The 167,190-nt window shown below is 69.3% G+C and carries 170 protein-coding genes, 1 tRNA gene and 4 pseudogenes (1 of these 175 cut by a window edge); 56 read left to right on the top strand and 119 right to left on the bottom strand.

All coding sequences use genetic code 11. From position 1 onward, the window contains the following. Together ACFYUV_RS39565 and ACFYUV_RS39560 are read right to left on the bottom strand one after the other, a co-directional pair. Nucleotides 1–134, bottom strand: a pseudogene (locus ACFYUV_RS39565) (IS3 family transposase); the annotation flags it as partial. 428 nt (nt 135–562) lie between these two features. Continuing rightward, nucleotides 563–1,021: a hypothetical protein gene (locus ACFYUV_RS39560; protein WP_387678337.1), complete on the bottom strand. Its 459-nt coding sequence runs from the start codon at nt 1,019–1,021 to the stop codon at nt 563–565. Nucleotides 1,022–1,182: 161 nt separating this feature from the next. On the opposite strand from ACFYUV_RS39560, the gene ACFYUV_RS39555 reads away from it, so the two are divergent. Next, the gene (locus ACFYUV_RS39555; RefSeq protein WP_387678334.1) at nt 1,183–1,623 is read left to right on the top strand and encodes a GNAT family N-acetyltransferase; all 441 of its coding nucleotides are present in this window, start codon (nt 1,183–1,185) and stop codon (nt 1,621–1,623) included. 61 nt (nt 1,624–1,684) lie between these two features. Continuing rightward, nucleotides 1,685–2,586 (top strand): IS5 family transposase gene (locus ACFYUV_RS39550; RefSeq protein ID WP_387678357.1). Its coding sequence is split into 2 segments (ribosomal slippage): nt 1,685–2,032 and nt 2,035–2,586, totalling 900 coding nucleotides; the frame shifts between segments, so codons are not numbered across the junction. A gap of 18 nt (nt 2,587–2,604) precedes the next feature. Here the strand turns inward: ACFYUV_RS39550 and ACFYUV_RS39545 are convergent. After that, nucleotides 2,605–3,234 carry a class I SAM-dependent methyltransferase gene (locus ACFYUV_RS39545; protein WP_387678332.1) on the bottom strand — a complete coding sequence of 210 codons (630 nt, stop codon included), beginning with the start codon at nt 3,232–3,234 and terminating at the stop codon, nt 2,605–2,607. Between the two features lie 174 nt (nt 3,235–3,408). On the opposite strand from ACFYUV_RS39545, the pseudogene ACFYUV_RS39540 reads away from it, so the two are divergent. After that, nucleotides 3,409–4,421, top strand: a pseudogene (locus tag ACFYUV_RS39540) (IS5 family transposase). Nucleotides 4,422–5,829: 1,408 nt separating this feature from the next. Then, the gene (locus ACFYUV_RS39535; RefSeq protein ID WP_387678329.1) at nt 5,830–6,219 is read left to right on the top strand and encodes a hypothetical protein; all 390 of its coding nucleotides are present in this window, start codon (nt 5,830–5,832) and stop codon (nt 6,217–6,219) included. 429 nt (nt 6,220–6,648) lie between these two features. On the opposite strand, the gene ACFYUV_RS39530 is transcribed toward ACFYUV_RS39535, so the two are convergent. The 3 genes from ACFYUV_RS39530 to ACFYUV_RS39520 form a co-directional block, all read right to left on the bottom strand. After that, nucleotides 6,649–10,494 (bottom strand): hypothetical protein, encoded by a 3,846-nt coding sequence (locus ACFYUV_RS39530; RefSeq protein ID WP_387678326.1) that lies wholly within the window; start codon nt 10,492–10,494, stop codon nt 6,649–6,651. 300 nt (nt 10,495–10,794) lie between these two features. Then, complete coding sequence (locus ACFYUV_RS39525) at nt 10,795–11,688, bottom strand: phosphorylase (RefSeq protein WP_387678323.1); 894 nt, start codon at nt 11,686–11,688, stop codon at nt 10,795–10,797. A 159-nt stretch (nt 11,689–11,847) separates the two neighbouring features. Beyond that, nucleotides 11,848–12,402, bottom strand: a complete 555-nt coding sequence (locus ACFYUV_RS39520) for a hypothetical protein (protein ID WP_387678320.1) — start codon at nt 12,400–12,402, stop codon at nt 11,848–11,850. A gap of 575 nt (nt 12,403–12,977) precedes the next feature. Between ACFYUV_RS39520 and ACFYUV_RS39515 the strand changes: the two genes are divergently transcribed. Beyond that, on the top strand, nt 12,978–13,508 hold the full coding sequence (locus ACFYUV_RS39515) for an NUDIX hydrolase (RefSeq protein ID WP_387678354.1): 531 nt from the start codon (nt 12,978–12,980) through the stop codon (nt 13,506–13,508). Here the strand turns inward: ACFYUV_RS39515 and ACFYUV_RS39510 are convergent. Beyond that, complete coding sequence (locus ACFYUV_RS39510; RefSeq protein ID WP_387678317.1) at nt 13,486–14,709, bottom strand: XRE family transcriptional regulator; 1,224 nt, start codon at nt 14,707–14,709, stop codon at nt 13,486–13,488. The genes ACFYUV_RS39515 and ACFYUV_RS39510 overlap by 23 nt on opposite strands. 362 nt (nt 14,710–15,071) lie before the next feature. Here ACFYUV_RS39510 and ACFYUV_RS39505 point away from each other — a divergent pair, with 362 nt between their 5' ends. From ACFYUV_RS39505 to ACFYUV_RS39455, 11 genes are all read left to right on the top strand, one after another. Then, nucleotides 15,072–15,248 carry a hypothetical protein gene (locus ACFYUV_RS39505; RefSeq protein WP_387678314.1) on the top strand — a complete coding sequence of 59 codons (177 nt, stop codon included), beginning with the start codon at nt 15,072–15,074 and terminating at the stop codon, nt 15,246–15,248. Continuing rightward, the gene (locus tag ACFYUV_RS39500) at nt 15,245–15,577 is read left to right on the top strand and encodes a hypothetical protein (RefSeq protein WP_387678311.1); all 333 of its coding nucleotides are present in this window, start codon (nt 15,245–15,247) and stop codon (nt 15,575–15,577) included. Before ACFYUV_RS39505 ends, ACFYUV_RS39500 begins: the two co-directional genes overlap by 4 nt. A 287-nt stretch (nt 15,578–15,864) precedes the next feature. Then, complete coding sequence (locus tag ACFYUV_RS39495; RefSeq protein ID WP_387678308.1) at nt 15,865–16,581, top strand: GntR family transcriptional regulator; 717 nt, start codon at nt 15,865–15,867, stop codon at nt 16,579–16,581. 122 nt (nt 16,582–16,703) lie between these two features. Beyond that, complete coding sequence (locus ACFYUV_RS39490) at nt 16,704–17,129, top strand: plasmid replication, integration and excision activator (RefSeq protein WP_387678305.1); 426 nt, start codon at nt 16,704–16,706, stop codon at nt 17,127–17,129. After that, complete coding sequence (locus ACFYUV_RS39485; protein ID WP_387678303.1) at nt 17,129–17,395, top strand: hypothetical protein; 267 nt, start codon at nt 17,129–17,131, stop codon at nt 17,393–17,395. Before ACFYUV_RS39490 ends, ACFYUV_RS39485 begins: the two co-directional genes overlap by 1 nt. Beyond that, nucleotides 17,392–17,715: a hypothetical protein gene (locus ACFYUV_RS39480; protein WP_387678300.1), complete on the top strand. Its 324-nt coding sequence runs from the start codon at nt 17,392–17,394 to the stop codon at nt 17,713–17,715. The genes ACFYUV_RS39485 and ACFYUV_RS39480 overlap by 4 nt, the downstream gene beginning before the upstream one ends. 84 nt (nt 17,716–17,799) lie before the next feature. Beyond that, nucleotides 17,800–19,227, top strand: a complete 1,428-nt coding sequence (locus ACFYUV_RS39475) for an FtsK/SpoIIIE domain-containing protein (protein ID WP_387678298.1) — start codon at nt 17,800–17,802, stop codon at nt 19,225–19,227. Then, a complete protein-coding gene (locus ACFYUV_RS39470) occupies nt 19,224–19,427 on the top strand; it encodes a hypothetical protein (RefSeq protein ID WP_387678295.1) in 204 nt (67 codons plus the stop codon). The genes ACFYUV_RS39475 and ACFYUV_RS39470 overlap by 4 nt, the downstream gene beginning before the upstream one ends. Then, nucleotides 19,424–21,037 (top strand): replication initiator, encoded by a 1,614-nt coding sequence (locus tag ACFYUV_RS39465; RefSeq protein ID WP_387678292.1) that lies wholly within the window; start codon nt 19,424–19,426, stop codon nt 21,035–21,037. The genes ACFYUV_RS39470 and ACFYUV_RS39465 overlap by 4 nt, the downstream gene beginning before the upstream one ends. Next, a complete protein-coding gene (locus tag ACFYUV_RS39460) occupies nt 21,034–21,225 on the top strand; it encodes an AlpA family transcriptional regulator (RefSeq protein WP_185845092.1) in 192 nt (63 codons plus the stop codon). Before ACFYUV_RS39465 ends, ACFYUV_RS39460 begins: the two co-directional genes overlap by 4 nt. Next, a complete protein-coding gene (locus ACFYUV_RS39455) occupies nt 21,222–22,586 on the top strand; it encodes a tyrosine-type recombinase/integrase (RefSeq protein ID WP_387678289.1) in 1,365 nt (454 codons plus the stop codon). The genes ACFYUV_RS39460 and ACFYUV_RS39455 overlap by 4 nt, the downstream gene beginning before the upstream one ends. Before the next feature lie 219 nt (nt 22,587–22,805). Here ACFYUV_RS39455 and ACFYUV_RS39450 read toward each other — a convergent pair. Continuing rightward, nucleotides 22,806–22,890: transfer RNA gene (locus tag ACFYUV_RS39450), tRNA-Tyr, on the bottom strand. 87 nt (nt 22,891–22,977) lie between these two features. Next, nucleotides 22,978–23,658, bottom strand: coding sequence for a sulfotransferase family protein (locus tag ACFYUV_RS39445; protein WP_387678286.1), 681 nt, complete (start codon nt 23,656–23,658; stop codon nt 22,978–22,980). Nucleotides 23,659–23,877: 219 nt separating this feature from the next. Here ACFYUV_RS39445 and ACFYUV_RS39440 point away from each other — a divergent pair, with 219 nt between their 5' ends. Then, a complete protein-coding gene (locus ACFYUV_RS39440; RefSeq protein ID WP_352322494.1) occupies nt 23,878–24,375 on the top strand; it encodes a YajQ family cyclic di-GMP-binding protein in 498 nt (165 codons plus the stop codon). A gap of 102 nt (nt 24,376–24,477) precedes the next feature. Then, nucleotides 24,478–24,948, top strand: coding sequence for an NUDIX hydrolase (locus ACFYUV_RS39435; RefSeq protein WP_387678282.1), 471 nt, complete (start codon nt 24,478–24,480; stop codon nt 24,946–24,948). 156 nt (nt 24,949–25,104) lie between these two features. Here ACFYUV_RS39435 and htpX read toward each other — a convergent pair whose 3' ends face one another. The 7 genes and pseudogenes from htpX to ACFYUV_RS39400 all read right to left on the bottom strand — a co-directional run bounded on the left by htpX (nt 25,105) and on the right by ACFYUV_RS39400 (nt 33,669). Continuing rightward, on the bottom strand, nt 25,105–25,956 hold the full coding sequence (gene htpX / locus ACFYUV_RS39430) for a zinc metalloprotease HtpX (RefSeq protein ID WP_387678279.1): 852 nt from the start codon (nt 25,954–25,956) through the stop codon (nt 25,105–25,107). A gap of 179 nt (nt 25,957–26,135) precedes the next feature. After that, a complete protein-coding gene (locus ACFYUV_RS39425; protein ID WP_387678276.1) occupies nt 26,136–27,695 on the bottom strand; it encodes an NADH-quinone oxidoreductase subunit N in 1,560 nt (519 codons plus the stop codon). Next, the gene (locus ACFYUV_RS39420) at nt 27,692–29,335 is read right to left on the bottom strand and encodes a NuoM family protein (protein WP_387678273.1); all 1,644 of its coding nucleotides are present in this window, start codon (nt 29,333–29,335) and stop codon (nt 27,692–27,694) included. The genes ACFYUV_RS39425 and ACFYUV_RS39420 overlap by 4 nt, the downstream gene beginning before the upstream one ends. Then, on the bottom strand, nt 29,332–31,275 hold the full coding sequence (locus ACFYUV_RS39415; RefSeq protein ID WP_387678270.1) for an NADH-quinone oxidoreductase subunit L: 1,944 nt from the start codon (nt 31,273–31,275) through the stop codon (nt 29,332–29,334). Before ACFYUV_RS39415 ends, ACFYUV_RS39420 begins: the two co-directional genes overlap by 4 nt. A gap of 158 nt (nt 31,276–31,433) precedes the next feature. After that, a pseudogene (gene nuoK, locus ACFYUV_RS39410) lies at nt 31,434–31,736 on the bottom strand (NADH-quinone oxidoreductase subunit NuoK); the annotation flags it as partial. After that, on the bottom strand, nt 31,736–32,296 hold the full coding sequence (locus tag ACFYUV_RS39405) for an NADH-quinone oxidoreductase subunit J (RefSeq protein ID WP_387678268.1): 561 nt from the start codon (nt 32,294–32,296) through the stop codon (nt 31,736–31,738). The gene ACFYUV_RS39405 and the pseudogene nuoK (ACFYUV_RS39410), both read right to left, overlap by 1 nt. Then, nucleotides 32,293–33,669 (bottom strand): 4Fe-4S binding protein, encoded by a 1,377-nt coding sequence (locus tag ACFYUV_RS39400; protein ID WP_387678352.1) that lies wholly within the window; start codon nt 33,667–33,669, stop codon nt 32,293–32,295. The genes ACFYUV_RS39405 and ACFYUV_RS39400 overlap by 4 nt, the downstream gene beginning before the upstream one ends. A gap of 315 nt (nt 33,670–33,984) precedes the next feature. Between ACFYUV_RS39400 and ACFYUV_RS39395 the strand changes: the two genes are divergently transcribed. Continuing rightward, on the top strand, nt 33,985–35,220 hold the full coding sequence (locus tag ACFYUV_RS39395) for a serine/threonine-protein kinase (protein ID WP_387678265.1): 1,236 nt from the start codon (nt 33,985–33,987) through the stop codon (nt 35,218–35,220). Nucleotides 35,221–35,519: 299 nt separating this feature from the next. On the opposite strand, the gene ACFYUV_RS39390 is transcribed toward ACFYUV_RS39395, so the two are convergent. The 6 genes from ACFYUV_RS39390 to ACFYUV_RS39365 all read right to left on the bottom strand — a co-directional run bounded on the left by ACFYUV_RS39390 (nt 35,520) and on the right by ACFYUV_RS39365 (nt 40,286). Next, complete coding sequence (locus ACFYUV_RS39390) at nt 35,520–36,464, bottom strand: hypothetical protein (RefSeq protein ID WP_387678262.1); 945 nt, start codon at nt 36,462–36,464, stop codon at nt 35,520–35,522. 79 nt (nt 36,465–36,543) lie between these two features. Next, the gene (gene nuoH, locus ACFYUV_RS39385; protein WP_387678259.1) at nt 36,544–37,485 is read right to left on the bottom strand and encodes an NADH-quinone oxidoreductase subunit NuoH; all 942 of its coding nucleotides are present in this window, start codon (nt 37,483–37,485) and stop codon (nt 36,544–36,546) included. Continuing rightward, nucleotides 37,478–38,020, bottom strand: coding sequence for an NADH-quinone oxidoreductase subunit C (locus ACFYUV_RS39380; protein WP_387678256.1), 543 nt, complete (start codon nt 38,018–38,020; stop codon nt 37,478–37,480). The genes nuoH (ACFYUV_RS39385) and ACFYUV_RS39380 overlap by 8 nt, the downstream gene beginning before the upstream one ends. Next, the gene (locus tag ACFYUV_RS39375; protein WP_387652039.1) at nt 38,017–38,532 is read right to left on the bottom strand and encodes an NADH-quinone oxidoreductase subunit B; all 516 of its coding nucleotides are present in this window, start codon (nt 38,530–38,532) and stop codon (nt 38,017–38,019) included. Before ACFYUV_RS39375 ends, ACFYUV_RS39380 begins: the two co-directional genes overlap by 4 nt. Nucleotides 38,533–38,580: 48 nt before the next feature. Next, a complete protein-coding gene (locus ACFYUV_RS39370; protein ID WP_387678254.1) occupies nt 38,581–39,675 on the bottom strand; it encodes a M48 family metallopeptidase in 1,095 nt (364 codons plus the stop codon). 239 nt (nt 39,676–39,914) lie between these two features. Further along, complete coding sequence (locus ACFYUV_RS39365) at nt 39,915–40,286, bottom strand: NADH-quinone oxidoreductase subunit A (RefSeq protein WP_387678251.1); 372 nt, start codon at nt 40,284–40,286, stop codon at nt 39,915–39,917. Between the two features lie 85 nt (nt 40,287–40,371). On the opposite strand from ACFYUV_RS39365, the gene ACFYUV_RS39360 reads away from it, so the two are divergent. From ACFYUV_RS39360 to ACFYUV_RS39335, 6 genes are all read left to right on the top strand, one after another. Continuing rightward, a complete protein-coding gene (locus ACFYUV_RS39360) occupies nt 40,372–41,859 on the top strand; it encodes a polysaccharide deacetylase family protein (protein ID WP_387678249.1) in 1,488 nt (495 codons plus the stop codon). A 33-nt stretch (nt 41,860–41,892) separates the two neighbouring features. Then, nucleotides 41,893–41,982, top strand: a complete 90-nt coding sequence (locus ACFYUV_RS39355; protein WP_352322479.1) for a putative leader peptide — start codon at nt 41,893–41,895, stop codon at nt 41,980–41,982. 120 nt (nt 41,983–42,102) lie between these two features. Continuing rightward, a complete protein-coding gene (locus tag ACFYUV_RS39350) occupies nt 42,103–43,947 on the top strand; it encodes a 2-oxoacid:acceptor oxidoreductase subunit alpha (protein ID WP_352322478.1) in 1,845 nt (614 codons plus the stop codon). Next, on the top strand, nt 43,940–44,986 hold the full coding sequence (locus ACFYUV_RS39345) for a 2-oxoacid:ferredoxin oxidoreductase subunit beta (protein WP_358290028.1): 1,047 nt from the start codon (nt 43,940–43,942) through the stop codon (nt 44,984–44,986). The genes ACFYUV_RS39350 and ACFYUV_RS39345 overlap by 8 nt, the downstream gene beginning before the upstream one ends. Before the next feature lie 61 nt (nt 44,987–45,047). Next, complete coding sequence (locus ACFYUV_RS39340; RefSeq protein ID WP_387678245.1) at nt 45,048–45,971, top strand: NAD-dependent epimerase/dehydratase family protein; 924 nt, start codon at nt 45,048–45,050, stop codon at nt 45,969–45,971. Between the two features lie 60 nt (nt 45,972–46,031). After that, nucleotides 46,032–46,688, top strand: a complete 657-nt coding sequence (locus tag ACFYUV_RS39335) for a class I SAM-dependent methyltransferase (RefSeq protein WP_358290033.1) — start codon at nt 46,032–46,034, stop codon at nt 46,686–46,688. A gap of 18 nt (nt 46,689–46,706) precedes the next feature. Here ACFYUV_RS39335 and ACFYUV_RS39330 read toward each other — a convergent pair whose 3' ends face one another. The 3 genes from ACFYUV_RS39330 to ACFYUV_RS39320 form a co-directional block, all read right to left on the bottom strand. After that, nucleotides 46,707–48,140 carry a hypothetical protein gene (locus ACFYUV_RS39330; protein WP_387678242.1) on the bottom strand — a complete coding sequence of 478 codons (1,434 nt, stop codon included), beginning with the start codon at nt 48,138–48,140 and terminating at the stop codon, nt 46,707–46,709. 163 nt (nt 48,141–48,303) lie between these two features. After that, on the bottom strand, nt 48,304–49,224 hold the full coding sequence (locus tag ACFYUV_RS39325; protein ID WP_387678239.1) for a hypothetical protein: 921 nt from the start codon (nt 49,222–49,224) through the stop codon (nt 48,304–48,306). After that, on the bottom strand, nt 49,221–50,036 hold the full coding sequence (locus tag ACFYUV_RS39320; RefSeq protein ID WP_358290041.1) for a 2OG-Fe(II) oxygenase: 816 nt from the start codon (nt 50,034–50,036) through the stop codon (nt 49,221–49,223). The genes ACFYUV_RS39325 and ACFYUV_RS39320 overlap by 4 nt, the downstream gene beginning before the upstream one ends. 106 nt (nt 50,037–50,142) lie before the next feature. Between ACFYUV_RS39320 and ACFYUV_RS39315 the strand changes: the two genes are divergently transcribed. Continuing rightward, nucleotides 50,143–51,066, top strand: a complete 924-nt coding sequence (locus ACFYUV_RS39315) for a glycosyltransferase family 2 protein (protein ID WP_387678236.1) — start codon at nt 50,143–50,145, stop codon at nt 51,064–51,066. 94 nt (nt 51,067–51,160) lie between these two features. Beyond that, complete coding sequence (locus ACFYUV_RS39310; protein ID WP_387678233.1) at nt 51,161–51,709, top strand: dTDP-4-dehydrorhamnose 3,5-epimerase family protein; 549 nt, start codon at nt 51,161–51,163, stop codon at nt 51,707–51,709. Here the strand turns inward: ACFYUV_RS39310 and ACFYUV_RS39305 are convergent. The 3 genes from ACFYUV_RS39305 to ACFYUV_RS39295 are packed head-to-tail and all read right to left on the bottom strand — an operon-like array spanning nt 51,598 to nt 54,602. Beyond that, nucleotides 51,598–52,992, bottom strand: coding sequence for an O-antigen ligase family protein (locus tag ACFYUV_RS39305; protein ID WP_387678230.1), 1,395 nt, complete (start codon nt 52,990–52,992; stop codon nt 51,598–51,600). The genes ACFYUV_RS39310 and ACFYUV_RS39305 overlap by 112 nt on opposite strands. Beyond that, nucleotides 52,989–53,720, bottom strand: coding sequence for a hypothetical protein (locus ACFYUV_RS39300; RefSeq protein ID WP_387678227.1), 732 nt, complete (start codon nt 53,718–53,720; stop codon nt 52,989–52,991). Before ACFYUV_RS39300 ends, ACFYUV_RS39305 begins: the two co-directional genes overlap by 4 nt. Before the next feature lie 9 nt (nt 53,721–53,729). Next, complete coding sequence (locus ACFYUV_RS39295) at nt 53,730–54,602, bottom strand: hypothetical protein (RefSeq protein WP_387678224.1); 873 nt, start codon at nt 54,600–54,602, stop codon at nt 53,730–53,732. 143 nt (nt 54,603–54,745) lie between these two features. Between ACFYUV_RS39295 and ACFYUV_RS39290 the strand changes: the two genes are divergently transcribed. Next, complete coding sequence (locus tag ACFYUV_RS39290; protein WP_387678221.1) at nt 54,746–55,873, top strand: acyltransferase family protein; 1,128 nt, start codon at nt 54,746–54,748, stop codon at nt 55,871–55,873. A gap of 6 nt (nt 55,874–55,879) precedes the next feature. Here the strand turns inward: ACFYUV_RS39290 and ACFYUV_RS39285 are convergent, their stop codons facing one another. The 10 genes from ACFYUV_RS39285 to ACFYUV_RS39240 all read right to left on the bottom strand — a co-directional run bounded on the left by ACFYUV_RS39285 (nt 55,880) and on the right by ACFYUV_RS39240 (nt 65,955). Then, nucleotides 55,880–56,725, bottom strand: a complete 846-nt coding sequence (locus ACFYUV_RS39285; RefSeq protein ID WP_387678218.1) for a hypothetical protein — start codon at nt 56,723–56,725, stop codon at nt 55,880–55,882. Between the two features lie 121 nt (nt 56,726–56,846). Further along, nucleotides 56,847–57,668, bottom strand: coding sequence for a hypothetical protein (locus ACFYUV_RS39280; RefSeq protein ID WP_364327123.1), 822 nt, complete (start codon nt 57,666–57,668; stop codon nt 56,847–56,849). A 7-nt stretch (nt 57,669–57,675) separates the two neighbouring features. Beyond that, nucleotides 57,676–58,554: a glycosyltransferase family 2 protein gene (locus tag ACFYUV_RS39275; RefSeq protein ID WP_387678215.1), complete on the bottom strand. Its 879-nt coding sequence runs from the start codon at nt 58,552–58,554 to the stop codon at nt 57,676–57,678. Nucleotides 58,555–58,569: 15 nt separating this feature from the next. Next, nucleotides 58,570–60,045 carry an oligosaccharide flippase family protein gene (locus ACFYUV_RS39270; protein ID WP_358290067.1) on the bottom strand — a complete coding sequence of 492 codons (1,476 nt, stop codon included), beginning with the start codon at nt 60,043–60,045 and terminating at the stop codon, nt 58,570–58,572. A 29-nt stretch (nt 60,046–60,074) separates the two neighbouring features. Continuing rightward, nucleotides 60,075–61,064 (bottom strand): hypothetical protein, encoded by a 990-nt coding sequence (locus tag ACFYUV_RS39265; RefSeq protein WP_387678212.1) that lies wholly within the window; start codon nt 61,062–61,064, stop codon nt 60,075–60,077. Further along, on the bottom strand, nt 61,052–62,317 hold the full coding sequence (locus ACFYUV_RS39260; protein ID WP_387678209.1) for a DUF4910 domain-containing protein: 1,266 nt from the start codon (nt 62,315–62,317) through the stop codon (nt 61,052–61,054). The genes ACFYUV_RS39265 and ACFYUV_RS39260 overlap by 13 nt, the downstream gene beginning before the upstream one ends. Continuing rightward, a complete protein-coding gene (locus ACFYUV_RS39255; protein ID WP_387678206.1) occupies nt 62,314–63,330 on the bottom strand; it encodes an NAD-dependent epimerase/dehydratase family protein in 1,017 nt (338 codons plus the stop codon). The genes ACFYUV_RS39260 and ACFYUV_RS39255 overlap by 4 nt, the downstream gene beginning before the upstream one ends. After that, nucleotides 63,330–63,977 (bottom strand): PIG-L deacetylase family protein, encoded by a 648-nt coding sequence (locus tag ACFYUV_RS39250; RefSeq protein ID WP_352364726.1) that lies wholly within the window; start codon nt 63,975–63,977, stop codon nt 63,330–63,332. Before ACFYUV_RS39250 ends, ACFYUV_RS39255 begins: the two co-directional genes overlap by 1 nt. Then, nucleotides 63,974–64,753 (bottom strand): sugar phosphate nucleotidyltransferase, encoded by a 780-nt coding sequence (locus tag ACFYUV_RS39245; protein WP_364327144.1) that lies wholly within the window; start codon nt 64,751–64,753, stop codon nt 63,974–63,976. Before ACFYUV_RS39245 ends, ACFYUV_RS39250 begins: the two co-directional genes overlap by 4 nt. Further along, nucleotides 64,750–65,955, bottom strand: coding sequence for a class I SAM-dependent methyltransferase (locus ACFYUV_RS39240; RefSeq protein WP_387678349.1), 1,206 nt, complete (start codon nt 65,953–65,955; stop codon nt 64,750–64,752). The genes ACFYUV_RS39245 and ACFYUV_RS39240 overlap by 4 nt, the downstream gene beginning before the upstream one ends. Before the next feature lie 96 nt (nt 65,956–66,051). On the opposite strand from ACFYUV_RS39240, the gene rfbC reads away from it, so the two are divergent. Together rfbC and ACFYUV_RS39230 are read left to right on the top strand one after the other, a co-directional pair. After that, nucleotides 66,052–66,609 carry a dTDP-4-dehydrorhamnose 3,5-epimerase gene (rfbC, locus tag ACFYUV_RS39235; protein WP_387678202.1) on the top strand — a complete coding sequence of 186 codons (558 nt, stop codon included), beginning with the start codon at nt 66,052–66,054 and terminating at the stop codon, nt 66,607–66,609. Next, nucleotides 66,603–67,433 carry a glycosyltransferase gene (locus tag ACFYUV_RS39230; RefSeq protein WP_387678199.1) on the top strand — a complete coding sequence of 277 codons (831 nt, stop codon included), beginning with the start codon at nt 66,603–66,605 and terminating at the stop codon, nt 67,431–67,433. Before rfbC ends, ACFYUV_RS39230 begins: the two co-directional genes overlap by 7 nt. On the opposite strand, the gene ACFYUV_RS39225 is transcribed toward ACFYUV_RS39230, so the two are convergent. The 15 genes from ACFYUV_RS39225 to ACFYUV_RS39155 form a co-directional block, all read right to left on the bottom strand. After that, nucleotides 67,430–71,242, bottom strand: coding sequence for a LamG-like jellyroll fold domain-containing protein (locus ACFYUV_RS39225; RefSeq protein WP_387678196.1), 3,813 nt, complete (start codon nt 71,240–71,242; stop codon nt 67,430–67,432). The genes ACFYUV_RS39230 and ACFYUV_RS39225 overlap by 4 nt on opposite strands. Nucleotides 71,243–71,311: 69 nt before the next feature. Then, nucleotides 71,312–72,427: a hypothetical protein gene (locus ACFYUV_RS39220; protein ID WP_387678193.1), complete on the bottom strand. Its 1,116-nt coding sequence runs from the start codon at nt 72,425–72,427 to the stop codon at nt 71,312–71,314. Next, nucleotides 72,424–73,194, bottom strand: coding sequence for a WecB/TagA/CpsF family glycosyltransferase (locus ACFYUV_RS39215; protein WP_387678190.1), 771 nt, complete (start codon nt 73,192–73,194; stop codon nt 72,424–72,426). The genes ACFYUV_RS39220 and ACFYUV_RS39215 overlap by 4 nt, the downstream gene beginning before the upstream one ends. A gap of 52 nt (nt 73,195–73,246) precedes the next feature. Next, nucleotides 73,247–74,206: an endonuclease/exonuclease/phosphatase family protein gene (locus ACFYUV_RS39210; protein WP_387678187.1), complete on the bottom strand. Its 960-nt coding sequence runs from the start codon at nt 74,204–74,206 to the stop codon at nt 73,247–73,249. Beyond that, complete coding sequence (gene rfbD, locus ACFYUV_RS39205; protein WP_387678184.1) at nt 74,191–75,042, bottom strand: dTDP-4-dehydrorhamnose reductase; 852 nt, start codon at nt 75,040–75,042, stop codon at nt 74,191–74,193. The genes ACFYUV_RS39210 and rfbD overlap by 16 nt, the downstream gene beginning before the upstream one ends. A 13-nt stretch (nt 75,043–75,055) precedes the next feature. Then, nucleotides 75,056–75,985, bottom strand: coding sequence for a dTDP-glucose 4,6-dehydratase (rfbB, locus tag ACFYUV_RS39200; RefSeq protein ID WP_364327168.1), 930 nt, complete (start codon nt 75,983–75,985; stop codon nt 75,056–75,058). Further along, nucleotides 75,982–77,049, bottom strand: a complete 1,068-nt coding sequence (locus ACFYUV_RS39195) for a glucose-1-phosphate thymidylyltransferase (RefSeq protein ID WP_387678181.1) — start codon at nt 77,047–77,049, stop codon at nt 75,982–75,984. The genes rfbB and ACFYUV_RS39195 overlap by 4 nt, the downstream gene beginning before the upstream one ends. A 2-nt stretch (nt 77,050–77,051) precedes the next feature. Then, nucleotides 77,052–78,506: a sugar transferase gene (locus ACFYUV_RS39190; RefSeq protein ID WP_387678178.1), complete on the bottom strand. Its 1,455-nt coding sequence runs from the start codon at nt 78,504–78,506 to the stop codon at nt 77,052–77,054. Nucleotides 78,507–78,776: 270 nt separating this feature from the next. Beyond that, nucleotides 78,777–79,127, bottom strand: coding sequence for a hypothetical protein (locus tag ACFYUV_RS39185; protein ID WP_358290113.1), 351 nt, complete (start codon nt 79,125–79,127; stop codon nt 78,777–78,779). Nucleotides 79,128–79,199: 72 nt separating this feature from the next. Further along, nucleotides 79,200–79,829 (bottom strand): GntR family transcriptional regulator, encoded by a 630-nt coding sequence (locus ACFYUV_RS39180; RefSeq protein ID WP_358290759.1) that lies wholly within the window; start codon nt 79,827–79,829, stop codon nt 79,200–79,202. Further along, the gene (locus ACFYUV_RS39175; RefSeq protein WP_387678174.1) at nt 79,829–80,749 is read right to left on the bottom strand and encodes a DMT family transporter; all 921 of its coding nucleotides are present in this window, start codon (nt 80,747–80,749) and stop codon (nt 79,829–79,831) included. The genes ACFYUV_RS39180 and ACFYUV_RS39175 overlap by 1 nt, the downstream gene beginning before the upstream one ends. 18 nt (nt 80,750–80,767) lie before the next feature. Then, nucleotides 80,768–81,145 carry a hypothetical protein gene (locus ACFYUV_RS39170; RefSeq protein WP_387678171.1) on the bottom strand — a complete coding sequence of 126 codons (378 nt, stop codon included), beginning with the start codon at nt 81,143–81,145 and terminating at the stop codon, nt 80,768–80,770. Nucleotides 81,146–81,314: 169 nt separating this feature from the next. Further along, complete coding sequence (locus tag ACFYUV_RS39165; protein ID WP_387678168.1) at nt 81,315–81,809, bottom strand: GNAT family N-acetyltransferase; 495 nt, start codon at nt 81,807–81,809, stop codon at nt 81,315–81,317. Nucleotides 81,810–81,831: 22 nt separating this feature from the next. Then, nucleotides 81,832–82,191, bottom strand: coding sequence for an MmcQ/YjbR family DNA-binding protein (locus tag ACFYUV_RS39160; protein ID WP_364327188.1), 360 nt, complete (start codon nt 82,189–82,191; stop codon nt 81,832–81,834). 41 nt (nt 82,192–82,232) lie between these two features. Beyond that, nucleotides 82,233–82,652, bottom strand: a complete 420-nt coding sequence (locus ACFYUV_RS39155; RefSeq protein WP_387678165.1) for a VOC family protein — start codon at nt 82,650–82,652, stop codon at nt 82,233–82,235. Between the two features lie 156 nt (nt 82,653–82,808). Here ACFYUV_RS39155 and ACFYUV_RS39150 point away from each other — a divergent pair, with 156 nt between their 5' ends. The 3 genes from ACFYUV_RS39150 to ACFYUV_RS39140 are packed head-to-tail and all read left to right on the top strand — an operon-like array spanning nt 82,809 to nt 85,075. Then, a complete protein-coding gene (locus ACFYUV_RS39150) occupies nt 82,809–83,231 on the top strand; it encodes a hypothetical protein (RefSeq protein ID WP_387678162.1) in 423 nt (140 codons plus the stop codon). Between the two features lie 32 nt (nt 83,232–83,263). Further along, entirely contained in the window at nt 83,264–84,091 is an 828-nt protein-coding gene (locus ACFYUV_RS39145) for a hypothetical protein (protein WP_387678159.1), read from the top strand. A 30-nt stretch (nt 84,092–84,121) separates the two neighbouring features. Continuing rightward, nucleotides 84,122–85,075: a helix-turn-helix domain-containing protein gene (locus ACFYUV_RS39140; protein ID WP_387678157.1), complete on the top strand. Its 954-nt coding sequence runs from the start codon at nt 84,122–84,124 to the stop codon at nt 85,073–85,075. Nucleotides 85,076–85,110: 35 nt separating this feature from the next. Here the strand turns inward: ACFYUV_RS39140 and ACFYUV_RS39135 are convergent, their stop codons facing one another. The 5 genes from ACFYUV_RS39135 to ACFYUV_RS39115 all read right to left on the bottom strand — a co-directional run bounded on the left by ACFYUV_RS39135 (nt 85,111) and on the right by ACFYUV_RS39115 (nt 92,897). Next, entirely contained in the window at nt 85,111–88,854 is a 3,744-nt protein-coding gene (locus tag ACFYUV_RS39135) for a S8 family serine peptidase (protein ID WP_387678153.1), read from the bottom strand. A gap of 145 nt (nt 88,855–88,999) precedes the next feature. Next, on the bottom strand, nt 89,000–89,917 hold the full coding sequence (locus ACFYUV_RS39130; protein WP_352364769.1) for an RNA polymerase sigma-70 factor: 918 nt from the start codon (nt 89,915–89,917) through the stop codon (nt 89,000–89,002). After that, nucleotides 89,914–91,125: an NAD(P)/FAD-dependent oxidoreductase gene (locus ACFYUV_RS39125; protein WP_387678150.1), complete on the bottom strand. Its 1,212-nt coding sequence runs from the start codon at nt 91,123–91,125 to the stop codon at nt 89,914–89,916. Before ACFYUV_RS39125 ends, ACFYUV_RS39130 begins: the two co-directional genes overlap by 4 nt. 132 nt (nt 91,126–91,257) lie before the next feature. Continuing rightward, nucleotides 91,258–91,803, bottom strand: a complete 546-nt coding sequence (locus ACFYUV_RS39120; RefSeq protein ID WP_387678147.1) for a DUF3368 domain-containing protein — start codon at nt 91,801–91,803, stop codon at nt 91,258–91,260. Further along, nucleotides 91,800–92,897: a helix-turn-helix domain-containing protein gene (locus ACFYUV_RS39115; protein WP_387678145.1), complete on the bottom strand. Its 1,098-nt coding sequence runs from the start codon at nt 92,895–92,897 to the stop codon at nt 91,800–91,802. The genes ACFYUV_RS39120 and ACFYUV_RS39115 overlap by 4 nt, the downstream gene beginning before the upstream one ends. A 111-nt stretch (nt 92,898–93,008) precedes the next feature. On the opposite strand from ACFYUV_RS39115, the gene ACFYUV_RS39110 reads away from it, so the two are divergent. Further along, entirely contained in the window at nt 93,009–93,659 is a 651-nt protein-coding gene (locus tag ACFYUV_RS39110) for a hypothetical protein (protein ID WP_387678142.1), read from the top strand. On the opposite strand, the gene ACFYUV_RS39105 is transcribed toward ACFYUV_RS39110, so the two are convergent. Genes ACFYUV_RS39105 through ACFYUV_RS39095 form a run of 3 tightly spaced genes read right to left on the bottom strand, consistent with a single transcriptional unit; the run spans nt 93,656 to nt 96,187 of the window. Next, entirely contained in the window at nt 93,656–94,849 is a 1,194-nt protein-coding gene (locus ACFYUV_RS39105) for an MFS transporter (protein ID WP_387678139.1), read from the bottom strand. The two genes, ACFYUV_RS39110 and ACFYUV_RS39105, sit on opposite strands and share 4 nt — an antisense overlap. Further along, nucleotides 94,846–95,205: a thioredoxin family protein gene (locus ACFYUV_RS39100; protein ID WP_387678136.1), complete on the bottom strand. Its 360-nt coding sequence runs from the start codon at nt 95,203–95,205 to the stop codon at nt 94,846–94,848. Before ACFYUV_RS39100 ends, ACFYUV_RS39105 begins: the two co-directional genes overlap by 4 nt. Before the next feature lie 28 nt (nt 95,206–95,233). Beyond that, a complete protein-coding gene (locus ACFYUV_RS39095) occupies nt 95,234–96,187 on the bottom strand; it encodes an NAD(P)/FAD-dependent oxidoreductase (RefSeq protein WP_387678133.1) in 954 nt (317 codons plus the stop codon). Nucleotides 96,188–96,279: 92 nt separating this feature from the next. On the opposite strand from ACFYUV_RS39095, the gene ACFYUV_RS39090 reads away from it, so the two are divergent. Beyond that, nucleotides 96,280–96,873 (top strand): helix-turn-helix domain-containing protein, encoded by a 594-nt coding sequence (locus ACFYUV_RS39090; RefSeq protein ID WP_387678130.1) that lies wholly within the window; start codon nt 96,280–96,282, stop codon nt 96,871–96,873. Between the two features lie 10 nt (nt 96,874–96,883). Here ACFYUV_RS39090 and ACFYUV_RS39085 read toward each other — a convergent pair whose 3' ends face one another. Then, nucleotides 96,884–97,273, bottom strand: a complete 390-nt coding sequence (locus ACFYUV_RS39085; protein WP_387678127.1) for a PPOX class F420-dependent oxidoreductase — start codon at nt 97,271–97,273, stop codon at nt 96,884–96,886. 70 nt (nt 97,274–97,343) lie between these two features. Between ACFYUV_RS39085 and ACFYUV_RS39080 the strand changes: the two genes are divergently transcribed. Further along, entirely contained in the window at nt 97,344–97,766 is a 423-nt protein-coding gene (locus tag ACFYUV_RS39080) for a MarR family winged helix-turn-helix transcriptional regulator (protein ID WP_387678124.1), read from the top strand. 20 nt (nt 97,767–97,786) lie between these two features. Here ACFYUV_RS39080 and ACFYUV_RS39075 read toward each other — a convergent pair whose 3' ends face one another. From ACFYUV_RS39075 to ACFYUV_RS39065, 3 genes are all read right to left on the bottom strand, one after another. Beyond that, complete coding sequence (locus ACFYUV_RS39075) at nt 97,787–98,107, bottom strand: hypothetical protein (protein WP_387678121.1); 321 nt, start codon at nt 98,105–98,107, stop codon at nt 97,787–97,789. A gap of 81 nt (nt 98,108–98,188) precedes the next feature. Continuing rightward, the gene (locus ACFYUV_RS39070) at nt 98,189–98,764 is read right to left on the bottom strand and encodes a GNAT family N-acetyltransferase (protein WP_387678118.1); all 576 of its coding nucleotides are present in this window, start codon (nt 98,762–98,764) and stop codon (nt 98,189–98,191) included. 337 nt (nt 98,765–99,101) lie between these two features. Further along, the gene (locus ACFYUV_RS39065) at nt 99,102–99,401 is read right to left on the bottom strand and encodes a hypothetical protein (protein WP_387678115.1); all 300 of its coding nucleotides are present in this window, start codon (nt 99,399–99,401) and stop codon (nt 99,102–99,104) included. Nucleotides 99,402–100,170: 769 nt separating this feature from the next. Here ACFYUV_RS39065 and ACFYUV_RS39060 point away from each other — a divergent pair. The 4 genes and pseudogenes from ACFYUV_RS39060 (at nt 100,171) to ACFYUV_RS39045 (ending at nt 103,666) form a co-directional block, all read left to right on the top strand. After that, complete coding sequence (locus ACFYUV_RS39060) at nt 100,171–100,713, top strand: hypothetical protein (RefSeq protein WP_387678112.1); 543 nt, start codon at nt 100,171–100,173, stop codon at nt 100,711–100,713. A gap of 73 nt (nt 100,714–100,786) precedes the next feature. Beyond that, complete coding sequence (locus tag ACFYUV_RS39055) at nt 100,787–101,383, top strand: hypothetical protein (protein WP_387678109.1); 597 nt, start codon at nt 100,787–100,789, stop codon at nt 101,381–101,383. Between the two features lie 404 nt (nt 101,384–101,787). After that, nucleotides 101,788–102,227: pseudogene (locus ACFYUV_RS39050) on the top strand (SDR family oxidoreductase). 107 nt (nt 102,228–102,334) lie between these two features. Then, the gene (locus tag ACFYUV_RS39045) at nt 102,335–103,666 is read left to right on the top strand and encodes an erythromycin esterase family protein (protein ID WP_387678106.1); all 1,332 of its coding nucleotides are present in this window, start codon (nt 102,335–102,337) and stop codon (nt 103,664–103,666) included. Nucleotides 103,667–103,859: 193 nt separating this feature from the next. On the opposite strand, the gene ACFYUV_RS39040 is transcribed toward ACFYUV_RS39045, so the two are convergent. The 4 genes from ACFYUV_RS39040 to ACFYUV_RS39025 form a co-directional block, all read right to left on the bottom strand. Beyond that, nucleotides 103,860–104,303 (bottom strand): PIN domain-containing protein, encoded by a 444-nt coding sequence (locus ACFYUV_RS39040; RefSeq protein WP_387678346.1) that lies wholly within the window; start codon nt 104,301–104,303, stop codon nt 103,860–103,862. A gap of 114 nt (nt 104,304–104,417) precedes the next feature. Then, a complete protein-coding gene (locus ACFYUV_RS39035; RefSeq protein ID WP_387678103.1) occupies nt 104,418–104,873 on the bottom strand; it encodes a helix-turn-helix domain-containing protein in 456 nt (151 codons plus the stop codon). 295 nt (nt 104,874–105,168) lie between these two features. Further along, complete coding sequence (locus ACFYUV_RS39030; RefSeq protein ID WP_387678100.1) at nt 105,169–106,044, bottom strand: GNAT family N-acetyltransferase; 876 nt, start codon at nt 106,042–106,044, stop codon at nt 105,169–105,171. Nucleotides 106,045–106,712: 668 nt separating this feature from the next. Beyond that, complete coding sequence (locus ACFYUV_RS39025; RefSeq protein WP_387678097.1) at nt 106,713–107,489, bottom strand: hypothetical protein; 777 nt, start codon at nt 107,487–107,489, stop codon at nt 106,713–106,715. Nucleotides 107,490–107,601: 112 nt separating this feature from the next. On the opposite strand from ACFYUV_RS39025, the gene ACFYUV_RS39020 reads away from it, so the two are divergent. Together ACFYUV_RS39020 and ACFYUV_RS39015 are read left to right on the top strand one after the other, a co-directional pair. Next, complete coding sequence (locus tag ACFYUV_RS39020) at nt 107,602–107,817, top strand: hypothetical protein (RefSeq protein ID WP_387678094.1); 216 nt, start codon at nt 107,602–107,604, stop codon at nt 107,815–107,817. Nucleotides 107,818–108,941: 1,124 nt separating this feature from the next. Next, nucleotides 108,942–110,210, top strand: coding sequence for an ATP-binding protein (locus ACFYUV_RS39015; protein ID WP_387678092.1), 1,269 nt, complete (start codon nt 108,942–108,944; stop codon nt 110,208–110,210). Nucleotides 110,211–110,401: 191 nt separating this feature from the next. Here ACFYUV_RS39015 and ACFYUV_RS39010 read toward each other — a convergent pair whose 3' ends face one another. Genes ACFYUV_RS39010 through msrA form a run of 3 tightly spaced genes read right to left on the bottom strand, consistent with a single transcriptional unit; the run spans nt 110,402 to nt 111,950 of the window. Continuing rightward, a complete protein-coding gene (locus tag ACFYUV_RS39010; protein ID WP_387678089.1) occupies nt 110,402–110,920 on the bottom strand; it encodes a type II toxin-antitoxin system RelE/ParE family toxin in 519 nt (172 codons plus the stop codon). Between the two features lie 3 nt (nt 110,921–110,923). Next, nucleotides 110,924–111,232 (bottom strand): type II toxin-antitoxin system prevent-host-death family antitoxin, encoded by a 309-nt coding sequence (locus ACFYUV_RS39005; protein ID WP_237103413.1) that lies wholly within the window; start codon nt 111,230–111,232, stop codon nt 110,924–110,926. A gap of 55 nt (nt 111,233–111,287) precedes the next feature. Beyond that, nucleotides 111,288–111,950: a peptide-methionine (S)-S-oxide reductase MsrA gene (gene msrA / locus ACFYUV_RS39000; RefSeq protein WP_387678086.1), complete on the bottom strand. Its 663-nt coding sequence runs from the start codon at nt 111,948–111,950 to the stop codon at nt 111,288–111,290. 170 nt (nt 111,951–112,120) lie between these two features. Between msrA and rarD the strand changes: the two genes are divergently transcribed. Beyond that, nucleotides 112,121–113,050, top strand: a complete 930-nt coding sequence (rarD, locus tag ACFYUV_RS38995) for an EamA family transporter RarD (protein WP_387678083.1) — start codon at nt 112,121–112,123, stop codon at nt 113,048–113,050. Here rarD and ACFYUV_RS38990 read toward each other — a convergent pair. The 19 genes from ACFYUV_RS38990 to ACFYUV_RS38900 form a co-directional block, all read right to left on the bottom strand. Further along, nucleotides 113,012–114,001: a polyprenyl synthetase family protein gene (locus tag ACFYUV_RS38990; protein WP_387678081.1), complete on the bottom strand. Its 990-nt coding sequence runs from the start codon at nt 113,999–114,001 to the stop codon at nt 113,012–113,014. The two genes, rarD and ACFYUV_RS38990, sit on opposite strands and share 39 nt — an antisense overlap. Nucleotides 114,002–114,012: 11 nt before the next feature. Continuing rightward, nucleotides 114,013–115,602, bottom strand: a complete 1,590-nt coding sequence (gene nuoN / locus ACFYUV_RS38985; protein ID WP_387651829.1) for an NADH-quinone oxidoreductase subunit NuoN — start codon at nt 115,600–115,602, stop codon at nt 114,013–114,015. After that, nucleotides 115,599–117,158, bottom strand: coding sequence for an NADH-quinone oxidoreductase subunit M (locus ACFYUV_RS38980; RefSeq protein WP_352322502.1), 1,560 nt, complete (start codon nt 117,156–117,158; stop codon nt 115,599–115,601). Before ACFYUV_RS38980 ends, nuoN begins: the two co-directional genes overlap by 4 nt. Further along, complete coding sequence (nuoL, locus tag ACFYUV_RS38975) at nt 117,158–119,071, bottom strand: NADH-quinone oxidoreductase subunit L (RefSeq protein WP_387678078.1); 1,914 nt, start codon at nt 119,069–119,071, stop codon at nt 117,158–117,160. The genes ACFYUV_RS38980 and nuoL overlap by 1 nt, the downstream gene beginning before the upstream one ends. Before the next feature lie 12 nt (nt 119,072–119,083). Further along, entirely contained in the window at nt 119,084–119,380 is a 297-nt protein-coding gene (gene nuoK / locus ACFYUV_RS38970) for an NADH-quinone oxidoreductase subunit NuoK (RefSeq protein ID WP_352322504.1), read from the bottom strand. Next, nucleotides 119,377–120,159 (bottom strand): NADH-quinone oxidoreductase subunit J, encoded by a 783-nt coding sequence (locus ACFYUV_RS38965; protein ID WP_352357243.1) that lies wholly within the window; start codon nt 120,157–120,159, stop codon nt 119,377–119,379. The genes nuoK (ACFYUV_RS38970) and ACFYUV_RS38965 overlap by 4 nt, the downstream gene beginning before the upstream one ends. Continuing rightward, the gene (nuoI, locus tag ACFYUV_RS38960; RefSeq protein WP_352357245.1) at nt 120,152–120,667 is read right to left on the bottom strand and encodes an NADH-quinone oxidoreductase subunit NuoI; all 516 of its coding nucleotides are present in this window, start codon (nt 120,665–120,667) and stop codon (nt 120,152–120,154) included. The genes ACFYUV_RS38965 and nuoI overlap by 8 nt, the downstream gene beginning before the upstream one ends. After that, the gene (gene nuoH, locus ACFYUV_RS38955; protein WP_352322507.1) at nt 120,654–121,958 is read right to left on the bottom strand and encodes an NADH-quinone oxidoreductase subunit NuoH; all 1,305 of its coding nucleotides are present in this window, start codon (nt 121,956–121,958) and stop codon (nt 120,654–120,656) included. The genes nuoI and nuoH (ACFYUV_RS38955) overlap by 14 nt, the downstream gene beginning before the upstream one ends. Then, nucleotides 121,955–124,342, bottom strand: coding sequence for an NADH-quinone oxidoreductase subunit G (locus ACFYUV_RS38950; RefSeq protein ID WP_387678074.1), 2,388 nt, complete (start codon nt 124,340–124,342; stop codon nt 121,955–121,957). Before ACFYUV_RS38950 ends, nuoH (ACFYUV_RS38955) begins: the two co-directional genes overlap by 4 nt. Next, nucleotides 124,339–125,631: an NADH-quinone oxidoreductase subunit NuoF gene (gene nuoF / locus ACFYUV_RS38945; protein WP_352322509.1), complete on the bottom strand. Its 1,293-nt coding sequence runs from the start codon at nt 125,629–125,631 to the stop codon at nt 124,339–124,341. The genes ACFYUV_RS38950 and nuoF overlap by 4 nt, the downstream gene beginning before the upstream one ends. After that, entirely contained in the window at nt 125,628–126,284 is a 657-nt protein-coding gene (gene nuoE / locus ACFYUV_RS38940; RefSeq protein ID WP_387678071.1) for an NADH-quinone oxidoreductase subunit NuoE, read from the bottom strand. The genes nuoF and nuoE overlap by 4 nt, the downstream gene beginning before the upstream one ends. Next, nucleotides 126,281–127,606, bottom strand: coding sequence for an NADH-quinone oxidoreductase subunit D (locus ACFYUV_RS38935; RefSeq protein WP_358290248.1), 1,326 nt, complete (start codon nt 127,604–127,606; stop codon nt 126,281–126,283). Before ACFYUV_RS38935 ends, nuoE begins: the two co-directional genes overlap by 4 nt. After that, complete coding sequence (locus ACFYUV_RS38930; protein ID WP_358290768.1) at nt 127,603–128,208, bottom strand: NADH-quinone oxidoreductase subunit C; 606 nt, start codon at nt 128,206–128,208, stop codon at nt 127,603–127,605. The genes ACFYUV_RS38935 and ACFYUV_RS38930 overlap by 4 nt, the downstream gene beginning before the upstream one ends. A gap of 98 nt (nt 128,209–128,306) precedes the next feature. Further along, nucleotides 128,307–128,858: an NADH-quinone oxidoreductase subunit B family protein gene (locus tag ACFYUV_RS38925; protein ID WP_352322512.1), complete on the bottom strand. Its 552-nt coding sequence runs from the start codon at nt 128,856–128,858 to the stop codon at nt 128,307–128,309. Between the two features lie 2 nt (nt 128,859–128,860). Continuing rightward, nucleotides 128,861–129,256 carry an NADH-quinone oxidoreductase subunit A gene (locus ACFYUV_RS38920; RefSeq protein ID WP_352322513.1) on the bottom strand — a complete coding sequence of 132 codons (396 nt, stop codon included), beginning with the start codon at nt 129,254–129,256 and terminating at the stop codon, nt 128,861–128,863. A gap of 64 nt (nt 129,257–129,320) precedes the next feature. After that, nucleotides 129,321–130,574 (bottom strand): geranylgeranyl reductase family protein, encoded by a 1,254-nt coding sequence (locus ACFYUV_RS38915; protein ID WP_352322514.1) that lies wholly within the window; start codon nt 130,572–130,574, stop codon nt 129,321–129,323. Nucleotides 130,575–130,757: 183 nt separating this feature from the next. Beyond that, nucleotides 130,758–130,919 (bottom strand): hypothetical protein, encoded by a 162-nt coding sequence (locus tag ACFYUV_RS38910; RefSeq protein WP_387678068.1) that lies wholly within the window; start codon nt 130,917–130,919, stop codon nt 130,758–130,760. A gap of 98 nt (nt 130,920–131,017) precedes the next feature. Beyond that, on the bottom strand, nt 131,018–131,188 hold the full coding sequence (locus ACFYUV_RS38905; RefSeq protein WP_387678065.1) for a hypothetical protein: 171 nt from the start codon (nt 131,186–131,188) through the stop codon (nt 131,018–131,020). Between the two features lie 162 nt (nt 131,189–131,350). Then, on the bottom strand, nt 131,351–132,067 hold the full coding sequence (locus tag ACFYUV_RS38900) for a demethylmenaquinone methyltransferase (protein WP_364327303.1): 717 nt from the start codon (nt 132,065–132,067) through the stop codon (nt 131,351–131,353). A 150-nt stretch (nt 132,068–132,217) separates the two neighbouring features. On the opposite strand from ACFYUV_RS38900, the gene ACFYUV_RS38895 reads away from it, so the two are divergent. Beyond that, nucleotides 132,218–133,423: a hypothetical protein gene (locus tag ACFYUV_RS38895; protein WP_387678062.1), complete on the top strand. Its 1,206-nt coding sequence runs from the start codon at nt 132,218–132,220 to the stop codon at nt 133,421–133,423. On the opposite strand, the gene ACFYUV_RS38890 is transcribed toward ACFYUV_RS38895, so the two are convergent. Continuing rightward, on the bottom strand, nt 133,420–133,638 hold the full coding sequence (locus tag ACFYUV_RS38890; RefSeq protein ID WP_352357263.1) for a DUF4229 domain-containing protein: 219 nt from the start codon (nt 133,636–133,638) through the stop codon (nt 133,420–133,422). The two genes, ACFYUV_RS38895 and ACFYUV_RS38890, sit on opposite strands and share 4 nt — an antisense overlap. Before the next feature lie 257 nt (nt 133,639–133,895). Here ACFYUV_RS38890 and ACFYUV_RS38885 point away from each other — a divergent pair, with 257 nt between their 5' ends. Further along, nucleotides 133,896–134,117: a BldC family transcriptional regulator gene (locus ACFYUV_RS38885; RefSeq protein ID WP_026214226.1), complete on the top strand. Its 222-nt coding sequence runs from the start codon at nt 133,896–133,898 to the stop codon at nt 134,115–134,117. A gap of 165 nt (nt 134,118–134,282) precedes the next feature. Here ACFYUV_RS38885 and ACFYUV_RS38880 read toward each other — a convergent pair whose 3' ends face one another. Then, entirely contained in the window at nt 134,283–134,525 is a 243-nt protein-coding gene (locus ACFYUV_RS38880) for a hypothetical protein (protein ID WP_357966334.1), read from the bottom strand. Between the two features lie 10 nt (nt 134,526–134,535). Beyond that, complete coding sequence (locus ACFYUV_RS38875) at nt 134,536–135,513, bottom strand: hypothetical protein (RefSeq protein ID WP_387678058.1); 978 nt, start codon at nt 135,511–135,513, stop codon at nt 134,536–134,538. Between the two features lie 123 nt (nt 135,514–135,636). On the opposite strand from ACFYUV_RS38875, the gene ACFYUV_RS38870 reads away from it, so the two are divergent. Beyond that, nucleotides 135,637–135,924 (top strand): PLDc N-terminal domain-containing protein, encoded by a 288-nt coding sequence (locus tag ACFYUV_RS38870; RefSeq protein ID WP_352322521.1) that lies wholly within the window; start codon nt 135,637–135,639, stop codon nt 135,922–135,924. Here the strand turns inward: ACFYUV_RS38870 and ccsA are convergent. From ccsA to ACFYUV_RS38845, 5 genes are all read right to left on the bottom strand, one after another. Further along, complete coding sequence (gene ccsA / locus ACFYUV_RS38865) at nt 135,921–136,880, bottom strand: cytochrome c biogenesis protein CcsA (RefSeq protein WP_387678056.1); 960 nt, start codon at nt 136,878–136,880, stop codon at nt 135,921–135,923. The genes ACFYUV_RS38870 and ccsA overlap by 4 nt on opposite strands. Next, nucleotides 136,870–138,432 (bottom strand): cytochrome c biogenesis protein ResB, encoded by a 1,563-nt coding sequence (locus ACFYUV_RS38860; protein ID WP_387678053.1) that lies wholly within the window; start codon nt 138,430–138,432, stop codon nt 136,870–136,872. The genes ccsA and ACFYUV_RS38860 overlap by 11 nt, the downstream gene beginning before the upstream one ends. Beyond that, nucleotides 138,432–139,154: a cytochrome c biogenesis CcdA family protein gene (locus ACFYUV_RS38855; RefSeq protein WP_387678051.1), complete on the bottom strand. Its 723-nt coding sequence runs from the start codon at nt 139,152–139,154 to the stop codon at nt 138,432–138,434. The genes ACFYUV_RS38860 and ACFYUV_RS38855 overlap by 1 nt, the downstream gene beginning before the upstream one ends. Continuing rightward, a complete protein-coding gene (locus tag ACFYUV_RS38850; protein WP_357966320.1) occupies nt 139,147–139,710 on the bottom strand; it encodes a TlpA disulfide reductase family protein in 564 nt (187 codons plus the stop codon). Before ACFYUV_RS38850 ends, ACFYUV_RS38855 begins: the two co-directional genes overlap by 8 nt. A gap of 71 nt (nt 139,711–139,781) precedes the next feature. Next, nucleotides 139,782–140,420: a histidine phosphatase family protein gene (locus tag ACFYUV_RS38845; protein ID WP_358290273.1), complete on the bottom strand. Its 639-nt coding sequence runs from the start codon at nt 140,418–140,420 to the stop codon at nt 139,782–139,784. A gap of 241 nt (nt 140,421–140,661) precedes the next feature. Between ACFYUV_RS38845 and ACFYUV_RS38840 the strand changes: the two genes are divergently transcribed. Continuing rightward, on the top strand, nt 140,662–141,522 hold the full coding sequence (locus ACFYUV_RS38840; RefSeq protein WP_352357279.1) for a DMT family transporter: 861 nt from the start codon (nt 140,662–140,664) through the stop codon (nt 141,520–141,522). Between the two features lie 43 nt (nt 141,523–141,565). Here ACFYUV_RS38840 and ACFYUV_RS38835 read toward each other — a convergent pair whose 3' ends face one another. Beyond that, nucleotides 141,566–142,486 carry a LysR family transcriptional regulator gene (locus tag ACFYUV_RS38835; RefSeq protein ID WP_352357281.1) on the bottom strand — a complete coding sequence of 307 codons (921 nt, stop codon included), beginning with the start codon at nt 142,484–142,486 and terminating at the stop codon, nt 141,566–141,568. A 183-nt stretch (nt 142,487–142,669) separates the two neighbouring features. On the opposite strand from ACFYUV_RS38835, the gene ACFYUV_RS38830 reads away from it, so the two are divergent. Continuing rightward, on the top strand, nt 142,670–143,569 hold the full coding sequence (locus tag ACFYUV_RS38830; protein WP_387678046.1) for an EamA family transporter: 900 nt from the start codon (nt 142,670–142,672) through the stop codon (nt 143,567–143,569). Here ACFYUV_RS38830 and hemL read toward each other — a convergent pair. From hemL to ACFYUV_RS38795, 7 genes are all read right to left on the bottom strand, one after another. Continuing rightward, nucleotides 143,511–144,800 (bottom strand): glutamate-1-semialdehyde 2,1-aminomutase, encoded by a 1,290-nt coding sequence (hemL, locus tag ACFYUV_RS38825; RefSeq protein WP_364327333.1) that lies wholly within the window; start codon nt 144,798–144,800, stop codon nt 143,511–143,513. The genes ACFYUV_RS38830 and hemL overlap by 59 nt on opposite strands. Before the next feature lie 48 nt (nt 144,801–144,848). Beyond that, a complete protein-coding gene (locus tag ACFYUV_RS38820; protein WP_352357287.1) occupies nt 144,849–145,478 on the bottom strand; it encodes a bifunctional DNA primase/polymerase in 630 nt (209 codons plus the stop codon). 128 nt (nt 145,479–145,606) lie between these two features. Next, nucleotides 145,607–146,590 carry a porphobilinogen synthase gene (gene hemB / locus ACFYUV_RS38815; RefSeq protein WP_387678043.1) on the bottom strand — a complete coding sequence of 328 codons (984 nt, stop codon included), beginning with the start codon at nt 146,588–146,590 and terminating at the stop codon, nt 145,607–145,609. Beyond that, the gene (locus ACFYUV_RS38810) at nt 146,587–148,092 is read right to left on the bottom strand and encodes a bifunctional uroporphyrinogen-III C-methyltransferase/uroporphyrinogen-III synthase (protein ID WP_352322533.1); all 1,506 of its coding nucleotides are present in this window, start codon (nt 148,090–148,092) and stop codon (nt 146,587–146,589) included. Before ACFYUV_RS38810 ends, hemB begins: the two co-directional genes overlap by 4 nt. A gap of 35 nt (nt 148,093–148,127) precedes the next feature. Continuing rightward, nucleotides 148,128–149,033 (bottom strand): hydroxymethylbilane synthase, encoded by a 906-nt coding sequence (gene hemC, locus ACFYUV_RS38805; protein ID WP_387678039.1) that lies wholly within the window; start codon nt 149,031–149,033, stop codon nt 148,128–148,130. Beyond that, the gene (locus tag ACFYUV_RS38800) at nt 149,030–150,286 is read right to left on the bottom strand and encodes a glutamyl-tRNA reductase (protein ID WP_387678036.1); all 1,257 of its coding nucleotides are present in this window, start codon (nt 150,284–150,286) and stop codon (nt 149,030–149,032) included. Before ACFYUV_RS38800 ends, hemC begins: the two co-directional genes overlap by 4 nt. Next, nucleotides 150,283–150,960 carry a redox-sensing transcriptional repressor Rex gene (locus tag ACFYUV_RS38795; RefSeq protein WP_387678033.1) on the bottom strand — a complete coding sequence of 226 codons (678 nt, stop codon included), beginning with the start codon at nt 150,958–150,960 and terminating at the stop codon, nt 150,283–150,285. The genes ACFYUV_RS38800 and ACFYUV_RS38795 overlap by 4 nt, the downstream gene beginning before the upstream one ends. A 113-nt stretch (nt 150,961–151,073) precedes the next feature. Here ACFYUV_RS38795 and ACFYUV_RS38790 point away from each other — a divergent pair, with 113 nt between their 5' ends. Beyond that, nucleotides 151,074–151,307 carry a glutaredoxin family protein gene (locus tag ACFYUV_RS38790; RefSeq protein WP_352322537.1) on the top strand — a complete coding sequence of 78 codons (234 nt, stop codon included), beginning with the start codon at nt 151,074–151,076 and terminating at the stop codon, nt 151,305–151,307. A 10-nt stretch (nt 151,308–151,317) separates the two neighbouring features. Here ACFYUV_RS38790 and ACFYUV_RS38785 read toward each other — a convergent pair whose 3' ends face one another. Further along, nucleotides 151,318–152,706, bottom strand: coding sequence for a putative quinol monooxygenase (locus tag ACFYUV_RS38785; protein ID WP_387678030.1), 1,389 nt, complete (start codon nt 152,704–152,706; stop codon nt 151,318–151,320). 213 nt (nt 152,707–152,919) lie between these two features. Here ACFYUV_RS38785 and ACFYUV_RS38780 point away from each other — a divergent pair, with 213 nt between their 5' ends. The 3 genes from ACFYUV_RS38780 to ACFYUV_RS38770 are packed head-to-tail and all read left to right on the top strand — an operon-like array spanning nt 152,920 to nt 155,161. Continuing rightward, complete coding sequence (locus ACFYUV_RS38780; RefSeq protein ID WP_387678028.1) at nt 152,920–153,558, top strand: sigma-70 family RNA polymerase sigma factor; 639 nt, start codon at nt 152,920–152,922, stop codon at nt 153,556–153,558. Between the two features lie 60 nt (nt 153,559–153,618). Continuing rightward, complete coding sequence (locus ACFYUV_RS38775; RefSeq protein ID WP_387678025.1) at nt 153,619–154,269, top strand: DUF5667 domain-containing protein; 651 nt, start codon at nt 153,619–153,621, stop codon at nt 154,267–154,269. Nucleotides 154,270–154,291: 22 nt separating this feature from the next. Then, on the top strand, nt 154,292–155,161 hold the full coding sequence (locus ACFYUV_RS38770) for an HAD-IB family hydrolase (protein WP_358290304.1): 870 nt from the start codon (nt 154,292–154,294) through the stop codon (nt 155,159–155,161). Nucleotides 155,162–155,244: 83 nt separating this feature from the next. On the opposite strand, the gene ACFYUV_RS38765 is transcribed toward ACFYUV_RS38770, so the two are convergent. The 9 genes from ACFYUV_RS38765 to ACFYUV_RS38725 form a co-directional block, all read right to left on the bottom strand. Beyond that, nucleotides 155,245–156,258: an LCP family protein gene (locus ACFYUV_RS38765; RefSeq protein WP_387678023.1), complete on the bottom strand. Its 1,014-nt coding sequence runs from the start codon at nt 156,256–156,258 to the stop codon at nt 155,245–155,247. 2 nt (nt 156,259–156,260) lie between these two features. Continuing rightward, a complete protein-coding gene (locus ACFYUV_RS38760) occupies nt 156,261–156,842 on the bottom strand; it encodes an RNA polymerase sigma factor (RefSeq protein ID WP_387678020.1) in 582 nt (193 codons plus the stop codon). Between the two features lie 58 nt (nt 156,843–156,900). After that, a complete protein-coding gene (locus ACFYUV_RS38755) occupies nt 156,901–157,686 on the bottom strand; it encodes an SDR family NAD(P)-dependent oxidoreductase (protein ID WP_358290313.1) in 786 nt (261 codons plus the stop codon). Nucleotides 157,687–157,758: 72 nt separating this feature from the next. Next, nucleotides 157,759–158,658: a lysophospholipid acyltransferase family protein gene (locus ACFYUV_RS38750; protein WP_387678017.1), complete on the bottom strand. Its 900-nt coding sequence runs from the start codon at nt 158,656–158,658 to the stop codon at nt 157,759–157,761. Next, complete coding sequence (locus tag ACFYUV_RS38745) at nt 158,655–159,650, bottom strand: NAD-dependent epimerase/dehydratase family protein (protein WP_352325265.1); 996 nt, start codon at nt 159,648–159,650, stop codon at nt 158,655–158,657. Before ACFYUV_RS38745 ends, ACFYUV_RS38750 begins: the two co-directional genes overlap by 4 nt. Nucleotides 159,651–159,672: 22 nt before the next feature. Next, nucleotides 159,673–159,771, bottom strand: coding sequence for a 30S ribosomal protein bS22 (locus ACFYUV_RS38740; protein WP_018654693.1), 99 nt, complete (start codon nt 159,769–159,771; stop codon nt 159,673–159,675). Nucleotides 159,772–159,946: 175 nt separating this feature from the next. Next, complete coding sequence (locus ACFYUV_RS38735; protein WP_026214222.1) at nt 159,947–160,150, bottom strand: helix-turn-helix domain-containing protein; 204 nt, start codon at nt 160,148–160,150, stop codon at nt 159,947–159,949. Between the two features lie 312 nt (nt 160,151–160,462). Next, entirely contained in the window at nt 160,463–161,245 is a 783-nt protein-coding gene (locus tag ACFYUV_RS38730) for a phosphatase (protein ID WP_387678014.1), read from the bottom strand. A gap of 52 nt (nt 161,246–161,297) precedes the next feature. Next, nucleotides 161,298–162,461, bottom strand: coding sequence for an acetoin utilization protein AcuC (locus ACFYUV_RS38725; RefSeq protein WP_387678011.1), 1,164 nt, complete (start codon nt 162,459–162,461; stop codon nt 161,298–161,300). 205 nt (nt 162,462–162,666) lie between these two features. On the opposite strand from ACFYUV_RS38725, the gene ACFYUV_RS38720 reads away from it, so the two are divergent. From ACFYUV_RS38720 to ACFYUV_RS38705, 4 genes are all read left to right on the top strand, one after another. Further along, the gene (locus tag ACFYUV_RS38720) at nt 162,667–163,716 is read left to right on the top strand and encodes a sensor histidine kinase (protein ID WP_387678008.1); all 1,050 of its coding nucleotides are present in this window, start codon (nt 162,667–162,669) and stop codon (nt 163,714–163,716) included. Continuing rightward, a complete protein-coding gene (locus ACFYUV_RS38715; protein WP_387678005.1) occupies nt 163,713–164,372 on the top strand; it encodes a response regulator in 660 nt (219 codons plus the stop codon). The genes ACFYUV_RS38720 and ACFYUV_RS38715 overlap by 4 nt, the downstream gene beginning before the upstream one ends. A gap of 82 nt (nt 164,373–164,454) precedes the next feature. After that, nucleotides 164,455–165,345: an ABC transporter ATP-binding protein gene (locus ACFYUV_RS38710; protein WP_352325260.1), complete on the top strand. Its 891-nt coding sequence runs from the start codon at nt 164,455–164,457 to the stop codon at nt 165,343–165,345. Continuing rightward, a complete protein-coding gene (locus ACFYUV_RS38705) occupies nt 165,342–166,085 on the top strand; it encodes an ABC transporter permease (RefSeq protein ID WP_387678002.1) in 744 nt (247 codons plus the stop codon). Before ACFYUV_RS38710 ends, ACFYUV_RS38705 begins: the two co-directional genes overlap by 4 nt. Before the next feature lie 34 nt (nt 166,086–166,119). Here ACFYUV_RS38705 and proC read toward each other — a convergent pair whose 3' ends face one another. After that, the gene (gene proC, locus ACFYUV_RS38700; protein ID WP_352357328.1) at nt 166,120–166,914 is read right to left on the bottom strand and encodes a pyrroline-5-carboxylate reductase; all 795 of its coding nucleotides are present in this window, start codon (nt 166,912–166,914) and stop codon (nt 166,120–166,122) included. 39 nt (nt 166,915–166,953) lie between these two features. Continuing rightward, nucleotides 166,954–167,190, bottom strand: partial view of a proline dehydrogenase family protein gene (locus tag ACFYUV_RS38695; protein ID WP_387677999.1) — the end only. 645 nt of this gene lie beyond the right edge of the window; the window shows 237 of its 882 coding nt (coding positions 646–882); its start codon lies off the right edge, out of view; it ends in the stop codon at nt 166,954–166,956.

Raw genomic sequence — 167,190 nt, 5'->3', positions numbered from 1 at the left:
GCGGTGCCGATGCCGAGCTTGGTCGCGACCGCGTTGATCGTGGCCCACTCGGTCGGGTAATCCGGCCGTACTTCGGCGACCATCCGCACCGCTCGGCGGCGCAGCTCGGCGGGGTAGGGAGACTTACCTGGCATGGACTCGATCCTCTCAAGAGAGAGAGTCTCCACCGAACCCGGGGCGATTCACGATCAACCGTAGAGCGCCGGTGTCCCCCGTGGACGGCCGGACACAACGCGAAGAGGCCCGTCACCGCGTTTCCCCTGGTGACGGGCCTCTTCCCGCTGGTTTGGCAGGTGCAAGGTTCGAACTTGCGTAGGCTGAGCCGACGGTTACAGTCCCGTCGCAAGCACGCGCTGACCTGGTCATGGACTCATGTGGAGCTCAATCTGGCCGCGCATTGGCCGTGATCAAGCTTCAGGCCGGATCTGAGCAAGGCAAGGACAGAAGTTGGGACCTGCTCAAGACCGCGGATAGTGCCGTTCCCCGATCACTTGAGCTGCCAGGATTGCACGCGCGTGAAGGTCGCGCCCTGAGAAATCGAAGTAGGGTGCCAGGGCCGCGCTCACAACGCGATGGGGCGATAGCTGAGGGCGGCTTCAACAATGTCCTCAGCTGTGGCGTCCTGTAGTTCCTCCGGCGGCCAGAAGAGCAGATTGCTGACGCGTGGATGGAGCACATTGGCCTGCAGCAGGCGTAGGTAGTAGTCCGAGTCCGGGCCGGCCGCCGTGATTCTGCGGACGATTTCGGCGAGTTCTTCCCGGGTGACGTCCGACAGCTTGAGCCGCTCCGGGCGGGCGGCATCCCGGGCGAGTTCCTCCCGATCCTGCGATTCCCAGTACGCGGCGAAATCGGACGGCTCGTAGCTTCGCCCAGTCTGCATGTTGAACGCGGCGACGGCCTCGCGTGCCTCCATCAGCCTGCCGGCTTCTATGAGTTCCGCGATCTGGTCGATCTCGCTGCCCAGCTGCTCCTGGCGCTCTGGGGAGACGGGCGGGGGAAGCAGCTCCGGTCGTAGCTCCATACCAGGCATTCTGCCTTCCCACCATGTCCCGAGGGATCGACTAGGGTTCGCCCCCTCCCCCACTGCTCAGTGTGTCAAGGCCGACGGCCTGGCGCGCTCTCCATTGAATAAGCTCGGATGCGTCGCTCTACGCCGAGAACATGAGGGAGCCCACCTAATTGGTGATTATCAATCAGGAGACGTCGTTCGACGAGGCAGAGGTGTTCGAGCTCTACGACTCGGTCGGCTGGGCCCCGTGGACTCGCGACGTCGCCCGGGTGTGCCGGAGCCTGGCCAACTCGCACCTCGTCATCACCGCCAGGGACGAGTCGGGCCGCTTGCTGGGCCTGGCACGGACGGTGTCCGATGACGAGATCGTCTGCTATGTGCAGGAACTGCTGGTCAACGCCCGACACCACGGCGAGGGCGTCGGTCGTCGGCTGCTGGAGCATCTCAAGGACCGGTACGCGCATTGCCGCTACTTCGTCCTCACCACCGACCACGAATCCACCCTGGAAGGCGCCGCCAACCACGCCTTCTACCGCCGCCTGGGCCTGATCGAGCACCACGAGCAGGGCTTGTCGGCCTTCGGCCTGCGGGTGCGCGACCCGCGGAGCCTCTAGGGCGTGTCCCGTGATCTTTGTTGGCGGTTTGGTGTAGATCATCCGTGTGGATGATGAACGGCTGAAGCGTCATGATCTGACGGATGAGGAGTGGGCGCGGCTGGCGCCGCTGTTGCCGGCGCAGAACGTGCATGGTGCCAGGTGGAGCGATCACCGGACGGTGATTAACGGGGTGTTCTTCCGGACCCGAGCGAGCTGCGCCTGGCGGGACCTGCCGCCGTGTTACGGCAAGTGGAAGACGGTCTACAACCGGCATCGCCGCTGGTCACTGGACGGGACGTGGGAACAGATCCTGGACGGGCTGCGCGCCGGGTGCGACGAAGCAGAGGGCCAGGACTGGACGGTCAGCGTCGATTCCACGATCGTGCGGGCGCACCAACATGCGGCCGGGGCGCGTCGAGCCCCGGCCGTCGACATCACTCAAAAGGGGCCGGTAAAGATCACGAGCGGGTGACGAAAGGCGGTCGGGAAGCGCTCGGACGGTCCCGGGGCGGCCTGACAACGAAGATCCATCTGGTCGCCGACCGGCGGTGCCGTCCGATCGCCCGGCTCACCTCGCCTGGCCAGCACGCCGACTGCCCGAAGTTCCTCGTGCTGATGGAGTCCATCCGCATCCGCCGCCGCGGCGTGGGCCGTCCTCGCAAGAGGCCGGCCCGTGCCCTGGCCGACAAGGCCTATTCCTCCCGCGCCAACCGGCGCTACCTGCGGCGACGCGGCATTAAGGCCGTCATTCCGGTCAAGAAGGACCAGGCCGCCCACCGCGTCAACCGCGGCTCCAAAGGCGGCCGGCCACCGGTCTTTGACCGCGATGCCTACAAGGAACGCAACACCGTCGAGCGCTGCGTCAACAAGCTGCATCAGCACCGTGCCGTCGCTACCCGCTACGACAAGCGAGAACGCATCTACCAGGGCACCATCGACGTCGCTTCGATCCGCATCTGGCTCCGCCATCCCGTCACATGATCACGGGCTACTGTCTCGCTAGGGGAGGCGGGCCAGCAGGTGGGCGTCGAGGAAGCCCCGTTCGGAGGCCGGGTCGTGGAGCAGCCGGGCGAACGGGACGAGCCCGGCCCCGGCCAGCAACTCGGCGAACCGGTCCACCGGCCAGCTATAGGCGGGCGTCACCTTGTGGTCGAAGCGGACCGGCTCCGATTCGTCGGTCGCGAAGAACGAGACCAGGAGCATGCCCCCTGGCGCCAGGACACGCACCTGCTCGGCGAGCAGCGCGGGCAATTCCCCAGGAGGGGTGTGGATCATCGAGTAGTGGGCCAGCACCCCGCCGAGCGCGCCGTCCTCGACCGGCAGGGCCTCCATCCGCGCCTCGTCAAACCGCAGCGCCGGATGGGCCCGCCGGGCGTAGTCGACCATGCCCGGGGAGAGGTCGAGCCCGAAAGCGTCCAGCCCCAGGTCGTGCAGCATGGCCGTCAGATGTCCAGGCCCGCACCCGACGTCGGCTGCCCGCAGATTCCCCGTCTCGCGCACCAGCTCGGCGAAGGTACCGATCATGTTCCGCGAGAACGGCTGCGTCTCCAACCGATTAGCGAACATCGACGCATACAGCTCGACGACCCCTTCGTAGGCCGCCCTGGTCTGGTCCCGGTGCTCCATCATGGGAAGGGAAGCTAGCACCCGCGCACGTCCGCAGCTCCTCCGAGCCCGTGCCGACCCCCGCACCTGAGACCGACCGTCCCGTCACATGATCACGGGACAGGCCCTAGGAGCTGTTTGAAGTTCGGATCTAGATGAGGAGCGGTGGCGGCCTGCCGTGACTGGTAGAACTCGGATGTGGCGCGCTTTGATGTGACCGATGCCGAGTGGGCCTTGATCGAGCCGCAGTTGCCGGTGGCGGCGACCGGGCCGCTGCCGCGGCGGGCGCGCGACCAGTTCAACGGGATCTTGTGGCGGTTTCGTACCGGGTCCAGTTGGCGTGACGTCCCGGAACGCTATGGGCCGTGGTCGACTGTCTACTCCCGGTTCAGCTCCTGGGCCAAAGCCGGCGTGTTCCAGGGGCTGATGGACGCGCTGATCGCCGAGGCCGCATCGCGAGGACAGGTAGGGCTGGAACTGGTGAGTGTGGACTCCACGATCGTGCGGGCGCATCAGGACTCGGCCGGGCTGGCGGTCGCCGGAGAAACCCTGGATGCGCTGGAGCAGGCACTGACCGAGGAAAAGGGGGCTCCACTCCCGGAGCAGCCGCCGGTGCTGCGGGTGACGCGCCGCCGGCCCCACCCGATGCCGGCGCACCACAGGCGGACGATCGCGCGACCGTCCGGCGACGCCGTGAGGCTCGGTCGGAGGCGGCCGCGCTCGGCCGGTCCCGGGGCGGGCTGAGCAGCAAGATCCATGCCGTGGCCGACAGCGCGGGGTTGCCGCTGGTCTTCGTGCTCACGCCTGAGCAGGCCGCCGACTGCCCGCAGTTCACCACCGTCCTGGACAAGATCCGCGTGGCCGGGCCAGTGGGTCGTCCCCGGACTCGCCCTGCCGCGGTGGCCGCGGACAGGGCCTACTCCTCCAAGGCCAACCGGGCCTATCTGCGTCGCCGTGGGATCAGCGCGGTCATCCCGGAGAAGAGTGACCAGCAGGCCAACCGGAAGAAGAAGGGGTCGGCCGGTGGGCGGCCCATCGCCTTCGATCCGAAGCGCTACCGGCAGCGCAACGCCGTTGAACGCTGCTTCCAGAAGATCAAGACCTGGCGTGGCCTGGCGACCCGCTACGACAAAACCTCGGAAAGTTACGAGGCCGGGCTCTACCTCCGAGGCTCGATCATGTGGTTAAGACTCCTCACCTCAACCACATGATCCGAACTTCGAACAGTTCCTAGCGGCTCAGACACAGGCAGCAACCAACGTCGTCCAGTGAGCTGTGCTGAGGAACGAAGCACGGCTCGTCGATCGCCCCAGCCATCTACGGTGGCCCGCCAGGCAGTGGCGATCGTAGGGCTGCATCTGTGTGGCGGCGCGGCAACCCCGGCCGGTGGGGTTCGGTTTGTACGGCGGGGCCGGCGTGCGGTGGCCGGCCCGGTGTCCCGCCGCCGTCCGGGACCGGCCCCCAGGCCGCACGCCCGGACGGCACGCGAGCGGAGGGCCGGGGGTACGGCGGCGCGCCGCGCCGCCGCTTGACGGCCTATACCGAGGTCTGGCAGGAGGCCCGCGCCCTCGCGCTCACACCCGCCCAGATCGCCTCGCCACTCGCCCGCCGACCGTACGACCTGCGGCACGCTGCCGTCTCCCTCTGGCTCAACGGCGGCGTACCGGCCCAGATGTGGCAGCCCGCGCCGACCACGGGGTGGATGTCCTGCTACGCGTTCACGCCAAGTGCATCGACGGCCAAGAGGACGTCGTCAACCAGCGGATAGCGGACGTACTGACCGTATGAGATCACAAATGGCACCGCTCGAAAGGCTCCGGCTTCCCCCGGGGCCTTTCGACGTTGGAGGGCGGCAGCATCCCGCACACATCCCGGTCGGGGGCGCCCACCTGGGGAAACGCGCCGTGATCCATCCCACGCATATCCCGTGACCAGCGACAAACGACCGCTCAGAGATGCCTACGGCTGCATACCCCTGAAACGCAGAAGAGGCCCCGAAGGGCCTCTGACCTGCAGCTACTGCTGGTGGCAGGTGCAAGGTTCGAACTTGCGTAGGCTGAGCCGACGGTTTTACAGCTCGTGACCGTTATGGCGGGCGCATGGTTTCCTACCTGGGGCGGAGCGATCCCGGCGCTCCCCCGCCTTCATGATCATTGCACGTATATTGCATGGCTCCCAGAGACCGCGCTGTGCGTACGCTGCCTTCGTGGATAGAGAGACGCTCGTTCAACTCCTCGACAGCTTAGGAGGGGAAGCAGGTCATGCGTGCCGTCGGGCGCTCGCGGCTGGAGCCTGCTTCGAGATAGGGCCAGACCCGGTCGAGGCGCTTCAACTGACCAGGACTTACCAGCGTCGCGCACGTCTTACCCGTCGGCTAGAGATCCCATCCCTCGGGTTCGAGGAGGCGGTCGCACAGCTCAGCTCCTGCGGCTTGCAGCACCTCATCCTGGGCATCGTCAGAAGCACAGAGCCCGCCTACCACTTTCAGCTCTTTCTAGCTCCCGACGCATCAAGCGTGGTTGCATGCATTGGCATCAGCCGACGGGCCCGCAAGCCTCACCACCCCTGACGGAGATCACCCCAGAGCTGGAGGCCGCGCGCCGGCGACATAGTTGTACGGTGGCCGCCATGGACGCGTCATATGCCGCTGATGCGCGCAGAATCTGGCAGACCCATGTGCCACGCCGAGGTCAGGCGGAAACCGTCCAAGGCGAACTGTTGCGTGCAGTGGAGAAGCTCAGAGACGAGGCGCAGCGCAACGGCATTATCAACTGGGACGAGCACCATGAACGTCTCCTGGCCTACCTGCGCCAGACGCTCACCAGCTCAGGGCTGTTCACCGAGCAGACCTCGGCGGAATTGGCCATGGACTTGGATCGCCTGGCCGACTTCGAACACCCCCTCACCAATGACGCCCCCTTCGACCGCATCACGTACCGCATCGTGGACTGGTGCCGCGCCCAGCCCGAGCCGGTTCGACATGAGCACGATCCGCATCTGAAGCGATAAGCGTCGTCTCGCCAGATCGGCAGAGATCAGCCACATTCTCCGGTGATCCAGGGTGAGGAACGAACCCTGGATCGTCGATCGCCCCCAAGCACCTGTGGCGGCCAGCCAGGCAGTGGCGATCGTAGGGCTGCATCTGTGCGGCGGCGTGGCAACCCCGGTCGGTGCGTTCGGTTGGTAAGGCGGGGCCGGCGTGCGGTGCCCGGCCCGGTGTCCCGCCGCCGTCGGGACCGGCCCCCAGGCCGCACGCCCGGACGGCGGGCGGGCGGAGGGCCGGGGGTACGGCGGCGCGCCGCGCCGCCGCTTGATAGCCATAAGACCAACTCGGCAACGCTCATCCATTGATGCCACCACTTTGCGAATTAGCATCAGCAGTGTTCCTTCACAACCGGGCAACAGCAGCAGCCTTGAACGAGTAGCTAGGAGGACGATTTAATCAACCTGGTCAGTAGCACCGTCGGGGCGAGGCGTAGAAGCATCTATCTGCTTGCCGACGACCGGCCCATAAAACGTACTCCCCCTGAAATCAATGTGGTCCCCAGAGTATGCGGAGCCAGCTGTCCTATCGCTGCTGGGCTCCAACTTGGCCACAATGACCTCGTATGAAGGGCGCGACGCACCTGCTTCGGCATACCTAACTCTCGCCCTCACGAGAGATGCTCTCAGAGCAAGTCTGTTTGGGTACCGAGCTGCCAAATTTCCTAAGCTAGCCACAGCCTCAGCCGTACATCTGCCCGCGACAGCATTGGCTACTCCATCTCGCCATTTAGCTGCTTCGATTTCAGGTCGATTCCAACTAGCTCCTGATTCGAGGACTACGTCGTCATGCGGAAAGAGCGAATCAAGCCAAAGATAGAAACTTTCCAGCTGGTTGACTGTTAACGACGCTTCAAGGTGACGCCTGGCGTCGCTGACCGCACAAGACTCTGCCAGGTCACGCCCAAAACTCGGATTAGAGGATACGACGCCCTTGATGCGCTCCCATCCCGTTGATGCATCCGACCACAGCAGGACACGCGCAACCACAACGGCTAGGCCCCAGTCCGAAAGCTGGTCGACCTCAAGGTAAGCGAGAACAATCTCGGCGGCCGAACTGACGAATGTGCCGCCATAGCTTGCGAGAACGCCAAGGATGTCTGACAGTACACGAAACGCCGATGCGCAAGCTTCAGATGTATCAGGCACTTCTAGCCGGCCATCATGCTCACGACCGTGGGAGCAACAACACCCAAGGCTAGTCTTCTCGCCGATGAGGACGCTAGCAAGCAGGGCTTGAATCAGTTCACATGCGAGACATTCCATTGTCGCGAAGAGTTCGGCCGACCATGCGGGATTGAGTAACTGCACGTCCCAAGTCTGTTCTCCTCGAGAGATCTCACCACGAATCAGCTTGCCCGCATCGCGCGAGAATTCAAGTGGCGCCTTTAGCGCGGCTTCCTTTAATAGAGAGACTTTTATACTGTCGCCCGAATCTCCAGGACTGGTTAGACGAACACCAAGGACAGCAGCAGTCCATCGTCCCCACACCGCCTCAGGGACTGCCTCAAGCATACTTTCTCTACAAAGAAGGCCGAGCGCAAGATAGCCAGCCCAGGCTCGCTTGTCCTGAATTGGCTGCCCCAACCATGTACTACCATGATCGTTTTCACGCTCGAGATAGAGCGAAGCGCTAGCTATAACATCGGCGCGATCAACGACGTCGAAAATTACACTCCCAGGCCATGACAGGAAGTCATCATCGAAACACTCCTTTCCTTCTCCTGTCTCTGGATCAATCTGCAGCTGCCATAACAGGCGCCAAAAGCTATCAGTGTCCCCTCTTTTAGCCTCTTCGAGCCTCTTGCGCAGAGTGAGGACAAAGCTTGCCGACTCCGGCCACTCAGGACGCCGGCTCGACTCGTAGTTGAGTCGCCACGCGTTTGCTAGGTCGCCATCTATATCTATCCCCTGATAGAACCACTCGATGTGCGGCCACACCGGATTCTGCTGGTGACCGTATGCTAGCTCAAACAGATGCCGATCTTCTCCATTGAACAGATGCGACGCAATACGCCCGTAGAGGTCCGCCACCTCCGCATCACCCGCGGCTACGGCTTCAGCAGCCTGACTGATGGCCCACTCAAAGTCAGATGAGTCCGCCAGACATGATCGCCCCAATACATCGACACCTGGATTTCTCCACGACAGCATTGGATCTTTCGCCCACTCATTAATTATGAGCCACGCCATATGCTGCTTGTTATCTTCAAGGCCAGCACTCCCTCGAACGAGAGCGTCCATCAAGGCGTGCCGAAGCTGAACGCCCTTTGCGCCTTCAAAGCCTTCAGAAGACTCCTCCAGCACCCACGGCATATGCATCCGCTCGTACTGTCGAAACCTTCGAATGATTATAGCTGCGATCGAAGGCATATATTCATCCACGTTTCGCGCCATCAGCGCGCGGTTTATAGTCGAGTCCAAGAGCTGCTCTGCGAAACTACCACGTGAGAACATTTCGGCGTTAACACGCTTGCTGCGTTGCTTCTGGACATCCCCAAGCTCGTCATCCGTGGGGGAAAGCCTTACGGATCTGGAAATCGGCTCTCCCTCATAGACTCCACGCAACCAATGTATGACCTCGAGAGTATCGCCATCAGAGCAAGAGTCGGCCATCGTACGAAGGAAGCGAGAATACATTCCTACCATGTGCTCGTTCTGAGGAAAGGCTATCCAGTCGAGCAGACTGTGTACGTCCACGTAACCCGGCCACAGTAGAGAAAGAGCCGTCCCGCGGAGTTCGTCGTTCGGATCAACGCGGGAAGCGTATTCGGTATCATTCAATTCAGTCATAAGCTGCCGGAGCGCCGAAGCGCATGCATCCGGAGCGCTAGCGAATGCTGCAGTAATTGCTAGCCGTCGTTCCGGATAGGGCCACCTATCATCTCCGACAATATTCAGCAGCGATGTGGCTAGCTCGGCGTCGGGGCATTCCTGCGCAAGGCGTAGGGCAACTCGAACACGAGCGTGCTGCTCCCAGTCAGCGACTAGATTGTCCGGATCTATTTCGAAGGCAGCAGCCAGCTGCTGTGCTAGACGAGGGTGCCTGAGATTCCAGTGCCTATAATGCCAAGACGTATCACTAAGCTCGACATCGCCTGCCCGCTCCAGCAATCGAGACACAATCAACTCGCGAATCCGGTCGGATTGCACGAGGGCACTGTGAACAACAAGGCTCTCGGCATCTGCCGAGGCCAGCCATGCGGTGGCATCTGGATCAAGCGCGACTATCCATGCTGCGGTCTCTCGTAGAGGTGTAGGAATTATGTAGTTTTCATCATCTGGAGATTTGACCAGAAACAATGAAGCTAGGCAATCTCCGTCTAGCTTACGCTTGGCAATATAATCGGCGGCAAGGAATGCCGAAATTGAGGAGTGCCTAAACAGTACACGCGAGTCGCCATAGGTAGTGAATAGCCCAGTGCGAAGCAGCTCTTTGACAATGCTCTCTGTTACAGCAAAAGACTGTCCGGGGGCCGTTTCCTCATACCCTCCTGCTATTGTAGCCAGATCTAAGTCCAGATCGTGCTTTCTGCTAATGCCTATTGGCCCCCGCCACAAGGTACGTCGGCCAGCCAACAGCATGCGCGCCGCAATACGCCCGGCTACCATGAGCTGCTGTGCAGGAGAGGCAGTTATATCTACTGCCCTCGCAAGGCTGTGTTCTTGTACTAGAAGCCTGGTTCCTTGTTCAAAGAGTTCACGAGGCGTGCCAGTCAAGATGCCGTTATCTTTATATAAAGCAACCAGCAGTTCCAGAGTCAGTGGAACACTTGCCAACGCGCCGGCTTGCGCAGCTATTGCTGCCTCAACCAAGCTCTCTCCGTCGACGTCTGCGCTATTAGCGAGTGCAATTGCATCTGTCCGGGCTAGGGGTGCAAGGTCCGCCAATGGACAGGTACCAAAATGCTTGAGCAAAACTTCACTCAAGTTGTGTGGATAATCAGCAGTTCGACATGCGATCAGTAATCGGATGCTTGTCGGATCTACGCCTCTGAGTGACCGATTCAACCGTTCGGGCAACTGGCGCGACATTGGACTTTCATCCAGCTGGTCTATTACGACCGTTAGGCGGCCTGCCTGTGTGTCCGAAGCTGCAGCCCTCAAACTGTCGGATTGGCCAGCGAACGCCGCCAGAAAGCGGCCAAGAAAATACTCATACGAGTATTCAGTCAGATCGTAGCCGTTGACCCAGAGGTGATGGTCTTCTGAATATGGCCCGACTTCTTCAGCGAGGGGCAACTCGTGAAGCAGGTTGCGCAGGACAGTAGTCTTTCCGCCGCCGGGCTCTCCCAATAGAACCATAACTCCTGCCTCTACTGCCTCTTCAGGAGTTAGCAGGCCTGACGTTGATCTCTCGGACCTTGCCGCAGAGAATATCCACCCGTCGGCCAAGAATCCATCTGAGTCCAGAGGGAAGATATCTCCCTGCGGGTCGGCCTTTTCCCGAATTCGAAGCATCCGGGGGATGGTGATACCGAAAACGCTGCCCATTGCGGAAACCCCTAGAACGACAAGGCAACTAGAAGGACGGCGCCAGCACTACTCTCTTTTACCTGATACCGGCCCATAAAAAGTGCTGCCTCGAAAGTCGATATAATCCCCGGCACGCGGTTGCTCATTCATTCGCGTAATGGAAGCTTCGGGGGCACCTGTTGCGCCATACTTGCGCGGAATCAGATCAGTAATAACGGCGCTGACTGCCGCAGCCGCGTTCGCGGCAGCACGATACTGAGATCCAGCAGCGTCAGCAGCGCTCTTGCCGCCATCGGCCATATCACTGATGCCTCGAACTACCAGCGTATGCAGCCCACCCGCTATGTGCGCAGCCTTTGCGACGCCAGCGCTCTCCATCTCAATTGCCACTGCATCGTTGTAGATCGTTTTCAGGAGGCGAGCAGTAGAACCTTGAGCAGTCGCTAGTACGATCTCGCCGGAGGCAATAGGCTTATAGTGCACCTTAGGGACTCCCAATGCAGCCTGTTGTGCACGCAGTTCCGGGGGGATGCGATCCATCCATCGGTCGTCGCAGAGAGCTGCACTGGCGGCCTGCTCGAGCCAGTGAGATGCATCCCACGCCTTTGGGCGAGCCAGCTGTCCCTCAGGCGTTTCCTTAGCGCCTTGGTAGTCATAAACTTTTGTAGCAACCACCACGTCGCCGATCTGGACGTCCTCCTTGAGGGAGCCTGCGACCCCTGCAAAGAATAGCGCTTCTGGCGTGAATGTCGTCTGAGCACGCTCGGTGATCACTGCGGCAGGATTGTTGCCTTCTCCTGTTCTAGCCAGGACCACCCGCCACGGGGTGTCAGGTAGCACCCCTAGTTCGAATCGAGTACCGGAAGGATGATCTCGTCTCTGTACATCCTCTAGGTGGGAGCGCATCGCTTGGTACTCCAGAGGCAGTGCTGTTAGCACGACCACAAGCCCGCCTGACATCTCCACACCTCACCCTAGATCGACCGACGTGCTCCCATCCTAGCCGTAGCGGTAATCTACTGGCGCCCGATACGCAACGTTCGACTGCTACGTCTTGTGACGATCCTCACGTCCTTAACATGGAATCGCATAGGCGACACTCGATTGAGTGGGCATACCTCAGTCAACGAAGTGCGCATATGCGTACACCAGTATTTGCCATCCGAGTAGAAGTATTGCGATCAGCTCGATTAAAGAGGCTAGGATCAGCACGCCGAGCGTATTTGGGGAGAACCAATAGCCTATGAGCGCTACGAGTGGTATTGCGCAGAAGCAGGTTAAGTCGATTGCACACTGGAAGATTTTGCGCGACCGTCTACGTTCATCTGCTTGGTGGAATGTCTCCCAGGCAAACATATCCGTCTCTGACGTGTCCGCAGCCATGGAAGCGGCTAACTTAGGCGTCAGATGGCCGCGAATGTACCGTCCTATCGCGGAAATTTTTTCGTCGTTCGTCAGATATGTCCATCCAAGTATTAGGCATATCAAAGGTAGAACGAGAAGCACCGATGCCGCGCGGAACTGCATACCTGCGATCGATGCTGTGACCGCCGCGCCAATTGTCACGTAGAGCAAGTTGTCGCGGAATCCGATTCGCGATTTTTGCTCGTCTTTTAATGCCTGATACTCGGCTAGCAACAACTGCGCCCTGGATATTTCAGGCGTTGATGGCATTCGAACCCCTCATGCGACCTAAGCGTTCTGCTCTGGCTTTTTTATAGCACTGCACACTGCAGCGCCATGCGCAATGCACTGCGGGCATAGTAGCCACATGCTGCCAAACAATCTAGAGATGAGGATGGCGGTATGGCTACTGTAGGCACGGTCACGCTGAGCGGCGATGCTGCTTGTGATTCGACCTGAGCTCTGAATGTCAGTACCAACTGCCCCAGCTGTCTCACGGCGGCATCCGGGGGCTCGACCCTGCCTATCCGGGTTGTACCTGCCGAACCGATGAGGACGTTCAAGCCGATTGTGTGTGCGTCACCTGCTTGGAGAGGTCTCTTACTCGTTGCAGGTACGTCGCTATTTCGCGGCCGGACTCCACCACCGCGCTAAATCCACAGCGTTATCCCGGCATGGCTGCCTCCGGTAGAGCCGCGCTCGGGCGATGGGCGGCGCAAAGAGAACCCTACTGCGGGCCAGTCTGCTGTGGATGCTTCGTCTTTGGGATGGAAACCATGTACCTCGGATTCGCAAGACGGTAGCGTCGCGGTGTGGCTGATGATGCTGAGCTGACGCGCTGGGTGGTGCATGGCGAGCGGTTGATCTATGACAACCGGTGGATCCGGCTCGGCATGGCCGATGTGGAGATCCCGGGTGGGGAGCGGTTCGAGCATCATGTGGTGCATCTGGATCGGGCTGCCATCGCCGTCGTCGTGGATGAGCAGGATCGGGTGTTGCTGATGTGGCGGCATCGGTTCGTGTTCGACCGGTGGGGATGGGAACTGCCCGGCGGGCTGGTCGAGGCTGGCGAGGATCCGATGGCGACCGCCGTGCGGGAGGTGGAGGAGGAGACCGGGTATCGGCCGAAGCGGGTCGAGCATCTGGTGAGCTATCAGCCGATAGCCGGCATGGTGGACTCCGAGCACATCCTGTTCCTGGTGCATGGTGCCGAGCTGGTCGGTAAGCCTGAGGGTGAGGTGGAGGCCGATCGGATCGAGTGGGTTCCGATGGCTGAGATCCCCGAGATGATCGCCCGTGGGGACATCTGGACGTCGGGGACGCTGATCGGATTGCTTCAGGCTCAGCAGCGGCTCAACGGCCGAGAGCGCGGTTGACCGCTCGCGAGAGTTCTTCGATGCGGCGTCGTTGGCGGCGGCAGCCGGTCATGGTGGCCAACTGCTTGGCGCGCTGAATGTGGGGCTGTGCTGCCTCGGGTTCGCCAGCTGCGAGCAGGGCGTGGCCGAGGTCGCAGCGGACGCCTGCTTCGGCGCGGTTGTAGGTGCCGTCCATCCCGGCGAGTGATGAGCGTAGATCCTCGACGGTGCTGGGGTCGCCGAAGCGGAGCAGGCAGCTTCCGCGCCAGCGGGCGAAGTGGTGGACGTTGATGGACAGGTAGGGCATGTCCGGGTCGCCGTCGCCTTCTGGCAGCACGAGGGCGGCTTGATCGAGTGCTCGGCGGCAGGCGTCTTCGTCGCCGAGGATGGCCGCGGCTTCGGCCTCGGCTGCTGCGAGCCATGTTCTGAGGCGGGCGGGGACGCGGTCGCGGTGGGTGGTGTGGATGTGCTGGAGGAGTTCGGCGGCTTCGGCGGGGCGGCCCAGGTCCATGAGGACGTATGCCTGTTCGCCGGAGACGTAGGCCAGGACGGCGGCGTCCTCGGCTTCGCGGGCGGCGGCCTTGGCGCGTTCGTAGTGGTTCCACGCGTCGTTGAGCGCCACGGTGTTGATGGCCTGCCAGCCGGCCAGCGAAGCTGTTTCGGCAAGTAGGTGGGCGAGCTGGGCGCGGATGCGTGGACGGACGGTGTGGCGGTGGGCTCGTTCGATCTGGGCCATCTGGGCGTGCATCTTGTCGGCGATGGCGAGGCTGCCGAGTCTGCGGTCCTGGAGGCGGAGGTTGTTGGTGTCCGTACGCAGGATCATGACCATGGTGTCGTCGACGGCCGCGGCGGCCTCCAGGCGAGCGGTGAGCTCGTCGGTCTGCTCCTGGTGCTCGTTGTCGAGGTCGCCTGTCGGGGACGCGGTGTCGAGCGGGGCCAGGCCCAGGAGCATGCGGGCGTGGTCGGGCAGGCCGAGTCCGGTGGCAATGCGTTCGAAGACGGCCAGTTCTCCGATGGGGCCGGCCGTTCCGTTGAAGATCTTGTTGACGCGGGGCTGGGCGATTTCGGTCGCTGATGCGATGCGGACCTGACTGATTCCGCCGTATTTGGCGACCAGGCGGAACAGTCCCGCGATGTCGCGGTTTTTCAGGCTTTCTCGCATATCGTCGCGTTCCCATACCGATGGCGGGAGCTTGATCGGCTGGAAACCACTCGCGCGCATGCGACCCTCCGGAACTCGTACTCCGAGATTGTGCATTGCTGTGCGGCGGACTCTATATGCCTTGGCGGTATATCGCCGTGGGATATGTATAAACGGTTGGTCCATTCATGCTCTGCCGCATGACAACTCCAGTCAGGTGCGAAGAATGCGAGGGGCGGGGATGGAAGATCGTCACCCGTCGTGGGCATGTGGCGGCATCGAGGTTGGATGCGGCCTCGTCGGTCACCACTGAGTGCCTTCACTGCGATGGGGCCGAGCACGGTCCCGGCGGCGGCGAGGCGTTCGAGTGGGAGGTCCGGGTTCTGTCCGGCCTCGGCGACGAGCTGGGGACCTGCGGGTCGAGTTCGTTCCAGGCGACCGCCATGGATGAGCTGCGTAAGGCCATGCGGGGCATGTCGGACGCCGGCGCGGTGCTGGGGCGGATCGTCCACAGCGTCCACGGGCTCGGAGCCGTGCCGGACGAGACCACCCGGCGCGAGATCTTCCGGGCCTACCTCGACGCGGCGGGCTCGGTGCGGTTCGAGCGGGTGGCCGAATGACGGCCCCCGTCGTGATCTCGATCGACCCGCGTCGTTCCGCCGAACTGCTCCAGGAAGCGCTGGAGCAGAACGGCGTCAGCGCCGATGTCCATGACGGGTACGGGCTCGCCCTGGTGTCTGTCTGGGTCGGGCTGGTGGTGTGGTGCGACGGTCGTCACTACTGGTGGCGAACCGGCTGGAATGTCGCACGTCGTCGCGTCATCTATGCCTGGCATCCGGCGATTGATCCGGTGCGGGCCGCTCGCCGTATCTCCATGCATTATTCGGACCTGCGTAGGACGCAGCCATGTTCGGCGTTGATCGCCGATCTTGTTGACGGGGTCGAGTAATGATCGGCCGGCGAGTGTCGTGCGGGGTGGGGACGGAGCGCCGCAATTTCTCGCTCGTGCAGCACGCGGTTGTGCGTGGCGCTGCCAAGGCGTTGTGCGGCGAGACGATTCAGCTCGTGGTGATCGGTGATTGGCAGGTACCGTTCATGCCGACCGTCGCGAGCGCTTGCGAGGAGTGTGTACGCCTCCTGGCAGGCCGTTCTGAGTCCTAATCATGGCCTGACAAGTCTTGGCTCAGCCGGTACTGTACTTATGCGGACAAGCGCAAGAGTGAACGGACGGCCAACATGAGCATGGACTTCGCCCCGCCGAAATATGCGCAGGTCATGCAGGCGATCCAGGAGCGCATCGAGTCGGGCGAGTACGCCCCCGGCGACATACTGCCGTCCGAGACGCAGCTTGTTCGCGAGCTGGGCGTGGGGCGCACCACCGTGGTGCGGGCGCTTCAGACGCTCGCCATGCAGGGGTGGATCGAGCGCGAGCACGGGCGCGGGTCGTTTGTGAAGGGCCGGCCGGAACGCGAGGCCGAGACCGTTCGTCCGGGCCTTGGCGCTGCTGAGCAGGGAGAGAGCGCCGACAGTCTTGTTGAGGTGGCGCGGGTTCCGGCGCCTCGGCATGTCGCGAAGCTGCTCGGGGTCGCCGAGCGTACGCCGGTGATCGTCCGTAAGCGGGTGGCTCGTCAGACGGATCTCGTCTCGGCGGTGGAGACCGTGTGGGTGCCGCTGGAGATCGCGCTGGGGACCGACCTGGACAAGGCCGAGCCGTTGCGGGGCGGCATCCGCAAGCATCTCCAGGCGGTCAAGCATGTGCGGTTCGATCGCATCACCGAGCGGCTGTCCGCGCGCAAGCCCACGAAGGACGAGGCCGAACTGCTGGGCTCGTCCAATCCGGTGCTCGGCGTGACGGCGACGGTGCACGACCCTGCGGGGAACGTCCTGCTGGCTATGAGTCTGGCGCTGCCTGGCAGCCTGCATGAGCTTGAGGATGTCTACAAGGTGAGGTAATTCTTACCGCGCCACTCCGGCTCAACCACTTGTGCGGACGAGTGGCCACAGCCTACTCTCAACTCATGCGGACAAGTGGACGAGCGAACGAAGGGCTCTCCACCGCTATCGAGAGGAACCACATGGCAATCCAGGGACCCATTCCCGTCAGCTACACCATGGTCTTCCCGCACGGCTGCTACATCGTCGGCGAGGTCGAGCCGGTCAAGGACTTCGACGCCTCGTCCAACGGCCGGTTCGTGCAGGCCCGCGACAAGCAGACCGCAGAGCTGGTCTGGCAGGTCGCGGTCATGGACGGTGACCCGACCCTCAAGCCCGCCCAGAAGACCGTCGCGGTCAAGATCCTCGCGCAGGTCCAGCCGGTGCCCCCGCAACCCATGCCGGGGCTGCCGTTCACGCCGGTCGAGTTCAACGGCATGTCCGTCACGCCGTACGTCAACGCCGCCGGTCGCCTCGCGTACTCGATCAAGGTCCGTGAGATGTACGCGCCTCGCCAGACTACCCAGCCCGCTCAGAACAAGGCTTCGGCCGGAAAGGACGCCGCCTGATGACCCGACGCCGCACCCCGCGCAACAGCGTGATCCGGCTGACCACCGGGCACGCCGCCCGCACCATGAACCACCCGTTCGCCCGCCGTGAGCCCGTTCTGGCGCTCGACTTCGGCGCGACCTCCGTCCTGGTCACCACCAGCGGGCCGGTCACGGTGGAGGACCTGGCGTTCGCCCGCCAGCTCGCCCACGAGGCCAACCGCTTCGCCCGCTCCGTGGAGCGCAGCTTCTACGGCCTGCCCGATGGCAAGGAGGTCACGGCATGAGTCTGCGCCCATACACCTACGTCACCCTGTCTCTGCGACCGGAGTCCACGCCGCACGTCGGCGTCTCCTTCCACACGTCCGACCTCAAGGTTGGCGCCGGGCTGCTGCTCAGTGGCCCGCGCCCGTACCTGGAGCTCTACTCCCACGAGGCGAACGTTCACATCTCCACCACGGGGGCCGGCCCGGTCACCGACGCCGACCTGAGCACCGCCCGCGAGATCTTCCATGCCGCCGCTCGCTACCTGGCCGACTGCGAGCAGTTGCACGCCGAACAGGCCGACAAGGACGCCACCACGGACACCACCGGCCCGGCGACCTGACATGAGGCGGGGCCGCTGGAAGCGGCAACTTCCGGCGGCCCCTCGGTTCTCCCCTGACTCCACATCACGAGAGGTTCCCAGCTTATGTTCAAGCGGCTGCCTGGCGACGAGGCGCGCAACCTCGTCTCCACCACGCCCGACACGGCCGTCGTCTTCCGCCCGGCCGTCGTCAAGACACCCGCAATCCTGACCAGCATCATCCTCATCGGTCGCACGGTCGCCAGACTCGTCCGTACGATCTGGCGTCACCCCATCGCGACCGCCATCCTCGTCGCCCTCGCCGCTCTCTGGTACGTCTACGGCTGGCCCGTAGCGGCGTCCGTGTCCGGGACAGTCGTCATGGCCCTGGCCTCCTGGGCGTTCCTCGACCGGCCTTCGTTCGCCCGTCTCGTCGGCTACCGGCTGCTGGCCTGGTGGCGACTCGTCTGGATCTACCGGCGACACTGGCAGCCCGTCATGATCGTCTCCGGTCTTGGCCGTCACATCCGGGGCCGTGACTACCTGCCCCGGCTGGGCAAGGTCACCTGTACCTCTTGGGCCGACGTGGTCACCGTGCGAATGCTCAAGGGCCAAGCCGTCAAGGACTGGGCCGATCGCACCGACCACCTGGCCCATGGCTTCGGCGCGAAGTCGTGCCGCGTGGGGCTGTCTCACGCCGGCCGGCTGACGCTGACCTTCCCACGCAGCGATCCACTCGCCTCTCCCCTGCCGGCGCTCGCCATACCGCAGGAGCCGACCGTGGGGCCGGTCGAGATCGGCAAGGGCGAGGACGGGCGGCCATGGCGACTCAAGGTGCACGGCACCCATGTCCTCGTCGCGGGCGCGACCGGGGCCGGCAAGGGGTCGATCATCTGGTCCGTCATTCGCTCCCTGCTCCCGGCCGCCGACGCGGGCCTGGTCGAGCTGTGGGCGCTGGATCCCAAACTCATGGAGTTGTCCTACGGCCGTGCCTTGTTCGGCTCCCGATACGCCGCCACGCCGGAGGAGTGTGCCGATCTGCTGGACGAAGCCGTGTGCGTCATGCAGAAGCGGGCGGCTCGGTTCGCCGGGCTCCAGCGCTCCCACACGCCCACCGTCGTTGATCCGTTCGTCCTGGTCGTCGTTGACGAGGTGGCGTTCCTGACCGCCTACCAGTCCGACCGGCAACTTCGGCAACGCATCTCCGCAGCACTGGCCACCCTGACCACTCAAGGGCGAGCGGTCGGCGTGGGCGTCCTGGCCGCGCTCCAGGACCCGCGCAAAGAGGTCATGAACATCCGCAACCTGTTCCCCGACAAGATCGCCCTCCGGCTCGATGAGTCCGAGCAGGTGGACATGGTCCTCGGCGACGGCGCACGCGACCGGGGCGCCCTGGCCGACCGCATCTCACCTGTCCCGGAGCTGGGCGCGGGCGTTGGCTACGTCCGGCTGGAAGCCAGCCCCGAACCTGTCCGGGTCCGCGCCGCCTACGTCTCCGATCACGACATCCGCGCCATGGTCGACGCCTACGCCCAGCGTGGGGAGGCAGCGTGAAGGTCTGCTTCCACGGCACCGCCGACGAAATCAGCCGGGTCGCCGGCCGTCCCCTCCTGGTCCTGCTGACCGCCCGTGATCTGCCCCGCATGCGGGTCTTCGAGCTCTACCAGCCCCACGTCCACGCCTCCCCCTCCCACGAGCACTACCGGCTCTGCGCCGTGATGACCGAGACCCCCGACGAAGGGAGGATCGCGTGACCCATCCGCACGACCGCGCACTGCCCCGGGCCGTCCGCCAAGCCATGCCGATGGCCCGGGACGTACTCGTGGAGGTCGCCAAGCTCCATAGCGTCTGCATCCGGCCTATCCCGCTGCGGCGGCTCGACATCGTCACCGGCAAGTCCGAGATCATCGACGTCCCGTGCGGGGCTGTCCTCGCCAGCAAGTGCCCGCCGTGTGCCAAGCGCAACCGGCAGCTCCGCATGGCCCAATGCCGCGAGGGCTGGCACCTCGACACCGAACCCACGATCACACCCGACGAGCCGAACGAAGAACAGCGCTGGCTGATCGAGTTCCGCGCCGACATGCAGGCCAGACGGGATGCCGCCGAACAGGCCGGCGACGACACCACCGACCTGGACGCCGTCCTGTCCGGCCTCGATGACGAGATCAACACCGCTGGCATGCGTGGCAGCGTCACCGGATCCGCGGTGCCCAAGCGCACCCGATCGACCCGCCGGCGGCAGGACGCCCCCGACTTGCCCAAGCGCAAGATGACCAACACAACCCTTGGACGCACCTTCACCAGCACCGACGGCAAGACCTACCGGCCGTCGCTGTTCGTCACGCTCACCCTGCCCAGCTACGGCAAGGTCCGCGACGGCGTCCCGATCGACCCCGACACTTACGACTACCGGCGCGCCGCTCGGGACGCGCTGCACTTCCCCAAGCTCGTGGATCGCTTCGTGCAGAACCTACGCCGGGTCGCAGGCTATGACGTGCAGTACTTCGCGGCTGTAGAGCCTCAAAAGCGGCTCGCGCCGCACCTGCACATGGCCATTCGCGGAACGCTCCCGCGCGCCGAGATCAAGCAAATAGCTGCGGCCACCTATCACCAGGTGTGGTGGCCATCGACCGACGATGTGCGCTTCGACGGCGACCACCTGCCCATCTGGCAGGACGGGAACGGCTACCTCGACCCGAGCACTGGCGAGCTTTTGCCCACCTGGGACGAGGCCCTTGATGCCCTGGACGAGGACGCAGAACCCCTCCACGTTCTGCGCTTCGGCGATCAGGTGGACGTGCAAGGTGTTCTCGCCGGTACGCCGGACGCCGACCAGTGCATCCGCTACCTGTCCAAGTACCTCACCAAGTCCATTGGCGACAGCCTTGACGGCGGCCAGGCCCAGCGCGAGCACGCCGCCCGCATGGTCGATGCCCTGCGCTACGAACCCTGCTCGCCGACCTGCCCGAACTGGCTGCGCTACGGCGTCCAGCCCAAGAACGCCAAGGCGGGGATGATTCCCGGCCGGTGCCGCTCCAAGGCACACAAGCCCGAACACCTCGGCTACGCCGGACGCCGGGTCCTGGTCTCCCGTAAGTGGTCGAACAAGACGCTCGCCGAGCACAAGCAAGACCGCCGTACCTGGGTCCTGGAAGTCCTCGGCCAGGCCGACGAACCCACCGACCCGCACCGCTACGTCTGGCGTCCCGTCCCGGCCGGAGACGCCAACGTGCCGCCGCTGGCGGTACGCCTCCTGCGGACCGTGGCCGAACGCCAACGATGGCGAGCCCACCTCAGAGAGCTGGAAGCCAGAGCAGCCGGACAAAACCTTTCGGCAACTGAGGACATCGGGAGGGCCGCATGACCAAGCACGACGAACTCCTGACCGTCCGCCAGGTCCTCACCGAGCTCGGCGGAGTCTCCCGCCGCACCTTCTACCGCTGGCGTGAGATCGGCAAGGCACCAGAAGGCATCCGCCTGCCCAACGGCGAACTCCGCATCTACCGCAGCGATCTCAACGCCTGGCTCGAATCCCTCAGGAGCACCGGATGACGACCTCGTACGACGTGAAGTTCTTCGAGATCAGCCGCAACAAGTCCAGCAAGACGCCGTCATACGTCGTTCGCTGGTCGGTCGCCCGCAAGCGCTCCTCCAAGACCTACCGAACCAAGGCCCTGGCCGACAGCTTCCTGTCTGACCTGCGGCAGGCTGCCAAGCGCGGTGAGGCCTTCCATGTGGATTCCGGGCTGCCGACGTCGATGCTCAAGGCCAAGGATGCTCGGAGCATCTTGGAGTTCGCGCAGGCGTTCATAGAGATGAAGTGGACACACGCGGCGGCCAAGAGCCGAGACAGTATGTCCGACGCGCTGGCGACGATCCTGCCTGCCCTGACCAAGGACCGCATGGGGCGCCCGGACGCTCGTGAGCTTCGGACCGTCCTCCGCAAGTGTCTCCTCCTGCCAGGGGACAAGCGTCCGGACGTACCGCCGCAGTACGCCTCCGTCGTGGCCTGGATAAAGGCGGCCTCGCTCGACCTGGCGAGCCTGGAGGAGGCCAAGACGGTACGGCTCGCCCTGCACGCCCTGACCTTGTGCCTCGACGGCAAGGCGGCGGCCTCCACAACGATCGCCCGCAAGCGCGCCGTCTTCCACGCCCTCCTGGAGTACGCAGTGGAGCTGGAGGAGCTTTCGGCAAATCCGCTGCACAAGATCAAATGGAAGCCACCCAAGACCACCGAGACCGTAGACCCTCGGGTCGTCGTCAACCCACGCCAGGCGCAAGAGCTGCTGACAGCCGTGACCTACGTAGGCCGACGCGGGAGAGGCCGGCGCCTGATGGCGCTCTTCGCCTGCATGTACTACGCCGCCCTACGCCCGGCCGAAGCGGTCGGCCTCCGTATCCAGGACTGCCACCTCCCTGCCTCCGGCTGGGGACGCCTCACCATCGACGTCTCCCGCCCGGAGGTGAACACCCAATGGACCGACACCGGCAACGCACACGAGGAGCGCGGCCTCAAGCACCGTGGCAGACAGGACGTCCGCCCCGTGCCCATCCCGCCCGAACTGGTCAAGATCCTTCGTGCCCACATCGCGGAGTACGGGACGGCCAAAGACGGCCGCATCTTCCGCAGTGAGCGGGACGGAGTCGTAGCTTCAACGGCCTACACCGAGGTCTGGCAGGCCGCCCGCCTCCTGGCCCTCACCCCCGCGCAGGTCGCCTCCCCGCTCGCCAAACGCCCGTACGACCTTCGGCACGCGGCAGTGTCCCTCTGGCTCAACGTGGGCGTCTCCGCCCCGGACGTGGCCGAAAGAGCCGGCCACAGCGTCGATGTCCTCCTGCGGGTCTACGCCAAGTGCATCGACGGCCAGAAGGACATCGCCAACCAGCGGATCGGCGACGCCTTCGTCGCATGATGCACAGTCCAACCACACCCAGAGCCCCGGCCACCACCGGAGCTCTTGTTCTTGGCCGCGTATTGGCCGCAGACCAAGGACTGACCAGCGGAAACGCCGCCAAGATCATTGCACGCATATTGGTGGACCAGCGACAACGGGCCGCTCAGAGCGGCATCCGGTTGCACACCCCTGAAACGCAGAAGAGGCCCCGTAGGGCCTCTGAACTGCTGTTACTGCTGGTGGCAGGTGCAAGGTTCGAACTTGCGTAGGCTGAGCCGACGGTTTTACAGACCGCTCCCTTTGGCCACTCGGGCAACCTGCCGTGCCATCCGCTCTCGCGGCGACAGACAGAAGAATAGCGGACTTCCGAGGTGTACGTGACACCAGTTTGTCCCCAGCCGGATCGTGGTCACCGGCTGCGCCGGAACAGCAGGCGTCCCATCCCGCGTGCGTGCTGGTCGAAGCCTGCCGCGTCGTTGGTTCTGGGGAAGGGTTCGTCCGGGACGGGCACGCCGAGGAAGTCGCACAGCGGCTGCCAGCCCTGGGCGACTTCGAACACCAGCAGGCGGTCCTGGGGGATGGTGGCTTTGACCTCCTCCACATGTTCGGTGAAGATCTTGAGGGCGAGTTCGGTGTCGGGGATGCCGCCGCCGAAGACGCGCTCGCTCACGACCAGCCGGGTCATCCGGATGAATGCCGCGAAGTCCGTGTCGAGGAGGCGGGAGAACGTGGCCATCGTCCGGCCCGACCAGGTGCGGGCGCGGGCCGACTGTTTGAAGATGGTGGCGTTCATGCTGGCCAGCCAGCGTTCGGGGTCGCGGACGGTGAGGATGACCTTGGCGTCGGTGTAGTGGTGGGCGAGTTCGCGCCAGTACGCGGCGGCCGGCCAGTCGACGCAGGAGTCGTACCCCGACATGAGGGTTTCCCAGGTGACCGGACGGCCTTCGGCGAGGTCCAGCCAGCGTCGGATGTGGACGGGATTCTGGAGCACCTCCGTCATGTGGTGACATGGGCCGAAGCCCAGACGTTCCAGCGCGGTCTTCGTGGACAAGGTTCCGGTACGGCCGAAGCCGGCTCCGATGACTCGCATGATCCCTACCAATACGATCGGAAACTGCGAAATGTGGGCCCACAGGCATGATCCGTCGCCAAGAGCCCGGCATCAAGCCGCCTCGCGCCCACGTGGACTGCACGGCGCGCCGATGCTGGCTAGGCTCGTTCGCTGGGTCCGCGCATTCGGCGTACGACGGAGCGGTTTCGCGTACGGCGGAGAGGCGGGATCCCTGATAACGCTTTCACAGCCGAGAGGATGGGTGTTTTGGCCGATTCATCTTTCGATATCGTCAGCAAGATCGACCGCCAGGAGGTCGACAACGCGCTGAACCAGACGGCCAAGGAGATCGGACACCGCTTCGACTTCAAGGGCACCGGGGCGAGCATCAGCTGGACCGGTGACAACATCGAGATCAAGGCGAACAGCGAGGAGCGCGCCAATGCCGCACTCGACGCGTTCAAGGACAAGGTGGTCAAGCGCGGGCTCTCGCTGAAGATCCTCGACGCGGGCGAGCCCAGGCTGTCGGGCAAGGAATACCGCATGCTGGTCACCCTCAAGGAGGGCATCGACCAGGAGAACGCCAAGAAGATCTCCAAGCTGATCCGCGACGAGGGTCCCAAGGGCATCAAGGCGCAGATCCAGGGCGAGGAGCTGCGGGTCAGCTCGAAGAAGAAGGACGATCTGCAGGACGTCATTTCTCTGCTCAAGGGCAAGGATCTCGACATCGCTCTGCAATTCGTGAACTACCGCTAACAGGTCGGCATCCGGGGCACATGGCGGCGTACGCGCCTTCTTGTGCCTCGGGCCTGCATTCCCGGTGGAACGGGCGAATCCGGCATCGTAGGCTCGACAATCGTGACAAAGATCCCCCTGCGCCGCTTCACGGCACGCGTCCTGCCCCTTGATGCGAAAGACCGAGTGCTGCTGCTGCACGGCTTTGATCCGCAACTGCCGGACAAGCCGTTCTGGTTCACCATCGGGGGCGCGGCGGAGGCCGGGGAGGAGCTTCGGCAGGCCGCCGCGCGCGAGCTGTACGAGGAGGTCGGGATCCGGCGGGAGGTGGCGGAGTTCACCGGGCCGTACGGGACGAGCACGATCGAGTTCTGCTGGTCCGATTATGCGATCACGCAGGACCAGACCTTCTTCGCGATCCGGGTGCACGACACCGCCGTGTCGTTCGAGCACATGGAGCAGATCGAGAAGGAGACGACGACCGGGCATCGGTGGTGGAGCACGGAGGAACTCGAGAACACCGAGGAGACCTTCTTCCCGGAGGACCTGCCGGTCATCCTGAGGAGGATCGCTGCGGCCGGAGAGCCCGGGTAGCCCTGACGTCGCCGGAAGGCCCTGATCGCCACAGCAGGACCGCCGAAGGGCAAGGTGACGGGTGAGCCCCGTTCGGGGCTCTCGGTCGATTTCGGAGGCCCTGGCGCATTCGGCACGGACGCGTCCCCCGCACACCGTCCTGGCCGGGAAGGTAGGTCAGCGGCGGTAGCCGGCCATGCGCTCCAGCCTCGCCACCCGCTCCGACGTGGGCGGATGCGTCGAAAAGAGGCGGCCGAAGCCGGATCCGCTGAACGGGTTCGCGATCATCATGTGGGACGCCGACGTGAGGCGGCTGTTCTCGGGAAGCGGCAGCCTGCGCGCACCCATCTCGATCTTGCGAAGGGCCGAGGCCAGGGCCAGCGGGTCGCCCGTGAGCCGCGCGCCAGACTCGTCGGCCTGGAACTCTCTGGTGCGGGAGATCGCCATCCGGACCATCCCGGCCGCCACGGGCCCGAGGATCATCATCAGTAGCGCGCCCACGAACCCGGGCCCCTCGTCGTCGTCGGAACCGCCGAAGAAGACGGCGACGTAGCTGAGCCACGTGATCATCGTGGCCAGCGCACCGGCCACGGAGGAGACGAGGATGTCCCGGTTGTACACGTGGGACAGCTCGTGCCCGATCACGCCGCGCAGCTCGGACTCGTCGAGCAGCTGGGTCAGGCCGTACGTGACGCACACGGCGGCCTTCCGCGGGCTGCGGCCGGTCGCGAAGGCGTTGGGCTGGACCGTCGGGGAGATGTACAGCCGCGGCATCGGCTGGCGCGCCTCGGTGGAGAGCTCGCGGACGATCCGGTAGAGCGTGGGGTGCTCCACCTCGCTGACCGGCCTGGCCCGCATGGCCGACAGCGCGATGCGGTCGGAGAAGAAGTAGGCGACGCCGTTGCTCAGCAGGGCCAGCACGAGCGCGATCTGCAGGCCGGTGCCACCCCCCAGCCACGCGCCCATCACGATGATGAACGCGGACAGACCTCCCAGGAGGATGGCGGTACGCAGACCGTTGTGGTGCAAGGTCTCCCCCCTTCGTGGTCCGGGTTTCACCTCGTCCAACGACGATGACCCGGTCTATCGTTCCCCGGCGTGCTCAGCTGCGGGCGGAGCGCGACTTACCCCCGTGTCCGCCGGGGAGCAGGGCGGGGTGCGGCCCGGCTGTCCGCATGGGGACAGCCGGTGTCATGACCTGCCTACGGTCAGCTCGTGGCCGATAAGGACGTCATGTCCAGCACGAGCTGCGGAGCGACCGAGAAGAGGATCGCCACCGCCAGGGCCAGTCCGACGGCGAGCCACGCCGATGGGGACGAACCACGCAGGCGCGTCTCCCCGGGAGGGGCGAAGAGGCGGGCCGCCCAGGCGGCGTAGTAGTAGAGGCCGATCACGGTGTTGACGGCCATGACCAGCGCGAGCCAGCCGAGGCCGCCCTCGACGATCGTCCGGAACACGAAGACCTTGGCGAAGAGGCCGGCCAGCCCCGGCGGCAGCCCTGCCAGGCAGACCAGGCAGAAGGCCAGCGCGATGCCGGCCGCCGGGCTGCGGAGGACCAGGCCGCGATAGTCGTCGAGCTCGTTGCGCGGGGCGGCCCTGGAGACGAGCATGACGACGGCGAAGGCCCCGAGATTCATGGCCGCGTAGATGACCAGGTACGCGACGGATGTGCCGGTCGCGGCCTGGGACGGAGCCTGGGACGGGGCCGCCGTGGCGGCGATCGCCAGCGGGGCCAGGATGTAGCCGGACTGGGCGACCGAGGACCAGGCCAGCATGCGGACGGCCGACCGCTGACGCATGGCGAGCAGGTTGCCCACGGTCATGGTCAGCGCCGAGATGACCGCGATCACCGGCCCCCAGGTGGACGACTGGCCGGCCAGCCCGACGACCAGGACCAGGATGAGCCCCGCGAACCCGGCCGCCTTGGAGATGACCGAGAGCAGGGCCGCCACCGGGACGGGCGCGCCCTGGTAGACGTCCGCCGCCCAGGAGTGGAACGGCACGGCGGCGATCTTGAACGCGAACCCGGCCGCCACGAGGACGACGCCCACCGTGACGACCGCGGGCAGCCCGTGGGCCGTCTCCAGGGCCGAGGAGTGCGTGCCCGCCGCCCCCGGCGCCGGGATCCGCCCGCCCAGGACGGCCGCCACGCGGGACAGGTGGACCGCCCCGGAGACGCCGTACAGGAGGGAGACGCCGAACAGCATGACGGCCGTGGACACGACCGACACGACGAAGAGCTTGACCGCGGCTTCGGAGGCGCGGCCGTCGTAGCGTTTGAGCGCGGTGAGGGCGAACACCGGCAGCGAGACCAGTTCGAGCGCCACCACGAGCATGATCAGGTCGCGGGAGGCGGGCAGGGTCACCGCGCCGACGAGGGTGCACAGCAGCAGGAAGTACCACTCACCGGCCGGGATGCCGCCCCCGGCCAGCTCCGTCATCGACATCAGCACGACCACCAGGGCCGCGACGAGCACCAGCCCGGCGAAGACCGTCGTGAACCGGTCGGCGACGAACGAGCAGAGCGCGCCCGCTCCCCCGGTCGCGAGGTCCGGCGGCACGCAGAACGTCGCCCGGGACGTGCCGCCTGCGGCCTGCGCGATCACGAACCCGAGGGCCACGACGACCCCCGCCAGGGTCACCAGCCCGAGCATGGTGCGGGTACGCGTCGAGGCAGGCAGGAACACGTCGAGCAGCAGCACGAGCCCGGCCACCACCGCCAACGCCAGCGGTGGCGCGATCACGAAGTAGTCGATCTGCTGAGTCATGGCAGGGCTCCCAGCAGGGTCTGCGCCACCGGCGTGGTGAGTGAGAGCAGGAGACCGGGCCAGAGCCCGAAGAGCACGATCAGGACCACCAGCGGGGTCCACGCCGCCACTTCGTAGGACCGGAGGTCGTCGATGCGCTGCGTGGCGTGGCCGGCTTCGAGGGTCGCGGTCGCCGGCTGCCCCGGGAGCGACTCCGCCGAGCCGAGAGGCACAACGGGACGTTCGTCCGGAGTCTCCCCCTCCGGCGGGGTCTCCCGCTGCCCCGCGGCTCCCGACGGACGGCCATGGGTGACGCGGGACAGCATGAGCACGAAGTACGCGGCCGTCAGGACCGCCCCCAGGCCGCCGATCACCATGTACGTGCGGAAGAGCGCACGTGGCAGGCCGCTCGCCGGCTGGAACGCCCCCAGCAGCGCCAGCATCTCCCCCCAGAACCCGGCCAGGCCGGGCAGCCCGAGCGAGGCGATCGCGGCGAACGTGAGCACCGATCCCAGTCGCGGCATCGTGGCCAGCAGGCCGCCGCCGAGGCTCGGCATGTCGGCCGTGTGACAGCGGTCCTTGATCCCACCGGCGAGGAAGAACAGCAGGCCGGTGATCAGGCCATGGGCGACGTTCGCGAACAGGGCGCCGTTGACGCCGACCGGGGTCAGGGTGGCGAAGCCGAGCAGGACGAAGCCCATGTGACCCACGGACGAGTAGGCGATCATGCGTTTGAGGTCACGCTGGGCCAGGCAGGCCAGGGCGCCGTAGACGATGCCGGCCACGGCGAACGCCCCCAGCCACGGCGCCACCGCGGTCGCCCCCTCGGGGAGGACGGGGATGGCGATCCTGGCGAAACCGTACGTGCCCATCTTCAGCAGCACTCCGGCCAGCAGCACCGAGCCGACGGTCGGGGCCTCGGTGTGGGCGTCGGGCAGCCAGGTGTGCAGGGGCCACATCGGCGTCTTGACCGCCAGACCCACACCGATCGCCACGAACGCCAGGATCTGCACGGACCTGGACATTCCTGCGCCGTGGGCGGCGGCCAGCTCGGCCATGTCGAGCGTGCCGGTCCGCGCCCAGACGAGCAGCAGGCCGAGGAGCATCACGACCGAGCCGAGCAGCGTGTACAGGATGAACTTGACCGACGCCGCCCGGCGCCCGGCGCCGCCCCAGATGCCGATCAGGAAGTACATCGGGATCAGCACGATCTCGAAGAAGACGAAGAAGAGCAGCAGGTCGAGGGCGAGGAACGTACCGATCATGCCGACTTCGAGCACCAGCAGCGTGAACACCAGCGCCCTCGGCCTGTTCCCCAGGAACCGGCTCGGCGTGCGGGGCCGGCCCCAGGACAGGTAGCCGAAGCAGAGGAACGTCAGCAGCGCGGTGAGCACGATCAGCGGCAGGGAGATGCCGTCGACGCCCAGATGGAAGCGGAGCCCCAGGCCGGGGATCCACGGCTGGTCGACCGCGAACTGCAAGCTCGTCGGCCGCGCGTGGTCGAACGTGGCCGCCATGACCAGGGCCAGTGCCAGCGTGACCCCCGAGAGGATCAAGCCGTACGTGCGCAGGACCGGACGGAGCGCGCCGGGGGCGAGGAGGAGCACGAGCGCGCCGAGCAGGGGCACGGCGAGCAGTGCGACCGACAGCCAGCCCGTCATGTGAGCATCACCGCCCCCACCGCGATCAGGATCACGCCGGCGAGAACGCCGCTGACATAGAGCTGCACGTTGCCGTTCTGGGCCAGGCGCAGCCATCCGGACAGGCCGCGGGCGGTGCGGCCCGACCCACGGACGGCGCCGTCGACGACCACGTCGTCCGTTCTGACGACCAGCCGGGCCAGGGCCGTGATCGGGCGGACGAACAGCGCCGCGTAGACGTCGTCGACGTAGAAGGCGCGCTCGCAGGGCACCCGTAGAGGGCCCAGCAGACGGGCCGGGTCGGTGACGGGATCGCCGCGCCAGACGGCGTAGACGACGCCCGCGCCGAGCAGCGCGAGCACGACGCTGATCGCGGCCACCGCCAGCTCGACGTGCGGCTGCCCCGCGAAGCCCAGCAGCAGAGCGGGGACCGCGAGGAGCACGACGGGCACGAGCATGGTCTTGGGGGCCTCGGTCACGTCGACGACGTGGGCCGTGCCGGGCTCGGGCTCGGGGAGCGCCACCACGCGCGACGGCCCGAAGAACGTGCGGAGCCAGGCTCTGGTGGCGTACGCGCCGGTGACGGCGACGGTCGCGAGGGCGCAGCCGTACAGGAGCAGGGCGGCGGCGTCCGTCAGGCCGCCGCCGGCCAGCGCGCCATCCATGGCCGCCAGGACGCCGTCCTTGCTGAAGAAGCCGCTGGCCGGTGGGAGGCCCATCAGAGCGGCGAACCCCACCGTCATCGTCACGAACGTGACCGGCAGCTCGCGGCGCAACCCGCCCATCTGGGTCATCAGGTTGGAGCCGACGTGGTGGATCACCACTCCCGCGCACAGGAACAGCAGCGCCTTGAACGCCCCGTGGGTCACCAGGTGGAAGATCGCCGCCCGGTCGGAGCCCGCGGCCAGGCCGCCGGCCATGTAGGCGAGCTGGCTGACCGTGGAGTAGGCGAGCACCCGTTTCAGGTCGTCCTGGGCGAACGCGGCCAGTGCGGCGCCCAGCATGCCGATCGCGGCGATGACGGCCAGGACGTCGAGCGTGGGACGGGCGGCGAGGAAGGCGGGAAAGAGCCTGGCCACGATGAAGATGCCGGCGGCGACCATGGTGGCGGCGTGGATCAGCGCGCTGATCGGGGTCGGGCCGGCCATGGCGTCCGGGAGCCAGGTGTGCAGCGGCACCTGGGCGCTCTTGCCTGCGACGCCGCACAGCAGCAGCATGGTGGCCGTCGTCAGGGTGGCGGCGGACATGTCGGGCACCTTCGCCAGCACGTCGGCGACGCGGAAGCTGCCCGCCGCCGTGCCGAGGACGAAGATGCCGAACAGGAAGCCGACGTCGCCGAGCCGGGTGACGAGGAACGCCTTGACCGCCGCGCGCGAATTGCCCCGGTCTTCCCACCAGTGGCCGATGAGGAGGTAGGAGCACAGGCCCATGATCTCCCAGCCCACGTAGAGGACCAGGAGGTCGCCCGCGTAGACCACCAGGAGCATGGCACTGGTGAACAGGCTGATGAACGCGCTGTAGGAGGGGTAGCGGGGATCGTCTTTGAGATAGCCGACCGAGTAGACCTGCACGGCCAGCGCCACCAGCGTCACCAGGACGCCGAGGACGGCCGACAGGTCGTCGGCCAGCAGGGTCAGCGAGATCGGGACGCCGCCGGTGACGATCGAGCCGTACGCGCGGCCCACGGGCGCCGAGGGGGCGCCGCCTTCGAGGAACGTGAAGCCCGGCCCCCAGGCCAGCCAGAGAGCCAGCACGGCCGACGCCGCGGTCAGGATGACGGCGATCCAGGCGGCTCGGGTGTTGGCGCGTTCGCCGGCGGTCTTCTCGGCCGCCGCGAGCCGCGCTCCGCCCGGTGGCTGTTCCTGGACAGCGGGGCGGGCGTGCGGCCAGCGGGAGAGCAGCAGGCCGGTGGCGGCGGCGAGAGCGGGCAGCAACACGGCCAGCAGCGGGAACGTCGTCACAGCTCGCCCCCTCGCCGGGCGCTGCGGTCGTCCGGGTGGGGCCGGCCTGCGCCGGTCGGCGAGGCCGGATGGTGGTCGTTGAGAGAGGGCGGGGTGGTGCCGGCGGCCTGGCCGGAGGGAGTGGCGGTCGGGACCAGGTCAGGGCGTTCGTCGGCGGGCTCGGACAGGTCGCGGAGGTGGTCGAGGTCGACGGTCCGGCGGTTGCGGTAGAGGGCCAGGACGATCGCCAGGCCGAGGCCGACCTCGGCGGCGGCGATGACGATGACGAAGAGGGTGAGCACCTGACCGCTGTGCAGCCGGTCGCGCAGCCACACGTCGAACGCCACCAGGTTGAGGTTGACGGCGTTGAGCATCAGCTCGACCGACATGAGCACGAGGATCGTGTTGCGCCTGGCGAGCACGCCGTAGACGCCCACGGAGAACAGCAGCGCGGAGACGACCGCCGGGTAGACGATGTGCACTAGTGACCCCCGGTCTGATCGGGCGGCGAGCCGGGAATGTCCGTACGGGACAGCACGATGGCTCCGATCAATGCGGCGAGCAGCAGCACGGACAGCGCCTCGAACGGCAGCACCCAGGTGGCGAAGACGCTGGCCCCCAGCTCCTTCGCCGCCCCCTGGCCCGGTGTGAGCAGGGTGTACGCCGTGCGGAAACCGTCGATCACGACCGTGACCAGGACCGCGGCGGTCGCCACCGCCACCAGGGCGGCCACCGGCCGGTTGCCGCTGTCGAGGTCGGCGGAACGGCCGATCGGGGCACGGGTGAGCATGATGCCGAACAGCATCAGGACCACCACCGCGCCCACGTAGATGAGCACCTGGACCCAGGCCACGAACTCGGCGGTCAGCACCAGGTAGCCGCCCGCGAGCGCGCCGAAGGAGACCACGAGCCACAGGGCGGCGTGGACGAGTTGCCGGGTCGTGACGACGAGCAGCGCCGATCCAACCGCTACCGCTCCCAGCAGCAAGAAGACGATCTCTTGCCCGGTGGGTGACAGGTAGGAGGGCACCGCCTCGGTCACGACTCCTCCTCGGACTCCTCTGTGTCGTCAGGGCCGAGCCGCCCCGGCGGTCGAATGGACCTCGGGTCCGCCATCCGGCGCCTGCGGGGGCTCGCGGAAGAAGTCTGCTCGTCCGGGCCGGGTTCCGGAGACGGTTCACCCGCGCCTGTGGAAAACCCGTTCGAGGGCGGCTCGCCTGTGGATGAAGGCGTTCGCGGCGGGTGTTCGTCCGAGGCCGGGGCGTCCTGGTCGGGCGGGCGATTCGTCTCCTCGCCTGCCCGAGCTGCGGCGTCGCCGTCATGGGCACGCAGCGCGTCGCCCTCCGCCGTGGGGGAAACGTCGCCTTCCTCCGTGGGGGGAACGTCGCCTTCCGTCACGTCTGACGGGCTTGCCGCTGTCGACGGTTTCGGGGTCGTTGTGTCGGACGGGCGCGTGTCTTCCAGCTCTTTGTTCTGTGCATCGGCGGACGGTTCGGCCGCTTGCGGGCTTGGCGGGAGAGCGCCTGGGGGACGGATGCCTCGTACGTTGGACATGGGCCTGCGCGTACGCTCGCGGCGGCCCGCAGGGGGCGGAGGCGCGGCAGGGCCTTCGCCGGGCGCGGCTTCAGGAGCTTCCGCGGAGCCGGCCTTCTCGCCTGCTCGCTCTTCCCGGTCGGCACCGGCGCGCGCTTCGACGCCTCCGGCCGACGGGCCCGCGTCGGTGCGCCCAGCAGACGGAGTTGCGCCGGCCTGTCCGGCGTCACCTGCTGCGGCCCCTTCGGGGCCAGGGACGGCTTCCCCGCCTTCGGGACGGCGCGCTGCTTCGGCGCCGGGGGCTGCGCTCACGGCGGAGCCGACGTCAGGGGTTGCGCTCACGGCGGAGCCGGCGTCGGAGGTTGCGCTTACGGCGGAGTCGGGGCCGGGCGGGGATGTGGCGCCGGCCTCGGAGTCGGGGCCCGCATTCGCGCCGGAGGCAGCCGCACCCGGCTCTCCGCTCCCCGGGGGCACGGCTCCCGGCTCGGCGGGGCCGGCCGCTTCAGGCGCTGCTCCGGGGCGGGTGGTTCCGGTACGGGCCGCGGGACGGCGAGGAGCCGCCGTGAGCTCCTTGGGCGGTTCGGCGCCGGGATCGTGGGCGGGCGGCGGCGGGACGGTCTGGGTCCAGGACGCCAGCTTGTCCTTCTCGTGAAGAAGGTTCCGGATGTCACCCTCGGCGTACTCGAACTCCGGAGACCAGAAGAGCGCGTCGAAGGGGCAGACCTCGATGCAGATGCCGCAGTACATGCACAGCGCGAAGTCGATGGCGAACCGGTCGAGCACGTTGCGCTGACGGGGACGCCCGCCCTCCGGCGCCGGGATCGTCTCCTTGTGGGAGTCGATGTAGATGCACCAGTCGGGACACTCTCGGGCACAGAGCATGCAAGAGGTGCAATTTTCCTCGACGAGGGCGATAACGCCTCGACTGCGCGGCGGAAGAGCCGGCTTGACCTCGGGATACTGCTGGGTGACGGATTTGCGCAGCATGTGGCGAAGAGTGATGGACAGCCCTTTCGCCAGTCCGACTCCCGGTATCCGCGCCATGGTTCAACATCATGACGTACTTGGCGGCGGAGGTGAATGAGCCAAGACCGTTGTCCCCAGTTTTTCCACAGCCATCCACAGGTTCGGTGGAAGTTATCCACAGGCTGGGTGACTGTCCGATATGAACGACTGCATGGCGATAGTCTCTCGGCCATGCCGTACAGCCATCCGGTCCGTCCCAGCAGCGGGGCGTGGGCGGCCGCCATCGGGTGGGCCAGCCTGGCCCTGATCTCGTGCGGGCTGGCGACCCCGTTCACGATCGGGTTCGCGGCATTCTGGCTGCGGAGCACCTGGCAGGCCATCGGGGCCTGCGTCTACCTGGTCCTGATCGGCTCGTTCGTCATCGCCATCATGCTGTACGACGACTTCGACAACATCCCCGAGCCGATGTCCACTCTGATCTCGTTCGGGTTCGTGATCGCCTGGATCGGCGGGATCGCCCATTCGGCCGTCCTGGTGCCGGCGATGGCGCGGGCGCGGCACCGGCCGCCGGTGCACGCGCAGGCCCCCGTGCGCACGCAGGCGCCCATGCACGCGCCCGCCCAGACGCCCGCGCCGCAGCATCGGCCCGCCGACCTGCATCAACGGACCACGGCCCCCACCCATCAGCAGCATCGCGGGCAGCCGGAGTGGATCGGGCACTACCGGGTGCTGCACCAGCTCGGGCGCGGCGGGCAGGGCGCCGTCTACCTGGCCATGGCGCCCAACGGGGCGCGGGTGGCGGTCAAGGTGCTGCACGACCTGGTCGACGAGACCGCCCGCACCCGGTTCGCACGGGAGGTGGACGCGGCCCGGCGGGTCGCCACGTTCTCCACCGCCCGGGTGCTCGATGTGAACATCAACGGGCAGCACGCGTACATCGTCTCGGAATACGTGGAGGGGCCGTCGCTGGAGCAACTCGTACGGCGCCACGGGCCCCGCGACGAGGACGGCCTGACGCGGCTCGCGTTATCCACAGCCGGAGCGCTGGCGGCCATCCACAAGGCCGGGGTGGTGCATCGTGACTTCAAGCCGAGCAACGTCCTGATCGGGCACGACGGGCCGCGGGTGATCGACTTCGGGATCGCCCGGGCGCTCGATCGGATGACCATGACGTCCGGGAAGATGGTGGGGACGCCGCCGTACATGTCGCCTGAGCAGCTGACCGGGGAGCCTGTGGGGCCGGCGTCCGACGTGTTCAGCTGGGCGGTGACGATGATGTTCGCGGCCACCGGGCGTCCGGCGTTCGGCGAGGACACCGTGCCGGCCGTCTTCAACCGGGTGCTCACGGTCCACCCGGACCTGTCGCCGTTGCCGCCCGCCTTGCGCGGCGTGGTCGGGGCATGCCTGAACAAACGCCCCCAGGAACGCCCGTCGGCTTCGGACGTGATGGTCGCAATCGTCCACTGACCACCGCCCCTGGCACATGCCGCGACCACCGAACAACCGACCGCAGGCGGATGACCACCACTTACCGATCGCCCACCGGTGACCGCCCGTGGGCGGTCCGTGCCAGCTGGATCGGGAGGGCTCGAAGCGAGTCGCCCCACCATCAAGCGCCGTACGACGAAAGCGGGTCGCCCCCTGCCCAAATGGACAGGACGGGAGATGGAGTAGGGCGCCCCTCACGATCCGGTCGAGGGGTTCGTGGAGGGCGGCCCGATGAGGAGGGGGTCAGGGGAAGGCTTGGCGGGAGCGGGTGGTGAGGGTCAGGGGAAGGCTTGGCGGGAGCGGGTGGTGAGGGTCAGGTATTCCTCACGGGAGACCCGGTGCATCGCCAGCCCCAGCCCGTGGCGTTCGGTGAAGCGGTGGAGAGAGGCCGGGGGCCAGCGGCCGGGCAGGTGGAGCAGGGGGTTCCCCGCGGGGTCGAGGAGGAAGACGCCGCACAGGTCGTCGTGACGGTACCGGAGGAGACTGCTGCCCGGTTCGACCGGAAGTTCGGTGATGACCCCCGAACGGCGGTACACCGACAACGTCCGGGACGACTTCATCCGCAGGTACGGCCCTCCAGGCGGCCCCACGACAAGGCCACGTCTCTCCTGCCACCGGTGCACCCCGCCCAGCACAGGCCGTACGACGAGCAACGCGGGACTGAAAGCCACCATCAGCCATTTGGCCTCGATCAGTTCCATCAGAAAACGTCCGAAGGCCGAGAAGCCGCGCCAGGCGACCCACATTCCGGTGACCCCCAGATACACCATCAACGCCAGCCCGGCGATTCCCGCGCACACCCCCAGAGCCAGGTTCCATCGGGCCGTCCGCGGCGCCGGGAATCCGCGGATGCGTTCCCAGCCGGGGGCGCGGGCGGCGAGGATCCGGCGCGCCCGCTCGGAGCTGTCGTCCCGGCCGTCCCGGAGCGGGATGCCGGCCTTGGCGGCGAAGTCCAGCAGGTGGGGCGGGTGCCAGTCGCCAGGCAGGTCCAGCAGGACGAGCCCGTCGGGGTCGAGGGCGGCGACCCCTTTCAGGAACCGCGACCTCTTCCCGGAACCGTCTGTCGAATAGTCGTAACGATAGAGCGACGCGGGCGACAGGGTCGCGGAACGGCCCCTGGCTTCGTCGGTGACGGTCAAGGTGCGGCCGTCGGAGCTGAGACTGACTTTCGGGCAGCGGGCGCCTTTCATCGCACCCGCGACGGGCAGGATTTGCGCGTTCACGAATCGTCCCCTTCATCCGGGGCCCCCTGTGCCGGGTACGACGGATAGGGGCGCCATAAAGTTTCCGCCGGCGCGAAACTCAGATGAGGACCTTCACCACTCCGGTGAGCGCGAGCTGCACGAGCGCCAGCGGCACCAGTCCGGCCCAGGCGAGCTTCTGGAGCTGGTCCTCACGCAGCCGCGGATAGGTGACGCGCAGCCAGATCACCACGAACGCCAGCGCGAAGACCTTGATCAGGCTCCAGATCCAGCCGGGCAGGAAGGGCCCGTGCCAGCCGCCCAGGAAGAGCACGGTGGTCAGAAGGGACAGGACGACGATCCCGGCGTACTCGGAGAGCATGAACAGGGCGAACCGCATGCCGGTGTACTCGGTCATCGGGCCCATGATGATCTCGGACTCGGCGATCGGCATGTCGAACGGCGGACGGCGCAGCTCGGCCAGCCCCGCCACGAAGAACACCACGCCGCCGATCGCCTGCCAGGGCAGCCACCACCACTGCCACGCCTCGACGATGCCGGGCATCGACAGCGTGCCCGCCGCCATCGCCACGGACGAGGCCGCCAGCACCAGCGGCAGCTCGTACGACATGAGCTGGGCCGCCGCCCGCATGCCGCCGAGCACCGAATACTTGTTGGCCGACGCCCACCCCGCCATGATCGCGCCGAGCACCCCGACACCCATGACGGCGAGCACGAAGAACAGCCCGAGATCGAGGTCGACGGCGACCAGGCCGCGGTCGAGCGGGATGACGATCAGGACGACCAGGTACGGGACCAGCGCCACGCCCGGCGCGATCATGAAGACGCGGCGGTCGGCCGCGGCCGGGATGACGTCCTCCTTCTGCATGAACTTCACGCCGTCGGCGATGAGCTGCGCCCAGCCGTGGAAGCCGCCGGCGTACATGGGGCCGAGCCTCGACTGCATGTGGGCCATGACCTTGTGCTCGGTCTGGCCGACGATCAGCGGCAGCACCAGGAACACGACGAGGATGACGACGAAGCTCAGCACCACTTCAAGCATCAGGCGGACCCCAATCGGCCGGTACTCCGGGCGGAAGCGTCTTGCGGCGGCTCGGGGCGCCGTGCCCTGACTCGCCCGGCTCCTTGGCGCCCGGCCACGGCTTGGCCACGCGGGCGGCCAGCACGAAGTCCTTGCGCAGCGGATGGCCCTCGAAGCCGTCGGGCAGGAGCAGCGGCACCAGGTACGGGTGCTCCTCGAAGATCACCCCGAACATCTCGTACGTCTCGCGCTCGTACCAGTTCGCCCCCCGGTAGACGCCGACAGCGGACGGCAGGCGGGGGTCGGCGCGCGGCACCCGGGTGCGCAGCAGCAGCCGCTCGCGGGTGTCCAGGTTGTAGACGTGGGCGACGACGACGAAGGCGTCGGGCGGCTCGTCCACGCCGGTCAGCCAGTCGAAGAAGGCGTGGCCGAGGTCGTCGCGCGCGAAGGTCAGCAGCTCGATCCAGTCGGCGGGCCCGACGTCGACCGTGGTCTCGCCGTAGGACTCGCTGATCTGGGCGCGCTCGCCGAAACGGGCGGCGACGGCGGCGTTCACGCCTGGTCCTCGGAGCCGTGGGAGCGGGACCAGACGTAGCGGTCGCTGAGCTTCTCCCCCGCGATCTTCTCCTGGAGCTTCATGATCCCGTAGAGCAGCGCCTCGGGCCGGGGAGGGCAGCCGGGCACGTAGACGTCGACGGGGATGATCTGGTCGACGCCGTTGGTGACGCAGTAGGAGTCCCAGTAGGGGCCGCCGGTGTTGGAGCAGGCGCCGAACGAGATCACGTACTTGGGGTCGGGCATCTGCTCGTAGAGGCGTTTCACGGCGGGAGCCATCTTGTCGGTGACCGTGCCGGAGACGATCATCAGGTCGGCCTGACGGGGGCCGTTGGCGAACGGGATGACCCCGAACCGGATGAAGTCGTGCCTGCTCATGGAGGTCGCGATGAACTCGATGGCGCAGCAGGCCAGCCCGAAGTTGAACACCCACAGCGAATAGCGCCGCCCCCAGTTGAGCACGAACCGCATGGGTTTGGGCGCGAGCCTGGAGACAGGTCCGACGGTGGGCATCGGGAGATCCGTTGCTGCCATGTCGCCCATTCTTGCGCGAATCGCAGGTCAGGCAAAGGAATCATGTCTCTTGGTGGCGCCGAGCTCGGTGGCGAGCCGGTCGAACAGGGGGGCGAGTTCGGCCTCGATGGCCTCGTTCTCGTTCTCGCGCAGCCTGATCAGGGGCCAGTCGTGAGGCAGCGAGCGGACGAACTCCACGCGCAGCGGGAGCGGTGGATGCGAGTCGTCGAGGCGGGCCTGTGCCATGGCCTCGATCCGGCGGCGCCGTTCGAGCTCGGAGCCGGGGACGGCGGCCTGCCGCTCGCGCAGGTGCTCCCACACCGAAGGGCCGAGCGCGGACGACATCCAGGCCAGTTCGTTGACGTCGACGTCGGCGGTGGCGACGAGGTCAAGCATTGCTGCGGCGGCCGCGGAGGAGGCGATGCGGGCGGAACGTTCGTCGGCGACGTACTCGGCCTGGCGGGCGGAGCGCATGGTGACGACCAGCAAGAGCAGGCCCACCAGCCGGACGACGAGCCCGGCCACGCGCATCACGATGAGCAGCACCAGCCCCAGGACGCTGAGCACGCTCTGCGGCACGGCCTCCGCCACGTACTCCCCACCCCCGGCCGCGCCGCGCATCGCGCGGTGCACGGCGGCCAGCGCGCCGAGCGCGGTACGGGTGAACCGGTCGTGGCGGCTGTCGCCGTTGCTGGAGTGGCTCAGCTCGTGCGCGAGCAGCGCCACCCGCTGCTGGGGTTCGAGCAGCGCCCAGAGAGGGGCGCCGATCGTGAGCACGCGCCTGCCGCTTGGGCCCGCCTGTTCGAAGGACGCGTTGAAGACGGGGGCGACGACGACGAGGTCCACCCGGTCCGCCCCGATCTCCGCCCCGATCCTGTCCGTCAGGTCGTACAGGCGCGGCGCGGCGTGTCTGGTGAGCACGAGCGGCCCGCTCGGCGCCCGGCCCAGACGCGGCCGCATCAGCCAGGCCACGAACAGCAGGAACGCGCCGAGCAGCGCGCCGAGAACGTTCGGCCACGTGACGACCGTCCAGCCGGCCGCGGCGAGCGCGCTCGCCGCGATCAGGTGGATGAGCCCGGCGAACAGGTACGAAAGCGCCCGCAGGACTTTCCCCTTCGGTACGTCGGCGCCTGTCCTGAGCACGTCGGCGTGCAGTCCGGCCGTCAGTCGGTCGGCGAGGACCGCGCTGATCGAGCGCTTGCCCTGAGGGACGGGCAGATTCCATCCGCAGGACGGACACCAGGCGGGATACCGCTCATCATGCTCGATCGAAACGTCGCAGCGGGGACACGATCTTTGTCTCGGCACGACCGAGGACGGTGACAGATGACACATTCAGGGCGCCAGCACGTCCGGGTAACGATCGGCGGCCAGGAGCCGGGCTATGTCCAGGACAGGACGCGTTTGCGCCAGGCGTACAGGATGCCGAGGGCGATGAAGCCGAGGAACACGAACATCTCCACCAGTGTCGTCACCCCGTAGCCGGGCGCGTCGAAGATCGTGGCCCACGGGAAGAGGAAGACGGCGTCGACGGCGAAGACGACGTAGAGGTAGGTGAAGACGTAATAGCGGACCTGCGACTGCGCCCAACCGTCGCCGACGGGGTCGACGCCGCATTCGTACGTCGTCAGCTTCTCGGGGGTCGGCCTGGTGGGCCGCAGGAGCCGGTTGGCCATGAGGGCCCCGGCGACGATGGCGACACCGATCGCCAACAGCGCGGCGACCAGCACGTAGGACCCGAAGTAGCCCTCCATGACGTGATCGTAACCCAGTCAAACCTCAGACCCCATAACCCCAAGACGGGGCAAAAGGTAAGATCCCCCACATACCCTGACAGACATGCACCAAACGCGATTCTTTGTTGGAATCGCTCTGCTGGCCCTCTCGGCCGGGGGCTGCGGGCTTGCCGCCGCCGCACCCGAGCGGGACGTGCTGGTCCCGGCAGAGCCGACCGCGATCGACTTCGTCGACCCCGCGACAGTCGTCGGCCTGTCCACCGCGACCATCACGAACGAGGACGACGACCACAGCAGATACGTGCACATCAGCTACCCCGAACTGACCGACGCGCCGGGCCTGAACCGCGCGCTGCGCGCGGACGCCGAGCGGCAGCTGCGGGACTTCCGGGCCGCCAAGAGCGTCAACGGCGACTACCCGCGTCCCGAGCTGAACGTGGACTGGCAGCTCGCCGCCCGTTCCCCGGAGGCCGTCGCGGTTCGGCTGCGCACCGGCGAGTTCCTGGGCGCGAGCTGGGGCAACTCCACCCGTACCTTCTGGTTCGACCCGCGTACCGGCAAGGCGGGCGGGTCCACGGCGCTGCTGGGCGGGCCGCAGGCGCTGGACCGGCTCGCGGCGCTGGTCAAGGAGCAGCTCAAGGGACGCGGGCCGCAGGTCGAGCGGGACGGCGTGCGGGCCGACCCCGGCCAGTTCGACTCCATGGCCTTCAACCGGAGCGGTGACCTGGTGGTCGAGTTCGACGACTGCCAGATCGGGCCGTGCTCGCTCGGCCGGGTCGCGGTGGCCGTCCAGGCGGGACGGGTCGCGCCGCTGCTGTCCGAGCTGGGACGCCGGGCCCAGGAGAGCGTGCGGGAGGCCGCCCGCAGCGCCCCTCCGGCCGGGCCGGCGACGACGCCGAAGACGGCGCCGACGGCGAGCCCCGAGGCGTCCAGCAACCGGGCCGGGAGCGTGAACTGCGCCAGGACCAAGTGCGTGGCGCTGACGTTCGACGACGGGCCGGGGCCGCGGACCGGGCGGCTGCTCGACCTGCTGGCCGCCGGCAAGGCGCGGGCCACCTTCTTCACCGTCGGGACGAACGCCGTCGCGCAGCCGGGCCTGCTGCGCCGGATGAGCGCGGAAGGCCACCTGGTCGGCAACCACTCCTGGTCGCACCGGGACCTGTCGAAGCAGGCGACCAGCAAGATCGCCGACTCCTTCCGGCGTACCGACGACGCCGTCCGGGCGGCGATCGCGCAGGAGCCCACGCTGGCCCGCCCGCCCTACGGCGCGATCAGCAAGGACGTGCGCGACGTCGCCCGCGACCTGGGACTGTCGCTGGTCGGCTGGGATGTGAACTCCAGGGACGAGCCCGGCGCGACGGCGTCGGAGATCACCGATCGCGTCGTGCGCAAGGCCCATCCGGGCGCGATCATCCTGATGCACGACACCAACCCCGAGTCGATCGACGCGATTCCGGGCATCCTGAAAGAACTCAGCGGGAAGGGTTACACCTTCGTGACCGTTCCAGAGTTGTACGGCTCCGCAGCGATGCGCGCCGGACGCCTGTACGAGTCGGGGAACCAGCAGTCGCGTAAGCAGCCCCTGACGTAGCACACGTGTTGGGGGGACGTATCATTGGCGCTCGTGACCCGAACCGTCCTCTTCGCACGCCTGCATGTAGACCTCTGCAGGCTCGCGTCAGGGCTGTGTCGTCGTTCTCCCGCCTCACCCTGACTTCCGACCGCGTTACCCGCTTTCGCGGCTGGCAAACGCGTGACCTTCCGAGGATCTAGCATGGAAACAGAGAACGCGCCCAACGCAACCGCGCCTTGGCGCGTCGAGGAGGACTGAGCTGTGACGAAGCAGGTCCAGCAACTCGACCGCGTGATCATCAGGTTCGCCGGCGACTCCGGCGACGGCATGCAGCTCACCGGCGACCGCTTCACCGCGGGGACGGCGGAGTTCGGCAACGACCTGTCGACGCTGCCCAACTTCCCCGCCGAGATCCGCGCCCCCGCAGGAACCCTGCCCGGCGTGTCGAGCTTCCAGCTCCACTTCGCCGACCACGACATCCTGACGCCCGGCGACGCGCCCAACGTGCTCGTGGCCATGAACCCGGCGGCGCTGAAGGCCAACCTCGGCGACCTGCCGCGCGGCGCCGACATCATCGCCAACACCGACGAGTTCTCCAAGCGCAACCTGCAGAAGGTCGGCTACGCGGCCAACCCGCTGGAGGACGACTCCCTGAGCGAGTGGCGCGTGCACGCGGTGCCGCTGACCTCGCTGACGGTCAAGGCGCTCGAAGGCTTCGAGATCTCGAAGAAGGACGCCGAGCGCGCCAAGAACATGTTCGCCCTCGGCCTGCTGTCGTGGCTCTACCACCGGCCGACCGAGCAGACGATCTCGTTCCTGCAGCAGAAGTTCGCCAAGAAGCCCGACATCGCCAAGGCGAACATCGCGGCCTTCCAGGCGGGCTGGAACTACGGCGAGACGACCGAGTCGTTCTCGGTCTCCTACGAGGTCAAGCCGGCCAGGCTGGCTCCCGGCGTCTATCGCAACATCTCCGGGAACCAGGCCCTCGCCTACGGGCTGATCGCGGCCAGCGTGCAGTCGAAGCTGCCGCTGTTCCTGGGCTCGTACCCGATCACGCCGGCCAGCGACATCCTGCACGAGTTGTCCAAGCACAAGCGGTTCGGCATCCGCACCTTCCAGGCGGAGGACGAGATCGCGGGCGTCGGCGCGGCGCTGGGGGCCGCGTTCGGCGGGGCGCTGGGCGTGACCACCACCTCCGGCCCCGGCGTGGCGCTGAAGGCGGAGACGGTCGGCCTCGCGGTCACCACCGAGCTGCCGTTGATCATCGTTGACGTCCAGCGCGCCGGTCCCAGCACGGGCATGCCGACCAAGACCGAGCAGACCGACCTGCTGATGGCCATGTTCGGCCGCAACGGCGAGTCGCCGGTGCCGATCGTCGCGCCGCTCTCGCCGAGCGACTGCTTCGACGCGGCCGTCGAGGCGGCCCGCATCGCGGTCAAGTACCGCACGCCGGTCATGTTGCTCTCGGACGGCTACCTGGCCAACGGCTCGGAGCCGTGGCGCCTGCCCGAAGTTTCCGACTTGCCGGACATTTCGCAGGAATTCACGACCGAGCCCAACGGTGAGGGCGGCGAGTTCCTGCCGTTCAAGCGTGACACCGAGACGCTGGCCCGCCCCTGGGCCATCCCCGGCACCCCCGGCCTCGAACACCGCATCGGCGGCATCGAGAAGGCCGACGGCACCGGCAACATCTCCTACGACCCGGACAACCACGACCTGATGGTCCGCACCCGGGCCGCCAAGATCGCCGGGATCGACGTGCCCGACCTCGCGGTCGACGACCCCGACGGCGACGCCAAGGTCCTGGTCATCGGCTGGGGCTCGACGTACGGGCCGATCGCGGCGGCCGTGCGGCGCATCAGGCGCGAGGGCGGCAAGGTCGCCCAGGCGCACCTGCGCCACCTCAACCCGCTGCCGGCCAACACCGGCGAGGTGCTCAAGAGCTACGACAAGGTGCTGCTGCCCGAGATCAACCTCGGCCAGCTCGCGCTGCTGCTGCGGGCCCGCTACCTCGTCGACGTGATCAGCTACAACCGCGTGCGCGGGCTCCCGTTCAAGGCCGAGGAGCTGGCCGGAGTCATTCAGGACGTGATCGACAGTGACTGAGCTGGTGAACGGGAAGGGCCTGAGCCTGGTTCCCAAGACCGACGTCAAGCAGGGGCTGAAGGACTTCAAGTCCGACCAGGAGGTGCGCTGGTGCCCGGGTTGCGGCGACTACGCGATCCTGGCGGCCGTGCAGAGCTTCCTGCCCGAGCTGGGGCTGCGGCGCGAGAACATCGTGTTCGTCTCCGGCATCGGCTGCTCCTCGCGCTTCCCGTACTACCTCAACACCTACGGCTTCCACTCGATCCACGGCCGCGCGCCCGCGATCGCGACCGGCCTGGCCGCCTCGCGGCCCGACCTGTCGGTGTGGGTGATCACCGGTGACGGCGACGCGCTGTCCATCGGCGGCAACCACCTGATCCACGCGCTGCGCCGCAACGTCAACCTGAACATCCTGCTGTTCAACAACAGGATCTACGGTCTGACCAAGGGCCAGTACTCGCCCACCTCCGAGGTCGGCAAGATCACCAAGTCGACCCCGATGGGCTCGCTGGACAAGCCGTTCAACCCGATCTCGCTGGCCATCGGCGCCGAGGCGTCGTTCGTGGCCCGCACGATCGACTCCGACCGCAAGCACCTGCAGTCGGTGCTGCGCGAGGCCACGGCCCACCGCGGCACGTCGCTGGTGGAGATCTACCAGAACTGCAACATCTTCAACGACAACGCCTTCGAGCAGCTCAAGGACCCGGCGGTGCGCGACGACATCACGCTGCGCCTGGAGCACGGCCAGCCGATCGTGAGCGCGTCCAAGGCCGTCGTGCGCGGGGCGAACGGCGGCATCGAGGTCGTCGCCAGGGACGGCGTGAGCGAGGAGCAGATCCTCGTGCACGACGCCCACAACCCCGACCCGTCGGTGGCCTTCGCCCTCAGCAGGCTCGACGAGCCGGCCTTCGAGCACGTGCCGATCGGCATCTTCCGCCAGGTCGACCGCCCGGCCTACGACGTGCTCATGGCCGACCAGCTGGAGGAGGCCGTGGCGCAGAAGGGCCCCGGCGACCTGAGCGAGCTGCTCATGGGTGGAGACACCTGGCGCATCGGCTAGTTCGTGTATTAGATGGAGCCGTCGGCCCGACGGCTCCATCTTCCACGGAGGTCAATCCACGATGTCGTATTGGCCTGAGGCCGTGGTGCTGGTGACGGGTGCGGCCGGGTTCATCGGATCGCACCTGGCCGCGCGTCTGCGCGTGCTCGGCGCGCAGGTGCACGCGGTCAGCCGGCGGCCCCAGCAGGCCCGCCACGGGGAGATCTGGCACCAGGCCCGGCTCGACGACGCCGGCGACACCGCGCGGCTGTTCCGGTCGGTACGCCCGAACCTGCTGTTCCACCTCGCCGGCGAGGTCACCGGGTCGCGCGGCGACGAGGTCGTCCGGGCCACGCTGGAGAGCAACGTCGTGGGCGCGGTCAACGTGTTGTCGGCCGCGCGCGAGCACGGCGTCCGGACCGTGTTCACCGGCTCGATCGAGGAGCCGCGGCCGGGCAACGACCATGCGCCGCCCTCGTCGGCGTACGCGATGTCCAAGTGGGCCGCCACCGGCTACGCGCGGCTCTACCACCGGCTCTGGGACCTTCCCGTCACCGTGCTGCGTCCCAGCATGGTCTACGGCCCGGCCCAGCCCGACACCACCAAGCTGGTGCCGTACGTGACGCTCAGCCTGCTGCGCGGCGAACGTCCCCGGCTGACCAGGGGCGCCAAGCTCGCCGACTGGATCTACGTGGACGACGTCGTCGACGCGTTCGTGCTGGCGGGCGAGTCCGACAAGGCGGTCGGCCACGCGCTCGACGTCGGCACCGGCGTACGGACCGCCGCCCACGAGGTCGTCGAGCGGCTCTACCGCATCACGGGCGCGGACACGCGGCCCGAGTTCGGCGCCGCGCCCGACCGCCCGCACGACATCACGCAGGTCGCCGACATCGTCCCGGCGGCGGACCGGCTCGGCTGGCGCCCTGCCACGGAATTGGACGAAGGGTTGCGCCGGACGGTCAATTGGTATGCATCCCAAGAATGTCACGAAGAAAGGCCCTCTTAGCCGGACGGGCGAAATTCTGCGAGCATGGGGCTACTTATTCCGGCCGGAGGAGTTGCCTTTATGAGCCGCCTGAACGCCCTGCGCAGTCGTTTCGTGGACGCTCCCGACTCGCTGGGGGCCAAGGCGCGGGCACGCAGGTGGCAATGGTTCGCCGCCCGTTTCCCCGACCTCGACCGGATGAACGTCCTCGACCTCGGCGGCACGGCCGGGGCCTGGATGCGCGCCCCGGTCAGGCCCGCGCACGTGCACATCGTCAACCTCGAACAGCCGCCCGCCGACCTGCCGTCCTGGCTGCGGGCCGACGTCGCCGACGCCTGCGACCTGCCGCCCGCGATCCGCGGCAGCCGCTACGACCTGGTCTTCTCCAACGCCGTCATTGAGCACGTCGGCGGACACCAGCGCCGGCAGCGGTTCGCCGACACCGTGCACGAGATGGCCGATCGCCACTGGGTGCAGACGCCCTACCGGTACTTCCCGGTCGAACCGCACTTCCTGTTCCCCGGCTTCCAGTTCCTGCCGCTCGCCGCGCGGACGACGATCCTGCGCCGCTGGCCGCTCGTCCACACGCCGACCTCCGACCGGGACGCCGCCCGGATGATCGCCATGGAGGTCGAGCTGCTGAGCGTGACCGAGATGCGGCACTACTTCCCGAAGTCGCGGCTGCGCTTCGAGCGGCTGGCCGGGCTGGTGAAGTCGGTCATCGCGGTCCGCAGCTGAGGCCCAGGCTCGCCGGGGTCAGTCCGTGCCCATGATGGTCGCGCCGCCGCCCTCCCACGAGTTGCCCTTCCAGACGTTGCCCGGCCCGTTCGCGTCCCAGTACGACACCGGGCCGGCGTAGCCGCCCTTCGGCCAGACCTTGCGGCTGAAGACGTTGTCGATCACCTTGATGTTGGACGACAGGCCCTTCCGTCCGGCGCCCGCGTACAGCGACCAGCCGCCGCCGGCCAGGAAGTTGCCCTGGACGGTGACGTTCCTGGTGACGCCGAAGTCCTGGAAGAGGGCGATGGCGCCGGTCTGGTCGAGGGTGTTGATCACCGTGTTGTGCCGGATGACCAGCTCGGTGCCGGGGGCGGCGGTGCCGGTGGACATGATCATGTCGGTGTGGTCGCCGGAGTAGTACTTCGGGTCGTGCACGTAGGAGTCCTCGACCAGCCCCTGGTCGGTGAGGATGCCGTTGGAGATCGTGTGGATGTCCACGCGGCGGATCGTGATCAGCTTGCCCTGGTTGAGGATGCCGAACTGGGTGCGCACCTTGCCGTTGCCGAAGATCTCGCTGTCCTCGACCTTCAGGCCGGAGAAGCCCTCGCGCTGGAGGATGCCCCAGTAGTCGCTCTGCCCGCGGACGCGGGTGTTGCGGATGGTCACGTTGTCGGCCTCGACGGTGATGTCACCGGTGACGTCCCAGCCGTCGATGACCTTGCCGTCCTCCTTGATGACGATCGAGCCGGTCTTCTTGACCAGGTCGGCGCCGTCGGGGACGCCGGTGTTGCCCGCCCCGGGCCAGCCGCCGCCGCCGGGGGGCGGGGTGGAGGTGGGGGTCTGGGTGGGCGTCTGGGTGGGCGTCTGGGGCGGGGTCTTGGTGGCCGTGGGGGTCGCCGTATGGGTCGCCGTCGGGGTGCCGGTGGGCGTCTTGGTGGGCGTCTTGGTGGGCGTCGGGGTCGGCGACTCGCTGGGCGGCGTGCCCGTGGGGGTCGGGGTGCGGGTGGCCGTGACGGTCGGCGTGGCGGGAGGGCTCACCGTGGGCGTCGTCGTGGGCGTCGCCGTGGGCGTCATCGTGGGCGTCGTCGTGGGCGTCCCGGGTGGGGTGCCCGGTGGGGTGCCGGGCAGGGTGCCGGTCGGCGTCGGGCGGTGCGTCGGCCGGTGGGTGGGACGGCGCGTCGGGCGCGCGGTCGGCTTCCTCGTGGGCCGCCTGGGCCACCACCTGGGCTCCTGGCTCCGGGTCCCGGTGGGCCGGGGCTTGTGGGTGGTGGGACGCGGCCGGGCTCGCCGACCGGCGGCGGCCTGCGGCGAGGCCGCGCCGCTCGCCCCACTGGCCTCCGTCAGGACGGCCCGGGGCTCCAGTACGTCGGAGACGACGAGGCCGTACCCGCCGGCCAGCAGCGCCACCACGGAGACCCCGGCCAGGGATAACCAGCCGGTACGTCTCTTCCCTCTTCGATGCCGCGACACAGGCGACTCCTTCCGATCGTGGCCGAGTCCGAGTCCCCCAAGGGGAGAGAGTAGCCATGCCGAAAGAAGAAGTGGTGCCTTTTACCGAAATAAACTCGTTATCCTCCAAATTCACAACAAGCTCATGTTTCTCATCTATCGCGGCAAATCCGACAGAGAGGCGTCATCCCGGCGTCACAGTGCCGCCGTTTTCCCAGGTGTTCCCCTGCCACCGATTTCCGGGCCCGTCTTTATCCCAATATGAAACCGGCCCCGCCGCTCCGCCCTTGGGCCAGACGCGGCGGCTGAAAACGTTCCCGATCACCTTGATGTTGGACGACTTCCCCTTCAGCCCGGCCCCGGCGTACAGCGACCAGCCGCCGCCGGCCAGCAGGTTGCCCTCGACCGTCACGTCCTTGACCACGCCGAAGTCCTGGAAGAGGGCGATGGCGCCGGTCTGGTCGAGGGTGTTGATCACCGTGTTGCGCCGGATGACCAGCTCGGTGCCGGGCGCGGGCGGCCCGGTGGACATGATCATGTCGGTGTGGTCGCCGGAGTAGTACTTCGGGTCGTGCACGTAGGAGTCCTCGACCAGGCCCTGCTGGGTCAGGATGCCGTTGGAGATGGTGTGGACGTCCACGCGGCGGATCGTGATCAGCTTGCCCTGGTTGAGGATGCCGAACTGGGTGCGTGCCCTGCCGTTGCCGAAGATCTCGGTGTCCTCGACCGTCAGGCCGGTGCGTCCCTCGCGCTGGAGGATGCCCCACCAGCCCTTGGTGCCGCGCACCCGGGTGTTGCGGATGACCACGTCGTCGGCCTCGACCGTGATGTAGCCGGTCACCTCGACGCCCTCGATCACCGTGCCGTTCCTGGTCACCCGGATCGATCCTGACTTGCGCAGCGCCACCCCCTCGGGCACGCCGGTGTTGTGCGCGCCCGGCCAGCCCTGCTCGGCCGGCTTCGACGGCGTCGGCGTGCCCGGCCTGGACGTGGCCACGGCGGGCGACCGGGTGACCTCGGGCCCGCCGGGGGACCCGGTGCAGCCGCCCAGCAGCACGACCAGGACCGCGACCAGGCACCAGCCCCCTCGGACGTACGGCCTCACTCGCCCTTGGTCCTCCGGCCGCCGACGAGGTCGGCCAGCGCGGGCGGCGTCCAGCGCTTGGCGACCTGGCGCAGGTTGCTCTTCCACGCCTCGCCCGGCCGCTGCTTGAACAGCGTGGTGTGGTCGTCGGTGACCTCGTCGTCGGGTCTGCCGTTGGAGTAGTAGTAGAGCGCCATCGAGCGGCGGGCCCGGTCGTCCGGGCAGGTGAGCGGGTCGGGGTGGCCGTGGTTGGCGTCGTCGGTCGTGGCGAACAGCACGAACCGGTTGAAGACCGGCAGGATCTTGCCCTCGCACTCGGTCATGTCCTTGTTCCACAGCTGCAGGTGGCCGCCGTAGCTCTCCTGCCAGTCCTTGTTGAGGTAGAGCAGGCCGTTGAGCCGGCGGTCGAGGTTGAGCCGGCGGCTGCGGTTGAAGTCGGCGTGCACCTTCAGGAAGCCGCCGGGCCGGATCTGGTGCAGGCCGCCGCCCTCGAAGTGCGGGTCGGAGACCAGTTGCGTGATGCCGGTCAGCCGCTCCAGGAACTCGACGAACACGCCGCTGTTGAACTCGGCCAGCAGGCGCCGGGTGGCCGGCCCCATGCGCTCGGTGTCGGCCAGCGCCAGCTTCACCTCGCGCGCGCTGTCGAACCGCTGCCAGGTGGCGTCGCGCGGCTCGGGGAACTCGTCGAGGACGGGCTCCAGCACCTCGGGCGGCAGGAAGTCGTCGATGACCACGTGACGGAACGGCGAGGCGGTACGGAACTGCTCGGAGTACTTGTCCGCCAGCGGGAACAGCTCGTCCCGGTGGAAGGTGAAAGCCTGCAGATCCTGCATGGAATGTGTCTCCGTCTCCTACGACACCCGGCCCCTACCTCCTCATCGCCTCATCAGTGCCTTCTGTTACCTGTAACGATCCATTCCCGGCCGCCGATGGCGACATGTGACGCCCGGCTCTCCCCGAGTCGCGATCGTGATCGTGACCTACAACAGCGCGCCGGTCCTCGGCGGTTGCCTGGCCTCCCTGCCCGAGGGCGCGAAGGGGGTCCGGCTCACCGACGTCGTCGTGGCCGACAACGCCTCCAAGGACGACTCGCTCGCCATCGCCGAACACGCCGCCGGCCTGCCCGTACGGCCCCTTCAGGTGGGCCGGAACGCCGGGTACGCCGCGGCGATCAACGCCGGGGTCGCCTCGCTCGACCTGGACGACCTCGACGCGGTGCTCGTCCTGAACCCGGACTGCCGCCTGCGTCCCGGCGCGCTGGCCGTGCTGGCCGCGGCTCTCGACCGGCCCGGCACCGGCATCGCGGTCCCTCGGCTGGTCAGCACCGAGGGGGTGCTCCACCACTCGCTGCGCCGCACGCCCGCGGTACGCCGCGCGCTGGCCGAGTCGCTGGTCGGCGGCCGATTGGCGGGCCGGATCGGCACGCTGGGCGAGATGGTCGTCGATCCGGCCCGTTACGAACGTCCCGGGCCTGCCGACTGGGCCACCGGCGCCGCCATGCTCGTCTCGGCCACGGCGCTGGCCCGGCTCGGCCCCTGGGACGAGTCCTTCCTGCTCTACAGCGAGGAGACCGAGTACGCGCTGCGCGCCGCGGACGCCGGCTGGACCCTCTGGTACGAGCCGGCCGCCGTGGTCGAGCACATCGGCGGCGAGGCCAAGACCAGCCCGATGCTGGCCGCGCTGCTCACCGTCAACCGCGTCCGGCTGTTCCGGCGGCGCCGGGGCCGGGTCGCGACCGCGGGCTTCTACCTGGCGGTGCTGCTCGGCGAGGCGATGCGGGCGGCGGCCGGACGCCGTACGGCCAGGGCCTCGGTCGTGGCGCTGCTCAGGCCGTCCCGCCGGCTGCGGGCCCTGCCGGGCTGAACCGCGGGCCCTCACACAGGAACCGCGGGCCCTTCCACAGGAACCGCGGGCCCTTCCACAGGAGCCGCGGGCCCTTCCACAGGAGAGGAACACGATGAGAGTCGAGCGACTGGGGGTCGAAGGCGCGCTGCTGTTCGTGCCGACGCCGAGCCACGACGACCGCGGCCTGTTCACCAGGACCTTCGACGCCGTGATCGCCGCCGAGCACGGGCTGGACCACACGGCGTTCGTCCAGGACAGCCAGTCGCGCTCGCGGCTCGGCACGATCAGGGGCATGCACGGCCGGTCGGGGCGCGGCGAGGCCAAGCTGGTGCGCGCGGCCCGCGGCGCGGTGCTGGACGTCCTGGTGGACGCGCGGCCGGGATCGCCGACGTTCGGCTCGCACGTCGCCGTCCGGCTCGACGACGTGACCTTCGCCAACCTGTACGTGCCGCCGGGCGTGCTGCACGGCTACCAGGCGCTGACCGAGCAGGCCGACGTCTGCTACCGCATCGACAGGGAGCACGACCCGGCCGAGGACCTGGCGGTCCGCTACGACGACCCCGACCTCGCGCTGCCGTGGCCGTTGCCGGTGACCGCGATCAGCGAGCGCGACAGGTCGGCGGGCTCGTGGAAGGAGCTCAGGGCCGTCCTGGCCGCCTGATCACGGCGTTCGAACCGCATCAGCGCCCCGGCCGCGCCGACGAGCAGGAACAGCACGCAGGTGATGCCGGGGAAGGACAGCAGGTCGAAAGTGGCCGCGCCGAGCAGCGGGATCACCAGGCAGGCGGCGATGGTCAGGCCGAGGTTGCGCACGTTCGGATCGGCGCTCATCCGGCGCACCCGCAGGGCGACGACGATCCCGCACCCGATCACGCCGACGAACCCCAGCACGCCGACCACCCCGGTCTCCACCAGGGACAGCAGGTACTGGTTGTCGAACACCTGGTGCTTGAAGGGGTACCAGGTGCCGAGGCCGCGGCCGAAGAACGGGCTCTTGGCGAACTCCCGCATCGCGAAGGGGTAGTCGTGGGTGCGGTAGATGACGCTGCTGTCCTCGCCCGCGCCGGCGAACAGGTTGTAGAACGTGCCGATCAGGCCCGGCGCCAGCACCTTCATGAAGCCGAGGAACACCACGAACGCGCCGATGGCGACGATCCGCCGCCGGTTGGACCAGCCGAGCAGCAGGATCAGCCCGGCCCCGGCCAGTCCGAGCACGGCCGTCCTGGAGACCGAGAACATCAGGCCGGCCGCGATGACGGCCGCGCAGATCCACCAGCGGGTCGCGGCCTGGCCCCGGCTGCGCGCCTGGAAGCTGAGGTGGGCGGCCAGCGGCAGCAGCATCGCCGACAGCGCGCCGAACTCGATCGGGTGGCCGAGCGTGCCGGCGACCCGGCGCAGGTCGGAGCGGGAGATCACGGTCGGCACCTCCTCGACCGAGGAGTGGCGCAGGCCGGGGACGCGCATGTACTCGGTCAGGTCGAAGTCCAGCCGGAACTGCAGCAACGCGACGATCGCGGCGAACGTGCCGCCGATGACGACCGCCTTGAGCACGAAGTCGAGGCGCTCGCGGCTGCCGATCCCGTCGCACATGACCAGCAGCAGGCTCGCGTACCCCAGGTAGAGCACCAGCGTGTGGTCGGCGAGGTTGAGCTCGTCGGAGGGCAGGTAGCGGTAGGTCGTGTAACCGTAGACGGCCAGCAGGAGCATGCCGTAGACGAAGATCGAGGTGCGGACGGGGTTGCCGCCCTTGGCGACGCCGGTCGTGCCGACCATCTGGGCGCACACCCACACCACGCCCATGAACAGGGCCATGATCTCGGCGGGGGTGAGCGAGAGCGGCAGCCCGGCGACCGCCAGGCGGGCCGGCAGGATCAGCAGCAACAGCACGAACAGGCAGGCCAGGGTGGCGCCGTCGGCGCGCCGCGGCAGGACGGTGCCGGTCATCCTTCGTGTCCCGCCGGCGTCCTGGCGCCGTTGGCGAGCGCGGGCTCGAACCGCACGGGACCGCCCCCGGACCGGCGGCGCGAACGGCGGTGCCGGGCGAAGCTCTCGACGGCGAAGGCGGCGAACAGGCTCATGAAGAACGCCAGCGCGCCGGTGATGACGGCGCTGCGCATGCGGCTGCCCTTCTTCTCGTCGGGCGCGGTCGGCGGCACCACGACGGTGGCGGTCACGTACGTGGCGGGCGGCGCCTTGACCTGCTGCTGCCGGGCCCGCAGCTCCTTCTGGGCCAGGGCGGTGACCTTCACGACGATGCCGTGGGCCAGCTCGGCGGTCGGCGCCTCACAGATGATCACGATGAACGGGGTCGCGGGCATCAGCTCGGGGTTGGTGCCACCGCTGGTGATCTTGAGGGTGACGTCGCCGCCGATGGGCGCGCCGACCTCGGCGGCCGTCCGGGGGGTGTTGAGCGCCTGGATGAGGATCGAGGAGGTCATGCTGAGCCCCTGGTCGAAGGAGACCAGGGGGTTGGTGCGCGGATTGGGGAACTTGGGGTCGCTCGGCACGCTGCCGCCGGTCACCGGCAGGGTCAGCACGAGCGCCGAGCTGGAGATGAAGGTCTTGGGCGCGACGGCGAAGACGCCGAGGGCCGTGACGACCGTGAGCAGGAACGCGGGGACCGTCACGTACCAGCGCTTGAACAGGATCTTCGCCGTCGCCCAGAAGTCCATGGCGGGCCCTCACTTCTCGCCGTCGTCCTGGTTCGCCTTCCTCGGCCCCGGGACGGGCGACAGCGGGCCGGCCCGGTAGGCGGGGAACTCCATGGTGGCCGAGCTGTCCTCGTCGAGGACCGGGAGCTCGGCGGGCTCGGCCGCCTGGACCTCGACCGGCTCGGGCGCCGGAACCGGAATCGCAACGGGAGCGGCGGCGGGAGGCGCGGCCGGGGCGGCGGGCTCGGGCTGCCGGCGCTGCCGGGGCTGGCGCCGGACCACCACGCCGTAGGCGATGCCGAGGCCCAGGAACAGGGTGAGCAGCGCGCCGCCGATCGCCCCCTGCCAGTTCGCGCTGTGGTCGGCCTCGGGCTTGGAGGGCGGCACGATGTCGGTGGAGGTGATGAAGGTGTTCGGCGGCGCGCCGAGCGTCTTCTGCCACTTGAACAGCTCGCTCGCCACGCGCTCGCGGGCCGCCATGAGCACGGTCGTGGCCTGCCGCGGGGACTCGCTGTCCACCCTGATGTAGATGTAGGGCCCGTTGATGTCCAAGACGTTGGGGTTGGTGCGCCCGTCGTCGATGGTGATCTCGGTCGGGCCGTCCTTGGGGGCGCCGAGCTCGGTCCAGACGTCCTGGGTGTTCATCGCGAGGATGACGATGCTGGCACCGGTCTTGAGCGCGTCGTTGAAGGAGAGGAAGGGGTTGGTCAGCCCTTGCTTGGTCTTGTCGCTGTTGACCGTGCCGCCGTTCACCGGGGTCGCGAGGACGAGGGAGACGTCGGTCGTGTAGTGGGCCGGGAGGACGAGGTACACCACGCCGCCCACCAGGATCGACAGGAGGATCAGCGGCGGGCCTATCAGAATTCGTCGGAGAAGACCAAGGATCGCCTTCCAGAACTCCATTTTGGTACGTTCCCCCGCATCAGCGAACTTGCCCTATAGCGGACCATCGCCCAATCACTGGCAGACGTTACATCCCCCCAGATCGGTTACATCGGACGTGATCGCCGCGATAGACCTACGACTACGGCGACGGGGGCTTTTCGGTGGGGCTGTCAACTGAGCGTCCGGCGACGCGGAGCAGGCTCGCCGGACTCGACGGGTTACGGGGGCTGGCCGCGCTGTTCGTGGTCCTGCACCACTGCTGGCTGCTGTCGTTCCCCGGGTTCCCGGTCAACGACGCGCCCTGGTGGACGGGGTGGCTGCTCTACGGGCACTTCGCGGTCGTGGTGTTCATCGTGCTGTCCGGGTTCTCCCTCGCGGTCTCGCCCGCCCGGTCCGGCTGGCGGCTGGGCAGCATCCCCACGTTCTTCAACCGGCGGGCCTGGCGCATCCTGCCGCCGTACTGGGCGGCGCTGCTGTTCAGCCTGGTGATCGCGTGGACGGTCATCCCGCAGCCGGGCCAGCAGGCGCCCACCGGGCAGTCGGTGCTCATCTACGGCCTGCTGCTCCAGGACGTCTTCGGCTCCCCCAGCCCCAACGGCGCCATGTGGTCGATCGCCGTCGAGGCCCAGCTCTACTTGGTGTTCCCGCTGATGGTGCTGGTGCTGCGCCGGTGGGGGGCGGCGGTGATGCTGGGCGCGGTGACGCTGGTCGTGGTGGCCGTGGGAGCGCTGGCGCCGTACGTGCCGGCCGTGGAGCTGCTGATGCGGCTGACCCCGCAGTTCGCCGCGCTGTTCGCCGTGGGCGCGGTGTGCGCCGGGGTGGTGCGGGCGTCGGAGCGCACCGGGCGGCCGCCCTGGCACTGGCTGGCCGCGGCGGCCGCGCTGCCGGTGCTCGCGCTGGTCGTGGTGGCCGGTCCTGAGTGGGTGGTCGGGCACTTCTTCTGGGTGGACCTCGCGGTCGGGCCCGCCGCGGGCCTGCTGCTGGCCGGCGTGGCGACGGGCCGGCCCTCCTGGCTCGTCCGGCTGCTCGACACCCGTCCGGTACGGCGGCTCGGCTCGTTCTCCTACAGCCTCTACCTGATCCACGCGCCGCTGGTGGTCATGGTCAACCGGCTGGTGGTCGCGCCGCGCGTGCCGCCGGGGATGCCCGCCTTCCTCCTCACGCTCGCCCTGGCCGTGCCGGCGAGCGTGGGAGTGGCGTGGTTGTTCGCGTCCGTCTTCGAGCTGCCCTTCCAGCGGCACAGAGGCTGGCGGAGCCTGCGCGAGGCCGCGCGGGCGCGGTTCAGGTGACCCGGATCAGGTGATCTTCGCCAGCGCCTCGGCCTCGTAGGCCGCCGCGAGCTCCTCGGGGATGCGCGACAGGTCGTCGGCCCGGTGGAAGTCGCGCAGAGTGGTGCCGCGGCAGGCGGCGTCCACGTTGGGGGCGGCGGCGCGCGAGCGGACGTCGTCGATGTGGACGGTGCGGAAGTCGATGCTGAACCGGGTCCTGCCGGAGGTGTTGGCGACGGTGGAGTGCAGGTGCGCACCGGAGAACAGCATCATGCCGCCCGGCTCCGGGACGAGCCGCAGCTCGGGGTCGAGGTCGAGCGCCTCCTCCGGCTTGGGCTGCTCCCTGGTGTCGCTGTGGACGTGCTGCGCGGCGGTGGGCCGGCTCACCGCGGTCCATTCCGCGTAGTCGTAGCGCCCGCTGCCGTTGAGCACGGGACGGTCGAAGTACTGCGGGTGCAGGGCGAAGACGTTCTCCGGGACCACCTCGTAGATGGGCATCCACCAGTTGACCTGGCAGAACGGCGCGGAGTACCAGCAGTCCCTGTGCGCGTGGTAGGCGTAGGAGATGCCCGAGTCGAGGTAGTGGTCGGCGGTCGAAGTGCGCAGCCGCGGCACGTCGAAGTACGTCTCGTCCAGCGCCATGCCGAGCTCCTCCAGCAGGGCGCGGATCAGCTTCTTGCTGGTGGGATGATGGATGAAGCGGGGCTTGAGCTCGGCGAGCAGCGCGGCGAAGTCCTCCACCGGCATCTCGTGCTGGGCGGTCTGGGGGTCGCGTGCTCCGAACGCCTCCTCGATCAGCTCGCGGGCGAACTCGATCAGCTTGGTCGAGGCGGGGGTGGCGGAGTAGAGGAACACGTCCCCTTTGAAGATCATTTGGCGCCGAACATCATCCCGAATTCGGCTATTGGTTAATATAACGGACATAGCGAGATTTACCCCCTCGCGTCGTTCTTTTCCTTTCTCTCGCCGGTGCCCGCTTCTTCGTTACAGGGAATTACAGCGGCAATTGTGTCTCGGTGTCCGGACGGGCGACATAGGTCGAGTAGTCGGGGTGGTCGAACCGGTGCAGCGCCTGGATGTTGTCGTTCCAGGGGGCGGGGACCGGGCGCTTGTGCCGCAGGCCGTGGATCGGGGCCAGCTTCATCGCCTTGTTGTCCTCGTTGAACTCCCGGATCGCGCTCAGCTCGCCCACGTAGTCATTGTGGATGACCTGGTCGTCGTCGCCGACGGTGTCGTCCAGGTAGACGAACACGCGGGGCAGGAAGTAGCGGTGGTCGCCGGCGAACAGCCTGAGCGCCGCCGCCGTCGAGGAGTAGAAGTCCACGTCGATCGAGACGAAGCCGATGGGCGCGGGGTGCTCGCCGTCCAGGAACTCCCCGACGGTGTCCTCGATGTTGCCCAGGATCAGGTGCGCCGCTCCCAGGCGGGCGCGCAGGGCCTCGACGTCCATGACGAAGTCGCCCTCGCGCCAGATGTAGGGCAGGTCGCGGTAGTCGGTGGGCTTGGGCAGGCCGGCGCCGGTGTCGAAGCCGTACACGTCGATCTTGACGCCGGTCGCCGCCGTCGCCAGCGCCGCCATGCGGTTGAGCTCGACCATGCCCGCGCCGCCGGCGACGCCGAACTCGACCACGCTGATCCGGCCGACGCCGAGCCGCCTGGCCAGCTCGGCCGCCTGCTGGACGCCGTACGCGTAGTGCGGCCGCGGATAGAGGTCGAGCGCGCAGCGCAGCTCGTGGGAGCCGAACGGCAGGCGCCGCAGGACGGCCAGCAGGATGCGGCCCGGCTGCATGAGCAGCCGCACGATGCGAATCAGCACGAGGGTTTCACCCTTTCGAGGAGACGAGTCGGGCGGCCAACCCGGCGATCTTGCGGCTGCGGTGCGTCAGCATCTGCTGCTGACGCCGCCAGTACGTGCGCAGCAGCACGGCCCGCGCGCGGGCGCGTTGCTCCGCCGACAGTTCCGTGCCGCCGAGGGCCCGGTGCATGGCCCGGAACTGCAGCGTGGTGGCGAAATGGGCGGTCCAGGCGGGCACGCCGAGCGCCGCGGCGATCCCGGACAGACGGCGTTCGCGCAGGTTGCGATGGGCCAGCACCTGCGGGACGTGCCCCCAGGGCGCGGTCAGCGCGAGCATGGTGGCGTAGACCTCGTCCTCGCGGATCATCAGCGGTCTGGGCACGGCGGCCACCCGCTCGCGCCGCATCAGCCCGTAGAGGGGGTCGAGGCCGTGGTGCTGGGTCGTGACCACGTCCCACAGCTCGTCGAGGCGGTCGACCGGGTCGTCGGAGAGCATCCGGGTGCCGCGGTAGCGCGGCTCGTGGACGGTCCCGTCCGCGCCGGTGTACCGGACGTCGGAGGTGACCAGGATGAGCCGCTCGTCGGCCAGGAACGGCTCCAGCGTGCGCGAGACGTAGTCGGGTTCGAGCAGGTCGTCGTCGCCCATCCAGCGGAAGAACTCGCCGCGTGCGCGGCGCAGCACCTCCACGAAGTTCCCGACCACGTGCAGGTCGTGAGGCTGGCGGTGGTAGGCGATGCGGTCGTCCTGGCGGGCCAGCTCGCGGCAGAGCTCCTGCGTGCCGTCGGTGGAGGCGTTGTCCGAGATCACGACCTCCAGCTCGGCGTGATCCTGGGCGAGCGCGGAGCGCACGGCCGTCTCCAGCCGGTCCGCGCCGTTGCGTACCGGGATTCCGATGGACACCAGCATCGTCTCTCCTCGGGGTCAGCGCGCGCGGGCGGGCAGCAGCCGCACCAGACGGGCGCTCACTAGGTGGAACTGGTCACGGGTCACCACGACCAGCACGTACGCCAGCAGTCCGCCGCCGCCGGCCAGGGCGAGCTGGACGAACGGGCTGCCGTGGGTCAGGCTCGCCAGGCCGAGCATGACGGCGGCGCAGACCACCGCCCCGACCGCCGGGCGTACGAGACCGGGCAGCACCGGCCCGAGCCGGACCCCCGCCCGCTGCACGGCGATCATCGCGAGCGGCAGCGCGACCAGCACGGCGGCGGCGGCCTGGCCGATCGCGGCGCCGCGGATGCCGTCGAGGTGCGTGCCGGCGATGACGGCCGGGATCATCGCCGCGGCGTGGCCGAGGTTCATCCAGACGGTCGAGCGGGTGGCGCCCTGGCCGTTCAGGATGTCGAGCGCGAAGGCGGTGAGCATGCGCACCACCATCAGGACCGCCAGGAAGCGCAGCACCCCGGCGGACTGCTCCCACTGCGGGCCGTAGATGAAGATGATCAGTGAGTGCGCCAGCACCGCCATGAACACCGCCAGCGGCAGCACCATGGCGATGAGCAGCGGCACGCTGCGCTGGACGCCGATCGACAACGACTCCTCGTCCCGCTCGGCCAGCCGGGAGAAGCCGGCGATCGACACCATGCGGATGGCGCTGCCGATGATGCCGGGCACCCAGCTCGACACGTTGAACGCCATCAGGTAGAACCCGAGCCACGCATCGCCCATGATGTTGCCGACGATGATGTAGCCCACGTTGAGCAGCAGGACCTCCAGGGCGATCCCGGCCGCCGAGGGGATCCCGAACCTGAGCAGCCGGCCCGCGACGTTCCGGTCGAACCCCAGCCGGTAGGGCAGCCGGGCGTAGATCAGCATGAAGACGCCGGTGACCACGGCCCCGGCGAGCTGCCCCCAGGCGAAGCTGTAGGCCCCGGCGCCGTTGACCGCGAGCACGATGGCCACCGGCGCGTTGACCAGGAAGCCCGCGAGCACCGCCTTGGCGTTCTTGCCGGTGCGGAACCAGCGCAGCAGGGCCGCGCTGCGCACCGCCGTGACCGCCTCGACCAGGATGACCGCGGTGAGGATGCGCACCACGGAGGTGGCCTCCGCGCTGCCGGCCAGCGCCGAGAAGTACGGCGCACCGACCCAGAAGAGTCCGTACAGGCCGAGCGCGGAGATCATCGTGAGCGTCGTGGCCGTGGGCGCGATGTCCTCCAGCCGGCCGCGCCACTGCACGACGGCCGACATGACGCCGACGTCCTTGACCACCATGACGAACTGGGTGGCCGCGAGCGCGACGGCGTACGTGCCGAAGTCCGCGGGCGCGAGGAGCCGGGCCAGGATCAGCCCGAGGATGAACGAGCCCGCACGGGTGACGAGCGTGCCGAGCAGGCTCCACACCGCCCCTCGACCCGCCTTGCGCCCAATGTCACTGATGTCCGGGCTCGCCTGATCCACCATGCTGTGCCCTACTTTTGCTCGTTGACCCGCTACTTTTGCTCGTTGACCCGCTCCAGCCAGATCTCCCGCCAGAACGGGATGAACGCGCGGGGGCAGTTGGACTTGTACACGCCGTCGCAGATGATTCCGTCCAAGGCGATGCACGGATTTTTCATCTCAAGCAGCTTTCCGGTCTTCTCGTCGATGCAGCGCTCGACCCGCGCGGTCACCCGGGCGACCTTGCCGCACGACCGGGCCATGTCCTCCTCGAAGCCCAGCCCCCGGTTGAACCCCTTGGTGGTGAGCGTGGCGACGATCTCGTCCTTGGACTTGATCCGGACCAGCTCGCCCGGCTGGAGGTCGGTCGTCCCGGTCGGGGCCGGGCCGGTGTGCGGGCCGGGCTGCACGAACCCCCAGTCCAGGCCGCCCCTGAAGCGCAGCGCCCGGGGGAACCTCCTGGACAGCCGCTGGTAGCGGTTGAACAGGCCGAAGAACAACGTCCGGACGGTCGAGGCGATCCCGGCGTTGCCCACCCGGACGTCCGCGACGTACTGGCCCAGGTCGCGGAACGGAAGCAGCTCGGGGGCGGCTCGCAGCAGCTCGGTCGCCTGGCAGCGGAACCGTTCCTCGCCGTCCGGCGCGGGCTCCTTGCGGGTGTTGACCTCCAGCAGCGGCAGCAGCGGCCGCTCGGGACGGACCCGCTCCTCGGCCGTGGGCGGCCCGTCGACCTTCCGCAGCCAGGACGTCTTCCAGTAGAGCAGGCAGGCCGTCTGGCAGCCGCCGTGGGCCGTGCCGTCGCAGCGGGAGCCGGTCAGGTGGACGGCGTCCTCCATCTTCCGCATCCCGGTCCTGGTCATCGTGTCGCAGAGCTTGTTGGCCACCTTGTGGACGGTCAGCCGTTGCCCGCAGAACCGCAGCATCTCCGGCATGAACGGGAGGCTGTCCAGCTCTCCGCGCTCATCGAGGGTCGCCAGGATCTCTTCAGCACTGAGAACCTCGACCACGTCGCCGACTTTCAGCGCCAGGCTCAATCCACCCACTCCTTCAGCAGGCCCGCGTTCTGCAGGGCGTTCGCCGCGTCCGCCAATGCCTGGAACGGCAGGTTCGACCGTTCCGCGATGTCGAGCAGGCTGTGCCGCCCGTCGGAAAGGTTGAGCACCCACAACATCGCCATCTGGGCCTGTTTCGTGTCACTGCGGCCGCCCAGCGAGCCGTACAGGCCGCGCGCCCCGAGCTGGGGCTCGCCGTACGGGCTGAGGTTCTGGTAGCGGCGGTTGCCCTCCAGGACCCGCACGGCGCTCCACAGCGTCTCCAGGGTGTCCTCCATGGCCTCGGGCCGCACGAAGTCCGGATCGTCGGCCGAGGTGTGGTACTCCGGGTAACCCCCGTAGGGCGTCCTGGTCAGCGAGCCCACGGGCAGGTCGAACCCCGGCGAGCAGTACTGCCGCTCGTCGTAGCCGTAGGGCGAGAAGTCCAGGAGGGTGTGCGGCCGGTCCTTGAGCACGTGCGCGAAGACCTGGTCGATCTCGGCGTCGCCGCGCCTGCTGCGCTTGTAGGTGATCGTCCCGGCGTCCCCGGCGCAGGCCAGGGTGAGGCCGTGCCTGATCCGGTCCACGCGCTCGCGGTTGAGCGCCAGCCAGGTGATCGCGCCGATGGTGCCGGGCGCGAACACGAACCGGTAGGTGTACCAGGGGTCGAGGAGCCGCTGGGCCAGCGACACCGCCACCGCCACCCCGGCCAGGTTGTCGTTGGCCAGCGAGGGATGGCACACGTGGCAGGAGATCAGCACCTCCTCCGAGCTGCGGCCCCGGATCACGTGCTCGCCGTAGGTCAGGTGGCCGTCGGCGAGCGTGGAGTCGATCCTGACCTCGTACGGGCCGTCCGCCAGCCCGTCCAGGGTGTTCTGGCTCAGGCAGAAGCCCCAGGTCTCGGCGTAGTAGCTGGTCCGGTACGGCACCAGGTCCGGCTGGCCAGGCAGCGTGTGCAGGCGCCCGCGCAGCTCGGCCAACGACATGGTGGCCTCGACCGGCGCGCTGTAGCCGACGACGTGCAGGTTGCTCCGCCGGAAGTCGACGACCCGGTTCCCGGCGGCGTCCTTGAGGTAGGCGTCGCGGATGTTCCACTCGCGGGGGATCGTCCAGTCGAGCACCTGCGTGCCCGTCGGCACCTCGGTGATCTCCAGCGGCAGCGAGCCGCCGATGATCTCCAGGGTGCGGCGCAGGCCGTCGCCGGTGATGCTGCGGCACAACGGATACAGCCGCCGTACCAGGTCGTGCATCTCCGGGCCGGTCATGGCCGCAGGGTGGCGTCGACGGTGCCGGCCTCGCGCCGGTCGGCGAGCCGGGCCAGCCTGGTGAAGCGGCGGTCGAAGTCGTGCCGGGTCAGGCCGTGCTCGCGGTAGGCGTCGATGAGCTCGACGGCGCCCGCCTTGACCGTCCAGCGGGCCTCGTAGCCCAGGGCGGACCTGATCCGGGAGAAGTCGACGCGGTAGGAGCGCGGGTCGGCGCCCGTCTCGCCGGTGATCGTCAGCGTCGAGCCGGGGACGGCCGCGACCACCTCGGCCGCGATCTCGGCCACGGTCACGTTGTTGGCCTCGGTGCCCACGTTGAAGGCCGTGGCGTGCACGGCCTCGCGCGGCGCGGTCAGGGCAGCGGCGAACGCGTCGGCGATGTCCCTGGCGTGCACCAGCGGACGCCACGGGGTTCCGTCGGACAACACCCGGACCTCGCCGGTCAGGTGCGCGTGGCCCACCAGGTTGTTCAGCACGATGTCGGCGCGCAGCCTCGGCGAGAACCCGAAGGCGGTGGCGTTGCGCAGGAACACCGGGGTGAAGTCGTCGTCGGCCAGCGCGGTCAGGTCGTCCTCGACCCGCACCTTCGACTCGGCGTACGGCGTGACCGGGCGCAGCGGGGCCTCCTCGTCCAGCAGGTCCGCGCCGCCGGAGGCGCCGTAGACCGAGCAGGTGGAGGCGTACAGGAAGCGGCGCACGCCCGCGTCCCTGGCCAGCCTGGCCAGCCGTACGGAGGCGTGGTGGTTGATGTCGTAGGTCAGGTCGGGCGCGAGCGCGCCGAGCGGGTCGTTGGACAGGGCGGCCAGGTGGATCACCGCGTCGAACCCGGCGACGTGCTCGGGCCCGGCGTCGCGCAGGTCCACGGCGTGCGCCTCGACCGGCTCGGGCTCAGGCCCGAGCACGCAGTCGGCGAACAGGCCGGAGTCCAGGCCGACGACCTGGTGCCCGGCCGCGGCCAGGACGGGGGCCATCACGCTGCCCAGGTAGCCCTGGTGGCCGGTGAGAAGTACCCGCATCAGTTCTCCAGATCGACGGTCAGCTTGGACACGTGGAACGCCTCGGCGTACCGCGTGTGGCATTCGATGCCCCGGATGCGGGCCAGCCCCAGGAACGCCTCGCGGTCGTACCAGGGGCGGTGCCGCTGCGAGGCGTAGTGGCGCTGGAGCAGGTCCGCCTTGCGCTCGGCCACCTCCGGCGTGAGCGGCTGGTAGACCGCGGGGGCGGCCAGGTCGCCGTCCCACTTGACGATCTCGTAGCCGAGCGTCAGGTGGTCGCGGAAGGCGGTGGGCACCAGCTCGGCCAGCCCCCGATGGTCCTGGTGGGCGTCGCCGCGCCAGGGCGCCAGGATCAGGCCGGGCTCGGTGCGGGCGCGCAGCTCCTCGACCGCCGCCTTGGCCTCCTCCCAGCGGGCCGGCAGGTAGCCGTCGGGCAGCTTGAGCACGCTCACCCGCAGGTCCGCGCCGGGGCAGAAGTCGGCCAGCGCGGCGCGCTCCTCGTCCTCCCGCTCGGTCCCGCCGCCGGACAGCACCAGCGCGTCCACCCGCACGCCGGGACGGGCGGCGCAGATCGTCAGCAGGCTGCCGCCGGCTCCGATCGCCAGGTCGTCGCAGTGCGCGGCGAGCGCCACGACGGAGGTCACGCCCCCGGGACGCAGTCCGATCACCGGGACCGTTCCCACAGAGCCCACGGGCGCACGCCGCGCGAGTACGCCTCGTCCAGCTCCATGCGCTGGTTGACGGTGTCGGTGGGCCGCCAGTAGCCGCGATGGGGGTAGGCCAGCAGGCGTCCGCGCTTGGCCAGCTCGGCGCAGCCGTCGGCGACCAGGTCGCCGTTCTCCGGGATGTGCTCGAAGATCTCCTGGGTCAGCACGAAGTAGCCGCCGTTGACCCACACCGGCATCTCACTGACCGGCGAGATGCCGCCGACCAGCCCGTTCTCGCCGACGTCCACGCAGTGGAAGGTCTGGGACGGCGGCACCACCATCATCGAGGCGGCCGCGCCGGACTCGGTGAACCGGTCGATGATCTCGGGCAGCGGCGCGTCGGTGAGCACGTCGGCGTAGTTGGCGAGGAACACCTCGTCGTCGCCCAGATGGCTGCGGACCCGGCGTAACCGCTCCCCGATCGGGGAGTCCGTCCCGGTCTGCACGAACGAGATGGACCAGTCGGAGATGTCGCTCGACAGCAGCTCGACCTTGCCGCCGCGCAGCACGAAGTCGTTGGAGGTGGCCTCCTGGTAGCCGAGGAAGAAGTCCTTGATGTGGTGGGCGCCGTACCCCAGGCACAGGATGAACTCCTTGTGTCCGAAGTGGGCGTAGTAGCGCATCACGTGCCAGAGCAGCGGTCGCGGACCGACGAGCGCCATCGGTTTGGGCACCTCGCCCGGCACACCGGTCCGCATCCGGGTGCCGAATCCTCCGCAGAACAAGACAACCTTCACACGACCTCCAGGTGTGGGATCGGGAAGACCAGCCGGCCTCCCCATTCGTGCACATAGGAGAGCTGAGCGGTGAGCTCTTCGCGCAGGTTCCACGGCAGGACCAGCACATAGTCCGGACGGTCCTGGGCGATGCGCTCCGGCGGAGCGATCGGGATCCTGGTGCCCGGCGTGAACCTGCCGTGTTTGTACGGATTGCGATCCACGGTGTAGGCCAGCAGATCCGGCCGGATGCCACAGTGGTTGAGCAGCGTGTTGCCCTTGCCCGGCGCGCCGTACCCGGCGACCGTCTTGCCCTCCTCGGCGGCGGTGATCAGGAATCGGAGCAGGTCGCGGCGGACGCGGGCGACCCGCTCCGCGAACCCCGCGTAACCGGAGAGGTCGTGCAGCCCGGCGGCCTTCTCCCTGGCGAGCACGTCGAGCACCCGGCCGGACGGGCTGCCCGAGGGCCGCGCCCACAGCCGGATCGACCCGCCGTGGGTGGGCAGCAGCTCGACGTCGACCAGGGTCAGGCCGCCGCTCGCCAGCGCCCGCTGCGCGGAGGCCACCGTGTAGTACTGGAAGTGCTCGTGGTAGATCGTGTCGTACTGGTTCAGCTCCACGAGCGTGAGCAGGTGCTGGACCTCGATCGAGACCCATCCGTCGTCGGCCACCAGGGCGCGCAGCCCCTTGGTGAAGCCGATGACGTCGGGGATGTGCGCGTAGACGTTGTTGGCCACCACCAGGTCGGCGGGACCGTTCCCGTCCCGCACCGACGCGCCCGTCTCCGGGGTCAGGAACGCGGTGAGCGTCGGCACGCCCTTGTCCTTGGCCGCCTGCCCCACGTTGGCCGACGGCTCGATGCCGAGGCACCGGATGCCGCGTCCGACCACGTGCTGCAGCAGGTAGCCGTCGTTGCTGGCCACCTCGACCACGAACGACGGCTTCAACCGTTCCACGGCCGTGTCGACGAACCGCCGCGCGTGCTCCACCCAGGAGGCAGAAAATGACGCGAAGTAGGCGTATTCGGTGAATGTCTCTTCCGGTGTGATCAACGGCGGGATCTGGGCCAGCCAGCAGCCCGTGCAAACCCGCAGATGAAGGGGATAGGTGAGCTCGGGCTGATCGAGTTGTTCCGCCGTGAGGAAGAGCTCACAGGGCGGTGTCGCCCCGAGATCCACCACGCCGACCAGGTCCGTCGAGCCGCACAACCGGCACGATGTCATCAACAAAGGGCCCCACCCAGAAATGACAAGATTTCCCCCTTTGGAAACCCACAGCCATACTTCGGGTGAGCGGCAATGAGTGTTACAAGTGTCTTCATGAAACGCCTGAGCATCGATGGAGCATTGCTCTACACCCCCCGCATCCTCAGCGATCCCCGGGGCGTTTTCCTGGAAAGCTTCCGCGCCGCCGACCTGCGGGAGGCGACAGGGCGCTCGATCGAGCTGGCCCAGGTCAACTGCTCGGTCTCCGGCCGGGGCGTGCTGCGCGGCATCCACTTCGCCGACGTGCCGCCCGGCCAGGCCAAATACGTCATGTGCGTGGCGGGCGAGGCCCTGGACGTCGTGGTGGACGTCCGCGTGGGCTCGCCGACGTACGGGCGGTGGGAGGCGGTGCGGCTGGACGACGTCTCGCGCCAGGGCATCTTCCTGACCGAGGGGTTAGGTCATGGCTTCATGGCCCTCAGCGAGTCGGCCACGGTCGTCTACCTCTGCTCCTCCCCGTACGACCCGGCCCACGAGCACGGCATCCACCCGCTCGACCCCGACCTCGCCATCGAGTGGCCGATCGACGTGGAGCCGGTCCTGTCGGCGAAGGACGCCGCCGCCCCCACGCTCAAGCAGGCCCGCGACGCGGGGATCCTCCCGTCGTGGTGAGCGTCGTGATCCCGGCCCACAACGAGGCCAAGGTGCTCGGCCGGCTGCTGGACGGCCTGCTCGGCGAGGCGGCGCCCGGCGAGTTCGACGTGGTGGTCGTGGCCAACGGCTGCACCGACGGCACGGCGGAGGTGGCCCGGCCGTACGACGTCCGGGTGCTGACCACGCCCGTCCCGTCCAAGAGCGCGGCGCTGCGCCTGGGCGACGCGGCCGCCCGCGGCTACCCCCGCCTGTACGTGGACGCCGACGTCGAGCTCAGCACGGCCTCGGCGCGCGCGCTGGCGGCCGTGCTGGCCGCGCCGGACGGGCCGCTCGCCGCCGCGCCGGAGCGGGACCTGGCGCTGGCCGACCGCCCGTGGCCGGTGCGCGCCTACTACGCGATCTGGACGCGGCTGCCGCACGTCCGCGCCGGGCTGTTCGCCCGGGGCGTGATCGCGGTGAACGGCGCGGGCAACGAGCGGCTGCGCGCGCTGCCGCCGGTGATGGCCGACGACCTGACCGCCTCGCTGGCGTTCACGCCCGGCGAACGCGTGATCGTCGGCACCGCCCGCGCGGTGATCCATCCGCCGCGCACGGTCGCCGACCTGCTGCGCCGCCGGGTCCGCGCCATGACCAGCGTCACCGAGCTGGAGCGGACCTCGGCCGGCGCGGGCGAGCGCACCGGCCCGCGCGACCTGGCGGCCATCGTGGCGAAGGAGCCGCGCCTGGCGGGCGCGGCGGTGGTCTTCGCCGCGATGGCCGTGCTGGCCAGGCGGCGGGCCGCCCGCGCGATCCGCGCGGGCGACTACACCACCTGGCTGCGCGACGAGAGCAGCCGGAGCTAGCTGACCGGCGTGTTCATGTCGGTGGTGATCTGGGCGGCGGTGAGCGCCTTGTTGTAGACCCGCACCTCGTCGATCAGACCGCTGAAGTACTCGCCCGACCCGCTGTTCCCGCCGATCCGCAACGGGCTCGTCCCGGTACGCAGGCTGCCGACCGTCGGATTGGTCGCCACCTGCGTGCCGTTGACGAACATCCGCAACGTCGACCCGTCATAGGTCGCCGCCACATGACTCCAGGTGTTCAACGGCAGATTGGACGCCGCCGGAGCATTCGCCCCCGAAGACGTGTAGATGAACGCCGCCGGGCCACTACCGCCGCTCCCCATGATCGCGTACGCCAGATCCGCCCCGAACTCCTTCATCAACACCGTCCGCCACCCGGTCACACTGGCCGGACGCACCCACGCCTCCAACGTCATCCCGCTCGTCAGGTGGAGAGAGCTGGAATCGGCCACCGTCACCCAGCTCGACGTTCCGTCGAACGACAACGCCTGGCCGTACTTGCCGGTCGTCCAGGTCGCCGCGGTGAGGGTGCCGTTGTTGCCGTTGCCGGAGGCGTCGGCGACGGCCGTCCCGGTGCCCGCGTTCAGGCCGTACGCCGCCACCAGCCCGCTGACCGTGGGCGGCTGGGTCACCACCGCCGATGCCTCGTTGGACGGCGGCCCTGTGTTGCTGGAGCCGTCGAAGGCGACGACGCGGTAGTAGTACGTGCCCGCCGCGACCCCCGAGTCCGTGAACGACGTGCTCGCGGTCGAGCCCACCTGGTTGGCGCCGGACGGCGTGAACCCGGCGGTCGCCGACCGGTGGACGGTGTACCCGGTGACGGCCACGTTGTCGGTCGAGGCCGTCCAGGTGAGCTGGGCGCTGCCCTGACCGCCGGTCGCGGCCAGGGAGCCGGGCGCGGTGGGCGGCTGGGTGTCGGGCGGCCCCTGCTGCCCGACCGGGGTGTTCATGTCGGTGGTGATCTGGGCGGCGGTGAGCGCCTTGTTGTAGACCCGCACCTCGTCGATCAGACCGCTGAAGTACTCGCCGGAACCGCTGTTCCCGCCGATCCGCAACGGGCTCGTCCCGGTACGCAGGCTGCCGACCGTCGGATTGGCCGCCACCTGCGTGCCGTTGACGAACATCCGCAACGTCGACCCGTCATAGGTCGCCGCCACATGACTCCAGGTGTTCAACGGCAGATTGGACGCCGCCGGAGCATTCGCCCCCGAAGACGTGTAGATGAACGCCGCCGGGCCACTGCCGCCGCTCCCCATGATCGCGTACGCCAGATCCGCCCCGAACTCCTTCATCAACACCGTCCGCCACCCGGTCACACTGGCCGGACGCACCCACGCCTCCAACGTCATCCCGCTCGTCAGGTGGAGAGAGCTGGAATCGGCCACCGTCACCCAGCTCGACGTGCCGTCGAACGACAACGCCTGGCCGTACTTGCCGGTCAGGGACCACGTCGTGTTCGCGGCCGTGCCGTTGTTGCCCTTGCCCGAGGCGTCGGCGACCGCCGTGCCTGTGCCCGCGTCCATGCCGTACGCCGCCACCAGGCCGTCCGGCACCTGGGACTGCTGGTAGGTCGCGGTGTAGGTCGCCGCGGTGGCCGGCGCCGTGACGTTGTGGGTGGCCGCGCCGCCGTCGGACCAGGAGGTGAGCGTGTAACTGGAGCCGCCGGAGCTCTGCGGCGAGGGCGCGGAGACCGAGTTGTGCGAGCCGACGATCACCGTCCTGGTGAAGGGGGCGACGGTCTGCTCGCTGTTGAAGCCCAGTTGCAGCCCGGCGGGCACGGTCTGGAAGGTCAGGTTCACCGTCTTCGGCTGGAGGAGCACGCTCTTGGTGTCGGTCAGGCCGTGCGCGTCGGTCACGGTCAGCCTGAGCTCCAGGTGCGAGGGGTACTCGTGGTCCGGCGGCGCGAAGGAGCCGCCGGTGCCGGTGAAGGTGGTGATCTCGTGCTCGTGGCAGGTGCTGGGGCAGTGATGCATGATCAGCTTCCACTGCATCCGCGAGCCGGGGATCGTGCCGTCCTGGGCGTCGGTGCCGGTGCCGGAGAACGTGATCGTGTCACCGACGGCCCACGTCAGCGAGGGCGACGGGGAGTTGATGGTCGCCGTGGGGGCCGTGTTGTTCACGTTGATCGTGACGGTCGCGTTCCCCTGGCCGCCTCGCCCGTCGTCGGTCCGCAGCTTGACCACGTAGGAGCCCGGTTGCGCGTAGGTGTAGGAGGGCGTGGCCGAGGTGGAGTCGTCGTGGTCGCCGTCGCCGTCCAGGTCCCAGCGGAAGGTGAGCGGGTCGCCGTCGGCGTCGGTGGATCCGGCGGAGGTGAAGTTGACCGTGAGCGGCGCGTTGCCCGAGGTCGCGCTGGCGCCGATGACGGCGGTCGGCGGGGTGTTGTTGTACAGGTATCGGATGATCTGGCCGTTGGTGTAGTCGACCGCGAACAGGTCGCCGCCGGGGCCGGTCTGCACCTCCACGGCGGGCATCCCGGAGTCGAACGTGGTCACCGTGGCCGGGTCGGGCAGGCCGTTCGCGCCCTTGGTCATGACCCAGACGCACGACCTGCTGAAGTCGGAGAAGAACAGCGCGCCGTCGTAGGCGTGCGGGTAGGAGCCGCCCTCGTAGAACGCGACGCCGCTGGAGGACGATCCGCCTGACGGGCACGGGTCGTTCGGCGCGGGCTTGGAGGCGTGGTTCCAGGCGAAGTACGGCTGCGTCACGGCCGTCGGGCCCGCCGCGTACAGGTTCTCGCAGAGCGTCAGGTTCAGGTTGTCGTAGCCGCCCTGCCGGGCCGGGCCCTCGTAGCAGGGCCAGCCGAAGTTGCTGACCGGGCCGGTGGGCGAGGCGATCCGGTTGATCTCCTCGTAGGTGTTCCAGCCGACCTCGCCCGCCCAGATCTCGTTCGTGCCGGGCCGTACGGTGATGCGGAACGGGTTGCGCTGGCCGTAGGCGATGATCCTGGCCGCGTTGGGGTCGCTGCTGCCCGCGTTCGGGTTGCCGGGAGCGGCCGCGCCGGTGTCCGGGTCGACCCTGATGATGCTGCCGTTCAGGCCCGCCGGGTCGCCGCCGGTGCGCAGGTCCTGCGAGCGCAGCGCGCCGCCCTCGGCGGCCGGCGGGCTGAGCGCGGTGCCCACGGGCGAGGGCGGGTCGCCGCAGGGGTTGTCCGGCGTGACGTCGGAGCTGGTCACGTTGTCCTGGCCGTAGTCGGCGAAGTTGAAGCTGGCGCCGTCGCCGCCGCTGGCGTAGAGCATGCCGTCGGGGCCGAACGCCAGGTCGCCGACGGAGTGGCTGGGGTGCTGCTGGCACCAGCCGGTGATCAGCGGCGTCTCGGCGACCGAGCCGCCCGAGGGCGTCAGCACGGACAACCGCCCGGTGATCAGGCAGCCGTCACCGGTCGCGCCGGGCGGGGTCGGGCACGGGTCGGCGCTCACGCCCGCGGCGCCCCAGCGCGGCGCGCTGCCGCCGGGCACCGCGTCGTAGGAGTAGAGCACGTAGATGCGCGGGTCGGCCGGGAAGTCCGGGTGCAGGGCCAGGCCGAGGAGCCCGCGGTCCCAGAAGTTGTGCACCTGCGTGCGCAGGTCGGCGTAGATCTCCGGCGTGGTGTCGGTGAGTGAGTCGAAGACCTTGATCAGGCCGCTCTTCTCGGCGACGAACACCCGGCCGTCCGAGGCGAACTCGATGTTGGTCGGATTGGTCAGGCCGCTGAAGACCACCTGTCTTTGGAAGCTGCCCGGCAGTGCCTGCGCGGGCGGCGGCGCGACGATCGCCAGCCCGGTCGTGATCAGCAGGACGGAAAGGAGCGCATGGCGAAGCCGCCGTAACACGGGAACCCCCTTGAAACGGAAAAATCCCCCGAGCCCTGGATCGATCTATCGCACCGATCCAGGGCTAAGTCACGCGCTTTGTCCGCATCTGGCCAGCCACGCGTACAGCAACCACCCCAGCTCGTACGGCCGGCACTCCCGGTCCACGGCGACCGGCGGGTAGACCCGGTCCAGGACGCCGAGCCGCATCTCCTTGTGCACGCCCGTCGCCATCGCCCGCAGCCCGCGCACCAGCTTGCGCGGATCGGCCCTGGCCTCCTTCCGCCAGGTCAGCGCCAGGTCGTCGAGCACGAACGAGGGCCGCTCGATCATCCAGTCGAGCCCCTTGGAGATCTCCGCCACGTACGCCGTGCCGCCCGCGTCGGCCAGGTCCAGCAGCGCCATCGGCCCCATGGAGAGCTGGTGCACGCTGTACACCGGATACCCCTCCACCACCGAGCCGGTGCGGGCGTCGTAGTGCCACCACCACTCCCCCTCCGGCCCCTGCGCCCGGCAGATGCCCGCGGCCACCTGCTCGGCGGCCCGCAGCGCCTCGGCGTCCCCGGTGGCGGCGTGCAGCCGGGCCAGCGCCTGCAGCGGGTAGACCTGGTCGGCGAAGCAGCCCACGTGGGCGCGGTAGCGCGGCACCAGCGCGCCCCGGCCGAGCGCGTGCGGGTAGAGCCGGTTGTCGGCCAGCCCGCCGAGCAGCCGCTCGCGGGCGCGTTCGGCCCGGCCGTCGCGCACCCCGGCCGCGACCAGGGCGGCCAGCACCCACGCCGCCTCGACGGTGTGGATCTGCCCGCCCGCGTCCAGCTCGGCCAGGCGGCTCAGGGCCAGGTCGAGGTCGGCGTGCCCGGCCTCGGCCGCCGCCCAGCAGATCAGCGCCGCGTCGCCGGCGCCGCTCACCTCTGGAAGCCGCTTGACCAGGTTCCCCACCAGGTCGAGGACGTCGTCGCCGGCCAGCGCCGCCCGCTGCCGCGCCTCCTCCAGGGTGGCCACGCCGAGCGCGACGATCGCGGAGTAGCGGATGCTGCGCCCCTCGGGCACGGCCGTCCACGTGCCGTCGGGCTGTCGCCGGCCCCGGCGGGTGAAGACGAAGCCGCCGTCGGCGTAGCCGGGGGGCAGGCCGCGTACCGACAGGTCCAGCATGCCCCGCACGAAGTCCTGGTGGCCGGAGCTCAGCAGAGCGATCCGGTGATCCGTCACGTCGTCTCCTCGATCCTGCGTCTGACACCGGCCCACTCCCTGACCACCAGGAGCAGGAAACTGCCGTTGGTGCGCACGTAGCGCGGCCCGAGCCGCAGCGGCTCCTGGAGCATGCGGTAGAGCCACTCCAGCCCTAATCGCTGCCAGCGCACCGGCGCCCTGCGGGTACGCCCGGCCAGCACGTCGAACGAGCCGCCCACGCCGTGGATGATCCGCGCCCCGGTGCGCTCGCCCCACTCGCGGATGAAGATCTCCTTCTTCGGCGAGGTGATGCCCAGGAACAGCAGGTCGGCCCGCGAGGCGGCGATCTCGGCGGCGACCTCGGCCGACTCCTCCGGCGCGAAGTAGCCGTCGCGGGAGCCGGCGACGGCCAGCCCCGGGTAGCGGGCGCGCACCTCGTCCAGCACCCCGGCCAGCACCTCACCGGTCGCGCCCAGGAAGTACGCCCGGTAGCCGCGCCGACCGCCCTCGGCCATCAGCTCGGTGAACAGGTCGATGCCCGCCACCCGCTCGGGGATCCGGTGACCGAGCGCCCGCGCCGCCCAGACCACCGCCTGCCCGTCGGCCAGCACGAGGTCGCTGTCCAGCACCGACTGGCGCAGGGCGGCGTCCGCGCGCATGTTGACGACCTTGGCGGCGTTCACCACGCCGATGGTCAGCCTGCCGCCCTCCGCGACGGCCGCCACGCAGCGGGCGATCACCTGGTTCATGGTGAGGGCGTCCAGCACGGTGCCGAACACCGTCTTCCGCTCCGGCAACCTCGTCATCCGTCCCCCTGGGTGTCCATGACATATCGGTCTCAGCTCCGGAAACGTCACATCAAGGAAGGACCAGCTCGGTGAGCGTGGCCCGGTGGTCGGTCCGCGGCACCCGCAGGGTCTGGAAGCTCCGGACCGCGATCCGCCGGTCGGCCAGCACGTGGTCGATGGCCACCTTCGGGAACAGCCGCGGCTGCTCGTAGTAGGGCCAGGTCATGGAGAGCCCCTTTCCGGTGACGTCGGCGGCGTCCCGGTAGCCGGTGGCGATCAGATCGCGCAGCACCGCGTGGTCGAGCGTGGAGTTGAAGTCCCCGGCCAGGATCCGCAGGCGGCCGCCGGCGGGCGGCAGCGCCCGGATGCTCGACGCCCAGCAGGCCGTGCGCCAGCCCTCCGAGGGCGCGCACGCGTGCACGGCGACGATCTCGGCCTCCCGCCCGCCCGGCAGCGTGACGACGGCGGGCAGGTGGCGCGGGCTCTCCTCGAAGGGCGGCGCCGCGATCAGCGAGTCCGCGGCCCGCAACGGGTACCGCGAGTAGATCGCCGCCCCCGACGAGTCCTCCCCCGGCAGCACGATCCGGTACGGCAGCAGCCGCGTCAGCCCCAGCTCCTCCACCCGCTCCCGCATCAGGCCGGTGAACTCCAGCAGGTGCAGCACGTCGGGCCGCTCGCGCTCGACCGTCTCCACCAGCACCGGCGGCAGCACGGAGGAGTGCAGCAGGTTGACCGCCAGCACCCGCAGCACCGGCCCGGCGGCCGGCGGGTTGCCCTCGGGCACCGCGCGCGGCACGACGGCCACCGCGAACGCGCAGGTCACGGCGAGCGCGGCGGCGATCAGCGCCCCGGCGCGCAGGTAGAGCGCGAACGCCAGCGGCACCACCGACAGCGCCGCCGCGTACGGCGTGAACGACACGAGCTGCGACCACAGGAACTTCGGCTCCCACCCGAGCAGCCGCAGCCCCGCCCAGCCCGCGAGGCCCGCCACCATGATCCACAGCACCGCGCCGCCTACGCGACGCCGCACCGGCGCCCGCGGGTCAGCACCGGCCAGGCCGCGCGCAGCGCCTGGCGCCAGTGCCGGATCGGCTCTCCCTTCGTGTGCGCGAGCACGCTGTTGGCCGGCCGCCGGGCCGGCCGGGGGAAGCCCGCCGAGCTCACCGGTCGCACCCGGTCCGGGTCCAGGCCGAGCAGCGTGAAGATCTCCTTGGCCAGGCCGCACCATGTCGTCTCCCCGGAGCTGGTGCCGTGGTAGACGCCCGGCGGCAGCTCGGAGCGCGCCAGCCGTACCAGGTAGTCGGCCAGGTCGGCGGTCCACGTCGGCTGGCCGTGCTGGTCGTCGACCACGTCCACGGTGTCGCGCTCGGCCGCCAGCCTGATCATGGTCCGGACGAAGTTGGGGCCGGCCGCGCCGTACAGCCAGGCGCTGCGCACCACGTGGTGCCCGTGCTCCAGCGCCGCCCGCTCGCCGGCGAGCTTGGTCCTGCCGTACGCGTTCACCGGCGCGGTCGGCGCGTCCTCCGGGTACGGGCCCGGCGCGGTGCCGTCGAAGACGTAGTCGGTGGAGACGTGCACGAGCCGCGCCCCGGCCCGCGCGCAGCTCTCGGCCAGCCAGCCCACCGCGTGCCCGTTGATCTCCAGCGCCTCGGCCTCGTGGGTCTCGGCGTCGTCCACGGCGGTCCAGGCGGCGCAGTTGACCACCACGCCCGGCCGGTAGGCGGCGACGAAGTCGCGCACCGCGCGCCGGTCGCACAGGTCGAGCTCGGACCGGGCGAGCGCGAGCACCGGCTCGCCGGTCAGCACGGCCCGGTCCAGGACGTCGGCGGCCAGCATCCCGCCGCCGCCCGTGACGAGCCACCTCATGGCAGGCGCCCGGTCACGCGGGCCACCAGTCGCGGTGCTCGGCGTACCAGCGGATCGTGTCCTTCAACCCCTGGTCGAACGGGATCTCCGGGCGGTAGCCGAGCTTGCGCAGCTTGCTGTCGTCCAGGGAGTACCGGCGGTCGTGGCCCTTGCGGTCCTCGACGTGGCGCACCGAGTCCCAGCCGCGGCCGCAGGCTTCGAGCAGGCGGGCGGTCAGCTCCTTGTTCGTCAGCTCGGCGGTGCCGGCGATGTGGTAGATCTCGCCGGGTTCGCCCTTCTCGGCGACCAGGCGGATGCCGGCGCAGTGGTCCTCGGCGTGGATCCAGTCGCGCACGTTCCCGCCGTCGCCGTACAGCGGGACCGGGCGGCCGCGCAGCAGGTTCGTGACGAACAGCGGGATCAGCTTCTCCGGGTACTGCCGGGGGCCGTAGTTGTTGCCGCAGCGGGTGATCGACACGTTCAGGCCGTAGGTGATCGCGTACGAGCGGGCGATCAGGTCGCCGCCCGCCTTGCTGGCCGCGTACGGCGACCGCGGGCGCACCGGCGCGGACTCGTCCCAGGAGCCGATGTCGATCGACCCGTAGACCTCGTCCGTCGAGACCTGGACGACCTTCGGCGTGCCCGCCTCCAGGCACGCCTGCAGCAGCGTCTGGGTGCCGAGCACGTTGGTCCGCATGAACTCGGCGGCGGCGCCCTCGATCGACCGGTCGACGTGTGACTCGGCGGCGAAGTTCACCACCAGGTCGTGCCCGGGGACGACCTCGCGCAGCAGCTCGGCGTCGCAGATGTCGCCGTGGACGAACTCGTGCCGCACCCCTTCGAGATTGGCCCGGTTCCCCGCGTAGGTGAGCTTGTCGAGGACCGTGACGTACGCGTCGTGCAGCCCCCGGACGAAGTGGGAGCCGATGAATCCCGCGCCGCCGGTCACCAGAATTCTTGTCATGTAGTGATCTGTACCTTGCTGTGATCGCCCAGCACGAGACGGTGGGCTCTGGGCGTGTTGGGCGCTCGGGTGACCTCGACGTCGTGGCCGATCAGTGACGCCTCGATCCGGCCGACGCCGTCGATGGACGCCCGGGGCAGCAGGATCGAGTATTCGATCTCGCTGCCGGTGACCACGCACGACGCGCCGACCGAGGTGAACGGCCCGACGTAGCTGTCCTGGACGCGCGCTCCCCGGCCGATGATCGCCGGGCCGACCACGCGGGAGCGCTCGACCACCGCGTCCGGCTCGACCACGACCCGGCCGATCAGCTCGCTGGCCTCGTCGACCCGCCCGCGCACACCGGGCTCGACCGACTCCAGGACCAGCCGGTTGACCTCCAGCATGTCGGTGACGTTGCCGGTGTCCTTCCAGTATCCCGAGATCACCGACGACTCCACGCGCAGCCCGGCCTCGATCAGCCACTGGATGGCGTCGGTGATCTCCAGCTCCCCCCGCCACGACGGCTTGAGCTCGGCGACGGCGGCGTGGATCGCCGGGCTGAACAGGTACACGCCGACCAGCGCCAGGTCGCTCTTGGGCCGGGCCGGCTTCTCCTCCAGGCCGACCACCCGGCCCTTCGCGTCCAGCTCGGCGACCCCGAACTGGCCGGGATCGCCGACCCTGGTCAGCATGATCTGCGCGGCGGGACGTTCCCTGACGAACCGGCCCACCAGGTCGTTGATGCCGCCGACGACGAAGTTGTCGCCCAGGTACATGACGAAGTCGTCGTCGCCGAGGAACTCGCGGGCGATCAGCACGCCGTGGGCCAGCCCGAGCGGCGCCTCCTGGCGGAGGTAGGTGACCTGCAGCCCGAACGCCGAGCCGTCCCCCACGGCCGTCTCGATCTCCGCCTGCGTGTCCCCGACCACCAGGCCGAGCTCCCGGATCCCGGCCGCCGCGATGGCCTCCAGCCCGTAGAACAGGACCGGCTTGTTGGCGACGGGGACCAGCTGCTTGGCCGAGGTGTGCGTGATGGGCCGGAGCCGTGTGCCCGACCCTCCGGCGAGCACGAGTGCCTTCACTGCTAGTAAGCCCCTTCTCCACGGGTGACGACGGACCAGGTCTTCCACAGGATCTGCAGGTCGAGCAGGAGCGACCAGTTCTCCACGTAGCGCAGGTCGAGCCGGACGGATTCCTCCCACGTCAGATCGGAGCGCCCGCTGACCTGCCAGAGGCCGGTCATGCCCGGCTTGACCACCAGACGGCGGCGCACGTCGGCGCCGTACCTGGCGACCTCCTCCGGCAGCGGCGGCCGGGGGCCGACGAGGGACATCTCACCACGGATGACGTTGAGCAGCTGCGGCAGCTCGTCCAGCGAGTAGCGGCGCAGGAACGCGCCGACGCGGGTGATCCTTGGATCGTTCCTTATCTTGAACAGCACGCCGTCGAACTCGTTCGCCGCGAGAAGCTGGTGCTTGAGCCGTTCGGCGTCCACCACCATCGTGCGGAACTTCACCACCCGGAACTCCCGGCCGCCCCTGCCCACCCTGGTCTGGTGGAACAGCGCGGGCCCCTGGCTGGTGAGCCTGATCACCAGGGCGAGCGTCAGCAGCGGCAGCGCGAGCACGAGCAGGGCCGCGCCGGCCACCAGCCGGTCGAAGGCCGCCTTCACGAGCTGCCGGGTGCCGTCGAACTCCGGGTGCTCGACGTGCAGCAGCGGCATCCCGGCCACCGGCCTGATGCTGATGCGCGGGCCGGCGACGTCCATGAGCGCGGGCGCGACGAACAGGTCGGTGCGCGCGGTCTCCAGGCTCCAGGCCAGCCGGCGCAGCGCCGCGCCGTCCAGCTCGGGACAGGCCAGGACGGCCACCGCGTCGGCCCGCGAATGGGCCACGACCTCGGCGACGTCGCCGAAGGAGCCCATCACGGGGATGCCGTCGAGGTCGACGTCGAGCGTGTCGTGCGGCAGGCAGGCGCCCACCACCTGCATGCCGTGGTGCGGCTGGCGGCGGAACTGCACGACGAGGTCGAGGATCGACTCCCGGTGCCCGACCGCGATCACCTGCCGCATGTACTCGCCGATCGCCCGCCTGCGGTGAAGCCGCTTGCGCATGCGGTAGCGGAAGTAGAGCGTGGCCAGCAGCACCAGCGGCAGCATCGCCATGACGAAGCTGCGCGCGATGGCCGTCTGCGTGGCGTAGGCCAGGATGGCCGTGGTGGCCATCAGCCCGATGCCGCCGGTGAAGACGGCCTTGAACTCCTCGGTGCCCTCGCCGTTGGCGCGCTGACGGTACGCGCCCGCCATCATGAGCGCGACCGGCCAGACGACGAGCAGGCCGAGCCCGAGCACGTACTCGGCGATCGGCACGTACACGCCGGAGGCCAGGCGTACGCCCAGCACGCACGCGCACGCGAACAGCGCGCACGCCGTGTCCCCGCCTAACAGGAGCCGCAGATACGCCCGGGTCCAGATGTTGGACTCAAGGCGTGGCGCGGCCTCGAGGAGCACAGCAGTGGACTCCCCAGTCCCCACCCTCATAGCACCACCCTGTGATAACTGCTTTCACCGCGATAACAGGACGTTCCTTGTGCCGCATAGGTTGACAATGACCCATGCGTTATCAAGGGCGGCGGCCCCCACTAAAGAGTAAAGATCGATTCCAACCTGGGGAATAACGGGAAATGTCCACAATCGGACGTCGATCTAGGGGTTTCGGGGGTTGACGGAACGATCCAAAAGTGCAGCATCAGAGCGAGAAAATGTGAGGTTTATGGCGACATTTCGCCAGGTGACCGGGAGGCGGAGCCGCTAGTCGTACTCCAGGTCCGGCAATGCGGACGGCGGATCAGGGCTGCGCCACACGACCACAACTCCGTCACGCGCGGAATCGGCGGCCAGGTTCAGCCGGTCGAGATCGAAATCGGGCAAGTAGCGCAGCCGGGCGACAAAGGTGGCATCAGTCGCGGAACGCGGCACCACGCAGCCTTCGCCGTCCCGATCGAGCAGGATGTAGTGGACGTCTTCCCCGGATTCGGTGGCGACCCGGACCTCCACCACGTCCTCCCACGCGAGGGCTTCGACGCTGCCGTCGGCGTAGTGGCGGGTGACGCCCTCTTCGGTGACATATACGTAGGAGTCCGGCATCGGGTTGCCGTGCATGGCCGCGATTCTTGCGAGTTCCGGGGCCGTCCCGCAAGGGTTCGCGCTCAATGACGCACATGAGCCACCCGTTCAGGGAAGCTCGGGACTGCCCCAGTTGTGGCTGAGATGCGCCGCGACGGCCGCCCGCGCCGCCTCCACCGGGCCCGCCGCGATGGCGTCGAGCAGCTCGCGGTGCTCGCGGATCAGGACGTCCCGGTCGCGGTAGACCTGGCGCAGGCGCACCATGCCGAGCCTGGTCTCGGCGGCGAGCGTGGCGTAGAGACGTTCGAGCCGCCGACTGCCGGCCGCCTCGATCAGCGCCTCGTGCAGGGCCATGTGCTCGGCGACGGTCGCCGACCAGGGCGCGTCGGCCGGCAGCTCCGCCCACCTGAGCAGCGCGGCCTCGGCGTCGGGCACCCGGCGGCCGGCCACGGCCTGGGCCATCAGGTCCTCCAGGGGGCGGCGCACGTACATGAGGTCCTGGAGGTCCGAGATCGTCACCTCGGGGACATAAGCGCTGCGGTTGCGCTCCCGTCTGAGCAGTCCCTCGTGCACCAGGCCGGCCAGCGCCTCGCGCACGGTCGGCCTGGCCACGCCGTACGACGCGGCGATCTCCTGCTCGGGCAGCGGCGTGCCCGGCGCGATCTCGCCGGAGAGCACACGGGTGCGCAGGGCGTCGGCGAGCGCGCCGACCGTGGAGACGGGTTTGAGGGGCAACATCACGGCTGTGATGCTAGTGCCGTTTCCCTGCCCTGCTCGCTGCCCTGCTCCTCGCCCCGACTCCTGCCCCGGGCTCTGCCGCGTTCCGGCACGGCCACCGCCACCAGCCCGAGCACCAGCATCACCAGCCCGGCGATCGACAGCGGGGCCAGCCGCTCGCCCAGCACCAGCAGGCCCAGCAGCGCGGCGACGGCCGGCTCGGCCAGCGCCAGCGTCGAGGCCGTGGCGACCGGCGTGGTGCGCAGGCCGCGCCCGTACAGGATGTAGGACAGCGCGGTGGTGCCGAGGCCCAGGTAGAGCACGGCGAGCAGTCCGCGCGGCTCCCCCAGCCAGCCGACGCCGTTGACCAGCAGCACCGGCAGCATGACCAGGGCGGCGCCGCCGAACAGCACGCCCATCACGGCGTCCGACTCGGCCCCCTTCTCGATGGCCCTGGCCGCGGAGACCGCGTAGAAGGCGTAGAGCAGGCCGCCGAGCAGCGCGAACAGCACCCCCGACACCATCTGCCCGCCCGCCTGCGCGCCGCCGCCGCCGATCAGCGCCGCGCACCCGCAGACCGCCGCCGTGGTCGCCAGCGCCCACCGCCCGCTCGGCCGCCGGCCGTGCAGCACCCAGGACAGCAGGCCCGTGAACACGGGCCCGCTGCCGATCGCGACCACCGTGCCGACGGCCACGCCCGTGCGCCCGACCGCCGCGAAGAAGCACAGCTGGTACGCCGCCACCGCCAGGGCCGCCGGCACCAGCACCGGCCGGAACGCCCGCCGGACGCCGGCCCGCGCGAGCAGGCCGAGCGCGGCGCCGCCGATGACCAGCCGGGCCGCGGCCAGGGCTACCGAGTCGGCCGAGACCAGCAGCCCCGCGGTGCCCGCGGTGCCCCAGAGCGCGGAGGCGCCCACGACGGCGAGAGGTCCGTTCTTCATGCCGCCATTGTCAGACAATTAGACAATTTCGTCCAGCAGGCCGTCCAGCATGCGGTCAGCGGGGGCGGCGACGTCGCCCGCGTAGTCGTCCAGGACGGCGAGCGCGTCGCGCACGTTCGGCAGGCTTCGGCGCGGCAGCTCCACCAGCGGCTCGCCCTCCGCGGTGATCCCGCCCGCCACGTGGAAGGCGTCGCCGGAGACGATGAGGGACACCTCGAAGCGCACCTCGCGGCCGTCGGGGAGGACGAAGTCCGCGCCGGTGCGCACCCCCGAGGGCGGGACGAAGCAGGAGAAGGGACGGCTGCGCACGAAGGGGTGGCGTAAGCCGGCGAGGATCTCGGCCGCCCTGCTCAGGGCCGCCAGCAGCCCGGCCGCGGCCCGGCTCTCGCTGTCCACCCGAAAAAGGGTAGTTCACCCCGCCACCACGTGACCAGCGCACCCGATCACCCGGCCCTCACGGGCCCTCCGGCCACGGGCCCTCCGCAGGGGGATCAGCCGGTCACCAAGCCCCTCCCCGATCCGGGCGTCGCCCCGGGCCCTCCGCGGCGGGAGCGGGCCGGGCGGGTCAGTCGGTGGCGAGGCGGGCGTGGCGCTCGACGTCGAGGCGCACGCCCTCGTGGCGCAGCTTGCCGCGCTCGATGCCCTCCGCCCGGAACCCCGCCTTGGTCGCCACCCGGCACGACGCCGGGTTGTCGGTGCGGTGCCCCAGCTCCAGCCGGAAGAGCCCGCGCTCGCCGAACGCCCACCGGGCCAGCGCCTCGGTGGCCGCGGTCGCGATCCCGAGCCCCCGGTGCGCGGGCAGGACCCAGTAGGACACCCACCCGTTGTCGTGGGCGTCGATCCCGGCCACGGCCACGTTGCCGACCACCGCGCCGCCCTCGACGGTCACCGCGAACGCGTGCCCGACGCCCGTCCAGGACGTGATCCAGCCCACCGCGTCCTTGAGCGTGACGACGGGGAAGGACGACTGGCGGCGCAGATCGGGCGTACGGAACGCGCGCAGCACGGCCGGGGCGTCGTCCTCGCGCCACTCGCGAAGCCGGATGTCGACGGGGGTCACGCTGCCCGAGACTACCGCCGGCTCACGAGGGCGCGATCTGGTGCTCCGCCTCGAACGCGCTGACCAGCGGCCGGGGCGCGGTCAGGCACCACGCCTCGGCCATCAGCTCGAACAGCTCGTCGATGTCGATCTTGCCGAGGTGGACGACGACCCACCCGAAGCGCCCGGCGGTGAACTGCACCTCGAACACCTCGGGCCGCTCGGCCACCAGCGCGAGCTGCTCCTCGATCGTGGCCTTGACCCCGACGGTCTCGGTCTTCTCCCACAGGTAGCCGAAGCCCTTGCCGTGGACCTTGAAACCGACCCACTCCGCGCTGGGATGCTCGGTCACCTCCGGCAGCCCGCGCACCAGATCGAGGAACTCGTCGACGCTCACACCCATGCCGACCTGTCTACCAAACCCGACCGACAACTCCCGCCGGCTCAGCGGTAGTAGCGGACCTCGATGACGTTGCGGTCCAGGTCGGGGAAGAAGATGGTCTCGGGGGCGATGCCCTGGGCGCCGAAGGAGTTGGAGCCGGTGCCGGTGACCTCGACCCCGTGGTCCTTCAGCCGCACCTTGAGCGCCTCGAAGTCCTCCCTGCTCACCGACAGGCAGAAGTGGTTGATCTGGTGCCCGGCGCTGCCCGTCACCCCCGTGCCCTCCTCCACGCCCTTCGACACGTCGTGCGCCATCAGGTCGATGATCGTCTCCTCGGCGATCCGTACGCTCGGGAACCCCGCTTTGCCCTCGCGGAACTCCTCTCCCCGGACCCCCGGCAGGCCCACCACCTGCTCGTAGAAACGCAGGGCGGCAAGCTGGTCGGAGACCCAGAGAACGAGATGGTCCAGACGCGCATCCATGTAATAGATCCTCCATTCCCGTCCAATATCCGTTGCGCGCATGCCGCTGTCCAATTGAGGGCTCCCGGGACGGACGATCGTCCCCTGCTCGAAAGACGGGATTCACGCGGGGTTCCCCTGCCCCGGCGGGGGGGCCGATCCGTCATGATCTGTCCCATGACGGTGACCGTGCGGACCGAGCCGATGCCCTTCGTCGTACGGGCCGCCAGGTTTCTCATGACGCTCCAGGTGGCGTTCGGGCTGGTGGCAGTTGTCTCCCTGGGCGCCGCGGCGTTGTCCGTCCTCGCACCCGGCCCGCTCCTGCTGGTCGCGTGGGAGGCGGCGATCCTCGGGCTGACCGGCTGGCTGTTGGGCCGGCTCGGCAGCCGCGCCATGTGGGTGCGCTGGGCGGTCGTCGCCCTGGAGGTGCTCGTCGTCACCCATTACGTGGTGCTGCGACTGATGGACTCCGGCGGCCTCGACCCGGTGCGGCTGCTCGTCGCGAACGTCCTCGGGCCGCTGCCCGTCGTCGTCCTGCTGCTCCTGCCGCCGTCCTGGCGCTGGTTCTCGCAGCGAAAGCGGACGGATGCCCCCTCTTGACAGGAATGGGCGAAGATCGTCCATGATCGGGCATGAACGCGTTGATCCGGGCGGCCCTCGTGGGGGCCGTCGTGGGCCTGGCACAGGCCGTCATCGCCTTCCACGGCCCTGACGACGCCGCGGGCAACCTGCTGCTGATGTTGTTCGCGACGCTTCCGGCCGGGATGTTGCTCTCCTGGTACGCCATGTTGCGGAACTGGTGGCTCGTGGCGCTGCTGGGGCAGTTCGCCCTCGTCGCGCTGTACGTCGGCCTGACCATGACCGCGCCCTTCTCCGCGCTCCTCGCCTTCGGCGCCTGGCGCGTCGGCCTGATCACCATGGCCGGCGGGGCGTGCGGCTACGCGCTGGGAGCGGGGATCGCCCTGCCCGTCGCCACGCCCTTGCGCCTCTCGGCGGTCGGCGTGGCCGCGTCCGTGTTCCTGGCGGCCTGGTCGAACCACGACGTGACCGCGCTCGCCGCCCAGGAGCAGGCCATGGCCGCCCGGCACGCCACGAACGTCGTGCCCGACCTGCCCGGGTTCCGGCTGACCGAGGTGGAGATCCACCACCCGGACCTCAGCCTCACGTACGAGCGCGCAGACGCCGTCACCGTCGTGGTCGATCTCCGAACGGAGAGCCCGCCTCCCGAGCACGCCTGCGAGCAGGAGAGCAGCACCTCAGACTTGATCTGCACGAAGGCGGCGCCGAACCTCTGGGTGCTGAGGTATCCCCGCGGCACGGTCCTGTTCGCCGCCCACAGGAACACCCTGCTGCGGATCGCCGGCGGCGACGTGCCCGAGAAGCAGTTGCTCGCCGCCGCGCGCGCCCTGCGTCCCGTCGGTCTCTGGGAGCTGGCCGCGCCCGCGTACGAGCGACCGTGATGCTGCCAGGCAGCCGGAAAGTGATGAAAGATGCTGGATAGGCTGGGCTTCAGCGACGAGGAGGAGGTCGTCTACCTGGAGCTCCTGCGCCGCCGCCGGGTGACGATCCCCGACGTGGGCGAGGCTCTGGACCTGCCGGTGACGGCCGTGACGGCGGCCGTGACGCGGCTCGTCGCGCTCGGCCTGGCCAACCGCGACAACACCGGGTTGTACATGGCCGTGCCCCCCGACGTGGGCCTCGGCACGCTGATCGCCGAGCGCCAGGCCGCGTTGCAGCAGGTGCAGGGCAGGCTGGCCGAGCTGGTGGAGGTCTACCGCACGGGCGCGGCCTCGCCCGCGGGCGAGATCGAGGCGCTCACCACGCCCGAACAGCTCGCCACCTGGCTCGGCAACCTGGAACGCGGCGCCCGCCGGGAGGTGCTGGCCTTCTTCCGGCCCCCGTACGTGCTCGACGTCAACCTCGACGACTCCACCAACGCCCTGGCCACCTACCGCTACGTGTACGAACGCGCCGCGCTGGACGACCCCAGGGCCCCGGCCGAGATCGCCAGGTTCCTGAAGGGCGGCTACGAGATCAGGATCGCCGCCGAGCTGCCCAGCAAGATGATCATCGTGGACCGGGAGGTCGTGCTCCTGCCCGTCCTGCCCGACCAGACGAGCGTGGAACCGGGCTTCCTCCTGGTCAGGGGGCAGTCCCTGGTCCATCTTCTGGTGGAGTTGTTCGAGCGGGTGTGGCAGGCGGCGACCCCGTTGCGGCTCACCGCCACGAGCGTGACCGAAGGGGTCGCGGCCTGGGACGACACCGATGTCACGCTGATGACGTACCTGCTGTCCGGGATGCCGGACAAGACGGTCGCCAGCCGGCTCGGCACCAGCGAGCGCACCGTCCAGCGCCGGATCCGGCGGCTGATGAAGCTGGCCGGGACCGACAGCCGCATGCAGCTGGCCTGGTACGCGGCCCGGTCCGGCATGATCCCGCCGTGAGGGGCGCCCCCGCCGGGGACGCCCCTCACCTGGAACTATCGGCGTAGCTGGTACGCGCGGGTCACGATCTGCTCGACGGTGCCGCCGTCGGCGTCGGTGGCCTGCACGCGCAGCGACACGAACCCGCCGGGCTCGGCCGGGTTCCTGATCGTGCCGGTGAAGGCCCGCTCACCGGCCCCGGCGAGCCGTACCGGCTGCCAGGTGGCGCCGTCGTCGGCGGAGGTCCACAGGGCGGCCCGGGTGATGCGCGGCCCCGCCAGGCCCTTCGGGTAGCGCAGGCCGAGGCCGACCCGGGTGGGGGCGTTCGCGTGGGCGCTGTTGGTCTCGTCCACGTCGAGGTCATAGTCGATCGACAGGACCGGCAGCAGGTCCTGGGCGGCCACCTGCTGCGAGTGGAACGTCCAGTCGGTGCGCACCTTGGTGGAGGTCGTCCAGAAAGGTGCGTTCCGCTGCACGTCGGTCACCACGCGGTACCGGGCGCGCTCCGGCACCACCGGGAAGGCGACGGCCGCCGACGGCGCGGAGCCCAGGAGCTCTCCGTCGCGGTAGACCGTCGACTGCTCCTTGTCGGCGGAGGCGCGGAACAGGTACGTCTGGCCGGGCGCGGTGTCGAACAGGCCGCCCGCGAGGACCACGCCGATCGCGCCGTCGCGGATCGCGGACTTGTCCACCGCGGCCGGCAGCGCCGTGCGGACCACCGCCTTGTTCCAGTCGCGCGACACCCGCTGACCGGCCTTGAGCACGGACGGCGCGGTCTGCTGCCACGCCTGGCCGCCCTCCCAGACCGAGCCCACCTGCATCGCCTCCCAGGTCCGCAGGTCGGCGGTGACGTACTCGGTGAGCGGCCGCGGCGTGATCAGCCGGGTGAAGACCGCGTAGGCCGTGCCCTGCATCGGCGAGACGAGCAGCCGGGTGTATCCGGCCTCCGTGGCCGGCGCCGACGCGTGGAACGACGACTGCACGGTGGCCAGCTCGCCGTCGCGCACCTTGTACCGCTGGTCCGCCGGGACGCCGCCGTTGCGGTACTTGACCAGCTCGTAGGCGTACGGGCTCACCGCCGTGCCCGAGAGCCGGACCTGCAGCCTGCCCTTGGCCGCCGATGCGGCCAGCCGGGCGCCCTGCTCACCAGCGAGCGTCATCGCCGGGATCCTGGTCGGGGACGTGCTCCAGTTTTCGGCGCCCCAGTTGTCGGGCTTGTCGTTGTAGATGATGACCGCGCCCGCACCCGCGGCGGCCGCGTTGTCGACCTGCTGCTGCGGCGTGAGCTCGGCGCTGCGCTTGACCAGCGCGAGCCGTCCCTGGACCGGCTGCCCCGCGTAGTCCTCGGGACGCCCGGTCCCGGCGTCCGCGGCCCGCAGGACCTGGGCGCCGTCGATGCGCGCGGAGCCGGCCCGGCCCCGGAAGTAGGCCGGCTCGATCGGCTCTGCCCCGGCGCCGAGGACCTGGGCCGTCAGCTCCGGCGCGGTGAGCGACCAGGCGACCCGGGACTCGAAGCGGCTGCTCGTGCCCTGGGACGGGACGGAGTACACCTTCGTCTCGCCGTTCATCCACTGTTCGAGGCCGTAGCCGATGGTGCCGGCCGCGCTCTGGACCGCCAGGCCGAGCCGGACCCTGTTCGTCTGGTTCGGCTTCGGGGTGTCCATGGTGACCGGGCCGGCCTTGGCGCCGTCGAAGGTGATGGTCCGGTCGGAGTCGATGACCGCGCCCGGTTCGGCGCCGTAGGTGTACTCCCAGACCCGGTTCCCCTCGGCGGCGTAGTGGAAGATCTCCGCCATGAAGGCGTGCTCGCCCCGGGGCAGCCGGACCTTGGCGGTGCCGTCCGCGCCGATCAGGTAGCTGTCCGGAAAGGCCAGCTTGTCGAGATTCATGTCGTGCACGACGGCGGCGCCGCTGGTCGGCTTGCCGTCCCGGTCGAGCACCTTGAGGGTGACGTCGAAGCGCTCCACGTCCCGGACGAAGCCGACGGCCGTGGTCACGACCGTCTGGCCGTCGGCGGTGGTCGCGGTGACGTGCGCGCCGTGCGCCCCGGCCGGCACGGCCGAGGTGTCGACGGTGACGGCCGCCGACGCGGTGCCGTGCGCCGGCACGGTCACCGTCTGGGCGCCCAGGGTCAGCGCCGCGGCCGGCAGGTCCTCGCCCGCGCCCTTGGCGGCGAGCGTCAGGGTGACGGGCTGGTCGCCGTCGTTGACGTACTCGATCTGCTTGGTGGCCGGCTCTCCGGCGTCCCAGTCGGCGAGCCTGAAGTCGATCACGCCGGAGCCCGAGACGGGCTGGCGTACGGCGCGGCTCACGTCCACGCGGCCGGCGCCCTGGCTGTGCACGGGGGTGCCGGCCGTCGTCCGCGCCGTGCTGACGAGCTGGTTCTTCAGCCTCGCGGCGGTCCAGTCGGGGTGCCGCTGCGCGAGGATGGCGGCGGCGCCGGCCACGTGCGGCGTGGCCATCGACGTGCCGCTCGCCGTGGTGTACGTGCCGTCCACGGGCGTGCCCATCGAGGTGCCCGCGGCGCGGGCGGCCACGATCTTGAAGCCGGGAGCGGTGATCTCCGGCTTGAGCGCCCCGTCGCCGCCGCGGGGACCCCGGCTGGAGAAGTCGGTGATCGCGTCGGCCGAGTCGACCGCGCCGACGGTGAGCGCCGCCTCGGCCACGCCGGGCGAGCCCACCGTGGTCGCCCCCGGGCCGCTGTTGCCCGCGGCGATGGTGAACAGCACGCCCGTCTCGGCGGTCAGCTCGTTGACCGCCACGGCCATCGGGTCGGTGCCGTCGGCGCCCTCCTGGCCCCCCAGGCTCATCGAGACGACCTTCGCGCCCGAGTGGGCCGCCCAGGTCATCCCGTCGAGGATCCACGACTCCATGCCGGCGCCCTCGTCGGCCAGCACCTTGCCCACGATCAGCCGGGCGCCGGGCGCCACGCCCTTGTACTTGCCGCCCGAGCCCGCGCCGCTGCCCGCGATCGTGGAGGCGACGTGCGTGCCGTGTCCGTGGCTGTCCTTCGCCGTCTCGCCGGGGACGAAGCTGCGGCTCTCGGCGATCCGGTCGGCCAGGTCGGGGTGCTCGGCGTCCACGCCGGTGTCCAGGACGGCGACCTTGACGCCGGTTCCGTCGTAACCGGCGGCCCATGCCTCGGGGGCGCCGATCTGCGGCACGCTCTTGTCGAGCAGCGTCTTGACCTTGCCGTCCAGCCAGAGCTTCTCGATGCCGCCGGAGAGCCGGGCCTTGGGCGTGCCCGCCTTGGCGGTGTCGTCGTCCACGGCCTCCCAGAACGCGCCGCCGCGCTTCTTGTCCGCGGCGACGGCCGCTCCCCGGATGCCGGGCAGGGACCGGGTGACCCGGCCGCCGTCGGGCGGAGCGGCCTTGGCCAGGCCCTTGCCGGAGTACCGCACGATGGTCGGGATCGACTCGCTGTGGGCGTCGTCGTACCCCTGGGCGATGAGCTGGGTGACGTTGAACAGCCGCTTGTCCACCTGGCCCGAGGCGACCAGCGGCGCGGCCTCGTTCGGCAGCACGTACACGTCGCCGCCGACCGTGTAGGTGCGCAGGGCGCCGGCCGAGCGTTCGCCGGGGGTGACGGTGACCGAGACGGGACGGCCGGCCTGGCTGGCCACGGTGACCTCGTCCCCGGTGATGAGGGTGACCCGCGCGGTGGTGACCGACGACGCCGGGACGCCGGTGACGCCGGCGGCGGGGGCCGTCGCGTCACCGTGGGCGCTTCCGGTGCCGGCCGCGACGAGCGTGGCGGCGAGGGCGGCGCTGAGCAGCGCCGCTCTACGACTGAATGGCATGGCGGTGGCTCTCTTTCTACCGGTTGGGGGGTTGCGCAACCGGCAGAACAAAGTTTCGCCAGAAAGGGACGTACACACCATGACTAGGTCATGGCGGACAACCGACATGTCAGGTCGTCGCCACCGTCCAGGTCAGCGACGGTTGTCAAGGCGTGAGGTCGCGGGCGGTCCCGGCCGCGATCGCCCCCAGCTTGTCGGGGTTGGCGACGTTGTGGACGGCGGTGATGTGCCCGTCGGCGTCGAAGTCGAAGGTCACGGTGGCGACGACCCGGCCCTGACCGCTGAACACCACGCCGGGGCCGCCGTTGATCTCGGCGAGCTCGGCCCGCATGTCGCCCGGCTCGACGCCCTGGTAGGAGACCGTGCCGATCGCGGCGAACCACGCGGCCACCGTCTTCGCGCCGACGACCGGACGCAGCGCCTGGCGCACCTTCCCGCCCCCGTCGGTCCACAGGGTGACGTCAGGGGACAGCAGTTCCATGAGCGTGTTGATGTCGCCGCCGGTCGCGGCGGCCAGGAAGCGCCGCGTGACGTCCCGCTGCCGCGTCCGGTCCGCCGTGAAGCGCGGCCGCCGGGCCTGTACGTGCTCCCGCGCCCGATGCGCGACCTGGCGCACCGCCGCCTCGGAACGCTCCACCGCCTCGGCGATCTCGGCGTGGCTGAACCCGAAGACCTCCTTGAGCACGAACACCGCGCGTTCGAGCGGGCTCAGGGTCTCCAGGACCACCAGCATCGCCGTCGAGACCGAATCGGCGCCCGCGACGTCGTCGGCGGTGTCGCCGCTGGTCAGGATCGGCTCCGGCAACCACGGCCCCACGTACGTCTCGCGCTGGTACTGCGTGGACCGCAGCCGCTGCAGGGCCACGTTCGACACGATCCGCGCCAGGTACGCCTTCGGATCCGCCACCTGCGAACGGTCGTCGGCCGACCACCTGATCCAGGCGTCCTGGACCGCGTCCTCGGCGTCGGCCGCCGAGCCGAGCACGCGGTAGGCCACCGAGAACAGCAGCTTGCGATGCTCGTCGAAGACCTGCTGGTCCTGCTCCGGGTACGCGCGGCTCATCGCCCGGCGCCGATCCGGGTGAACCGGCCGCCACGCGGCCAGAGCGCGCCGGAGACCGGCATCTTCTTCATGCGGAGGTACGTCGGCCAGGGTGCTGCGGTCACCGTCTCCTTATACCGTGCGGCCGTGCGACCGGTGAGATACACCCTGCGCGGGCTGTCGTCGGGGTGGGTGAACTGCACGACCCCGTCGTTGCGGCCGAGGCTCACCGGGGTGTGGTAGTAGCCGAAGCGGAACGGCTTGAGCCGCCGGCCGTCCAGGGCGCGCAGGATCGACACCGCGGCGTGCACGCCGGTCGGCATGCCGCTCTGGCAGGTGCCGTGCATGACGCCGTAACCCTGGCGGATCGCGGCGGCGTCGCCGAGGGCGTACACGTCCGGGTGCGAGACCGAGCGCAGGAAGGCGTCGGTGACGATCCGGCCGCGGTCGTCCACGGTGAGCCCGGCGGCCGCAGCCAGCGGCGAGACCCGCGTGCCGCTCGTCCACAGCACGACGTCGGCGGCGACGCTCTCCGCGTCCGGCCCGCACACCACCTCGACCGACCCGGGCAGCACCTTCGTGACCTCGACGCCGCTGCGCACACTGACGCCCAGCCGGGCCAGCGCCTTCCTGACGTACTCCCTCGGCCCGGCCGCCATGGCCGCGCCGGGCTCCTGCCTGCCGAGCAGCACGACGTCCAGCTCGGGGTGGCGCTCGGCGATCTCGGCGGCCGACTCGACGCCGGTCAGCCCGCTGCCGCAGACGGCCACCGTGCCCCTGCCCAGGCGGCCCAGCCGGGCGGCCAGCGCCTCGGCGTCCGGCACGCTGTCCAGCGTGTACGCGTGCTCCTCCACCCCCGGCACCGTCACCGTGTCGGCCACGCTGCCCAGCCCGTACACGAGGGTGTCGTAGTGCAGGACCTGGTCGTCGTCGATCCGCACGCTCCTGGCCCGCACGTCCACGGCGGTCACCCAGCCGCGCACGAACCGGGCCCCGGTGCCCTCCAGCAGCTCAGGGATGCGCATCTCGGCGACCTGCTGCCCGCTCGCCACGACGTGCATCCGCAACCGCTCGGTGAACCGCTCCTGCGGATTGACCAGGGTCACCCGGACGTCCGCCCGCCCCTTGGTCCGCGCCGCGAGCTGAATCGCCGCCGCCATCCCCGCGTACCCCGCCCCCAGCACCAGGACGTGGTGCGGAGCCTTGCCGTTCTCGCGCTGTGTGGTCATCGCCGTGCCCTTTCATGTGGTGCGTCTGACCACGTGATGCAAGCCCCCGCCCCATCCGTGACACGGCGCCCCTGTGATCCGCGCCACATGCCCGGCGACGGGTCTCTTACGACTTGGCGCCGCCAGAAAGGGTCAAGCCCGGCCGTTACGCCGGATATAGGACCCGAAGGTCGAGCCGCTGCAGGGCAGGCGCATTCCCGTCGCGATCAGAGCGTCCACGAGGTTCCCCGCGGCGACCTCGTTGAGCTTGCCGTCCTGGGTGGCGCGGGCGAGCAGCCACAAGGTGCCGTGCACGTCCAGGCCGTGCGCCCTCCCCACGGTCACGGCCTCGCGATCGTCCGTGACGGCGATGCCCCGGGCCAGCTCCGCCGCGGAGAAGACGCTGGCCTCGCCGAGGTTGCGCTCAGCAGACCCGATCCGCTGCGCCCACTTCATGAAGCACCTGAGCTCCTCCAGCGAGTCGAGCCGCGCCAGCCCCAGCCAGTCGGCGTCCAGCACCGTCCGAAGGAGGGGATGCTCCTCCATGCCCGCGCGAATCTCTTCCCGGACGACATGGGTGGTCAGGCACGCGGTGCCGGCCAGGAGATCGCGCAACACGTCGAGGCGCTCGGCGCGGGCGAAATGGTTCAGGCACATCGCGTCGAACACCAGGACGGGCTCCGGGCCAGGGTCGCTCACAGCTCGCAATCCGTGTCCTCGCGCACCGGCAGGTCGCCTGCCACGATCTGGCCGCGCATGAGCTCGACCGCACGGGACTCCGTGATGAGCGATCTCTTGAACGCCTCCAGCACAGCATGCGCGAAGCTCGGGGGCACTCGCACCGTTTCCAGGTCGGGCTGCGGTGCCCAACCGACCGCTTCCATCAGCTCCGCCCGGGTGGGGTTCCTCCGGCGCATCTCCTTGGCGACGCCTCTGGTGACGGCTCCGGCCTCCACCGCCTGCCGTACGGTCAATGACCAGGACGCCCTGAACCGGGCCGCGAGAACCACCAGATCCTCACGCCTCGCTCCCCCGTCCGTACGGGCCGCCGCGCGGAACGCTTCGACCGGAAGCAGAAGTTCGGCGGCGAACGCGTCAATGATCGCTTCTCTGTCGTCACGGGAGGCGTGGACGCCGATGTCGGTCGAGTATTCGTCTCCGACGATCAGATGCCCCAGCTCATGGGCCGCGGTCGCGCGCCGGCGGCCGGGATCGCCGTGCTTGCTGACGACCGCCACGGCCACGTCGCCCTCGATCAGTGACGCGCCTTCACCCGGCACTTCGACGACCGCGACCAACTGCCCGAGCCGTTCGCACACGCTCATGAGCGAATCGATGGGTTCGGCCCTGTGCCCCAGGCGCTCTCGCACCCACAGGGCCGCACGGCGGGCAGCCGCAATATCCTGAACCGGCTCCGGGCAGCGCCTTGTTTCGGGAGGACTGAACACTCCCAGGTCCACAAGCTGCCGAATGTCGGCCAGCCACGTGGAGAGCGCCACCTCCAATCGATGCGACTGCCGTGACGCGTCGGTCACCGTGTCGTCGGCCAACTCCGCGCGCCGGGACACCACCAGTGGTGTCGGATCGAGGAAATAGCTCAAGGGAACCCCGAGAACCGCCGACAATCTGGCCAGTTCGAGCGCGTCGACCCGGCGGACGCCTCTCTCGATCTTCGCGATCATCGTCCGGTCGAGCTTCAGCTCCGAGGCCAGCTCCTCCTGGGACATGTCGGCGGCCATGCGGCACTCGCGTACGCGCTCGCCGATGTCCAGCCACTCTCCCGGCTCCTTCATAGTGCGATAATCGCACACACACAGATGAGGACGCGAGGCCGGAAAGTCGAATCCCGGCAATCATCGCTCCAATAAACATTCATCCGCCTATTCGCACTTACGCCCGATTACATGACCCTTTCGGCGAACGAAGTCGCCTGCGGCGGCATCCAACTGTTCATGATCGGCGTGACGCTGTCCCTGCTGCTGGCCCTGTCCCCGGCGGCCGTGACCGAGATTCCGAAGAACTTCCTGCTCACCGAGCGCACCGCGCGCGTGCCGCTGAGCTCGGACGACGCCGCCGAGCAGGGATACGAGATCATCGACAGCCTCACCGCGCCCTTCGAGCTGAACCCGTGCGGGCATCGGCGGGCCGTCGACCGGGGTCGCACTGCCGCCCGCACGATCACCTACTGGAGCAGCGCGCCCAGCAACTCGGCCGAGCAGCTCGTCCTCTACAAGAGCCCGCGGGCCGCCCGTGCCGCGCTCGCCGGGCTGCGCGCCGAGGCCGGGCGGTGCGCGCGCAAGGGTGACCCGTCGATGCCCTCGATCAAGATCCAGTGGCGGACGACCAGGGTGAAGGCGGGGGACGAGGCCGTGGGAATGGGCTACCGGACCTGGCAGGACGGCAACGTGAACCAGACGATCACCGGGGTCGTCGCGCGCCGGGGCAGCGCACTGATCATCTACCGGACCGACGAGGGCGACTACGACCCCGGCCGGCTCACCAAGAACGCCAGGAAGATGGCCGTCAAGGTCTGCGGCCTGCCCGACGTCTGCTAGCCCGCCCGGCGCGACGACCACCGGTCCAGCAGGACGGGGACGACCGTGAGCGCGGCCAGCCCCGCGCCGATCCACGGGACGGCGGCGACCCCCGCCCCCGCGTCCAGCACGACGGCGGCCGGCACCGGCACCAGGCTGATGCCCAGCTGGAAGGCCGAGACCGTGGTGGCCCCGGCGAGCGCCGGCGCCCCCGACGCGATGGCGAACACCCGCCCGTAGACCGCCGGGTTCAGCACGAACCCGGCGACGCCGAGCAGCAGCACCAGCGGCACGACGGCCGCGACGTGCCGCCCGAGCACGGCCAGCAGCACGGAGCAGGCCGCGATCCCGAGCGCCCCCGCCAGCAGGGCGTGGGTGGGCAGCCGGTCGGCGATGCGGCCCCCGACCGACAGCCCGGCGAAGGCCCCCACGCCGAACAGCGTCAGGATCACCGGCACCCAGACCCCGGGCACGCCCGTGACCTGCGTCAGGAACGCCGCCAGGTAGTTGTAGGAGATCATGTAGGCCGCGGTGCTCAGCAGGGTGACGGCGTACACGATCCACAGCTGCGGCCGGCGCATCGTGCGCAGTTCGCCGCGGACGCTCGCCTGCCCGTGCCCGCCGGTGGCGGGCAGCGCCACGAGCGTCAGGACGGCGCCGGCGACGGTGAGCGCGGTCACGGCCCAGAACCCGCCACGCCACCCGGTGAAGTAGCTGATCAACGCCCCGGCCGGCCCGCCCGCGATCATCGCCAGGCTCAGCCCGCTGACGACCACCCCGGACGCGCGGGCGGTGCGGTCCGCCGGGACCAGCCCGATCGCGGTGACCGCCGCCACCGCCCAGAACCCCGCGTACGCCAGACCGGCGAGAAAGCGCGTGACCAGCAGCACCGGATGGCTGTCGGTGAGGATGCCGATCGCCACGCAGGCGGCGAAGGCCGCCTGGGCGACCACCAGCGTCGTCCGGCGCGGCCAGCGGAGGGTCATGACGGCCAGCGGCGGCCCGCCGATCACGACCCCCGCCGCGAACGCCGAGATCAGCCCGCCGGCGGAGGCCAGCGTGATCCGCAGGTCCGCGGCGACCGCCGGCAGCACCCCGGCGAGCAGGAACTCCGCGCTGCCCATTGAGAACAGGCTGAAGGACAGCAGGTAGACGCCCAGCGGTAACCTGCCGCGGGCGACCGCCGCCCGTCCGGTGGCCGTGGCGCTCATCGGTCCGCCCCCGCCGCGTGCAGGGCCGAGGCGAGGTATTCGTTCAGGACGTGCCGGGGAGCGGCTCCCGTCCAGGAACCGGCGGGCCGGCCGCCGGCGTACACCACGAAGGCGGGGACGGCGGCGATGCCGTGCCGGGCGGCCAGGCCGGGCTGGTCGTCCAGGTCGGCCCGGACGACGTCCACCTCTCCCGCGCGGTCGGCCGCCAGGCTCTCCACGATCGGGGTGACCATCTGGCACGGACGGCACCAGGCCGCCCAGAACTGGATCAGGACCGGACGTTCCGTCTGGAGGACGCGTTCGGTGAAGTTCTGCTCGGTGACGCTGCGCACCGAGCCGGGAACATGCGCGGGCATGACGAAGTCTCCTTGCGTGCGTGGGGGGCTAACGAGCCAGGGCGGACGTCGGGCGGCGCCGCTCGACGGCGTCCCGCACCTCTTCGTCCACCAGGTCGGCGTTGACGGCGGACGCGGCGGCCGACCCCATCCCCGCCGCCGTGACGACCTGCGCGCGCGGGTCGACGACGTTGCCCGCCGCCCAGACCCCGGGCACGCTGGTCTGTCCCGTCCGGTCGGTGACGACCCAGCCGGCGTCGTCCTTGTCGCAGCCCAGACGGGTGAGCACCTGGTCCTGCGGCACCATGCGCGGGAACAGGAACACGGCGGCGCGCGGCAGCACCCGCCCGTCGGTGAGCTCGACGCCGCGCAGCCGTCCGTCCTCGACGACGAGGCGGTCGATCGGGCCCTCGACGATGCGCACGCCGCGGGCCTCCAGCCGGTCGCGGTCCTCCGGCGTCAGGTCGAGCGTGTGGGTGAGGAGGACGACGTCGTCGCTCCACTGGCGCAGCAGCAGGGCCTGGTGGACGGCCCCCGGATGCGTGCCGAGCACCGCCAGCGGCTGGCCGCCGACCTCGTGGCCGTGACAGTAGGGGCAGTGCAGGACGTCCTTGCCCCACCGCTCGCGCACGCCGGGGATGGCGGGCAGCTCGTCGTACAGGCCGGTGGCGACCAGCAGGCGGCGGGCGCCGAGCACCGGGCCGCCCTCCAGCCGCACCGCGAAGCCCGGTTCGACCTCCTCCACACGACCCCGGACGAACCGCACGCCGTACCGCTCGATCTCGGCCCGGCCGAGCTCCAGCAGGGTCGCGGGCGGCAGGCCGTCGCGGGACAGGAAGCCGTGCATGTGCGCGGCCGGGGCGTTGCGCGGCGCGCCCGCGTCGACCACGACCACCTTGCGGCGCGCGCGCCCGAGGAGCAGGGCCGCGCTCAGTCCGGCCGCCCCCGCGCCGACCACCACCACGTCGTACTCGGTGTCCTTGCTGTTCATCGCCGTAGTCATGGCGATCACCTCCGGCCCCGATGGTGCGATCCGGCACGCGGGGATGACAACTTCTGTTGCCGTTTCTGGGAAATCGGAGGTGGAATGGGCTCATGGAGCAGCAATCGCGGATCGACGCCACGCTGGCCCAGGTCGGCGCCCGGCTCAGACACCTCCGCACCCAGCGCGGCGTGACCCTGTCGGCCCTGGCCGAGGCCACCGGCATCTCCAAGAGCACGCTCTCGCGCCTGGAGTCGGGGCAGCGCCGGCCCAGCCTGGAGCTGCTGCTGCCGATCGCGGAGGCGCACCAGGTGCCGCTGGACGAGCTGGTCGGCGCACCGGAGGTCGGCGACCCGCGCGTCCGGCTCAAGCCGGTGGTCCGCAACGGCCGGACCGTGCTGCCCCTGACCACCCAGCCCGGCCCGCTGCAGGCGTGGAAGTCGGTCATCCCCGCCGACCAGAACCAGCCGCAGCCCGTCACGCACGAGGGCTATGAGTGGATGTACGTGCTCTCGGGGCGCGTCCGCCTGATCGTGGGCGACCACGACCTGGTCATGGGCCCCGGCGAGGCCGCCGAGTTCGACACCCACCTGCCCCACTGGTTCGGCCCCGCGGGCGATCATCCGGTGGAGGTGCTCAACCTGTTCGGACGGCAGGGCGAACGCATGCACATGCGCGCCCAGCCTCGCCCCCGGCAGCCGTCCTAGAGGTGTCCGGTCACTGGCTGGTGCAGCGGGTGGGCCGCACCACGATGACCACCCTGCGCTCGGCGTCGCCGACCGGCCGTGCGTAGTCGAGGCCGTACCGCCTGGCCAGCACGTCGAAGAAGTCGCCCTGGGGGTCGGGTTCGACCCGCTCCACCGTGCCGCGCACCTCCAGGTAGCGGTACGGCTGCTCCGGATCGTTGACCGAGATCGCCACGTGCGGGCGGGCGGCGGCGTTGCGTCCCTTCTGCCGGTCGTTCGTGGTGGTGAAGCGCAGGAACTCGCCGTCCCAGATGGTCCACACGGGCGTTACCTGCGGGGTGCCGTCGGGCATCAACGTCGCCAGATGGACGTACAGGGGACGGGTCAGCAGGTCGAGATGGCTCTCCGGAATCACAGACATGCGCGGAACACTATCAAAGCTTTTATGACCATAAGAGCTTTGAGTCGGTGCCGACTTGTAGGCTCCAGACATGGACATGCCCCCGGAGGAGCGGCTCGGCCTCGACGTCAAGCGCGCCGAGCAGCGACTCATGGCGGCCAAGCACGCCGCGGTCAAGACCGCCGGACTGACCGTGCCCCAGTACGCCGCCCTGCTCGCCCTCCACGCCAACCCGGGCATCTCCGCCGCCGCCCTGGCCAGGGAATGCCTGGTCACGCCGCAGGCCATGAACGTCGTACTGAAGAACCTGCTCGAACACGGCCTGATCGAGCGTTCCCCCCACCAGTGGCACCGCACCATGCTGGAAACCCACCTCACGGACGCCGGTCGCGAGGCGCTGCGGGTGGCGGACCAGGCAGCCGTGATCATCGAACGCCGCATCTCCGCCGCCTTCACCCCCGAGGAACGCGCCACCCTCCGCACCCTCCTCACCCGCTTCACCGACGCGATCTGACCGGGCGCCGGGCAGGCTCCTCATCCGGCCGGGGAGCCACCGAGGATCAGGTCGGCCATCCGCAGCAGCCGGTCCACGTACGTCCTCGCCTCCCGGCCACGCGCTCGCCGCCGGATCCAGCGCAGGTCGCGGGCGCTGCTGACGAGCCGCTCGCGCAGCTGGTCGGTGAGCGCCTTGCCCTCATTACGGACGTACCAGAACATGACGCCCGCGACTCCGTCGTCCGCCAGGACCAGGTCCGCGAACAGGTCCCGATCAGCCAGCCCGGGAAACGGAATGTGCCGATGCTCTTCCCAAAGCACCGACACTTCTTCGAACACCTCTGGCGACACTTTGCCCACGCGCCAAAGATACGGTCACCGCTGCGCAGAGACACGGCCACCGCTCCCCAGAGACACGGCCACCGCTCCGCAGAGACCTGGTCACCGCTCTACGCGAAGGCTCACCTGCGACCCCAGCTCGCGGAACCCGAGAGCTCGGGCCACCCGCCGCGACGCCTCCGGACGCGCCCGCCACTGCGGCAACAACCCCGCACCGAGCGCGTCGGCCACCGCCGCCGACGCCACCGCCCGAGCCAGCCCCCGCCCCCGAAACCCCTCGGCAGTCAGTACGGACAGATGCGCCGCCGTGTCCAACCACGTCCGATACCCGGCGGCGGCGACCACATCACCGCCCGCGCGAACCGCCCAGACCGCCGAACCGACCTCCGCCAGCCCGCTCTCGTCGGCATCCTGCTCGCTCGCCGCCGCCAGCAGCCCGCCGACGTCCCGATCCCCTGCCGCCAGCCGTTCCACATCCGCCTCGACATGGCAGGGAACGAACTCCTCAGCATCGACGTACGCGAGCGTCGCCGGCCCCAAGACCTCGCGCACCTTCAGCCGCTCGGAAAGCCGCGGAAGATCGACGCCGTCCTTACGGAGACCGCCGCGCAGGGCCCGACGCAACGGCTCGACCAACCCGGCCTCAGGCACCGTGACCAGCACCCCGCCGTCCAGCACGACGATCCCCGTCCATCCAGGCGGACACAACCCCGACCCGGACGAGACGACCACCGCAACCTCTCCCCGCCCGGGAAACCCGACAGCCGCCCGAGCCAAGCCCACCCATAACCGCCTCACCGCATCCCGCGCCACACTCCATGATCGGCTGTACGAGCAGCCGACGTCCACGGAGTTACGACGACTCCGGCTCGCGGGATGGCCGATGCCAAGGGGTGAGACCCGCGATATCGACGCGCGGCCGAGGTGCGGTCACGAGGGCGCCCAGCTCCCTCATCGAGCATGAACGCCCTCGTGAACCGCACCATCGCCACAGCTAAGGCTTGGTACCGACCATCTAGTTGCTCTCTGGCCGTTGCCGAGTGCCGGGGCGGCGCAGGAGGCTGCAACGCGGCAGGCCACACTGCGGAACGGCGTCATGGGCGTTGATGTGGCACCGCAGCCCGGTGATCTCGTCCACCAGGGCCTCGTAATCTTGTCTCAGCTCGGCCTGGAAGGCAGCGAGTTCGGTCATCATCAGAACGATGCTGATCATGGTGAGGTCTTCCGCGGTGCGGGTGCTCGTCTCGAGCGCCTTGACGCGTAGCATCACCTCGCGGATCTCCGCCTCTAGGTTCACGGCTCCTGCCTGTTCCACGCAGGGAAGAAGATGCCGCACCGGTGGCCCGGCGCGTGCTCTGACGGGAGCACAGTGACAGACGGAAGGCAAAGAAGCCGAGCCGCGCTCCGACACGAGGTGTGGTTCTTTCTCCCACTACCACGCGTCTTTCCTCCCGGGGATGCGGTTTCTCACCAACCCCCCGAGCACAAACCCGGCCGAACAGCCGGATAACGGGACGAGCAGGCGGGACACACAGTTCTACAGCCGGCTTTCGCCGGTCACCGACGCCACCTGGACACGCCCCTCACCTCTGAAGCCCGTCCAACGACCAGAGGCCCTCAACCTCGCCGAGCCCCTTCGGGCCAGATCACCCGGACGGAGATCCCACGAACTCCAGCACACCGCCGAGATCAACTACCGCACGAGCGAAGATCTGATCGGCCCCGTCCGCCAGACAGGACAGCGACGCGCACCATGATCACCTCCGGGTGTCGGCAGCCGGTTCCCTTACAGGTGGAACCAGTGAATCCGCCGACAAGTGGTACAGACGAAGCAGGTCGCGTCTCGGTTGGCCCAGTCCAGGCCCATGAAACTCATTCCGGTCGTCTGCAGCTTCCACTGACGGGACTCGAAAATCTCGCTCTGGCATGTGTCGCACCTGAGGTTCTGCCCGTGCGGGAGCCTTACGGTCTTGGCCTCATCCATGTTCACGATGCTATGCGAGACGATCCGCCGCGGCTCAGCAGAAACGGGCCCGGCACCGGCCGACCGAGATTGTCGGTGCCGGACTCTACGCTTCGCGCCCATGACCAGAGAAGAGTCTCCTGTCACGCACACGAAGCGGATCGATGTGCAGGTCGCAGACTGCGGTCAGGTCTATCTCCTGGACGAGGGAGACTACGAGCCCAATGGCAGGCCAGATGACTCACCGGCCCACTCGGTCGGCCTCGTTACAACGGAGGGAAGAGGCTTCGCCAGCCTGAACATCGCCACACTTTGGGGGCTGATCCCCTTCACCGTGACGGTCGCCGACCGGGATCCGGGCGCTGACCTGGACGGCTACGAGGACATCGTGGAGATCAGTTTCGACTCCCCGTCGGGCAATGTATTCCTGGCCGGATGGCTCATGGATTGGGACGACGAAAAGGCGCACGATCTTTCCCCGTTGCTTTCCGGTCCCGGCACATACCGTCTGCGATATCACGTCCGAGGAATGGCCGAGGAGCGTTGCTCCCCTGATGACCACTACCTTCAGATATGGCCTGCGGCGCAGCACGATCCGGCCGTACTGAAAACCACGAGTATCCCCTTCCAGCACATGCTGAAGGCGGACAGGGCCGCGGGGTGAGTGAGAGAACGGCGCCGCTCTCTCAGGAGAGTGGCACAGTGGGCATCAGTTATCGAGGAGGAGTTGAAAGACGATGGGTGACTACTTCGAGCGGATCGTCGATGTCGAGGTGACCGGCCAAGAGGCGGAGTCGCTCGCAGAGCGGGTGGTCGACTGGATGGTTGCCGAAGGGCTGATCACACGCGAGAGATCCAGCGACGGCATGTACAGCCTGCAAGTGGACGACGGATACGAGCCCGGCCCCAACTGGCAACGAGCAGTGGCTGATTCCTCGGACCCGACGTGGATACCGGGCCCGGTGGCGGTCATCGTCGGGCGGGATCACCACGTCGGAGGCCAGGGGATGAGCGAGGCGGACTCCGCGACCTGCCCACGATGTGACGCGACAACTGTGATCATCGACTACCCGAACGCGTGGGAGGCGGACCAGGCCGCTTGGCAGCCGTTCAGCGACGGCATCGACACCTGGAAGGAGACCGGCGAAGGAAGTGTCACCTGCTCCTCATGCGGCGCCTCCGTCCCGGTCACCGAGTGGCAGTTCGGGTCCGGTTTCGACCTCGGGGCGCTCGCCTTCGATTTCTGGGGATGGCCACCTCTCAGCGCCAGCTTCCACACGGAGTTGAGCAAGCAACTGGGACATCGCATAGAGGTACAGTCAGGCAAGTTCTGACCCCCGCCACAAACGCTGAACCGGTTGACGACGCGAGCAGCCGTGATTGTCCACGCCCCCGCCCGTCCTGGCACAGATCTGACACGCCCCAGAAGGCCTCACCTCCTTCGATCAGCCGGGGCTGAGGAACGAAGCCTCGGACCGTCGCCCCACGGCGACCAGCCCAGCCGAAGCGTTCGACCGGAGGACGGGGCGCGGCGGCGCGCCGTACCTTCGCCCTGACCCACTGGTAAGCGCCCGACCTCACGAAGCGATGACTACCTACTCGGCGTCCTTCGGGTGTCGAGGTGACGCGTAGATCACCCAGACGGTACGAGTGGTGTCATCGATGACATACCGCACACGCCCACCGCTGGTGATCTCGAACTCCCACTGCTTTAAATCCTTGCCGTTGTGACGATGGGATGCGAGATCGCCACGTGCACGATGTTGTCGATCACGACTGGCACCCGTGCGCGGATCAAGGCGCAGGATCTCAAAGCATCGACGGGTATTGGCCAACGCATGGCGGCACAGCTCCTCCCAGCCGCGGACCGCCTGCGCCGTACGCGATAAGCAAGGTCGGCATCGAGGTGCTCAGCCGTTCCCTCGCCCAGCAGGTGGGCGTGCGGGGCATCACCGTCAACGCCGTCGCGCCCGGCCCGACGGTCACCGACATGAACCGTGGATGCTCGGCAGGCCCGAGGTCCAGCAAATGGTCGGCACCGGCAACGCCATCCCGCGCGTCGGTCAGCCCGACGACATCGCCGACGTGGTCGCCTTCCTGGCCTCCGAGGCCGGGCGGTGGGTGACCGGCCAGGTCGTCGACGCCTCCGGCGGCTGCTTCCTCGGCCCCCGGATCTGAGCTGACAACGCCCCGGGCCGCCGTCAGCCGGCCTTCAACCGGCTGTCAGCGCTGCCCGGGAGATTCGGACCTGCCCCAACAATCCCCTTCACGTATCAGGAAACGTCATGAAGATTCTTGCCCTCAGCTGCCTGGCCGCCGTGACCCTCGCCGGGACCGCCACCCCGGCGTCGGCCGACACCGGAGTGGTGTCCGCGCTCGACAGTGTGGCCAAGCCGCTGGTCTCCACCTCCCCGGGCGCCCGGGCGCACGACCTGGACGCCTTCGGCGCCATGGTGGGCCGGGCCGAGGTGGTCGGCGTGGGCGAGGCCACCCACAGCACCGCCGAGTTCTACGCCCTCAACCAGCGGCTGTTCCGCTACCTGGTGACCGAGAAGGGATTCACCACGTTCGCCCGCGAGCTGAGCTGGAGCACCGGCCTGCGCCTGAATGATTATGTTCTGTACGGCCAGGGCGACCCGCAAGCGATCTTCCACGACGAGGTCAAGGGCCCCTACGACCTGTTCGACAACCGCGAGTTCCTCGACCTGGTCCAGTGGATGCGCGCCCACAACGCCGGCCACGCCAAGAAGGTCCAGTTCGTGGGCGCCGACCTGCTCTACCCCGGCGACATCCTCTTCGACAAGGTGCTGGCCTACGCCGAGCAGCACCGACCCGCCCTGCTGCCCGAGCTCACCCAGTTGTACGACGGGCTGCGCCCCACCACAAAGAACGCCGGCGAGTACATGGCGCAGGCGCTGGCCGTACCGCTGGAGACCCGGCAGGACAACGCCGAGCGGGCCACCCGGGCCCTGAAGCTCCTGCAGAAGGAGGGCGCCGACCGATGGACGGTCCAGCACGCCCGCGCGCTGTCGCAGACCTTCACCGACTTCGCCTTCGACCAGGCCACCGCGGACGGCCGCCGCCAGGCGGCGATCTACCGGGACCAGGTGCTGGCCGACAACGTCACCTGGTGGAACCGTACGACGGGCGCCAAGATCCAGGTGTCCGGGCTGAACGCGCACCTGAGCTACACCCCGATCGACACCACGTACGTGCCGGCCCCGATGGGCGGCGAGCTGCGCGAGCGGCTCGGCGACCGCTTCGTCACCGTCGGCACCAGCTTCAACCAGGGCGGCTACAACTTCTCCAGCTCCGAGACCGCCTGCCCCGACGGCGTCAAGCCCGCCGAACGGCCGGGGACGTGCAAGGGCTGGGTCCCCGCCGCGGGCCCCGACTACAACGAGTACGTCCTGGACCAGGTGCGCCACCGCGACTTCATGCTGGACACGCGGACAGCTCCGCGGACGGCTCGGACGTGGCTGGCGCAGGCCCGGCCCACCCGGCTCATCGGCGGCGGCTTCTGGTCCCCCGACCAGGCTGTCCATGCCTCCCTGAGCCGCTCCTTCGACGTGGTGATCCACCTCCACCAGGTCAAGGCGGCCACCCTCACCCGCTGACGCCATACCGGACGCCCCCGGCCCGTGATCGCCCCCGGACGTACCGGTCGACCATGGGCCGCTCTCCGCCTCGCCCGACGTCAGGCCAACCGGACAGCCACCGATCCCGCAGCAGCCGTTCGGGCCTGACTCTGTACCGCTGCTGCCGGCGGTGCCTGTTCACTTCGTGCCGCAGAACCAGCCCGAAGAGGCTTCACCCAGCTCGAAGGGCAGCGACAGCCTCAACGAGACCGGCCGCCTCCAGAGCGTCGAGCACGTCCTCGACGGTCTCGGGCGGGCTGGTCCGTGAGTCCGCAATCTGCTGCACACACGCCCAGACGACCCTTCCGTCCAAGTCGATTTGGTCGAGGACGAAGTCGTCGGGCGACTTCGCGTCGATATCCCATGGAGCCAAGTAGTCGGCAGGGAAGTCCTTGAGATTCGACGTGACGATGGCCTTCGCGCCCACCTTGATCGCTGCGGCGAGCACATGTCGATCGTCAGCGTCTGGGAGCTTCAGCCCTTCGATCAGTGGCTCATACCCCTCGACGAGGCAGTCGCGGACAGCGGAGTTCATCAGTCGGCGGAGCTTGTCGAGCTTTTCCGCAGGAATGTCGGGGCGGTTGGCTGCGAGGTTGCGCTGCATCTCGTCGAGGATGCTGTTGGTTCACCTGGCTTGCACCCGTGCCGTCATGGCGAGGCGAATGAGCAGGTCACGCAGGGTGTTGCCGTACAACACGTTCGCGTCGTAGACCACCACGAATGTCATGGCTCAGATGCCCAACTCTTGCCCCAGCGCAGCGAGTTCGTCGGCCGCGGTCCGGCGCTTGGCGTCATCGCGACGCCTGTACTCCTGGAGGTCCTCGTACTTGATTCGACGGTGCTTGCCAATCAACCGGAACGGAATCTCTCCCGTCTCCAGGAGTTTGATGACGTACGGGCGTGAGACGTTCAGCATGTCCGCCGCTTGCTGTGTCGTCAGCTCAGCATGGGACGGAATCACCGTGACTCCGCGCCCTTCAGCTGCTTGGGCAAGGATGAAGGCAAGCAGAGCTACTGCTTCACGAGGAAGGATCAAGGGGTCCTCTTCCCCGTGCTCACCGACGACCTGCACGGTCGACTGCTCGGGATACCGCATGAGGTAATCCTTGATCCGGCGGACCGCGCGAGCGGCCACCTCCGCATCGATGCTTCCCGGCTGAACTCGCTTGGCCTGCACGTCAGTCATGACGTCACCCCCTCTTCGCAGTATCCGCAACAAACGAAGCAAACGCAAGCACGATCGCCAGCAGCCCGGCACCGCCTTGACCCTGTGATGAAGGCTGTCGCCGAAGACGGCGCTGACCCATGATCTACTCCGGGCGTGCCGGGCGACCATGGGTCAGGATCTAGCTATCTCTACAGGTCTACGCTCGCCGGAAGTCAGGCCGCCCGGACAGGCCACGGCCGCCGATGCCGCAGTAGCCGTTGGTGGCTTTGTACAGGGCATTGCTCTTGGTTGCTCGGCTCCCGGCAACGAATCCCTAGGACTGGAGGTCGTTGGAGAGGTTGATCCGGATCTCCGTGTTGCGGTACCCGGCGCGCAGGAACGCGGCCGCCATCGGCGCGTTGCCCACGTCGGTGGTGGCTGTGATGCGCGTCTCTCCGTTGGCCGCATGCATGCGGGTGATCTCGGCGAGTGCCTCGTCCACGTATCCGCGCCCCCGGAACTCCGGGACCACCCCGAGATATCCGACGTTCACGCTGTACGGCGTCGCCGAGGGGATCGCCATGCCTGCCACCTCGCCCTCGTACGTGTAGGCGATGCGCCACCACTCCCGCTTGCCCGGCGCGCCGAGATAGAAGTCCATCTCTTCGCGCGCGGTCGCGTCCACGCCTTTGGCCGCTACGTTCGTTCGGGTCTGAAAGTCCAGACTGCCCTCGGCGATTCTCCTGAACACCGCCAGGAACTCCTCATCGGACGCCTCGGCGAACCGCAGCGCCCCAGCCACCGGGGGCACCCCGTCGGCCGGCGCCCACTCGAACTGCAGCCGCTCGACCTCCCGAGTGAGGCCGGCCGCGTGTGCTGCCGTTCGCCGCCATTCCACGGCCGCCGAGGTGACCGGATCGTCACGCCAGCCGCCGGACGCCTTGATCGCGTACTGCACCGGCCCCGGGAACACTGCCAGTGCGGCCCTGATCAGTTCGGTGGCGACGACGATGCGCTCACCCACTGCGGGATCGACGTCCAGGCAGTCGAGCGCGACCGGGTACGCGCTGCCCCTCGGCCCCCACCACAGCGCACGTCCCACGACCCGGTCACCGACCTCGGCGATCCACGTCCACTCCGACCGGTACATGTTCTCGGCCAGTTCTGCGAGGTAACGGTCGGCGGAGATCCAACCGACGGGCTCCGTCACGACCCACGACGTCACACGGTCCAGCTCCGCAGGGACGATCGCACGACAGGAAATCACCAAAAGAGCTTAGTGGACCTTTTGTCCACCCGTGGGCGACCCAGCATGGGACAGGTCACGCCTCACCGGACGTCAGCACAACCGGACAGAACGCCACCCTTGTCGCCGATGGCGCAGTAGCCGTTGGTGCGATCGACCTGCTCGACCGGGCCATATGCCAGACCGCCGGTCAGGTCGCGATCCGAATAGAGGACGGGCCACCCTCGCCCGTCCGGTGGGGCGATCAGCTCGACGTACGACCGGTCTACGTCTCAGCCGAATTGGACGGCATGAGCGATCAGCGACTCCGCGTACGTGGCCAAGTATGCGACCAAGGGAGAGTCCGCAGGCACCGTAGACCGTCCGATTCGGCATGCCGGACAGATCGCCGGCCTGAAGGTCACCGAGCAAGCCCAGCTGATCACTGGCACTCCGCCTCCCGATCCAGAGAAAACCGTGACGGTAGGCGAATGGCACCATGCCGGAAGCGGCCATCGCCATGGAGAGGCTTTCTGGGCCGAGGTAGCACGCCATCGCATCGCCACCGCTCGCAGGATCGCCCGACAACAAGCAGACGAGAAGCGATAGGCCCCGCGCCTCTAGCCGAGATCGTCCGGGCCGTTGTCGCTCAGTTAGTCACCCAGGATCGGGCCCGCGGGCTGGGGCTGCTGCCACACGTCGCAGCCGTTGCCCCACAGCTCAGAGGCATGGTAGGCAAACCGATCGAACAGGCCGTCGTCCTGATACCGCCGCAAGTGCAACATGGGCGAGTCATGACCGACGAGCTTCGCCAAGTGCGGCGTGACCAGCATTTCCGAGTCGAACCGGAACACGCTCATGGCGATGTGCTCGTCACCGAACCGGGCCTCGACACCGGCAACGTCGCGTAGCTGATCGATCTCCGACAGAGTGATCCGGATGCGCGTGGAGACGGTCAGCGGAACGTTCTCCACGTCCTCGCGGTGGTGCGTCACCTCACTCTCCGGATCGCCGACGAGGAACCGGATCTTGCAGCCCTGCTGCGCCTTCCGCTTGAGCACCTTCGCGAGATTGGGGTGTTCCAGCCACAGGAAGTAGTTGGTGTAACCGGCGAACACGATCTCGTTGCGCGCCGAGCTGATGAGATTGCGCCAGATTGATTTCGGACATGCGGAGCGATACGGGTAGACGGTCAAGACTTCCTTATCCGGCCCAGTTTTCACCGTATTGCGAATTGCATCCGGCCATAGCACGGCTGTCTCAACTCCTAGTGCCTCTGCGGCTGCCCATTGGTGCCGCATGTGCGGAACGCGGGTTTCGTTCTGCAGCCAGCGTTCCACCGTCTTGACGTCCACGCCACATCGGTCGGCCAAATGCTGGTTCGTGACCTGGGCGTTCAGCATGGCGCTGCGTAGGGGGACGTTGGCCACGGCACACCTCGAACTGGAGGACGTCAGGGACGTTCGGAGCGTAACGCTGTACCGTCCTGGACGTCTTGATAACGCGGTGGGTTTGTCACGCTCAGGTAAGCACGCTGATCGCATGTCCACTCCGGTGATTCTCGAAGACCTCCAAGCGGCATTTCCCGGTTGGTGCATTTGGCGTAGTTCTGCGGGCCGTCTCTGGGCCACCCGGAACGTCCGTCGCCTGTCCCCGCGCGAAGTAGATCACGGCCTGTCCCAGACGATCGACGCGGACGACATCGTCCATCTCGCCGAGCAGCTGAAGGAGCAGGAGACAGCAGAGGAGGCGTTGTGAGCCGCCCTTCGCTCGCACCGGAGACCCACGCCGCTGCTGCCCTGGCCAACGCCCTCGCCGCTCGGGGACTCTCCGCAGACGTGCACGACGGCTACGGCCTGGCGCTGGTGTCCGTCTGGGTCGGATTGGTCGTGCGGTGTCACGGCGGGCGCTACTGGTGGCGATCGTCATGGGATGCGGGACGACAGCGAGTCATCTACGCCTGGCACCCCTCCACCGAACCCGCTCGGGCCGCTCACCGAGTCGCTCTCCGCTACGCCCAACTACGGGAGTCTCAGCCGATCGGTACGCCGCTCGCCGGAGCGCACCCGTGCCTATGACCTTGGCGAAGCTGATCGCCCAGTACCCGGCATGGCAGGTTCAGGAGATTGCCGCAGGTTGGGTGGCCATTCGGAAGCAGCCCGTTCCCTGTGCAAGCGGACTGTCCAACGTCCGTTGCGGGGCGACGTTGGACGAACTGGCTGCGAATCTGCAGGCGGAGAGCAGACAGGGGAGGAGGGAGCAATGGCCCCTTCGAAGGGTCTGAAACGGCCACGCAATACGCCAGCCTCCACCACAGGGAGAAACCCGGGTAGATCGCTGGCAACCCGACCCGGAGCGCAGGGCCTCCAGGCCCGAGCACCGGGAGCGGGGCGGCAGAAACTTGAAGCTCATCGTCGGGGCCGCCGGCCCGCGTGCGGTGGCGGGCGCGAGCGCCCCCAGGCCGCACGCGCAAGTCCGCCAGACCGCTAAGCGGGCCGGCGGCCGGCGCAGCGAGCCCTTGAACCTGCAAGGAAGGTTGTCGCCGATGCTGCAGTAGCCGTTGGGGACTTTGTACAGGTACTGCTGGTGGTGGCACTTCAGCTCAAGCATCAAATGCCTCCCACTCGGGCGCTCACCACGGGGACCGCCCTCTGGACGGCTCCGGCGTGTCCTGTGGTGCAAGACTGAAGCGGACGGCACTCTTGACAGTGCCTCCGTGGAGGTTGAAGCGACATTCGGGCACTTCGTTCCACCCTCCCCTTCCTGGCCGAGAGGCCGGGCCGCTGCTCGGCAGATCAGCCACTACAGATGCGGCAGATCCGCCAGGAGATGTGCGGCAAATCTGCCGTCAGCGTATGTCGGTGCGGAGTATTCTCCGCACCGTGGACACGGATGAACTCACGCTCTTCCCTCGTCGCGCCGAGGCCATGGCGATGGAAGCCCTCACCGACACCCGCGTAGTGGTGATCAATGGCGCCCGGCAGGTCGGCAAGAGCACTCTGGCCCAGGCGATCGTGCGTCAGACGGCAGGAGCCGGCGAGATCTACCTGGATCAGGCAGCCGTACGCGCGGCGGCGAGACAGGATCCCGATGGCGTCGTGCATCATGACGGACTTCTTCTCATCGATGAGATCCAGCGCGTACCGGATCTCCTTCTCTCCATAAAGCGGGAAGTAGACGCCGATCCACGGCCGGGGCGCTTCTTGCTGACGGGATCCGCCCGGCTTCTGGGCCTCCGGGACTTGCCGGACGCGCTTCCCGGCAGATCCGAGACAATCGAACTGTGGCCGCTCTCCCAGGGAGAGATCGAACGGAGCAACGACAGCTTCGTGGACGAGGCATTCCGGCAAGGTCCTGATCTCAAGGTCGCGGCTGCCGGGCTGCGTCGTCCTGACTACTTGCATCGCGCGCTACGCGGGGGCTATCCGGAGGCCGTCCACCGCCCGTCTCATCGTAGAAGAGCCCGTTTCTTCGAGTCCTACATCTCCGATCTGATCAACCGAGACGTCAAGCAGATGTCCGATATCGAGCGACCCGCCGATATGCGCCGTCTGCTCAACATCCTCGCCGGACGGATGGGCGGCTTGACTGTGATCGACAACATCAGCCGCGATCTCGGGCTGCCTCGGAACACCGTGAAGCGCTATATCGACCTGCTCGACCTGGTGTACGTCATCAGACGGATTCCGGCCTGGTCGTCCAACGCGACCACGCGCGCGATCGCGACACCCAAACTGCTGCTTGTCGACTCTGGACTTGGCGCCCATCTGGCAGGTCTGACCCCAGCCCGCGTGTCCGACATAACAGCCCCCGTGGGTCCGCTGATGGAGAACTTCGCCCTTGGCGAGCTGGCCCGCCAGCTAACGTGGTCCGAGGAGCCTGTACAGCTCTACCACTACCGAGATCGAGATGGGGTCGAAGTCGACGGCATACTCGAACGGGCCTCTGGCGAGATCATCGGCATCGAAGTCAAGGCGACCGAAACCGTACGCGCCGATGACTTCAGAGGCTTGCAGCATCTGGCCCGCAGACTGGGCGACCGACTCATTGCGGGGTACGTCCTGTACGCAGGCCAGGAAACGCTTCCATTCGGGGACCGCATGCGCGCTTTTCCACTATCCGCATTGTGGACCGCGTCTTCCACGACCTGATAGACGAGCTCGTGTGTCCCCGAACGCGGGCCGCCCTGGCGGCAAGGCCCGCGTTCGGTAGGCCAAGCTTCGCCAGAGGTCAGACCGACGGGGCACGCCACGCCGGTGCTACCGATTCCGCAGTACCCGTTGGGCACTTCAAAGAGATATTGCTGGTGGTAGCGCTTTGCTTCAGGCGATAGATGCGTGACCTAATGAGGCTTGGACCGGTACTCAGCCCACGTGTCGACCGCCTCTTCAAGGTCAAGGGCGGCAACATCCTCACGCGCCATCCCAACCGTGTAGATCAAGCGGTCCGCGAGCCAATCTGGAACGGGTTCCCTGGGAGATGCCTTCTCCACCCGAATGTGATCGGCCAGCGCGCCAAGACGTTCGATCACCTGGCCGAGCTGGATGATCTCAGGCCGGCCTGTACCCGCCTCCCGGACCCTCGCCGTCGCCTCCTCGTACACTTCGGCGTCGGCACGTTCACCGACAGCCCACACCTCGCAGATCTCCACCGACTTGTCCTCGGTGATGCGGTAGACGACACGCCAGGTGCTGCGACCGACCACCAGCTTCCGGAAACCGGTCAGTTCCCCCCCAAGCGGATAACCAGCTTCAGGGTTGTCCAGCAGGAGAAGGATCTTCTTGAGCACGTTGGGTACCGCGTCTGGGCCGATCCGCCGAAGGTCGTCGACCGCCGGCGCCGTGAAGGCGACGTCGGACACGATTCACTCATCGTCCGGGATGGCGGACAGCGACTCGCGAGTATGCCCGAAAGCGGCAAGCACCTCATCGAGTGAGACCCGCTCCCCCGTGTCCGTAACCGACCGGGCGAGCACCAGCGCCAGATCACGCAGATCAGCCGCCGCCTCTTCCAGCTCATTGAGCCGGCGGATACTCACCACGGCCGCCACTGGCTGACGCCGACGGGTGACCACCAGATCAGTCCCCTGCTCCGCATCAGCCACTAGGCGGGCAACCCCTCGCTGGGCCGCCTCTGTGACGCTCAGCTCAGTAGCGTCGTGCAGAACAGTCATACATGAACTGTATATCTATCTGCACAGAAGTGCGATGCTTGGGCCCGCGTTCGGCTCACGCCTCGCCGGACGTCAGGCCCACCGGGCAGGCGACGCCCGTGCCACCGATCCCGCAGTACCCGTTGGGCACTTTGTACAAGTATTGCTGGTGATAGTCCTCGGCGTAGTAGAAAGGCTTGGCCTGGGCTATTTCGGTGGTTATGGTGCCGTAGCCGGCCTGGGTGAGGACCTGCTGGTAGGCGGCGCGGGACGTCTCCGCCGCCTTCTCCTGCTCCGGCGAGTGGTAGTAGATCGCCGACCGGTACTGGGTGCCGGTGTCGTTGCCCTGCCGCATGCCCTGGGTCGGGTCGTGGTTCTCCCAGAAGACCTTCAGCAGCTCCTCGTACGACACCTGGGCCGGGTCGAACACCACCCGGACGGCCTCGGTGTGCCCGGTGAGGCCGCTGCAGACCTCCTCGTACGTCGGGTTGGGGGTGTAGCCGCCCTGGTAGCCGACGGCGGTCGTGACCACCCCGGGCGTCTGCCAGAACTTGCGCTCGGCCCCCCAGAAGCAGCCCAGCCCGAAGTCGGCCACCTCCAGGCCCGAGGGGTACGGCGGGGCGAGCGGGGCGTCGAGGACCGCGTGCCGCGCGGGCACGGGCATCGCCTCCGAGCGGCCCGGCAGAGCGTCCTCGGGTCGGACCATCGATGTCTTGTTGCCGCCGAACAGCCAGCCCATCGTGCCACCTCCATCAGGTGTCTCCACCCTACGCAAGCGCCGCGGGCGGCGGCGTGGCGAGGGTGGCGGGATTGCGCCTACACAACGCCCGAACAGTTAAGGACGCCTAAACATTCCCGTATAGTGACACACATTTGTATTTAAGCTGGTAAGGCCCGAAAATGGGTTACATGCCTGACCTTCGGCGCGGTGTACTGTTCGGGATCGCCGCCTACACCATGTGGGGGCTGTTCCCCCTGTACTGGCCGCTGCTCAAACCGTCCGGAGCCGTGGAGATCCTGGCTCATCGGATGGTCTGGTCCCTGGTCGCCGTCGCCGTCGTGCTGGCCGTGCGCCGGCACTGGAGCTGGTTCAGGGAGCTGGCCCGGCAACCGCGCAAGCTCGTCCTGCTGACGATCGCCGCCATCGTCATCACCGTCAACTGGGGCACCTACATCTACGCGGTCAACACCGGCCACGTGGTCGAGAGCGCCCTCGGGTACTTCATCAACCCGCTGGTCAGCGTGCTGTTCGGGGTGCTGGTGCTGCGGGAGCGGCTGCGTCCGCTGCAGTGGACGGCGGTCGGGTTCGCAGCGCTGGCGGTGGTCGTGCTGACCCTGGACTACGGCAGGCTCCCCTGGATCGCGCTCACGCTCGCCGTCAGCTTCGGCGTGTACGGGCTGGTCAAGAAGCAGGCGAACGTGGCCGCCACCGAGAGCCTGGCCGTCGAGACGCTGGTGCTGCTGCTGCCGGCGCTCGGGTACCTGATCTATCTGGAGTTCGCGGGGCAGGCCACGTTCGGGCAGCAGGGCTTCGGGCACGCGCTGCTGCTGGTGGGGGCCGGGATCATCACGGCCGTGCCGCTGATCTTCTTCGGCGCGGCGGCGATCCGGGTGCCGCTGAGCACCGTCGGGGTGCTGCAGTACATCGCGCCGATCCTGCAGTTCATCGTGGGGGTGACGATCGCCGGCGAGGTCATGCCGCCCAGCCGGTGGATCGGGTTCTCGATCGTGTGGCTGGCCCTGGCCATCTTCACCTACGACAGCCTCCGGGCGGCACGGACGGCCGCCCGGGTCAGGCGGTCAGCCCGAACGCTCGACCACGTAGTCGCAGAGAGCTAGGAACGCCGCCCTGGCCGGGATGTCGGGCAGGGCGGAGAGGTCGACGCGGGCCCGGTCGACCCACGCGGTCAGCTCGGCGCGGGCCCGCTCCATGGCCGGGTGGGCCCGCAGCAGGGTGAGCGCCTCCTCCACGTGCTCCTCCGGCACCGGGCCGGACAGCAGCTCGGTCAGCCGCGACTGCTCGCCGCTGGTGAGCGCGTACAGGACCGGCAGGGTATGGACGCCCTCGCGCAGGTCGGTGCCGGGGGTCTTGCCCGACTGGGCGCCCGAGGAGGCCACGTCGAGCAGGTCGTCGCCGAGCTGCCAGGCCACGCCGACGGCCTCGCAGGCGCGGCTCAGCCGCTCCTCGACGTCGGCGGGGGCGCCGGACAGCAGCGCGCCGAACCGGCCGGAGGCGGCGATGAGGGAGCCCGTCTTGTCGGCCAGGACGCTCAGGTAGTGGCCGACGGGGTCCTCGCCGTCGCGCGGGCCGACCGTCTCGCGGATCTGCCCCTGGACGAGGCGGGAGAACGTCTGGGCCTGGATGCGGATGAGCTCGGGGCCGAGGTCGGCCAGGAGGTCCGAGGCCTGGGCGAACAGGTAGTCGCCGGTGAGGATCGCCACGGTGTTGTCCCACCGGGCGTTGGCCGAGGGCGAGCCCCGGCGCACCGGGGCCTCGTCCATGACGTCGTCGTGGTAGAGCGAGCCCAGGTGGGTCAGTTCGATGACCACCGCGCCGGGCACGACACCCGGCGCGGACGGGTCGCCGAACTGGGCCGCGAGCAGCACCATCAGTGTGCGGAACCGCTTGCCGCCCGCCTCGATGAGGTGCTTGGACGCCTCCGTGACGAAGGCGTCCTCGCTCTCCACCGACGAGCGCAGGAGCTTCTCGACCGCGGCCAATCCGGTGGCCACGTCCTGCGCCAACCGTTCGTCCTCGATGGGAAGGTCAACCACGGGCGGCGCAGACATACGAGATCCCCTTATCTAATGAACAGTGCCGAAGCGGCGTCGTTGGCGACACCGAGGAGGGTCTCCGGGTAGAGCCCCACTCCTACGGTAACCAGCAGGGAAACGGCGATGACGGCCACGGTCCCCATACTGGGCACCGAGATCGCCGGGCCGTCGGCCGCGGGCTCGCTGAAGAACATCAGCACGATGACCCGGACGTAGAAGAACGCGGCGATGGCCGAGGCCACCACGCCCACCACGACCAGGCCGGCCATCCAGCCGCCCATCGAGTCGCCGGGCTGCGTGCCGCTGTTCAGCGCGGCCGCGAACACGGCGTACTTGCCGAAGAAGCCGCTGGTCAGCGGGATTCCGGCGAAGGCGAGCAGGAAGAAGGCGAACACCCCGGCGAGCACCGGCGAACGCTTGCCGAGCCCGGCCCAGCGCGACAGGTGTCCCGCCTCGCCGCCGGGGTCGCGCACCAGCGTGACCACCGCGAACGCGCCGACCGTGGTGATGCCGTAGACCGCCAGGTAGAACAGGATCGACTTGAGCGACTGGGCGTTCTGCCCGGCCGAGCCGAACGTCGCCATCACGCCGACGAGCAGGAAGCCCGCGTGCGCGATGGAGGAGTAGGCCAGCATGCGCTTGATGTCGGTCTGCGTGATCGCCAGGATCGAGCCGACGATCATCGTCAGGGCCGCGACGGCCCAGATGACCGGCCGCCAGTTCCAGTCCAGGTTGCCCAGACCGACCCAGAACACCCGCAGCAGGGCGCCGACGGCCGCGACGAGCGTGCCGGAGGCCATGAGAGCGGTGATGGGGGTCGGGGCGCCCTGGTAGACGTCGGGCTTCCACGCCTGGAAGGGCGCGGCGCCGATCTTGAACAGCAGGCCGACGCCGAGCAGCGCGAGCCCGGCCATGAGCAGCGGGTCGAGCAGCGCGCCCTTGGCCAGAGCGGCGTTGATCCCGGGCAGCGAGACGGTGCCCGCGTAGCCGTAGATCATGGCGGTGCCGTACAGGAAGAACGCCGAGGAGAACGCGCCGAGCAGGAAGTACTTCATCGAAGCCTCCTGCGACAGCAGGCGGCGCCGGCGGGCCAGGCCGCACAGCAGGTACAGCGGCAGCGACATGACCTCAAGGGCCACGAACATCGTCAGCAGGTCGTGCGAGGCCGGGAAGAGCAGCATGCCGCCGACCGCGAACAGCACCAGCGGGTAGACCTCGGTCTGCCCGGCGCCGTTGTCGGCCGCCTCGGCCTCCTCCTCGTCCGCACTGCCCGGCACGGCCGCCGCCGAGGCCACGAAGTGGCCCTCGTCGTTGATCAGCAGCACCGACACGAACGACAGGACGATGATCACGCCCCAGATGAACAGCGCGGGACCGTCCACCGCGACCGCGCCCATGGCGGCGGCCTGGGTGGGCACGCCGCGCACGACCTGCAGGATGACCAGCGCGAACGCGCCGATCAGGCTGAGCAGCGTGAGCGGGACGTGGATGGACTTGCGCAGGTAGCGGGGCGCGAACGCCTCGACGAGCACGCCGATGCAGGCAGCGCCGAAGATGATCAGCAACGGCGCCAGCGTGCCGTACTCGATCGTCGGCGCTGGGATGACGTCGTTCACTGACCTGTCCCCTTCTCAGCGATGGTGGCAGTGGGTACGTGCACGTTGGTCAGCGTCTGCTGCACGGACGGGTTGATCACGTCGAGCAGCGGCTTGGGGAAGAAGCCGAACCCGATGATCAGCGCGACCAGCGGCGCCAGCACCCAGATCTCCCGGGCGTTGAGGTCCTTGAACGCCTTGACCGGCTCGGCGGTCGGGCCGTTCAGGGTGCGCTGGACCATCCACAGGATGTAGACGGCGGCCAGGATCACGGCCACCGCGGAGATGATCGCGGCCACCGTCAGCGCGCCGGAGCCGTGCGCCTCGCTGGAGTACGTGCCGATCATCACCATGAACTCGCTGACGAAGGACGACAGTCCGGGCAGCGAGAGACCGGCCAGACCGGCGACCAGGAAGAAGCCGGCGAGCACCGGGGCGACCTTCTGGACGCCGCCGTAGTCGGCGATGAACGGCGAGCCGCGCCGGGCGATGAGGAACCCGGCGGCGAGGAACAGCGCGCCCGTGGCGAAGCCGTGGTTGACCATGTAGAGGGCCGCGCCGGACTGGGCGACCGACGACATGGCGAAGACGCCGAGCACGATGAAGCCGAAGTGCGAGATCGACGTGTAGGCGATGAGCCGCTTCATGTCGGTCTGGCCGATGGCCACGATCGCGCCGTAGATGATGCTGATGACCGCCAGGACGACGATCGGCATCGTGAACGCCTTGGCCGCGTCGGGGAACAGCTCCAGGCAGAAGCGGAGCATGCCGAACGTGCCGACCTTGTCGAGCACGCCCACGAGCAGCACGGCGGCGCCGGCCGGGGCCTGGGCGGCCGCGTCGGGCAGCCAGGTGTGCACCGGCCAGAGCGGCGCCTTGATGGCGAAGGCGATGAAGAAGCCGCCGAACAGCCACTTCTGCGTCGTCGGGTCCTTGATGGCCCCGACGAGCGGCTCGAACATGAACGTGCCCTTGTTCGCCAGCACGTACAGGCCGATGACCGCGACCAGCATGAGCAGGCCGCCGAAGAGCGAGTACAGCAGGAACTTGACGGCCGCGTACGACCGCTGGGCGCCGCCGTACGACCCGATCATGAAGTACATCGGGATCAGCATGGCTTCGAAGAACACGTAGAAGAGGAAGACGTCGGTCGCCGCGAAGACGCCGATCATCATCGTCTCAAGGACGAGCAGCAGCGAGAAGTACGTCTTGACCGACCGCTTGGGCGTGATCAGCGTGCCGTCCGCGGTCCTGACGCCGTCGGCGTCGTGCCAGGAGGCCAGGACGACGATCGGCACCAGCACGACCGACAGGGCGATCAGCACCAGGGCGACGCCGTCGACGCCGACCCCGAACTTCACGCCGAAGCTCGGGATCCAGTCGTACTCCGCCTTGAACTGGAAGCGCTCGCCACCGGGCTTGAACCCGGCGGCCATGACGCCCGTCAGCACCATCGTCAGCAGCGAGACCGCCAGCGTGACCTGCTTGGCCAGCTTGTCGCCGCCCTTGGGAAGCAGGGCCACCACGATGGCGCCCACAACGGGCACCGCCATGAGTATCGGGAGCCAGGGTGACATCAGATGTTCCCAACGAGGAGCAGGGCGCCGGTCAGCAGGGCGGCACCGATCAGGATGGACAGCGCGTACGTTCGCGCGAAGCCCGTCTGGAGCCTGCGCAGGCGACCCGAGCTCCCGCCGATGCCTGCCGCCAGACCGTTGACCAGCCCGTCGACGCCGCGGTTGTCGAAGAACACCGCGATGCGGGTCAGCCACTGGCCGGGACGCATGAACAGGGACTCGTTGAGGGCGTCGCCGTACAGGTCACGGCGGGCGAACGTGGTGAGGAAGGAGCCGCGCGGCTGCACCGAGGGCACCTCTGCCCGGCCGTACCTCATCCAGGCGAAGACCACACCGACGGCGACGAGCGCGAGGGTGGCCAGGCCCGACGGGGCTGCGGGCTGGAACTCCGGCAGCACTTCCGGCCTGCCGACGGCAGGGGCCAGGAACAGCAGCAGGCGGTTGCTCAGCACCAGGTAGGCACCCAGACCGAGCGCTCCCAGCGACAGGATCATCAGCGGCACCGTCATGACGAGCGGCGACTCGTGCGGGTGGGCGTCGTCGGCCCAGCGCTTCTGGCCGAAGAAGGTCATGAAGACCATCCGCGACATGTAGAAGCCGGTGATGCCCGCGCCGAGCACGGCCAGCCAGCCCAGGATCGGCTGGTGGTGGACCGCGGTCTCGATGATGCCGTCCTTGGTGAAGTAGCCGGACAGCAGCGGGAACCCGATGATCGCCAGGTAGCCGATGAAGAACGTGACGAACGTGATCGGCATGAACTTGCGCAGGCCGCCGTACTTCCTCATGTTCACCTCGTCGTTCATGCCGTGCATGACCGATCCGGCGCCGAGGAACATGTCGGCCTTGAAGAAGCCGTGGGTGATCAGGTGGCCGATCGCGAAGGCGTAGCCCGCCGGGCCGAGGCCCGCGCCGAGCATCATGTAGCCGATCTGCGACATCGTCGAGCCGGCCAGGCCCTTCTTGATGTCGTCCTTCGCACAACCGATGATCGCACCGGCGAGCAGCGTGGCCGCGCCGACGATCGCGACGGCGAGCGCCGCGCCCGAGCCCTCGGGGAAGAAGAACGCGCCCGAGCGGACGACCAGGTAGACGCCGGCGGTGACCATGGTCGCCGCGTGGATCAGGGCCGAGACCGGGGTCGGGCCCTCCATGGCGTCGAGGAGCCAGGACTGCAGCGGGAGCTGCGCCGACTTGCCGCACGCGCCGAGGAGCAGCAGCAGGCCGATGGCGAGCATGGTGCCGTCGGAGGCGCCGCCGGCGCCGATCTTCGCGCCGAGGTCCTTGAAGGCCAGGGTGCCGAACGACGTCCAGATGATGAACATGCCGACCAGCAGGCCGAAGTCACCGACGCGGTTGACGACGAACGCCTTCTTCGCCGCGACCGCCGCCGAGGGCTTGAACTGCCAGAACCCGATCAGCAGGTACGAGGCAAGGCCCACGCCCTCCCAGCCGATGAACAGGCCCACGTAGTTGTCGGCCAGCACCAGCAGGAGCATCGCGGCGACGAACAGGTTCAGGTACGCGAAGAACCTGCGCCGGTGCTCGTCGTGCGACATGTACCCGATGGAGTAGATGTGGATCAGCGATCCGACACCCGTGATGAGCAGCGCGAAGCTGATCGACAGCGGGTCGATGAGCAGGCCCATGTCGACCATGCCGGGGATGAACTCGTACAGGTGCACCGCCCGGCGGCGCTCCTCCTCGCCGAACCCGATCAGCTCGAAGAACGCGAGCACCGCCACCACGAACGAGGCCAGCGACATGACCACGCCCAGCAGATGGCCCCAGCGGTTGGTGAACTTGTTGAACACCAGCAGGATGAACGCCCCCACGAGCGGAAGGGCGATCATCAGCCAGGCGTTCCCGATCACACCGCCGACGTGAGGGGTGATCTGAGCGATTTCAGATTGCATCAGTCACCTCTCTTAGTACTTCAGCAGGTTGGCGTCGTCGACGGACGCGGACCTGCGGGTTCGGAAGATCGTCACGATGATGGCCAGGCCGACGACGACCTCGGCCGCGGCCACCACCATCACGAAGAACGCGATGATCTGGCCCTCCAGGTTGCCGTTCTGCCTGGCGAAGGTGACGAACGCGAGGTTGCAGGCGTTGAGCATGAGCTCGACGCACATGAACACCACGATCGCGTTGCGCCTGATCAGCACGCCGAGCGCGCCGATCGCGAACAGCACACCCGACAGGATCAGGTAGTGGGTCGTCACTTGGTCACCTCGTTGGTCGTCTCCTCGGCGTCATCCTCGGCCGTGTGCTTGATGGCCTCGGCGAGCTTCGGGTCCTCGGGGAGGTGGCCGTGCTCGACGTCGTAGCGGGCGATGTAGCGGTTGACCGACGACTCCGCGACCGAGCCGTCGGGCAGCAGCGCCGGCATGTCGATGGCGTTGTTCCTGGCGTAGGTGCCGGGGCCGGGCAGCGGCGAGGGACGCTCGCCGAGGAACCGGGCGCGCGAGAGGTCCTTCTGCGTGGCCTTCTCGGTGAACTTCTCCCGGTGCGCCAGGACCATCGCGCCCAGGGCGGCGGTGATCAGCAGGGCCGAGGTGACCTCGAACGCGAAGACGTACTTGGTGAACAGCAGCAGCGCGATCGAGCGGACGTAGCCGCCCTGCGCCGTGGCCTGCGCCAGGCCGGCCTCACCGGAGAAGATCGCGTTGCCCACCGCCAGGATGATCAGGACGGCGAAGCCGAGGGCCGCGAGGGCGCCCCAGAAGCGCTGGCCCCTCAGCGTCTCCACGAAGGAGTCGGAGGAGTCCACGCCCACCAGCATGAGCACGAACAGGAACAGCATCATGATGGCGCCGGTGTAGACGATGATCTGCACCGCGGCGAGGAAGGGCGCGTCCTGGACGGCGTAGAGCACCGCGAGGCAGAGCATCACGGTGCCGAGCATCAGCGCTGAGTAGACGGCCTTCCTGTTGAAGACCATGCCGAGCGCCGCGCCGACCGATACGACGGCGAGAACCCAGAATGTGATGGTCTCACCCATTGGTTCGTCCCAGCCGGTAGTAGTCCTCTTCGGTCTCGCCGAGACGCATCGGGTGGGGCGGCTGCTCCATGCCCGGCGTCAGGTCCGCGAGGAGCATCTCCTTGGTGTAGATGAGGCTCTCGCGGCTGCTGTCGGCGAGCTCGTACTCGTTGGTCATGGTGAGCGCGCGGGTCGGGCAGGCCTCGATGCACAGGCCGCACAGGATGCACCGCAGATAGTTGATCTGGTACGTGCGCCCGTAACGCTCACCCGGCGAGAAGCGCTCCTCGTCGGTGTTGTCCGCGCCCTCGACGTAGATCGCGTCCGCCGGACACGCCCACGCGCACAGCTCGCACCCGACGCACTTCTCCAGCCCGTCCGGCCAGCGGTTGAGCTGGTGACGACCGTGGAAGCGAGGAGCCGTCGGCTTCTTGACCTCCGGGTAGTTGGTCGTGACGGGCTTCTTGAACATCGTGTGGAAGGTGACCCCGAAGCCCTTGACGGGGTTCAGCCAATCAGTTAGTCCCACTGGGAATCTCCTTGTGCTGCACCCCGTGGTAGTGCGGCAGATCGAGCGGCGGCACAGGGAAGCCGCCGGCCGTCGGCTCGTCGGACAGTTGCTCGAACTCGGCCTCCACCTCGGCCTTGCGCGCCTCCTTGCGCCGCTGGTTGACGGTGTCGAACCGCATCCAGATGGCCAGCGCGCCGACCACGATGACCGCGCCGATCACGATGCCGACCGTCTTGTTGCCCTCGTTGACGACCACGTTGCGAGCCGCGGCGACGAGCAGGATCCAGGCCAGGTTCACCGGGATCAGCACCTTCCAGCCCAGGGACATGAGCTGGTCGTAGCGCACGCGCGGCAGCGAGGCACGCACCCACACGATGAAGCTGAAGGTCAGCACGAACTTGATGAAGAACCACAGCACCGGCCACCAGCCCGTGTTGGCGCCGTCCCACAGGGAGATCGGCCACGGGGCCCGCCAGCCGCCCAGGAACAGGGTGACCGCGATGCCCGAGGCGGTGAAGGTGTGCAGGTACTCGCCCATCATGATGAGGGCGAACTTCAGGGACGAGGAGTACTCGGTCTGGAAGCCGCCGACCAGCTCACCCTCGCCCTCGGGGAGGTCGAACGGGATTCGGGCGGCCTCGCCGAACATGCAGATCACGTAGATCACGAACGACGGGATCAGCAGGAAGACGAACCAGCCCTGCTCGCCCTGCGCCTTGACGATCTCGGAGGTGGACAGCGTCCCGGCGAACAGGAAGATCGCCACGAACGACAGGCCCATCGCGATCTCGTACGAGACCACCTGCGCCGCCGACCGCAGACCGCCCAGCAGCGCGTACGGCGAGCGCGACGACCAGCCGGCCAGCACCACGCCGTAGACCGAGATGGCGCCCATGGCCAGCATGAACAGCACCGCCACCGGCAGGTCGACGAGCTGCAGCGGCGTCTGGACGCCGAACAGGTTGACCATCGGCGCGAACGGCACGATCGAGAAGGCCAGGAACGCCGGCACGACCATGATCACGGGGGCCAGCAGGTAGAGCACCTTGTCCACGGTCCGCGGGAAGATGTCCTCCTTCAGACCCATCTTGATGCCGTCGGCCACCGACTGGAGCAGACCGAACTTGCCGGCCCGGTTGGGGCCGTAGCGGTGCTGCATCCGCGAGATCAGCTTGCGCTCGTACCAGACGCCGAACAGGATGCCCAGCATCAGGAAGGCGAACAGCATCACGGCCTTGATGATGGTGATCCACAGCGGGTCCTTGCCGAAGTCGGCAAGGGTGGGATCGGCCGCGAGAACGTGGGTCATGATGCGCTCCCGATCGTGACGATGTCGCCGGCCAGCGCGCGCAGGTCGCGCGTGACCGAGCAGCCGCCGGAGTTCGCCGGCACCCAGACCACCCGGTCGGGCAGGTCGGCGACGCGGACCGGCAGCGTGACCGCGTTGGGGCCGGGGCCGCCGACGACGAGCTTGTCGCCGTCGATGACGCCGATCTCGGCCGCCGTGGCCGCCGACACCAGCGCCTCGGTGGCGCGGGCGGTGCCGGCCAGGTACGGCTCGCCGTCCTGGAGCCTGCCCTCGTCGAGCAGCAGGTGCCAGGTCGCCAGCAGCGCCTCGCCGGCCGCCGGGGCGGCCTGGGCGCGGGTGGCGGTGCTCGGCGCGGCGACGCGGACCCCGCGCCAGGCGCCGAGGCTGGCCAGCTCGCGCCGGACGGCCTTGGCGTCCGGCAGGCCGAGGTGCACGTCCATGCGGTCGGCGAGGTTGCCGATGACGGCCAGGTCGCTCTGGAGGCCGGGCACGCGCAGCGGCGCCTCGAACGAGCGGCCCCTGCCCTCCCAGTTGACGAACGTGCCGCTCTTCTCCTGCACCGCCGCGACCGGCAGCACCACGTCGGCGCGGTCGGTGACGGCGCTGGCGCGGATCTCCAGGCTGACGATGAACGGCGTGTTCTCCAGCGCCTCCAGCGCGGCGGCCGGGTCGGCCAGGTCGTGCGGGTCGACGCCGGCCACGACCAGCGCGTCGATCTCGCCGGCGCGGGCGGCGGCGATGATGCCGTCGGTGTCGCGGCCGGGCACGGCGGGCAGCGAGCCCACGTTCCAGACCCTGGCGACCTCGGTCCTGGCGGCCTCGTCGGCCACGGGACGGCCGATCGGCAGCAGGTTGGGCAGCGCGCCGGCTTCGAGCGCGCCGCGCTCACCGGCCCTGCGCGGCACCCAGGCCAGCCGGACGCCGGAGCCGGCGCCGAGGCGGACCAGGGCCGACAGCGCGCCCGGCACGGTGGCCAGCCGCTCGCCGGCCAGCACGATCGTGCCCTCGGCCAGCGTGCCGACCAGGTCGCCGATCGCGTCGGCCTCGGCGCCCGGGGCGGTGGCGATGAGCGTGCCGCCCATCTTGGCCAGCCCGGCGGAGGCGAACGGCGCGATCGCGGTGACCTTCAGGCCCTTCTTCTGCCACGCCTTGCGCAGGCGCAGGAAGACGATCGGCGACTCCTCCTCGGGCTCGAACCCGACGAGCAGCACGGCCGGAGCCTTCTCAAGGTCGGTGTAGCTGATCTCGATGCCCTTGCCGGCGACCGCGTGCGCCAGGAACTGCGCCTCCTCGGCGGAGTGCGGACGGGCGCGGAAGTCGATGTCGTTGCTGCCCAGCGCGACCCGGGCGAACTTGCTGTAGGCGTAGGCGTCCTCGACCGTGACCCGGCCGCCGACCAGCACGCCGGCCCTGCCGCGGGCGGCGGCCAGACCTTCGGCGGCGACCGCCAGCGCCTCCGGCCACGAGGCGGGCACGAGCACGCCTTCCTCGTTGCGCACCAGAGGCGTCTTGAGCCGGTCGGGCTGGGTGGCGTAGGAGAAGGCCCAGCGGCCCTTGTCGCAGTTCCACTCCTCGTTCACCTGCGGGTCGTTGCCCGCCAGGCGGCGGGTCACCCGGCCGCGCCGGTGGTCGGTGCGCAGGGAGCAGCCCGACGCGCAGTGCTCGCACGCGCTGGGCGTGGAGACCAGGTCGAACGGGCGCGCCCGGAACCGGTAGGCCGCGCCGGTGAGCGCGCCGACCGGGCAGATCTGCACCGTGTTGCCGGAGAAGTAGGAGTTGAACGGCTTGCCGTCGGCGACCCGGACCTGCTCCTTGGCGCCGCGCTCGAAGAACTCGATGAGCGGGTCGCCGGCGATCTGGTCGGAGAAGCGGATGCAGCGGGCGCACTGGACGCAGCGCTCACGGTCGAGCAGCACCTGCGTGGACAGCGGCAGCGGCTTGGGGAACGTGCGCTTCTGCTCCTGGAACCGCGACTCGCCCTGGCCGTTCGACATGGCCTGGTTCTGCAGGGGGCACTCGCCGCCCTTGTCGCAGACCGGGCAGTCGAGCGGGTGGTTCATCAGCAGCAGCTCCATGGCCCCGCGCTGCGCCTTCTCGGCGACCGGCGAGGTGAGCTGGGTCTGCACGACCATGCCCTCGGCGACCTCGATCGCGCAGGACGGCTGCGGCTTGGGGAAGCCGCGGCCGTTGCCCGCGTCGGGGATGTCGACGAGGCACTGGCGGCAGTTGGCCGCCGGGTCGAGCAGCGGGTGGTCGCAGAACCGGGGGATCTGGATGCCCAGCAGCTCGGCGGCCCTGATGATCAGGGTGCCCTTGGGGACACTGACCTGGAACCCGTCGATGGTGAGGGTCACCAGGGTGGTTTCTGTTTCTACGACGGTCACTGCTCACCCCAGAGAGTGGACTTCTTCGGGTCGAACGGGCAGCCGCCGATCTCGAAGTGCTTGAGGTACTCCTCGCGGAAGTACTTCACCGAGGAGTGGATCGGGCTGGTCGCGCCGTCGCCGAGGGCGCAGAACGAGCGGCCGAGGATGTTGTCCGCGATGTCGGTGATCGTGGACAGGTCCTCCTCGGTGCCCTGGCCCTTCTCCAGGCGCTTGAGCACCTGCTTGAGCCAGTACGTGCCCTCGCGGCACGGCGTGCACTTGCCGCAGGACTCGTGGGCGTAGAACTCGGTCCAGCGCAGCACCGTGCGGACCACGCAGGTGGTCTCGTCAAAGATCTGCAGCGCGCGGGTGCCGAGCATCGAGCCCTTGGCGCCGACGGCCTCGAAGTCGAGCGGCACGTCGAGGTGCTCGTCGGTGAAGATCGGCGTGGACGAGCCGCCCGGGGTCCAGAACTTGATCTGGTGCCCCTCGCGGATGCCGCCGGCCATGTCGAGCAGCTCGCGCAGCGTGATGCCGAGCGGGGCCTCGTACTGGCCGGGCCTGGTGACGTGGCCGCTGAGGGAGAAGATGCCGAAGCCCTTGGACTTCTCGGTGCCCATCGAGGCGAACCAGTCGGCGCCGTTGCTGATGATCGAGGGAACACTGGCGATCGACTCGACGTTGTTCACGACAGTCGGCGAGGCGTACAGGCCCGCCACGGCCGGGAACGGGGGCTTGAGTCGCGGTTGACCTCTGAAGCCCTCCAGCGAGTCGAGCAGCGCAGTCTCCTCGCCGCAGATGTACGCGCCGGCGCCACTGTGCACGACGAGCTCCAGGTTGTACCCGGAGCCGAAGATGTCCTCGCCCAGGAAGCCCTTCTCGTACGCCTCGCGCACGGCCGCGTGCAGCCGGCGGATGACGTGCAGGACCTCGCCGCGCACGTAGATGAAGGCGTAGTTGGCCCTGATCGCGAACGCGGTGATGATGACGCCCTCGACCAGCGAGTGCGGGTTGGCCATCATCAGCGGGATGTCCTTGCAGGTGCCCGGCTCCGACTCGTCGGCGTTGACGACGAGGTAGTGGGGCTTGCCGTCGCCCTGCGGGATGAATCCCCACTTCATGCCGGTGGGGAAGCCCGCGCCGCCGCGGCCGCGCAGGCCGGAGTCCTTGACCGCCTGGATGACGGCGTCGGGGTCCATGCCCAGCGCCTTCTTGGCCGCCTTGTAGTCACCGCCGTAGCCGTCGAGGGTGAAGGAGTCGGCCTGGTCCCAGTTGGCGGTCAGGACCGGGGTCAGTGTGGTGCTCATGCCTCGGGGGCCTTCCATCCGTTGGCCTTGGCCACCTTCAGGCCCTCCAGCGAGGGGCCGGCGGCCGACGGGCCGTCGCCCGCCAGGTCGTCGGGCAGGCCCGCGAGCACGCGCGAGGCCTCCTTGAAGGTGCAGAGCTTCTTCGGTCCGCGGGTCGGCCGCACGTCCTTGCCGTCACGCAGGTCGTCGACGAGCTGCTTGGCCGAGTCGGGGGTCTGGTTGTCGAAGAACTCCCAGTTGACCATCATGACCGGGGCGAAGTCGCAGGCCGCGTTGCACTCCAGGCGCTCCAGCGAGATCTTGCCGTCGCCGGTGGTCTCCTCGTGGCCGACGCCGACGTGCTCGGACAGCTCGTCCCAGATCTCGTCGCCGCCCATCACGGCGCACAGCGCGTTGATGCAGACGCCGACGTGGTAGTCGCCGGCCGGCTTGCGCTTGTACATCGTGTAGAAGGTCGCCACGCCGGTGACCTCGGCCTTGCTCAGGCCCAGCATCTCGGCGCAGAACTCCTTGCCGTCGTCGGAGACGTAGCCGTCGGCCGACTGCACGAGGTGGAGCAGCGGCAGCAGGGCGGACCGCGTCTTGGGGTAGCGGCCGATGATCTCCTTGGCGTCCTGTTCGAGACGCTCGCGGACTTCCGGTGAGTAAGTCACCGGTCCACACCTCCCATGACGGGGTCGATAGAAGCCACCGCGGCGATCACGTCGGCGACCTGGCCGCCCTCCGCCATGGCGGGGAAGCCCTGCAGGTTGCAGAAGGAAGGCTCGCGGAAGTGCACGCGGTACGGGCGGGTGCCGCCGTCGCTGACGACGTGCGCCCCGAGCTCGCCCTTGGGCGACTCGATGCTCGCGTACGCCTGGCCGGCCGGGACCCGGAAGCCCTCGGTCACCAGCTTGAAGTGGTGGATCAGGGCCTCCATCGAGCTGCCCATGATGTGCGCGATGTGGTCGGGCGAGTTGCCGAAGCCGTCGGGGCCGAGCGCGAGCTGCGCGGGCCAGCCGATCTTCTTGTCCTCGATCATGACCGGGTCGCCCTTGAGCGGGCCGGCGATGCGGTCGAGAGCCTGCTCGATGATCTTGAGCGACTCCTCCATCTCCCGCATGCGCACGAGGTAGCGCGAGTAGACGTCGCAGCCGCGCTCGGTGGCGACCTCGAACTCGTACGTCTCGTAGCCGGAGTAGGGCTGCGACTTGCGCAGGTCCCAGGGCAGCCCGGCGGCGCGCAGGATCGGGCCGGTGATGCCCAGCGCCATGCAGCCGGTCAGGTCGAGGTAGCCCACGTCCTTGGTGCGGCGCACGTAGACGGGGTTCTCGTCGAGGAGCTTGCGGATGTCCTTGATCCGCTTGGGCATCTCCTTGAGGAACTCGCCCACCTTGTCGACAGCGCCCGCGGGCAGGTCGACGCTGACGCCGCCCGGCCTGACGTAGGCGTGGTTCATGCGCAGACCCGTGATGTACTCGAACAGGTCCATGATCATTTCACGGTCGCGGTAGCCGAACAGGAACGGCGTGGTCGCGCCCAGCTCCATGCCGAACGTGCCCATCGCGACCAGGTGCGAGGCGATGCGGTTGAGCTCCATCATCATCACGCGGATGGCCTGCGCCCGCTCGGGCACGCGGTCGGTGATGCCGAGCAGCTTCTCCACGCCCATGCAGTACGCGGTCTCGTTGAAGATCGGCGAGAGGTAGTCCATGCGGGTCACGAACGTGGTCCCCTGGGTCCACGTCCGGTACTCCATGTTCTTCTCGATGCCGGTGTGCAGGTAGCCGATGACGCTGCGCGCCTCGGTGACCGTCTCACCGTCGAGCGTCAGGACCAGGCGGAGCACGCCGTGCGTGGACGGGTGCTGCGGGCCCATGTTGACGACCAGGCGCTCTTCCTCGGTGTCGCGCGCGCCGCCGACGACCTCGTCCCAGTCTCCGCCGGTGACCGAGTAGACCTTGCCCTCTGTCGCCTCGTCATAAGCGGTGCTCATGAGTAAGACCTCCTCTGGTCCGGCGAGGGGATGGTGGCGCCCCGGTACTCGACCGGGATGCCGCCGAGCGGGTAGTCCTTGCGCTGCGGGTGACCGTCCCAGTCATCCGGCATCATGATCCGGGTGAGCGACGGATGGCCGTCGAAGACGATTCCGAAGAAGTCGTACGTCTCCCGCTCATGCCAGTCATGACCAGGGTAAACGCCCACGGTCGATGGAATGTGCGGGTCGGTGTCCGGTGCGCTGACCTCCAGGCGCACGCGCCTGTTGTGGGTGATCGAGCACAGGTGGTAGACGGCGTGCAGCTCCTCGCCCTTCAGGTGCGGGTAGTGCACCCCGGAGACGCCGAGCGACAGCTCGAAACGCAGGGCCGGGTCGTCGCGCAGCTTCTGGGCGACCTCCACCAGACGCTCGCGGCGGACGTGCAGGGTCAGCTCACCGCGGTCGACCACGACGCGCTCGATGGCGTCGTCGAGGGCGAGGGCGTCGACCAGCTCGTCGAAGTAGCCGCCGTACGGGCGGGGCGTGGAGATCTGCGGCGCCCGGCGGACGACGAGACCGCCGTAGCCGGAGGTGTCGCCGGAGTCGTGCGCGCCGAACATGCCGTGCCGGGCGACGGGCGCCTCGGGGACGGCCGGGACCGAGGCGGCCTCGGGGGCCTCCCCGCTCTCCGGGCTCCCGGGAAGGTGGTCGGGCGAGGTCACTTTCCGGCCCCCTGGTCGATCAGCGGCAGCGTGCGCAGCGCCCGCAGTTCGAGGTCCTCGATCTGCTTGGCGCGGTGGGCGCCGAACTTCATGTTCTGGATCTTGTCGTGCAGCTTCACGATCGCGTCGATCAGCATCTCGGGCCGCGGCGGGCAGCCGGGCAGGTAGATGTCGACCGGCACGACGTGGTCGACGCCCTGCACGATGGCGTAGTTGTTGAACATGCCGCCGCTGGAGGCGCACACGCCCATGGCGATGACCCACTTGGGCTCGGCCATCTGGTCGTAGATCTGCCGCAGGACGGGCGCCATCTTCTGCGACACGCGCCCGGCGACGATCATGAGGTCGGCCTGGCGGGGAGACGCCGAAGCGCGCTCCATGCCGAAGCGCGCCAGGTCGTAGTGGGGGCCACCGGTGGCCATCAGCTCGATGGCGCAACACGCGAGGCCGAACGTGGCCGGCCACACCGAGCTCTTCCGCGCCCATCCTGCGGCGGCTTCGACCGTGCTGAGGATGAACCCGCTGGGGAGTTTCTCTTCAAGTCCCATTTTCAGTCCCAGTCCAGACCCTTGCGGCGCCACACGTACGCGTATGCGACGAGCACGGTGACGATGAACAGCAGCATCTCGACCAGCGCGAACAGCCCGAGGCCGGACGCGATGGTGGTGCCCGCGTCGTTCTTCAGCGGCGCGAAGGAGACCGCCCACGGGTAGAGGAAGATGATCTCGATGTCGAACACGATGAAGAGCATCGCGGTGATCATGTATTTGAGCGGGAACCGTCCGCCACCGACCGGCTGGGGCGTCGGCTCGATGCCGCATTCATAGGCGTCAAGCTTGGCGCGGTTCCAGCGCTTGGGTCCGGTGAAGGGAGCGATGGCGACCGAGAAGATCGCGAAGCCCCCCGCGAGAACGGCGAGCACCAGGATGGGCACGTAAAGGTCCATCGCTACGCCTCCTCTGGAGTCGCCGCGCGCGCGGGCGCGCAGCTTGATGTGTCTGTCGTGGGAATCATGCTGGTGGGGCGACCTTCGAGAGAGCGTTGATGATCATGTCGGACGCATCGCCTCGCCGGTCGGTGAGATTACCAAGGAGCTTGAGCGCGAAGCGCATCAGCCTCGGGTGTGGCAGGCCGTGCCTGGTCCCGAAGCTCATCACACCCGGCTTCCCAATCGCCTCGACGAACAACCTCCCTAGTGTGAAGTAGCCGCCGTAGGCGTCCTTCATCACCTGGGGGTAGGTCCTCAGGATCCGCTCGCGCTGTGCGGGAGTGGTGTCCTTGAGTGCCTTCGCGATGATCTCGGCGGCGATCTCGCCGGTCTCCATGGCGTAGGCGATGCCCTCGCCGTTGAACGGGTTGATGGACCCGCCGGAGTCACCCACGAGGATAAGACCCCGGGTGTAGTGCGGCTGCCTGTTGAAGGCCATCGGGAGAGCGGCGCCGCGGATGGGGGCCGTCATGTTCTCCTCGGTGAAGCCCCAGTCGGCCGGCATGGCCCTGCACCAGCGCTTCAACAGGTCGCGGTAGTCGATGTTGCCGAACTGGGCGCTGGTGTTGAGCAGCCCGAGCCCGACGTTGGCGGTGCCGTCGCCGACCCCGAACACCCAGCCGTAGCCGGGCAGCAGGGTGTCGCCGTCCCACAGCTCCAGCCAGGTCTCCAGGTAGTCGTCGTCGTGGCGGGGGCTCTCGAAGTAGGTGCGGACGGCCACGCCCATGGGCCGGTCCTCCCGCTTGTGCAGGCCCATGCCGATCGCCAGGCGGGTGCTGTTGCCGTCGGCCGCCACGACCACCCGGCTGCGGTACGTCGCGCCGTCCTTGGTGCGCACGCCGACGATGTGCCCGCTGCGGTCGTCGAGCACCGGCCCGGTCACGGTGACGCCCTCCATGAGGCGCACGCCGTTCTTGACCGCGTTGGCCGCGACGATCTGGTCGAAGTCCTTGCGGGTGCGGACCAGGCCGAAGTCGGGGAAGCGCTCCAACTGCGGCCAGTCGAGCTCGAAGCGGAGGCCGCCGCCGACGACGCGCAGGCCCTTGTTCCTGATCCAGCCGGGCGCGTCGATGTCGACGCCCATGTTGAGCAACTGCTTGACGGCACGTGGCGTCAGGCCGTCGCCGCAGACCTTCTCGCGGGGGAACCTGGTCTTCTCCAGGAGCAGCACGTCGAGACCGGCCTGAGCGAGGTAAAAGGCGGTTGCGGAACCGGCGGGACCGGCGCCGACGACGATGACGTCGGCGTCAGCCTGTATGGCTGGTGGCACGGTCACTGGACTGTCCTGTCCTACACGCTCGAAGGCCTCGGGGTCTTGCGCCTTCGTTCCTTTGTGAACCCCTTCACAAACTTGTCGGCCCGCAGTCTACTGCTTTTCCTGTACATAGTGGCAGTCGGGGTACGGATCCTGGACACAAGAAGGCCCTCCGTCGTCAACGAAGGGCCGGGCACGGGAACGTCAGACTTCGAACTCGGCGTTGCGCACTCCGCCCGAGAGGTCTTTCGAGTCACGCGACAGCACGTCGCCGGTCGTGCTCCGGGCGAACTCGACGCACTCGCCGGCGACCGCGCTGAGACTGATCCTGCGCCGTCCGCCCGGCGAGACAGTGGGGCCGCTCATCGGACGGACTACCTCCCGAGTCTCATTGGTCTGGACCAATGACGGTAGCCAACAGAAGATCGGCCGGACCTGCAAGACGCGCCGCGATAACCATGTCGTTACGATTGATCTGCCGACGACGCGATGAATTCGCGCGATTCCTCCTCGTCCATGGCGGTGCCGAAGCGCCGGCGCGGCACGGCCTCGTCGAGCGCGGTCGAGCAGCGCAGCGCGGCTCCTCCGTCAGCAGCCGGCGGGGCTCCTTCCGAGAAATCGAGAGATATGCCCACAAAGCGCGATGGCAATCCTCGCCCCTGGTTTCGTCCCGGAAAGAGGCCCTGTCGTCATCTCAGCGGGAATTGCACGGGGCTTCCCTCCGACACATCAAAGCCGAGACGGGCGGAAAGGCGGAAAACGATTCCAGGAACTCCCGCCATGGCCGCCCGCGCGGCTCAGGCGGGCTTGAACGCCCGGTGGACGGCGACGATGCCCATCGTCAGGTTGCGCCAGGCGACCCGCTCCCAGCCGGCGTCGCCGATCGTCCGGGCCAGCGCCCGCTGGTCGGGCCAGTCCCTGATGGACTCGGCCAGGTAGTCATAGGAGTCGTCGTTGGAGCCGAACACCTTGGCGACCTTGGGCAGGGCCCTCATCAGGTATTCGCGGTAGACCAGGTCGAACGGCCCGAACGTGACGTGCGAGAACTCAAGGATCACCAGCCGGCCGCCCGGCCTGGTCACGCGGAGCATCTCGCGCAGCGCCTGCGAGGTGTCGTGCACGTTGCGCAGCGCCACCGAGATCGTCACCGCGTCGAAGACGTCGTCGGCGAACGGCAGCCGCATCGCGTCGCCGGCCACGAACGGGATGCCGGGCCCGCTCAGCGCGTTGCCGCCGTGCCGCTGCACGCCCGTGCGCAACATGCCGAGGGAGAAGTCGGAGGCCACCGCGCGGGCGCCGAGACCGGTGAAGCTGTCGGTGGAGGTGCCGGTGCCGGCCCCCAGGTCGAGCACGACCTCGCCGGGCCCCGCGTCGACGGCGGCGGCGACGGCCTTGCGCCAGAGCCTGACCTGCCACAGCGAGGCCACGTCGTTGACCAGGTCGTAGCGCCGGGCGGTGCGATCGAACATCGCGGCGACCTCGTCCGGCTGCTTGTCCAACTGAGCGCGCGTCATGCGGACAAGAGTACTCAGGCGGCCCGTGCGGTATTCGCCGGGCGTTACGGCCTTTGACCAGCCACCACCGGGCCGCCGGCGAGCCCGGCCCTTGCGGCAATTGACGCAAAGTAGCGGCACCGCTACTGAACGTCTGCTAGTTGTTGGTGAATGCTTGCCCGTGTCGCCCTTGCGGCGATCATCGCCTCGGCCCCCGTCGCGCACTCCCGCGTGGTCTCGGCCGACCCGGTCGACAACACCCCCCACGTCCTCGACGGCATCGTCAACGCCATCGCGCTGGTCGGTGGCACCGTCGTCGTCGGCGGCTCGTTCAGCGAGGTCAGCGACGCCGGGCGCACGTACACGCTGCGCCGGGCCAACCTGTTCGCCTACGACCTGGCGACCGGCCGCATCCTGCGCGGCTTCGCGCCGTCCGTCGCCGGGCCGGTCTACGGGCTGGCCGCCGGCGACCACGGCACGGTCTACGTGGGCGGCGCCTTCCCCGGCGTCAACAACGTCGGCGCCCGCGCGCTCGCCCGGATCAACGTCGCCGACGGGCAGCTCGTCGACGGCTTCATGCCCCGGATCGACGGGGGCATGGTCACCACCGTGGTCAGGAACGGCTCCAGGCTCTACGTCGGCGGCGACTTCGTCCGGCCGCGCGTCGCCCTGGCCGGGCTCGACGCCGCGACGGGCGTGGCCGACCCCGGCTTCGCCGTCACGCCGGGCGAGCCGCTCACGCCCAGGGTGAAGGTCCAGGCCCTCGCCCTGTCGGGCGGCCGGCTGGCGGTCGACGGCTCGTTCACCACGCTCGGCGGGCGGTCCCGGCCGCAGCTCGGGCTGATCGACGTCAGCGGGCCGGTGGCCAGGGTCGCCGACTGGCGCACCGAGGTCTACGCCCAGCGCTGCGCGGAGGCGTTCCCCTCCTACGTGCGCGGCCTGGACTTCGCCCCCGACGGCCGCTCCTTCGTGGTGGTCACGACCGGGGGCCCGAAGGGCCGCATGTGCGACACGGCCGCCCGGTTCGAGACGTACGCCGCAGGCCCGGACGTCAGGCCGACCTGGACCAACGCCACCGGCGGCGACTCGCTCTACGCGGTGGCGGTCACCGGCTCAGCCGTGTATGTCGGCGGCCACCAGCGCTGGCTGGACAACCCGCAGGGCCGCGACTCGGCCGGCCCCGGAGCGGTGCCCCGCGAGGGCATCGGCGCCATTCATCCGCGTACGGGAAAGGCGCTCGCCTGGAATCCCGGCCGGGAGCGGGGCATCGGCGTGAAGGCATTTCTGGCGCACAAGACCGGGCTACTAGTCGGTAGTGACACAACGCGACTCGGACGGGAGTACCATGCCCGGATTGGCATGTTCCCCCTGCCCTAGTCGTCCTGCGGCTCCGGCCGGTCGATCCGGCCGCTGAGGCGTGCGCTGACGGCGTCACGCTGCCTCGACAGCAGCACGTAGCTGGCAATGCCGCTGATCACGAAAGCGGCTGCGAGCAGGAACAGCGGGTTTTGCAGGCCTACGAGGTACAGAACACCCAGGGTCACGACAAACAGGCCGATCCGCGACGCGGTGTAAACGAGAACGGGATGCACGGGTTCGAGGTTACTCGTCCCTGCGTAGCGGTCGCTCTTCGCATCGGACGCGAGCGCTGCTACTGTGCCCAGTAAGGGTGTTTCGTAAAGAAACACCCACGAGAGCCCCAAAGAGGCTCTATCATATAACAATCGGGCAGTCAGCTGATAACAACCCGTGATCTTTGTCGAAAACCACGGATAAATCAGGCTTCGCTCGACACACTGGTTACCTGTCCGCCCGCTGGCAGGAAGCGGGATGCGAGGGGGAGAGATTGGTGGAGAGTAGCAGCGAGCGTCTGCTGACCCCAGGAGAGGTTGCCGCCCTCTTCCGGGTAGACCCAAAGACGGTTACGCGCTGGGCTGCGGCAGGCCGCATCAGCAGTATCCGCACCCCCGGAGGGCACCGGCGCTTCCGCGAGTCGGAAGTGCACGCCCTTCTTCGAGGCGAGGACGTTCTCACGGCCGACAGGCCAGCAGGTGAGTCCCCGCGCGTCTGACGTTCCGTCTAGTCGGTGATCCTGAGATCCGCCAGGATCACCGCTGGCGGGACCTCAATCCGCCTCACGTCGTGAGGCCGTGGTCGAGCGTGCCTGCGGGCCACACTTCCCGACGGCAGGCACGGGGCGGCGCCAACCGCCGACCGTGGCTGGCGCCGGTCCTTCTCAGGCGTCCTCCTGGCTGGCCTTGAAGGCCAGGAACTCGCGTTCGAGGTCGTCGTTCTCCTCTTCCCAGCGACTGCGGCGCTCGGCCGCCTCCTCCTCGGTCAGCGACTCGGGCAGCCACTTGTCGTAGTCGGGATCGCCGGGCTGCACGTCCACGTACGCGTTGCCGATCAGACGCCCGTCTTCGCTGGTCAGGCTCTGCGGCACGCGCAGGGTCCCGTCAGCGAGCCGGATGACGTACATGGCTGATCACCTAGATTCCGTAGCGCCGGTTGAAGAAGAGCATGACGTCGAGCGCCATCCGTGTGTCGCCGCCGAGCATGTCGACCAGGGCCGGGCGCTGGCGGGCGGCGATGGCGGCGAAGGCGTCGGCGAAGAACTCCTTGCGGCCCAGGCCGTTGCCCTGCCGGTGGAAGGTCGAGGCCAGCTTGGGGAAGGCGTTCTCGTAGAGCCGGACGAACTCCGGCGAGTCCGACACCCATTCGCCGTGGAACGAGTCCAGGTCGTCGATGGCGTGGCCGACCTCGTGCATCATCACGTCCGGCGTGGGTGAGGGGCGGTCGCCCACCACGATCTTGCGGTCGCCGTACGCGCCGGCGCAGATGTCCCAGGTGGCCCGGCCGGACGGGAGCGGCGCGCCGCGTAAGTAGCCCATGTCGTCGAGGTCGGGGACGCCGCCGGGCCCGACGTAGATGCCTTCGAGCCCGGCGGCCAGCAGCTCCTTCAGCCGGTCGGGCAACCGGGCCAGGCTCTCCACCGCGCGGACGGCGTCCTTGGAGGGCGGGCCGTGCCGGGCGTCCCACTGGCGGTGGAGGATCTTCTCCAGCTTGCCGCAGTGGCGCAGTCCGTCGCCGATGGAGGGGGCCTCCGGCCTGTTGGGCTGGGCCCTGGGCGGCGTGTCGTCGAGCTCGAAGTCGTACCAGGTGTAGCGGGGGCGTTCGGCGACGGCGGCGGGCAGGCGTGGCGCGCGCTCGCGCAGCGAGAGGCCGTCCCAGGTGACCTCGCGCCGCTGGGGGCCGCCGGGACGGGCGAACCGCTCCGGCTGCTGCTCCCTGCGCCGCTCGGCGCCCTTGAGCTGCTCTCTCGGGGCCTCCGGGCGGCTCTCCTTCCGCCGGGACCAGAAGGAACGGTCCGCGTCCGGAGGAGCCTCGTCACGCCGCGAGAACAGGTACGACCCGCGGCGCCACCAACGGCCGCGCCGATGTCGGCCCTTGTCGTGAGAAAAGGCCATCGCACCCCTTCACGCCGCGTCCATGGCGAACCGGGTTCCACGGTACGACGCCGATCTTCCCGAGTCATCCGAAACGGGACATCGTCCGACACGATCACGTCGCGGATGGCTTACAGTTCGGGCATGGCAGGTGTTCTGATCGGCCTGGCGTTGCTGGCCTTCTGGCTCTTCTCGCTCTTCGACGTCATCACCGCACCCGAGGAAGAGGTCAGGAACGTACCAAAGGCGCTGTGGGTCCTCATCGTCGTGCTGGTCCCGCTGCTCGGCGGCGTGATCTGGATGCTGCGCGGGCGGCCCAGGGCCGAGCGCGACCCGTGGCCGGTGCCGCCGGGCCCGGGCGCGCCGAAGGGCCCGGACGACGACCCCGACTTCCTGAGAGATCTCGACCGGCGGATGCGCGGCGAGGACTAACCGCTGACGTCGGCGTAGCTGTGCAGGCCGGAGATGAAGATGTTGACGCCGACCAGGTTGAAGATCAGGCACCCGAACGCCAGCAGCTGCACGATCATGGCGGCCCTGCCCCGCCAGCCGGCCGTCACCCTGGCGTGCAGGTAGGCCGCGTACGCCACCCAGGTGATGAACGACCAGACCTCCTTGGGGTCCCAGCCCCAGTAGCGGCCCCAGGCGCGGTCGGCCCAGAGCGCTCCGGCGATGACGGCGAACGTCCACAGCGGGAAGGCCAGCACGATCGCGCGGTGGGCCACCCGCTCCAGGTCGTCGCGGCTGGGCAGGCGAGACAGCCCCTCGCCGCGCACCAGGAACAGCACGCCCGACACGCCGGCCAGCGTGAACAGCCCGCTGGCCAGGATCGCCGCGGTGACGTGGATCGCGATCCAGTACGAGTTCAGCGCCGGCACCACGGGCCCGGCCGCCGTGTAGAGCACCTTGACCGCGAACCCGAGCCCGAGCGTGGCGGCGATCATGACGAACGCGCCCAGGAACCGCACGTTCTGGCGGACCTGGGTGAACAGGAACGCGGTCACGGCGGCGAAGCAGATGGCCACCACGAACTCGTACATGTTGCCCCACGGCCACCGGCCGACCGCCAGGCCGCGGGTGATGATGGCGCCGAGGTTGGCGGCCCACCCGATCCAGGCCAGCACGAGCGCGACCCGCCCGGCCCTGGCCCCGCCCGCCAGGACAGGCAGCGGATCGGCGGGGGGCGCCTCGGCCTCGGGCCCGGCGTCGCCTTCGGAGGGTGCGCCGACCGTGACGGGCTGCCGGGCGGCCCGCTTCACGGCCGCCTTGCCCAGGACGGCCCTTCCGAAGGCCAGCTCCATCGCGAAGCCCACCATGGCGATGATGTAGAGCAGGACGGCGCCGACGACGAAGTTGTCGCTCAGCCCGGCCAATTGCTCAGCGGACATGCTGTTCTCCTGCTGATAGAGCCTTGACGATCTCGGCGAACTCCTCGGCGAAGCCCGCCGCGGAGCCCTCGGTACGGGTCAGGCCGCCCACGTCGACCCGCCCTTCCCTGACCCGCACCCAGACGCGCCGGCGGCGGATCATCAACGACAGCGCGATGGCGACCACCGCGACGGCCGCGGCGATCAGCGCGGGCACGCGCCCGGGGTCGTAGGCGGTCTGGAGCGTGATCCACTCCTTGACGCCGGTGAACTCCAGCTTCCCCGCCCCGCCGGGCAGCTCGGCGGACTCCCCCACCGACAGCGGCTTGGTCGCGAACGATCCGCGCACGACGGGCACGACCTTGCCGTCGAGCTCGTCCGGCAGGATCTTGTAGACCGACTGCGGCTTGCCCGACCGCATGCCGAGGTCGCCCACGTAACCGCCGAGGAGCTGCACCTGCGGCTGGAGCTCGCCGGGGAAGGCCGAGGCGTAGTTGCCGTCGGTCAGCGGCACGCTGGTGGGCAGGAAACGCAGCAGGAACCCCAGCTGGGACGGCTGCGCGTCGGGCGCCTTGACGACGCACGACGAGGTCAGCGTGGCCTTCTGGTCGATCAGGCAGGCCACGGGCCCTTCGTAGGCGACCTGGCCCTTGCCGTCGGTGACCTTGAAGACGGGCGCGTAGCCGTGGCCGATCAGGTACGTCTGCGTCCCGTCGACCTCCAGCGGGTCGTTGACCTTGAGCTCGTAGTCGCGGGCGGGCGCGCCGGGCTCGTCGTGCACCTTCAGGTAGGCGGAGTAGTCGAGCTCCTGGCCCTTCTTGTCGCCCTCGACCTGGTAGGTGGCCTTGAAGTCGGTCAGCTCGAACGAGAACGGCTGGAGCGACTCGGCCGAGACCCGGCTGCCGGGGATGAACCTGTCGTAGGCGGCCACGGTGTTGGCGAAGCCGTCGCCCTCGACGACCAGGACGTTGCCGCGGTAGCCGTACAGGGAGCCGAAGCCGACGGCGAGCAGGATGCCGATCAGCGCGACGTGGAAGAACAGGTTGCCGGTCTCGCGCAGGTAGCCCTTCTCGGCGGCCACCCAGCCGTCGCCGGTGACGACGCGGAAGCGCATCTTGCGCAGGCGCCCGGCGGCCTCCTCCACCGTGAGGTCGCCCTCGAAGGAGTCGGAGTGGGGCAGCCGGGACAGGTTCTTGGGCGCGGCGGGCGGCTTGCGGCGCAGCTCGCGCAGGTAGGTGGCGGTGCGCGGGATGATGCAGCCGACGAGCGAGGTGAACAGCAGCAGGTAGACGGCGGCGAACCAGACCGAGGTGAACACCTCGAAGAGCTGGAAGCGGTCGTACCACTCGGCCAGGGTGGGGTTCTGCTGGTAGAGCTGGGCCACCTTGTCGGGTTCGACGCTGCGCTGGGGCACCAGCGAGCCCGGGATCGAGCCGAGCGCCAGCAGGAAGAGCAGGATCAGCGCGGTCTTCATCGAGGTGAGGGTGCGCCAGCCCCACCGGAGCCAGCCGACCGGCCCCATCCCGGCCTGCCGCGGCTCGCGCTCCTCGCGCACCAGCTCGTCGACGCTCATCAGATCACCGGCTCGAACGCGCCGACGAGCCCCTGCATGGCCGCGATCATCGCACCCCACAGTCCGGTGACGAGCAGCAGCCCGACGGCCACCATCATGCCTCCGCCGATCCTGGTGATCAGCCGGGTGTGCCTGCGCACGGCCTGGAACGTGCGCAGGGCCTTGCTGTAGGCCAGGGCGGCGGCCACGAACGGCAGCCCGAGGCCCAGCGCGTAGGCCACGGCCAGCAGCGCGCCGCGCGAGGCGCTGCCCTCGTTGAGCCCGAGGGTGAGCACGACGGCCAGCGTGGGGCCGATGCACGGCGTCCAGCCGAGGCCGAACACCACGCCGAGCAGCGGCGCGCCGGCCAGGCCCGCGGCCGGCAGCTTGTGGATGCGCACGTCGCGCATCAGGCCGGGCAGCACGCCGAGGAAGGCCAGCCCGAGCAGGATCGTCAGGACGCCGAGCACCCGCGTGATGACCTGGGCGTTGCCCAGCATGATCGAGCCGAGCCCGCCGAACAGCGCGCCGCTGAGCACGAACACCAGCGCGAACCCGGCCACGAACAGCACCGTGCCGAGCACCAGCCGCCCCCGCTTGGGGTCGGCGCTCATGCCCGTCACGTACGACAGATAACCCGGCACCAGCGGCAGCACGCACGGCGACAGGAACGACACCACCCCGGCCAGCAGCGCGATCGGCACCGCGAGCAGCAGCGAGCCCGAGGCGACGACGTCACTCATCGCGCACCTTGGTCACCGTGTTCATCAGGTCGGTGTACTTGACCGCCCCGAGCGCCCTGGCCGCGATGCGGCCCTGCTTGTCGATGACCAGCGTGGACGGGATCGCCGCGGGCGGCACGGTGCCCTGGAAGGACAGCGCGACCTTGCCGGGCTGGTCGAAGATGTGGGAGTAGCCGGTCTGCTCGGTGCGCTCGAAGGCGAGGGCGTCGGCCTGGCGGTCCTTGAAGTCGATGCCGATGAACTGCACGTCGCCCTTGGTCTTGGCGGCGACCTCCTTGAGCACCGGCGCCTCGGCCCGGCACGGGCCGCACCACGAGGCCCAGAAGTTGATCACCACGACCTTGCCCTTGTGGGCGGCCAGCGAGGCCGTGCCGCCGTCGAGCGTGGGGCCCTCGACCGGCGGGGCCGCCTTGCGGTCGGCGGCGTCGAAGACCTGCATCTTGCCGTCGCCCGCGACGAACCGGGTGTCGCCCACCTGGGGCTGCCCGCTCTGGTTTGCCGCGCAGCCCGCGGCCAGCGCGGCCAGGAGAACGAGGGAGATGGACGTCGCGCGCACGGAGGATGATCTCCTTGTACTACAACCGGTAGAGCTTGCAACTCTACCGGCGGGCAGACATGGCCCCGACATCAGGCCCCTGGTATCGACGGCCCCGAACTCAGCGACCCGGCCGGCTCGCTGTAGCCGACGCTGACCAGGCGGTCGCCCTCGAAGGTGAAGGTGGTGAGGCTGGCCAGCGCGCACTGCCTGCGGCGCGGGTCGTGCCAGAGCCGGCGGCCCTCGGCGGCCATCCTGATCGTCCAGATCGGGAGCTGGTGGCTGACCAGCACGGCCTCGTGCCCGCGCGCGGCCGCCCTGGCGTCGTCGACGGCCGCCTTCATGCGCGCCACGATCGCCGGGTACGCCTCGCCCCACGACGGGCGCAGCGGGTTCCAGAAATAGCGGTAGTTGCGCGGGTTGCGAAGGATGGCCAGGCCCTGGCCGACCGGACGGCCCTGCAGCATGTTCGCCGCTTCGAGCAGGCGGTCGTCCTTGGTCACGTCGAGGCCGAGCTTGTCGGCGAGCGGGGCCGCGGTCTCCAGCGCGCGTTCGAGCGGCGAGCTGTGGACGGCGACGATGTCGCGGCCGCCGACGGCCTTGGCGACCGTCTCGGCCATGAGCCTGCCGGTGTCGGACAGGTGGTAGCCGGGCAGCCTGCCGTACAGGATGCCGCCGGGATTGTGCACCTCACCGTGGCGCAAAAGGTGGACGACGGTGGTTTCAGCCATGGTGTGCCACAGCCTATCCGTTTCGATGCCGGTCATAGTCAGGGGCTGCCTGGTCCGGCATTTCGCGCGGAGGTATGGTCGGGACGACTGCGCCTAGGGTTCCGCGTCCGGTCCGCCTCCCCCGTCACACAACCAGGGCCGGAAGACAGGTCCGAGCGGCGCCGCGGCCCGCCGGGCCGTACAGCTGACGGGACAAAAGCCTGGAGGCTCCTCTCCGTCACCCCTGGAAGGAGTCGCCCGGATGAGCCCTTGGGCGCTGGTCCTCATTCTCGTCGCCGCCGTCGCGCACGCCACCTGGAACCTGCTGAGCAAGAAGGCGTCCCAGGCGGACGGCATCGTCTTCCTCTGGCTGGTCGGGGTCGTGGCCACGGTGGTGTGGAGCCCGCTGTTCGCCGGGTTCCTGCTGGTCACGGGCGCCCGGCTGTCGTGGGGCGACCTGGCGGTGATCTGCGGCAGCACGGCCCTGCACCTGGGGTACTTCGTGCTGCTCCAGCGCGGCTACGGCGCGGGCGACCTGTCGCTGGTCTACCCCGTCGCCCGCGGGACGGGGCCGATGCTGGCCAGCCTGGTCGCCGTGTTGTTCCTGGACGAGCACCCGGCGCCGGCCGGCGTGGCCGGGATCGTGCTCGTCGGGGTCGGGGTGTTCATGATGAGCGGCGGCGCGGCCGGGCGGGGCGACCTGCGGGGGCTGGTGTCGGGGCTGGTCGTGGGGCTGTTCATCGCCGGGTACACGGTGTGGGACTCGCAGGTGGTCAGCGCGTTCGCGGTGGCGCCGATCATGCTCAACTACCTGGGGGAGGTCGGGCGGGCGCTGGCGCTCACGCCGTTCGTCGCCGGGGCCAGGCGGCGGCTGGTCGGGGCCGTGTGGCGGGAGCACCGGTCGCGGATCGTGGGGGCGGCGTTCCTGATCTTCCTGTCGTACCTGCTGGTCCTGATCGCGTTCACGATGGCGCCGGTGAGCGTGGTGGCGCCGGCGCGCGAGGTGAGCGTGCTGATCGCGGTGCTGCTCGGCGGGCGGCTGCTGGCCGAGGGCGACCTGCGGCGGCGGCTGCTGGCGGCGGGCGTGATCCTCGGCGGCGTGGTGGCGATCGCGCTCAGCTGAGCGCGGCCCGGCCGGGTGCGCTGCCGGGTGCGCTGCCGGGTGCTCAGCTGACCGCCCAGGCGTTCTCCTGCTCGCGGCTGACGCCGATCAGGGCCTCGACCGTGGCCCTGATCGCGGGACGGCGGGCCGCGTCGGTGCGCCACACCGCGTAGATGCGGCGCGTCTGCCGCGGCATGATCGGGACCAGCCGCACGCCGTCGGGCACGCAGTCACGGCCCAGGCGCGGCACGATCGCGCAGCCGAGCCCGGCGGCGACCAGCGCGAGCTGGGTGGGGTACTCGTCGGCCATGCAGGCGATCTCCGGCTCCAGCGAGGCGTTGCGCAGCGTGAAGACCAGCCAGTCATGGCAGACCGTGCCGGGCGACGAGCTGATCCACCGCTCGCCGTGCAGCTCGGCCAGCCCCACCTCCCTGCGCCCGGCCAGCGGATGGTCGGCGGGGATGGCGACGTCGGCCACGTCGTCGAGCAGCGTGGCCCTGGACAGGCCCTCGGGCATGGCGATGGGCCGGTTGAGCCAGTCCTGCATCACGCCCAGGTCCAGCTCGCCCCTGGCCACCTCGCGCAGCACCCGTTCCGGCTCGCGCTCGTAGAGCTGCACGTGCAGGTCGGGGTGGTGCCTCTTGAGCTGGACGAGCGCGCCGGGCATCAGGCCGCGGGTCGCGGTGGCGAAGGCGGCGATGCTGAGCCGGCCGACGACCTCGCCGCGCAGCGCCTCGAAGTCCGCCTCCGCGGTCTCGACCAGGGCCAGGATGCGCTCGGCGTGCTCGGCGAGCAGTCCGGCGGCGTCGGTCAGCCGGACGCCCCGGCCGCTGCGCTCCATGAGCCGGGCGCCCGTCTCCCGCTCCAGCTTGGCGATCTGCTGGCTGACGGCCGACGGCGTGACCATGAGCGCGTCGGCCGCGGCGCCGACCGACCCGTACACGTGCACGGCGTGAAGTGCCTTGAGCCGGTTCAGGTCCAACATGTAAGCCAGACTAAAGGGTTTAGCGTAGAAAGTCTCGCTTGTCCTTGTATCTGAAGCAGATGAAAATATATGCATGCGAATCATTAAGAGCAGGAAGCCCGAGACCCGTTCCACCTCGTACCTGAAGGTCCTCGCCGAGCAGGCTCGCGAGCAGCGCAACAGGTACCAGAAGACCCGCTCTGCGTGAGCCCCCGCCACCTCGCCCTCGCCGTCGGCCTCGCGGCCGTGTGGGGCTTCAACTTCGTCGTCATGCAGGTCGGCCTGAAGCACTTCCCTCCCCTGCTGTACGCGGGGATCAGGTTCACCCTGGCGGCGTTCCCCGCCCTGCTGCTCGCGGGGCGGCCGGGAGTCCCGTGGCGCTGGGTCGCCGGGGTGGCGGCCACTCTCGGAGTGGGTCAGTTCGGCCTGTTGCTGGTGGGCATGCGAGCGGGCATGCCGGCCGGACTGACCTCTCTCGTCCTGCAGATGCAGGCGTTGTTCACCGTGCTGTTCGCGGTGACGCTGCTCGGCGAGCGGCTCACCGCCCGCCGCGTCCTCGGCCTGGCGGTCGCCTTCGGCGGCCTGGCCCTGGTCGCGTTCGACTTCGGGGTGTCCGGCCCGCTGGGCGCCTTCGCCCTGTGCGTGGCCGCCGCCGCGGCCTGGGGGCTCGGCAACGTGGTGCAGCGCAGGGCCGCGCCGCCGGACTCGCTGCGGTTCATGGTGTGGGTGAGCGCGTTCTCCGCGCCGCCCCTCCTGCTGCTGTCGCTGCTGGTCGAGGGGCCGCCCGTGCTGACGGCCCCCGCCGAGGGCTGGTTGTCGCTGGCCTACGTGGCCTTCGTCTCGACGCTCGGCGGGTTCGGCGTGTGGGGCTGGCTGCTGCGCCGGTACGACGCCTCGACCGTGGCGCCGTACACGCTGCTGGTGCCGGTGTTCGGCATGTCGTCGGCCGCGCTGGTGGCCGGCGAGCCCCTGTCCTGGACCGAGCTCCTGGCCGCGGCCCTCATCGTCGCCGGCGTGCTGTACGCCGGCACCAGGCCGCGCCGGGCTACAGAACCGCCGCGGCCGCCTTCGCCGCTGCCGGCAGGGCCTCGGCGATCCGGTTGAGCGCCTCGTCGTCGTGCGAGGCCGACAGGAACCACGCCTCGTACGCCGACGGCGGCAGGTAGACGCCCTGGTCGAGCATCGCGTGGAAGAACGCGGTGAAGGCCGCCGTGTTCTGCGCCTTGGCCTGGTCGAAGTCGCGCACCTCGCCCTCGGCGAAGAAGATCGAGAACAGACTGCCGGCACGCTGCAACCGGTGGGGCACGCCCGCCTTCGCCAGCGCCTCGGCCGCCGCGTCGCCCACCGCGAGCGCGGCGGCGTCGATGCGCGCGTAGGCGTCGGCGTCGAGGGCGCGCAGGGTCGCCAGGCCCGCGGCGCACGCCAGCGGATTGCCGGACAGCGTGCCCGCCTGGTAGACCGGGCCCTCCGGAGCCAGGAAGGCCATCACGTCGGCCCGGCCGCCGAACGCCGCCGCGGGCAGACCCCCGCCCATGACCTTGCCGAACGTCATCAGGTCGGCGTCGACCGGGTCGAGGCCGTACCAGCCGGCGGACGAGACGCGGAAGCCGGTCAGCACCTCGTCCACGATGAGCAGCGCGCCGTTGGCCGTGCACAGCTCGCGCAGCCGGGCGTTGAACCCGTCGCGCGGCGGGACGACCCCCATGTTCGCCGGGCACGCCTCGGTGATCACGCAGGCCACCTCGGCGGCCGCGAACGCCTCCGCCACCGCCTGGATGTCGTTGTACGGCAGCACGATCGTGTCGGCCGCCGATGCCCCGGTCACCCCGGGCGTGTCCGGCAGCCCGAACGTCACCACTCCCGACCCGGCCGAGGCCAGCAGGGCGTCGACGTGCCCGTGGTAGCAACCGGCGAACTTGATCACCTTGGACCGCCCGGTGAAGCCGCGCGCCAGGCGCACCGCGCTCATCGTCGCCTCGGTGCCGGAGCTGACCAGGCGCACCTTCTCGACCGGCGCCATCCGGGAGACGATCTCCTCGGCCAGCTCGACCTCGCCCGGCGTGGCGGTGCCGTAGGAGAAGCCGTGCGCGACCGCGCCGGAGACGGCCTCGACGACCGCGGGATGCCGGTGGCCGAGGATCATCGGGCCCCAGGAGCAGACCAGGTCGACGTAGCGGTTGCCGTCGACGTCGGTGATATACGGCCCCTGGCCCGAGGCCATGAAACGCGGCGTGCCGCCCACCGCGCCGAACGCGCGCACCGGCGAGTTGACGCCGCCGGGCACCACTTCCCTGGCGCGGGTGAAAAGACCTTCGGAGTTCTGTGTACGGCTCACCCGACCCAGGTTAGTCCCGCAGGTCCGTGCCCCCGCCGCGGGGCGTGCTCAGTCGGCGAGCCATTCCAGGATGCGCAGCGGGTCGGGCAGCGGACGGCCGTCCGGGGGCCGGAGCCAGGAGACCGGCTGGCCCGAGGGCAGCATGGAGGGCGGCGCGAGCACGTAGCTGTCGCGGCAGTGCCAGCGCAGGCCCGGCGTGTCGTCGATGGTGGCCGGGTCGCAGTCGAGCTGGCAGGACCACCACTCGTCCTCGTCCTCGGGGTTGCCACGGGTGGCCACATAAAACAAGACCCGGTCGCCTTGAGCGGCGACCGGGCCTGGGTGGGCTCCGGCGGCGTCGATCCTGGTGAGGGCCGACAGGCCGGCGGCGAGCGGTACGTCGAACACGTCGAACACGCGCCCGGTGGGCAGGATCACGTTGGCCTCCGGCTCGCTCTCCCACCAGCGGGTCAGCAGCGTCGTGTCCGTCGTGGCCTGCATGTGCCAGGCGGGCGAGAGCGGATGGGCGCCGGGGTCGGGACAGCCGACGCGGTCGCACGAACACGCGCGCGGGCCGTGCCGCAGCGGGAAGGCTCCCGGCACCACGGGCCAGCCCAGGGACGCGTACTCCAGCACGGAATCGATGCGTGTCGGCCGCGACCGTTTTCTGGTACGCCGAGCCAGTGGTACCCCCACCATGGTGTCTCCCGTCGAGTCAGCGCCTGAGGAGGTCCCGGCTCCGGGCCGTTCGCACACCGCGGGACACACCAGCACTTGTCATCGCACTCTAACGCACACGCCTCAGGAGTTGACGGGAAACCCCTTGGTTAGAGCTGTCGCGCCACTTCCGTCGCCCAGTACGTGAGGATCATGTCGGCGCCGGCGCGCTTGATGGCGACCAGCGACTCCATGATCGTCCGGTCGCGGTCGATCCAGCCGTTGGCCGCCGCCGCCTCGACCATCGCGTACTCGCCGCTCACCTGGTAGGCCGCCACCGGCACGTCGACCGCGTCGCGCACCCGGGTGATGACGTCGAGGTAGGCCAGCGCCGGCTTGACCATGACGGCGTCGGCGCCCTCCGCCAGGTCGAGCCTGACCTCGCGCAGCGCCTCCTCCAGCGGCCCGGCCGGGTCCTGCTGGTGGGTGCTGCGGTCGCCGAACTGCGGCGCGCACTCGGCGGCCTCGCGGAACGGGCCGAAGAAGGCGGAGGCGTACTTGACGGAGTAGGACAGGATCGGGACGTCGGCGTGGCCGGCCCCGTCGAGCGCGGCGCGGATGGCGCCGACCTGGCCGTCCATCATGCCGCTCGGCGCGATCATCTGGGAGCCGGCGGCGGCCTGGGCCAGCGCGATGGAGGCGTAACGCTCCAGCGTGGCGTCGTTGTCCACCTCGCCGGACGGGGTCAGGATCCCGCAGTGGCCGTGGTCGGTGAACTCGTCGAGGCAGGTGTCGGCCATGACTACGAGGGCGTCGCCGACCTCGGCGCTCACCTCGCGCAGCGCGACCTGGAGGATGCCGTCGGGATCGTCGGCCGCCGACCCGGTCGCGTCCTTGACCGCGGGGATGCCGAACAGGATCAGGCCGCCCACGCCCGCCTCGGCCGCGTCGTGCGCGGCCTTGCGCAGCGAGTCGCGGGTGTGCTGGAACACGCCCGGCATGGACGACACCGGCTGCGGCGCGTCGATGCCCTCCTTGACGAACAGCGGCAGGATCAGGTCCGCGGCGTGCAGCCGCGTGCCCGACACCATCCGGCGCAGCGCCTGGCTGCGACGCAGGCGCCGGGGACGTGCGACGGGGTACTGGGCGCTCACTTGGCTCTCCTCCTGGCGCCACGGCGGTTCTGGGACGGCCTGCGCGGGCTGTCACCCGCGGCCACGGCCGCCTGGCGCTGCTTGGCACCGAACTCGGCCAGCGCTGCGGCCAGGGCTGATGCGGATGGCTTGTCGGACATGACGTCGACCCGGAGCCCGAACTCCTCGGCCGTCTTGGCCGTCTGCGGCCCGATCACCGCGATCACGGTGACGTTGTGCGGCTTGCCCGCGATGCCGACCAGGTTGCGCACGGTGGAGGACGAGGTGAACAGCACGGCGTCGAAGCCGCCGCCCTTGATCGCCTCGCGGATGGGCGCGGGCGGCGGCGCGGCGCGCACCGTCCGGTACGCCGTCACGTCGTCGCACTCCCAGCCCAGCTCGGTGAGCCCGGCCACCAGCGTGTCGGTCGAGATGTCGGCCCGGGGCAGCAGCACCCGGTTGATCGGGTCGAGCATCGAGTCGTAGGGCGGCCACTCGGCCACGAGCCCTTCGGAGGACTGCTCCCCCGAGGGCAGCAGGTCGGGCTTGACGCCGAACTCGACCAGGGCCCGCGAGGTGGCCTCGCCCACGGCGGCCACCTTGAGCCCGGCGAAGGCCCGCGCGTCGAGCCCGTACTCCTCGAACTTCTCGCGCACCGCCTTGACGGCGTTGGCGCTGGTGAAGGCCACCCACTCGTAGCGGCCGGTGACCAGGCCCTTGATGGCGCGGTCCATCTGCTGCGGCGTGCGCGGCGGCTCGACCGAGATGGTCGGCACCTCCTCGGGCACCGCGCCGTAGGCCACGAGCTGCTCGGACAGGCTGCGGGACTGCTCCTTCGTGCGCGGCACCAGCACCCGCCAGCCGAACAGCGGCTTGGTCTCGAACCACGACAGCCGCTCGCGCTGCCCCACGGCCTCGCCGACCACGATCAGCGCGGGCTCGGTGAACCCGGCGTGCTTCAGGTCGGCCTGCAACCGGCCGAGCGAGGACACGACGGTGTACTGCTCGGTGGTGGTGCCGCCGCTGCTGACGGCGACCGGCGTGGTGTCGGGCTTGCCTCCGGCGATCAGCGCCTTGCCGATGGCGACGGCCTCGGCGATGCCGTTGTAGATCACCAGCGTGCCGCGGGTGGCGGCGTGGGACGACCAGTCCTGCTCCTGAGCGGCGTCGACGACGCGGAACTCGGGCACGGCCGTGGCCGCCGGGATGCCGGCGTAGGTGAGCACCGCGGTCGCGGGCGGCACGCCGGGCACGATCTCGAAGTCCACCTCCGCCGCCACGCAGGCCGCGACCTCGTCGTCGATCGAGGAGAACAACATGGGGTCGCCCGCGCACAGGCGCACCACGAGCTGCCCGGCCTTGGCCCGCTGGACGTAGTCGCCCTCGGCGACCTCGACGCCCTCGCGGCAGTGCTTGAGCAGCGGGCCGGACTGCTCGTCGTCGAGCACGACGGCGTCCGCCTTGCCGAGAAGTTCGGCGGCGCGGAGCGTCAGCAGGTTGGGGTCACCGGGACCCGCCCCCACGAAGGCGACGAAACCGGAGGTTGGACTATCGGAGCTCAATGGGATTGCTCCCCCATCAATCTGTCGGCCCCTTCGGCGATCATCTCGGCCGCCAGGAGGCGGCCCAGCTGTGCAGCCTCCGAAGGAGAACCGGCGGCGGACTTGCGGACCGCTTCGCGGCCGTCGATGGAGACGACCACTGCGGTCAGGTTCAGAGTGTGCCCGTGATCGGCCGCGAAAGCACCCACGGGTGCGGCGCAGCCTGCTTCCAGGGCGGACAGCACGGCGCGTTCGGCGGTCACCGCGCTGCGCGTGCGCGGGTCGTCGAGCACGGAGAGGGTCTCGATCAGGTCGGTGCGCGCGGCCAGGCACTCCACGGCGAGCGCGCCCTGGCCGGGGGCCGGCAGCAGCTCCTCGACCTCGAAGATCTGCGCGATCTCGCCGCCGCGGCCGAGCCTGGTGAGCCCGGCGCTGGCCAGCACGACGGCGTCGAGCTCGCCCGCGGCGATCTTGCCGATGCGCGTGTCGGCGTTGCCGCGGATCGGGACGTACTCCAGGTCGGGCCGGAGCGCGCTCAGCATGGCGACGCGGCGCGGCGAGCCCGTGCCGACCCTGGCCCCGGCGGGCAGGTCGGCGAACTTGTGCGGGCCGACCAGCGCGTCGCGGTGGTCGTGGCGCTCGGGGAGCGCGGCCAGCGTGAAGCGCGGGTCCTGCTTGGTCGGCAGGTCCTTCAGCGAGTGGACGGCGAAGTCGATCTCGCCCTCGACCAGCTTGTCGCGCAACGCGCTGACGAACACGCCGGTGCCGCCGAGCTGCGCCAGGTGCGCCTTGGTCACGTCGCCGAAGGTCGTCACGCCCACCAGCTCGACCGGGTGCCCGGTGCGCGCGGTGAGGGCGTCGGCCACCATCTGGGACTGCGTGGTCGCCAGCATGCTGCGGCGGGTGCCCAACCGCAGGTTCACAGCTCCACCTCCCTCACGGCCGCGGGCATCTTCGGATCGAGATTGAACAACTCACGCAGGGCTTCCGCATAATGATCGCCCCCTGGACCGGCGGCGAGCTGCTTGACACGCACAGTCGGCTCGTGAAGCAGTTTGTCAACGACCCTCTGCACGGTCATGGCGATTTCGTCCCTGGCCTTGTCGTCGAGATCGGGCATGCGCATCATCAGGCGGCCCAGCTCGGACTCCACCACGCCCGCCGCCTTGCTGCGCAGCGCCACCACGGTCGGGGTGACGCGGGCGGCGCGGGCGGCGTCGAGGTAGGCGTTCAGCTCCTCGGCCACGAGCGCGCGCACGGACTCGACGGCGTCGCCGCCGCGCGAGCCGACGCCGGACTCCTGGATCGTCTCCAGGTCGACCAGCGTGACGCCGGGCACCTCGCGCACGGCCGGGTCGATGTCGTGCGGCAGCGCCAGGTCCAGCAGGAACACGCCCCCGGTCAGCATGTCGGGGGTGATGACGTGCCGCCCGGCGCCGGTGCAGGTGATCACGATGTCGGCGTCCGCCAGCTCCTCGCGCACGGCGGCGAACGCGACGGCCCGGCCGCCGACCGACTCGGCCAGCCGCGCGCCCCGCTCGTACGTGCGGTTGGCCACGACGATGTCGGTGACCCCGGCGCGCTGCAGCGTGACGGCGGCCAGCGAGCTCATCGAGCCCGCGCCCACCACCAGCGCCCGCCGCCCGGCCAGGTCGCCGGCGAGCGCGAGGCCCGCCGAGACCAGCGAGGGGCCGGCCTGGTCGATGCCGGTGTCGGTGTGGGCGCGTTTGCCGACGCGCAGCGCCTGCTGCGTCAGCTCGTTGAGGGTCGCGCCGACCGTGCCGTGCTTCTGGGCGAGCTTGAGCGCCTGGCGGACCTGGCCCAGGATCTGGCCCTCGCCGACGGCCATGGAGTCGAGGCCGCACACCATCGAGAACAGGTGCTCGACGGCCCGCTCCTCGTAGTGCACGTAGAGATGCGGGGTCAGCTCGTCGGCCGGCACGCCGGAGTGGACGGCCAGCAGCCCGCTGATCGAGGTGACCGCGGCGTGGAAGCGGTCGACCGTGACGTAGATCTCGACCCTGTTGCAGGTCGAGATCACCATGGCCTCCGCGACGCTGGTGTCCTGCTGCACGTCGTGCAGCAGCTTGACCAGCGCGTCACCGGTCACCGAGACGCGTTCGAGAAGCGCCACCGGAGCGGTCCGGTGGCTGAGTCCGATCGCCAGAACACTCATTGACCGTCCACCGCCATGAGTGGCCCCCCAGCCTTGCGTTGCTCGTGGAACGCGAGAATCTGCAGTTCGATTGATAGGTCGACCTTCCGGACGTCGACGGTGTCCGGAACGGTGAGAACGACTGGGGCGAAGTTCAGGATGCTGGTCACGCCCACGGCGACAACACGATCGCACACTATCTGCGCCGCTGCCGCCGGTGTCGCCAGTACCACGATCGAGACTCCACGCCGCTTGATGACGGCTTCCAGTTCGTCGATGTGCTCCACATTCAACCCCGCGATGGTGTCGCCCACGACTTCGGGGTCGGCGTCGAAGAGCGCGGCCACGCGGAAGCCCCTGGAGACGAAGCCGCCGTAGTTCGCCAGGGCGCGGCCGAGGTTGCCGACCCCGACGATCGCGACCGCCCAGTCCTGGGTCAGGCCGAGTTCGCGGGAGATCTGGTAGACGAGGTACTCCACCTCGTAGCCTACGCCGCGGGTGCCGTACGAGCCGAGGTGCGAGAGGTCCTTGCGGAGCTTGGCCGAGTTCACGCCCGCGGCCACGGCCAGGTCCTCCGAGCTCACGGTCGCGACGCCGCGCTCCGCCATCCCGTGCAGCGCCCGCAGGTACAACGGAAGCCTGGCGACCGTCGCCTCGGGGATGCCGCGGTCACGGGACTGGGACGTGCTCTTCACGTGCCGGAGCTCCAGGGAACGGGCGGTGGGGACCGCTGAACGGATTAGAACCGTCTTTCAGGTTAATCCCTTTGTGAACCGATGCACAAAGTAGGGGCGCTACGGTTGGGGACATGCATCGCATCACCTTGCTCGGCAAACCCGGCTGCCACCTCTGTGACGACGCCCGCGCGGTCATCGCCAGGGTGGCCGGAGAGCTGGGCGTGCCGTGGGAGGAGGTCAGCATCGACTCCTCCGAGGAGCTCAGGGAGAAGTACTGGGAGATGATCCCGGTGACGCTGATCGACGGCGTGCAGCACGACTTCTGGCGGGTCGACGAGGCCCGCCTGCGCGCCGCCCTCGCCTAGGACATGACGGTCAGAACATGACGGTGGGCAGCGGCACCACCTTCGCGGCGTTGACGTAGAGCTCGATGACGTTGGTGGCCAGCACCATCGCCTGACGCTCGTTGAGGAACCGCTCGACGTGCGGCTGGCGCTGGTGGTCGCGGTAGGCGACCTCGTCGCGGTAGAGCTCGTAGACGATGCGCTGCAGGGGCGCCGACTTGACGGCGTGGCAGGCGTAGACGAGCGTGTCGGGCTCGCCGCGGCGCACGGCCTCGACGGTGGCCTCGGCCAGGCGGTCGAACGCGTCGCCGGCGCCGTCCATGATCGTGAAGACGGTGAGCAGGCCGTAGATGCTGGGCGAGGGCCGGCCGCCCGCCTGCTGCGGCTGCGACGGGGTGAACAGCTCGGCGCCCGGGTAGGCCACGCCGGTGCCGGGCATCGAGTAGTCGGGCCGGGGCGGCTGGGCGTCCATGCGCGGGGAGGTGTCCATGCGCGGGGGCGGGGAGCCGTTCATGATGTAGCCGGTCGCGGGGCCCGAGTCGGGCGCGGCCCCCATCCGGGCGGCGTAGTCGACCTGCTGGTCGCCCGCCCGGTATTCGGCCACCAGGTCGCCCAGGCCGGGCGAGCGGCGCGGGGGCGCCACGGGAGGCGGCTCGGCGGCCGGCACCGGCACGGGCTCGGGCGCGACCCTGCGGCCCGGCCGGCGCTCCACGTCGTCGTGCGGCGTCTCCAGGTCGTCCTCGTCGTCCTCGTACGGCGCCAGCGGGCGCAGCACGGTGTACCAGATCGCCGCCGCGCCCACCGCGAGCAGCGCGGTGGTGAACAGCGGCGGCACCGAGAACCGCATGGCCCCCACCAGGGCGATGCTCGACGGCGCGATGACCAGGACCGCATGGAGGTTGTCGGTGTCGTACTCGTCGCCGCCGCGCCACTTGAGCCCGGCCACCACCACGCACGCCAGCAGGACGAGCACGTCGATGGCGTGCACGCCGATGAGCAGCTTGTCGGGGATGAGCCCCCACATGGCCGAGCCGGACGGCAGCGACTTGCCCAGGTCGGTGGACCTGAGCGGGTCGAAGGTCAGGATCGCGACGGAGACGATGGTGAGCGCGATGCCGAACAACCAGGCCAGGAACCTCGGCGGCACCTTGTCGGACAGCAGCTGGATCAGGCCCACGGCCAGCCAGAGCGGCGCGAGCAGCGACCCCGTCACCTGGTAGACGCGGAACGTGGCCGGCCCGAACCCCAGGACGGACCCGACGCCGATCGCGGCCAGCGACAGGCACAGGGCTCCAGCTGCAACGGTCCAGGCGATCAACCACCCCTCGGGCTCGTCGCGCAGCCGGCGGATCAGGGCTCCGGTCGCGACGGCGGCGAGGAGCGCACCGGCAAGGGCTATGACAGCAACGAGGATCTCCATGGTGACTCCAATGCTGCCGGACGATGCCTCCCGGCCGGTAGCCGAAGAGGAAACAGGCGCTCCATGAGGGGCTTCGCCGCAGGCTGTGGGGTAGGCGCCTATACGGTATAGGGCGATTACTCGTAGCCAGGCCAGCAGGCGCGGATTGTGGAATTTCCAGTTGATTTCTAGAGTATTCGAGCACGCCGCACCCCTTACCCCTAGGGATACCGGATGCCTGATTCGTGGCCGTTCGCCGGGCTGCTTGCTCCAGCGGTCGCTGGACCTGCCCGGACGGGCGAGCTTGGCGTGCGCGAAGAAGTGCCCGACGACATCCGTACGCTGGTGCTGCACGCCAAGAACGGATGCACGGACTCCTTTGGCACGCTCTACGACCGCTACGTGGACCTCGTCTACCGCTACATCTACTTCCGGGTCGGCTCCCACCAGCTCGCCGAGGACCTGACCAGCGAGACCTTCCTGCGCGCGCTGCGCAGGATCGGCGACTTCACCTGGCAGGGGCGCGACTTCGGCGCCTGGCTCGTCACCATCGCCAGAAACCTGGTGGCCGACCACTTCAAGTCCGGCCGCTACCGACTGGAGATCCCGACGGGAGAGCTGATCGACGTGCCGCTCGAAGGCGCGCACATCCCGGAGAACGCGGTGGTCACGGCCATCATGAACGACCGGGTGCTGCGCGCCGTCCGCGATCTCAATCCCGACCAGCAGGAATGCGTGGTGCTGCGCTTCCTGCACGGCCTCTCGCTCGCGGAAACCGCGTTGATCATGGGGAAGAAGAGTGGAGCGATCAAAGCGCTGCAGTTTCGGGCCATTCGAACGCTCGCCAGGGCACTCAAGCACGACCTGGCGTAACCTCTCCCACCCGCACCTCGTTAGGCCAGTTGGCACGGCTGGATCCCTCAGGGAGCTGTCATGAGTAGGGCGCGCAGGCGGCGGGAGCTCGTCATCGAGCGTCTCACGGAGCTGCACGGCCCGTCTCTGGGCGGCGGGCCCGAGGCGGCGTTCCGCGAGCGCCTGCGCGAGGACCTGGTCTCCGGCCGCCTGCTGCTGACGGCCCCCGACGAGGAGCGCGCGCCGGGCCCGGCCGTCCCGTCCGTACGCCGCCGACGCCGTCCGCTGCTGTCCCAGGTCGCCACGCTCGGCCTGGCGGGGGCCATGATGGTGGCGTCCTTCGCCACGTACCAGGCGGTCCCCGGCGACACGCTCTACCCGCTCAAGAGGGCCGCGGAGAGCACCCTCGTGCACCTGAGCACCGACGACGCCCAACGCGGCGAGCGCGAGCTGGCCTCGGCCGAGACCCGCGCCAAGGAGGTCGCGAGCCTGCTCGGCTCGTCCACCGACAGCCCGCTGGTCGGCCAGACGCTCAAGGACATGGAGGACTCCACCCGCTCCGGGATCAGCCGGCTGACGCGTACGCAGCCCCGCTCGTCCAAGATCAAGAAGTTCGCCCAGAAGCAGCGGGAGACGGTCGAGCCGATGCTGGACCACCTCAACGAGGCACAGAAGGGACAGGCCGCCGGCTACCTCGACTACATCGAGGGGCTCGTGGCACCGGCTAGGTAAGCTGAACCGCATGTGGCGGCTAATGCGACGACGACACGAGGTTGGGGCCGAGGCCGCCGGCGAGGCCGCGGCGCGGGCGGCGGTCACCGTCGCGCCCACCGAGCCGGTCGAGCCGGACCTGGAGGCGGCGGCCTTCTTCGACGTCGACAACACCATGATGCGCGGCGCGTCCATCTACCACTTCGCCCGCGGGCTGGCCACGCGCGGCATGTTCACCACATCCGATCTGCTGAAGTTCGCCGTCGGCCAGGCCGTGTTCCGGCTGCGCGGCAACGAGAACCCGGAGCACATCGCGGTCGCCCGGGAGACCGCGCTCGCCTTCGTCGCGGGCGCCAAGGTCGACGACGTCGTCCGCCTCGGCGAGGAGATCTACGACGAGGTCATGGCCGACCGCATCTGGGGCGGCACCCGCGCGCTCGCGCAGAGCCACCTCGACGCCGGCCAGCGCGTCTGGCTCGTCACGGCCACGCCCGTCGAGCTGGCCCGGGTCATCGCCCAGCGGCTCGGCCTCACCGGCGCGCTCGGCACGGTCGCCGAGACCGCCGGCGGCGTCTACACCGGCCACCTGGTGGGCGACCTGCTGCACGGCCCGGCCAAGGCGGAGGCGGTGCGCGCGCTGGCCCGCCGCGAAGGGCTCGACCTGACCCGCTGCACGGCCTACAGCGACTCGGCCAACGACCTGCCGATGTTGTCGCTGGTCGGCAGCGCGGTGGCGATCAACCCCGACAGCGAGCTGCGCGAGCACGCCAGGAAGCACGACTGGCCGGTGAAGGACTTCCGCACCGGCCGCAAGGCCACCATGACCGCCCTGCCGATCGCGGCCGGGGTCGGCGCGATCGCGGGCGGCGTCGCGGCCGGCATCGCCCTGCGCAGGCACTACCGCTCCCACTGACCGCCCGCCCACGAGGCCGCCGACGCGGCCCGGCGGCGTGGACGGCTCCTTGACATCCACGGCCGGGCGCGCGCCGGCGCCGGTCATCGCAGGCGTTCGAACAGCTTCCTGGCGTCCGGTTGCAGCCACTCGATCCGGTTGGGGTCGTCCTGGGCCGGTTTCCAGGGCACGGTGACGAACGCCACCTGCGTCGCGGACGTGGCCCTGGCCAGCTCGACCATGGCCTCCAGGCTCAGGTCCGTCTTGACCGACTTGCGCACCTCGCCGAGGAAGCCGCGCAGCCGGGCCGGGTCGGCGGCCGCGCTCCTCGCCTTCTTCAGCATCGCCAGCAGCAGGATCTGCTGCCGCTTGATCCGCTGGACGTCCGAGCCGTCGCCGTAGCGGCGCAGGCGGGCGTAGCCGAGGGCGCTCTCGCCGTTGAGCATGACCTTGCCCGCGGGCAGTTTCAGCTTCGACGCCTTGTCGTCCACCGGCGACCTGAGCGTGATCTGCACGCCGCCGAGCGCGTCCACCATGCCCTTGAAGCCGGCGAAGTCGACCTCGACCGTGTGGTCGATGCGGACGTCGGTGAGCTTCTCCAGCGTCTTGACCAGACAGCCCGCTCCCCCGGTGTTGTACGCCGAGTTGATCATGTCCTTCCGCGCCGGGTCGGACCCGCACGACGGGATCTGCACGATCGAGTCGCGCGGCACGCTGACCCCGACCGCCTGGCCGCGGTCGGCGGGCACGTGCACGAGCAGGATGGTGTCGGAGCGCCTGCCGCCCTGGTCGGGCGTCCTGGCCAGGTGGGGCCCGTACTTGGCGTTGCCCGGCCCGCCGCGCGTGTCGGAGCCGATCACCAGGATGTTGCGGGCGCCGGTGATGTCGACCGGCCGCACGCCCGTCGACGGAGCGGCCACGATGTTGCCGTTGACCAGCATGGTCGGCACCGCGACGGCCGCCGCCGTGCCCACGGCGACCAGGCCGGCCGTCCAGTAGGCGTTCCATCGGCGGCGCGGGCGCTCCCGCAGCAGGCGGTCGCGCTGGCGGGCGAGCGTCGGGGGCGGCTCGTGCTCCAGTTCCCCGCCGAGGTCGCGGAGCATCCGCAGGTCGTCCATGGTCACTCCTCCGCCAGCATGGGGTTGGTGTCGCCGAGCGCGGCCCGCACCTTCCGCCTGCCCCTGTTGAGGCGGGAGCGCACGGTTCCGATCGGGATGCCGAGCGCCAGGGCGACCTCTTCGTAGGTGAGGTCGCCCCAGGCGATCAGCAGCAGGACGTCCCGGTCCTTGGCGGGCAGCGCGGCCAGCGCGCCCGCCAGGCGGGGACGGGCGGCCTGCGCCGTGACCCCCGCGGCGACGCGGTCGGCGGGCGACTCCACGTCCTGGTCGAGGGGGGACCGCAGGAACGCCCGGTACCGCGCCGCCTCCTTGCGGTGGTGGCGGGAGATGAGCTTGGTGAGGATGCCGAAGAGCCACGGCCTGGCGTCGGGGCAGGACAGGTCGTAGCTCTTGCGGCGGGAGAACGCGACGAGGAACGTCTCGCCGACGAGGTCCTCGGCGGGCTCAGGGCCGAGGCGTTTGGAGACGTACCGGTAGAGCATGGCGGAGTAGCGGTCGAACAGCTCGGCGAACGCCTCCGGCTCGGTCAGGGAGGCGCTCACGAGCTCCGAGTCCGCCCCCCTGGTGGCGGGTTGCGTGATCATCTCCGCCCTTCTGTGGAGAATCGGTCACGGATGTCTTGCCACAACCCGCCAAAAGGGTTCAGATCTCCTTCAGGAACCCGCCGTCCACGGCGATGTCGGCGCCGGTCGTGCTGCCCGAGCGCGGCGAGACCAGCAGGGCCACCATGTCGGCGATCTCCTGCGGGCTCACCAGGCGTCCGGTGGCCAGCTTCATCATGCCGGGGGCGACCTGGGCGATGACGTCCTCCTTCGAGGCCCCGGCCATCCCGGCGATGACGTCGGCGGCGCCGCCGTCCTTGGTCCACCAGTCGGTCAGCACCGGGCCGGGCGAGATCGTGTTCACCCGGACGCCCTGCGGGCCGTACTCCTCCGAGACGGCCTTGCTCACGTGGTTCATGGCGGCCTTGGCCGCGCCGTAGTCCACGTTCATGGCCCCGGGCTGGCGGGCCGAGCCGGAGGAGATGTTCACGATCGAGCCGCCGCCGCGCTCCACCATGAGGGGCACGGCCGCGCGGATCATGCGTACGGCCGCGAACAGGTTGAACTCGAACATGGCCTGCCAGTCGTCGTCGCCCGGCGCCATGAACCCGACCCGGGGCAGCGTCACGCCGGGGGGCGGCCCGCCGGCGTTGTTGACCAGGATGTCCACCCCGCCGAACTCCTCGACGGCTCGGGCGATCACCCGGGCGGGCGCCTGCGGGTCCATCAGGTCCACCGCGACGTGCGTCACCTTGGCGTCGGGCGCGGTCCGCGAGGCCGCCACGACGTGCACGCCCTCCTCCGCCAGGGTGCGCGCGACGGCCAGGCCGATGCCCTTGGACGCGCCGGTGACGACGGCCACACGGCCGGAAAGCTGGAGATCCATCGAAGAGGTTCCTCTCGGGTGTCAATGACTGCACCCGCAAGAACACCGGCCGGACGCGACCGGTTGCACCCTTCACAGGAACGGCGGGAAGGCCGGCCCCCTGCGCAACCGCAACTCGTTGAGCATCTGCTGGACGACCTCGCGCACGTGGTCGGTCAGGTTGAACACCAGCATCGGGTCGTCGGCCGCGGCGGGCTCGTACTCGTCGGTGCGGATCGGCTCGCCGAACTCGATCATCCACTTGGACGGCAGCGGCACCAGCCCGAGCGGCCCGAGCAACGGGAAGAACGGCGTGATCGGCAGGTAGGGGACGCCGAGGATGCGCGCCAGGAACTTCAGGTCGCCGATCTTCGGATAGATCTCCTCGGCCCCCACGATGGCCGTGGGCACGATCGGCACGCCCGCGCGGATCGCCGAGGCCACGAACCCGCCCCGGCCGAACCGCTGCAGCTTGTAGCGCTCGGAGAACGGCTTGCCCACGCCCTTGAAGCCCTCGGGGAACACGCCGACCAGCTCGCCCTTGCGCAGCAGCCGGTCGGCGTCCTCGGGGCAGGCCAGCGTGTGGCCGGTCTTGCGGGACAGGTGGCCGAGCAGCGGGAGCTGGTAGACCAGGTCGGCCCCGAGCAGGCGGACGGCCCGGCCCGCCTCGTCGTGCAGGGCGACCTGCATCATGAGCGCGTCGATCGGCAGCGTGCCGGAGTGGTTGGCCACCACCAGCGCGCCGCCCTCGGCGGGCACGTTCTTCAGCTCGGCCGTCTCGACCCTGAACCAGCGGTGGTAGAGGGGCCTGATCAGCTCAAGGAGCACCTTGTCGGTCAGCTCGGGGTCGTAGCCGAACTCGTCGACCTCGTACTCGCCGGTGATGCGCCGGCGGACGAACGCCAGCAGCCGGGCCAGCGGGTCGGGCTCCTCGTAGGACGGCGCGGCGCTGATCGGGATCACCCGGCCTTCCTCCTCGTGCGGCACGCTCACGGACGCACACCTCCGAACGGATGCATACCCCGTGAACGCACGAAGTCGTCGAAGGCCGCCGCGGTGGTGTACTTGGGCCGCCAGCCCAGCTCGGCCTCCAGCCTGGCGGTGTCGACCGCCCGGCCGTAGCTCATCAGCCGCAGCTGCTCGGGCGAGTACTCGACGAGGCCGAGCCTGCGCACGGTGTTGCCGAGCGTGCGGAAGACGGGCGCGAACAGCGGCAGCGACGCCCGCCCGGCCCGGCGCGCGCACTGCGACAGCAGCAACACGCCTGCCCCGGCCACGTTGAACGTGCCGGGGTGGTCTTCGTTCGCCATCCTGCGCAGCACCTCGACCGCGTCGTCCTCGTGGACGAACTGCAACCGCGGGTCGAAGCCGAACACCGTCGGCAGGACGGGCTGGGTGAAGTAACGCGTGAGCGGCGAGTCGACGCCTGGACCCATGAAGTTGGCGAAGCGCAGCAGCGACACCGTCACGTCGGGGCGGCGGCGCGCGAAACCGCGCACGTAGCCCTCGACCTCCGCCGCGTCCTTGGCGTAGCCGTGGACCGGGCCGACGTGCGGCTCCAGGTCCTCGGTGAACACCGCGGGATCGCGCGGGGACGAGCCGTAGACGGCGGTGGTGGAGCGCACCACCACGCGCCGCACGGTCGACGACCGCTGGCAGGCACCGAGCAGTTGCATGGTGCCGATGACGTTGTGCTCCTTCATGGCGGCCCTGCCATCGCCCTTGGACGGGGCGCTGACCAGGCTCATGTGCACAACGGTGTCGATGTCCGCGGCCGCGATCACCTCGGCGATGTCGGGGCTACGCAGATCGACCCGGACGAATTCCGTCCGGCCCAGAGTGATGCCGCCGTCCCGCGTCAGCGAGGGGGGCGGCACGGTGTCCACTCCGATGACGCGGCTGATCTCCGGGTCAGCCGCGAGGACGCTCGCCACCCGGGCGCCTATGTGGCGCGAGACCCCGGTGACAAGCACGGTGTGGGTCATCAGCGCCTCGCAGCTGCGTCGGTTACTTCTTGTTACGCCGCTGGATGCGCGTCTTCTTGAGCAGCTTGCGGTGCTTCTTCTTGGCCATCCGCTTGCGGCGCTTCTTGATCACAGAGCCCACGGGACCCCCAGGTACTGATAGCAAGTCTGAATCGATGTGCGAGCGCACACCGGGTGACAGACTACCGGCGATCGGGGGTGGATCGCCCCTTGGGGGGTGAAAGCCCGGCCTCGTGGTGCGCAGGCCGGGCTTCTCCCGCGACCGAATTCACGGCGCGTTCGGGCGCGCCGCTACTTCAACCTGCCTCGATGTAGGCCTCCCGCAGATAGTCGTGGACCGCCTGCTCGGGCACTCGGAACGACCGGCCAACTCGGATGGCCGGCAGCTCCCCTGAGTGGACGAGCCGGTACACCGTCATCTTGGACACCCTCATGACCGTCGCGACTTCAGCCACGGTCAGGAACTTCACCTCGCTGAGAGGTCTTTCGCCTGCACCCATCGGACGCCTCTTCCGCACGTGTTTCCGGGTTATCCCCACTGGTGCCATTGCTCACGCACGTGTACTGCCGTCAGCGTAAGTCGGGACTCCGGGTGCGCAAACCCCCTATTTTCTCAGTCCGCGGAGCCACCTGTCAGCCGGACCAGTAAAGTCGCTGGTTAGCAGCCAGGCCGAGCACCTCGCCTGGACCTTGGAACTGTCCAAGTTGCCACACATAAGAGTCGCCCAAGCCCCATCAAAAGTTGGCAAAGGGACAGCGAGCCTCTTGGAATGCAGGCGCGAAAAGACGGTATGGGGAGGGCCGTTTTCGACTCAAAGGGCTCGTGAGACCAGAGTGACCAATCGCTCGGTCAGCGGAGCGTAATAGCGGGGTAGCACATTGTCGTCGAGTGGCACGACGACGTCGATCTTTCCCTCGGCCTCGCCGAGGAACAGTCCGGGGTCGTTGCTGTCGGCGAAGGCCACCGTCGGCACGCCCGCCTCGCCCGCCGCCCCCGCCCAGCCGTGGTCGGCGATCACCAGGTCGGGCAGCCCGTCTTCGAGCTCGTCCAGCATGTGCCGCATCGGGGCCGAGTCGTGGGTGTGCACGAAGCCGCCGCGGTCGTCGAGCATGGCGACGTCCTGGAGGTAGCGGACGCGGCGCGGACGGCCGAAGCCGGAGCCGGCGTACGTCCAGCCCTCGGCCGGGGTGAGCAGGGTCGCGCCGCGCTCGACGGCGAACCTGGCCAGCGGCAGGTGGACGGCGAGCAGCCCGGTCGGGTGGCCGGTGGCGAACAGCACCCGCGGGGACGGCCGCGACAACACCGACGCGATGCGCGCCGCCATGGCGTCGATCGCGTCGATCGTCAGGTCGGGGTCGATGGTGTCCTGGCCGCGGCGGTGGCCGGGATCGGCGACCACGCCGGCCGACTTGGCCATCAGGTCGAGGACGTCCCGGAAGGTCCACGGCTGCTCGAACGTCAGGCCGAGCATGTAGTACGGGTCGCGGTTGGCCAGCGAGCTGTAGTGGTCGAGGTTGTTCTCGCGCGACGTCGCGACGTCACCGGCGATACGGCTGTGGATCAGGTGTCGGCGGAGTTCGTCGCGGCTCAGCACAGGTCTTCCTCATCAGGGGCATCGAGGACGTCGAGCGTCGTCGGGGCGGTCGTCAGGGCATCGGGTCGAGGCCGTGCAGAGGGAACACCGCCTGCCGGGTCGCCATGACCGCACGGTCGATGGGGTCCGCTGGGTCATAACCGCCGGAGATGTCGTGAAATTCCGGGTTACGTCCGTCGGTCATGGTCAGCGGGGGCGCCTCGCCGGTGCGCTCCCTGACGTACTGGCGCCAGGCGTCGGGGGTGGGCGTGGCCGGATCGACGGGATGCCCGGCGGCCTCGGCGATGAGGTGCGTCCAGATGCGCGGCACGACCTGGACGAGCTCGTAACCGCCGCCGCCCACCGCGATCCACCGGCCGCCCGCCGTCTCGTGCGCCAGGTCGTGCAGGGCGGCGTAGGCGGCGCGCTGGCCGTCGATGCTGAGCATGAGGTTGGCGAGGGGGTCGAGCGCGTGGCTGTCGCAGCCGTGCTGGGTGACCAGGATCTCCGGGCCGAACTCGCGCAGCAGCGGCGGCACGACCGCGTGGAAGGCGCGCAGCCAGCCGGAGTCGCCGCAGCCGGCCGGGAGCGCCACGTTGACGGCCGTGCCCTCCGCGCCGGTCTCGTGCGGGAAGCCGGTGCCCGGGAACAGCGTGCGCGGGCTCTCGTGCAGGCTGATCGTCAGCACCCGGGGGTCGTCGTAGAAGACGGCCTGCACGCCGTCGCCGTGGTGCACGTCGACGTCGACGTAGGCCACCCGCGTGGCCCCCTGCTCCAGCAGCCAGGCGATGGCCAGGGCCGGGTCGTTGTAGACGCAGAAGCCGCTGGCCGCGGCCGGCATCGCGTGGTGGAGCCCGCCCGCGACGTTGACCGCGTGCTCGGCCGCGCCCTCCCAGACCGCGCGCGCCGCCGCCAGGGACGCCCCCGCGATCAGCGCGGACGCCTCGTGCACGCCCTTGAAGGCCGGATTGTCGGTGGTGCCGAGCCCCGCCCGCAGGTCGGGCACGCCGGCCACGGAGACGCCCTTGACCGCCTCGATGTAGCCGCGGTCGTGCACCATGGCCAGCTCGTCGTCGCCGGCGGGCGCGCAGCCGGCCATCTCGACCTTGTCGAGAACGCCGAGCGCGCGGGCGAGAGCGATCGTCAGCTCGACCCTGATGGGCGCCAGCGGGTGGCTCGGACCGAAGTTGTAGGAGGTGAGAGCGTCGTCCCAGATGACTCGTGCCGTTCGGCTCATGCCCCGCCCTCCGCGCGTCCCTCACCTTGCGCCGACGTTACCGCAGCGCCCTGTTCCGGTTGTAGCCCGGGTGATCGTCGGGGACGGCCTCGGTCGCATCAGAAAATTCGTGACTTAGTGTTTTATGGTGCGCTGGGCGCGACCTTTCCGCAGAATCTTCCATTTCTTCCGACGTCCCCGGGTTTTCGACACCACGATCGTGGTCGTGCTCGCCCTGTTCGCGGGCCTCGGGGTGATCGTGTCGTCCGTCCAGACGGGGGCCGACGGGGCTTTGGGGTCGGCGCACTTCCTGCTGACCAGCGTGCTGCTGCTGGTCCGCCGGAGCAGGCCGGTGCTGGTGGCCGGGGCCGTCACGGCGTTCGACGTGGTCGGCATCGCGGCCGGACTCGTGACGTCGGCGACCATCCCGGAGGGCATCGCCTTCTACAGCCTGGTGCGTCACTCCTCCGGCCGTCCGTCGCTGGTCATGACGGTCGTGGGGATCGTGGTCTACGGCACGGTGATGGAGGTCAAGGGGCCGGGCCTCGGGCAGTTCCTGGCCGGCGCCTTCGTCGTCGCGATCCCGGCCGGCATCGGCGCGCTGGTCAAGGCCAGGGCCGAGCTGAACGAACGCAGCAGGCTGGAGGCCGCCGACGCCGCCGTACAGGCCGAGCGGCGGCGGATCGCCAGGGAGCTGCACGACGTCGTCGCGCACCACATCACGGTGATCAACGCCCTGGTCGGCGGCGCGCGGGCGACGCTCGCGCCCGAGCAGGAGGTCACCCGCGAGGCGCTGGAGAGCGCCCAGCAGACCGCTCGCCAGGCGATGTCGGAGATGCGCCGGCTACTGCACGTGCTGCGAGCCGACGGCAACGACGGCCCGGACGCCGCGACCGGCGTGGGGGCCGACCGCCTGCCCGCGCTCATCGGCGAGGCCAGGAGCGCCGGGCTGCCCGCCAGCCTGACCGTCACGGGCGAGCCGGTGACGCTGCCCTCGGACGTGGACCACGCCGTCTACCGGATCGTGCAGGAGGCGCTGACCAACACCCGCAAGCACGCGGCCGGCGCCAGGGCCAGCGTGCGCCTGGCCTACGGTTCCGAGGCGGTGGAGGTCGAGGTGCTCGACGACGGCGTGCCGCAGCAGGGCGGCGCGCCGGGGTTCGGGCTGGGCGGCATGGCCGAGCGGGTCGCGTTGTGCGGCGGTCAGCTTTCGACCGGCCCGCGTCCCGGGGGAGGATTCCGGGTGCACGCCCGCATCCCCTTGGAGGCAACATGATCACGGTGCTGCTGGTCGACGACCACGAGCTGGTCCGCAAGGGGTTCCGGCTGATGCTCGACGCGCAGCCCGACCTGTCCGTGGTGGGCGAGGCCGGCGACGGCGAGCGGGCCGTCGAGCTGAGCCGGCGGCTGCGTCCCGACGTGGTGCTGATGGACCTGCACATGCCGGGGCTCGACGGCGTGCGGGCCACCGAGCTGATCACCTCGGAGCTGCCGGGCGTGCGGGTGCTCGCGCTGAGCACGTTCGACCTGGACGAGAACGTGCTCGCGGCGCTGCGGGCGGGCGCCGACGGCTTCCTGCCCAAGGACGTCTCCCCCGAGGAGCTGATCGAGGGCGTGCGCGTGGTGCACCGGGGGGAGTCGGCGGTCGCGCCGCGGCTGCTGACCCGGCTGATCGGCACGTTCGTGCGGGCGTCGAGGCCGCCGGCCGCGCCCGCGCCGCCCGTGCTGGACGCGCTGACCGAGCGCGAGCGGGAGATCCTCGTGCTGATCGCCAGGGGCCGGTCGAACACCGAGATCGCCGGGCAGCTGGCCGTCTCCCCCTCGACCGTCAAGAACCACGTGACCAGCCTGTTCGCCAAGATCGGGGTCAGGGACCGGGCGCAGGCCGTGATCGTCGCGTACGAGGCGGCGCTGATCAAACCTGGAGACTAGGACCAGGCTCCCAGGCCGCGCCCGGCAAGAACGTCCTCACGGCCGAAGAGAACGGCAGGCCCCGGGCGGCACGCTTGGTGGCATGACGGCGATTCGCGCAACCAATCTGAGCAAACGCTACGGCGCCACCCATGCCGTCGCGGACCTGTCGTTCGACGTCGAGCCCGGCCAGGTGACCGGGTTCCTCGGGCCCAACGGCGCCGGCAAGTCCACGACCATGCGGATGATCCTCGGCCTCGACCGGCCGTCGAGCGGGTCCGTGCTGGTGGACGGGCGGCCGTACCAGGAGCATCGGCACCCGCTGCGCAAGGTGGGCGCGCTGCTGGACGCCAAGGCCGTGCACGGCGGCCGCAGCGCCCGCAACCACCTGCTGGCCATCGCCCAGAGCAACGGCATCCCGGCGGGCCGGGTGAACGAGGTGCTGGAGGCCGTCGGCCTGCGCGAGGTGGCGCGGCGGCGGATCGGCGGGTTCTCGCTCGGCATGTCGCAGCGCCTCGGCATCGCGGCCGCGCTGCTCGGCGACCCCGAGATCCTGCTCTTCGACGAGCCGGTCAACGGGCTCGACCCCGAGGGCATCCTGTGGATCCGCACGTTCATGCGCAAGCTGGCCGCCGAAGGGCGGACGGTGTTCGTCTCCAGCCACCTCATGAGCGAGATGGCCCAGACGGCCGACCACCTGATCGTCATCGGCCGGGGCCGGCTGATCGCCGACACGAGCGTGCAGGAGTTCATCGGGCGCAGCTCGCAGGGCTACGTACGGGTGCGCTCCCCGCGCCTGGCCGAGGTCGCCGACCTGGTCAAGGTGGGCGACCTGTATCCCGACCACCTGCGCGTCACCGCGATGAGCACGCTGGAGATCGGCACCCTGACCGCTCGGGCCGGGATCCCCCTGGAGGAGCTGACGTTCGTGCAGCCCTCGCTCGAAGCGGCGTACATGGAGCTCACCAAGGACAGTGTGGAGTACTCGTCATGACCGACATCCTGAGGTCCGAATGGACCAAGATCCGTTCGGTGCGTTCGACGGTGTGGACGCTCGCCGTCACCGCCGTGCTCCTGATCGGCCTGGGCGGGCTGCTGTCGGTCGCGTCCAGGGCCACGGCCGACGGGCAGCCCATCACCGGTGACCAGGCCGTCATGACGAGCCTGACCGGCATCATGTTCGCCGCGCTGTCCATGGCCACGCTGGGCGTGCTGGTGATCTCCAGCGAGTACCGGACCGGCGGCATCCGCACGTCGCTGCTGGCCGTGCCGAGGCGGCTGAAGCTGCTCACCGGCAAGATCGTGGTGTTCACCGTGACGGCGCTGGTCGTCTCCACCGTCGCGGCGGCCGCCGCGGTGGCCGTCGGCGTGGCGATCCTCCGGCCGGACTCGGTCGACGTGGGCGCCGCGGCGCAGTCGGTGTTCGGGGCCGGGCTCTACCTCACCGCCTGCGGCCTGTTCGGGCTGGGGCTCGGCACGGTGATCCGGCACACGCCGGGCGCGATCGTCTCGGCCATCGCGCTGATGATGGTGCTGCCGCAGCTCACCACCGCGCTGCCCGGCGAGTGGGGCAAGGCCGTCTCCGACCACTTCACCACCAACGCCGGCATGGAGATCGTGCTGGACCAGCCCGGGAACCCGCTGGGGCCGTGGAGCGGGCTCGGCGTCTACGCGCTGTGGGTCGCCGTCGCGGTGGCCGCGGGGGCCGTGCTCCTGCAGCGGCGGGACGCCTGAGCCGCACCCGGCGGCCGGGCTCCCCCGCCGCCGGTCAGCCCGAGGCGAGCTGGCGCCCCCGGTCGCGGGCGGCCTCGATGGCGGCCAGGAAGGCGGCGCGCACGCTGTGGCGCTCCAGCTCGGCGATGGCCGCGATCGTGGTGCCGCCCGGCGAGGTGACGGCCTCCCGCAGGATCACCGGGTGCTCCCCGGAGTCGCGCAGCATCACGGCCGCGCCGACGATCGACTGGGTGACCATGTCGAGCGCGGCGGCCCGCGGCATGCCGAGCAGGATGCCCGCGTCGACCATGGCCTCGACCAGGTAGAAGAAGTAGGCGGGGCCGCTGCCGGACAGCGCGGTCGCGGCGTCCTGCTGGGACTCGGGGATGCGCAGCACCTTGCCGACCGGCTTGAGCAGGCCCTCGGTGAGCTTGAGGTGCTCCTCGCCGGCGTGCGCGCCCGCCGAGATCACGCTCATCGCCTCGTCGAACTTGATCGGCGTGTTGGACATGACCCGGACCACCGGCACCTCGACGCCGAGCCGCTGCTCGACGAACGCGGTGGTGATGCCGGCCGCCGCCGTGATGACCAGGCGGTCGGCCGGGACGTAGGGGGCGATCTCCGCCAGCAGGGTCGCCATGTCCTGGGGCTTGACGGCCAGGATCAGGGTGTCGGCCGACTTGGCCGCCTCGGCGTTGTCGACCGTGCGCACGCCGTACGTCTCGCGCAGCGCCTGCGCCCGCTCCGGACGGCGGCTGGTCGCCATGATGTCGCCCGGCTTGAACCCGGCGCGCAGCAGCCCGGACAGCAGGGCCTCGCCCATCTTGCCGGTGCCCAGAATCGCGATCATCTCGACCTCTCGAAGGGGAACGGACGCCGGCCCAGCCTACTAGCCCCGCGACAGCAGCGATCTGATGAAGAACGCCAGGTTGCGGGGGCGTTCGGCCAGGCGGCGCATGAGGTAGGCGTACCAGTCGGCGCCGTACGGGACGTACACGCGCACCTGGCCGCCCAGCCCGGCCAGACGGCGCTGCTCGCCGGGGCGCACGCCGTACAGCATCTGGTACTCGAAGCCGTTGACGTCGCGGCCGTCGAGCACGGCCAGGGTGGAGGCGATCTGGATCAT

It is taken from the genome of Nonomuraea sp. NPDC003560 (assembly GCF_042878785.1).
Taxonomy (GTDB): Bacteria; Actinomycetota; Actinomycetes; order Streptosporangiales; family Streptosporangiaceae; genus Nonomuraea.
Note: the sequence above shows the minus strand (reverse complement) of the source record. Positions and strands in the feature narration are given on the sequence as shown.

Excerpts from the sequence above, each read along its gene's own strand:
- ACFYUV_RS39055 (WP_387678109.1), top strand. The coding sequence starts at position 100,787 with ATGGGTGACTACTTCGAGCGGATCGTCGATGTCGAGGTGACCGGCCAA.
- ACFYUV_RS39275 (WP_387678215.1), bottom strand. The coding sequence starts at position 58,554 with ATGCTGGTGTCCATCGGAATCCCGGTACGCAACGGCGCGGACCGGCTG.
- ACFYUV_RS39175 (WP_387678174.1), bottom strand. The coding sequence starts at position 80,749 with ATGAAGAACGGACCTCTCGCCGTCGTGGGCGCCTCCGCGCTCTGGGGC.
- ACFYUV_RS39400 (WP_387678352.1), bottom strand. The coding sequence starts at position 33,669 with ATGCTCTGTGCCCGAGAGTGTCCCGACTGGTGCATCTACATCGACTCC.
- ACFYUV_RS38875 (WP_387678058.1), bottom strand. The coding sequence starts at position 135,513 with ATGGCCTTTTCTCACGACAAGGGCCGACATCGGCGCGGCCGTTGGTGG.
- ACFYUV_RS38920 (WP_352322513.1), bottom strand. The coding sequence starts at position 129,256 with ATGGACCTTTACGTGCCCATCCTGGTGCTCGCCGTTCTCGCGGGGGGC.
- ACFYUV_RS39150 (WP_387678162.1), top strand. The coding sequence starts at position 82,809 with ATGACGGTGACCGTGCGGACCGAGCCGATGCCCTTCGTCGTACGGGCC.
- ACFYUV_RS38800 (WP_387678036.1), bottom strand. The coding sequence starts at position 150,286 with ATGAGTGTTCTGGCGATCGGACTCAGCCACCGGACCGCTCCGGTGGCG.
- ACFYUV_RS39560 (WP_387678337.1), bottom strand. The coding sequence starts at position 1,021 with ATGGAGCTACGACCGGAGCTGCTTCCCCCGCCCGTCTCCCCAGAGCGC.
- ACFYUV_RS39215 (WP_387678190.1), bottom strand. The coding sequence starts at position 73,194 with ATGACGAGGTTGCCGGAGCGGAAGACGGTGTTCGGCACCGTGCTGGAC.
- ACFYUV_RS39160 (WP_364327188.1), bottom strand. The coding sequence starts at position 82,191 with ATGGGTGTGAGCGTCGACGAGTTCCTCGATCTGGTGCGCGGGCTGCCG.
- ACFYUV_RS39440 (WP_352322494.1), top strand. The coding sequence starts at position 23,878 with ATGGGTGTTTTGGCCGATTCATCTTTCGATATCGTCAGCAAGATCGAC.
- ACFYUV_RS38880 (WP_357966334.1), bottom strand. The coding sequence starts at position 134,525 with ATGTACGTCATCCGGCTCGCTGACGGGACCCTGCGCGTGCCGCAGAGC.
- ACFYUV_RS39480 (WP_387678300.1), top strand. The coding sequence starts at position 17,392 with ATGAGTCTGCGCCCATACACCTACGTCACCCTGTCTCTGCGACCGGAG.
- ACFYUV_RS38820 (WP_352357287.1), bottom strand. The coding sequence starts at position 145,478 with ATGGTGGGGGTACCACTGGCTCGGCGTACCAGAAAACGGTCGCGGCCG.
- ACFYUV_RS39310 (WP_387678233.1), top strand. The coding sequence starts at position 51,161 with ATGAGAGTCGAGCGACTGGGGGTCGAAGGCGCGCTGCTGTTCGTGCCG.
- ACFYUV_RS39425 (WP_387678276.1), bottom strand. The coding sequence starts at position 27,695 with ATGACTCAGCAGATCGACTACTTCGTGATCGCGCCACCGCTGGCGTTG.
- ACFYUV_RS39135 (WP_387678153.1), bottom strand. The coding sequence starts at position 88,854 with ATGCCATTCAGTCGTAGAGCGGCGCTGCTCAGCGCCGCCCTCGCCGCC.
- ACFYUV_RS38835 (WP_352357281.1), bottom strand. The coding sequence starts at position 142,486 with ATGTTGGACCTGAACCGGCTCAAGGCACTTCACGCCGTGCACGTGTAC.
- ACFYUV_RS38710 (WP_352325260.1), top strand. The coding sequence starts at position 164,455 with ATGACGGCGATTCGCGCAACCAATCTGAGCAAACGCTACGGCGCCACC.
- ACFYUV_RS38840 (WP_352357279.1), top strand. The coding sequence starts at position 140,662 with ATGAGCCCTTGGGCGCTGGTCCTCATTCTCGTCGCCGCCGTCGCGCAC.
- ACFYUV_RS38870 (WP_352322521.1), top strand. The coding sequence starts at position 135,637 with ATGGCAGGTGTTCTGATCGGCCTGGCGTTGCTGGCCTTCTGGCTCTTC.
- ACFYUV_RS39365 (WP_387678251.1), bottom strand. The coding sequence starts at position 40,286 with ATGGAGGGCTACTTCGGGTCCTACGTGCTGGTCGCCGCGCTGTTGGCG.
- ACFYUV_RS39020 (WP_387678094.1), top strand. The coding sequence starts at position 107,602 with ATGTCCACTCCGGTGATTCTCGAAGACCTCCAAGCGGCATTTCCCGGT.
- msrA (WP_387678086.1), bottom strand. The coding sequence starts at position 111,950 with ATGGGCTGGCTGTTCGGCGGCAACAAGACATCGATGGTCCGACCCGAG.
- ACFYUV_RS38755 (WP_358290313.1), bottom strand. The coding sequence starts at position 157,686 with ATGGATCTCCAGCTTTCCGGCCGTGTGGCCGTCGTCACCGGCGCGTCC.
- ACFYUV_RS39320 (WP_358290041.1), bottom strand. The coding sequence starts at position 50,036 with ATGCAGGATCTGCAGGCTTTCACCTTCCACCGGGACGAGCTGTTCCCG.
- ACFYUV_RS38785 (WP_387678030.1), bottom strand. The coding sequence starts at position 152,706 with ATGGAGATCCTCGTTGCTGTCATAGCCCTTGCCGGTGCGCTCCTCGCC.
- ACFYUV_RS39505 (WP_387678314.1), top strand. The coding sequence starts at position 15,072 with ATGGATGAGCTGCGTAAGGCCATGCGGGGCATGTCGGACGCCGGCGCG.
- ACFYUV_RS39060 (WP_387678112.1), top strand. The coding sequence starts at position 100,171 with ATGACCAGAGAAGAGTCTCCTGTCACGCACACGAAGCGGATCGATGTG.
- ACFYUV_RS39300 (WP_387678227.1), bottom strand. The coding sequence starts at position 53,720 with ATGGACTTCTGGGCGACGGCGAAGATCCTGTTCAAGCGCTGGTACGTG.
- ACFYUV_RS39490 (WP_387678305.1), top strand. The coding sequence starts at position 16,704 with ATGGCAATCCAGGGACCCATTCCCGTCAGCTACACCATGGTCTTCCCG.
- ACFYUV_RS39360 (WP_387678249.1), top strand. The coding sequence starts at position 40,372 with ATGCACCAAACGCGATTCTTTGTTGGAATCGCTCTGCTGGCCCTCTCG.
- ACFYUV_RS39105 (WP_387678139.1), bottom strand. The coding sequence starts at position 94,849 with ATGAGCGCCACGGCCACCGGACGGGCGGCGGTCGCCCGCGGCAGGTTA.
- ACFYUV_RS39090 (WP_387678130.1), top strand. The coding sequence starts at position 96,280 with ATGGAGCAGCAATCGCGGATCGACGCCACGCTGGCCCAGGTCGGCGCC.
- ACFYUV_RS39495 (WP_387678308.1), top strand. The coding sequence starts at position 15,865 with ATGAGCATGGACTTCGCCCCGCCGAAATATGCGCAGGTCATGCAGGCG.
- ACFYUV_RS38770 (WP_358290304.1), top strand. The coding sequence starts at position 154,292 with ATGCGACGACGACACGAGGTTGGGGCCGAGGCCGCCGGCGAGGCCGCG.
- ACFYUV_RS38705 (WP_387678002.1), top strand. The coding sequence starts at position 165,342 with ATGACCGACATCCTGAGGTCCGAATGGACCAAGATCCGTTCGGTGCGT.
- ACFYUV_RS39180 (WP_358290759.1), bottom strand. The coding sequence starts at position 79,829 with ATGTTGCCCCTCAAACCCGTCTCCACGGTCGGCGCGCTCGCCGACGCC.
- ACFYUV_RS39520 (WP_387678320.1), bottom strand. The coding sequence starts at position 12,402 with ATGCCATCAACGCCTGAAATATCCAGGGCGCAGTTGTTGCTAGCCGAG.
- ACFYUV_RS38775 (WP_387678025.1), top strand. The coding sequence starts at position 153,619 with ATGAGTAGGGCGCGCAGGCGGCGGGAGCTCGTCATCGAGCGTCTCACG.
- ACFYUV_RS39255 (WP_387678206.1), bottom strand. The coding sequence starts at position 63,330 with ATGCGGGTACTTCTCACCGGCCACCAGGGCTACCTGGGCAGCGTGATG.
- ACFYUV_RS39095 (WP_387678133.1), bottom strand. The coding sequence starts at position 96,187 with ATGACTACGGCGATGAACAGCAAGGACACCGAGTACGACGTGGTGGTG.
- ACFYUV_RS39085 (WP_387678127.1), bottom strand. The coding sequence starts at position 97,273 with ATGTCTGTGATTCCGGAGAGCCATCTCGACCTGCTGACCCGTCCCCTG.
- ACFYUV_RS39335 (WP_358290033.1), top strand. The coding sequence starts at position 46,032 with ATGAGCCGCCTGAACGCCCTGCGCAGTCGTTTCGTGGACGCTCCCGAC.
- ACFYUV_RS38965 (WP_352357243.1), bottom strand. The coding sequence starts at position 120,159 with ATGGGTGAGACCATCACATTCTGGGTTCTCGCCGTCGTATCGGTCGGC.
- ACFYUV_RS38765 (WP_387678023.1), bottom strand. The coding sequence starts at position 156,258 with ATGGACGACCTGCGGATGCTCCGCGACCTCGGCGGGGAACTGGAGCAC.
- ACFYUV_RS38760 (WP_387678020.1), bottom strand. The coding sequence starts at position 156,842 with ATGATCACGCAACCCGCCACCAGGGGGGCGGACTCGGAGCTCGTGAGC.
- ACFYUV_RS39045 (WP_387678106.1), top strand. The coding sequence starts at position 102,335 with ATGAAGATTCTTGCCCTCAGCTGCCTGGCCGCCGTGACCCTCGCCGGG.
- rfbB (WP_364327168.1), bottom strand. The coding sequence starts at position 75,985 with ATGACAAGAATTCTGGTGACCGGCGGCGCGGGATTCATCGGCTCCCAC.
- ACFYUV_RS38860 (WP_387678053.1), bottom strand. The coding sequence starts at position 138,432 with ATGAGCGTCGACGAGCTGGTGCGCGAGGAGCGCGAGCCGCGGCAGGCC.
- ACFYUV_RS39500 (WP_387678311.1), top strand. The coding sequence starts at position 15,245 with ATGACGGCCCCCGTCGTGATCTCGATCGACCCGCGTCGTTCCGCCGAA.
- ACFYUV_RS39115 (WP_387678145.1), bottom strand. The coding sequence starts at position 92,897 with ATGAAGGAGCCGGGAGAGTGGCTGGACATCGGCGAGCGCGTACGCGAG.
- ACFYUV_RS38980 (WP_352322502.1), bottom strand. The coding sequence starts at position 117,158 with ATGTCACCCTGGCTCCCGATACTCATGGCGGTGCCCGTTGTGGGCGCC.
- ACFYUV_RS39475 (WP_387678298.1), top strand. The coding sequence starts at position 17,800 with ATGTTCAAGCGGCTGCCTGGCGACGAGGCGCGCAACCTCGTCTCCACC.
- ACFYUV_RS39445 (WP_387678286.1), bottom strand. The coding sequence starts at position 23,658 with ATGCGAGTCATCGGAGCCGGCTTCGGCCGTACCGGAACCTTGTCCACG.
- ACFYUV_RS38725 (WP_387678011.1), bottom strand. The coding sequence starts at position 162,461 with ATGAGCCGAACGGCACGAGTCATCTGGGACGACGCTCTCACCTCCTAC.
- ACFYUV_RS39035 (WP_387678103.1), bottom strand. The coding sequence starts at position 104,873 with ATGACTGACGTGCAGGCCAAGCGAGTTCAGCCGGGAAGCATCGATGCG.
- ACFYUV_RS39145 (WP_387678159.1), top strand. The coding sequence starts at position 83,264 with ATGAACGCGTTGATCCGGGCGGCCCTCGTGGGGGCCGTCGTGGGCCTG.
- ACFYUV_RS38900 (WP_364327303.1), bottom strand. The coding sequence starts at position 132,067 with ATGACGCGCGCTCAGTTGGACAAGCAGCCGGACGAGGTCGCCGCGATG.
- ACFYUV_RS39130 (WP_352364769.1), bottom strand. The coding sequence starts at position 89,917 with ATGAGCCGCGCGTACCCGGAGCAGGACCAGCAGGTCTTCGACGAGCAT.
- ACFYUV_RS38845 (WP_358290273.1), bottom strand. The coding sequence starts at position 140,420 with ATGGCTGAAACCACCGTCGTCCACCTTTTGCGCCACGGTGAGGTGCAC.
- ACFYUV_RS39125 (WP_387678150.1), bottom strand. The coding sequence starts at position 91,125 with ATGACCACACAGCGCGAGAACGGCAAGGCTCCGCACCACGTCCTGGTG.
- ACFYUV_RS39260 (WP_387678209.1), bottom strand. The coding sequence starts at position 62,317 with ATGACCGGCCCGGAGATGCACGACCTGGTACGGCGGCTGTATCCGTTG.
- ACFYUV_RS39110 (WP_387678142.1), top strand. The coding sequence starts at position 93,009 with ATGACCCTTTCGGCGAACGAAGTCGCCTGCGGCGGCATCCAACTGTTC.
- nuoH (WP_387678259.1), bottom strand. The coding sequence starts at position 37,485 with ATGCTTGAAGTGGTGCTGAGCTTCGTCGTCATCCTCGTCGTGTTCCTG.
- rfbD (WP_387678184.1), bottom strand. The coding sequence starts at position 75,042 with ATGAGGTGGCTCGTCACGGGCGGCGGCGGGATGCTGGCCGCCGACGTC.
- ACFYUV_RS39340 (WP_387678245.1), top strand. The coding sequence starts at position 45,048 with ATGTCGTATTGGCCTGAGGCCGTGGTGCTGGTGACGGGTGCGGCCGGG.
- ACFYUV_RS38790 (WP_352322537.1), top strand. The coding sequence starts at position 151,074 with ATGCATCGCATCACCTTGCTCGGCAAACCCGGCTGCCACCTCTGTGAC.
- ACFYUV_RS38925 (WP_352322512.1), bottom strand. The coding sequence starts at position 128,858 with ATGGGACTTGAAGAGAAACTCCCCAGCGGGTTCATCCTCAGCACGGTC.
- ACFYUV_RS39270 (WP_358290067.1), bottom strand. The coding sequence starts at position 60,045 with ATGGTGGATCAGGCGAGCCCGGACATCAGTGACATTGGGCGCAAGGCG.
- ACFYUV_RS39375 (WP_387652039.1), bottom strand. The coding sequence starts at position 38,532 with ATGCCCACCGTCGGACCTGTCTCCAGGCTCGCGCCCAAACCCATGCGG.
- ACFYUV_RS38780 (WP_387678028.1), top strand. The coding sequence starts at position 152,920 with ATGCCTGATTCGTGGCCGTTCGCCGGGCTGCTTGCTCCAGCGGTCGCT.
- ACFYUV_RS39285 (WP_387678218.1), bottom strand. The coding sequence starts at position 56,725 with ATGATCTTCAAAGGGGACGTGTTCCTCTACTCCGCCACCCCCGCCTCG.
- ACFYUV_RS39485 (WP_387678303.1), top strand. The coding sequence starts at position 17,129 with ATGACCCGACGCCGCACCCCGCGCAACAGCGTGATCCGGCTGACCACC.
- ACFYUV_RS38935 (WP_358290248.1), bottom strand. The coding sequence starts at position 127,606 with ATGAGCACCGCTTATGACGAGGCGACAGAGGGCAAGGTCTACTCGGTC.
- ACFYUV_RS39395 (WP_387678265.1), top strand. The coding sequence starts at position 33,985 with ATGCCGTACAGCCATCCGGTCCGTCCCAGCAGCGGGGCGTGGGCGGCC.
- ACFYUV_RS39420 (WP_387678273.1), bottom strand. The coding sequence starts at position 29,335 with ATGACGGGCTGGCTGTCGGTCGCACTGCTCGCCGTGCCCCTGCTCGGC.
- ACFYUV_RS39185 (WP_358290113.1), bottom strand. The coding sequence starts at position 79,127 with ATGCACGGCAACCCGATGCCGGACTCCTACGTATATGTCACCGAAGAG.
- ACFYUV_RS39295 (WP_387678224.1), bottom strand. The coding sequence starts at position 54,602 with ATGGAGTTCTGGAAGGCGATCCTTGGTCTTCTCCGACGAATTCTGATA.
- rarD (WP_387678083.1), top strand. The coding sequence starts at position 112,121 with ATGCCTGACCTTCGGCGCGGTGTACTGTTCGGGATCGCCGCCTACACC.
- rfbC (WP_387678202.1), top strand. The coding sequence starts at position 66,052 with ATGAAACGCCTGAGCATCGATGGAGCATTGCTCTACACCCCCCGCATC.
- ACFYUV_RS39545 (WP_387678332.1), bottom strand. The coding sequence starts at position 3,234 with ATGATGGAGCACCGGGACCAGACCAGGGCGGCCTACGAAGGGGTCGTC.
- ACFYUV_RS39455 (WP_387678289.1), top strand. The coding sequence starts at position 21,222 with ATGACGACCTCGTACGACGTGAAGTTCTTCGAGATCAGCCGCAACAAG.
- ACFYUV_RS39100 (WP_387678136.1), bottom strand. The coding sequence starts at position 95,205 with ATGCCCGCGCATGTTCCCGGCTCGGTGCGCAGCGTCACCGAGCAGAAC.
- ACFYUV_RS38930 (WP_358290768.1), bottom strand. The coding sequence starts at position 128,208 with ATGTTCGGCGCGCACGACTCCGGCGACACCTCCGGCTACGGCGGTCTC.
- ccsA (WP_387678056.1), bottom strand. The coding sequence starts at position 136,880 with ATGTCCGCTGAGCAATTGGCCGGGCTGAGCGACAACTTCGTCGTCGGC.
- ACFYUV_RS39305 (WP_387678230.1), bottom strand. The coding sequence starts at position 52,992 with ATGACCGGCACCGTCCTGCCGCGGCGCGCCGACGGCGCCACCCTGGCC.
- ACFYUV_RS39155 (WP_387678165.1), bottom strand. The coding sequence starts at position 82,652 with ATGGATGCGCGTCTGGACCATCTCGTTCTCTGGGTCTCCGACCAGCTT.
- nuoF (WP_352322509.1), bottom strand. The coding sequence starts at position 125,631 with ATGAGCACCACACTGACCCCGGTCCTGACCGCCAACTGGGACCAGGCC.
- ACFYUV_RS38715 (WP_387678005.1), top strand. The coding sequence starts at position 163,713 with ATGATCACGGTGCTGCTGGTCGACGACCACGAGCTGGTCCGCAAGGGG.
- ACFYUV_RS39460 (WP_185845092.1), top strand. The coding sequence starts at position 21,034 with ATGACCAAGCACGACGAACTCCTGACCGTCCGCCAGGTCCTCACCGAG.
- nuoL (WP_387678078.1), bottom strand. The coding sequence starts at position 119,071 with ATGCAATCTGAAATCGCTCAGATCACCCCTCACGTCGGCGGTGTGATC.
- ACFYUV_RS38735 (WP_026214222.1), bottom strand. The coding sequence starts at position 160,150 with ATGGGTGCAGGCGAAAGACCTCTCAGCGAGGTGAAGTTCCTGACCGTG.
- proC (WP_352357328.1), bottom strand. The coding sequence starts at position 166,914 with ATGATCGCGATTCTGGGCACCGGCAAGATGGGCGAGGCCCTGCTGTCC.
- ACFYUV_RS39005 (WP_237103413.1), bottom strand. The coding sequence starts at position 111,232 with ATGACTGTTCTGCACGACGCTACTGAGCTGAGCGTCACAGAGGCGGCC.
- ACFYUV_RS39190 (WP_387678178.1), bottom strand. The coding sequence starts at position 78,506 with ATGAGGGTGGGGACTGGGGAGTCCACTGCTGTGCTCCTCGAGGCCGCG.
- ACFYUV_RS39525 (WP_387678323.1), bottom strand. The coding sequence starts at position 11,688 with ATGTCAGGCGGGCTTGTGGTCGTGCTAACAGCACTGCCTCTGGAGTAC.
- ACFYUV_RS38910 (WP_387678068.1), bottom strand. The coding sequence starts at position 130,919 with ATGAGCGGCCCCACTGTCTCGCCGGGCGGACGGCGCAGGATCAGTCTC.
- ACFYUV_RS38895 (WP_387678062.1), top strand. The coding sequence starts at position 132,218 with ATGCTTGCCCGTGTCGCCCTTGCGGCGATCATCGCCTCGGCCCCCGTC.
- ACFYUV_RS39140 (WP_387678157.1), top strand. The coding sequence starts at position 84,122 with ATGCTGGATAGGCTGGGCTTCAGCGACGAGGAGGAGGTCGTCTACCTG.
- nuoH (WP_352322507.1), bottom strand. The coding sequence starts at position 121,958 with ATGACCCACGTTCTCGCGGCCGATCCCACCCTTGCCGACTTCGGCAAG.
- ACFYUV_RS38855 (WP_387678051.1), bottom strand. The coding sequence starts at position 139,154 with ATGAGTGACGTCGTCGCCTCGGGCTCGCTGCTGCTCGCGGTGCCGATC.
- ACFYUV_RS39240 (WP_387678349.1), bottom strand. The coding sequence starts at position 65,955 with ATGACATCGTGCCGGTTGTGCGGCTCGACGGACCTGGTCGGCGTGGTG.
- ACFYUV_RS38990 (WP_387678081.1), bottom strand. The coding sequence starts at position 114,001 with ATGTCTGCGCCGCCCGTGGTTGACCTTCCCATCGAGGACGAACGGTTG.
- ACFYUV_RS39510 (WP_387678317.1), bottom strand. The coding sequence starts at position 14,709 with ATGCGCGCGAGTGGTTTCCAGCCGATCAAGCTCCCGCCATCGGTATGG.
- ACFYUV_RS39080 (WP_387678124.1), top strand. The coding sequence starts at position 97,344 with ATGGACATGCCCCCGGAGGAGCGGCTCGGCCTCGACGTCAAGCGCGCC.
- ACFYUV_RS38745 (WP_352325265.1), bottom strand. The coding sequence starts at position 159,650 with ATGACCCACACCGTGCTTGTCACCGGGGTCTCGCGCCACATAGGCGCC.